The organism is Conexibacter sp. DBS9H8, from assembly GCF_023330685.1.
In the GTDB taxonomy this organism is placed as follows: domain Bacteria; phylum Actinomycetota; class Thermoleophilia; order Solirubrobacterales; family Solirubrobacteraceae; genus Palsa-465.
The window spans coordinates 1865715-2090535 of record NZ_CP097128.1 but is presented as its reverse complement, the minus strand read 5'-3'; the positions used below and the strand labels follow the sequence as shown (position 1 = coordinate 2090535).

The following is a 224821-nucleotide window of genomic DNA, read 5'->3' as shown; positions in this document are numbered from 1 at the left end:
CGAGCGGGGCAAACGGCGCCTGCTTGGACTCCTGCGGGGTCGCCGACAGCGCCCCGTAGGTGCGTCCGTGGAAGCCGTCCTCGAGGACGACGATCCCGCCGCCCGGCCGGGCGCGGCGGGCGAGCTTGAGCGCCGCCTCGTTCGCCTCCGCGCCCGAGTTGGCGAGGAACACCTTGCCGCCGAGCGCGCTCTCGGAGAGGGCGGCGGACAGCCGCATCGCCGGCTCGGTGTAGTAGAGGTTCGAGACGTGGGTGAGCGTCGCCGCCTGGGCCTGGATCGCCGCGACGATGCGCGGGTGACAGTGGCCGACGTTGAGGACGCTGATGCCGGCGAGGAAGTCGAGGTACTCGACACCCGAGTCGTCCCACAGGCGGGTCCCCTCGCCACGCACGAACACGACCGGGTTGCGCAGGTAGGTCCCGATCACGTAGCGACGCTCGAGCGCCTGCAGTTCGGACAGGCTCACCGGCCCTCCCCGCGGATGAGGGTGCCCTGCCCGGCGGCGGTGAACAGCTCGACGAGCAGGCTGTGGGGCTGGCGGCCGTCGACGATCACCGCGGTCGCCACCCCACCACGGACCGCGTCCAGGCACGCCTCGAGCTTGGGGCGCATTCCGCCACCGACTTCGCGCAGGGCCGCCGCGAGCTGATCGGCGGTCGCCTCCTGAATCAGGCTGGCCGGGTCGGCCGGGTCCGCCAGCCACCCGGAGACGTCGGTGAGGAACATCACCTTGTCGGCGCCGAGCGCCGTCGCGACCGCGGCGGCGGCCGTGTCGGCGTTGATGTTGTAGGAGTTGCCGACCCCGTCGACGCCGACGGAGGCGATCACCGGGATGTAGTCGGTCGCGATGTGGGTGAGGATGCCGGTGTCGACCGTGTCGATCCGTCCGACGAAGCCGATGTCCTGGCCACTCGGGGACGGCTGGCGCGAGCAGGTGAACAGCGCCCCGTCATCCCCGCAGAGGCCGACCGCCCGCTGGCCGTGACGGTTGATGAGGCCGACGATGTCCTTGTTGACCTTGCCGACGAGCACCATCTTGGCGACCTCGACGGTCGCGGCGTCCGAGACCCGGAGTCCGTCGACGAACTCGACGGGCAGGTCGAGCCGGCGCATGTAGGCGGTGATCTCCGGGCCGCCGCCGTGGACGATCACCGGGTTGATCCCGACGTACTTGATCAGCGCGACATCGCGGGCAAACTCCTCCTTGAGAACCGGGTCGGTCATCGCCGCCCCGCCGTACTTGATCACGATCGTCGAGCCGTGGAACGCGCGGATGTAGGGCAGCGCCTCCAGCAGCGTGTCGACGTCGCGGATCGGGCGTCCGGCCGGACTGTGGGTCATCGGCGCAGGGGAGTCGGGGGTCGGCATCACAGGCGGTCCGTCCAGCTCAGGTCGTGTAGTCGGCGTTGATCGTCACGTACTCGTGCCCGAGGTCGGAGAAGTAGCGCTCGGTCTCCGCCGCCTCGGCCCCGCCGAGGGTGATCTCGTACTCGACCTCGGACCGCTGCACGGCGGCGGCGAGCGCGGCGGCGTCGTGGACGACGAAGCTGCCTCCGGCACAGACGGTGACGCCCTCAATCGCGATGTCGACGGCCAGGGGCGCCGCTGCGGCGCCCGCCGGGGCCGCGAGCGCCGCCCCGACGGCCTGGATGATCCGCCCCCAGTTCGGGTCCCCCCCGTACAGCGCGGTCTTGACAAGCGGCGAGTCGGCGACCGCGTGGGCGACCCGGGTGACCGCCTCATCGTCGCCGCCGCGGACGACGACGCGCCCGACCCGGCGAGCCCCCTCCCCGTCGGCGATCACCGCCAGGGCGATCTGGCGCAGCACCGCGTCGAGGGCCTCCCCGAAGATCCGTTCGTCACCGGACTCGGGCTCCACTCGCACCCCGGAGGCGCCGTTGGCCTGGAGGATGATCGTGTCGCTCGTCGACAGCTGGCCGTCGACGGAGATGCGGTCAAAGGACCGCTTCGTGCACACCGACAGGAGCAGGTCGGCCTCATCGGCGTCGAGTTCGGCGTCGGTCTGGATGAACACGAGCAGGGTGGCAAAGCGCGGGGAGATCATCCCGGCCCCCTTGGCCTGGACGGCGAGGGTGACCGTCCCGCCGCTGAGGGCAACCTGCAGGCTGATCTGCTTGGGGTGCGCGTCGGTCGTCCGGATCGCCTCCGCGAAGGCCCCGCCGCCGTCGGGGGACAGACCGCGGCCGGCGGCCGCGAGCCCGGACATCACCCGGTTCATCGGCAGCGGCACGCCGATCACCCCGGTCGAGGCGACCGCCACGTGGCGCTCGGACACCCCGCAGACGATCGCCGCTCCCCCCTGCATCTTGGCGGCGTCCTCGAGCCCGCGGTTGCCCGTCGCCGCGTTCGCGTTCCCCGAGTTGACGACGACCGCGCGGATCTCCCCCAGCTCGGTGCGCCGACGGGTGAGCAGCACCGGCGCCGACGGGGCACCGGTGCGGCTGAACCGGGCCGCGCTCGCGGTCGGCCGGTCCGAGACGATGAGGGCGAGGTCGGGCGCCCCCGACTCCTTGATCCCGGCGGCGACCCCGGCGGCCCGGAAGCCGGCCGGGAGCACCGCGCCGGCGAGCTCGGTGACCGCAGCGGGCACATCGACCCAGCGGGAGCGAAAGAACGTCCCCATCAGCCGATCCCGAGCCCTTCCGCGTAGCCGAACATCAGGTTGAGATTCTGGATCGCCTGAGAGGCGGTGCCCTTCCACAGGTTGTCGATCGCGCCGAACACGATCGCCCGGCCGGTCCGCTCGTCCTTGTGCAGGCCGATCCGGCAGATGTTCGTGTCGCGGACGTCCCTGACCCCGGGGAGCGTGTCGACGGTCTCGATGAACGCCTCCTCCCGGTAGGCGTCGGCGTAGAGGTCGCGCAGCTCTGTCTCGGACCGGTCTGGCTCGGTCAGGGTGACGTAGCAGCTGACGAGCTCTCCCTGGTCGAGGGGGAGCAGGTGCGGGGTGAAGGTGATCGTCACCGGGTTGCCGAGCGCGGCGAGCTCCTGTTCGATCTCCGGGGTGTGGCGGTGGCGGGGCACCTTGTAGGCGCGGACGTTCTCATCGACGCTGACGAAGTGAGTCGCCTCCGTCGCCGCCCGACCGGCGCCCGAGACCCCGGACTTCGCGTCGATCACGAGGTCGCCGATCAGCCCGGCACGGGCGAGCGGCGCGAGCGCAAGGATCGTCGCGGTCGGGTAGCAGCCCGGGTTGGCGACGAGGCTCGCTTCGCGGATGGCGGTCCGGTACAGCTCGGGGAGACCGTAGACGGCCTCGGCGATGAGTTCCGCCTCGGGATGGGCTCCGTACCACTCACCGTAGGTGCCGACGTCGCGGAGGCGGAAGTCGGCGGACAGGTCGACGACCTTGACCCCGGCGGAGCGCCAGGCGGCGACGACCGGCGCGGCGGCCATGTGCGGGTAGGCGACGATCGCAGCGTCGAAGCCGCCCGGATCGAGCGTGTCGGGGCTGACGAGTTCGATGGCGACCCGATGGTGCGGGTAGAGATGATCGAGACGCCGGCCCGCGTCGGACCGCGCGCTCGCGGCGCCAAGCTGAAAGGCCGGATGGCGGGTCAGCAGCGCGGCGGCGAGCGCGCCCGCGTAACCGGAGGCGCCGAGGACGGCCACGCGCGGGCCCGACTCAGGCACGGATCGTCCCTTCGAGCTGGTCGGCGACGGCGGCGATGATCCGCCCGCGCTTGACGGCAACCTCCTCATTGGTGAGGGTCCGGTCGGAGGCGCGGAAGTGCAGGCGCACCGCGACCGAGTAGCGGCCGGCCCCGAGGCGAGCGCTGTCCCGGTAGACGTCGAAGACATCGGCGCTGTGCAGAAGCGGGCCGGCGGCGGCGCCGATCACCGCGAGCAGCTCCGCGGCGCTGACGGTGTCGGGGAGGACGACGGCGAGGTCCTCGCGCAGGGACGGGAAGCTCGTGAGATCCCGGGCCTGCCGGGTCTCGGGGAGGGCGAGCGCGTCGAGGTTGATCGCCGCGACCGCGACCGGCCCAGGCCCGAGGTCCCAAGCGGCGGCGACCTCGGGGTGCACCTCGGCGAGGAACCCGACCCGGTGCCCGTTGACCTGCACGACGGCGCTGCGGGTCGGGTGCAGAGTGGCGAGCGCCTGGCCGGGCACGAGCTCCCATGCGATCCCGAGCCCGTCGAGCAGCACCTCAGCGACCCCCTTGGCGGCGAACACGTCCGCCGGCGGCGGAGCGGGTTCGCGCCAGGTCGGGGTCCGCACCGGCCCGGTGAGCAGGGCGAGGGCGTGGACGTCCTCGGCGCGGGGGGCGATCCGCTCGGGCCGGTAGACGGCGCCCATCTCGAAGATCGCGATCCGCTCCGCGCCCTGGGCGCGGTTGTGGGCGGCGACGTCGAGCACCGAGCCGAGCAGGGTGGTACGCAGTCGGGAGTGGTCGGCCGACATCGGGTTGGCGAGCGTGACGGCGGGGTCGGCGAGGCGCAGCCGAGCGTTCTGGTCCGGCGCCGCGAAGGACCAGCCGACGACCTCGGACAGGCCCGCCCCGGCGAGCAGGTCCGCGGCGCGGCGGCGCAGGCGCTGGCGGGCGGACAGGGCCCCGGAACCGGACCGGCGCGGCAGCGTCGCCGGCAGGTCGCCGAGCACGGCGAGACGGGCGATCTCCTCGATCAGGTCGACCTCCCGGGTGACGTCGGTGCGGCGGACCGGAGGTACGGTGACCGCCAGCCCCTCAGGCGTGGCGGCGGTCGTGAACCCGAGCGCGTCGAGCACCTCGGCGGCGCGCTCGCGGGGCACCTCGGTCCCGAGCAGCGCGGCGATCCGGGCGGTGCGCAGGGCGATCTTCGCCGGGGCGGGCCCGTCCCCGCCGAGGTCGAGCGTCCCCGGGCTGACCGTCGCGCCCGTCAGCTCCCTGAACATGCGGGTGGCGAGCGCCTGGGCCCACAGGGTCTGCTCGGGGGCGAGGCCCTTGGCGTTGCGGCTGGCCGCCTCGGAGTTGAGCGCGAGCTTGAGCGCGGTCTCGTGGATGTTCGGCCCGTTCCAGGTGGCGACCTCGGCGAGCACGGTGCTCGTCGTCTCAGACACCTCCGAGCGGGCGCCGCCCATCACCCCGGCGATCGAGGTCGGCCCGTCGGCGTCCTCGATCAGCACGATGTCCGGATCGAGCGTCCGGGCCTGGCCGTCGAGGGTCTCGACGGTCTCCCCCGCCCGGGCCCGGCGGACGTTGAGGCGCCGTCCGGCGACCCGGTCGAGGTCGAAGGCGTGCATCGGCTGGCCGGTGACGAGCATCACGTAGTTGGTGATGTCGACGACGTTGGAGATCGGCCGCATCCCGGCGGCCATCAGGCGGGCCTTGAGCCAGATCGGGGACGGGCCGACCCGGACCCCGCCGAAGATGCGGGCGGTGAAGCGCGGGTTGAGCTCGGGTCCGGCCGCGTTGGTGATCTCGACGCCCGCGAGCGGCCCGAGGCTGCCGGGATCCTCAGCCCAGGGTTCGGGGGCGAGCGGCGCGCCGGTGGCGGCGTGCACCTCCCGGGCGACGCCGTAGATCCCGAGGCAGTCCGGCCGGTTCGGGGTGATCTCGAGCACGAGCACGTCGGTGCCGATCGGGATCACCTCCGCGAGCGGAGTGCCCGGCGCCGGGGTCCCGGGCAGCACCATGATCCCGTCGTGCTCGGCGCTGATGGCGAGCTCCCGCTCGGACAGGATCATCCCGTGGGACTCCTGGCCGCGCAGCTTCGCCTTCTTCAGGCGGGTCCCGTCCGGCATCACGCTGCCGGGCTGGGCGACCGCGACGGTCAGTCCGGCGGCGACGTTCGGGGCGCCGCAGACGATCTGGCGGGGCTCGCCATCCCCGATCTCCACGACACAGACGCGGAGGCGGTCAGCGTCGGGGTGCTTGGTCGCCTCGAGCACGTGCCCGACGACGAACCCGTCGGGCGTGGCGACGCCATGGTGCTCGACGCGCTCGACCTCGGTGCCGGTGAGGGCGAGCGCGGCCGCCAGCTCGGTCGCGCTCAGCGCCGGCGCGCAGTATTCAGAGAGCCAGTCGAGGGGGACGCGCATGCTCAGAACTGCTCGAGGAAGCGGAGGTCGTTGTCATAGAGGAGGCGCAGGTCGCCGATCCCGTGCTTGAGCATCGCGATCCGTTCGATCCCCATACCGAAGGCGAACCCCTGGTGGCGCTCCGGGTCATAGCCGTTGGCGGTGACGTGGCCGAGGACGTTCGGGTCGACCATCCCCGCTCCGAGGATCTCGATCCACGTCGTCCCCTTGCACAGCGGGCAGCGGCTGTCGTCGGCGAGCCGGCCGTGATCGCAGTTGAAGCAGGAGACGTCGACCTCGACGCTCGGCTCGGTGAACGGGAAGAAGTGTGGGCGCAGGCGGATCTCCCGGTCGGGTCCGAAGATCGCCCGGCTGAAGGCGAGCAGCGTTCCCTTGAGATCGGCGAGGGTGATGTCCTCTGCGACGACGAGACCCTCGATCTGGTGGAACTGCGGGGTGTGGGTGACGTCCGAGTCGCGGCGGTAGACGCGGCCTGGGACGATGATCGCGATCGGCGGCGGGGTGGCGAGCATCGCCCGGACCTGCATCGGGCTCGTGTGGGTGCGCAGCAGCAGCCGGCCCGCCATCTCCTCGGGGGCGCCGGGCAGCTCGCTCAAATAGAAGGTGTCGCTCTCCAGCCGGGCCGGGTGGGTCGGATCGTGGTTGAGGGCGTCGAAGTTGAAGTAGACCGACTCGATCTCGGGCCCCTCCTCAATCCGGAACCCGAGGCCGATGAAGACGTCCTCGATCTCTCTGCGGACCTGGGTGAGCAGGTGCAGCCGCCCGGGACGCGGCAGCGGGTCGGCCGGCAGCGTGATGTCGATCCGGTCGCTGAGCAGGCGGGCCTCGAGCTCGGCGGCGGCGATCCGAGCGCCGGCGGTCTCGAGGGCGGCCTCGAGGGCGCCGCGAGCCTCGTTGGCGGCCCGTCCGACCGGTCCGCGCTGCTCGGGCGGAAGCTCGGCGACGCCCCGCAGGAGGTTCGGCAGCTCGGCCTTGCGTCCGAGCAGGGCGATGCGGAGCTGCTCGAGCTCGGCGCTCGTCTGCGCGGCGGCGATCCGGGCCAGTCCGGCGTCGCGCAACTCGGTGATCGCGTCAATCATCGCAGCGGCATCCTAGATGCGAGCTCGTACAGAGCGACGGTTGCCGCCATCGCCACGTTGAGGGAGTGGTTGGCGACGGGGATCCTCGCGACCGTGTCGGCGGCGTCGAGCAGGTCGGCGGGCAGCCCCTCCCGTTCGGCGCCGAGCAGGAGCACGACGTCGGGGTCGGAGGCGGCGTCGGGGTCGGAGGCGGCGTCAAGCAGGCCGACAAGGACGTCCCGCAGGTCCTGAGAGCCGTGTACGTCGAGGGCGAGGCGGCGCCCCGGCAGGACCTCGACCCCACCGCGAAGCACCGGGACGGTGAAGATCGCCCCCATCGACGCGCGCACCGCCTTGGGGCCGAACGGGTCCGCACAGCCGGGACCGAGCACGACCGACGAGGCAGCGAACGCCTCGGCGGAGCGGAGGATCGTGCCGAGGTTTCCGGGGTCAGAGACGCCGTGGAGGTAGAGACAGAGTGGGCCGGTCGCCGTCGGCGCCCAGCGGATCGGGTAGATCCCAAGCGCCCGCGTGCCCGACCCGAGCTCCGACACCCCGGCGAGCAGCGGCGGCATCACCTCGACCCCGTCGAGCCCGCTCTGATGGGCGACGAGGCGCGCCAGCGGCGTCCACCCGGCCGCCTCGGCGGCGGCGAGGAGATCCTCCCCTTCGGCGACGAATCGACCGAGCTGCTCGCGGTCGCGCCGGCGGCCGTTGAGCCGGCGGACCTCCTTGAGTGTCTCGTTGTGGGAGCTGGTGATGAGCATGAGCGGTGCGGGTCGAGAACGAAAAAGGGCGCCCTCCCGAGGGAGTGCGCCCGATTGAAGCGGTTGCCGGTGCGGGGCGATCTACTGCGCCGCAGCCAGCGCCTCACGGGCGCGGTCGGCAAAACGTCGGAAGGTGGCCTCGTCATGGACGGCGATGTCGGCGAGCACCTTGCGGTCGAGTTCGACGCCCGCCTTGTTGAGGCCGTTCATGAACTGGCTGTAGGAGAGCCCGTTGAGCCGTGCGGCGGCGTTGATCCGGGTGATCCACAGCTTGCGAAAGTCCCGCTTGCGGGTGCGCCGGTCCCGGTAGGCGTACGTGTCAGCCTTGATCAGGGCCTGCTTGGCCTGCTTGTAGTGGCGGCTCGCGTCGCCCCGCATCCCCTTGGTGAGGGCGAGGGTTTCCCGGCGCTTCTTCTTGGCGTGGACGGAACGCTTGACTCGTGCCATGGGATCAGCGGCCCTTCTTGGGGGCGTTCAGCAGCACCTTCACGCGCGGTGCGTCGTGGTCGGAGAGCATCACGTCGTTGGACAGGTTGCGCTTGTACTTCGGCGACTTCTTCTCGAGGATGTGGGAGGAGAAGGCGTGGCGCGCCTTCACCTTGCCGGTCGCGGTGAGTTTGAAGCGCTTCTTGGCGCCCGAGTGGGTCTTCATCTTCGGCATGGCGGTCGCCTAGTAAAGCAGGTCGGTTCGCGCTCTCCCCGGGGCGGCGGGCAACGGCCGGGAAGCGGCCGCAGACCCCCCGGGGGGGACCGCTGAGGGGATCCCGCCTAGTCGGCCTTGGCGGCCGAGCTCGCCTTCGCCTTGACCGGGCGCGGGGCGGTGCGCTCGACGGCGGCCGGCTCAGACGCCCCATTCGTCGCGTCGGCGGCGGTGGCCTTCGGCGCCCGCGGCTTTGGGCTCGCGGGCTTGGTCACCGGCGACTTGACCCCGCTCTTCTTGCGAGGGGCGGTCGGCTTCGGGACGGCTTCCGTCGACCCGTCCTCGGACGTCTCGGCGGGGGCCGAGGCGACGGACGGTCCCGGGTCGGCGGAGCTGGGGGCGGCCGCGACCGGTGGCGGCTTCGCGTCCCCGTCCTCGGAGGCGGCGTTCTCCGCGGCGGAGTCGGCGACGGCCTGGAGGGCGGCGGCCCGTTTCGCCGCGGCTCCTCCCCCCTTGGGAGCGCTCTTCACCTTCCGAGCCGGACGGCCCGAAGGGGTCTCCTCGACGTCGACGGACTCGGGGACGGGTGCGGCGACGACGGGCGCGGCCGGCTCGGGCTCGGGCTCGGCCTCGATCTCGGTGATCGGTTCGATCTCTGTGATCGGGGCGATCTCCGTGTCGTCATCGAAGTCGTCCTCGGGCACCTCGTCCGCGTCGGGCTCAGACACGGCCGAGAACTCCTCGGCGTGCTGGTCGTGCTTGTGGGGCTTCTTGCCGCGCGGCGCACCGTCGTCGTGCTCCTCGTGCTCGTGGTCCTCGAGGGCGAGGACGGCCTTGGAGGGGGCGAGCATCATCGTCATGTTGCGCCCGTCCTGAAGCGGCGACTGCTCGACGACGGCGAGCTCAGCCAACTCTCCGGCGAGCTTGTCCAACAGCGCGACGCCCCGTTCGGGGTGGGTCACCTCGCGGCCGCGGAACATGATCGTGATCTTGACCTTGTCCTTGCCGCGCAGGAACCGCTCGACGTGCCCCTTCTTGGTGTCGTAGTCGTTCTGGGCGATCTTCGGACGGAACTTGATCTCGCGGATCGTGATCTGCTGCTGGTGCTTGCGCGCCGCCTTCTGCTTCAGCGCCTGCTCGTACTTGAACTTCGAATAGTCGAGGACGCGGCAGACAGGCGGGCGGGCCTCCGGGGCGACCTCGACGAGATCGAGGTCGCGCTCCTGCGCATAGGCGAGCGCCTCAGAGGTCTTGACGACGCCGATCTGTTTGCCGTCGGCACCCACGAGGCGGACCTCGGGCACACGGATCCGGTCGTTGATTCGGGTCTGGTCCCGCTCCGGCGGCCGCCGGTCGTACCTACGAGGGACCGGCACTAGATGTCACTCCGGCGAGGATTCAAGCTGCGACGCCGGGCCAAGTGGGGAAAAGATGCGTATCAGTCAACGCCACCGAGTATAGCCCCCGGCCCCTCACGCCCACCGGTCGCCGCTCACGCCGTTCCCTCACGGAGCAGGTCGCGCTCGCGCACCCGCGCGAGCACCCGTTCGATGAAGCCGTCGAGCGACTCGGCGCCGAGATCACCGCCGCCGTGGACGCGCACCCCGACCTGCCTCTCGGCCGCCTCCCGATCTCCGACGACGAGCATGTAGGGGACCTTGGCGAGTTCGGCATCGCGCACCTTCCGGCCGACCTTCTCATCACGGCTATCGACGTCGGCACGCAGCCCGGAGGCAGCCAGCCGCTGGAGGACCTCGGCCGCATAGGCGGCGTGGCGTTCGCTGATCGGCAGCACCGTCACCTGCCGCGGGGCGAGCCAGAGCGGCAGCTCACCGGAGAAGTGCTCGAGCAGGATCCCGATGAACCGCTCGTAGGAGCCCATCAGTGCCCGGTGGAGCATCACCGGGCGGTGTTCGGCGTTGTCCGCCCCGATGTAGGTGAGATCGAACCGCTCCGGGAAGTTGTAGTCGAGCTGACAGGTGCCCAGCTGCCAGGAGCGGCCGAGCGAGTCGGTCATGTGGATGTCGATCTTCGGCCCGTAGAAGGCGCCGTCCCCGGCGTTGACGACGTAGGGCAGGCCGAGGGAGTCGAGGGCGGCGGCGAGGGCGGCCTCGGACCGGTCCCACAGCTCATCGGAGCCGATCCGGACCTCCGGACGCGTCGACAGCTCGTAGTGGACGTCGAGTCCGAACAGCCCGTAGGTGTCGGCGGCGAAGGCGAGCACCCCGGCGACCTCCGCCTGGATCTGCTCCTCGGTGCAGAAGATGTGCGAGTCGTCCTGGGCGAAGTGGCGGACCCGGAGGAGGCCGTGCAGCGTGCCGGAGGCCTCCCGGCGGTGCAGCAGGCCGGGTTCCCACAGTCGCAGGGGCAGGTCCCGGTAGGAGTGCGGGGCCATCGCGTAGAGCTGACAGTGGCCGGGACAGTTCATCGGCTTGAGCGCCATCTCGCGCTCCTCATACTCGGTGACGAACATGTTCTCCCGGTACTTGTCCCAGTGCCCGGAGGTCTTCCACAGATGGGAGTCGAACACCTGCGGGGTCTTCACCTCCAGGTAGCCACGGGCGGCCCCCATCTCCCGGCTGAGGCGGACGAGCTCGTTGAACACCGCGGTTCCGCCCGGCATCCAGAACGCCGCTCCCGGGGAGACCTCCGAGAACTGGAACATTCCGAGCTGGGGTCCGAGGCGGCGGTGATCGTTGGCCCGTGCGCGTTCGAGTCGCTCGAGGTGCTCCTCGAGTTCGGCCTGGGAGAGGAACGCCGTCCCATAGACGCGCGTGAGCATCTTGCGAGCCGAGTCGCCCCGCCAGTAGGCGCCGGCCACCGATTGGAGCTTGAACGCCTTGATCCGCTTGGTGCTCGGCGCGTGGGGCCCGCGACAGAGGTCTGTGAAGGGTCCGTTCGTGTACAGGCTGACGCTCGTGACCGGCGCGTCCACCGGGGCGTTCCGGACGAGGTCCTCGATCAGCTCGACCTTGTAGGGCTGCTGCTCGGCGCGGAAGCGCTCGAGGGCGGCTTCGACGCTGACGTCCTCACGCACGAACCGCTCGTCGGCCCGGACGTGCTCGCGCATCCGCGCCTCGATCGCCGGGAAGTCCGCGTCCGAGAGGCTGACCCCGTCGGGGAAGTCGAAGTCGTAGTAGAAGCCGTTCTCGATCGCCGGTCCGATCGAGATCTTCACCCCCGGGTGAAGCTCGAGCATCGCCGTGGCGAGCACGTGGGCGGTGTCGTGGCGGATCAGCTCGAGCGCCTCGGCGCCGCTCTTCTCGGTGATGATCTCGATCCGCCGCTCCCCGTCGGTGGGCAGCTCCCGGGCGAGGTCGAGGGTGATCCCGTCCACCTTGACCGCCAGCGCCGCCCGGGCGAGGCCGGCGCCGATCGCCGCCGCGGCGTCGGCGCCGGTCGCGTGCGGAGGCAGGGTCAGCGCGGCGCCGTTGGGCAGCGTGAAGGCCACGGTCTCGTCGGCGAGCTGGTCACTCATCGGCGGCCTATCGTATTGATCCATCGGGTTGACCTCGGTCTGACGGGTGTCGGCCCCTGACCCCGGAGGAACGTGCGCCCGGGACCACGAGGCCCGGGCGAAGTTCGCGTGCTCTACGCGACCGCGCCGGACCAGGCCGGCGTCGTCGTCTCAGGCTGCGCGCACACGAACATCCCGTGATCCTATCGCTCGCGGGCGGCGCCGATTCCCCGTCCGCCGTCTCAGGCGGCGACCACGCTACTCTTGTGGCCTCCCAGGGCGATTAGCTCAGCTGGGAGAGCGCCACGTTGACATCGTGGAGGTCACTGGTTCGAGCCCAGTATCGCCCACTCACCGGCCCGCCTCCGCGGGCCGTTTCTCTACCGGGGTCAGCTGCAGCGGTCGGGCAGCTCGAACTGACTGACGAGCACATAGGGGCGGCCGCGTTCGTCGCCTGCGGCGCGTACCGGTGCAGCGCCCACCGGTCCGGTGGTTCCCCCTTGGTCTGTTCGCGTGCCACGTCACCGGCGGCCACGCCGTCATCGACGAACGGCACCGGCCCGGGGATCTCCCGGCAGAACCGCACCTCAAGCCCGAGGCCGAGGGCGGTTTCGATGTATTGGCTCGTTGGTCGCGCCCACTCCGGCACGTAGCGCGGCTCGCCGTCATGCCCGAACTTGATCAGCGGCGAGACGGTGTCGCCGACGATCCCGCGGATGTCGGAGACGACGATCTGGCCGCCCGGGCGCAGCACCCGCACGAACTCGCGGAGGACGGCACCGAGGTCGCGGACGTGCATGAGCGCCAGAGCGCAGACGACGAGGTCGACGGACCCGCCGGCGAGCGGGAGGGCCTCGAGAGGCCCCTCGAGCAGTTCCGCGTCCGGCGGCTTCTCACCGGCCACCTCCAGCATGGCGGACGAACTGTCAACCCCGATCACGCGGTGTCTCAGGCCCGCCAGCTACTCCCCATGTCGCCCGCTGCCGCACGCGGCGTCGAAGGCCACGCCCACGGGCAGGCGGTCGAGGAGAGCGCGCACCACGGGTGCCTCGATCCGGATCAGTGCGTTGTTGGCGTGGTCATAGCGGGCGGCCCAGTCCGCGTACCCCTCCTGGGTGGACATCGCGGGGATGCTGACGCCGTCACCGGACGCGTCCGCCCGGTCCAGGGGCGCGCGAACCTCCGCCAGCCGGGCGAGCGTGAAGGCGCGGTCATACTCGCCGCCGAAGGCGCGGAGCAGCGCGATCCCCTCAAGTCCGATGAGATAGGCGAGCGGATGCCGATAGATCGAGGGGCCGGGCTCGGCCATGCCGGTCGAGCACCCGAGCGTGCGCCCGGAGGCGTCGCGCCGGGCGGGGCCGGCAGGCCGTTCACCGGGGGCAGTCCCTCGGGCCCGTCGGACGGCCGGCCCTGTGTCGACGAGGGGGGAGAAGTGCGTTCCCACGACACATTTCTCCCCCCTTGTTGGCCCGACTCCCGCTGATCGTCGACCCAGCGCCCAAGGCGGGCCGGGGCCGTGCCCTCAGTGCCGTCCGGCGCTCAGAAGATGCTGTTGATCAGGGCGTCGCCGATGCCGACAGAACCCGCTCTCGACCATCCACGCCTTCATCGACAGCCAGCACCAGCAGTACCAGCAGCAGATCCCGGCCTATCAGCAGCAGTACGGGGGCGGGACGGGTCGCCGTGGCGGCCTCGGCGGCTTCCTCAACTCGGCTCCGGCCGGGCGATCGAGATGGGCGCGGACTCTGGAGGGCGCTGGCGACCTCGCGGAACTCCTGTTGCAACTGGTTGTAGGCCTGATCGATGCTCTGAGGATCCAGGGGCGGTTGCTCGCAGATCGCCCGCCCCGCCGGGGCGGTTGACCGGTCAACTAGAATTGTGTTCACATGAACGTCACAGCTCCCGCACTCGAGGGAACCGCCCTGGAGGCCTGGCGCAGCTACCTCCAGAGCCACGCGGCGATCGTGCGCGAGCTCGACGCCGACCTCCATCACGCGCACGCGATGACCACGCGCGACTATGAGGTGCTGCTCTACCTCGCCCAGGCGGAGGAACGGCGGATGGCGATGTCGGTGCTGTCGGAGCGAACGATGCTCACCCGCTCGGGGATCACCCGGCTGATCGACGGACTCGTCGCCGAGGGGCTCGTCGAGCGTGTCTCCTGCCCCAAGGACGCCCGGATCTCCTACGCGCAGCTCACCGACAGCGGGCACGCCAAGCTCGTCTCCGCCGGGGTCACCCACGTCGCCGGGATCGAACGGCTCTTTCTCACCCACTTCAGTCCCGAGGAGCTCGACCAGCTCGCTCAGCTGCTCGGCCGACTTCCGGGCGCTCTGCCCGAAACCGGCGGCTGCACCGCCGCCGCCGAGGCCTGTGCCGTGAGCGGCCCGGCCGGCGCCGACGGCACCTGCAGCGTCAGCGAGTAGCGCGCCCCCGCCCCCGCCACAGGGTGCCGGTGGGCCCGGTGGCCCACCGGCACCGCCACCGCGCTCGGCGAGATACTTGACGGCACAACCAAACCTGCTATACCTTTAGTTGTTCGGTCAACCATCGTTTCAGGAGACAGCCCACATGCCCCACATCGCCAGTGGTACCTACAACGTCGATCCCACCCACTCGAACGTCGGGTTCGAGGTCAAGCACATGGGTATCGCCACCGTCCGCGGCGCCTTCAAGACCTTCGCCGGCACGATCACGGCGAGCGACACGTCGCTCAAGCTCGATGGAACCGTCGAGGTCGCCTCGATCGACACCGGCGATGAGAACCGCGACGGGCACCTGCAGTCCCCCGACTTCTTCGATGTGGCCCAGTACCCCCAGATCACCTTCTCCTCCGAGTCGGCCCAGCTGGAGGGCGAGTCGATCACCCTCGAGGGTCAGATCACGATCAAGGGCGTGACCAAGCCGATCAGCCTCGCCGGGACGCTGGCGGAGGGCGGCGAGGACCCGTGGGGCAACCAGCGCGTCGGCTTTGAGGTCGCTTCGACGATCGACCGCGGTGACTTCGGGCTCAACTGGAACCAGACCCTTCCCAACGGCAACGTGCTCGTCGCCAACGACGTCAAGCTCGTCGTGTCCGTCTCGGCCGTCAAGGCGGCGTAGATGACGACCGTCCTCGCGATCTCCGGGAGCCTGCGGGCGGGCTCCTACAACACGGCGCTGCTGCACGCCTTCACCGAGCTGGCGCCCGCCGAGGTGGAGGTCGAGATCCTCGACCCCGCCGAGCTGAAGGCCCTCGAGCCATATGACCAGGACGACGACGGTGAGGTGCCGCCGCCCCACGCGGCGGTGTTGCGGGCGAAGATCGCCGCCGCCGACGTCCTCCTGATCGCCACGCCCGAGTACAACGGCACCCTGCCGGGTCAGCTCAAGCACGTGATCGACTGGGGCTCTCGCCCCCGCGGGGACAGCGCGGCCCTGTACGCGAAGCCGGTCGCGGTGGTCTCGACGTCGCCGTCGGACTACGGCGCCCTATGGGCCGGTGAGGCGGCGCGCAAGGCGCTCGGCATCGCCGGCGCCCGCGTCCTCGCTGAGATCGACCTCAGCGTCGGTGGCGTGATCGCCAAGTTCGACGCCGAGAACGTGCTCGTTGACGAGGAGCTGCGCGGCCGCCTCACCGAGCTCGCCCACCAGCTCGCGTCCCACCACAAGGCCCTCGTCGGTTGAGGCTGAGCATGAGCCTGCCCCGGAACCCCGCCACGACCACCGCCACCGCCGGAGCTGCGCGGGGTTCCGGGGTGCGCCTCGGTCCCGTCACCCTCAGGGTCGCCGACCTCCCCCGTTCGCGCGCCTTCTACACCGAGGCGCTCGGAATGTGCGAGCTGACCGGCACCTTCGATGACGATGACGGTGCGGCAGGGCCGCCGCTCGCGCGCACCCCGACCGACGGCCTCGAACGGCTTGTGCTCGGCGGCCCCGACGGGAGCGCACTGCTCGTCCTGATCGGGGATGCCAGCGCGCCGCGACGCGACCCGCGCCACACCGGGCTGTTCCACTTCGCCCTGCTCGTCCCCTCGCGGCTCGAGCTCGCCCGGTCCCTGATGCGCCTGGTGAGGGCGCGCCGGCCGCTCACCGGGGCCTCCGATCACCTCGTCTCCGAGGCGCTCTACCTCGACGATCCCGACGGCAACGGCATCGAGATCTACTCTGACCGGCCGCCTGAGCTCTGGCCCCACGGCCGCGACGGAGGCCTTGAGATGGCGACGCTGCCCCTCGACCTCGAGGATCTCGTCGGCGAGCTCGGCACAGAGCGCGAGGTGCCCGCCACGTTCGCGGCGGGCACGCGGATCGGGCACGTCCACCTCCAGGTCGCGTCCCTGCCGGAGGTCGAGCACTTCTACGGATCGGCACTCGGGCTCGAGGTGATGGTGCGCTACCCCGGGGCCCTGTTCCTCGCCGCCGACGGGTACCACCACCACCTCGGGCTCAACACGTGGCGGTCGCGAGGAGCCGCGGCGGATCACCCCGGCGCGATCGGCCTCGACCACTACATCCTCCACGCAGGGTCCACCGACGCACTCGCCGCCGTGGCGGCCCGACTCGAGGGGGCCGGCTACCCGGTGACCCCAGCGGGCGATGGCCTGCGCGTCAGCGACCCGAGCGCCAACCGCCTGCTGCTGCTCGCCTGAACGCGGGCGCGGAACGGACGCGGTCAGGCGTACAACTCCTGGGGGAGGTCCGGGCTCGACCGGAGGCGCACCCGCCCGATCACGGAGACGAGCGACAGGCGCAGGACGGGCGCCGTGGGCCGTGGGCGGCCCACGGCGTCGAGGTCGTGATCGGCGAGCAGCGCAACCTGCGTCAGCTCGAGAACGATGTGATCGGGGAGGAGGACCGTCGTTGTACCCACCACGGTGAGTATCCGCAGCTCGGTGACCCGATCGAGCTCGGCGGCGCGGAGATCGATCGTCGCCTCCCCGAACAACGTGACCACGCGGCCGGTGGGGGCTGGACGCCAGACCCCACCGCGACGCACCGCGCGCAGCACGGCGACGGTCGCGGCAGTCCCCGTTCCGGTCGCGGCCGGAACCCGTGGCGCCCGGCGGCGGCCCTCACGGCGCCATCGGCGGTGAGGTGGGGCGGCGTCGGCCGTGGCGGTGGGCGCCGGGGCATGGCCGGATGCGGATGCGTGCGTGGCGACCGCAGGCCTGGCGTCCACCCCGGGCCGGAGGTCGGCGGTGAGCCGCTCAAGCTCGGCGTGGGTGCGCGCGGAGAGGACGGCACCGAGTCGCTGCTCGAGCTCCTCGAGGCCGAGGCGACCGTCGCCGCCGGCGGCCTGGACGAGCGCGGCGGCCGCCTCACGGTCGGCGTCGGCGGCCCGCTGGGCAGAGAGGCGCGACGCTGGGTCCATCCCCGGCCATCATAAGATCAGACCGGACCGGCCGCTACCCTCAAAGGGCCTTGGCGACGTGGCGGAGTGGCTACGCAGCGGCCTGCAAAGCCGTCTACACCGGTTCGAGTCCGGTCGTCGCCTTGACGGCGGGCCGAGGGGGTCGGCGGACGTCGCCGCCCCACCCGGGCGTTTATGAAGGTTTGAGGTCCGCTTGACTATCAACAGGTCAATGACAGTTGTCAGCAGCCGCTCGCACCGGACCGAGCTGGCACACGTCAACGGGCTCGACGGGCTGCGCGGGCTCGCCGTCATCGTCGTCGTCCTCTACCACGGCGGCGTCTCCTGGGCCAACGGCGGATTCCTCGGCGTCGAGCTGTTCTTCGTCCTCTCCGGGTTCCTCATCACCTCGCTGCTCGTGCGCGAATGGGTGTCCGAGCGCACTGTCACGCTGCGGCGGTTCTGGGCGCGTCGTGCGCGGCGGCTGCTGCCGGCGCTGTTCGTGCTCGTCGTCGTGATCGGCATCTTCTACGCCCTCAAGGGCACCTACGGGGCCGTTCCGGGCCTGTTCGGCGACGGGCTCTCCGCCCTCTTCTACTACTCGAACTGGCATCAGATCGCCGTCGGCTCGAGCTATTTCGCCCAAACCGGCCCGACCTCCCCGTTCCAGCACACGTGGTCGCTGGCGATCGAGGAGCAGTTCTACCTCCTCTGGCCGCTGCTGCTGCTCGGTGTCGCCACGCTGCTCACGCTTCGGCGCCAGCGCGGCGGACGGGCCGCACCGTTCGGACGCTCGGCAATCGCCTTCCTCGACGTGATGATCCGCATCTCCGGTCTGCTGTTGGTCGCCTCCGCGATCGATTCGCTCGTGCTCTTCCATGGGGGCAGCGGGCTCAACCGCGTCTACTTCGGCACCGACACCCGGGCGACCGGGCTGCTGTCCGGGGCGATCCTCGCCTTCATCGTCGCGCGCCTGCGGCTCACCGGGCGGCTTCCCCCCGCCGGCTGGCCGGTTCTCGTGCGCACCCGAGCCGCCGGTGCCCGTTCCCGGGCGCAGCGTCCCCCGTGGCCGACCCCGGCGATCAGCCTCGCCTCCGGAGCGGCGATCCTGCTCCTCCTCATCCTGGTCGTCACCGTCAGCGGAGACGACCACTGGCTCTACCCGTGGGGGTTCCTGCTCACCGACGGACTCACCGTCGCCGTGATCGCGGTCATCGTCACCACCCCCCGCTCGATCGCCAACCGGGTCTTCTCGATGCGCTGGCTGCGTGGGGTTGGGGCGATCTCCTACGGGCTCTACCTGTGGCACTTCCCGCTCTTTCTCTGGCTCAACGACTCCGCCACCGGTCTGAGCGGATTCCCGCTCCTGATCGTCCGGATCACCGTCGCTCTCGCCGTCTCGATCGCCTCCTACCACCTCGTCGAGCAGCCGATCCGCCAACGCCGCTGGCCGGCGTGGATCGTCCACGGGCTGGCGCCCGTCACCGCCGGCGCGGGCATCATCTCCCTCGCGCTGGCGGCGAGCGCGGCGGCGATCCCGACCGCGGCGACCGCGCCCGTGCCGACGATCCACACGGACCTCGCCGGCACCGACCCTGCCTGCGCGGTGACACTTGCCAACACCCCGACCGGCGGGGCGGTCGCCCCTCCGAGCGCCCAGGAGGCGTCCTTTCAGACCTCGTCGCTTGCCCGCGGAGCCGTACGCTGGCCGTCGGCGACGACGACGACCCGGTTCCGGACCTGCCCGCCCAAGCGGGCGCTCGTGATCGGAGACTCGATCGCCTTCACGATCGGTGTGCCCCTGCTCTACAGCGAACAGCATTACGGCATGGCCATCGCGGATGCGGCGATCCTCGGCTGCTCGTTCGCCACCCGGGGTGAGATCGACGTCAACGGGACCTGGGAGACCGTCCCCAAGGGCTGCCCGAACGAGATCGCCACCTGGCAGTCCCAGGCGAACGCGTTCGGCGCGAACGAGGTGATCTTCGAGCTCGGCTACCGGGACGAGTTCAACTTCAAATGGAACGGTCAGCTCGTCCACCTCGGAGAGCCCGCCTTCGACCGCTACGTGGAGGCGCGGATCCGACGATTCATCTCCGTGCTCGGCGAGAACGGGCGGCGCAAGCTCCTGTTCCTGTCGATCCCGTTCGTCAACCCTCCCCCCCAGGCCAACGGCAGTCCCGCTCCCCAGGCCTCGACGGCCCGCCGGGATGAGATCAACCGGCTGATCACCGAGGCGGCCGCCGCCGATCACAACGACGCTGCGGTACTTCACATCGACCGGTGGCTCGCCCCCCAGGGGCACTACAGCACCGACGTCAACGGTCAGCTCTGTCGCTTTGATGGGATCCACGTGACGATCTACTGCGGCGACCTGCTCGCCCCCCACATCTTCATGGCTGGCCGGGCCCTGCTCGCGCACTGAGCGCGCCCGGCCGCGGGGGCGTGGAACCCGCCGCCAGCCGTGGCGAAAGACGGGGTTGGGTGACCGACGGGCGGGGAGCCGCAGGCGACCGGACCGTCATGGAAAAGCGGCCGACAGGCAACCTCGGGCTAACAGTCGGGGGGGTCGGGCGCCCTACCCTTTGCCGGGGTGTCCAGTCGACGTAAGATCGTGGTCGCAGTCGGGCTCGCCCTCGCCGGTCTCACCGTCCTCGCCCTCGCTCCCTGGCACCACGGTGCGACCGCCCAGGCGCGCAGCACGCAGGATCGTCCGGCGCTCCCGGGTGCGGTCGGCCCGGCGCGCTCCGGTGCCTTTCGGACCACGGGGGCGACCGTCGGCGTGGCCGGGCCGGTCACCGTGTCGGGGTCCGGCGCGACGGTCGGAAGCACCGGGACGGGGACGGCGACCGTCCCCGGGTCGACCACCGGGACCGCCAGCGCGACCACCACTCCGGGGGGAAGCACGACCCCGACGACGGCGGCCCCCGGGGGCTCGGCGACCGCCGGACCGAGTCACTGGCTCGCCAGTTGGGGTGCGGCCCCGGAGGCGGCCAGCGCGGAGGACCAGGTCGCCCTCACCGGGGTCGAGAACGCGACCGTGCGGGAGATCGTGATGCTCTCCAGCGCCGGGACCGCCGTGCGGATCCACTTCAGCAACCGCTTCGGCCACCGCCCCCTCGTGATCGGTGCGGCGTCCGTCGCCCCAGCGGCCGTGCTCGGCCGTCTCGACGGACCGGCGATCCCGATCACCTTCGCCGGCGCCCCCGGCGTGAGCGTCCCGGTCGGAGAGAGCGTCGTCTCCGATCCCGTCAACCTGCCCGTCCACGCCCTCGAGCGCCTCGCCATCAGCCTCTACCTCCCGGAGGCGACGGGACCACTCACCTACCACAGCGCCGCTGAGCAGCGGGCTTACTTCACCGTGGGTGACCGCACCCTCGCTGACGCCCCGGTCTGGGACGCGGTCAGCACCTCCTCCTGGTACGTCATCACGGGAGTCGACACCCTCAGCCCCGCCCGCTACCTCGGAACCGTCGCGACGATCGGCGACTCGATCACCGCCGGGTTCCACAGCGTCGTCGGCAGCTTTGGCGCCTGGCCCGACGATCTTGCCCGGCGCCTCTCCGTGCAGGCGGGGCCGACGCTCGGAGTCATCGACGAGGGGATCAGCGGCAACCGGCTGCTGCTGCCCTCCCCCTGCTGTGGCCCGGCCGCCGTCACCCGCTTTGGCCTCAACGTGCTCGACCAGGCCGGCGTGCGTGACGTGATCCTGCTCGAGGGGATCAACGACATCGGCTACAGCCAGAGCCACAGCCGCCTCACCGCACCGCATCGCAATCTCAGCGCGGCGGCGATCATCGCCGGCTACCGGCACATCATCACCGAGGCACACGCCGCCGGGCTGTCAATCTTCGGGGCGACGCTGCTGCCGTTCAAGGGATCGCGGCACTGGACCCAGGCGGGCCAGGCCAAATGGGCGGCCATCAACCGCTGGATCCTCACCAGCGGCGCGTTCAACGGCGTGATCAACTTCGCCGCCCTGATGGCCGAACCGGGTCACCCGGAGGTCCTCAACCCGCGCTATGACAGCGGCGATCACCTGCACCCAAACAACCTCGGCTACGCGACGATGGCGGCGGCGATCAACCTCACCGCCCTCACCCAGCCCGGTGTCGAGCCGGCCGGCCTCGGCGCCGCAGCCTCCACGGTGCTCCCGCGCGGTCCCGGCCACCGTCACCGGGGAATCCCGCCGGTCCGCCACCGCCACCCGCTGGGGCACCACGGACGCGGGCCCAGCCGCGGGCGCCGTCACCGCGGCGCCCGCCACCCCCCCCACGGGCGCCGTCACCGCCGAGGGTTCCGCGGCGGGCGCCGGCACCGCCCCGCACGCCACCGCGTCCGGCACCCCGCCGACCGTTCACGCACGACCTCCAAGACCGTCCTATACTCCGACGCTCCAGCGCGGCTGTAGCTCAGTTGGCTAGAGCGTCTGCTTGCCATGCAGAAGGTCGAGGGTTCGAGTCCCTTCAGCCGCTTGGAGAAAAGCCCCGCAAATGCGGGGCTTTTCTGTTGCTCAGGCAGGGAAGCACAGGCAAATATGGGTGCTTGGTCCCGAAATGTGGTCCCAAGTTCGCGCCGCCGGATCGGCGTCTCAGCTCAGAGCGCCGTCTCGGAACCGTGAGCGTCGGCGGCGCTTGACAGACTCGCGCTGATGGGAGCGACCAAGGAAGCCGAGCGTGCGGAGCTGCACCGCACGATCTGGCGGATCGCCAACGACCTGCGCGGATCGGTCGACGGCTGGGACTTCAAGGACCCTCAGCCAGGTGTTCCACCACGATGCCGCGAGGCCGGTCACCGAGTTGAACCAGACGGTGCGTCGGTTGCCGTCAGGATTCGCTGAGTGTCAGTCACGAGCCGGGGTGGCGGTCACCCCTGAGACCCTAGCGACGCCTGTCACGGACAGCGCAGGTCGGCGTCATAGCCACCCGAGCTGTATTGCGCGAGGGTCGGAGCGGCACCGGTGAACCCCCCGTTGGTGCAGTTGCGCTGCGCGGTCCGCAATGAGCCACGTGCACCGGCGACCCAATCCGGCGGAGCCGTGCTGAGCCCGAGACCGGCAGCGGTCGTCTGCGCGTCGAGGTCCGTGATCGTGCTCCATTGACTGTCCGTTGAGTACACCCCGATGGGGCCGGTCGCACCAGATACCTGCAGGCCCGCGATGAAGCCCTGTATCGCCGCGATGTTCAACTGCGCATAACCTGCCGTGCCGCTGGTCGCCCAGCTATTTGCCGTCTCGATGTCGAGCCACCACGGGGCGCTTGAGGCGACGGCCGCGTCGGTCATGTCAGCGAGTCCGTACGAGTATTCACCACGAGCCTGCCCGTAGACGTAGGAGCAGGCGGTGCTCCAGCTGCCATCGCAGGAGCCGTACGGGCTCGTCCCGGACGTCGGCCAGTCGGTCACCCCGGGCGCTGGGCCCGGATTGGCCGTGTTGATGTACAGCGACACATTGGGCTGATTGGTCAGACCAGGCGCCGCGAGGGCCCACCCAAGTTCCGATGAGAAGCACGAGTTGGCATCGTTGGCGAGCCCGCCGTTGACGCCCACGATCCCAAACGCAGGGCTCGCCGGGTAGACCGAGGCGCACTGTGGATAGGAGATGTCGTAGCCGGTGCTCGTGCTGAACCGTCCTGCGCCATGGGCCGGCTTGGCGGCCATTGCCGCCGGCGCGAGCCACAGCCCCAGGCCCACGATCGCCAACAGCCGTCCCAACACGGATTCCTCCTCAGATGGTGTCGCGGTCAGAATGACACCGATCGCGGCCCAAATGTGGAAATGATGGTCAGAGGCGGGACTGGCGGTGTTGCGTGACTGAGCCGACGAGCACTCGGAGGCATCAGAGCGCCTTGACATCGGAGGCCCCCTCTGACATCGGTCCCCGGCAGGGCCGACGACGAGCATGTCACCGGATGGCTCGGCGTGGGATGGCGGAGTTCAGGAGAACAGGGCCGCCACCGGAGCGAGCGGAACGATCCCGTGGGCGAGCGCCAACAACGCGGGCTCCTCGGCCACCAGAGCGTCGGCCTGAAGTTGGGTGACCGCGAGGTACTCGGCCTCGCGCAGACCCGACCACCCGTGAGCGCGGGCGAGGTCCCAGGCCGCGCGGCGGGACACCCGGTCGCCGAGGAGACGCAACTTGAGCCCGGTCATCCGTTCGTGCAGCCCAAGCGCGTCCCGCTCGCTCAGCTCACCCCGCCCAACCGCACCGAGAAGATACTCGAGGGCGTGGGAGCGGATGGCGTTGGGCGCGATGAGCTGATGTCTGTCGCCGACCGGCCGGCCGTCCTGGACGACGCCGATCAGGACCTGAGCGTCGATCACGAATCGAGTCACCTTCACCAAAAGCCTACGTCCTCACGCCAGCGCCCTGGACGCGTCGCAGACGCGCGCACGCCACGCCAGCGGGTGTCGCGGCGGCGCCCGCTACGGTCTGGACATGGACAGCGAACAGTGGGATCGCCGGTACGCCGGCAGCGAGCTGGTGTGGACGGCCCAACCGAACCGGTTTCTCGTGTCGGAGGTCAGCGATCTGCAACCGGGACGGGCGCTCGACCTGGCCTGTGGGGAGGGCCGTAACACAGTCTGGCTGGCCGAGCAGGGTTGGCGTGCCCGCGGGGTCGACTTCTCCTCCGTCGCGATCGAGAAGGCACGTGAACTCGCAGCAGCGCGCGAGGTCGAGGCGGATTGGGAGGTCGCCGATCTCAGCGCCTATCGGCCGCCGGCCGGTGCCTTTGACCTCGTGGTGGTCTTCTACCTCCAGGTGCCCGCCGCCCAGCGGACGCCGATCCTCGCGGCCGCAGCCGCCGCGGTCGCCGACGGCGGAACGCTGCTCGTCGTCGCCCATGATCTCACCAACCTCGACAACGGCTACGGCGGCCCGCAGGACCCGACGGTGCTCTACCGGGCCGAGGACGTCATCGCCGATCTCGCCGACAGCGGCCTGATGATCGAGCGCGGTGAACGAGTCGAGCGGCCAGTCGCCACCGACACGGGCGAGCGGGTCGCCCTCGATGCGCTCGTCCGAGCCCGACGCGGCTGACCGCTCGAGGCAGGAACCGGCGCCCCCGGGTCGAAGCTCGGGACACGCACGGTCGATCGAGCCGCCCGGCCGCTTCGCCCGCAGGCCCCCTCACCCGACTGGCGACGGGGACGCGTTTGGGAGCGGCCAGGTTCGGGAAGGAGTTGTCCATGGATTCCGAGACAGCAGCGCCGCAACCGGAAGCCCCGACCGCGCAGTCGCGGCCGGAGGACAAGCGGAGCAGCAGTCTGAGCGCGCCGCTTGTCGGTCTGCTTGAAAGGCTCGGTCGCTGGACGGCGGCGCTGCTGGCTCGGCCACGGGCGCGGACGATGATCGTCGGCGCGCTTCTGATCGCCCTCGGTCTGTTCGTCGTCACCCACTCGGTCTGGACCTTCCCAGTCCTGATCATCGGGATCGGGATGGTCGTCGTCGCCTGGGTCGGAAGTCGCCTCGAGGGGCGTTTCGTGATCGAGTGGAGTGAGGCGGGCGCGGGGTTTGAGATGCGCGCGCAGTTCCGCGCCGCCAATGAAGCGACGCCCGCGCTACCGGCACCGGCCACAGTCACCGATCCGCACACGAACGTGGCCGAGTCGGCTCAGGCCGCCGTCGGGAACCCTCCAGTGTCGGCGAATGCCGCAGCGATCCCCGATGCCGAAACCGTCGAGGAGCCCCAGACGATCGACGGGGAGGCGCACACGATTGAGATCAACGTCGCCGATCTCCGGGCGCTCGTCAACGCCGCCGAAGTGGGCGCCCGCGACGCCGGCATCAGCGTCCCCGACGGGCCCACCGTCACCTGGCGCACCGACCGCGCCGCCTGACCGCTCACGGTCAGGGTCGCTCCGAGTTCCCCCCCCCCTTGATCTCCGGCCCCGGTCGCCTGATCGTGGCTCGTTTCTGATCGCCCGCTATCACTGATCGGCGTGGCTCGCCTCACCCGCCCCGCCGGCACCGTTCCCGCCCCGATCCTCCTCCTTACCGGGATCGCCTCCGTGCAGATCGGCAACGCGTGGGCGGACAGCCTGTTCGGGCGGGTCGGGGCCGGCGGCGCCGGACTGCTGCGCCTCGGCTGGGCGATGTTCGTGCTCGTCGCGATCTATCGCCCCCGGTTGACGGGCCGGGGGCGATCTGAATGGTGGCCGGCGGCCGGGCTCGGGTGCGTGCTCGCGCCGATGAATCTCACCTTCTACCACGCGATCGCCCGAATCCCGCTCGGAATCGCCGTCACCGTGGAGTTCATCGGTCCGCTCGCCGTCGCGATCGCCCACTCACGGCGGCGGCGGGATCTGCTCTGGGCCGGGCTCGCCGCGGTGGGGATCCTCGCCCTCGCACACGGCAGCGGCCAGCATCTCGACCCACTCGGCCTCCTGCTCGCGGGCATCGCTGGTTGCCTCTGGGGTCTCTACATCCTCCTCCAGGCACGGGTCGGACGCGCGTTCGCGGATGGGTCAGGGCTTGCCCTCGCGATGCTCGTAGCGACCGCAGTGGCGATCCCGGACGGGGTGGTCGAGGGGGGCGCCCGCCTGCTCAGCCCCGGGGTGCTCACGATCGGGGTGGCCGTCGGGCTGCTCAGCTCGGTGATTCCCTACTCGATCGAGCTCGTCGTGCTACGCCGCCTCTCCCCCGGGATCTTCGGCGTCCTGATGAGCCTCGAGCCCGCCGCCGCGGCTCTCGCCGGCGCCGTCGTGATCGGCCAGGCGTTGACCCTCCGAGAGCTCGCGGGGATGGTGCTCGTCTCCGCCGCCTCTCTCGGCGCTTCGGTCACCGGGACGCGGGGCGGACATGACCGCACCCCGACGGTCGCAGATCCGAGCCCGTTCGGGAGCTGAGCGACGCAACCGACCTCTGCGGGCCCAACCCGACCCGGTCGAACCTCACCCCCCGCCCCGACCGCCGCGCGCATCGGCCAGGCCGAGTGCCGCGGTCAGGAACGGCCAGGCCCGGTCAAACTCACGGTTCCAGGTCGGCCACATGTGGACCCCGTGGCCGTGGTGGACCGTCGCACGGATCCCGAGGGCGTTCAGTCGCCGGCTGAAACTGTCCGTGCAGGGTCCGATCAGCCGCTCGAGCACGCCGGTCAGTGCGGGGAAGTTGGGGTCGCCCGGCACCGGCCGGCCGTCGGCGCGGGCGAGGTAGAGCGGGACCCCATCGAGCCGGGAGGCGAGGCTGACCGGATCGTGGGCCTCCCAGCGACGGCGGTCCTCTCGCGGTGAGCCCCACAGCGCGTATGGGTGCTGGCGTTCGCGCAGCAGGGCGCTGAGCGTCAGCGCGGCAATCCCCGGAGCGAAGAGGTTGAGCACCCCTGACAGGGACGCCGCCGCCGCAAAGGTCCCCGGCCGGCGGGCGGTGTAGGCGATCGCGCCGAGGCCGCCCATCGAGACTCCGAGCACGACCCGATGCCCGGAGGCGGAGAAGCGGGCCTCAGCCCAGGGCAGCACCTCATCGAGGTGAAAGCGCTCCCAGGCGGGAGCGACCTGATCTCGGCGCCCGCCAGGGCGACCGATCCGGCCGGGGACCGGGCGCTCGGCATGGACCCAGTCGGTGCAGAATCCGACGGCACCGCCTTCCGGCATCACGATGACGGCGCCCAACTCCCGCGCTCGAGCGGAGAGCCCGACCCCGCTCTCCCAGCAGTCGGGGTCATCGTCGGCACCGTGGAGGAGGAGCAGCAACGGGGCGGCCGAGACCGCTGGCGGGGGTGTGAGGACGTTGACGCGGGCCGGTCGCCCGAGCGCAGCGGAGGCGAGGAGGAACTGCCCCTCCCGCGGCGACCGCCAGCGCTCGTCGATGACCACCGTAGAACGGCCAGAACGGGGATCCGACGCGGACACGAACCCAATCTAGAGGGGGCACCGCCGGACGGCGCCCGTCGAGGAGTGTGGAAGGAGCTGACCGGTCGCCGCCCCTCCGGTCCTGCCGCGTGGCAGGATGTCGGCCAATGGAGTCACGAGTCGAGTCGATCAGCGCCGCCTACCGCGGCGTGATGTACCTGTCCACTCCGGCGGTCCGCTGGTGGGGGCAGCTGGAGGTGACGGGCCTCGAGCACCTGCCCCTTACCGGGCCGGTGCTGCTCGCGGGCAACCACGACAGCTACTGGGACACCGTCACGGTCGGGATCGCCGGGATGCCCCGTCGTCAGGTCCGTGCCCTGGCCAAGTCGTCGCTGTGGAAGCCGGTGCTCGGGACCGTCCTGGACGGGATGGGGCAGATCCCGATCGACCGCGGTCGGGGTGACGTCGGCGCGCTCGACCGCGCGATTGAGGAGTTGCAGAACGGGGCGTGCATCGGCATCTTTCCCGAGGGCACCCGCTCACTCGGGCGCACCCTCCGGGCCCGCAGCGGCATCGGCCGCCTTGCCGAACAGGTGCCCGAGGCGACGATCGTGTGCGTCGCGGTGTCCGGGACGGTGTTGATTCCGCGTTTCCCCAACGAACGCCCCCGCGTGCGGGTGGAGTTCTTCCGGCCCGCCGGCGGTGGACTGGCGCCCGGGGAAAACCCGAAGGCGTTCGCCAACCGTCTGCTGAGTGAGATCCGGGAGCGAGCCCCGATCGCGGTTGCGGGACGCAGGCGTGCCCGGCGGATCGCGTCGGGCGCCGACCCGGTCGCGGAGGCGGCCAAGGCCGGCAACCGTCCCGCCTGAGCTCACCCGGCGGCGCGGGGCCTGGGCCCGGCCTCAGAGAAGATCGAAGCGGTACCCCTCAAACAGGCCGGTCTCGATGACGCCTGGCAGGAGCTTGAGCGTCGCGTGCAAGCCGTGGGCGATCTCGTCGAAGCGCGCGTCGAGGATGAGGTTCCCCGACTCCGTGATGACCGGGCCGTCCTTGCCGCCGGCGACCCGCAGGCCGACCTCGGTCGCCCCGAGGGCAGCGAGTTCCCGGGCGACAAGGGTGACCCCGTTGCGCTGTACCTCGATCGGCACCGGGAAGCCCTGCCCGAGCTGTTGGACGTGCTTGGAGGCGTCGACGGCGAGGAACATCCGCTCGGCGGTGTGCCAGAGAATCTTCTCGCGGAACAGCGCACCGCCGCGGCCCTTGATCAGTCGCCCGTCGGGGTCGACCTCGTCGGCCCCATCGACCCCCCAGGCCGGCGTCACGCTGCCGAGTTCCCGGAGGGTGAGACCGAGCCGGACGGCGGCGACCTCGGTCTCATAGCTCGAGCAGACGACGGCGACCGACAGGCCCTCTGCGCGCACCCGTCGGCCGATAGCCCACAGCACGAGGTAGGCGTTGGAGCCCGATCCGATCCCGATCAGTTGACCGTCCTGGACCTCGGCAACCGCCCGGTCGGCGACGGACTGCTTTTCCTCGATGTGGCTGATCGAGGCGGGCCAGTGCAGCAGCGGGGATGCGAAGAGTTCCTCGGACACGGTCGCGAAGGCTACCGGGGAGCAGACGCCGCCGAGATCCTGTCAGGCGCGCAGGGCGGAGAGGACGATGCCCGGCAGCGCGCTCCAGCGGCGCTGCGGCGCCCAGTCGGTGAGCCGCACCGCGGTCTCCGCCCCCGTCCGCGCGGTGAGGAACCACGCCGGCTTGGGAGAGATCGCCAGCTCGCCGGCCCGCAGGGAGCGTGGGCTGGGCCGGAACGGGCCGGTGAGAACCGTTCGCTCGACGTCGGCGATGAGGAAGGCGTTGTGGACGGTGCCGATGCCGCTGCCGACCGCATCGAGGGTGTGCCCGGGGAAGGCTCCCCAGGCCGCACCGGGTGTGAGAAATCCGAACGCCGTCCAGGTGTTGACCGCAATCGTCCCGTAGCGCAGGTCGGCGAGGAGCTCACCAAAGCGCTCCCCCATCCGCGCTCGCTGGCGGGGTTCGATCAGGATGTTCGCTCCGAGAGTGCCGTCGAGACGCTCGTTGGCGAAGGCGATCGCCGCCGCCAGGAACGCCTCTCCGTCCCCGGGCAGGGAGGTGTGGCCGAGCACGGGTCCGAAGTATTCGGTGACGCAAAGGTCCTGGGGCCCGTCCGGGGTGACCTCGATCAAGAGCACGTTGCGGTGATGCTCGGCCTCGGGGTAGGTGGCCTCGGCAAGACCGATCTTCGTCGCGGTGCCCGGATACCAGCTCTCCCGGGGCGGCAGTTCGTCGAGGACGGTCCGCAACTGGGCGAGGAATGCCTCCCGTTGGGGCCAGTCGGCCGACAGGATCAGCGCCTGCCCGGCGATGCAGTTGTGACCTCCGTTGTGGAGCCGCATCGTCGCGACGTGTTCGGCCTGGAAGCGCAGATCGGCCGTCGACCACCGGCCCGGGACGACGATGATCGGCGCGACCCCCCCGAGCTCGGAGGTGATCGGCGCCCTCAGCTTCGGTGTCCCGGCCGCGCGACGCTCGGCCGCCTCCTCACCGTCGCCCCAGACGATCCGGTCGTGGGTGATCGCGCTGCCGGTGATGTGGACGTGGTCGACGCGTTCATCCTCGGTGAGCGCGGCGCCGACTGCGGCACCGCCGTTGAGGATCGCGAGCACGCCGAAATCGACCAAGGGAGCGAGGGCGGCCTCGAGCACCGGCGCCAGGGACGCGAAGGTCGGGTTGAGCTTCAACAGGGCGGCGCGGTTGTGGGCGACGATCTCATAGAGCACGTCGAGGGGGCCGATCGCGGAGATGTTGCCCGCCCCGAGGACGAGCCCGACGCCGCCGTTCTCCCCGAGCCGGCGAGCGCCGAGACCGGCGTCGGCACGCACCCGCTCGGCATCAACCCCCGGAGCGGTCCACACCTCGGCAGAGAAGCCGTGCAGGAGGATCTGCTCCTGCACGCTCGTCGGCAGCACGCGGACGGCAGTGCGCCCCCCCGGCGCGGAATGGAGCGAACGGCCCGCCAGCGGAGACTCCCCCCGGGCGAGCGCCTCCAGCGAACCGATCAGCGTGTTGAGGTTCGCGATCACGCAGTAGGGTCCCGAGAGCCACTCCTCACCGGCGAGGGCCGCCGGGGTCGCCTTGGCGGCGATCGCCGCCTCCGCCCACGCTGCGGCGTGCGCGGCGACACCGTCACGGGTGGCGGTGAGCAGCTGAATCCGTGCGGCCAGGTCGGCCTGCGCCCACCGCTGCGCCCCGGCCGAGAGCGCGCTGAAGGCCGTGTCGATCTCCCTCACCTCAGCGGCCCCGAGCCTGTCGCCCACCGTTGTCTTGCCCTGGCCCATGAACGCCTCCTCGAGTTGGCTGTCCATTATGGACGTAGCCGTCCCACAGCCTCCGACCAGCGTCCGGCAAGAGGTCAGTTCGATAACGATAGAATCGAGCCCATGTCCTCTCGCACCTGGTTCATCACCGGAAGCTCCCGCGGATTCGGCTACGAATGGGCGCGCGCGGCCCTGGCCCGCGGCGACCGCGTCGTCGGCACCGTGCGCGATGCCGCCACCGTCGCCGACCTCCGGGCCGCCCACCCCGACACGTTCCTCGACCTCACCCTCGACGTCCGCGACCGTGCGGCGGTGTTCGCCGCCGTCGACCGGGCTCGGGCGCACTTCGGGACGCTCGACATCGTCGTCAACAACGCCGGGTACGGACAGTTCGGGATGGTCGAGGAGTTGTCAGAGGCCGAGGCGCGCGAGCAGATCGAGACGAACCTGTTCGGCGCGCTGTGGGTGACCCAGGCGGCTCTGCCGCACCTGCGGGCGGCGGGGTCGGGCCACATCCTCCAGGTCTCCTCGATCGGCGGGATCACCGCGTTCCCCGGCATCGGCATGTACCACGCGTCCAAGTGGGCGCTGGAGGGGATCAGCCAATCGCTCGCCCAGGAGGTCGCCGGGTTCGGAATCAAGGTGACCCTGATCGAGCCGGGCGGGTTCTCGACCGACTGGGCCGGGCCCTCGGCCCGTCACGCCGAGTCCCTCGCCGCCTATGACGAGGTCCGTGCGGCCCGAGACCGCAGCCGGGCCGCACGGGCGCCGGGAGATCCGGTCGCTTCGGCCGCGGCGGTCCTGCGCATCGTCGACGCCGCCGCCCCGCCGCTGCGGGCATTCCTCGGGACCGCTCCGCTCGGACTTGCCGAGGCCGATTACGCCTCACGGTTGGCGATCTGGCGGGAGTGGCAGCCGGTCGCCGAGTTGGCCCAGGGCGTCTGAGGCCGGCGGGGGCCGACCTCAGACGCGTCCCTCACCGGCGCGGCCGGGCCTCAGCGGCGGCGCACCCGGAAGAAGGTCCGAGCGACCCGCCGGTGTCCCCGGAAGACGAGAACGAAGTAGTGCCCCGGAGGCAGTTGGCGGCGGATGCGGAGGGCAGTCACGATGCGGCGGCCCGGTCGCAGAGAGAGCGTGCGGCGGGCGAGTACACGCCGCGACGCGTTCAGCAGTCGCACGGTCACCCGCGCCGGAGCGGTCGTCGAGAGGGCCAGGCGGACCGTCCGGCCACGGGAGCCGCGATAGCCGACGCGCAGGTGCAGTCGACCGGTGGCCGGCAGCGGGGCGACCGCAAGCGGAGCGAGCGAATCGCCCGCAGGGATGCTCGCGCAACCGTTGTCGGGCGCAACTCCATTCAGGCGGGCGACCACCCACTCCTCGGCGGCGGGAAGGAAGGCCTCCCCGGCGCTGCCGTGGTTGTCGCCCTTGTAGATGTTGAACTGCACGGGAAGCCCTTCATTGCAGTACACGTGAGCAAGCGCCTCATCGTCGGCGAGAACCATCACGTCGTCACCGCGGCCGTCCGCGTTGCCGATCCCCATGTAGAACGGCTCGCGCGGGACGCCGCCCGTGCCCATGATCAGGTTGTCAATGGCGTGCACGAGCACTGGGATCTGATCGACGTTCGTGTACTGAGGTTTGAGCAACTGCTGGTAGGTCAGGCCCGGGTAGCCGCCAAGGTCGGTTTCCAGGCAGGTCTTACCGACCGCGTCGGTCACCTTCACGCCGTAGGGGGAGAGGTACTGTGCGAGGTCGATGTGAAACGCCCGAGCGATGCCGATGAGTGCAGCCGGGATCGCTCCGGACCACTCCTGGCTGCCGTTGATGTAGTCGAGGTTGTGCGCGAAATCGACGGCGATACCACCCTCGGCGGTGCCGACGATGTTGACGTGGGGGGCGTAGCTGGGGGCCAGCTCAGACGCCCAGTCGCTGGCGATCGCCCCGCCCGAGTAGCCCATCAGGGCGACTGGCGTGGCGGCAGGCCACTTCAGCAGTGACTCGGCTGCGCGAATCCCGTCGAGGGTGACCTGCCCCTCCTCACGCCCGGCGGCAAAGTCGTTGCCCTCACTCTCATAATCGGTGACGACCACGGTGTCCCCGGCCATCACCATCGGCACGACGAGCTGCTGCTCTGAGGAGTTCGTGCTCTCGGTCGGGGTTCCGCCCTGGATCGCATACGACGGCTCGCAGTTCGAGGCCATGCCGTCGTAGGCCCACTGGTAGGAGATGATCTTCTGCGTTGCCCCCGACAGGGGCTCGATCACCGTCGTCACCGCCAGCGTGGGGTTGCCGAGCTCGTCCGTCGTGCGAAAGAGGATCTGCGTCGTCTTCACCGGCAGGCTGTGCCCGGAGGTCTCAAAGGCGACCTGACGGGTCTTGAGAATCGTCCCGGGGGCAAGCCCCGCCAGCGGGCCCGAATAGCTGTAGAAGGGATCCTGGGTCGGTGGCGTCGGGCTCGCCAGCGCCGTCGTCGCGCTCGCGCCGAGCATGCACAGGCACGCGAGCCCCACACCAAGCAGCCATCTCCACTGCGTCAGCCTCATCACGTTCGGTCCTCTCTCCCTGAGTTTTCTCGCAGCGAGTCCCTGCTACCCCTGCGGCTGACACGATTCTTTCACATTCGACAGCCGGTCCTCGCCCACACCCGCCGTACGGCTGGCGAGCCCCGCCGCGAACGGCCCGACTACCACCCGTCAGGTTCCGTCGGCGCCGTCCGATCGCCGGAGGGTAGCCCGCCCCAAGGCAAGTGCCGTCCACCACCCACCGTCACTCCGCTGCCCCCACCCAACCAGCCCAGGAAGATCAACATCGGCCTGTCGGCGATGTCCGACGGTGACCTGTCGATCGCAGTGACCCCGGTGACAACCTCCATCGTCCGCGCTCCCGGCGAGTCGATCGGTGAGTTCGGGGAGCTGTTCACAGCGTCGATGACGCGAAGCTGATCGCCGAGCGAGCCGCCGCCTCCCAATCCTCGGCCGAGAACGCTCAGCAGACGAGCCGCGCGGCCAGCGAGGCGCGTGCGGCGGCCAACGAGTCGGTGACAAGCATGGGCCAGCGGGTGGAGGAGATCTCCGAGGCGGCCCAGGGGATCGCTGCGAACTCCCAGCTGATGCACTCGAGCGTAGACGAGGTCGCCAGCGTCGCCGAACGGTCCTCGGCGGCGACCGAGGAGGTGTCGGCCGCGACCGAGCAGACGAGCGCCTCCGCCCAGCAGACGAGCGCCTCCGCCCAGCAGCTCGCCTCCACCGCCGAAGAGCTCGAACGCCTCGTCGCACGCTTCGCGCTCGCCTGAGCGTCGCCTCGCAGCGCCGCCCGGTTGACCAACGGGCCCCGGCTCACAGGCCGGGGCCCGTTCTGCTGCGCCCGGTCATCCGCCTGACCGGCTTCCAGCGGGCCCTGGTGAGCGTGACCGCGAGGCGCTAGCGTCCCGAGCGTGTTCGTGTTCGCCTGGCAATTCGGTCTCGGAACACACCCGCGGCCCGGGAGTTTCCTCCCGGCGATGCTGATGGTCGCCGCGTTCACGGTGTTCGGCCTCGGGCTGCTCGGGGCCGCCCAGCGGACCATCCCGCCGTTGCGTCGCCGGCTCCGCGCCCGTCGGTACCGGCATCGACGACTGCTCGCCTCCGCCCAGGCGGAGGAGCGCTGTCGCCTGACGATGGACGAGCTCTGCCCGTTCGGCTGGCGGGCCGATATCACCGTCCGCTCCGGTCCGGCGGACCCGACCGCCGAGGAACCGGGCGCGGAGGGGATGAGAGTGAGCCTCGAGTGGACGGCGCGGGGCCCGGCCGCCGACCCCACCCCGCGGCAGATCTGGGCGCCGAGCGTCACCGCCGCGTTTGAGGCGATGCTCGCCGACCGGATCACCGAGGAGACCCTCGCCCAGATCGAGCTGCAGGCGCTGTCTGAGGGCGCGGAGTGGCCGGAGAGCTGACCGCCGGCGGTCGGGGCGGGCGGACGGCGGCCCGACCGACCGTGGTCAGGCGCCGACGGGATCGTCGCGCGGCGGCGGGGCCGAGATCCGCAGCAGCCGCGCCGACCACTCCGGCAGCCACCAGTTCCAGCGCCCCAGCAGCGACACGAGCGCCGGGACGAGCAGCGCCCGGATCACCGTCGCGTCGAGGAGGATCCCGGCGGCAAGCCCGGTCGCGAACACCTTGATGTCGGTCTCGGGACCGGAGGAGAGGGCGATGAAGGCGAGGAAGAGAATGAGCGCGGCGCTCGTCACGAGCCGACCCGTGCGACCGAGGCCGGTGGTCACCGCCTCATCGGTCGATCCGGACGCGTCGTACTCCTCACGCACCCGGGAGAGGATGAACACCTCGTAGTCCATCGACAGTCCGAACAGGAACGCGAACACCATCAGTGGGATCCAGGAGGTGATCGCGTGCGTCGGGGCGATTCCGTAGAGCAGTCGAGAGCCGTGCCCGTCCTGCCAGACCAGTGTCATCACCCCCCAGGCGGCGCCGACACTGATCACGTTCAACAGAACGGCCTTGAGCGGAAGGATGAGGGACCGAAACGCGCGGGCGAGGAGGAGGAAGGTGAGCACGGCGATGAGTGCGACCATCTCCGGGAAGTGCGAGTAGATGACGTGGACGAAGTCGGCGCTCTCGGCGGCGGTACCCCCGACCCGCACGCCCGGGCCGAAGCGACGGGCGGCGGCGATCACACGGTTGAGCGCAGCGGCCCCCGCGGCGGTCGCCGGGTCGGCGACCGTGAACGCGTCGGCGAGGGCGAGGCGACCGTGCTCCCACGCCGGCCCGCCCGGGGCGACGGCCCCGTGGACGCCGGGGAGGTGGGCGACGGCGGCGGCGACCCGCCGGGCTCCGGCCTGGCCGCCGTCGCTGAGAATCTCGATCGGCTGGAGCGCCCCGGCACCGATGCCGGCCGCATTGAGCGTCTCAAGCCCGGCGTGCGCCTCACCGGAACGGGCGAGCGTGTTGACGTTGGAGGTGCCCGGGTTCAGTGAGGTGGCCGCGATCACGAGGGCGATCAGCAGCGCGAGCGCACCGATCGCGGCGGGCCAGCGCAGACGCACGGTCGCCCGTGCCCACGCGGTCCACCGGCGGCCCGCTGTGACCTCCGAGCGCCGGTGGGGCCAGTCAAGGCGTTCCCCGACGCCCAACAGCAGGACCGGCAGCAGCGTGATCGCGACGAGCACCGAGACGAGCGGGATGAGCATCCCGGCCAGGCCGATCGAGCGCAGGAACGGGAGCGGAAGGACGATCAGGGCGAGCAGCCCGATCGCGACGGTGCTGCCGCTGAAGGCGACGGCCCGACCGGCGGTGCTCATCGCCTCGATCACCGCGGCCTCACCGACCGCGCCACGGGCGCGCTGCTCCCGCCAGCGGACGATCACCAGCAGCGAGTAGTCAATCGCCACCCCGAGCCCGATCAGACCGACGAGGAACTCGACGATGAAGGAGACGCTGAGCAGTTGGGCGACGCCGTAGAGGACGAGGAAGGTCGTCATGATCGCGACGATCGCCATCAGGATCGGCACGATCGCCAGCAGGGAGGCGAACACGACGGCGAGGACCGCGAGCGCCCCGACGCCACCGAGCACGCTCTCGACGAGCACGCCGGGGCCACCGCCACCGCCGGTGGCGTTCTGGAGCGCGTCCACCCCGGTCACCTGCACGGGCGCCCCGAGGACGGTCGTGTGCGCGAGCGCCGCGGTCGCCGCCTTCGCCGCGGCGGTGTTGACGCCGAAGCTCGCGTGCGGGTCCGGCAGCGGGTCGGCGATGAGGAACGTCGTCTGGCCGTCCCGGGACACGAAGGCCGGGCTGTGGGTGCTTGCGTAGGAGGCGATTCGAGCGCCGGGCAGGGCTGTCCGGAGGCGCGCGGCGACAGCTTTGAGACCGTCCTGGACGAGTGGGCGGGTGGCGGTCGCCCCCGGGGGCAGATGGATGACCGCGAGCAGCGGGGCGTTGTTGCCGCCGCTGTGGAAGGTCCTGACGATCTGGACGTTCGTCGTGTACCCCTCGCTGCCGGGGACGGTGAAGGCGGTCGAGAACGACCGGGTCGCCGCGTTGACGGTCGCCGCCCCAGCGAGCGTGAGCAGGACCCACACGCCGACGACGCAGCGGCGGTGGGCGAGGACCCAGCGGGTGGCGGCGACCATGGCCGCCGCAGTCTCGCAGCTGCCGCCCTCGGCGTCGGTCCGGGCAAACGGTGTCGTTGTGTGACCAATGCCCGTGTGTGCGGGGTCGCACTTCTGGAAAGTAAGCGTCCATGACTCCCGCCACCCTGTCCCCCGACCCGACCGCATGTGAGGCCGCCACGGCGATGCGGACGGCTGTTGAGACCTTCGTCGCCTCCGAGGTCCTCCCCCAGGTCACCGACTGGGATGCCGCCGACATCCTGCCTGAGAGCGCGCTCGCACGCCTCGGGGAGATCGGAGTGCCGGGCGCGCTCGTCCCAGCCGACTACGGCGGTCTGGGCCTCAGCGTGAGCGACCTCGTCCCCATCTGGCGAACCCTCGCCCACGGCTGGATCTCCCTGACCGGGGCGGTCAACACGACCCACCTCGGGACCGCACTGCTGCTGCGCTACGGCACTCAGGCCCAGCGCGAGGAGTGGCTCCCGCGAATTGCCTCCGGTGAGGTGTGGTCCTCGTTCTCGATCACCGAACCGGGGGCGGGCAGCGACCTCAAGCGTCTCAGCACCCGGGTCGAAGCAGTCGACGGTGGCCTGCTCGTCAACGGGGAGAAGCGGTGGATCGCCGGTGGCCTCTCCTTCCCGCTCGCGTTCATGCTCGCCACCGGAGCCGGGGCGGCGCGGCCCTCGTGCGTGCTGCTGCCCGCCGTCGGCCGCCCGAGCCCGTCCTGGTCGGTGGAACTCCTCGACAAGCTCGGCTACCGCGGGGTCGAATCGGCCGCCTGGCGGTTCCAGGACCACTACGCTCCCGGCGCCGAGATCCTCGGCGGCATCACGCACGCCGGTTCCGGCGTCCGGCAGATGATCGACGTCCTCGGGATCGGCCGCGTCAACGTCGCCTGCCGCGCCCTCGGGATCATCGACCGGGCGCTCGCCGCCGCTGTGGCCGAGAGCACGGGGCGGACGATCGGCCAGGGCGTGCTCGGGGACCACACCCACGCCCAGATGCGCCTCGGTGAGCTGCGCGCCCGCCAGCTGACGGTGGAGGCACTCGTCTGCTCCGCCGCCTCCGCGGTGGACGCGCGAGCCGAGAACGCCGGCGATCTGGCGACCGCCGCCAAGGTGTTCGCATCCGACAGCGCGGTCTGGGCCGTGGACGTCGCCTCCCGCCTGGCGGCCAGCCGCTCCTACACCGCCGAGGCGGAGCTCGCCCGACTGCGGCGCGATGCGCCCCAGACCCAGATCGGCGAGGGAGCCAATGACGCGCTCCTGCTCGCCGTCGGGCGCGGCGTGCTGCGGACACAGCGCGGGGCCAGGGGGCGCTGACCGACCTGCGACGGCCCTCAGCGCCCGCGCTCACCCGCCGCCGGGGAAGCGGCGGGGACGGAGGCGTCGCGCGCGAGATCGGAGAGCCGGTGCAGCACGGTGGCGCTGTCGAGCGCGCGCTGGCGCCACCAGCCAGCGGTGAGGGTTGAGACGTGCCCGCCGCGACCGTGCACCTCCGCCCAGGCGCTCGCGTGCTGTCCGAGCCAACCGAGCGTCCCGGCCGGCTCCTGTTCCAGCAGCGCCCGCAGCGCGTACCGGCGCTCGCCGCGGCGAAGGCCGGCCCCGACCTGGCCGGCGGCGAGGGTGAGGTCGGTGAAGGTGAGGATGAACCCGACCCGGATGGGTGCGACGAGCGCGTCGAGCAGCTCATCCAGGCTGAACGCGTCGCTGATCGGGGGGACGGCGTCCCGGAGGGCGACCGGCAGCCCGGCGGGCGCCTCACTCTCCGCCGCCTCACGCCGCAGCGCCGCGCCAAGCAGATCGCACCACGGTCCTGCTGTCGGGTCCCGCGACAGCGCATGCAGGTACCCGGGCAGCCACGTGGCGAGGTGCTCCCAGAGCAGGACCGAACGTGCGTGCTCGAGCCGGTCGCGGGCGATTGCCGTTCGGCAGGCGCCACTGCTCTCACCCAGGTGCGCGTAGAAGGCCAGCAGCGTCGCGAGGTGGTCGCAGTCGGCCGGGGGTTCAAGCCCAAGGGCCCGCCACATGCCGGCGATCCGTTCGCTGCCCTCCCCACCGAGTTTGCCCTCGGGGCCGAGGTGGATGCTCGCGTACGGTGGGAGCTCGAGCACGAACAGCCGCGTGTGGTCGGCCTTGCTCCAGCCGGGCAGGCCAAGCGCGGCGAGCACCGGAGCCCCGTCCGGGGGGGCAAGCCGACTGACGCTGCCGAGGGCCCGCAGCACCTCCCAGCGTCCCGCCGCTGCATCCCCCATGGCGGTCGCGGCCCTGTCCCCGGCGGTCTCCCCGCCCACGCCGACCCCCGAGGAGGTCACGGCGTTGTCAGCAGGAAGGCCTCCGGCGCGGGCTTGAGCGGCCGCATCAGCCAGGCTGGCCGCCGGGTTCCGTTGGGGGAGTAGGTGCCCGCCGGCCGCGTTCTGGCCATCCACTCCTCATACACCTGCCGTGACCGGGCGGTGTCCACGGCGACGTCACCGTGGCTGTCGCCAGGGCGCGCCGGACCGACCCGGACCGCCTGATGCCAGCAGTGCATGCCGGAGATCGGGTCCGGGTGGACGGGGAAGGTGAGGTTCTGATGCACGCCCGTGTCGGACCACCAGATCCGCAGGGTGTCGGGGTCAGAGGAGGCGAACGGCTTCACGCGCTCGCGGGCCCGCAGCGTCCAGCCCTCGGGCCCCTGGGCGAGGTCGACGGTCGCCATCATGCCGCCCGCCGACACGTGGTCGTGGCCGGTCATCTTCCAGCGGCCCATGTGGTGGCTGCAGGCGACGACCCCGGGACGGATCCCCTCGGTGATCCACGCCTTGGCGACGAAGTAGCCGATGTGGGTCTCGACCCGCACAAGGTCGCCGGTGCGTGCCACGCCGAGACGCCGGGCGTCACTCGGATGGATCCACACCGGATTGGTGTGAGAAAGCTCGTCCAGCCACTTGCTGTTCGCCGACCGGGTGTGGATCTGGGTGGGAAGCCGGAAGGTCGACAACAACACCATCTCGTCGCCGGCGAGGTTCTCGGGATGGACGTGGCTGCGAATGTAGCCGGGCAGCGCGTGCTCGGGCCAGCCCCACCCGTCAATGGTTGAGGAGTAGAACTCGAGCCGCCCCGACGGGGTCGGAAACCCGCGCCGGACCACACCGTCGCAGATGACACCGACCGCCCGGCGGCCCTCGTCATCGGGGGCCGGCGCCCCGAGCGGGCCGACGTTGAGCGTCTCCGGTTTGGGGGCGGCGGTGTAGACCCGGCCGATCTCACTGACCCGGACGTCCTCCAACTCCTGTTCGGGCACCTCCTCGGCATAGAGGGCACCCTGCCCGCGGGTGATCTCGAAGGCACCGTGGCGGCGCATGTACTCCAGCGGGGTCACCCCCTCCTCCTTGGCGCGCTCGGGCAGGCCGGGGACGGAGTTCTCGAACATCCAGCCGTAGTACTCGTCGACGGTGAGCTTCTCCCCGGGATGGGCGCGAGATTCGAAATACTGACGGATCCCGAGGCTGCCGTCGGGATCGATGCGCCAGGACAGCTCGATGTAGAACTCGTTCTCCTCCCACACCTCACCCGGGTTGACCTCCCGGGTGTCGGTGACCGTCTCCCCCAGCCGTTCCCGAGCGGCGCGCAGCACCGGCTGGCGGAAGCCGATCCACTGGCCGTCGTACTGCTCGTAGGAGTGGGTGTCGTGGCGTTCGGAGGCGTGCCCCATCGGCAGCACCCAGTCCGCGAAGTACGAGGACTCATTCCAGGTCGGGGTGAGCGCCACGTAGCAACCGACCTTGTCCGGATCGCTGAGCACCTCGACCCAGGACATCCCGTCCGGGTTGGTCCAGACGGGGTTGTAGACGCGACTGAAGTACGTGTCGAGCCTGCCGCGCCCGTCCTTGAGGAAGTGCGGGAGCAGGAAGCTGAGCTCATTCTGGGCGAGCGGAAACTCAAGCGGCCAGGACAGCTCCTGCCACACCTTGGGGTGAGGCGGGAGATGGATCGGCTTGGGCACGAACTTGTTGTAGGCGTTGGGGAAGGTGCCGCCCGGGGTGGCGACCGCGCCGAGGATCGCGGCGAGGAAGAACACCGTGCGCGACACCTGCCAGCCGCCGAGGTTCGACGCGGCCGCCGACCGCCAGGAGTGACAGGAGAACGCGGTCCCGGCCCCGGCGACGACCTCGGCGACCTCGGCGAGCGTGGCGGCGTCGATGCCGGACTCGGCAGCGGCGAACTCGAACGTGTACTCCGCGTAGAGCTCGCCAAGCGCGGCTTGGAAGGCCTCGAAGGTCTGGGGCGACTCGGGGCGACAGGAGGCCATGTACTCCTGCCAGTTCCACCAGTCGTGGATGAACGGCCAGTTCGCCCGGCCGGTCGCGATCAGGTGTCGGGCGATCGCGAGATTGATCGCCGCCTCACTCCCGGGCTGGGGCGACAGCCAGTAGTCGGCGTGGGTGGCGGTGTTGGAGAGGCGGGTGTCGAGGACGATCACCTTCGCCCCGCGGGCACGGGCCTCGGTGATCCGCTGGGCGTGCGGGTTGAAGTAGTGGCCGGCCTCCAGGTGGGAGCTGATCAGGTAGATCACCTTCGCGTTCGCGTGATCGGGGCTCGGCCGGTCGATGCCGGTCCAGAACTGAAAGCCGGTCCGCCCACCGGAGGAGCAGACGTTCGTGTGGCTGTTGTGCCCGTCCACCCCCCACGCCGCCATGACCCGCTCCGTGTACCCGTCCTCGCCGGGCCGGCCGATGTGGATCATGATCTCGTTCTGTCGGCCCTCGGTGATCGCGGCCCGCAGGCGAGCGGCGATCGCGTCCAGTGCCTCATCCCAGCTCGCGCGCTCCCACTTTCCCTCACCCCGCGCGCCGGCGCGACGCAGCGGATAGAGGATCCGGTCCGGATCGGTGACCTGATTGAGTGTCGCCGGCCCCTTGGCGCAGTTGCGTCCGCGCGAGCCGGGGTGGAGCGGGTTGCCTTCGAACTTGCGCACCTGGAGGGAGTCGCGGTCGACGTAGGCGAGCAGACCGCAGGCCGACTCGCAGTTGAAGCAGGTGGTCGGAACGAGCATCGAGTGGTGCTCGACCCGCTTGGGCCAGGCCCGTGAGTCCAGTTCGACCCAGTCGTCCCAGCGTTCGATCGGCGGGAAGGCGGCGAGCATCGTCTTGGATGGCCCCTGGTAGAACGTCTCCCCACGTGCTTCGGTGGCAGAGCGGGCGGCGGACACCCGCTGGCCGATGGCGTCAAGGTCGGGTTGGCCGCTGTGTTGATCACTCATGGTCAGAACTCGCTTTCTCTCAGGCCAGGGGGACGCACTGGCCGGCCTGCACGTAGGAATGCTCGTGCGCAAGCAGCCCCAGCAGGGCGAAGGGGACCGCAACGACGCCGATCGCGGGTGCGGCGATCGCCACGGCGACGAGCACCACTCCGGGCCAGAAGAACCGGGCGAATCGGCCCCGCAGCATCTCGGCGGCCGCGAGGTGGGCGTGGGCGGTCGGGTGGGTGAGGGTCATCTCACCGGCCACGAGCAGGAGGTGCGTTCCCGCGGACACGGCGAGCAGCACCTCGAGGATGTGGCGGGCGACATGCGGTGTCGCGAAGGCGCCGGCGAACGGCAGAACCGCCGCAGCCCCGATCATCGCCGCCTGCACGGCCAGGTGGGCGGGCAGCAACGGGCTCTGCCAGAGATCCCGCGCCTTGGCCTGGGCAAACAGGAACGCCGTGTAGCAGGCGGTTCCAGCCGCCCCCGCGATGACGAACCCGCCGAGGACCCGTTCGATCGCATCGGCCGAGGAGACCGATATCGCTCCAGTGCCGCCGAGCACGCCGACGAGCAGAAAGAGCGACGCGACCGCCCCGAAGTAGCCGATGATGAACGATCCACGGACCAGCCACGAGCCCCACTGGTGCCGGGTGAAGATCATGTAGAAGCGCAGGGGATGCTTGAGGTCCCAGATGAGCAGGATCCCGGTGAAGCCGAGGAAGACAAGCGACACGGCCGGTGCGACGTAGCGCACCACGTCGCTGTGGAAGGTCAGCCCGCCGAGGTAGGCGATCATGATCGCGACCGCGATCGCTCCCGCCGCGATGCCCTTGGTCCAGGTGTACAGGCTCACTCGCCAGCCCCAGGGGGCGTGATGGGGCACGTCGTAGGAGAGCAGCGCCGCCGCGGAGGAGTTGTGGTGGCTCGGGTGGCCGGAGGTGACGTGCTGGGGGTCGGAGGTATCGCCCTGGGTCGCCCAGGCGAACAGACCGCCGTCGGGACGCCGTGCGGCGAGCGGGTCGAGGGTCGCCTGGTGCGCGCCCTTGTAGTAGAGCCCGGGTCGGGTCTCCTTCTCCGGGCGGCGTACCGCGACCGGCTCACGCTGCACGATCTGGGCAACCTTGGAGGTGGGGTCGTTGAGGTCGCCCACGAGGATCGCCTCCGTCGGGCAGACCGTCACACACGCGGGCTCGAGGCCGATGTCGAGACGGTGCGCGCAGAAGTTGCACTTCTCCGCCGAGTGATCCTCAGGGTTGATGAAGATCGCGTCATACGGGCAGGCGGCGATGCAGGCCTTGCAGCCGATGCAGATCGACTTGTCGAAGTCCACGATCCCGTCGGGCCGCTTGTGCATCGCCTTGGTCGGACAGGCCGCCACGCATGGCGCGTCGCTGCACTGGTTACAGCGCGTGACCTGGAAGTTGCGGCGCACCTGGGGAAAGGTGCCGACCTCCACCGACTTGACGTAGGTGCGCGTCACACCCAGGGGAACCTCGTTCTCGCTCTTGCAGGCCGTGGTGCAGGCGTGGCAGCCCATGCAGCGGGTCTGGTCGAGCACCTTTACCCAACGTGGCGAAGCGGTTTCCGGGGTCATACCGAACGAAGCTACAGCCGCTTGTGGCGCCGCGGTAGACCTCAGTTGCCTAGGGACCCCCAACGAGGGCTTGGGGGCTCCGTCCGGTCCTACCCCGCCCGGTCGCGCCCTGCTCGGTCGGGCTCTGGCCCGTCGCCGCCTCGTCGAGCGGCCCGGCGGCCGTCGGCGATCGCGAGGCACTCAGCTCGGCCACGCCGAGAAGCTGTCGCGCGAGGGGGCTGAGGTCGATGTCGCTGGGCCAGACCGCCCGCAGCGTGCGGCGCAGCTCGACTCCCGTGGTCGGCACCAGCCGGACGTGACCGGCAGAAAGGTCGTCCTCGGCGGCGATCCGGCCCAGCACCGCGGGTCCGGCCCCTCCGCGGGCGGCGCTGAGCAGAGCGGTCGAGGAGCCAAGCTCGAGGTAGGGGCGGATTCCGCCCCAGCGTTCCAAGGCGCTGTCGAGCACCTCCCGCGTGCCCGAGCCCCGCTCCCGCACGATCAGCCCGGTCGCAGCCAGCTCCGCGGGGCTCACCGGCGTCTCCCGCCGTGCCCACGCGTGCTCAGGGCCGACGACGACGACGAGTTCGTCCGTCGTGATCGTCACCGACCTGATGCCCGCCACCTCGTCCTCGATCCCCTCCACGAATCCGATGTCGACGCGAGCGGATGCGACCGCGTCCAGCACTCGGGTGGAGTTGATCACCTCGACGATGAGCGAGATGTGCGTGTCCCGGGCGCGCAGCACACCGATCCAGCGCGGCAGGAGATGCTCGCCGACGGTGAAGGATGCTGCCACCCGTAGCCGTGCGTCGCTCTCTGCCCGGTATCGCTCCGCGGAGGCGACGAGGTCGTCGGCGGCGGCGAGCACCCGCCGTGCCTCACGGACGATCTCCGCCCCGACCGGCGTGACCCGGGCTCCAACCGGGGCCCGCCGCAGCAGGGTGAGACCGAGGCGCCGTTCGAGGCTCGTCATCCGGGCGCTGACGGCCGGCTGGGAGAGCCCGTGGCGGGCGGCCGCCTGGCCGAGGCTGCCGCACTCGGCGACCGACACGAGCAGGCGCAGGTCCGTCAGGTCGCTGAGTCGGTGATCGGTGGCGGCCACGGGCTGAGCGTAGCCGCGCCACGAACGTGGCCGCCGCGCCGAGTGCTCCACAGGCGTTCATCGGAAGGCACGCTCTTGGGCGTCGTGGCCGGGGCGGTAGCCGATGGCCTGGTAGATGGAGTTCGACGTCGGGTTGGCGAGGTCGGTGTAGCGCCGCACAGTATCCCCGCCGCCGGAATGAAGCGGGAGCGGATACGGGTGCGAGGGAACCGTGCTGCGCTCATAGGTGCCGGCGGGGGCCGCCGTCCGGCCGGGACGATGTTCGCGCCGGAGCGCTTGAACGGGTCCACCGGACCGAAAGAAAAGCCCCGATTCCCGTAGAGGCCGGGAGATCGGGGCAGTACCGCTACCGGGATTCGAACCCGGGTTACCGCCGTGAGAGGGCGGCGTCCTAGTCCCCTAGACGATAGCGGCAGGGAAGCGAGGTACGGAGGGTAGCAAGGGGCTCTGGGCCGGTGATGGCGGCTGTGATGGCGCAACCCCGGTGGCGGCGCAACCCCGGAGGTACCGGGCGGCGCGACCGGCGCCAGGGGGCCGGGGGTGCCGCCGGTACGCTCACAGCCGATGGACGATCCGCTCGCTCGCTTCAGTGACCGTACCCGCGAGTGGTTCGCCCGGGCCTTTGCCGGACCGACCGACGCCCAGCGGCTCGCCTGGCCGGCGATCGCCTCCGGGGGCCATGTCCTGCTCAGCGCGCCGACGGGGTCGGGCAAGACCCTCGCCGCGTTCCTGTGGGCGATCGACGCCCTCTCCCGTGACGCCACCTCCCCCGCTCCCGGACAAGGCGCCAGCTCGGCGGCAGGAGAGCGTCCCGGCGGCATCGCGCTCGTCTACGTCTCACCGCTGAAGGCGCTCTCCTACGACATCGACCGCAACCTTCGGGTGCCCCTCGCCGGCATCGGCGCGAGCCTCACCGTCGCGGTCCGCACCGGGGACACGCCGGCCCGGGAGCGCCAACGGATGCTGCGCGATCCGCCGGACATCCTCATCACCACCCCCGAGTCCCTCTATCTGATGCTCACCGGGGCCGCCCAGAACCTGTTCGCCGACACCCGCTGGTGCATCGTCGATGAGGTGCACGCGATTGCCGCCACCAAGCGGGGCGCGCACCTCGCGCTCACGCTCGAGCGGCTCAGCGCCCGCTCGGCCCGGGAGGTGCAGCGGATCGGCCTGTCGGCCACCCAGAACCCGCTCGAGGAGGTCGGGCGCTTCCTCGTCGGGCCGAACCGGCAGTGCACCATCGTTGATGCGGGCCGACGCAAGCCGCTCGACCTGAAGATCCACGTGCCGGTCGAGTCGATGAGCGCCCCCGGTGACACCCCCGGCCAGGCCGAGCTCGACCCGCTGCTCGGCGGCGGCGAGCCGACCCGCAACTCGATCTGGCCGGCGATGTATCCGGAGCTGCTCAGCCTCGTGCGCGCCCACCGTTCGACGATCATCTTCGTCAACAGCCGTCGCGGCGCCGAGCGGCTCGCTCTGCGCCTCAACGAGCTCGCCGCCGCCGAGACCGAGACCGGAACCGGGTCTGAGGTCCGAGTCGAGGCTGAGATCACCTCTACCGATCCGCCACCCGTCGTGGAGATCGCCCGGGCCCACCACGGCTCCCTCGCCCGGGAGGAGCGAACTGTCGTGGAGGAGCTGCTGAAGTCCGGAGCGCTCCCGTGCCTCGTGGCCACCTCCTCCCTCGAGCTGGGAATAGACATGGGCGCCGTCGACCTCGTCATCCAGGTCGAGTCGCCCAAGTCGGTCGCCTCGGGGCTGCAGCGGATCGGCCGGGCCGGACACAACGTCGGCGACGTGAGTCGCGGGCGGATCTTCCCGAAGTTCCGGGCCGACCTGCTCGAGTGCGCCGTCGTCGCCCGGCGGATGCGTGAGGGTGAGATCGAGACGACCGTCGTCCCCAAGAACCCCCTGGACGTGCTCGCCCAGCAGATCGTCGCGATCGCGGCCGCCGCCGGGGAGGCGGAACCGGTGCCCGTCGGCGACCTGTTCGCCCTCGTGACCGCCAGCTACAGCTTCGCGGAGCTGACAGAGCCGGTGTTCGAGAGCGTCCTCGACATGCTCGACGGCCGCTACCCGTCGACGGCCTTTGCCGAGCTTCGTCCCCGGATCATCTGGGACCGCCTGACCGGGACGATCCGCCCCCGCAGAGGTGCCCAACAGCTCGCGGTCACCAACGCCGGCACGATCCCCGACCGGGGCCTGTTCGCGGTCACCCTCCCGGACGGACGCCGGGTCGGCGAGCTCGACGAGGAGATGGTCTATGAGGCCCGGCCGGGCCAGACCTTCCTGCTCGGCGCATCGACGTGGCGGATCGAGGAGATCGGCCGGGACCGGGTGATCGTCACGCCCGCCCCCGGCCTGCCCGGGGCGGTGCCGTTCTGGAAGGGCGACTCGGTCGGCCGCCCCGCCGAGCTCGGGGCGGCGATCGGGGCCTTCTCACGCTGGGCCGTCGACGCCGACCCGTCCGACCTCGCCGCCGGCTACGACCTCGACGACCGAGCCGCGGTCAACCTCGTCACCTTCCTGCGGGAGCAGCGTGAGGCGACCCGGGTGATCCCCTCAGACGAGACGATCGTGATCGAACGCTTCCGCGACGAGATCGGGGATTGGCGGGTGTGCGTCCTCTCCCCCTACGGCGGCCGGGTCCACGCCGCCTGGGCCCTCGCCATTTCCGCCCTGCTGCGGGACGAGCTCGGCCTGGAGTCCGACGCGATCTGGTCCGATGACGGGATCATCATCCACCTGCCCGACGCCGAGGAACTCGACTCCGGCCGGATCGCCGAGCTCGTGGTGATCGATCCCGACGAGCTGGATGAGCTGATCGTCGGCGAGCTCGGGGCGAGCGCCCTGTTCGGAGCCCGCTTCCGCGAGAACGCGGGTCGGGCCCTGCTCATTCCCCGGGCCCGCCCGGGCAAACGCACCCCGCTGTGGCAGCAGCGGCTCAAGAGCCAGTCGCTGCTGGAGGTGGCCCGCCGCTACGAGGACTTCCCGATCGTCCTGGAGACCTACCGCGAATGTCTCCAGGACGTGTTCGACCTGCCGGCGCTCAAGAGCGTCCTCGGCAAGCTCGGTCGCCGGGAAATCTCCCTCGTCGAGATTGAGACCACGAGTGCGTCCCCGTTCGCCTCCTCCCTCCTCTTCGACTACGTCGCCACCTACATGTATGAGGGGGACACTCCCAACGCGGAGCGCCGCGCCGCCGCGCTCTCCCTCGACCGCGATCTCCTGCGCGAACTGCTCGGCCAGGAGGAGCTGCGGGACCTGCTTGACCCTGACGCGCTCACCCGGGTCGAGGCGGACCTGCAGTTCCTCAGCGAGCCGCGGCGGGTGACCGGGACCGACGCCTGCCACGACATGCTCCGCAGTCTCGGTGATCTCAGCGCCGGTGAGGTCGCCGCCCGCTGCGCGCCGGACGTCGACGCCGCCGCGCTGCTCGCCAGCCTGGAGGCTCAGCGTCGCGCCGTCCGGGTCCGCGTCGGCGGCGAGCCGCGCTGGATCGCCGCCGCCGACGCCGGCCTGTACCGGGACGCCCTCGGGGTCGTTCCCCCGGGCGGGCTGCCCGACGCGTTCCTCACCGCCGTGCCCGACGCGATGCTCGCCCTCACCCGCCGCTTCGGGGCGACCCACGGCCCGTTCCCGACCGCCTGGCTGAGCGAGCGCTACGGGGTCGACGCGACCCCCGCACTCACCCTGCTCGAGCGCGACGGCGAGCTTGTCCGCGGCGAACTGCGGCCCGGCGGCAGTGGCCGCGAGTGGTGCCATCCCGAGGTGCTCCGGCGGATTCGCCGGGCCAGCCTCGCCGCGCTGCGCAAGGAGGTCGAGCCCGTCGATGCGCTCAGCCTCGCCCGCTTCCTACCCGCCTGGCAGGGGATCGACCGCCACGCTCCCGCGGGAGCGGGGATCGACCGGCTGCGGGACGTGCTCGTCAGCCTGCAGGGGATCGCCGCCCTCCCGGAGGTGTGGGAGCGGGACCTGCTGCCTCGACGGGTCGGCGCGTACTCCCCCGCCTGGCTGGACCAGCTCTGCGCCGCCGGGGAGATCGTCTGGTTCGGTGCGGGGTCGCTGGGGACGAGCGGCCGGGTCGCGCTCTACTTCCGGGAGGACCTCGCCTTGTTCGGGGAGCTACTGATGCCGCGCCGCCCCGAGTTCACCGGCGATCTGCATCGGTGGCTGCGGGAGCGCCTCGCGCGCGGGGCGTGCTTCTACACCGATCTGCTCGTCGGCTCCGACGCCCGCGCGTCCGACCTGCAGGCCGCCCTGTGGGATCTCGTCTGGGCCGGGGAGGTGACCAACGACGCGTTCGTGCCGTTGCGCGCTGGCCGGCGCAGCCCGGGGGCCGGCGCCGCGACCGCGCGCGCGGGTCTTTCCCGCCGGCCCGGCACGTTCGCGAGCCGGCGCCGCGCCGCGACCGCCGTCGAGGTGCAGGGCCGCTGGTCGCTGACGGAGACGCTGCTGCCCGCCACGGCGGATCCGTCGGCCCGCCGGCGCGCGGTCGCCGAACTGCTGCTCGAACGCTACGGCGTGCTCACCCGCGAGCATGTGCTCGCCGAGGGACTGGCCGGCGGCTTCAGCGCGATCTATCCCGAGCTGACGACCCTCGAGACGCTCGGCACCGTCCGGCGCGGCTACTTCATCGAGGGGCTCGGCGGGGCCCAGTTCGCCCTTCCCGGCGCGGTCGAACGGCTCCGCCAACGCCCGCCGCTTAACCCGACCGCGGTCGTCCTCGCCGCCGTCGACCCCGCCCAGCCCTACGGCACCCTGCTGCCCTGGCCCAACCCCCCGGGCAACGGGTGCGCCGGGCGCCCCCGCGCTCCCGCCCGCGTGGCGGGCGCCTACGTCGTGCTGTGTGGCGGCGAGCCGATCCTCTACCTCGAACGGGGCGCCAAGGGTCTGCTCAGCTTCGTCCCCGACGCCGACGCGCGCCTCAACCCGGCGTTGGCGGCCCTTGCCGCCCACGTCCGCGACGGCCGCGGCCTCGTCCGCCGGATCGGGCTCGAGCGGGTCAACGGCGAGCCGGCATTGGCGAGCACCTTCGACGGCGCCCTGCTTGAGGTCGGCTTCCAGGAGGGGCCGAGACGGCTGACCCTGAGCGCGTGAGCGTCCGGCGGCCGACCGGGGCCGCCGGACGCACCGGCCCCACCGTCAGGCTGGGCGCTGGCAGCCCGGGCACCAGTAGGTGATCCGCGCGCCGTCCCCGTCGGGGGCCGAGCGGATCGTGGCCCCACAGCGCCGGCAGGGCCGGCCGGCCCGGCCGTAGACCTCGAGCCGGGCCCGGTCGGGGCCGCGCAGGCCCGAGTCGAGCATCCGCGGCCGCACCCGTTCGGTGAGGGTGTGCAGCTCCGCATCCGTGACGGTGTGGATCGGGCGGCGCGGGTCAAGCCCCGCCTCCCAGCACCCCTCGGCCTTCCAGATGTTGCCGATCCCGGCGAGCAGGCTCTGGTCGAGCAGGCTGTCGCCGAGGCTGTGCCCGGCGTCGGCGGCCCGCAGCCGCGCGAGGAAGCGCTCGGCGTCGAAGCCGCCGGGGGCGAGCAGGTCCGGGCCGAGCCGGCCGAGGCGCCGGTCACTGCGCAGACGCGCGGTCGTCATCAGCTCGAGCACCGGGCCGTCGAACTGGACGACGCTGTGCCCGCCGGCCTCAAGCACGAGCCAGGCCCGGCGGGGGGCGCGATGCCACTCCTGCCCACGCAGGTAGACGCCCCAGGCGCCGGTCATCTTCAGGTGCGAGTGCAGCGCGAGGCCGCCGCTGAAGAGCAGGAACAGGTTCTTGCCGCGGGTGGTCACCGACTCGACCCGGCGGCCGGCGAGCATCGCCGGCCAGCGGGGTGCCCCCGCGGAGCCGCGCGCCGCCCCCGGCCGCGGGGGCGGCATCTCGACCCGGTCGGGGACCGTGCCCTCGAGCACCGGACGGATCCGGGTCGCCGCCCACAGAATCGTGTCACCCTCGGGCATCGGTTCGACCGGTCAGCGGCACCTCAGGCCAACGAGGGCCGCTGTGCCTGGAGGGTGAAGCTCGCCGCCAGCCGCCAGGGCCGCTCGGTGAGGCGCCACTCCCCGTCGGCGTCGACGCTCATGTGGCCGGGCAGGGCCTCCCAGGGGACGCTGTCGTGTTCGGCGAGCCCGGTGATGACCATGCCGGCGCCGAGGAGAGCGGAGACGATCTCCCCGAGCCCGTGGTTCCACTCGTGCGTGACCGTACTCGTGAACTGCGCGTCGGTCGCCACGTAGGTGCCGGGCCCGTCAAAGATCGTCGGCTCGGGCTTTTCGAAGTAGGGAAAGTCGAGGCTGATCCGGTCCGGGTGGGCCTCAAGTGTCGCGAGCATCGGGTGCATGTCCCGGACGAACAGGCGTCCGCCGGGGGCGAGCAGAGCGGCGACCGTCTCGGCCCAGCGGGCGATGTTCGGCAGCCAGCAGAGCGCCCCGATCCCCGTGTAGAGCAGGTCGAAGGAGGCCGGCTCGAGCACGTCGAGGGCGCTGTAAACGTCGGATTGGACGAACCGGACCGGCGCGCCGGTCCGGTCGGCGAGCCGGCGGGCCTCCTCGAGCGCGGCACCGGAGAAGTCGAGTCCGGTCATCTGCGCGCCGAGGCGGCTGAGGGAGATCGTGTCGGTCCCGATGTGGCACTGCAGGTGCAGGCCGGTGCGCCCGTCGAGCGCGCCGAGGCGCGGGCGGTCAAAGGCGACGACCTGGGAGATGAAGGTCGGGTCGGTGAGGAAGCGGTCGACCCCATAGTCGGGGGAGGCGGCATGGGCAGCCGCCCGCTCATCCCAGTTGGCCAGGTTGACGGTGAGGGAGTCGTCCATACTGCGAGGATCGCAGCTGGGCTTGGATGACCGCCGCGAACGCGTCCTCGTGGCGGGCCGTCGGCTGTGCGGGCAACCGGGGACGATGCCTGGCAACCCCATCGACGCGGTGTGCTCGATCAGTAGGCTGCGCGTCCATGATCACGACCACGAGCGCCTTCAGCCACGGCGACACCGTCACCCGTCTCCGGGACGCGATCCGCGGTGAGGGCCTGACAGTGTTCGCCGAGTTCGACCACGACGGCGCCGCGGCGGAGGTCGGCATGGATCTTCCGGGCACCCATGTGATCGGCTTTGGCAGCCCGCGGGCCGGGACGCCGCTGATGCAGGCGGACCCGAGGGTCGGGATCGAGCTGCCGTTGCGGGTGCTCGTCTGGGAGCAGAGCGGTGAGATCCACCTCGGCCACGCCGACCCGCGCGCCTGGGACGGCCACTACGACCTGGGATCCCAGACCGGGGTGCTCGAGGCGATGGCCGGGCTGCTCGCCCGGCTCGTGGGTGAGGCCGCCGGAACGGAGGGCCGCTGAGCGGCTCACTGGGCCTCGGTCCGCGGGTGTTTCGGATCGGAGCGCTGATCAGCAGGGGACGATGTCGATGCCCGGATCGAGCCGGCGGAGGTCATCGCCGTCCCCGGTCACCGGCACCCCGCCGAGGGAGCGAGTCACGACGATCACCGACGCATCGATGACATCAGCGGTGCCGGTGGCGGCACACAGCGGACCAGCGGCGCGCGCGACGGCCGAGTCAGTAGACGGCGACGGTCTGGCGCCCGCCGGCGAGCGGCCGCCCGTCCGTGGAGAAGCACGCCATCGTCTGCTGGGAGTAGCCGTCGGCGGCCGCCTCGCTCGAGCTGTGCAGCAGGAACCAGCCGCCGGGGTCGGCCCCAGCGTCGATCAGGTCGAGGCTCCAGGTCACCGAACTGCCCGGTCGGGGGCGGTCTGAGGCCGACAGGACGGCCGGGGGCAGCACGTCCGCCACAGCGACGATCGCCTCCTCGGCGCTCAGTCCGACGCTGTCACGGTGACGAACCCACATCACAGACTCGGGCACCCCGCCGCTGAACGGCGGTGCCCCGCCGGCGAACCGCACCTCCATGTGCCGGAGGAACACGGGGGTCCCCGACAGCGGGAGCGGGAGCACCGCACACTCCTCGGGAGCGGGGACCGCCGGTGGTGCGAGGCGTCGGTGGACGAGTTCGCTCGTGCGTGGCTCGCCGCACATGATCAGCGCCGCCGCCGCGGTCGCATCGACGCTCACGTGGGCGTCGACGGCGACAAAGCCGACCGACCGACCGCGACGCAGAGGCCGTGCGCGGAGGGTCAGCTCACCGTGGGCCGGTCCGAGGAAGGCGAGCTGAAGGGAGCGCAGCGGACCAAGGCCGGCGACCGTGCTGCGCGCGATGCGCAGACAGAGCACGGCGGTGAGACCCCCGTAGAGCGTCCTCCCCTGACCCCAATCGTCGGGCGCGGACAGGCGGTAAGTCCCGTCAGTCACGGTCTCGAGACTCGCGAGCACCTCCCCGAGGCTCTCGGCGGCACGCTCCCCCGCCGGTTCGGCTGCGCTCATCCTGACCCCACCGCGGCCAGGCTACCGGACCGACCGGCCGGTCCCCGTCCCAGCGGCCGTTACGATCCCGCCGATGCCACGGTTCCGGCACGCTCTCACGCGCGCGTGGTTCGGGACGCTGTGGCCCCGCCGCGGCGGTCGGCGGGCACGGCGGGCCGACGCCGCCGTCACGCTCGCCGGGCTGCTCATCCTGAGCGCCGGCACGGCCGCCCTCGCCGCGGCGGCTCCCTCCGTGGCAGCGCCGCACAGCGCGGTGACGCGGTGGTGGCACCCACCGGCCCGTCCGACCTTCTACTGGCAACTGCAGGGCACCCTACCGCTGCACGAGCCCGCCCTGATCGATGACGTCGACGGCTTTGACACCTCCGCCGCCGAGGTTGCGCGCCTGCACGCGGCCGGGCACCGGGTGATCTGTTACATCGACGTCGGCACCTGGGAGCGCTGGCGCCCCGACGCCCGGGACTTTCCCCGCGCGGTGCTCGGCCACCCGAACGGGTGGCCGGGGGAACGCTGGCTCGACATCCGCAACCTGAGGGTGCTCGAGCCGATCATGCGCCGGCGTCTGGAGATGTGTGCGCAGAAGGGCTTTGACGGGGTCGAGCCCGACAACATCAACCCGATCGGCAACGATCCCGGTTTTCCGATCACCCCGCGGGACGTCATCCGGTACGCCCGCTGGGTCGCCGGGACCGCGCACTCCCTCGGACTCGCCGTCCTCCAGAAGAACGGCTCGCAGTTCACTGCCGCACTCGAGCCGTCCTTCGACGGCGCCCTCACCGAACAGTGCAACCAATACAGCGAATGCGCCGCGTATGAGCCGTATCTGCGTGTCGGCAAGCCGGTCATCGACGCCGAGTACCAATCCCGGCTCTTCCCGCGCTTCTGCACCACCGACGCGCGTCTGGGGATCGTCGGGGCGCTCTACAACCTCGCCCTCAACGGTCGGCGCTACCGGCCCTGCCCGCCCCTGACCGGCCCCACTGCGACCGTGCCGACGGCGGTCGCCCGGGCGCGCATGGCCTGAGCGTCCGTACCCTCTGTCGGGATGGAAACCGGCGCAGCCGCGGCGTTCACCTTCACCAACCGGACCGGCCGGCCGAGTGGACCGGTGCTGCGGATGCTGAGCGCAGTCCTCCCCGGTGTCGCCGCCGTTCAGGCCCAGGTCGGGCCCTACGCGGCCGCCTGGCGGGCGGCGAACCTCGACGCGCTCACCCGGAGCGGGCGACGCTGGGTGGCCCTCGGCGACTCGATGACCCAGGGGATCGGGGCGAGCAGCCCCTTTCACGGGTGGGTCAACCAGGCCGCCGAGCGACTTCCGGTCCCGCTGACGATCGTCAACCTCTCCCAGAGCGGCGCCCGGGTCGAGGACGTCATCGACCAGCAGCTTCCGGCCTGGCGCTCACTCCCACCGGCCGCCCAGCCCGACCTGATCACGGTGCTGATCGGCTCCAACGACGTGATCAGCCCACGGCACCGCCGGCTGCTCATCGAGGCGTTCACCGAGCTGCTGGAGGCTCTCCCCGCGGGGGCGCTCGTCGCTGAACTCCCCTCCCCCGTCCGCGCCGCCAGCACGGTCAACGCCCTCCTCCACAGCGCCGCCCGGCGGGGGACGATCCGGGTCATCCGCACCGATCACCTCGATCCGAGCGTCTGGCGGGGCCGGCTCGCCGGCGACAACTTCCATCCCAACGACGCCGGCTACCGCCTTATCGCCGACGCCTTCACACCGGCGCTCACCGCGGCGCTCGCGGTCGCGGAGCCTGCCGCTGGATGACCCGAACCCCGTGCTTGGGGGCGAGGGTGATGGCTCGGAACACCGGTCGGTCGGGTCGGCGGGCGATCGGAGTCAGCTCACAGCGCTCGAGGACCCGCTCGATGATGACGCGCATCTCCATCTGGGCAAAGCTCGCCCCGAGACAGCGGCGGGTCCCGCCGCCGAAGGGCAGCCACGTGTAGGTGTCGGGGGCATCCGGGCCGAGATGACGCTCGGGAAGGAAACGCCGCGGGTGCGGGTAGAGGTCCCGGCGCTCGTGGATGACCCGGATCGACGGGTTGATCTCCACCCCCTCCGGGATCCGCCACGGCCCGAGCGCAAACGGGGCGCCGCGGACGACCCGGCCGACGCCGGGAATGACCGTCCGGCAGCGCAGCGCCTCCTTGATGACGGCGTCGAGATAGCCGGCCTCGCGCGCGCGGATCCGGGTGAGGACGTCGGGGCGCCGCAACACGAGATCGAAGGTCCAGGCGAGCGCCGTTGCGGTCGTCTCATGACCGGCGACGAGCAGGGTGACGAGCTCGTCTCGGATCTCCTCGTCGCTGAGACCGTGCCCGTCCCCGTCCCGCGCCGCGACAAGCCCGGAGAGAACGTCATCGGTGGAGGCAAACCCAGGCTCGCGGCGGCGGGCGATCTCCGCGGAGACGAGTTCGTCAAGCTCGGCCTGGGCGGCGAGGAAGCGCCGGCGGCCGCGGTCGATCCCGAGCCGCGGCGCGAGGAACAGGCTGAGCATCCCGCGCGGCTGGGTGACCGGGTCGATCATGGCGCGGATCCGATCGCGCAACGCCGTCTCCGTCGCCGTGTCGAGGGTCCCGAACACGGCCCGGATGACAACGGTGAGCGTGACCGACTGCAGGGTGCTCAGCAGGCGGAAAGGGCTCTGGACGGGCCAGCGGTCGATCTCCGCGTCCGTCGCCTGTGCGATCGTGTCCTCATAGCCCTCGAGCCGGCGGCCGTGAAAGGGCGGCAGCATCAGGCGCCGGTGCGCGAGATGTTCGGCACCGTCGAGGACGAGCACCGAGCGCGCGCCGAGCAGGGGTGCGAGTAGCGCGTTCGCCTCACCGGCGTTGAGCTGGAGGTGGGGGCCCTGGAACAGCTCGCGGACGAGACCGGGGTCGAACACCATCACGAAGCCGTCGTCGAAGACGGTCCGCATGAAGACGGCCGGGCCGTAGCGGCGCCGGCAGAACTCGAGCCAGCGCCGACCGCCGAGCACGAACCCGGCCGTCTGGAGCAGCGGAGGCAGCCGGGGTCCGGGGGGCAGCGCCGCGACCGCGGCGCCGGCCGGCACGGCAGGCGGCGCGGTCAGGACCGCCTCGGAGGGAGTCACCGGATCGGAGCTGCGTCGGCGCGGCCGGCTCTCAGCCGCGGGCGGCCTCGGTGGCGGTCTGGACCTCCAGCTCACCGTCGGTGAGCCGGGCACGCAGCACCTTCTTGTCGAACTTGCCCACCGAGGTCTTGGGGACCTCGTCGATGAAGGCGAACGCGTCCGGGATCCACCACTTCGCGACCCGGTCGCTGAGGTGCGCGCGCAGATCCTCGACGCTGAGGTCGCCCTCGGCGACGACGCAGCCGAGTGGGCGCTCGGTGTAGCGCTCATCCGGCATCGCGATGACCGCCGCCTCCCGGACCGCGGGGTGAGCCATCAGCTCGTTCTCGAGCTCGACCGAGGAGATCCACTCCCCGCCGGATTTGATGATGTCCTTGGTCCGGTCGGTGATGCGGATGTACCCACGCGAGTCGATCGTCGCGACATCTCCCGTCCGCAGCCAGCCGTCGGCGAACTTCTCCACCGATCCCTGCGGATCCTCGTAGTAGCCGGCGGCGATCCACGGGCCGCGCACCTGCAGCTCGCCGGCGCTCGCTCCGTCCCAGGGCAGCGGCGTCCCGTCGTCGGCGACGATCCGGGCCTCGACGAGCGGGGCGATCTTCCCCTGGCTGAGCCGGTAGCTCCAGCGCTCCTCCCCCGTCGAACCGGCCGGCGGGTGGGCGACCGACCCGAGCGGACTCGTCTCGGTCATCCCCCACGCCTGCACGAGCGTGATGCCGTGGCGCTGCTCGAGCGGCTCCATCAACGCCCGGGGCACGGCGGCGCCACCGCAGACGACCTTGGTCAAGGAGGAGGTGTCCGTCTCCGGGTGGGCGTCGAGATGGCGCAGCAGGTCCATCCAGATCGTCGGCACCGCCCCGGACAGCGTCACCCGCTCGGAGGTGATCAGCTCGGCAAGGGGCGCGGCCTGGAGGAACCGTCCGGGCATCACGAGGGAGGCGCCGATCAGGCAGGACCCGTGCACGAGTCCCCAGGCGTTGGCGTGGAACTGGGGAACGATCGGCAGGACGCGGTCGGCGGAGGTGACTCCGAGCGCCTCCGCAAGGCCGGTGCTGAAGGCGTGCAGAACGGTGGACCGGTGCGAGTACATGACGCCCTTGGGGTTGCCGGTCGTCCCGCTCGTGTAGCAGAGCGCGGCGGCGCTGCGCTCCTCCACCGCCGGGTACGCATCGATCGGCTCAGCGGCGAGAAACTCCTCGTAGCGGACCGTCGGATGGAGGTTTCCGGCGGGACCGTCGCCGATGATCACGAACAGCTCGACGGTGGTGAGCTGGTCGCTGACCCGGTCCAGGAGCGGCACGAGCGAGTCGTCGACGAACACGATCCGGTCCTGGGCGTGGTTGATCACGTAGGCGAGCTGCTCGGGGAAGAGCCGGATGTTGAGGGTGTGCAGGACGGCGCCGAGGCAGGGGATCGCCATGTACAGCTCCACGTGCTCCTGGCTGTTCCAGGCGAACGTCCCGACCCGGTCACCCTCACCGATGCCGTGAGCGGCGAGCCCGGCGGCGAGCCGGTCGATGCGTCCGACCACCTCACCGAAGGACGCCCGGGTTCGTGCCCCGTCGGCTTCGCGCAGGGTGACGATCTCCGCACCGGCGTTGAGCGTCCGCATCCGGCCGAGCACGTGACCGAGCGTGAGCGGGTAATCGTCCTGCATCAATCCTCGTAGCATCTCCACACCTCTCTTCGACGACACCGGGGATCCTACGGGTTCGCCTCAACAGCCGACCCCAGGCGCAGACGGCCGATGCGACCCGACTACGATCGGCCGCATGCGCGTTGGCTTCGTCAGCTCCGCGGGAATCGACCGTGGCCGCAGCGACGACGCGGAGGCGGCCACCCGACTTGGCGCCGAGCTGTGTGTCTGGGACGACCCGGATGTCGACTGGACCGGATTTGACCGGGTGGTCGTCCGCTCGGTCTGGGACTACACCGCCGACGTCAACCGCTTCCTCGCCTGGTGTGAACGGGTCGGCCCCGAACGGCTGCGCAACCGGCCCGACCTGATCCGCTTCAACGCCGACAAGCGCTATCTGCGCGCGCTTGGCGCACCGACGGTCCCGACGCACTTCGCCGGGCCCGGTGAGGCGCTGCCGGCGCTCGCCGGCGAGGTGGTGATCAAACCGAACGTGTCCGCCGGGGCCCGCGACACCGGACGGTTCGGCCCCGCCGAGCACGACGCCGCCCGGGCTCTGATCGCCGAGATCCAGGCGAGCGGTCGCTGCGCCCTCATCCAGCCGTACCTGCCGCTCATCGCCGAACGGGGTGAGCGGGCGATCGTCTACCTCGGCGGCGCCGTCTCCCACGTGCTGACCAAACGGCTCGTGCTCGACACGCCCGGCATCGCGCCGCTCGGGTCCGGCGCGCACGCTCCGGCCGCGGCGATGCTCGCCGACGACCTTGTCCGCGCCGGAGCCGCCAGCGAGAGCGAACTGGCCCTCGCCGCCGCCGTGCACGCGGAGATCAGCACGCGGTTCGGAGCCCCCCTGTATGCCCGGATCGACCTTGTCCCGGGGCTCGACGGGGAGCCGCGACTGCTCGAGCTCGAGGTGATCGAGCCGTGCCTCTATCTGCAGCTTGCACCGGGAGCGTCCGCGCGCTTCGCCGACGCGATCCGGGCGAGCTGATCAGGGCGCGTCCGGGTTCGGCTCGGCGAAGCCGAGCGGCTCCCGCGTGAACCGGTAGGTCGCCCAGTTGAGCTGCCAGACGCTCCCATCGGGCCGCCGGTGGATGAGCAGCCGTTCACCGCGCTCGAGACCGCGCACGCTCCGGTAGACGTCCTCGCCCTCCCGGGCAAAGCGGGTCGGCTCCTCCCCCGGATGCGCCTCGCCGGGGCGGAACTCGAGCTGTCCCTGCGCAACGGAGAAGACCCCGGGACTGCCCTCGGAGAACCACAGGCCGAGGACACCCGCCAGTTCTGCTGGCCGCTCGGTCCCGGGCTGCCAGGGTTCGGGCAGCGGCGGATGTTCGGCGAGCACCCGGACGCCGAGGTCGAGCGCCGTTCCCGCCGGGTCCCGGGCGGCGCTCTGGTTGGTGAGCAGCACCGACGTCGTCTTTGATCCGGCGTGGGAGAACACTCCGCTGATCCCGCCGGGCGCAGCCCCCGTGTGGCCGAACCACGTCTCCCCGTCCCGGCGGTGCAGGAACACGCCGAGGCCGTAGGCGACCTGTCCGCCCGGGTCGACCGGCAGCTGCGGGGCGAGCATCTCCTCGACCGAGTCCGGAGAGAGAACCGCGGCGTCGGGGCTGAGCAGGAAGGCGTGCCAGGCGACGAGGTCGGCGAGGGTGCTCGCCAGCCCCCCGGCCGGAAGGGTCGGGCCGGTGAAGACAAGCGGTTCGGGAACCGGGACGTCGGTGAACGCGGGGACGTAGTAAAGGCCGGCGTGCGGCGGGACCAGCGTCGTCGTCGTACGGCGGAGACCGAGCGGGTCCAGCAGCCGCTCGGTCAGGCTGTCTGACCAGGACCGTCCGTCGAGGCGGGCGATCAGCGATCCGAGGAGCATGTAGGCAAGGTTGCTGTAGTGCCAGAGCCGGCGGGGAGCGAGAACCGCCTCAGCCACGTTGACGTTCGCGACCGGATCCTCGAGGTTGAGGCGACCGAGCGTGTCCCACATGTCGCCGACCGGCTCGCGCTGCAGGCCGCTCGCGTGGGCGAGGAGATCGCGCACCGTCAGCGGCCGCGCGCAGTCCGGCAGGTGCAAGTCGATGGGGTCCTCGAGGCGCAGGCGCCCCTCGTCGCGCAGCTGCATCACCATCGCCGCGGTGAACGTCTTGGTGTTCGATGCGATCAGGAACTGGGTGTCGGCCCCCAGCGGAACGGTCGGGTCACTGAGGTCGGCTGACCCGATCGCGGTATCCCACAGCAAGGTGCCCGCACGGGCGACGCCGGCAACGAGCGCCGGAGTCCGGCTCGCGCGTTGGGCGGCGAGGGCCGCGACCTGCAGGGATCGCCGCGTGCTCGGTGAGAGGGGGTGATCCACGCCGTCGATGGTAGGGCCGGGGACGCCAGTGGCCGCGTGAGATGACGGTCGGGCCCGCCGGACGAGGGGCACTCACTACCGGGCTTGACTGGTCTGGTTACCTTCACAACGGACCGGACGGAGAGAGAGACACAGATCAAAGGACGGAGATGAAGAAGCTCACCATCGCGGGGTTGGCGACGATCCTCGCGCTTGCCTTCGCGACCGCCGCCTCGGCCGCCGCGCCAATGCGCCTGATCAGCCCGGCGTTCCGGAACGGCCAGACGATTCCCAGTCGCTTCACCTGCACCGGGAAGGGGATCTCGCCGCCGCTGCGGTTCGTCAATGTCCCCCGGGACGCGGTCGCGCTCGCAGTCACGGTGATCGACACGACCGCGCACGGGTTCACGCACTGGACCCTGTTCGACATCCCGCCGTGGGTCAAGGGCCTCGCCGCCCACCGCGTGCCGAAGGAGGCCGTTCAGGGCACCAACAGCTTCGGCAAGGTCGGCTACGGCGCCATGTGCCCGCCCCCGAATGGCCGGGCCCACAACTACGTGTTCACCCTCTATGCCCTGCGGCGTCCGATCCCCCTGAGGCGCGGGGCCGCTCCGGCGGCGGTGAAGCGGGCAATCCGTTCAGCGGCGTTCGCCTCCGCGACCCTGCGGGGCCGGTTCGGGATCGCCTGAGCCTTCGCGTCGGTGGCCGGCCCCGGGGCCGGTCACCGACCCGTCCGGGCGCTCAGAGCACCGACACTCCACCTCCACCGCCGAGGGCGCGGGCCTCGGCGACGGAGACGATCCGCCGTCCGAACGGCAGCAGCGAGATCGGGATCAGCTTGAAATTGCCGAGCCCGAGCGGAATGCCGATCACGGTGAGGCAGAGCAGTATGCCGGTGATGAGGTGCCCGAGGGCGAGCCACCAGCCGCACAGGATCAGCCACAGCAGGTTGGCGATCCCCGACGCCACCCCCGCATGCTCGGAGAGGACGACCGTGCGACCGAACGGCCACAGCGCGTAGAGGCCGATCCTCAGGGCCGCCACCCCGAACGGGATCGTGACGATGAGGGCGAAGCAGATGAGCGCGGCGACCACGTAGAGAGCGACGAGCCAGATCCCGGCGAAGACGAGCCAGATGAGGTTCAACAGCAGCCGCATCCCTCGCTCCGCACGTTCACGCGGCGCCGACCGGTGCGGGCTGAGCCCGGACCGGCGTTGCGCCGAGGATCAGGTCCGAGCCGCGTTCGGCGACCATCACGGTCGGCGCGTGCGTGTTGCCGCCGGGGATGATCGGCATCACTGACGCGTCAACGACCCGCACCCCCTCGAGCCCGCGGACACGCAGGGCGCTGTCGACGACCGCCCGGGGGTCGGTGTCGCTCATCCGGCAGGTGCCGACGGGGTGGTAGATGAGCATCAACCGGCGGCGGATGTCTTCCTCGAGGGCGGCGTCACTGTCGACGTCGGCACCGGGCTTGAGCTCTTCGATGACGATCTCCGCCGCCGCCGGCGCGGCGGCGATCCGGCGTGCGAGCTTGACGCCCGCCACGAGCGAGGCGAGGTCGTCGGAGTGCGACAGTGAGTTGGTGAGGATCCGCGGCTTGGCGGTCGGGTCGGCGGAGGCCAACCACACACGTCCCCGGGCCTTGGGGGCGACGAGGACCGGAGCGATCACCATCGCGTGGTCGTCGTAGGTTTCGGCGCCGTGGTCCTCGTAGTAGGCGGCGCCCATGTGGTACTGGATGTCAGCGGCCGGCAAGCCCGGGCGGGTGCGGACGAACGCGACCACCTCCGCGACCGTCGAGGTGAGCGGTCCGCTGCGGCGCAGCAGCCACTCCGCCAGCGCCTTGGGCTTGTCGGCCCCCAGCAGCGTCCGGGTGTCCGAGACGTGGTAGATGTTCGTGACGAACGGGTGGTCCTGCAGGTTCTCCCCCACGCCCGGAAGCGCGTGACGGGGGGCGACGCCGACCCCACGAAGCATCTCCGGGTCACCGATTCCCGACAGCTGCAGCAGCTGCGGCGAACCGATCGCGCCAGCGGCGAGGATCACCTCCCCCGCGGTCAGCACCTCCTCCCCCCGGCCCTGGGCGATCCGGACGCCGGTCACACGCTCACCGGTGAGCGTGAGCCCCAACACCGTCGCCCGGGTACGCACCTCGAGGTTGGGCCGGCCCATCACCGGGCGCAGATAGGCGTCCGCGGCGCTGTAGCGCCGACCGTCACTCTGGGTGACCTGAAACATCGAGACCCCGTCCTGCTCGGGACCGTTGTAGTCGGCGATCCGGGGGATTCCGGCCGCCTCACTGGCGGCGAGCAGCCGCGCACACAGCGGGCGGGGCGAGCGCTGCTCACGGACCCGCAGCGGTCCGCCGGCCCCGTGCCACTCGCTTGCCCCCCGGCTGTTGTCCTCCGCGCGGATGAAATACGGGAGCACGCCCGCATAATCCCAGCCGGTCGCCCCCTGGGCGGCCCAGCCGTCGTAGTCGATCGGGCGGCCGCGAACGTACAGCATCGCGTTCATCGAGCTTGACCCGCCGAGGCTCTTGCCGCGCGGCACATACAACGAGCGGCCGTCGACGTGAGGCTCGGGCTCTGTGGTGAAGTCCCAGTCGAGCTTGGTGTGAAACTGGTTGGCGAACGCCGCCGGGATCTTGATGTTCGGAGAGCGGTCCCGACCCCCGGCCTCCAGCAGCAGTACGCGGCGGGCCGGGTCGGCTGAGAGGCGGTTGGCGAGCACACAGCCGGCGGATCCGGCGCCGACGATGATGAAGTCGTAGGTGGACATGCCGCGGGGGCTCCTTCGCGCTCGGGGGACAGGGCAGGTCAGCAGATACGCCGACCGTCGTGAGTCTCCCCGATTCCGCGCCGAACCGCGCCGCCGGCCGCCGATCGGCGGTCCGGCGGGGAACCGCCGCCCCCCCGGCGTCGGTCCTGTGATGCGGCTGAGAGGACTCGAACCTCCACGTCCCAAAGAACACAGGCACCTGAAGCCTGCGCGTCTACCAATTCCGCCACAGCCGCGCGGTGCGCTGAGGCTAGCAGGCCTGTCTCCGCCTCCGTGGGGCCCCGTCCGCGCTTGCGTGGCCCGAAGCAGCGTCGGCTCAGCTGGATGGAGCCCCACCGTCATCCGCGGCCCGGTCACGGGCGGGCGACACCGGTCCGAGCTCGGGTTCGGCAGCCCCAGGCGGGCAGTTCCAGCTCGCCAGCACCCGGTTGTCCCGCTCGTACCCGAGCACGCCGGGACGGGCCGGGCCGAGCGCGAGGTGACGGCCGAAGGCGACCGGAGCTTCGAGCCAGCGGGCGGCAAGCACCCGCAGCAGGTGACCGTGGGCAAAGCACAGCACGTTCCCGGGGGCGGCGAGCGCCCGGGCGATGATCGCGTCGGCACGGGCGCCGACGGCCGCCGGGCTCTCCCCACCGGGACACCCGTCTCTCCACAGGTCCCAGCTCGGATCCTCTGCCCGGATCTCCGCAGTCGTCAGCCCCTCATAGTCTCCGTAGTCCCACTCGGCCAGCTCCGGGCAGACCTCGCCGACCGCGCCGAAGCCGGCGAGCGCGGCCGTCTCGGCGGCCCGGCGGCGGGGGCTGATCAGCACGAGCCCGTAGGGGGTGCCACCGAGCCCGGCGGCGAGACCGGCGGCCCGCTCGCGGCCCAGTTCGAGGAGCGCGAGCTCAGTCCGTGAGGTGTGACGGCCGTTCTGTGACCACTCGGTCTCGCCGTGGCGGACGACCGTGATCGTCCGCCACCGCGGCGAACCCCCCACCGCCGGCGCGAGGCCCACCCCGAGCTCAGGCACCGCCGGCGGGGTTGGCAGGCGGAGCGTCCCGATATTCGTGGGCGGCGAGCAGCGCCGCCCCCATCACCCCCGCCTCCGCTCCGAAGCGGGCGACCCGCACGGTCGCGTGCCCGCGCAGGCCCGGGTGCACGTAGCCGGCGGCGAACGCGAGCGCCGGCTCGAGGAAGAGGTCGGCGGCGGCAGCCGCCCCGCCACCGACCACGACCTCCTGGGGGTCGAAGATGTTGATCGCGTTCGCGATCCCGATCCCGATCGCGTGGGCCCAGCGGCGGATGAGAGCGAGCGCGGGTTCGGCGCCCGCGCGCGCCGCCGCGGTGACGTCCGCGCCGTGCGCACCGAGCCCGGCGGCGCGCGCGAGATGGTCGAGGGCATGGCCGGAGCCGAGCGCCTCCAGGGATCCGGGGTGGGGCATCACCGTCCCGGCGGACGGGAAATCATCAGGGAGGTCGGCGGGAAAGCCGGTCACCGCGTCACCGGCAGGAGCGACCGGGAGCGAGATCAGCGTGTGCCCGATCTCCGCCGCGCCGCCGGTCGCCCCGCGGTAGATCCGGCCCCCGAGGACGAGGCCACCCCCGACCCCGGTACCGATCGTCAGCATCACGAGATCGCGGGCGACGAGGCGGAGCTGCTCGTCGTGGGCCTCGGCAAGCGCGGCGACCGTCGCGTCGTTGTCGACGAACACCGGGACCCCGAGGCGGGCGCCGAGCACCGTCCGGAGCGGCACGTCCTCAAGTGGGATGTTGACGGAGTGGACGACCCGGCCGGAGGCGAAATCAACGACCGAGGGGACGCCGATCCCGACGGCGTCGAGCTCGCCGGCGCCGGCGCCGTCTCGCGCCTCCTCGATCAGGCTGCCGAGCTGGTCCAGGAGCGCGTCGGCGGAGTCGAGCACCGTCGGATACTGGATCGCGGGCGACAGCGTCCCGCCCTCCCCGCCGGTGGCGGGCGCCCCCGCGCGGAGAACGGCGGCGGCGACCTTCGTGCCGCCCAGGTCGATGCCGATGAACGTGCTCACAGCCGGGCCGCCCCGGCCTCATCCGTCAGCACCGTGAGGCGCTGGGCGAAGTCCCCCAACAGCGACCCGGGCACGTCCTCGGTGACGGGTGCGTCCTCTGCGAAGGCACGCGCGAGCGCGTCGGCCTTGGCCCCACCGGCCGCCATCACGAGGACGTGACGGGCGAGGGCGACCGCCGGCAACGTCAGGGTCACCCGAGGAACGAACGGTTCGCGGCCCGCCTCGGGCACCCCGACGCACAGGCGCTGACGCTCGCCCACGGCGGCCTGACCGGGAAACATCGAGCAGATGTGCGCGTCGGGCCCGAGCCCGATTACGAACAGGGAGAAGCCGCGCTCGGGGATGCCCGCGGCGACAAGCCGGCGCTCGTAGTCCTCGGCCGCGGCGGCATGCCCGTCTTCGCCACGGACCCGTTCAACCGTTGCCCCGGAGATGTGCCCGCCGACAGCCGCCTCGAGGGCACCGTAGTTCGAGCGCTCGTCACTGGTCGGGACGCAGCGCTCGTCTGAGAACCACAGCTGGGCGCCCTTCCAGACCTCCGCGGCGACCTTCGCGTAGGCGGGCACCGTCGACCCGCCGGTGAGGACGACCGGACCGTCCCCGAGGGCGGCACCGACGATCGCCGCGCACTCGGCGCGGGGGTCGTCGACGATGCGGATGTCGGCACTCATGGTTGGAACCTCCTGGCGGACGCAAGGGCGGGACGGTAGGTGGAATCTCGCAGCAGCGCCTGACGGACCCCCTCACCGAGGATCCCGGCCTCCCCGCGGGAGGCGCCGAACGTCCGCCACAGACGGGTCGGGGCCGGCGCGGGACGGCGTTCACGGACGAGCAGACCGCCGCGATCACGACTGAGCGCGAGACTGAACCCGTAGTCGGTCCCGACGCTGACCGCGGCGATCCCGGGGGTCGGCTGATCCACGGGCTCGAAGTCAAAGCCGACCACGCCGCTGAAGGCGACGTCGTGGGCGCCCCCGCCGCGCTGAGCCGCGGCGGTGCCCCGGTAGGCACCGCCGGCGGTCACGACGAGCGGCTCGGGGATCCAGGCGAGGCGGGAGGCGAGCCAGCCGCTCAGCAGCAGCGCGGACGTGAGCGAGTTGGGGTTGTGGCGGACGACGACGCTGGAGAGCGCGGGCAGCTCGTCCCGTCGGCTCGGGTCGTCGAAGGCGGCCGCAAGTCGCTCCCGCCACGGGGTGGTGCGCAGCCAGGCGAGGTCGACGATGTAGGTGCGGTCCTGCAACTCCCAGGAGCGGGCGAGCGCCGCCCCGGGACCGTCGAAGTTCGCCGGATCGTCGGTGTCGATGAGCAGCACGTCGACCATGCCGAGGAGGGACTCGACCGCCTCATCCCGGCTGTGGGGCGACCACAGAACGGTCTGCAGCTCGGGGACGAGCAGCGGGTCGAGGATCGTGGCGAGGTTCGCGAGGGCATCGGTGCCGAGCCGAAGCTCGACCCACTCGCGGGAGATGCTCACCCCCGCGCCCTCAGTCGCGGCCGAGAGGATGACCCGCGCGTCGAGCCCGCGCGCGCCGTCGGCGACCGAGCAGAGGATCGTGCGGGAGGCGTGGTAGCGCCCGACCCGCTCGAGGCGGTTGATGATCTCCCCGCGCCACTCACGGTCGGCGATGACGACGAGGTTGAGAACCCGGGCGGGGACGAGAGACGCGTCGGCGCGGTGACGCTCGTGCAGCAGCCGACGCAGGGCCGCCTCGACCCGCTCGGGCGTGGTGTCCTGCTGCTCCCAGGTGCTCTGCTCGGCCATCTCGCGATCCGCCTCGGCCGCGCGGTCAGAGCCGCCGCCAGCGGGTTGGAGCCAGGAGGGCGTCGGCAGCGGCGGGACCGGCTGATCCGGCCGGGTAGCTGGGGATCGGCGTGGCGCGATCGGCGGCCCACCCCGTGAGGATCGGGTCGATGATCCGCCACAGCGCCTCGATCTCGTCGTTGCGGGTGAACAGGGTCGCGTCGCCGCGCATCGCGTCGAGGATCAGCCGCTCGTAGGCCTCCGGGGACTCGCTGAGGAACGAGGTCCCGTAGTGGAACTCCATGTTGACGGGGCGGATGACCATCCGCGTCCCCGGGATCTTGGCCCCGAGCGAGACGGAGACGCCCTCGTCCGGCTGCAGGGTGAGGATGATCTGGTTGGGCTGAATCCCGAGCGATCCCTCCGTCTGAAAGGCGAGGTGCGGCACCGGGCGGAGCGTGACGGCGATCTCGGTGACCTTGCGTGCAAGCCGCTTTCCGGTGCGCAGGTAGAAGGGAACCCCGGCCCAGCGCCAGTTGGAGATCTCAAGCTTGAGGGCGGTGTAGGTCTCAGTCCGGGAGTCGGCGGCCACCCCGCTCTCCTCAAGGTAGCCGGGGACGGGAACGCCGCCGATCAGCCCGGGACCGTACTGGGCCCTGACGGTCATCTCGGCCACCCGGGCGGGGTCGGGCGGGCGGACCGAAGCGAGCACCTTCACCTTCTCGTCCCGCAACCGGTTGGCCTCAAAGGAGGTCGGCGGCTCCATCGCCAGCAGCGCAAGCAGTTGGAGCATGTGGTTCTGGACGAGGTCACGCAGCGCGCCGGCCCCCTCGTAATAGCCCGCGCGGCCGCCGATGCCGAGGTCCTCGGCGGCGGTGATCTGCACGTGGTCGATGAAGTTGCGGTTCCAGACCGGCTCAAACAGGGCGTTGGCGAAGCGCAGCGCCAGCAGGTTCTGCACCGTCTCCTTGCCGAGATAGTGGTCGATCCGGAACACCTGCGACTCGTCGAAGACCTGCTGGAGCGCGGCGTTCTGAGCGAGCGCGGAAGCGAGGTCATAGCCGAACGGCTTCTCGATCACCACGCGCACCTGAGCCCCGTGAGCACCGGCCTGCAGGCCGTGGTCTCCGAGCTGGCCGGTGATCACCGGGAAGAACTCGGGGGCCGTCGAGAGATAGAAGACGTGGTTGAGCGGCCGGCCCGCCCGCTCGTCAAAGCCGGAGAGGACTTCACCAAGGCGGCGGTAGAGCTCGGGATCGTCGAAGCTGCCGCTGACGAACCGCGCGTTGGCGAGCAGGCCGGCGAGGACGTCGGCGTCGGGCGGGCGGCGGCTGAAGCGGGTGATCGCCTCCTCGGCGGCCATCCGGAACGCGTCGTCGCTGAGCGCGCCGCGAGCGACCCCGGCGATCTCGACCTGCTCGGGCAGGGCCCCGTCGTGCGCGAGGTTGTAGATCGCCGGCAGCAGCTTGCGGGCCGCAAGGTCGCCGGTGGCCCCGAAGATGACAATCGCCGTCGAACGAACCGGCAGGCGCTCGAGGCCGGCCACCAGCGGGTTGATGAAGCTGTCGTCCTCGCCGGGGCTCACCGGTGCGCCGGCACCCTAGAGGAGCCGTCCGATCCGGGCGCTCAGCGCCCGGATCGCCTCGGCCGCCGGAGCGTCGAGCACGACCCGCTCCGCGGCGAGGTTGTGCGCGTGCAGGGTCTCCAGGTCCCCGGCGGCCTGGGAGGCGATCAGCGTCCCGAAGTCGTAGGGCTCCCCCGGGATCGCCACGGACGCAGACGGCGTGTCGGTGAGCTGGAGGAAACGTCCGACCGGAGCACCGCCCTTGTGCTCCTGCCCGGTGGAGTGCTGGAAGCGTGGCCCGTAGCCGAAGGTCGTCGCCATCTGCGTCTTGGCCCGGATCGTCTCACGCAGCTCGAGGACCGCGGCGTCGACGTCCGCGTCGAAGGCGAGATAGGCGAGGATCGCGACGTAGTGGGGCGGGGTCTCGCGCAGCAGCGCGACGAGCCGCTCGTCGTCGGCGGCGTCGATGGCGGGGACCGAACCGGAGTCGAGCACCTTGGCGGTGTTGTCCTTGGCCTCCTGCACGTTCGGCTGGTCGAACGGGTTGATCTGCAGCGCCCAGCCGGCGACGGCCACGGCGAACTCGGCGATGAAGAAGAGCCGACCGAGATCGTCGGCCCCGTGGGTGGCGAGGGTGATCGTCGGCTGACCGGCGGCGGCGAGCGCCTTGACGCGGGCGTCGAGCTCCTCGGAGGGAGCGTCCGCGTCACGCAGGTAGACGAAGACGCGGTCGTCCCCGTAGGCGGCCGGATCTCCGAGCGGCTCATCGGCGACGGGAAGGATGCCCTTGCCCTGCTTGCCCGTCGACTCGGCGACGAGCTGCTCGACCCAGAGGCCGAAGGAGGCGATCGGGTCTGAGACGATGAAGGTGAGCTTGTCGCGGCCGTGGTTGGCGAGTGCGCCGACCGTCGCTCCCAGCCACAGGCCGGGGTTGTCCGCGGACCCGTTGACCTGAGAGGCCGCCTGCTCTCCCGCCTGGGCGGTCTTGATCAGCTCCTCAATCGGGACGCCGGCGATCGCGGCGGGGACGAGGCCGAAGTAGGAGAGAACGCTGTAGCGCCCACCGATGTCCGGCGGGTTGAGGAACGTCCGGCGCAGTCCGTCGGTCTCCGCGAGGTCGGCGAGCGGTGAGCCGGGGTCGGTGACGACGATGAACTGCTCGGGACCGGCGGAGGCGCGGAAGTGCCGGTAGTGGCTGAGGGTTTCGATCGTGCCTCCGGACTTGGAGGAGACGATGAAGATCGTCCGGGCGAGGTCGACCTCGGCGCTGATCGCGGTGATCGCATCCGGGTGGGTGGAGTCGAGCACCTGCAGGCGCAACCCACCTTCACAGGTGCCGTAGGAGCGACGGATGACCTCGGGGCCGAGGGAGGAACCGCCCATGCCGAGCAGGATCGCGTCGGTGTAGCCGGCGTCGGTGAGCTCGCGCGCGAGCGCCTTCAGGTCGGCGAGCTGTTCGAGCATCCGGTCACAGACCGTCAGCCATCCGAGTCGGTTCTCGATCTCGGGGACGTCCGGTCCGCCCCACAGGGACGGGTCCCGCTTCCAGATCCGCTGGGCGACCTGTTCGCTGACCGCCTTGTTCACCTGAGCGGCCACGACCTCGACAAGCTCGTCAGGCAGGGAGGCCTCAATCGTCGCAGGACGTCCGGTGATCGCCGCCTGACGGGCCGAATCGATGCCGGCCAGCAGGCCGTCCATCGCCTCCTCGAACTGGGTGATGCCATCCGCGAGCAGTTGCTCGGTGACGGCCTTCATGTCGATGCCCGCGCTCGCGAGCGCGTCAAGCACCGCGGTCGGGTCATCCTCGGCGCTGTTGGGGATGGCGTGGCCATGGTCGGCGACGGCGTTGAGGGTCGCCAGCGGCATCGTGTTGACCGTGTCGGGACCGACGAGCTGATCGACATAGAGGGTGTCGGAGTAGGCGGGGTTCTTGACGCCGGTCGAGGCCCACAGCGGGCGTTGGACGACCGCGCCGGCGGCGGCGAGACGCTCCCAGCGCTCACCCGAGAACCGCTCCTTGAACAGCCGGTAGGCGGCGCGAGCGTTGGCGAGGGCAGCGGTGCCGTGCAGGTCCGGGTGAGCCTCACCGAGTTGCTTGTCGACCATCGTGTCGACCCGGGAGACGAAGAACGATGCGACGCTGTGGACGGCGAGCGGCTTGCCGTCGGCGTGGCGACGCTCGAGGCCGGCGAGGTACGCCTCAATCACCGCCTCATAGGCCTCGACCGCGAACAGGAGCGTCACGTTGACATTGATCCCCTCGCTGATCGCCGTCTCGATGGCACTGAGCCCCTCCGGCGTTCCGGGAATCTTGATCATCAGGTTCGGGCGATCGACCGCCTTCCAGTAGTGGCGGGCGGCCGTGATCGTCTGCTCTCCGTCGCGTGCGAGATCGGGGGCGACCTCGAGCGAGACGAACCCGTCCCGCCCGCCCGTCTCGTTGTGGACCGGGGCGAGGATGTCTGCGGCCCCCTGCACGTCGGCGATCGTCAGGTGGTCGTAGATCTCCTTGGCGCTCGCGCCCGCGCGGGCGAGCGACTCGATCTCGGCGTCGTAGTCGGAGCTACCGAGGATCGACTTCTCGAAGATCGACGGGTTGGAGGTGACGCCGCGGAGGCTCTCCTGGGCGATCAGCCGCTTCAGCTCCCCCCCCGAGACGAGGCTGCGCCCGAGCTGATCAAGCCAGACGCTCACCCCCGCGTCGGTCAGCGCCTTCAGATTCGGGTTGACCTCGGTGAGAGTGCTCATCTGGCGTTCCTTTCGTTCGTCTATGCGTCGGCGGAAGCAGCGATCGCGTCGCGGCCGACTGCGGCCACCCGCTCGGCGGTGATCCCAAAGTGGCGATACACGTCCTCGGCGCTGCCGGAGGCACCAAAACTGTGCATACCCACAAACGCTCCGTCCGGACCGAACCAGCGATCCCAGCCGAGCTGAACGGCCGCCTCGACAGCCACTCGAGCCCGAACGCGACGGGGCAGCACGGCCTCGCGGTAAGCCGGATCGGCCTCGGCGAAGGTGTCGAGGCACGGGGCGCTGACGACCCGGACCTTCACCCCCTCCGCGGTGAGAGTCGCGGCGGCCTCAACGCACAGCGATACCTCTGAGCCGGTGCCGATCAAGATCAGCTCGGGGTCGACCCCGTCGGCCGGATCGGAGAGGACGTAGGCGCCACGGTCGATCGCGTCGGACGGGATCTGCTCGGGATCGAGGATCGGGAGGTTCTGACGGCTGAGGATGAGCGCGGTCGGGCGATCGTCGTGGGCGAGGGCGAAGCGCCAGGCGAGAGCGGTCTCATTCGCGTCGGCGGGACGCACGACGGTGAGGTTCGGCATGGCCCGCAGGGCGGCGAGGTGTTCGACCGGCTGGTGGGTCGGCCCGTCCGAGCCGAGACCGATCGAGTCGTGGGTCCACACCCAGACGGCGGGGAGCTTCATCAACGCCCCGAGCCGGACGGCGCCACGCATGTAGTCGCTGAAGGTGAGAAAGGTGCCTCCGAAGGCGCGGAGACCGTGAAGGGTGAGACCGTTGACGATCGCGCCCATCGCATGCTCGCGCACCCCGAAGTGCAGGTTGCGGCCACCGTACTGCCCGGGGAGCAGGTCGCCCCCGTCATCGATGTCGGTGTTGTTCGAGCTCGCGAGGTCGGCAGAGCCGCCGACGAGCTCGGGCACCCGCGCAGCCGCCCACTGGATCACCTTGCCGGACGCGGCCCGGGTGGCGATCGCCGGATCGTCAGGCGAGAAGCGGGGCAGCTCCTCCACCCAGCCCGCCGGCAGACCCTCACCGGTGACGATCCGCCGCAGTTCGGCGGCGGCGTCGGCATCGGCGGCGGAGAACGCGCGGAAGCGGTCCTCCCAATCGTCCTCGGCCGCGGCCCCGCGCTCGACGGTCTCGCCCCAGTGCTCGAGAACGGCCGGAGGGACGAAGAAGTGCTTGTCCGGATCCCAGCCGTAGACCTCCTTGGTGAGCCGCACCTCGTCCTCTCCGAGGGCCGAACCGTGCGCCTTGGTCGAATCCTGCTTGTGCGGGCTGCCGAAGCCGATGTGAGAGTGCACGCGGATGAGCGTCGGGCGGTCCGCCTCTGCGAGGGCGGCCCGTGCCGCCGACTCGATCTCATCGGGGTCGAGGTCCTTGTGAGGGTCGCTGGAGGCGCCGACCTCCAGCACCTGCCAGCCGTATGCCTCATAACGAGCGGACACGTCTTCGGAGAAGACGAGGGCGGTGGGGCTGGCGAGCTGGATCTTGTTGTCGTCGTAGAAGACGATCAGCTTGCCAAGGCCGAGGCGGCCGGCGAGGGAGCTCGCCTCGGAGGTCACCCCCTCCTGGATGTCGCCGTCGGAGGCGATCACCCACGTGTGGTGGTCGACGACGGTGTGCTCGGGGGTGTTGAACCGCTCGGCGAGCCAGCGCTCGGCAACGGCGAGCCCGACCGCCATCGACAGGCCCTGGCCGAGCGGCCCCGTCGTCGCCTCGATCCCGGGAACCTCCCAATGCTCGGGGTGACCGGCCGTCGGCGCCCCGAGCTCGCGGAACCGCTCGAGGTCGTCGAGGGTGATCGGGTACCCGCTGAGGTACAGCGTCGCGTAGAGGAGCATCGACGCGTGGCCTGCGGAGAGGATGAACCGGTCGCGGTCGATCCAGCTCGGATTGCGCGGGTTGTGCTTCAGCAGCCGCGTGAACAGGGTGTAGGCGACCGGGGCAAGGCCCATCGGAGCGCCGGGGTGTCCCTGATTGGCACGCTGGACTGCGTCCATGGTGAGGACGCGCACCGCGTCGATCGACAGTTTCTCGATGCTCGGGGGATTCTCGGTAGCCGTCACAGTCTCAGCATAAACCGCGGAGCGGAGCCCACTTGTCACCTCGCGGTGAAGCGTGTGCGCGCCAACCTTTCCGGGCTCTGGCCCACCACGCCACGAGTTATGTCACAAGCATGTAGCCTGATCGGGCATGGAGCAAGCTCCAGCCGCGGACGGTCACCCCGTCACCGCTGCCGCACCGACGGCCGGCCGGCGGCGGCGGTCGGCGGCCGCGCTCGGAACGGCGCTCCTCGGGACAGGAGCCGGGGTCGGTGCCGGTCTCACCGAGTTCAGCCACCGCCGCCGGCTCAGCCGGGACCCCGAGTACCAGCGGTTGTCCGCACCACTGCGGGGCCGCGCCGTGTCGGCGGGCTCACGGGACGGAACGGTGATCCACGTTGAGGTGTTCGGCGCCGAGCGGGCACCGACGCTCGTGCTCGGGCCCGGGTGGACCGAGACCCTCTGCTACTTCGACTCGATGACCCGGGAGCTGACCGAGCTCGGGTGGCGGGTCGTCGCCTATGACCTGCGTGGACAGGGCCGGTCCGCGCCCGCGGCTCGTGGTGACTGGCAGCTCGCCCGCTACGGCGAGGACCTCGAGGCGGTTCTCAGCCACACCTGCGACGGTCGGCGCGACGTGATCGTCGCCGGACATTCGCTGGGCGCGATGTCGATCGCCGCCTGGGCCCGCGACCATGACGTGGCCGCCCGCGTGGCCGGGGCAGCACTGATGAACACCGGACTCACCGGCCTGATCCGCGCGACCACGGTACTTCCTCACGTCCTCCCCGAACGGATCGCCGAGCCGCTCGCGCGATGGGCGTTCATGGGCAACCCGCTGCCGGCACCGGCGCTGTCGACGGCGCTGTCGCGCGCGGCGATCCGATACGTCGCGTTTGGTCCCCACGCCTCGGAGGCGGAGATCGCCTTCTACGAGCGAATGCTCGTCGGCTGTCCGCCGCGGGTCCGCGCCAGCGCCGGGCTCGCGATGACCGAGATGAACCTGCTTGATGCCGTCACACGAATCACCGTGCCGACGCTCGTGATGTCAGGTCGCCTCGACCGGCTCACCCCGCCCGTTCACGCCGAACGGATCGCCGCCGGGCTTCCCCGTCTGCACCGCTTGATCGAGCTGCCCGGGATCGGCCACATGGGGCCGCTGGAGTCACCGCACGAGTTCGTGCTCGCCCTGCTCGACCTCGCTGAAGCCGCGCTGGGATCGGACTCGGCGCGAGTGCTCGGTTCGGTCGGGCGCAGATCCTGACAGCCATCTGTCACACCGGCCGACAGCGACCTGACACACTATTAGGGGTGATCGTGAACGCCTCAGGGGTGGCGCAGGTCGCCACGGTTCGGCTGCTCGTCGAGGATCCCGACCTTGCCGAGCGCGTCCCGCTCGGACAGAGGGACGCGGCGATCGCTGCGTGTCAGGTTCCGCTGCTCACCGTCCCCCCGGGCGTCTGGCAGGCCCCGCGCAGCAGCGCTCCCGGGGACCTCGGCCTGCTTGTCCTCGACGGCATCTGCCTGCGCGCCTTCGAGCTCGACCAGCGGCGGGGGGTCGTCCTCCTCGGCCCGGGGGACCTGATCAAGCCGTGGTCGACGACCCCGGACGGATCAGAGAACGCCCGGGCCACCCAGTGGCGATGTCTCACCCCGCTGCGCCTCGCCGTTCTCGACGGCCGCTTCGTCACCCAGATCGGCGACTACCCCGAACTCGCGGGCGAGCTGATCGAGCGCGTGCTCGAGCGCAATCGGGAGCTCGTGATGCACCTGGCGATCGCTGCCCAGACCCGCGTTGACACGCGCTTGCATCTGATGCTCTGGCAGATGGCGGCCAAGTGGGGTCGGATGCGCCCCGACGGGCTGCTGCTGCCGCTGCGGCTCACTCACACCGTGCTGTCTGAGCTCGTCGCCTCCCGGCGGCCGACGATCACCACCGCCCTGGCCGAACTCTCCCAGCGCGGGCTCGTCCAGCGGGTCGAGCAGGGGTGGCTGCTGCGAGGGGATCCTCCCGAGGAGCTGGCGCTCTGAGCGGGTGGCCGCCCGCGGGCGGCCGGACCGTCGTGAGATCCGCGTGTGACGATCGAGGGTCACGTGAGCTGATGCCCGAGCCCCACCCGGATGAGATCATCTCCGCGACCCTCGAGGTCGCCCGCCGCCTGCTGGGGATGGAGGTCGCCCACCTCGGCCGTTTCATCGACGGCTACCGGCACATTGAAGAGGTGCCGGGAACGCCGCCGCACTCGGTCTCGAGGCCGGGATGCGGGTTCCGCTCGTCGACACCATCTGTCGCCAGATGGTGATGGGACGGGTCCCCCGCCGAATCCCCGACACGCGAGCCGAACCGTCGATCGCTGACCTGCCCGCGGTCGCCGGCGGCGGGATCGGCGCCTACGTCGGCGTTCCGGTCACCGCCCCCGACGGCACCCCGTTCGGAACGCTCTGCTGCCTGTCCGAGCGGCCCCGGCCCGACGTCGGTGAGGAGGACGTCGAGCTGGTGGAGACATTGGGCGTGCTGCTGGCCGACCACCTCCAGCGCGTCGCTGACCGCGCGGATGGGGTGACGGCACTGCCCCGGGTCAGCGGTGCCTGAGTCGGTGCGGCGCCGCCGTCTCGTTGCGCCTTCGGTCACCATTGACATCATGAGACGCGTGCGCATACCGCTCCCCTCTCCCCCAGTGCCCCGGCCCTCAACTCGCCTCGCTGCGTCGTGCCGGCGCCGCGCCTGGGCCTCGGCCGTCCTCGCCGTCGCGCTGATCGCCGTGGCCGCCGCGGTCAGCGGCTGTGCGACGAGCACCGCCGCCGGGCGCCCGGGTGCCACCGCGGGGATAGGCCGGTCGCACAGCATCACGGGGGCGGGCGGACACCTGGGCCCGTCGGCATCGCGACCGGCGCCACCGCGTCACCCGGACACGCCCGCCTACCCGGAACTGCTGCACTCCCCCCCGAGCGGTCCGACCCGTTTCACGCCGACGGTCCACTGGCATGGCCAGTATCCGATCTGGGTGTCCCGGACCGCCGCGGGCGCGATCCTCGTCTCCCTCAACCAGAAGTACCTCACCCTCGAGCTGCACTCGGGCACCGTCGACGCCGGCCCGACCGGTTGGCGTTGGGGACCCGAGGTCGCTCCCGCCCAACGACCCTCGCTGATGGCCGCCTTCAACGGCGGGTTCATGCTCAACACCGGCGCCGGTGGGTTCTTCTCCTACGGGCGGACCGCGGTACCGCTGCGCCGCGGCCTCGCCTCGATCGTCACCTACGCGAACGGGACAACCGACATCGGCGCGTGGGACGAGGGGATACCCGCCCGGGGTGAGAAGGTCGTGTCGGTCCGCCAGAACCTCACCCTGCTCATCAACGGCGGGCACATCAACCCGTCGGTGTCCTGCATTCAGTGCTGGGGGGCGACCCTCGGCGGCGTCAACGCGCCCGCCCGATCGGCGCTCGGGATCACCGCCGACGGCCACCTCGTCTGGGCGGGCGGAATGTCGCTCACCCCGCTCGGGCTCGCTCAGACCCTGCTTGGCGCCCACGTCGTCCGCGCCATCCAGCTCGACATCAACCCGGAGTGGGTCGCCTTCGATCTCTACTCGCGCGGGCACAATCCCGCCGCGGTCACCCCGGTTCCGTTCGTCCCCGGCCAGCAGGGGGTTCCCGGACAGTTCCTCACCCCCTACAACCGGGACTTCTTCAGCGTCCAGGCGCGCTAGGCGAGCGGGGGCGGACAACAGCTTGATCCTGGTGTCCTGCAGGCCTGCCCAGCCAGTCAAGCAGCGTCAGCCCCGTTCAGCGTTCAGCGCGTGTGCGCGTAACCTGCGCCGCCTGTCGGTGTTGTCCCGGATGTCGGGGTGATCGCCCGAGACACGGTCGCCCGCGGCGCTTTGACCACATTCCTAATCACCGGAGTGCATGATGCCCAACCGTGCCGTTCTCGGGGTCGTCGTTGCCGTCGCGCTGGGGGCTCCCGCCGTTGCCCTGGCGGATGGTTTCCCCCCGCACAGCAACATCTACATGCAACATCGTTATCCGAAGAAGCCGACCGACAACGTGATCATCGCCTTCCATCGGAACACCAACACCGCACTGATCCAGGTCAACAACTTCTGCCTGGGCTCAACGAGCTATTCCGGTTCTCCAAAGTATCCCAATCCTGCGGTTGTCAATTCGACGCGTGTCCGCCAGGGCAAGCTGTCATATCGCGGGGTGGCCAGGATCTATACGGGCACCCACACCAGCCGGAAGGTGCGGATGACCGTCTCCGCAGTGATCAAGCCGGCCCAGTCCACCGGCGTGGTGAGCTTTCCCGGCACGAAGTGCGGCACGATTCGGTTCGTTGCAGACCTCGTCAAGCGCACGCCATAGTCACCTCACCGTCATTCGATCGCTGACTGGCCTGATCGGAGCAGAACTGACAAGAGTCCACGACCACCTCCCCCAACGCAGCTGAGGACAGCGCCCACCGTCGGTGACGGACCCGCTCGCCCTCAGTGGACGTCATCTGCCCCATCTGAGATGGACGCACATGTCAAGAGCAGGTGTTCGAGGAATCGTGGCTCGCCCGGGCACACATCCCGATACCTGTCCAGCGACGGCAGACACCGCCGGCCCGCCCGCCCGAGGTGAAAGCCGCTCAGCTGCCCGTGCTCGTCCACACCCGCCGGTCGCTCTGGGACGCGATGGCGCCGATCATGCTTGCACCCGGCGCCTTGGGACCATCAGCTGAGCCTTCGATCACCGCGAGCACATCGACGAGCTCGGGAGGAGCTCCACACCGGAGCCAAGGAGGCGACAACCGAGATGTCGCGACAAGCGCCGGCTGCATCGTCCGGGCCGGTCACGCACCAGGCCTACCCCTCGTCCGCGCCGGCGCCGTACTGCTTGCGGGGCTGGCCCGGCAGCCCCGATAACCAGAACAAAATCGGAACACAATGCTCCAGAGAACGCAAATGAGGCGGCTCGCAAGAACCGCCTCATTTGCAGTAGCTTCAGCGCTATCGGGGAGACAGGATTTGAACCTGCGACCGCCCGGCCCCCAGCCGGGTGCGCTACCAGACTGCGCCACTCCCCGTGGGCAGGGGGCCGATGATAGCCCTCTCGGGCGGGTGGACCCGGCCGACCCGTCCGGCGAACGGCGCCAGGCCCCGTCGCCCGCCCCGGACCGGGTCGTGCCCGCCGGCCGATCCGGTCAGCGCCCTCAGATCCCCGCGGCGCTGACCGCCGCGTAGGCGGCCGCCTCAAAGGCGGCGAACGTGTGGACGACCGGCGTGTCGAAGAACGGCAGCACCTGGGTCATCAGCACCCCGGCAACCCCGCTCGCCCGGTCGAGCCAGAAGTAGCAGTTGAAGATCCCCGCCCAGTCACCGCTGCCGGCCCGGCGCATCCCCGGCAGGTCGACCCCGGTGAGATGGAAGCCGTACCCCCAGCCCTGCGGAAAGGGGAGGCTCGGCACATCCCGGGTGAGGGCGGGCACCATCGAGGTCATCTGCTCGGGCAGCGGCGCACCGTGGAGCTGGTCGGTGAGGGCGAGGGCGACCGTGTCCTCAGACAGGAGGCGGACGCCGTCGAGCTCCCCGCCGCGCAGCCACAGCCGGAGGAACCGGCCGTAGTCGGCGATCGTGCCGTAGGAGCCGTGCCCGGCGGCATCCCACTCGGGGGCGGCGGGGAGGCCCAGGCCGGTCGGGGCAAGGGTTCCGTCAGGCTGGCGGGCCATCATCCCCATCAGCCGTGCGGCCTGACCGGCGTCGGGTGCGAAGGTCGAGTCGACCATCCCGAGGGGCTCATAGATGGTGCGGGCGAGGTGGGCGGACAGGCTCTCCCCCACGACCGCCTCCACGACAAGCCCGAGCCAGTCGGTGCTCGTCCCGTACACCCAGCGCTCCCCCGGATCGCTGACGAGCGGGGCCATCAGGGAGGCGCGACGCCCGTCGATGACCGGGGAGAGGCCGGTCAACGTGCAGTAGCGGAACAGCTCCGGGGAGAAGAACGGGTAGGCGGCCCCGGAGGTGTGGGTCATCAGCTCGGCGATGGTCGCCGGGCGGGCGGGCGGGCGCAGCCGCGGACGGTCCCCGTCGAAGCCGTCGAGGACCTGCAGCTGCGCCCAGGCGGGCAGGATCGCGCTCACCGGGCTGTCGAGATCGAGGCGGCCGCCCTCCAGAAGGGCGAGCGCCGCCGTGGTCGCGACCGCCTTGGTCATCGACGCGTTGCGGTAGAGCGTGTCGGCCCGGGCGGCCCCGGCGCGGCCGTCGTAGAGGACCCCGTCGCGGTGCACGATCAGCCCGGCGACCCCGTGGACCGCACCGCGCTCTACCGCCCCGGCCAGCACCCCATCGAGCTCACTCCCGTCGATCGCCATCGTCCCTCCCTCACCGTGGTTGACCCCCCCACCCTTCCATAAAATCGCCGGGTGGGGCATCAGACCGGCCGGGGTCCTAGCATCACCGGACGTTGTGAGCGCCCCCCACCGCTATGACCCGGCCGCGTTCCGGCAGGTCTTCGAGCAGCACTTCACCTATCTCGCGGGGGTCCGACGCAACGCGACCCGCTACGCCAACCGGCCTGCCCTGCACGATCCCGCCAGCGGTCGGCGCTGGACCTACGCCGAACTGTGGGAGGACGTCGGCCGTCTGGCCGCCGGCCTCGCCGAGCGGGGCGTCGGTGCCGGGGACGTCGTCTGCCTCGACCTGTTCAACGGTCCGGAGTTCGCCCTCAGCTGGCTGGCGGCTCAGCGGATCGGGGCGATCGCCGCGCCGATCAACTTTCGTCTCGCCAGCGGCGAGATCGCCCACATCATCGACGACAGCGCACCCGCCGCCGTCCTCTACGACGCCGCCCTCGCGACGACCGTGGAGGAGGGGCTCGCTCGCGCCCGCCACACCCCGGGCCTGACGGGCGTCGTCTTCGCGGGTACCGGCCCGGGAGCCGGTACCCGCGCCGAGCCGTTCCCTGATCTGCTCGCCGACAGCCCGTGGGCGGGGGAGCTGCCCGCCGACATCTACGCGGAGACGACGCGCCTCTACACGTCGGGGACGACCGGGCTGCCCAAGGGCGTGTCGCTGCCGGCGATCGTCGATGTGCTGTCGGCCCATGACGTGATCATGCACTTCCCGCTCTCGCCCGAGGACCGGACGCTCAACATGACCCCGTGGTTTCACCGCGGCGGGCTCTACTCGGGCGGCCCCAACCCGGTCTTCTACGTCGGGGCCGAGGCGGTTGCGCTGCCGGCCTTTGACGCCGCGACCGTGCTCGACTGGGTCGCCGAGCATGCGCTCACGTTCCTCATCGGCGCGCCGACGAACCTCGCGCTGCTGTCGGCCGAGCAGCAGGCACGACCGCGTGATCTCAGCTCTCTGCGCGGGATCGTCACGATGGGCGCGCCGCTGGACCGGGAGGCGTGCCTGCGCTATCAGGCCCTGCTCACCCCGAACATCTTCAACGGCTACGGCACCACCGAGGCGTTCTGGAACACGTTCCTGCGCCCCGCCGACCTGCCCGCCCACGCCGGGTCGGCGGGACGGGCCTGCACCGACGATGACGTCGCCGTCGTGTCGGTGTTCGGCGACCGACTCGCCGCCCCCGACGAGCTCGCCGCCCGTGACGGGAGCGAGGTCGGGGAGGTGATCGTCCGCTCTCCCAAATCGGGGTACGCCTACGTCAACCAGCCCGAGGAGCAGGCCGCCCGCTTCCGCGACGGCTGGCTCTACATCGGTGACCTCGCGACGTGGGATGCCGACGGCTACGTGACGATCGTCGGGCGCAAGGGTGACATGATCATCTCCGGCGGGGAGAACGTCCACCCGACCCAGGTGGAGGCGGTGCTCTGCGAGCATCCGGGGGTGGCGGACGCGGCCGTCGTCGGCCTTGCGGACGAGCGCTGGGGTGAGCTCGTCGTCGCCTACGTCGTGCGCCGCGATGCGAATGTGGACGCGGCCGCCCTCGAGTCCCACTGCCACGGTCACGCGATGCTCGCCCCCTACAAGCGGCCGCGCGCCTACCGGTTCCTCGACGCTTTGCCGATGACCGCGACAGGCAAGAAGCTCCACTACCGGCTCCGCGCCGACGTGATCGCCGACGCCGCCGAGGGCCGGTTGAGCCGCCCGTGACCCCGACGGTCAGCCACCCCTCCAGCGCGGCCCCGGTGATCACCGGGCTCGGCGCGGTCACGCCGGTCGGCCTCGACGTCGCCTCGAGCTGGCATGCGCTTGTCGCCGGGGAGTCCGGGGTCGGTCCGATCACCCTCTTTGACCCCTTCGGCCTGCCGGTCCAGATCGCCGCGGAGGTGTCGGGTTTTGACGGGGAGGCGGTGATGGGCACCAAGCGGTTCCGGCGCTCGGCCCGCTACAGCCAGTTCGCCGTCGCGGCCGCCCGGGAGGCGTTCTCAGACGCCGGCCTGTCCAGCGGGGTGCGCGGCGGGGTCGGCGACGATGAGGGCGCCAGCGTTGACCCCGAGCGGGTCGGAGTGGTGATCAACGCGGCGGTGGGCGGGTCGGCGGAGACGAACGCGGCCAGTGACGCCCTCGCCGAACACGGAGCGCGCGGGATCAGCCCCTACTACGTCCCGTCGATGATCACGAACATGCCGGCCTGTGAGGTGGCGATCGACCTCGGCCTGCACGGGCCGGTGTCGGCCTCCGCCCTCGCGTGCGCAAGCGGGAACGCCGCGCTGTTGGAGGCACGGCGGTTGATCCTCGCGGGTGAGGCGGACGTCGTCCTTGCCGGGGGGACCGATGCGGGCATCTCCCCGGTGATGTTCGCCGGGCTGGCGAACATGGGTCCCCTGTCGATCCGCAACGGTGAGCCGGCGGGCGCCTCGCGGCCCTTTGACGCCGACCGGGACGGGTTCGTGTTCGGGGAGGGGGCGGTCGTGATGGTCGTCGAGTCGGCCGCCTTCGCCGCTGCCCGCGGGGCGCGGGTGTACGGCTCGATCCGCGGCGGGGCGCTCACCGCCGACGCCTTTCACATCAGCCACCCCCAGCCCTCGGGCGCCGATGCGGCCCGGGCGGTCACCCTCGCCCTCGCCCAAGCCGAGATGGCCCCCGAGGACGTCCACCTCGTCGTCGCCCACGGGACGGGGACGAAGATCAACGATGCGGTCGAGACGAAGGTGATCCACACCGCCTTCGGACCGGCCGCGGGGGACCTCGCGGTCACCGCGCCCAAGTCGATGACCGGCCACATGATCGGGGCGGCCGGGGCGCTGTCGGCGATGGTCGCGCTGCTGGCCATGCGCGATCAGGTGATCCCGCCGACGATCAATCTCGAGACCCCGGACCCGGACTGCGACCTCGACTACGTGCCGCTGAAGGCCCGCGAGCGGACGGTGCGGACCGCGGCGGTCAACGCCTTCGGCTTCGGCGGCCAGAACTGCGTCGTCGTGCTCGCCGCCCCCGGCTGACGGGATCGCTCGGCCGGTTCCGTCCGCCCGTAGTGCGAACATCTGTTCGCACAGGAGGGAGAGCATGGAACCACGAGATGACCTGATCCGCTGCGCGCGCTGTCACAGGCTGAAGCCGCCGAGCAGCTTCAACTGGCGGCGACGGGCGATCGGCCAGCGGGACACGTACTGCCGGCCGTGCCGCGCGGACTACAAGCATGAGCACTACACGAGGAACCGCCAGCGCTACATCGACAACGCGGCGGCCCGCCGGGCACGGGTCGTGCGAGAACGGATGAGCCTACTCATCGCCTACTTCGCATCCCACCCCTGCGTCGACTGCGGCGAGTCAGACCCGCGCGTCCTCGAGTTCGACCACCAACGCGACAAGGCCTTTGACATCGGCGCGGGCATGCGGGACCGACCGTGGACGGACGTGCTGGAGGAGATCGACAAATGTGAGGTTCGCTGCGCGAACTGCCATCGCCGCCGCACCGCGCAGCAGTTCGGCTTCCTGCGGGCCCTGTTGATGGAATCCGAGCCGAGCCCGAGCGAGGCCAAATGCCGAACCGACTTCCGGAGAGCGGGCGACGGGAATTGAACCCGCCCTCGAACCTTGGAAGGGTTCTGTGCCACCACAACACTTCGCCCGCAGGACTCCAACATCTTAGCCTGTCCGCCCAGCGGCGGAACCCGATCCCTCGGCCGCCTACAATGGTCCGCTCCGAAGGGGAGTAGCACAATTGGTAGTGCACCGGTCTCCAAAACCGGGGGTTGCAGGTTCGAGTCCTGTCTCCCCTGTAGGAACGAAAGGCCCGCGAGCGCGGGCCTTTCGGCTTCACGGGGCAAGGCGTCGTTGGCGTGCGCAGGGACACCCGAAACCGGCCCAGCGTGGCCGAGGATGGCTGCCTCACAGGTCAACCACCGGCTGGAGTGGCTCGGTCGTCGACATGACGCGGGGGGCGCAATGAGACATACGGCGTCGTCGCCGACGCCGTATGCGAGACCTTCCGTGGGATCCTCGGAGATAGCCTCAGCTGCGTGATCGAGTTGCGTCCCCTCCTCCCCGATGACCTGCCGTCTGTCGCCGGCTGGTTGAGCCGGCCGCACGTCGCCCGTTGGTGGTTGGCGGACACGACGGCGGAGGCCGAACTGAACCAGCTCGCGGCGCGAGTCGCGGCGCCCGCGGCGAGCGCGACCGAGACGCTCCTGATCCTCGAATGCGGCGACCCCGAGCTGGAGGCGCCACCGATCGGGTGGTGCCAGTGGTACCCCTATGACGCGTACCCGGCGGAAGCCGCGGCGCTCGGCGCGCACGCCGGCGATTGCGGGATCGATTATGCGATCGGCGAGCCGGCGGCGATCGGTCGCGGCTTGGGAAGGGAGCTGATCGCCGCGCTCGTGGAGGTGGTCCGCCACCACCACCCGGGCTGTGGCCTGATCGTGGATCCGGCCGCCGCCAATGTCGCCTCCCGGCGGGTGCTCGAACACAACGGCTTTGCGTTGATCGGCGTCCGCTCCGTCGCGACCGAACCGAGCGAGCATCCTGTCGCGATCTACCGCCTCAGCGATGAGGAGGCACAGCCTGAAGGCGCGCACATCCCCGTCGCCACATCCTGATCGACGCCGCTCGATCACGGCCGCCACCGGTACCCAGACCTCTCGTGCGATCCGTCGCCTGAGCTGGGCGACCCGCTCGCGGGGACGAGCGCGATCCGATTGATCTCCCGCCCATGATGTGGCTTATCTCAGTCACATTGACTTAGATATGTTCCTCCTCTACACAGGGTAGCCGTACAGTGCCTCCGATGCGAGGCGCAGCCCGAAGGCCAGTGCCTGCGCGGCCGGCACGGTCCGCGGCGGTCGAGGCGGCCAACGCGCGCTGGTACTTCGCAGGGTTGGCCGCGTCCCTGGTGGGCAACAGCGCGATGTCACTGGTGGCCGGGGTGTGGGTCAAGGCCCTGACCGGCAGCAGCGCTCAGGCCGGCCTAGTGTCGGCGTGCATCTACGCCGGGACGATGGGCGCGCCCGTCGCGGGGTTGATCGCAGACCGTCTCCCACGCCGGCGGCTGCTCGTGTGGATGAACGTGCTCGCCGCCACCACCATCGCGGCGTTGCTGTGGGTGGCCTCGCGCGCTCAGCTGTGGCTCCTGTTCGCAGTGATGGGCCTCTACGGGATTGAGGCGACGCTGATGGATCCCGCCGAGGATGCGCTCTTTGTCGAGATGTTCAGCCCGCAGCTGCGCCAGAAGGCCAACGGGTGGCGACTGACGATCCAGGAAGCCGGTCGGCTGATCGCTCCGCTGGCCGGGGCGGGTCTGTTCGTCCTCATCGGCGGCGGCGCCGTCGCCGCCCTGGATACGGCCACCTTTCTGTTCGCCGCCTGGGCCGTCACTCGCCTGCACACCGAGGACAGCCCACCCCGGCACGCCCCCGAGCGGCTTGGTCCTGCCCTCCTCGCCGGTGTCCGCCACATCCTGGCGACACCGAGCCTCCGGGCCACCGTGACGGCGGCGGCGGCGATGGCCCTGTCGGGCATCGGTGTCGCCGCCCAGTACAGCCTCGTCCACGGCGTCGGGCAGGCGCCTGCCTTCCTTGGCGTGTTCAGCGCACTGCTCGGTGGCGGATCGATCATCGCCTCATTGACGGCAGGCCGGATCATCGATCGCCTCGACGAGTCGCGACTGGCCGTGATCGGGCTGATCAACTTCGCGGCCGCGAACCTGCTGCGCGCCGACCACTCGCTGCTCGCCGCGATCGTCGGCTCGATCGTGCTCGGGTTCGCGCTCCCCTACGTCTTCCTCGCGACCCTCAACCTCGCGATGGCGGTCACCCCGAGCGAGCTCCAAGGCCGGGTCTCCGCCGCCTTGACCTTTGCCCTGTTCGGCCCCCAGGCCCTCACGCAGGCCATCGGCTCCGCGCTCATCGCCCACGTCAGCTACGTCGACATCTACCTCGCCTCCGCGGCCGTCAGCCTGAGCATCGCCGGACGGCTGCTGCGCCAACGCGCCCGCCTCACAGAAGCGCCTCTGGTCACGTGAACGTGCCCCCCCGGGTGCGGCCACCCGCGCCCACGCCGGCCCCGATGACACGCCCTCCCTCAGCTCCGCGCCCGCGACCACGCCTCGAGCACCATCAGCGTCTTGGTGCCGCGCACGTCCCGGATCCGCCGCAGCGAGTTGACCGCCTGCTTGAGATGGCCGGCGTCATCGACGCGGATCATCACGATCGCGTCCGTGTCCCCAGCGACGGTGTAGGTCGCGTCGATCTCCGGGATGCGGTGGAACTGGCCGATCACCTCATCCGCATCGGCCTCCCCGGCGAGCCGGATCTCGACCCAGGCCTGGATCGAGGAGCCGAGCTTGCCGTGGTCGATGATCGTCGTGTAGCCGCGGATGACGCCCTCCCGCTCGAGCCGGTCGATCCGGCGCTTCACCGGGGCGGGTGAGAGGGCGACGTGGGCGGAGATGTCCGCGACGGTGCGCCGCGCGTCCTGCTCCAGCAGGGCGAGGATCCGCCGGTCGATCGCGTCGAGGTTCACCGGGTCGGCCATGAGACGACCTATATCAGCTCGCGCGGGCCCCTGGCGCAATTGCCGTGCGTCAGCGGCCGACGACACGCAAGAAGTCCGCGTTTAACTACACAAAGCCCGCGTGTGACTTGCGTCACAGGTCAGAAGGCGGTGTGATCGCGGGATGACCCTCGTGAGATCCGCCGTCACGCTCGATGACAAGTACACCGCGGAGGAGGGAACGATCCTGCTCAACGGGATCCATGCCCTCGTCCGCGTGCTGCTTGACCTGCGCCGCCTTGACCGGCGAGCAGGCCTGAACACCTCGGCGTTCATCAGCGGCTACCAGGGCTCGCCACTCGGCGGGCTCGATCGTGAGCTGAGCCGCAACCGGTCACGCCTCGAGGCGGCCAACACGCTCTTCCAGCCCGGATTGAACGAGGAGCTCGCAGCGACGGCCGTCGCCGGTACCCAGCTGCTCGACGACCTGCCCGAGGGGACCAAGACAATGGACGCGGTCACCGGCTTCTGGTTCGGCAAGGCCCCGGGACTCGATCGCGCGGCCGACGCGATCCGGCACGCCAACCTGTCGGGCACGACACCGCTGGGCGGGGCGGTCGCGATCATCGGTGATGATCCGACGAGCAAGTCCTCGACCGTGCCGAGCAGCAGCGAGCCGCTCTGCATGAGCCTCGCCGTCCCGCTGCTCGTCCCCTCGAGCGTCGGGGAGATCATCTCCTTCGGCCTGCACGCGGTCGCCCTCTCACGCCACTCCGGCCTGTGGGCGGGCCTGAAGATCGTGGCTGACATCGCCGACGCGTCGAGCACGGTCGACATCACCGGGCACCTTGACCTGATCCCGGAGTTCCCGCCACGGGAGGGCCACCGCGCCCCGAAGTTGCTGCCGCCGACGAACCTCGACGCCGAACTCGACCAGATCACCACCCGCCTTGGCCGCGCGAGCGAGTACGCGCGGGCGGCGAAGCTGAATCTCGCCATCAACGAGGTGGCCCGCCCCCGTCTGGCGATCGTCGCCGCCGGGATGGCGTATGAGGCGGTCGTCCGCGCCCTGTGGGACCTCGGGATCGACGAGGAGCTCACCAGCCTCGGGATCCGCTTGGTCAAGCTCGGGATGCCCTGGCCCCTGGACGCGGAGACGGTTCGGGAGCTCGTCGGTGACGCCGAGCGGATCCTCGTGGTCGAGGACAAGCGTCCGTTCCTCGAGACCCTCATCCGCGACGGCCTCTACGGGCAGCCGCACACACCACCGGTGATCGGCAAGACCCTCGAGGACGGCAGCGAGCTGCTGCCCTACCGCAGCTCGGTGTCGGCCGACGACATCACCCGGGCGCTGCCGCGGCTCCTCGACGACCTGGAGACTCACCGCAGCGTGGCCGACCAGCGCGAACGCGTGCACGGACGCCACGCCGCCCTCGCGGGGGTCGAGGCGCTCGCGAGCCGCACCCCCTACTTCTGCTCGGGCTGCCCGCACAACGTGTCCACCCGCGCCGACGAGGACCAGCTCGTCGGCGCCGGCATCGGCTGTCACACGATGGTCGTCCTCGACGAACCAGGCCGGCGCGGCCACATCCTCGGTATGACCCAGATGGGTGGAGAGGGGATGCAGTGGCTCGGCCTCGCGCCATTCACCACGGAGGACCATTTCTTCCAGAACATCGGGGACGGGACCTTCCACCACTCGGGGTCGCTGGCGATCCGCGCGGCAACGGCCGCCAAGGCGCACATGACCTTCAAGTTGCTCTACAACGACGCGGTCGCGATGACCGGCGGCCAGAACCCCGAGGGCCGCCTGCCGATCCCCCAGCTCACCCGCTGGATGGCCCTCGAGGGGGTCAGCCGGGTCATCATCACCACGCCTGAGCCCGAAACCTACGAGCACGTCACCCTCGACCCGATCGCCAGCGTCCGCCACCGCGACGACCTCCCCGACGTTCACCGCGAACTCGCCGCCACGCCAGGCGTCACCGTCCTCATTCACGACGACCGCTGCGCCACCGAGAAGCGGCGGCTGCGCAAGCGCGGAAAGCTGCCCGCCGCGACCCAGCGGGTGTGGATCAACGAGCGTGTGTGCGAGGGCTGTGGCGACTGCGGCGAGCAGTCGTCGTGTCTCTCGGTCCTTCCGGTGCACACGGAGTTCGGGCGCAAGACCCAGATCCATCAGCCCTCGTGCAACTCGGACATGACCTGCCTCAAGGGCGACTGCCCGTCCTTCCTGCTGATCGAACCGGCCGCCGCGACGGCAGCCCACCAACAGCACTTCCCCGAGCCGCCGCCCTCCCCGACTCCGACCCTGCGCGTCCCCAACGAGGTGCTCATCCGCATGCCCGGGATCGGGGGCACCGGGGTGGTCACCGCATCGGCCATCCTGCAGATGGCCGCCCACCTCGACGGTCGTCACGCCGAGGGCCTCGAACAGATCGGCCTCGCCCAGAAGGGCGGTCCGGTCATCTCCGACATCCGCATCTCCGACCGAGCGATCCCCGGGCAGATCAAGGCGTCGACCTCGAGCATCGACGTCCTCCTCGGACTCGATCTGCTTGGGGCCACCAGCGTTGACACGTTGAAGGCGTGTGAGCCGAGCCTGACCATCGCCGTGCTCAACCTCGCCGAGGTCCCCACCTCGCAGATGGTCATCGACACCCACGTCGGCTTCCCCGAGCGGAGCATCGCCGTCCGCCGCGTGGAGGCGGCCACCCGGCGGGACGAGCTGCTCACCATCGACGCCGAGGGACTCTCTGAACGCCTGTTCGGCGACCACATGCCCGCCAACGTGATGCTGTTGGGCGCCGCCTTCCAACACGGGTGCATTCCCGTGAGCGAGGAAGCCCTCGAGCGGGCGATCGAGCTCAATGGGGCGGCCGTCACCACGACCCTCGCCGCCTTCCGCTGGGGTCGCACCTGGGCGTCGAATCCTGATGCGGTGCAGGCGGTCATCGCCGAGACCTCGATTGAGACCCCTCCCCTGACCGCGAGCGCCGCCGCGCTGGCTGCGGCGACCGCCCACGGCCTGACCGGCACGGCGGCCACGACAACGGCGCTGCGTCTGGATGAGCTCACCGCCTTCCAGGACTCGCAGACGGCAAGCCGGTACCTCGATGAGGTGGTGCGGGTCGCGCAGATCGAGGACCGCGCGTTCCCGGGGCACGGCACCCGTCTCACCGAGGCCTATGCCCGCAACCTCTACAAGCTCATCGCCTACAAGGACGAGTATGAGGTGGCTCGGCTGCATCTCAGCCAGCTCGAGCAGCACAAGCGCGAGGCGCTGTTCGGTCCGGACGCACAGGCGAAGGTGCTGCTGCACCCGCCGCTGCTGCGCAGCCTCGGGATGGAGCGCAAGCTGGCGATCCCCGCCGGCGTCGCCACGCCGCTGTTTCGCTCCCTCGTGCGCTTGCGACGCCTGCGCGGAACGCCGCTCGACATCTTCGCCCGTGCGGAGGTCCGACAGGTGGAACGGCGTCTGCCGGGCGAGTACAGCCAGCTGGTCAGCCGAGCCCTCGCGCTTGCCTCATCGGCCGACTATGAGGCGCTCGTCTCCCTCGCCGAACTACCCGACATGGTGCGCGGTTACGAGCAGATCAAGCTCGACAACGTCGAGCGTTTCCGGAGCGCCGGCCGAGCGGCGCTGGCGGCGATCGGAACCGACACGGCCCGACCCCGGGAACGGGAGATCCATCTCAGCTCGCATTCCGAGGGGTGAGGCTGAGGCGGTAAGCCTCGGCTCAGGCGGAGGCTCCGGCACACCGATCCTCGGCTCAGGCGGAGGCTCCGGCACACCGATCCTCGCCCAGGGACCCAATCAGGGCGGCGGCGTCAGTCGCCGACGCCAGCGGCGACCGGGTCTCCGGCACGCCGTCCGCGCCGGAGGCGGGCCAGCAACGGCGGGGATTCGATCGCGGGCGGACCGCCGGCCTGCCAGGCCTCCAGCTCGGGGGTGATGAGGCGGAACCCGCCGGCGAGAACGAGGAACAGGACGAGCAGCGCCCCGACACCAAGCAGCCCGGCGGCGATCCAGGTGCCGGTCCGGATGCCGGCCGCCGGGGTCGCCCCGACGGTCTCAGCGACGTGGATGAGGATCGGGGCGGTGAGGAAGGCCGCCACCCCCCGAAGCATCTCGACGAGCGCGAAGATCCGCGGCAGCTGCAGTGAGGGGAGTGAGAAGCCCGCGACGAACAGGCCCGGGGCGACCGAGGCGCCGACCCCGAGCCCGAGCCCAGCGGTCCCGATCACGATCAGCGTCGTGTCACCACCCGTGCTGCCGGCAAGCAGGGCTCCGGTGCCCACGAGCACGACAAGTCCGGCAAAGGCGAGCGCCGGCACCCAGCGTGTGAAGAACAGGCCACCGAACAGCATCGCCGTCAGCACCGCGCCCCCGAACTCCGGCCAGAACACGGCGGAGGAGACGTGGTGGGCAACGACGGTCAGCTCGAGCAGACCGACGAGCGCGACCGAACCGGCACCGGCGAACATCGCCAGCGCGATCGCGGCGATCGGCACCGTGTGCCCGAGTTGGCGGATCGGCATCAGCGGGTCGGCAACCGATGCCTGGTGGACGATCAGCCCGATCAGACAGGCGAGCCCCAACGCCATCGGGACGAGCACGATCGTCGACACGAAGGCATGGTTGGCCAGGCTCGATCCGCCGAAGAACGCGGCGACACAGCCGACGGAGGCGAGCCCGAGCGACTCGAAGTCGAACTCGAGCTCACGGTCCATCGGCGGCTGATCCCGGAAGGTGAGGAGCGTCAGCGTGAAGCAGACCGCACCGACCGCCGCCGCGATCCAGAACAGCAGCCGCCAATCACCGAGACTGACGAAGGCGCCGCCGATCACCGGGCCGACGGCGACCGCCCCGAAGATGCCCATGTTCATCACCATCGCGGTCGCTCGCATCCGGGCGAGCGGGAAGGCGAGGATGAGGGCCGGGGCAGCGGTGATCAGCATCAGGCTCGTCGCCATCCCCTGCAGGATCCGTCCGATGAAGAACGGCACGGGCGAGGCCGACAGCGCTGTGAGGACGGAGGCGAGCGTGAACACCAGTGCATACAGCGCGAGCAGGCGGCGGCCGGGCAGACGGGAGGTGAGCTGGACGGCGAGGATCGTCCCGAAGCAGTAGGCGGCGTCGGCCATTCCCGCGTTCATCTCCAGCCCCGCGCCGGTGAGATGGACGGCGTGGGAGATCGCCGCCTGGAGCGGGTCGACCGCCGCAGACAGCACGAGGAACGGGGTGAGGGCGGCGATCACCATCGTCACCGCCGACCAGTAGCTGCCCGCGAGCGGACCCTCCCAGCCCAGGGGGCTGAGGCTGGTCAGCCGGCGCATCTCAGCTCGACCTCGGGGAGCTGTCCTCCAACCGCGGCGCGGAGCCGTATTCGACGTCACTCACCGCTGCTCCCCAACTCACCGTCGACCCGCTGTCGTCGGCCTCGTGGATGGCGACGTGAACCATGAACCGGGTCGAGCAGGCCCCGTGCCAGTGATCCTCGCCAGGCGCGAAGACGACCCGGTCCCCCGGCCAGATGACCTCGACGGGTCCGCCGCGGCGCTGGCAGAGCCCGACGCCCTCCGTCACCCAGATCGTCTGACCAACCGGGTGGCTGTGCCAGTGGGTCCGTGCCCCTGGCATGAAATGGACGTTCGCCGCCGCGACCCGGCTCGGCGCGGTCTGGGTGGTGATCGTGTCGATCAGCACGGTCCCGGTGAACCAGTCGGCGGGTCCGATCGAGGAGTCGGTGCGGTTGCGCGTGATCTGCATGGTCTGGGCGGGCTCTCGGTTGGAGGGGTCGAAGGAGCGGAGGACGGTCCGCGGACGGTCGTGGGCCGGTCCGGTCCAGCCTGAACGTCCGTCAGGGGAACCTAAGCAGGTACCGTCTGGGACAGGGAGTCCCTGCCGTTCCGGGTACTCACAGTGCCCCCCTGTCCCTGGGGGGCCAGCCTCTACGCTGCACGGATGGACCCGCGCAGTGAGATCCGCGAGTTTCTCACCTCACGTCGGGCGAGGATCACGCCCCCGGAGGCGGGCCTTCCCGTCTACGGCGACCTGCGACGAGTCCCGGGGCTGCGCCGCGAAGAGGTGGCGCTGCTCGCCGGCGTGAGTGTCGACTACTACACGCGACTCGAACGCGGACACATCGGCGGGGTGTCCGAGGCGGTGCTCGAGGCGGTCGCCCGGGCTCTCCAGCTCGACGAGGCCGAACGCACCCACCTCCACGACCTCGCCCGCGCGAGCCGTCCGATGACCCGAACGCGCCGACCTCCCGCGCCACGTCCGTTGCGCCCCAACGTGCAACGGATCATCGACTCGATGCTCGGCACCCCGGCGATCGTGCGCGATCACCGCTTCGACCTGCTCGCTGCCAACGCGATCGGCCGGGCGCTGTATGCGCCGATCTTCGATCAGCCCCGGCTCGCCGGCCAGCGGCCGAACACCGCCCGGTTCGTCTTTCTCGATCCGGGAGCGGGCGACTTCTACCCCAACTGGGAGCAGGCAGCCGAGGACGTCGTCGCGATGCTGCGGGTCGAGGCTGGGCGCAACCCGCACGACCGGGTCCTCACCGACCTCGTCGGGGAGCTCTGTATCCAGAGCGAGGCGTTTGCCGCCCACTGGGCCAAGCACAACGTGCGCTTACACTGCAACGGATCGAAGACGGTCCGCCATCCCGTCGTCGGGGAGATGACCCTGGAGTTCGAGCGGCTGCAGTTTGAGGCTGACGCGGGTGCGATCACGCTGTCGGCATACACCGCCTCGCCGGGGTCCCGCAGCGATGAGGCGCTGCGCCTGCTCGGCAGCTGGGCGGCGACCGAGGCCGCCGAAGCGACCGCGCAGGACGCGCTCGATACGGGCGGAGGGACTCGAACCCCCACGGGAAGCCCACCGGCACCTAAAGCCGGCGCGTCTACCAATTCCGCCACGCCCGCCTGAGCTGACGCCGACGCCCGCGACGGGCCTGGGGAACTGCCGCGCGCGCGCCGGAACCGATTGTATGGTGCCCGCCATGGTCAACGGTCGACATCTTCCTCCCGGGCATGTCGTCACCTACCCGAACCGGGAGAAGGCGTCTTCACGGGCGACCAAGGCGATCATCGTGGCCCTGCTGCTCATCTCGGTGTTCCTCATCCTCGTCGTCACGGTGGGTGGTTGGAGCAAGCTCCAGGGCCTGGAGCCGGTGAACTTCCTCTGGTGCCTCATCTACCTCGCGATCGCCTTCTACGTGGCGCGCTGGGCCCGCGGCCTGTTGCCGATCGCGGCCGCGCTCGCGATCCTCATGCTGATCATCTCGCTGATCGCCGGGTTCGGCGGGTCGGGGACAAGCTGGTTTGACCGCAGCCACGTCGGGTACGCCGCCGCTCAGTCCCTGTTCGGCGGTCCGGGTTTGAGCCCGGACCTTCTCGGCGTCCTCGTCTTTGCGATCGCGCCGGTCCAGGCGTTGCTGATCCTCATGGCGATGCGCGGCTTCGGGCAGGCCTGGAATGTCGAAGTCGACCGCCACGTCAGCGAACTGCCGCCCGAGCATCCGCTCGCCCGAGTGTCCGCGGCCTGAGCCGCCCGCCCGCCGGTCAGCGCGGCAGTTGCCAGATGTACAGCGTGCCGCTGGCCTGGTGGGCGTTCGCGTCACCGACAGGCAGGAAGATCCGTCCACCGATCACCGTCGGGGAGTTCCAGTGCCCCGGCCCGGCCCCGAGACTGATGTCCCGGTGGCCGGTGCTCGGGTCATACACGTTCAGCGCGCCCCCGTTCTCGTCGTAGACGTAGAGCAGTCCGCCGGCGACGATCGGGCTCGTGCCCGGCGTCGTGTTCTGCCAGAGGAGGCGCAGCCGCGCGTCGGCTCCGTAACGGTAGGCGGCGGTGCCGGCTCCGTCGGCGACGAACACGAGTGAACCCCACACGGCCGGCTGGCTGAACACGTCAGTCGGACCGGGCGCGTCGATCTGCTGCACCTGCCCGCCGGTGCGCGGCCCAGCCGGCCCGGAGGTGCCGTCGAGCGCGGACAGGTTGAGCAGGCTGAGGATCCCGCTCTTGCCGCCCTGCACGACGTAATGGCGGCTGCCGCGCGCGGGCAGGAGCGCCGGCTCGGTGCTGCCGAGGTCCTGATCGTCGACGTTGAGCTGATACTGGTCCGTCGGCGTCCAGTTGTGCAGGAGCCGGAGGGCGGGAGAGAGCTCGAGGACACTGTCCCCCCAGTCGGTGTGCCCGTTGAAGTCCCCGTTGCCGGTGGCCACCAGGATCCGTCCGCTGCCGGGTTCGACCACCGAGCCCGGCCGGCCCCAGATACCGGCGTCTGAGTGATGACAGGTCGCCGGGGCGGCGATGATCGTGGTCCGCTGCGAACAGAGGGCGTTGAAGACGTGGGTGACCCGCCCGGTCCGTTCGCTGATCAGCACGGCGTGGCCGACGTAGGGGGGAATGTCTCCGTCGTAGCCGTCCATCACCGCGACGACCTGGCCCCGGTCGAGGTTGAGCGCCCCGGCGCTCTTCTCGTGGCTGGGGAACCGGGTGATCGCCGCGGCCCAGATCTGATGGCCGGTGGCGAGGCTGAGCTTGTGGACATAACCGTCCGGGCTCGCGGCGTAGACAGCCTCACCGCTGGGGGCGAGGACCGGGGTGGCGGTCGTGATCTGCGGCGTGCCCTGCAGACGGGCGACCGACCGCGGGGTGAACTCCCACAGCCGTCGGCCGGTGGCCGCGTTGAGCGCCTCGGTCCGGCCGTAGCTGGTGGTGAGAACGATGACGTCCTGACGACGACCCTCCACCATCGCGTGGGCGATCTCGATCACTGAGGCGTCGACGGTGCCATCGAGGTGGACGGTGATCCGTCGCAGCCGCCCGAGATCGCCAGCGGTGATGCCCGTGTCCGCCGGTCCGACTCCGGAGCGCTGGGCGTTGAAGTCGAAGGTCGGCCAGTTGCCGGAGGGGATCCGCGGCGGGCGGGCTGTGCCGACTGAGGCGGCCGAGCGGGCGGACCCGTCGGCGTTCGGATGGGCCGAGGCCGAGGCGTGCGCGCCGGACACACTCGCCGAGGCGGTGGCCCCTCCGTGACCGGCGGCCCCACAGGCACTGAGGAGAGCGGCGCTCACCGTCGCTGCGAGGCCCAGTCGCCACCGCCGAGAGAACAACATAAGAAGAACGGTACCGGGGGCGGCGCGAGGCAGCCGGTGCCGGCGCCGAGACCGCAACCGACGCTGCGCGAGGCCGGGCAGCCGGGACGATGCCGGCTGGCGGCGGGCCTCGAAAGCGGGAGCCAGTGCGATTTTTCGTCAGATCGACGAATCTGTGACCTCCCCGCCCGAACTCCGTCCCCCGTATGCGGGCACGGCGTGTGCCGATCGGGATCCCGCCGCCGCCCCGCCCTGGTGTCCCGACCCGACCCGATCGGACCTCGCCCCCATCCCAGCTCGGATTGAGGACCAAAAATACCGCGGGCGAGATTCGAACTCGCACGCCCTTGCGGGCAGCGGATTTTGAGACCAGAGGAAGTGCCTTATCCCCAGTGTTTACGGGCTTCTCAGGCCTGCCGTGGCACCCGAAATGCGCTGAGATTCGCTCAGTTCGGTGCCAAATTGGGTGCCAAATCCTGAGCCCCTGGAGAACGCCGCCGTGAGCCGCGCCGCATCGTCGTGAGCGGGCGTGTAGTGGGCGTAACGCATCGTCGTCTGAATGTCCGCGTGGCCCATCCACCGCTGCAAGCGGACCAACTCGACGCCGTTCCCTGCCGCCAGGGTCCCGAAGGTGTGGCGCAGGTCGTGGAAGGTCATCGTCCCCGCGCCGTCGGCTCGCCGGCGATGGCCCTTGCCGGGTCGCTTGTCCGGCAGCGTGGCGCCGAGCGCGGCGTAGAAGGTGTCGCGCAGCTTGACCTCCGAGAGGGGCCCTCCGGTCTCGGTGAAGACGTAATCGTCGGGTCCGGTGAAGAACTCCCGCCGACTGGCGGCGTCGAGAGCACGGATGGCCTGATCGCTGAGTGGGACCGCCCGGCGCTTGTGGGACTTCGGGGAGGTCTCCTCGCCTCGCACGTGGCTGCGCTGGACGTGCAGGATGCGGTCGGTGATGTTGACGTGGCGCCAGCGCAGCGCCAGCAGCTCCCCCATCCGTAGCCCGGTGAACGCGGCCGTCTGGATGGCCGCACAGTAGAGCTGGGGAGCCGCGGCGGACACGAGCAGCACCTCGTCAGCGGTCAGGACGTTGATCTCGTCTGAGCGCCGCAAGGTGACCTTCTCGGCGATGTCGCAGGGATTGGAGTCGATCCACCGCCGGCGCTTGGCCCGCTCGAGGATGCCCGCGAGTACGGCGAGCGTCTTCTGCGCGGTGCGGTGGCTGACGCCGGCGAGCAGGTCATCCCGGAAGGCGTCGATCTGCTCGGTGGTGATCTTCCGCAGCTGCGTGTCGGCACCGAAGCGCGGGACGAGCCGGTACTCGATCACCGACTCGTAGTCCCGCAGAGTCGAGGTCTTGCGCTGCCTGTCGTCGCGGCGGTGGCGCATGAACTCGTCGCAGGCCTGACGGAAGGTCGCGGCGTTCGGGTCGCGGTTGACCTCGACGCTGGGGTCCTTGCCGGCGAGGATCTCGGCGAGCTTGGCCTCGGCCTGGCGGTGGGTCAGGTAACCCGCCGGTGGCGCTGAGCGCTTGGCCCACACTTTGCCGAGCGACCGGCGCGCCTGGGACCCGTCGGCGAGCTTGAGCTTCGCGTAGAACGTGTCGCCGCCCTTGAGCTGGCGGACCTCGATATGCCCGGTCGGCCGGTTCACCGATCACCGCCGAGGGGTCCGCTAGGTTCCTGATCGTGCATGGGAGTCCCTACCTCCTGTGTTCAGGCCCCGGAGCGCGTTCACGCCGACGCTCCGGGGCTTCTTTGCTTGACGTGTCCTAGCACCTGGGGCGGTCGCCCTCGGCGAGCGACCGCGCCTCGCTGCCTACTGCGTGGCTGATTCCCCGTGGCCCTGGATGGTCTCCGCGACGAGGGAGAGCAGCTCGTGGCGGTGCGTCGCGTACTTCCTGAGCAGGCCCTTCCACTCCCGCTCCATCTTCATGAGAGCGAACTCGTGACCCAGTTCCGGCCTCGGCGCCTGCGCCTCGGGGTCTTCGCTGAACACGACCCTGGCCCGGTACATGCGGAACTCGGTCGGCTCGGGCTTTTGCACGAAGAACCGCTGCACGCGGACCTTGGGCTCGGCGTCGTCGTAGGACATAGTTATTCTCCCTTCTGGAGAATTAGCGTTGACTTATTCGTCCGCGCTATGCCATGAACGAGTGCCCTTGGGCCTCTGACCACTCAGTTGTCGTGCGCTGCGCAGTGGGCACACGCTGGGGCTGGGAGGAACGTACCGCAGCCCGCGGCGGAATACAGCAGCAGCGCCCCCACAGATTCCCGGAGTTTGCGGCTCAGTCATCGCCACAGCTTCCGCCACACGCCGGCCTTCCCCAGGGCCCGTCCGACGACGACGTTCTTGGCCCGCCGGGCCGCGTAGGTCGGGTCGCCGGTCTCGAGGCTGCGCTGCGCGGCGTGCACGTCGCTGGAGAGTCGGGCTGCCCGGTAGAGGTCTGAGCTGTGCCCGGAGAGTCCCGCGGCGACCCCGAGCGCCGCGGTGGCGCTGGAGCCGCCCTGGCGGCCGTCATGGTGGGCGCTGTCGTGAGGACCGTGGAGGGCGACGTAGATCGCGGCCGTGAGCGCCGGGGCGTCACCCTCGGCGACCATCCGCTCAACGATCCCGCTCAGCTTCAGCGGGTCGCCACCGGAGAGGTCGGCGAGGTGCTCCAGCGTCTTCTGACCGGCCTCGAGGAGGTCCCGCTCGCCCTGGCTGCTCATCGGGTCACCGCCGTAGCCCAGCGCCCGCGCGCCTGGGCGAACTGATCGCTGCCACGCTCGGCCGGGAGCGCCGGGAGGTCCCCCAGCAGCGCCACAGCGGCGTCATAGAGGCCGAGGATCGCGCCGCGACGGTCACCGGGCAGGTCGAGGAAGCCCTCGGCCTCGACGCGGCTCTCAGCGGCCTGGCGGACGGACTCGGTGCAGTGGGCGAGTTCCTCGCCGGCCATCGGGAGGGTCACCGTCGCGCCGACCGGGGCGCCGGCGATCAGGTCGAGGGCGGCCAGGGATGCGGCGACCCGCTCAGCGCGGATGCGGGCTCCCGGCTCGACTGCGGCCCGCTGGGCCTCATCGCAGCCGGCGAGCGCGTCGAAGACCTCGCCCGGTGCCGCGTGCTGGCCGCAGGATGCGTCGTCGCAGGCGTCGGTGATCCGGCCCCACAACGCGGCCGCGAGGACCGCGCGGGTCGGCTCGTCGGCGAGGACGACCGTGGTGGTCTGCTCGAGGCTCATCGCGCCACCGCCTCGACCTCGGCCTCGGCCTTGAAGGGCTCGGGCACTGGCGGGAGGCCCTCAAGTAGCGCCACGGCGGCGAGGATGAGCTCCAGCTGGTCAACTCGAGGTAGGGACCGCCTGCGGGGAAAGACCGCCTCGCCGACCCATGTCAGCAGTGGGTCCAGGGCGCGAGCAACGCCCAGTGCCAACTCCTCGCCGCTGAGCGGGAGCTCGACGGCGCCCCCGAGGGTCGTGGCGCGGATCGCGTCGATGGCGGCGAGTGACTCGGCGATCACCTGGGCCCGGTGGCGCACCTGGGGCTCCTCGGCGGCCCGCTCGGCGTCGTCGAAGTCCAGCACCCGCTCCCAGATGTCCGAGGCGGTCGGGGCGTCCCTCATTTCTAGGTCGTCAAACGCCGTCGCGGCCCGGTCCCAGAGTGCGGACTCAAGCACTCGGCGGGCAGATTCGTCGGCAACGGTGATGGTGGTCTCAGCCATGTCGGTTCTCCTTTTCGGAGGCCCGAACACCGGAGGCGAGCCGCTCAGACGGCCGTGGGGCTAGTCTGGCATCGCGCCCGGAGGTCAAGTCTCCGTGGCGTTAGGCGCCGTCTCGAGGGTCCAATCTCGGGGCGGCGCCGCTTTGTAGTGGGCGCGAGCCTATCCGCCGGCTGGGGCTGAGTCAATCCCGGCGGTAGGCGTGGGCGACCGCGGCGGCGTGGGCGCCGCTGTGAACGGGCACCGGGACGCAGCCGAGGTCATGGCAGAGTTCGGCGAGCATCAGCCAGGAGGCGCGGTCAGCGCCCCACGGGACGACTGCTGCGCCCTCATCGTGCTCCCAGCTTGCGGTCACGCGCCGGCGCAGCTCGGCGACAGCGCCGGGAGGGCCGAGGATCAGATACTCGGCGAGGTCTGTTTGGGTAAGCATCAGCCGACGACTCCTGTGACGGGGGTGGCGACCTGGCCGAGGACCGACGGCAGGATGTGCGTCACCCGGAAGTCTGGCAGCGCCGTCCCTGAAGGCCACCATCCACCGGGAACTCCCTCGGGGCCGCCGAACTGCCAGAACTCGCCGTCGATGTTGAGGTAGATGTGGGTGGGCCGGTCATAGATGGTGACCTGATACTTCCCGGTCCCCGGTCCGGGCGCGAGGATGCCGCCCGCGTTGAGCAGGTCGGTGACGATCTGGTTGGCAATCGGCACACTGGTCCCCTTGTAGTTCGGTGGCGGCCAGATTCCTGCGGCGTACAGCACCGCGCCGACCGCGCCTGAGCAGTCAAAGCCTTGGAGCGGTGACCCGCTCGGCGTGCCGGCGTTGGCGTGACCGCCTCCCCACACGTAGGGGATCTTGGCGTTGCTGATCGCGTTGGCCTCGGCGATGATCGCGGCGAGGACCGTGTTGGAGCCCGGTTTGGCGGCGATGTTCCCCGGCTCATAACCGGGCCCGAGATTCAGTCCGGTGTTCGCGTTGAGCGGCTGCATCGCCTGCACCAGCGTGAGGGTCGTGTAAATCTGAAAGGCCGATCGGCGCGCTTCGCCGACGAGCCAGACGCCATCGGCGGCCTGCCCGAACTGGAGCAGCTGCACCGTGTCCCCGGCGCGGAAGGTGTCGATCGGGCAGATGATCTCGATCTCGCACTCGGTCGGGCTCGTCACCCGCGCCAGCGTGGCGCGCCGCACGACACCCTCGCGCTTGAGCGTCGTGTGTGTGCTCTGAAAGGCCGTGTTGTGGGTCGGGACCATCCCCTCGCCGACGAGATAGAGGCTGTCGGGGGCGTCCACCTGGATGCAGCGAACCGGGACCGAGGCGACCTGCTCGACGGCCTCGACCGTGACGGCCCCCACGCGGTGCACGTCTGAGAGCGAGCGACGGATCTGCTCGGTGGTGACCACGGCCCGCCCGGAGGCGCTGATCGTCTCCCAGAGATGCCCGTCGTCGGCGATCACACTGGTCTGGTCGCTGAAGCTCACCCGGTAGCAGGCATGGCCGTGATGGACAGCCGAGACCCCGATAACGCGCGTCGGTGCCCCGTGGGAACCGTAGACCTGATCGCCGAGCTTGATCTCCCCCATCGTGGTCCAACCCGTCGGCGTCGGGACAGGCGTGTCCAGCGCCAGGCAGTTGTCATAGGTCAGGTTCGCTGAGATGACGTGCGGGTCATAGAGCACGATCACCGCCGTCGGGGTCTGCCCCATCAGCTTGATGCCATCGGCGGCGTACAGGGTCTCGCCGTCGGAGATGAGATACCACTGAGCCTGCTGAGCCTTCTCGTTCAGGCACGTCCAGTAGTCCATGTCCGGGTTCTGGGAGTTCCCCACCACCCAGATGGACGGGCTCGTCTGGTTCGCCGCCGTGCCCGTGCCGCCGAGACCGAAGATGCCACCGCCGAGGGTGCCGGTGATGATCTGACCGGGATCGTTCGGCGTGACCGCAGCGCCGTCGATCAGAGCGGCCGTCAGATCCTTGGTCCCCCACACGCTGGAGTCGATCACCTGCGCGGCCACGCTCGAGGGCGCGTTACCGCCCTGGAGCATCGACAGGATCGCCGCGTAGTTGCCGTTCCCGAGCGTCTGAATCGTCGCCTGGAGGCCCTGTGCCCAGTTGACATAGGCCTGCACACCGGGACCGGGCGTGCTGACTGACCCCGGCATCGGCTGGGTGCTGTTCAGCGGGTTGTAGGCGGCGACGTTGTTGGGCACACCGAACTGCGGGCCCGCGCCTCCCTCCGCCTTCTCCCACCCGACGATTATCTTCAGGTTCTGGGTCGTCGTCGGCAGGTTCAGCTGCGAGAGCAGGCTCTGGGCGAAGGACTGCGGGGTGACAGTGCTGCTCATCGGTCACTCACCACCCGCCGGGAGGCCGGGGTGACACAACGCCACCCCGGCGCCCGGTCAGAACTGCGAGCTCGCATACGCCGACCCGCTGATGACACTGACACCCGCCGGATACCGTGGCACCGTCGCGCAGTACTGCCGCAACCCGACGGTCGCCTCGAGGGAACCGGCACCCGTCTGCGGGAGCACGTATGGGGTCGGCGGTGACTGAAGCTGCAAGATCGTGTCAGGGCGGCACACAAGGATCTGTGCGTTGCCGCTCGACTCGGGCATGTTGGAGTCACCAAACAACGCCAACCCGCCCAGCACGTACCCCGAGTAACCCTCCGCGCGCCCGTCACCATCAGAGCGGATCGGCAGCCGGTTGTCATCAAAGGACGGCGAGAAGATCGGCCGGCCCTGACCGTCCGCCCATGCGGCGATGAAGTCGATCAGGTCGTCCGGAGCGAACAGGTGCGTGCCGCGCAGCCGCACCCCCGGCGTGTTCGTCAAGAGGCGCTTGGCTGAGCGAATGTCGCCCAGCAGGCCGCCCACGCCGTCTGAGAGTGTCAGCGCGAACGTGCCCGAGTTCGTCACCACCTGCGCGCCGGCGAGTGCCTGATTGATCGCTGCGGCATCGACCGCGGCTGCCAACTGGCGGTTGAGCTGTCGCCACAGCACGTCATCGGCACTGACAGTCGGCCCGATCCGGTCGAGCAGCTGCTGTGACACGGTGAGCTGGCCGCTGAAGTTACCCACCGGATAGCTCAAGTAGGTTGTGCTCGGGTCGGTCTCAGCGACCGGGCCCGCTTCGACCTGGAGGGCCACATCCGTCGAGGCGGTGACCTGCGGGATGATGACACTCTCGCCCCACTCGGGCAGCGGCACGCTGTCATCGAGCTGTGACACGAAGCTGGCGAACGGCGACCGATAACGCGCCCAGCGGTCCAGCAGGAAGCTCGGTGGCACGAACGCGCCGCCGTAACTGGCACCCGGCGAGGCCAACGAGCCACCGCCGCCCGTCGTCAGCGTTCGCAGCTCGGCCTCGGCCTTCCTGCGGGTCTCCTCCTCGGTTGCCCCCCGCGACCGGGCGCGCACGATCCGCTCAGCCTCACGGCCATAGGGCGAGCCCTTGCGGACCTCCTCGGCCACGTCGCGTCCGTGACGCAGCAGGCGCTCCTGCGCGGCCGGGTCGCCCCCGCCGGGCCCGGAGGTCGTGGCCAGGTCCATCAGCCAGCTATGCGGGCTCTCGACGCCGTAGGGGCCTGGCTCGTGGACCACCTGGGCGGCGGTCTGGCGGTGGCGGTCCTCGATCTCGCCCAACTCGCGGGCCACACGATCGACACGGGCCGCGCGGCTCGCGTCCCGGACGAACCGCTCGAAGGCCTCGTCTGCCAGGCGGGCGCCGCCGGCGGCGATCACCGCCCGACTGGCGCGGCCGAGGCTCGCGCGGCCGACCTCGGCCAGCTTGTGGCGGACCAACTCGGCGTCATCGGCGACGCTCTCAAGCTCAGCCGCCCCGCGGGCGCTCAGCAGCCGCCGGTCCGAGGTGTCCTCGAGCGAGTCGGCGCGGCGGCGCAGGTCCGCGGCGCTGGCCTCAAGCTCGGCGATCTCCCGGCGACGGTCAGCGCCCGTCCGGATCGCTTCGCGCTGAAGCTCAGCTCGGGCCTCATCGAAGGCTGCGGCCTCCGCGCGGACCCGCTCGGCCGCCTCGACCTGATAGGTATGGGGCTGGAATGTGGTCATGCTGCCTCTCCTCCGTAGTGGGGTCCACTGGCCGGACCCTCCGTTGACGTGCCAGCAGAAGCCGGTCCTGCGATAAGCCCGCGCTCGACGAGCAGCTCCTCGACGACGGCGCGGATCTGACGGGCCAACGCCCGCTCCTCAAGCTCACGGACGGGCGCGTTCAAGCGCTCCGCGTTGGCCCGGTTCAGCGCCTCCAGCCGCTCCCGCCGCGCGGCCTCCTCGGCCTGCCGGTCGGCGAGCAGCGCGTTGTAACGCTGACTGCCCGGCTGGGGCTCCCCCTCGAAGTCCGGGAAGGTCTCACCGCGCACGTAGCGCCGCGCCCCGCTCGGGTCACGGACCACTCGCACCGCACCGACACCCTCAAGCTCGCAGCGAAACGCCGACGCGGTGGCGTGGTCGCCCGCAGGGAGCCCGCAGGCCTCGATGATGTGGCGCTCAACCGCCTCAAGGCTGAGCGGCCGCCCCGGAGGCAAGCCCATCCAGCACGCCCGCAAGCGCCGGTAGGCCACGGGCGGCGCCTGGGCGCTCACTGGACCCGCTCCCCGGCATCGAGGAGCGCCAGGGCGACCAAACATCCGCCGACGGCCTCCGCCAAGCGTTCACGCTCGCCCTCTGAGAGCCCCTCGGGGTCAGCCAAGCGCGTCGAGGCCGCCTCCAACAATCCGAAGACCTGCTCCAAGTTCAACCCATCCTGCATAAGTCCAGCTCTCCTCTCCGCCGGCCAGACCGCCGACGATCGTTTCAACATCCGACCCCACTCCGAGGCCGGTCCTACGGCATCGGGCAGCGATCCGGGTCCGCCGCGCCACCGAACAACCGCCGTCGAGGCTTGACCGACGCCGCGGCGCGCGCCAACTCGGCCAGCCGCACGTCCTCGAGCGCCTGGCGGTCAGCCCCGAAGCCGTCGAGGACCGGTCGGTGGATGACCGACCCGTCCGCGCGGCGCTCAGCGCGCCATCCCGGCCCAAGCGAACTCGGTTCGCCGAGCGCCTGACCGAGCAGACCTTCAAGCCATGAGTCCATGGCCCTCCCTTCGGTTCGTCATTGCGCGAGGTGGCTCTCCACCCCACTCCCGGATGCCTCTCCACCGCGCAGCCGTGCCCTCTCCCCGCGTGGCCGTGCCCACTCCACGGCGCTTAAGGGCTCGCGGAGAAAAAAAATGACGGGGGGCGGCGTCATGTGTTCACGACACTTAAGCCCTGCCCCGCCCGGTCTGTCGTCTCACAGCAGCCATTCTCAGCCACTCCGAGCGACCGTCTGACCTCCGCTACCGCCGTGACGGTCTGTAGCCTCAGTCGGTCGCTCACAACCTGTCAGCGTCACCCGGTCTCAGGTCACCGTGTCGCTGGCACTCGCACGTCGATCTGATCGCTGGCGTCCACTCCGTCGAGCCGCTCGCGGATGATCTTGGCGACGATCGCACTTGGCGTCGAGGCGTGGCGCTCTGCCGCTTGGCGAAGCCGGGCGAAGTCAGTCTCTGGTAGCCGGCTGGCGACCGGCCGCGTTCGTACTTCACTCACTGCGACCTCCCGGTCTTGACGAAGGTGTGTGTCACCCACGCACCGGTGCGACGTGCATCCACGGCAGGTGCGCCGATGCGTGGGTGACGAATCGCCGGAACTCTCTCGAGCACGGCGAATCTGGACACTGTGTGTCCGGGTCTGGCATCCGAGATTCTCGCTGCCCGGAGCCTCACGACCTGCTGTGAACAGTACCGGTTGTGCCAACGGGCCGTAAACGGTCCGCACAATTTTCACCGCGACACCTGGCCGCGAGCGTGAATGCGATCAAGTAGCAGTCGCACCTGCTGAAGGTCTTTGCGCCGGCCGTTGCCCAACGGGCCGAGCGCCTGGCGGTAGTCCTCCAGCACGTCCTCGAGCAGTCGGAAGCGTTCCTCGGCCTCCAGCTGGCGCCGGCGGCGTTCCTCACTCTCGCGCCGGTGCGCCTGCGCAGCGAACCCGGCTTCGACCGCCCGTGAGCAGCGCGCCTCAACCTCGGCGCCCGTCCGCTGTGTCCGCCATCCGTCGGTGCTCACGACGACTTCACCTCCGCCCGTGGCCGCCGGCGGCTCGTCTTCCGATAGGCAGCCTTGCTCCGGTTCCGCTGGCGTGGCGGCTGCGGGACCTCGAGGCCGAGCCAGCCGCCGAGCACATTCCGGACCGGCGAGTCGCCCGACCGGTGAGGGAGCGATGCGAGAGGCGGCTTCACTGAATCGCTCCGAAGCAGCGCTGACACACACCGCCGACGGGGTCCTCCCCACCGTCAACACACTCACACGAACGTCCGCACGGGAGGGGGCGTGTCCGTGTGTCCCCCCCTCTTAAAGGGTGGGACACACCGGACACACCCCCCTGCGCGATTTGGGACACATCGCGGGACACGCCTGGGACACGCCCGGACACGCGGACACGGTCCTCAGAATCGGCCGGGACACGGTCACCCTCACGGAAGGGTCGTCGGGACACGTATCCGTCACTCACTCGTGCCGCGAATCCGTCACTGACGAGGCAGTGCACGGCAAGGTCCACGACGCTCGCTCGCCCGGAGACGAGAGACCGCACGGTGCGCTTGCTCAGTGCCCCGTCGGCCTCCTCCAAGCGCCGGCTCACCCGCTCCATGACTCCCGTCGGACGGAACCCGATGACCTCGCCACCTCCGTCACTGGCGCCGGCCTCGGCGCGGACCTTCTGGTCGTCGCGGGTGAAGATCCAAGCGTCGTCGCGCCGGATGCCAGCCCGCGTCGATCGGACCTTGACCGCCTTGATTCGGAGCCCAGCGGGAGACGCCACCGTCGAGCAGGAAAAGGCCAGGTCGGCTCGGTCCAGCTTGGCGCTTGACCCACGGGCCCGCGACTTGGCCTCGAGCGAGTGGCCGACGTTGTCGAGCAGAACGCACGTGACGCCCGCGGCCGTCAAGGGCTGGACGAGCGAGTCGAAGAATCGGAGAAAGTCCGTGCCGCCAGACTGAAAGTCGAGGCCGAGCGCGCTCTCGACGGCCGACAGCGGGTCGATTGCGACCACCCGATAGCCACGTGCGGCGATGCCTTCTCGCCATGCCCGCGGGTCCGCCATCGCGCGAGCCAGCACGTCCCCTAGGTCGGCGTAACGAATCACCGCAAGCCGTTCTCGCAGCTCCCCGTCGATGCGGTCGCCGCGGATGCCGGCGAGCGCCGCCGCACGCGCCTGAAACTCGGCTTCACCGACCTCGAAGCCCAAATACAACGCCGGCAACCCCTTGGCGGCTTGGTCATACAGGCAGCTTTGGACGAGCGAGGATCTCCCCCCGCCACTTGGCCCGACGATCAGCACCGCTGCGCCGGCGTCGGGCAGAAACGGCCAGCCCGGCAGCCTCGGAACAGGTTCAGGGCGCTCGGCTGCCGGGTCCATCGGCGTGCCGTCGAGCCAGCAGGGCTCCGCCTCGACCGCCGCGAGCATCGGCTTACCGTCTGGCTCGACGCTGGCTACCGGTTCAAGCACGGCCTCCCCACGCGACGGGTAGCACCCGTGGCGCCCCAGGTGGGCGGCGCAGCGCGCGCACGCGACGCCCAGCTTGATCGTGGCGCCACAGCCGGCGCAGGTCCGCTCCGAAGCCTCGACTGTCACGTCCGCTCCTCAAGCGACTGCCACAGGATCGACCGAACGCGGCGGCTCGGCCAGGTCAGCGCCTCGAGGCCGAGCGGGTAACGGTCTGCTCCGACGACGCGGACCGGGCGGTAGACGGTGAGAAGCCCGCCCCCAACCTCGACGGCGCCCTCGAGCGCGTCGCCAGAGTCCGGGTTTCGCAAGATCGCGCGGCCCCGGAGGCCGCTCCGTCCGTTAGGCTTCATCTCGACCGCCTGCCTGCGAGCCGGATGTCACCGTCGGGCCCGCGGCTGCAACCGTCGGGCTCGACCCTTTTTCCAACCACTCGACGATGGTGGCCTCGCGGAAGCGGACGTACCTGCCGAGCCGAACCGCAGGCAGCTGTCCGGTTCGCGCCGCGCCGTAGACCCAACTTTTCGGGACGGCGAGCAAGCGGCCGACCTCCTCAGGGGTGAGCAACCGCTCAGTCATGGGCGGCGCTCCCGACTCGCTCGGCTTCGGTGAGTGCCGCTTCGACGCGCGGGAGCACGGTTCCCCGCTGGGGGATGTGTCCCTGCTCGATCAGCATGAGGTAGGTGACGGAGCACCCCGCGGCGAGTGCCAGTTGAGAGCGCGTCCAGCCGAGGCGCTCGCGCCTGGACCGAACATCACCGACCGAGGGTGGCCTTACTGTTGTTTGCATGAGCGAGAGGGTTCCACCCAAGGCGCGATTCGCTGGTATCAGAAAAAACGGGCTGCCGACACCCTCCCGGAAGGTGACACTCCGGGCCGCAGACGTCATCGCCGCCCGGGCTGAGTTGCTGCTGTCCCCGGAGCTTCGCCGGCGCCTCACACTGCTGGCAGCGCTTCACGTGACCGGCTCGGCCACGCTCGACGCAGCCCTACTGCGGACCTCCGAGCAGGCCGACGGCCTCTTTTCGGTCGCCGACCTCCGCCGCCTCGCCGCTGACTGGCCGAAGGTCCTCGAGCAGATCGACCGGGACCCAGGACTGGCCGGGTTGTTCTGTGGCGTGACCTTCTCGGAGCCGACCGGGCTTTCCGTGGCGATGGCCCCCGTCGGCGACGCTACCGCCGCCCTAATCGCGTCCGAGACCGAGGACCGGCGCCACGCCGGCAAGGGTCCGGCGCAGAAGAAGCCCGGTGGCATCCATGCCGCGGTGCTGTCGATCAGCCTCCGGATCGGAGGCCTTCGCCCCTCGGCCGCGGACGAGCAAGCCTGCGACATCCTGAACGCCGGGCGCGCGCCGGCCGATTGGATCGAGCCCGCCCGCGTGAAGAACGAGCGCCAGCGCCTGCGCGCCGCCGTCGCCCGGTTGAGCGAGCCCGTCGCCGTGTCCTCCAGCGACCCCGAACGCGCCGCCGCCGAGCAGGTCGTCCGCCGAGTCGAGGCGCTGCGACTGGCCGGCCACGACAAGATGAGCCCGGCGCTCTACGCTCGCGCCGTCGCCGACGCCGAGACCGCCCGGGCATTCCTCGAGCGGTCCTAGCGCGTCCAGTCTCGACGGAACCACCGCAGCGCGCCCCACGAGCTCCCTGGCGGCGTTCTGAGTGACACGCGTGTCACTCGACAGGGCCTCCACCACGGAGGGTGCGGTCGCTCCTCAGTTCCCGCTCGGGGGAATGGTCAGGCGCCCGGGTGGGCCCGGACTAAACGCCGACGAGCGCGGCCGTCGCCGTGGCATTCGGCGGTTGTTCGAGGTGCCAATCGGCGATCGAGATGCCGGGTACTTCGCCGCTCGCGTTTGCCAGGACAAGCGCGATGCCCTCCGCGAGGCTTTCCTGGAGCTCGTCGAGCGTGTCGCCGGCGGCGAAAACACCCGGGAACTCCTCAACGGTCGCCCAGAAGGAGTCATCTTCGGATCGGACCAGCACGTGTAGTTGCTGGGGAGGCACGCCTCCCATTCTAGACCGGCACGTTCTTCATTGACTAACTAGATCCCTCAACTCGCGTCTGTTTTCGGATCGCTGCGTCCAAGCCCTTTGAGTAGGTCTTTCCCTTGTGCTCGGGCAGCGTGACCGGACGATAGCCCTCCTTGACCATCTTGGTCTGATGGTTGCCGCCGACGGTCCGAGTCCAGCCCTCTTCGGTAAGGAGCTTGATCCATTGCTTCTGGTTCATCGGCATCGGCGACTCGAAGACTAAGAGTTCGTGAGGACGTGGGGATGTGCGACTCGGTGCCAAATCGGTGCCAAATCCGTATTCGGCCCGCTCGCGGTTCCATACCTGAAAGCCGAAAAGCCCCGCCGTAGCAGGGCTTTTCTCGATACCGCGGGCGAGATTCGAACTCGCACGCCCTTGCGGGCAGCGGATTTTGAGTCCGCCATGTCTACCGTTCCATCACCGCGGCGAGCGCCGCCTCAGTGTAGGAGCCGTTCAGCTCGCGGGTGCAACCACGCCGGCCTCAAGCGTCTCGATCAGCTGCGTAAGCTCGTCCACAAGCCCGGAGGGCGCGACGAGGATCCCGGCGGGCAGCCCGCCGACGCCGCCCGTCGCCGGCAGCGTCCGCACGACCAGCCCGGCCCGCTCGCAGATGAGCGCGCCGGCAGTGATGTCCCAGGGCTTGACCCCCCGCTCGAAGTAGGCGTCGAGCCGGCCCGCCGCGACGGCGCAGAGGTCGAGGGCGGCCGCGCCGGCCCGGCGGATGTCCCGGACCCGCGGCAGCAGCCCGGCGATCACCGCGCCCTGGTGGACCCGCAGCGCCGCGTCATAGGCAAAGCCGGTGGCGAGGAGCGCGTGACCGAGCCGGTGCTCGCTGCGCGCGTGGATCGGCTCCGGGCCGGCTCCGCGCCGGGCCAGGGTCACGGGCCCGCTGCGGGTCGCGGCAAAGGTCTCCCCGCTCACCGGGTCAGCGACGACCCCGGCGACCGTCCCGGCCCCGTCCTGCACACCAACGCTGACCGCGAACGCGGCGATCCCGTAGAGGTAGTTGACCGTCCCGTCGAGCGGGTCGACGACCCAACGCAGACCGGTGTCTGCCGCCCCGGGGCGGGCGGGGGCGAGACCGCCCTCCTCGCCGAGGATCAGGTCACCGGGCCGCTCCCGCGCGAGCAGCTCCCGGATCGCCGCCTCCGCGGCGAGGTCGGCCGCTGAGACGGGGTCGGTCGCCGTCGACTTCGTGTCGACGTCAAGGCGCGCCCCGAAGCGCTCGCACAGCTCGTGAGCCGCCGCCTCCGCGCAGCGGTGTGCGACAGCGAGCAGCTCGCCCTCTTGATCGGTCACGTGGGTCACGTTGGTCACAGGCCTGTTGTAGCGAGCCGGCACGCGGCCGCGGCGGCACCGCCCCACCGTCGAGTCCGCCCGTACCCGCCCGGCGCCCACACCCGCCCGGCGCCCCGGCCCGCCGAGCCTGCTTTCATCGCAGCCTGTCGATGTCCCGCGCCCAGGAACTGACGGACGCGCTGCGCCGGATCGGTGAGCGTCCCGCCGGCAGCGATACGGAGCGGCGGGCCGCCGTCTGGGCGGCCACCCAGCTGCGCCAGCGCCCGCGACAGCCGCCGGTCATCGAGACGCTGTGGCTGCGCCCCCATTGGGCGGCCGCCCAGGCGATCAACATCACGATCGCCGTCACCGGCAGCCTGATCGCCTCCAGCCAACCCCGGGTCGGGGCGGCGGTGATCCTGCTCGGGCTGCTCTCCCTGATCGCCGACGCGACCCTCGACACCTCCCTCGGACGCCTGCTCACGCCCGAGCGGGCGACCCAGAACGTCCTCTCCCCCGCCCCCCAGGAACGGCAGGTCCGGCTCATCCTCACCGCCAACCTCGACACCGCCCGGATCGACCCCGACCACCAGGGCTGGCTGCCCGGGTGGGTCGCGCTCACCGCGGGGCTGACGCTGTGGCTGCTGTTGAGCGCGATCGCCCAGCTCGAGGGCGACCGGTCGCTGCTCATCGCCGTCCTGCAGATCGTGCCGACGGTGGCGCTGATCGGGGTCGCCACCTGGCTGACCCTCGGGCTGCGGCGGGTCGACAACGCCGAGGGGGTCGCGACCGTGCTCGCGCTCACCCGCCTGCTCGACGTCAGCCCGCCCGCGCACATCGCCGTCGACGTCCTCCTCACCGGCGCCGGGTCGGCCGGGTCCGGGCTCACCCGCCACCTGCGGGCCCACCGGCGCGAGCGAACGGTCACCAACACGGTCGTGCTCGGCATCGGCCCCGGTCCTGGCGCCTACTACCTGATCAGCGACGGGCCGCTGCTCATCGCCGGCTTCTTCGCCCGCCTGCGGGCCCTCGCGGCCGCCACCGGCCGCCTCGAGGCCCGGCGGGGCCGCGGGGTGAGCCCGGCGCTGCCGGCCCGTCGCCGCGGCCTGCCGGCGCTAAGCATCGGCGGCGAGCCCGACGAGCTGATCAGTGCCGCGCTCGAGCTGATCGACGCGATCGACGCCGACGTCGGCGAGGTCCAGGCCCGGGCGGCGGCCGGAGCGGGCCGACGCTGGAGCGCGAAGCGCGCCCGCGCACGGATCAGACAGGGGTGACCGGGTTGTGCTTCTCCGGCCAGTCGCGCTGCTTGTCGGCGGCGAGCGCGAACCGGGCGATCAGCTCGGCGCGGAGCACCTCGGGCTGGATCACCGCGTCGATGACGAGCTCGGAGGCGAGCCGGAGCGTGTCGATGTCGGCGCCATACTCGGCGCGCAGGCGGGCGGTCTCAGCCTCGCGCTCGGCCGGGTCGGCGATTGCCTGCAGCTGGTTGTAGTAGACGGCGTTGACCGCGGCCTGGGGTCCCATCACCGCGATCGAGGCGGTCGGCAGCGCGATGCAGGCGTCCGGCTCGAACCCGGGCCCGGCCATCGCGTACAGGCCCGCGCCATAGGCCTTGCGGACGATCACCGACAGCTTCGGCACGGTCGCGGAGGAGACAGCGGAGACCATCTTGGCGCCGTGGCGGATGATCCCGGCGGCCTCCACCTGGGTGCCGATCATGAACCCGGGGACATCGGCGAGAAAGAGCAGCGGCACGTTGAACGCGTTGGCCAGGTTGATGAAGTGCGCCGCCTTGTCGGAGGAGTCGACGAACAGGACGCCGCCCTTGTGTTTGGGCTGGGAGGCGACGATCCCGATCGCCCGGCCGTCGAGCCGGGCCAAGCCGACGATCAGCTCCTTGGCCCAGCGCGCGTGGATCTCCAGGAACGAGTCGGCGTCGACGAGATGGTCGATCACGCCGTGCATGTCAAAGGGCTTGTTCTCGTCCGCGGGAATGATCTCGCGCAGCGGTGGCGTCGGCGCCGGCTGCCGGGCCGGCGCCGCCGGCGGGGCCTGGCGGTAGTGCGAGGGCAGGTAGGCGAGGTAGCGGCGCGCCCAGTCGATCCCCTCCTCATCACTGCGGACGAGCGCGTGTCCACAGCCGCTCTTGGCAGTGTGCATCCGCGCGCCGCCCATCTCCTCGAGGCTGACCCGCTCGCCGATCACCATCTCGGCCATCCGCGGCGAGCCGAGGTACATCGACGCGTTTCCGTCACGCATGATGACGACGTCACAGAAGGCGGGGACGTAGGCGCCGCCGGCGGCGGAGGGTCCGAACAGGACGCACACCTGCGGGATGACGCCCGACAGACGCACCTGGTTGTGGAAGATCCGGCCCGCCCCGCGGGCGCCGGGGAACATCTCGACCTGCTGGTCGATCCGCGCGCCGGCGGAATCGATCAGGTAGACGATCGGGCAGCGCAGCTTGCCCGCCTTCTCCTGCAGGCGGAGGATCTTCTCGACCGTCTTGGGGGTCCAGGAGCCCGCCTTGACCGTCGGGTCGTTGGCGATCACCGCGACGCTCCGGCCGTCAACCCGGCCGACGCCGGTGATGACCGCCGCGGCCCCCTCATGGTCGAGCTCGAAGTCGGCCAGCAGCCCGTCCTCGGCGAGGGAGTCGGGGTCCAGCAGCCGGGCGACGCGGGCGCGAACCTCCAGCTTGCCCTGCTCGGCGGCCTTGGCGTGGTGGCGGTCGGGACCGCCGGCGAGCGCCCGCGCGGTCGCCGCGTCGAGCGCGGCGCTGAGATCCTCAGTGGTGGCCATCTGAGCGAAAGCTAACTCAAACTCAGACGGTCGGGAGCGTCCCAGCGGATCGGCCCGGCGCTCAGCACGTGGCTGCCGAGGCGCCGTCCAAGCGTCTCCTGGAGGCGGCGGGCGACCCCGAGCAGCTTGTCGAGCTCCACCCCGGTGGCGATTCCCATCTCCTCGAGCATCGAGACGAGGTCCTCAGTGGCGATGTTGCCGGTCGCCCCGGCGGGGACCGGGCAGCCGCCGAGCTCGCCGACGCTTGACTCGAAGCTCTCGACGCCCGCCCGGAGGGCGGCGAGGACGTTGGCGAGTCCCTGGCCGCGGGTGTTGTGGAAGTGGGCGGTCAGCTCAACGTGACCCAGGCGCTCACGGGCGGCGGTGAAGAACGCCTCGACCGCGACCGGGTTGGCCATCCCCGTCGTGTCCCCGAAGCCGACCTCTCCCGCCCCCGCCTCCGCGAGCGCCTCGGCGAGGTCGAGCACCCGGGGCACGGGGACCGGCCCCTCGTAGGGGCAGCCGAAGCTCGTTGAGATCACCGCCTCGATCGCCAGGCCCTCGACGGTCGCCCGCGCGAACACCCGCTTGAGGCCGGCGAGGGAGTCGGCCACCGAGCATCCGACGTTCTTGGCGTTGTGGGTCTCGGACGCGGACAGGAACCCGTTGATCTCCGAAAACATCTCGCGCTGGGCGAGCGCCCGGTCGAGGCCGCGCTCGTTCGGGATCAGCACGCTGGCGGTGACCCCGGCGGGAAGGCGGACGGCGGCGAGCACCTCAGCGGCATCGGCGAGCTGGGGGATCACGTCCGGCCGGACGAAGCTCGTCAGCTCGATGCGGGTCAGCCCGGCCGCGGCGAGCCCCTCGATCATCGCCACCTTCGCCGGGGTCGGGAGCGTTTCGGGCTCGTTCTGGAGTCCGTCCCGGGGGCCGACTTCGCGGATGCGCACGCTGGCGGGAAGCACGGAGGGAACCTTACGCGGTTCCATGGGGCCATGAACGCTCACAGCCAAGGCCCGGTCGTCATGCTCGCCGGCGGCACCGGGGGCGCCAAGCTCGCCCGCGGGATGCTCGACGTCGTCGGCCCCGACGACCTCGTGGTGATCGCCAACACCGGTGACGACGTCGAGATCTACGGCGGGTACGTCTCCCCGGACCCGGACCTCGTCAGCTTCTGGCTGGCCGACCGCATCGACGAGCGCGGCTGGGGGCTCGCCGGGGACACTTTTGAGGTCATGGACGGCCTCCGGGACCTCGGGGAGGAGGTGTGGTTCAACCTCGGGGACGCCGACCTCGCCATCGCACTGCTGCGCGCCGCCGGCCTGGGGGCCGGAGAGCGCCTCAGCGTCGTCCAAGCCGATCTCACCCGCCGCCTCGGCCTCCGCGCCGAGGTGCTCGTGATGAGCGACCGGCCGGTGCGCACCCGGATCCGTGCGGCCGGGCGGAACTGGTCGCTGCAGGAGTACCTGATCCGCGGCCGCAGACCCGACGGCGACTGGCCGGCGATCGATGACGTCACCTACGTCGGCGCGGCCGGCGCGGACACCACCCCGGAGGTGCTCGCCGCCCTCGGCGCCGCCCGGGCGATCGTGATCGGCCCGTCCAACCCGGTGCTGTCGATCGGGCCGATGCTCGCGATCCCCGAGCTTGCCGCCGCCCTCGCCGCCAGCCCGGCCCCGACGGTCGCCGTCAGCCCGATCGTCGGCGGGTCGGTGCTGAAGGGACCGACGGCGACCTGCCTCGCCTGGGCGGGAGTGAGCGCGTCCGGTGACGGGGTCGCGGCGCTCTACGGAAACCGGATCGACGGGATCGTCCTCGACGCTCCGCTCACGCCCGCCGGGGCGGACGAGGCCGCCGCCCCGGACCTGGCGACGCTGGTCTGTGACCTGATGATGGACGGGGCGGCCGGCCGCCGTCGCCTGGCCGCGCAGACGCTCACCTTCGCGGCCGGGCTCCGATGACGGGGGCGCCACCGAGTAGGCTCACTCCCCTCGATGACCACCACCGCCGTCCTTCCGATCAAGAGCTTCTCCGCCAACGCCAAGACCCGCCTGGCCGATGAGCTGGCCCTCGGTCCGCGCCGGGCGCTCGTGGAGGCGATGTTCACCGACGTCCTCACCGCGCTGCGCCGGACCGCGGCGATCGACCGGATCGTCGTCGTCAGCGCCGACCACGGCGCCCAGCGGATCGCCGGCGGGCACGGCGCAGCGATCGTCGAGGACGCGGCAGTCGGCCATTCCAACGCCGCAAGCGCCGGGATCGCCGACGCGCTCACCCACGGCGCTGACCGCGTGCTGATCGTCCCCGGCGACTGTCCGCTGCTCGATCCGGGCGAGCTGACCGAACTGCTCGGCCTCGACGTCCCCGGCCGGACTGCCCTGGTCATCCCGGACCGTCACGGCAGCGGGACCAACGGGCTGCTGCTCACCCCGCCGGACGCGCTCACGCCCGCCTTCGGCGAGGACAGCGCCGCCCGCCACCATCAGCTCGCCGTCGCCCAGGGCAGCGAGCCCCACACGGTGTCGGTGCGCTCGCTCGCCCTCGACATCGACACCCCGGAGGACCTCGCCCTGCTCACCGAGACGCTCGCGGCCACGCGCGGGGGCGCCGCCCACACCCGCGGAATGCTCAACCAGCTCGCTCGCAGCCGCGGCTGATGCTGTCGGCCCGTCCGGTGTCCGATCTCGGGGAGATCGCCGTCGGTACCGACCTCGCCGCGGCGGTGATCGACCGCGTCGGCCCGGAGGCGATCGGCCCCGGGCAGGTGGTGGTGATCGCCCACAAGGCGATCTCCAAGTCCGAGGGCCGGCTGCGCCGCCTCAGCGAGGTGACCGCCGGCGGGCGCGCCGCCGCGCTCGCCGCCGAACTCGACAAGGACCCGCGGCTCGTGCAGGTGATCCTCGACGAGTCCCGTGGGGTGATCCGGGCCGCCCACGGCGTGCTGATCACCGAGACCCACCACGGCTTCATCTGTGCCAACAGCGGCGTCGACGCCTCCAACGTCGCCGGTGACGATCACGTCCTGATGCTGCCCGTCGATCCCGACGCCTCGGCCCGGCGGGTGCGCCGCCGGTTTGCTGAGCTGACCGGGGCCGCCCCCGGGGTTGTGATCACCGACAGCTTCGGCCGGGCCTGGCGGACCGGGCAGTGTGACGTGGCGATCGGCTGTGCCGGGGTCGTGCCGCTCGAGGACTGGCGGGGCGGCCGGGACGCCTACGGCCGCGAGTTGCGGGCGACCGTGATCGCCGTCGCCGATCAGCTCGCCGCGACAGCCGACCTCGCCCGGCGCAAGGACGGCCGCCAGCCGGTGGTGCTCATCGACGGAGCCGGCCGCCACGTCTGTGGCGAGGACGGTCCCGGGGTCGCCCCGCTGATCCGGGCCGCGGAGCAGGACCTGTTCCGCTGACCGGCCCCGCCGGCCGGGTCGCGTACACGACGGCGCCGAGCAGCAGGGCGACGCCGAGCAGTTGGGAGGCGCTCGGCCGTTCCCCGAGCAGCAGCGCGCCGAGCAGCAGCGATCCGATCGGCTGGATCATCAGCAGCAAGGACGTCGTCGCCGCTGGTAGGCGCGGCAGTGAGCGGGTGATCGCCAGCCACCCGATCACCTGGGAGCCGACGGCGAGCAGCGCGAGCCAGGCGGCCCCCGGCCAGACGGGGACGAAGCGGGCGTCGCCGAGGACGATCCCGATCAGTGCGGCGACGACGGTCGCCGAGGCGGTCATCTCGGCGAGCGGCGCGACCGGCCGGGAGAGGTCCGCCCCGCCGTGGCGCAGCAGCAGCAGCGCGCCGACGTAGGCGAGCCCGGCGCCGGCGCCGAGCGCCGCCCCGGCGAGCGGAGCGGTCCCGTAGGCGCCGTGGACGAGCACGCCGGAGATGAGCAGCACGCCGAGCAGCACGGGTCCGAGGGCGGCGAGCACCCTTCGCCCGGGTGCCTCCCGGAGCAGCGCCCAGGCGACGAGCGGGACGAGGATGACCTGGACGTTGGCGAGGACGGTGGCGAGCCCGGCGCCGACGTCGGTGATCGCCCGGTCCCACATCACGAGGTCGGCGGCGAAGAACACGCCGGCCGCGAGCCCGGCGCGGCGCGCGCGCCAGGGGCGCGGCCCGAACCGCCGCTGTTCGGCCCAGGCGAGCGGGACGAGGATCAGTGAGGCATCAAAGCAGCGGAAGATCGCCGCCGTGCTGTCGGAGGCGTGGCTGAGCTTGACGAAGATCGCGGAGAAGGCGATGATCGCCGCGCCGATCGCCGCGGTCCACCGCGCCGACACGCCCGGGCGAATGGGCGCCAAGCCGGGCGTGGCCGGCGCCGAGACACGGGAGGCCGACACGGGCCCGGGCGGCTCAGAAGGACGGGGCGCCGACCGCGTGGAAGCCGCCGTCGACGTGGAGGATCTCACCCGACACGCCGCGGGAGAGGTCCGACAGGAGGAAGCTGACCGCCCCGGCGACGATCGCCGGATCCTCGATGTCCCAGCCGAGCGGCGCCTGGCGCTCCCACAGGCTCGCGAGCTGCTCAAAGCCGGGGATGCCACGGGCGGCGACGGTCCCGAGCGGACCGGCGCTGACGAGGTTGACGCGGATCCCCTGGGGGCCGAGGTCGCGGGCGAGGTAGCGGGCGACCGATTCGAGCGCCGCCTTGGCGACCCCCATCCAGTCGTAGATCGGCCACGCCTGCTGGGCGTCGAAGTCAAGGCCGACGAGACTAGACCCGGGAGGCATCAGCGGCGCGAGGGCGACCGCGAGCGACTTGAGCGAGAACGCGCTCGTCTGGAAGGCGGCGGCGGCCGAGGCGGCGGGCGCGGTGAGGAAACGGCCGCCGAGGGCGTCCTCGGGGGCGTAGGCGATCGCGTGCAGCGCCCCGTCGACTCTCCCCCATCGCTCGCCCAACGTGGCCTCCAGGGCAGTGAGGTCGTCGGGGTTGTTGACGTCGAGCTCGAGCACGTCGACGGGCGTCGGCAGGCGGGCGGCGGCGCGCTCGGTCATCCGCCGTACCCGTCCGAAGCTCGTCAGCAGCACCTCGGCCCCCTGGGCCTGGGCGGCTTCGGCGACGTGAAAGGCGATCGAGTCCTTGGTGATGACCCCGGTGATCAGCAGCCGCTTGCCGGCGAGCAGACCGCCGGTCACCCTCGCCGCCCCATCAGGTGGGCTCCGGGGCGCCGGCGATGAGCAGCGACACGTTGTGCCCACCGAAGGCGAAGGAGTTCGACAGGGCCGCCGGAGGTCCGCCGTTGACCGGTACGAGCGGGCGTGCGGTGAGCGGGATGTAGTCGAGGTCGAGCTCGGGATCGGGCACCTCGAGGTTGAGCGTCGGCCCGAGCATCCCCTCACGGAGGGCGAGGACGGTCGCGACCGCCTCGATCGCCCCGGCGGCGCCGAGCAGGTGGCCGATCGCCGACTTGGTCGAGGAGACCGGGATCCGGTAGGCATGCTCGCCGAGGGCGAGCTTGAGAGCGTTCGTCTCCGCCGCGTCGTTGAGCTGGGTGGAGGTGCCGTGCGCGTTGACGTAGGACACCTCCGCCGGGGTGATCCCGGCGTCGACGAGCGCCTGGCTGATCGCCGCGGCGGCCGGGCGACCGGTCGGTTCGGGAGCGGTGAGGTGGTGGGCGTCGGCGGTCGAGCCGAAGCCGGCGAGCTCCCCGAGGATCGTCGCCCCGCGGGCGATCGCGGACTCCATCTCCTCGAGCACGAGGGCGGCCCCCCCCTCCCCCATCACGAACCCGTCGCGGCGCAGGTCAAAGGGGCGGGAGATCCCGTCGGAGGCGAGCGCCCCCATCGTCTGAAAGGAGCCGAAGCCGAACTCGGTGAGCACCGCCTCCGTACCGCCGGTGACCATCGCGTCCGCGTCGCCGTACTGGATCGTCCGCAGGGCCATACCGACGGCGTGGCCGCCGCTCGCGCAGGCCGACACCAGCCCGTAGCTGGTTCCCTGGAGGCCGTAGCGCATCGAGACGGCCGCGGCGGCCGCGTTGGGCATGTACATCGGCACCCCGAGCGGGGAGATCCGGTCCGCGCCGCGCTGGCGCATCACGTCGTGTTGGCTCTCCATCGTGCCGATCCCACCGATCCCGGTGGCGATCACGCACCCGACCCGCAGACTGTCGTAGGGCAGGTCGGTGCCGGCGTCGGTGAGCCAGCCGGCCTGGCGCAGCGCCTCGTCCGCGGCGACGACGATGAACTGGGCGCTGCGGTCAAAGCGGCGGGCCTCCTTGACCGTGAGATGGTTGGCGGGCTCGTACTCGCTGGCCCGGCCAACCCCGTCGACGATCCCCGACTCCCCGGCGACCCAACGGTCATGCAGCGGTCGGGCGCCAACCCCGAGCGGGCTGACGGCCCCGACGCCGGTGACGACGACGCGACGCTTGCGGAGCGGCTGGGAGCTGGACGGCGGCACGGGACCTGGGTAGGGCTCGAGAGCTTCGCGCTTAGGCGGACGCGCGCGCGACGATCAGGTCGACGGCCTCACCGACGGTGGTGAGGTCCTTCATGTCCTCGCCCTTGAGCACGACGCCGTAGTCGTCCTCGACGATCTGGGCGAGCTCGACGAGGTCGAGTGAGTCGATGTCGAGCTCCTCGAAGGTCGCCTCGAGGGTGATCTGGTCGGCATCGGGACCGAAGCTCGACAGCGCCTCGGTCACGCGCGCCTGGACCTGCTCCTTGGTGATGACGGTCATCTGGGTTCCTCTTTTCTGCACTTGGTCAGGCGGCCAGCCCGCCGTCGACGGTAAGAACTGCCCCGGTCACATAGCTTGCCGCCGGCGACACGAGAAAGCGTACGCAGGCGGCCACCTCCTCCGGCGTGCCGGGTCGCCGCGCCGGGATCGCGGCGGCAAGAGCGGAGTCGACGCCGGCGGTCATCTCCGTGGAGATCCACCCCGGGGCGACCGCGTTGACGGTGATGCCCCGGCGGGCGACCTCGACCGCGGTCGTCTTGGTCATCGCCACGAGCCCGGCCTTGGCGGCACTGTAGTTGGCCTGGCCGGGGTTGGCCCGCAGCGCGGACACGGAGGCGAGGTTGACGATCCGGCCCTGGCGGGCGCGCATCATCGGCTTCAGCGCGCGCCGGGTGAGCCGGAAGGCGGCGGACAGGTTCGTGTTGAGCACGCTGTCCCAGGCGGCGTCGGTGAGCGACGGGGTGAGATCGTCGGCGGTGATGCCCGCGTTGTTGACGAGCACGAGCAGCGGCTGGCCGAAGTGGTCCTCGGCGGCGCTGATCAGTGAGTCGGCCACGGCGGGGTCGGCGACGTCACCGGCGAGAGCGACCGCACGCCCACCCGCGTCGCAGATCGCGGTGACAAGCGCGGCCGCCGGCTCGGCTCCGGTCCGGTAGTTGACGGCCACCGGCCACCCATCGGCGGCGAGCCCGGCGGCGATCGCCGCACCGATCCCTCTCGAGGCGCCGGTGACCAGCGCGCAGCCCACCGTCGCCTCAGACACGGGCGGGCTGGTGGGCGGCGGGGGCGCCGGAGTGTGAGGTGGCAGACAGGGTCGGGCTCGGTGAGTACGCGGTCGCCCCCCAATGTAGAACGCAGGCGCCCCAGGTAAACCCGGCACCGAACGCGCTGAGGAGGACGCGCATGCCCGGCGCGAGCCGGCCCGTCTCGATCGCGTGGGCGAGCGCGAGCGGTAGGGTTGCCGCGGACGGGTTGCCGATCAGTTCGATGCAGTCGACGACACGCTCGACGGGCAGGCCGAGGCGCTCCCGCAACGCCCGGGTGATCCGCGCGTTCGCCTGGTGGTAGACGAACAGGTCGATGTCGTCGATCCCGAGACCGGCGGCGGCGATCGCGTCGACGGTCGCCTCCCCCATGTGCGCGACGGCGAGCCGGAACACCTCGGTCCCGTCCATCCGCAGCAGCCGCTCGGAGTGCTCGGCATAGAGCGCCCGCCCCGGGTCACCGTCACAGGCGAGGATGACCGGTCCAAGCGAGCCGAGGGCCCCCCGTCCCGCCGTCGGCTGCGGCGCACCGGCCGACAGCACGACCGCACCGACCCCGTCGGCGAACAGCGGCGCCGAGCGGCGGTCGGTCATGTCGGTGATCCGAGAGAGGAAGTCGGCGCCGATCAGCAGGACGTGGGTGGCCCGGCCGCTCTCGATCTGGCCGGCGGCGAGCGACAGGCCGGTGAGGAACCCGGTGCAGGCGGCACTGAGGTCAAACGCGCCGGCCCGGGTCGCGCCGAGGGCGCGGGCGACGATCGGAGCCGCCGCAGGGGTCACCTCGTCAGCGGTGATCGTCGCGACGATCACGAGATCGAGCGCGGAGGCCTCGAGGCCGGCCGCCGCAAGCGCCCGTGCCCCCGCCCGGGCGGCGAAGTCGCTGAGGCGCTCATCCGGCTGGGCGTGGCGGCGCTCCCGGATCCCCGTGCGCGAGAGGATCCACTCCTCGGCGATCCCGAGCGAGGCGGCGAGCTGGGCGCTCGAGACGCGGGTCGGAGGCAGCTCGACGGCGAGCCCGGTCAGCTCGACGCTGGGCAGCGCAGCCGGCAGCACGCCGGCGCTGAGGGTCGGGGGGCCGAGGTCAGACACCGGCGAGCTCGACCTCGGTGACGGTGCGCTTGGCGAGGCCGGTGAGGACACGGCCGGGCCCGACCTCGAGGAAGCGGTCGGCACCGTGGTCGGTGAGGGCGACCATCACCTCACGCCAGCGGACCGGGGCCGTCAGCGCCTCGGCGAGCCGGCGCCGCACATCATCGAAGGGGGCGGCGGTGACCGCGCTGATCACGCGACCGCGCCCCTCCCGGATCTCGACCCGGGCGAGGGCGGCCGTAAAGGCCGGCACCGCGGAGGCCATCATCGGTGAGTGGAACGCGCCGGTGACCGGCAGGATCATCGCGCGCAGCCCGCGCCCACGCGCGGCCGCGGCCGCATCCGGCAGCGCCGAGCGGGCGCCCGAGAGGACGACCTGCTGGGGGGAGTTGTCGTTGGCGACCGCAAGGCCGTGGGCGGCGGCGAGCGCCGGCGCCTGGGCGGCCGCGTCCGCTCCGAGGACGGCGACCATCCCGCCCTCTCCGGCCCGCTCACCCGCCTCCTGCATCAGCACCCCGCGCAGGGCGACGAGCTCGAGCCCGTCCTGCTCGGTGAGCCGTCCGGCGGCGACGAGCGCCCCGAGCTCCCCGAGGGAGTGGCCGGCAAACAGCGTGGCGGCCGCGCGCTCGGAGGCCGGCAGGCTGCGCCAGCCCGCGAGGCTCGCGCAGAAGATCGCCGGCTGGGCATAGGCAGTCCCCTCCTCCACCCGCTCGAACGGGTCGGCGCCGACGGCGGTCCGGACGCGCTCGAGCAGGTCGGGCGCGTGGGTGGCGACGAGGTCGCGCATCTCCGGGGTCTGGCTTCCCTGGCCGGGGAAGAGGACGGCGGTCACTGGCATCGGCTGCACCCTATACGCCGCGCCCGTCGGCTGCGGTACGCGCCCCCCGCGGAGTCCACCCGAACGGGGGGCGGTCGGCCGGGGCGGTCCCCCGGGGGTGGGGTCTCAAAAGGACCCCACCCCCGCCGCGGCGCTCAGCTCAGCACTTGGCGGTCCCCTTCACGGAGCTCGTCTGCTTCGTCGTGCCGTTCGTCGCCGTGTAGGTCACCGTGAACGGGCGCGAGCCCTTCACGCAGCCGACGGAGGAGAGGAACGCGAACGTGTGGTGCTTGACCGTCTCTGTCCGCTTCACGAACGTGAGCTTCTCGGCCTCGAGCGAGCTGTACAGGCCGATGTTGCCCGCGTTGGTCGAGACGTCCGGCGGCAGCGGGGTGTCGTTGACCAAGGCGCCGTGCACCTCCCGCAGGCTGCCGGTCCACGGCGCAACCGCGCCGGTGGACAGGCCGGCGCAGGTGTGGCCGGGCGGGATCTTGAAGAAGTAGGTGAGCTTCCCGCGCCCGGCGTTCCAGACGTCGAGCACCGGGTCACAGGCGTACCCCTTCATCGTCGGGGTGGACGGACCCCACAGGGCGGCGCTCACCGGCCCGGTCGCGACGAGCGCGCGGGCGGGACACTTGGCGTCGTTGCGAGCCTTGGCGATCGTCGCGACGCTGCAGACGGGGAACCCGGCGGCGTGGAAGGTGACCTTCGGGAGGGTCAGGGTGATGTTGGTGAGCGGGTCGGCGTTGGCGTTTCCGGGGGTGGCGGGCGCCGCGCCGAGCGTCTCGACGAGCCCGAGGGCGACCGGCTTCTTCGGGCTGCCGGCACCGTTCTGCTTGAGGGTGACGCTCGCCTTGTAGGTGTTCAGCGACGCCGCGAAGGCGGCTCCGGCAAGGACCAGCATGACGAGGGCGGCCGCGCCAAGCGCGACAGTTCGCATCCGTCTCATATTCTCTCTCTCCTTCAGGGCAGGGGGTGTAGGTGGGGGAAGGTCATGCTGAGCGCCAGCGGCGCCTGCGCCCTGCACGCCGGCCCGCTGGGGTTGTCGGTGTAGTAGACCGACAACAGCACCTTGGCAAGGCTAGCGGGCACTCCGGCGCCGATGCTCGGCAGCGGCGTGCTCGTGCACAGGTAGCCGGCGAAACTCGCGAGCCCGGTCAGCAGCGCGGTCTCCCCGCCGGGGGCCATGTAGGGGTTGGTGCGGTTCGAGCTCGGACGGGCCGGAAAGGCGGTGAGCGCCTCGGGGTTGACCGGAGCGGAGATCCGCAGGTAGTGGACGAGCCGGCTCGAGGTGAGGCTCGGGCTCGTCGCCTCGGTACTCGCGGCCCCGTTGGCGATGGCCGCGGCGAGCTCCCGACGGTAGGCGTTGATCTCATCGACGATCGGGACGACCGTGCCGAGGTACGGGGTCGCGCGGGCGAGCAGCGGCACCGCGCCGCGCAGCACCCCCTGCAGGGCCGGGACGCCCGCCCGTGAGCGGGCGCTGACGGGGCCGAGCTCTCCGAGGGCGCTGTCGAGGCCGGGGGCGATCGCCTGCAGCCGTGCCAGCGCCGAGGCGAACGCGGGTGCGGCGGTGGTGAGAGTGCCCACGAGCGGCCCGGTCTCGACGCTGAAGCGCTGCAGGCGGGCGACCGCGACGGCGGCGGTCCGGAGGAAAGCGGGGAACGCGGTGACGGCGGCGCCGAGCGCGGCCGCTCGCCGGGCGGTGCTGGCGAACACGGTGTCCGCGTTGGTGATCAGCCCGGCGAGACGGGCCGGGCTGTGGCTGAGGGCGTCGAGCACGACCGTTCCCTGGGCGAGCAGGGTACGGGTTGCGGTGCCGTCGCGGGCGAGGACGGCGAGGACCGCGCCGACGTGGCTGCCGAACGGCGTGAGCTGAGCGATCGCGGCGTTGAAATCCTCTCCGCGGCCCGTCAGGGCGAGCCCGCCGTCCTGCATCCAGGTCTCGAACGCCGCCCGCGTGCGGGGCCCGAACGTGTTGAGGATCTGGGCGAAGGAGACCGTCGGGGCAACCTGGGCGGCCGGGATGGCGCCACCGTCGGGGAGCATCGGCCCGTGAGGATCGCCGGGGCTGAGGGCGACGTAGGTCTCCCCGAGCAGCGATTTGGCCCGCAGGATCGCGCGCGTGTCCGCGGGCCGGGGGGCGTACTGGTGGTCGATCTGCAGGACCGCGCGGGTGAGCCCGGTGCGGCGGTCGGGGCTGACGGCGATCACCTTGCCGACGGTCACCCCGGCGATCTCCACGTCGTCCTGGACCCCGAGCTCGGTCGCCTGGGGGAACTCGGCGGTGAGGTCGTAGCCGGCGGGGGCGAGCGGGAGGGCGCCGCCGAAGGCGATCCAGAGGAAGATCAACAGCCCGACGCAGGAGAGCGTGAAGGCGAGCATCAGGGCGACCCGGGAGCGGCGGGGGGCGAGTGTGTCCATCAGCCGGCCGCCGGGCAGGAGGAGGCGTGCAGGGTCGCGGCGTCGGGCGCGTTGAGGAGGGCGAGCAGCGCGCCGATCGACGGTTGGTTCTGGGCGAGTTCGTTCTCAAGCAGGCCGAGGGCGGGGCAGCTGGCCATGAACAGGCTCTGGGCGACCGCGCCGTCGGCGTCCTGGAGGGAGAGGACGCTGTCGACGTTGTGGGCGAGCCAGGCGCCCCAGAACAGGTAGCTGTTGCCGGTCCCGGGCCGGTGGGCGAGGGCGTTGAGGAGCGCGTTGAGGACCGTCAGCGCGCTCGTCAGCGGCGGAGCGTCGGTGGCGAGGCTCGCCCCGGCGGGCGCGAGCGTCCGCGCGAGTGGGGTGATCGCCGCCGTGAACGGGCTGAGCTGTGTAGTGATCGGCCGGGTGGTCGCGGCGGCGAGCGGGGAGAGCGCCGCCAGCGCCGGGGCGAGGGCGTGGGTGAACGGGGTGAGCCGGTCCAGCGCCGGGGCGGCGACCGCCCCGAAGCGGCCGACCGCGGTGAGGGCGGTCTCGGTCTGGGCCAGCGTCGCGGGGGCGGCAGCGAGGGCGCGGCCGAGGGCGCCGTCCTGGCCGGCGATCGCGCCGAAGTCGCGGTTCGATGCCGACACGAGCGTGCCGAGCGCCCCGTCGACGCCGCCGAGGGCCCCGGCGACCGCGTCGAGGTCGCTGATCGCCGCGCGCAGGTCGGTGCTGCGGCGGGCGAGCAGGCGGGTGAAGGTGACGGTGTTCTCCAGCAGCGGCGGGAACCGCTTGAACACGGCCCGGAGGGCGGCCGGGGACCGGCCCGACAGGGCGGTCGCCCCGCCGGAGAGGGCGAGCAGCAGGTAGGTGCGGGTGTCGGCGTCGAGGGAGGAGAGGATCGCGTTGATGTTGATGTCCGGTTTGGTCTGTCCGAGTCCGAGGGTGCCCCCGTCGGGGATCGCCCCGGCCTCGGCGGTGCCGGGGTCGAGGGAGAGGTACATGTCCTTCAGCGGCGTCCGTTCACGCAGGAGCACGGTCGCGTTCGCATAGATCGGGGCGTCGGCGCGGTCGATGTCCATCGTCACCACCGCATGTCCGTCCTGGAGCGTGACCGCGCCGACGACCCCGACGGGAACCCCGGCGATCGTGACCGCCTCCCCCTGCCCGGGACTGACAGCGGCGGCGGTCGCGAAGTCGGCGTGGACGACGTAGAAACGGTCGAACAGTGTGAAGGAGGCCTGGTGGGCGAGGATGTATCCGGCGCTCGCGAGCGCGAGGACAAGCAGCCCGAGGACCGCGATCGCGTCGCGGCGGTGGGCCGACAGCGCGCGCCTCACGGGGTCCCTCCGGTGCTGACGGCGTTGAGGTCGGGCGGGGACACGTTCCCACACGGAGTCGTCGTCGTCACCGTCGGCGCGGTGGCGGGCAGCAGCGGCCGGCTGCCGAGCGGGTTGAGCACCGCGTTGCCGAACAGGGGCCCGTTGACCGGCAGCGAGCGGGTGTGGACGGGGATCGACCCGCCGCCGATCAACGACCGGAGGTAGCGGCCGTTGCCGTCGAAGTTCTGGGCCGAGGAGGCGAACCCGACCGCGGACTGGAACAGCTCGTCATAGACGGGAACGCCGCTCGGCGCGGCGCCGGGGTCGCGGATCGTCTCGTTGCCGGTCGGGACGAGGTCATGGCTGACACACCGCGCGAGCGCGGCGAGCTGGCGCAGCAGCGGGGTTGCCGCGCGGGCGGTCTGCGCGGCCGCGGTGACCGCTGGGTCGAGCGGGATGAGGAGGCCGCCGAGGTGGGCGCCGTCGGTGAGCGTGCTGAGAGCATCCAGCCACGGCAGCGTCGTCGTGATCGTCGTCGGGAGGCGATGGAGGGCGGGCAGCAGGTTCACGCCGAAGCGGCCGAGCCGGGGAAGGGTGACCTCGAGCCGGGCCGACGCGGTGTCGGCGGCATCGAGGGTGCCGGGGAGCCGCGCGACGGTCGCCCCGAGCGCCTGCTGTGCGCCGGCGAGCGTCGCCATCGTCGCCGCGAACCCGGTGACGAGCCCGGTGAGGGCCCGGGCGTGGTGGGCGAGCGCGCCGAAGCTGGCCGCGAGGCCGCCGACGGCCCCGCTGAGATCGTGGGGACGGCCGCCGAGCAGCGCCTCATTGACGATCGCCCCGGCCCGGAGGGCGGCCGTCGTCTCACCGAGGGAGCGGTTGATCGCCCCCGCCCCACCGTCGGCGAGGGCGCCGGCGAGCCCGCTGAGCAGGCGGTCGAGGCTCGCCCGGACCGGCGTCGTCAGGCTCGAGAGGACGCGGTCAAGCTGGACGGGGCCGGCGGTGTCGGCGGCCGGCAGGGTCGCCCCGGAACGGAGCGTCGGGGCCGACGGACTGCCCTGGGTGAGCGCGACGGCGAAGTTGCCCTCGAGGAAGGTGCGGGACTGGATCGTCGCGGTCGCCCCGGCGTGGAGGGGCAGGGCCGCCGGCGTGAGGGACATCGTGACGAGGCCGGCGTTCGTCGATCCGCGGATCGGTGCGACGGCGGTGACCTCACCGACGTCGACGCCGGCAACCCGGACGGGCGAGCCGATCTGCAGGCCGGTGTTGGCGGTGAACACGGCGCGGAGCTGGAACGGGGATCCAGCCCACGGCAGCCCCCCGCCGAAGACGAGGTAGACGACGACGCCGAGCAGGAGCAGCGCGCCGGCCGCCGCGCGGCGACGCGAACGCGGCGGCCGCCGTCCGGAGGGCCGGGCGGCGCGGAGGATCCGGCGCAGACGGAACGGCCGCTCAGGCACCGCCGGTTCCAATCTGGGCGCGTGTGGGCGTGTACTGCTCGTTGCCGGCGCTGCAGAGCGCCGGCTCGCCGGGTGACATGGTGTCGGGCGCCACGTCGGCGTGGAGCGGCCCGTGGTGGATCCCCCCGGCGGTACTCGTGCTGAGGTAGGGGTGCTGGGACGGGACCGCCTCCCCGCCGGTGACGTCGTCGATGGCGACGAGCACGAAGCGGAGCACGGTTCCGTTGCCGACCTGATCCGACAGGGTGCTGGCGAGGTTCGCCAGCAGGGTGCTGAGGTAGTCACAGCCGGTCTGGACCGGGGCGAGGAACGCGAGGGGCGAGCGGAGGTGGAGGGCGGTGAGGGTGAGCCGGTCAAGGCCGGCGGTCACCGTCGGGCTCGCGCTGTCACGGGCGAGGGTGCCCGCGAGCGCGGTGACCCGCCGGTCCAGCGGCGGGGTCTGGGCGAGCGTGCGGTTGCCGGCGGCGACGGCGCCGGCGAGCACGGGGGCGCTCGCCGGCAGGGTCGCCAGCCCGGGATCGAGGATGTCCAGCAGCCGCGCGGTCCGCCGGGTGAAGGCGGCGATGCTCGGCGCGTCGGTGCTGACCGTCGACAGCGTCGCCGGGCTGTCGGCGATCGTCGCGGCGAGGGACGGGGCGGTCGCCGCGAGTGCCGTGAAGGTGGTGTCGAGGCCCCGGAAGAGGTCGGCCTGGGGTCCGGCGACCGGGACGAGGGCGCTGCTGAGGGCGCCAAGGCCGCCGATGAAGCCGCGCAGGTCGGTGGCGGGCGCGGCGAGGTTGGCCATCACCGGCGCGAGCGCCCGGGTGAGCGGCCCGAAGGCACCGATCGCCGCGTTGAGGTTTCCGCCGCGCCCCGCGAGCGCAGCCCCGAGTCCGTCGGTCGTCTCCTGCACGCCCGCTCGCGTCGGCGCGGTGAACATGCCGAGGACCTTGTCAAGGTCGACCGTCGCCCCGGTGTCGGCGACCGGCACGGTCGCGCCGGTCGGCCAGCTGCGGCGCCCACGGCCGAGGTGGACGTCAAGGTACTTGGTGCCGATCGTCCCCTTCAGGGTGATCGTGAACCGGCTTGTGCGGGGCAGCGGCGCGATGTCCCGGTCGAGGGCGACGGTGACCCGGGCGACCGGCCGCCCGCCGGGGCCGTGGACGGCGCTGACGCTGTTGACGAAGCCGATCAGGCTGCCGCCCATCTGGACCTCGGCGCCGCGGGTGAGCTCCTCGGCGTTGGTGAACTCGAGGTGGAGGGTGTAGTGGGGGGTGAACGGGACGCTGTTGTTCGTCTCGAAGGCGAGCAGCACCCCGACGGCGAGCACGATCACCGTGACGAACCCGATCATCGCGCGGCTGCGCGGCGGGCGGCGTCCGCCCGGGGCGGCCCGCCGGCGTCCGCCGGCCGCGGGGCGGTGGCTCGGCGCGCTCACCGGCCCGCCCCGGTGAGGTAGCTCAGCAGGCGCCGCAGCGGGGCCGCGGCCGTTGCGGCCCCCGCGGCCGTCGCGGCGGTCGCGGTGAAGCTGCGGCCGCCCGGGTTGCCGGAGAAGTTCGCCGAGCAGCCCGGCACGGGGCTACGCGCATAGCCGGTGCAGGACCCGACCTGCAGGTCGGTGCGGAGGTAGTGGCCGTCGGCGTCAAAGCCGTTGGTCGCCCCGGCGCCGTTGAACAGCAGGGCCATCAGCGCCGGAATCGCCCCGCTGCCCGACAGGCTGCGGGTGAGGCTCGCCAGCGCGAGCACCGGCGCCGTCGCGCTCGTGCCGAGGCGGGCGAGGCGTCCGGCGAGCGGGTCGGTGGCGACGAGGTCGCCCTGTGAGGCCGCGGCGGCCCGCGACAGGGCGAGCAGCGCCGTCCGGGCCCGAGAAGCGAAGGGAACGAGGCCGGTGAGGGTCCGGTTCAGCGCCCCGGCGCTCGATCCGAGGTTCGCCAGGGCCGGGGTGCCGGCGTCGGCGAGGGCGCCGAGGTCGGCCATCAGCGGCCGCAGGCGCACGAGAAACCGAGGGAGGGCGTGGATCGTCGCGGAGATCGCCGCCTGCTGGGTCGCCGCCGCCGCCGCGGTGTGGGCCCCCGAGGTGATGAACCCGGCGAGGGAGCGGCGGGCGGCGGCAAGGGGACCGAGGACGCGCCGCGCGTCCCGGGCGAGGTTGGCGAGCGTGCGCGCCTGGCCGGCGAGCACGGTGAAGACACGGTTGGTCTGGGCAAGTCCGGGGTCGGCGCGGAGTATGACCGCATTGAGGTCGCTGCCGCGGGCGGCGAGCCCGGTGCCGAGCTGGTCGAGGATCGTGCTGAGCGCGACCCGCACCGGTTCGGTGGCGATGCTCGCAACGATGTCCGGGTCGATCGGTGAGCTCGTCCGGTCGACCCCGAGCAGGTGGGTTCCCGCCCCGGGGCCGCGGCGGATGAGCGGCAGCGCGGGGGCGGCGGCGGTCCCGGGGCTGCAGTCGACATAGCGTTCGGCGATCAGCGACTGGGGCCGGATCGCGCACGTCGCGTTGGTGTGCCAGGGGGTGAATCCGGGGGTGGTGACGGCGAGGTTGACGACCGCGAGATGGCCGGAGGTCACCGCTTCAGAGACGATCGTGCCGACCGGGGCGCCGGCGATCCGCACCTGCTCTCCCGGGGCGGCGTACCCGGCGTTGTCAAACAGCGCGCGCACCGTGTAGGGCGACGGTCCCGACCGGCTGTCGAGAACGACGAGGAAGACGACACCGGCGGCGGCGAGGAGGAGGACGAGGGCTCGCAAGCGTGCGCTCATGGCGTCTGGGCCGGGTTACAGCCGGGAACCGCGTAGGGGGTGGACCCGTCCGGGCTGGGCTGGACGGCGCTGCCGGGACAGCGGGCGCTGACGTGGGTGAGGCCGGCGTAACGGTCGGCCGGGGAGCGCAGCGTCAGCTGATTGGCCGCGGTGAGCGAGAAGGCGTTGAAGAACGGCTGGGTGCGGACGTAGTGACCGTTGGCGTCGTAGTAAGCACCGGCCTGGCCGAGGTCGCTGAGCGCGGAGACGATGTCCGGCGTGTAGGCAAGCAGTGTGTCGAGCTGGGTCTGGGAGACGTTCATCGCGCGGATGTCCGCGGGGAACGCCACCCGAGAGGCCCGCGCCAGCCCCGGGGTGGCGCTGAGCAGTCCGGCGGCGGCGGGCAGCACCCGGGCGAGACGGGTGACCGTCGGCTCGGCGACGCGCAGCAGCGTGTCGAGCGCGGCGCTGAAGGCCGGGAGACGCCGGACGGCGCCGGTGGCGACGCTCACGACCGGGGCGAGCGTGTTGAGGGTGACGATCGTGCTGGCGAGGGTTCGCCGCGAGCGGGTGAGGGTGAGCGGCAGCACGGTGAGGGTGCGCTGGAGGGCACCCGCACGGGCGGCGATCGCGCCGGTCGCGGTCGCCGTCGCGCTGACGAGCGTCTCGAGTTGGCCGGCCCGGGCAGCGAGAGCGCCGAGCGCCGTCGCGCCGTGCACGAGCAGACCGTCGAAGGCCCCCTCCTGGCGGGTCAGTTCCGCCGTCAGGGCCGCGGTCGAACCGAGCGCCGGATCGAGGTAGTGCAGGGTCGCGTTCGCCGCCGCCGAGCGGCCCCGGATCGCGGTCGCCTCCCCGCCGATGATGCGGGCGAGCGCGGCCCGGGTGGGCGCGCCGAAGCTGTCGAAGACGGCGTCGAAGGAGACCTCGGCGTGGGTGTCGACACTCGGGATCGTCGCCCCGGAGGCGAGGGCCGGCGCCCGAGCGGGCCCGGGCTGGAGGGTGATGTAGTGCCCGGCGATACTCGCCAGGCCGCTGTCCTCGATCCGCGCGACCGTCCCCTCATGCAGCGGCAGCGGAAGGACCGGGTCGAGGCTGACGGTGACCGCCGCCTGCCCGTCGGGGGTGAGCCCGATCGAGTCGACGAGCCCGACCTGGGCCGGGCCGACGAGCACCTCATCCCCGCTCACCAGGCCCGAGGCGTCACTGAAGACGAGCACGAGCCGGTACCGGGCGGGCGCGACCGTGACGACCGCGATCACCGCGATCACCGCGGCGATCAGCGCCAACAGCGCGATCGGTCGCGCGGTGGCCTTGGCGGCGGTAGCGGATATGGACGTTCCTCTCCTCGATGAAGCGCGCCTCCCCAGACCGGTGGGATGGTAGTTGACCCCCGGGCGGAGCCCGCCGGTTGGTCCCCCGGCCGCGGACAGGCGGTGGGATTGACCGCTGAGACCGGATCCATCCCCGTCGGGGGCGGGCCGGGCTCAGTCGGCGCGGCGCGGCGCGCGGGCGCGCTTGACGAGCAGGGCGGCGCCGAGCGCGCCACCGAGGTCGCCGAGGCCGGCGAGGGTGACAACCGGCCGGCGGTGGCCGGGGAACAGGTGCGGTCCCATCGCCGCCTCAATCCGGGTCACGTACTCCTCCCCGAAGCGCGTTCCGAGCCCGCCGCCGATCACGACCGCCTCCACGTCGAGGAGGTTGACCGCCGAGGCGATCCCCGCCCCGAGGGCGTCGACGGCCTCACCGATCAGCTTGGTGGCGACGGGGTCGCCGTGACCGACCGCGTGGGCCCACACCGAGGAGGTGAAGCGATCCCGTCCCTTCTTCTCCATGATCGAGAGCAGGTCGGACTTCTTGTGGTGCTTGATCAGCCGCCGGGCCTTGCTCTCCATCGAGGCGCGCCCCGCGTAGGCCTCGACGCAGCCGCGGTTCCCACAGCCACAGCGCCGGCCCCCGGGCTTGTACAGCACGTGCCCGATCTCCCCCGCCCCGCCGCGGCCGTGCCAGAGCTCCTTGTCGAGGATGACCCCCCCGCCGACCCCGGTCCCCCAGAACACCCCGAGCAGGGAGGTGAACTGCTTGGCGGCGCCGATGGTGAACTCGGCTTCGGTCCCGACGGCGACGTCGTTGCCGACGACGACCCGGGTCCCGAGCGCGGTCGAGAGCGTCTCACCGAGCGGAAAGCTGCCCTCCCAGTCGTTGAGATTGCGGGCGGCGGTGACGACGCCGGTGGCCGAGTCGACCGCCCCGGGCGAACCGACCCCGATCCCGAGCAGGGCGGCGGGTTCCACGCTCGCCTTCGTCGCCGCCTCCGACACCGCCGCGGCCATCTGACGGGCGACCGCTTCGGGCCCGCCCTCCTGGGGGGTCGGATGCCGTGCGCTGCCGAGCACCTTGTTGTAGCCGTCGACGACGATCGCCTCGATCTTCGTCCCGCCGAGGTCGATTCCACCGCGCAGAGAAGCCATCGGGCCATCCTCGCACACCGGTCCGTGCGGGTCGCCGCTGCGTCCGGTCGCCGGTGCGCCCGGGCCTCGCTCAGGCCCAGCTGCGCCGGTAGTGCTCCTGCTCGACCGTCAGCGTGTCGATGGCCACCCCGACGGCGGCGAGCTTGAGCCGCGCGACCTCCGCGTCGATCTCCGCCGGGACGGGGACGACCCCGGAACCGAACCGGTCGGGCGTGCGGACGAGCGCCTCGACCGCGAGGGCCTGCAGTGCGAAGCTGACGTCCATCACGGCCGCAGGATGGCCCTCGGCCGCGGCGAGGTTGACGACGCGACCACGCGCGATGAGGTTGAGCACGCGACCGTCGGCCAACGCGTAGGCGTCGACGAGTGGGCGCACGGACGTCGGCGGCCCGGTGGCCGCCGACGTGAGCGCATCGAGGTCGATCTCGACGTCGAAGTGGCCGGCGTTGGCGAGCAGGACGCCGCTCTTCATCGCCGCGAAGTGAGGGGCGCTGAGCACGCGCCGTGAGCCGGTGACAGTGATGAAGATGTCGCCCCGCGCGGCCGCGGCGAGGGCGGGCATCACCTCATATCCGGCCATCCGCGCCTCGAGCGCGCGGAGCGGGTCGACCTCACAGACGATCACCGCCGCCCCCGCCCCGCGAGCGCGCTCGGCGACCCCCATCCCGGCGGACCCGTATCCGAGGATGACGACGCACTGCCCCGCGAGCAGCACGTTGGAGGCGCGGACGATCCCGTCCAGCGCCGACTGTCCGGTCCCGTGCCGGTCGTTGAGGGCCCGCTCGGTGCGGGCCTCGTTGACGGCGAGGACGGGGAAGGCGAGCGCGCCGTCGGACGCGGAGAAGGCCCGTCGCAGCGCGAGCAGGCCGGTCGTCGTCTCCTCGGTCCCGCCCAGGCGCGGGCGGGCGCCCAGCAGCAGGTCCCCGCCGTCATCGAGCACGACGTCCGGTGCGGTGCCGGCAAGCTCGCGCACGCCGCGCTCATAGGCGCTGAAGTCGTCGCCGTGGCGGCCCCGGACGGTGATCTGGGCGCTGGTCAGCTCGTCACTGACGTCGTCCTGGGCCGACAGCGGGTTGGCCGAGCAGACCGCGACCTCGGCACCGGCGCCGAGGAGCGCGCGGACGAGCACCGCGGTCTCCGCGGTGAGGTGCAGACAGGCCGCGACCCGTACCCCCGCGAGCGGCCGCTCGTCACGGAGACGAGCGGCCACGGACGCGAGGACGGGCATCTGGGAGGCGGCCCAGGCGATCCGGTCAGCCCCGGCGCGCATGGAGATCCCGCGGGGTCACGCTCGCCGTGCGGGCTAGTAGCGGTAGCGCTCGGGCTTATAGGGCCCGTCGACGGGCACGCCGAGGTAGGCGGACTGCGTGTCGGTGAGGGTGGTCAGCTTGACCCCGAGCGCGTCGAGGTGGAGGCGGGCGACCTTCTCATCGAGGTGCTTGGGCAGCACGTAGACGTCGGTGCCGTAGTGACCGTCGGCGTTGTGGGCGAACAGCTCGATCTGGGCGATCACCTGGTTGGTGAACGAGTTGGACATGACAAAGCTCGGGTGGCCGGTCGCGTTGCCGAGGTTGAGCAGACGGCCCTCCGACAGGACGATGATCGCGTGACCGTCGGGGTAGACCCACTTGTCGACCTGGGGCTTGATGTTGACCCGCTCGATCCCCGGGGTGCGCGTGAGCCCGGCCATGTCGATCTCATTGTCGAAGTGGCCGATGTTGCCGACGATCGCCTGATGCTTCATCTGCGCCATGTGCTCGGCGCGGATGACATCCCGGTTGCCGGTCGTCGTGATGAAGATGTCACCCTCGGCGAGGACGTCCTCGAGGGTCGTCACCTGGTACCCGTCCATCGCCGCCTGCAGCGCGCAGATCGGGTCGATCTCGGTGACGATCACCCGGGCCCCCTGACCGCGAAGGGACTCCGCACACCCCTTGCCGACGTCACCGTAACCGCAGACGACGGCGACCTTGCCGCCGATGAGGACGTCGGTCCCCCGGTTGATGCCGTCGATCAGGCTGTGCCGGCAGCCATACTTGTTGTCGAACTTCGACTTCGTCACCGAGTCGTTGACGTTGATGGCGGGAAACAGGAGCTTGCCGTCGCGGGCGAACTCATAGAGCCGGTGCACGCCGGTGGTCGTCTCCTCGGTGACGCCGCGGATGTTGGCGGCGATCGTCGTCCAGCGACGGGGATCCTCGCCGAGGGAGCGACCGAGCAGGGCGAGGATGATCGCGAACTCCTCGTTGTCGGCGCCGGCCGGATCGGGAACCGCTCCGGCAGCCTCGAACTCGACGCCCTTGTGGATGAGCAGGGTCGCATCCCCGCCGTCGTCGAGGATCATGTTCGGTCCGCCGTCGAAGCCGATCAGGGCCTGCTCGGTGCACCACCAATACTCCTCGAGGGTCTCCCCCTTCCACGCATACACCGACACCCCGCGCGGGTTCTCGACGCTGCCGTCGGGGCCGACGACGACGGCCGCCGCAGCGTGGTCCTGGGTCGAGAAGATATTGCAGGAGACCCAGCGCACCTCCGCCCCGAGGGCGACGAGCGTCTCGATCAGCACCGCGGTCTGCACCGTCATGTGCAGCGAACCCATGATCTTGGCGCCCTTGAGCGGCTGGGCGGCGGCGTACTCGGCGCGGGTGGCCATCAGGCCGGGCATCTCGTGCTCGGCGAGGGTGATCTCCTTGCGGCCGAACTCGGCGAGCCCGAGCTCGGCGACCTTGTAGTCGAGGGTGGTGGTCGTGGTGCTCACGTCATCTCCGTTGTCGGGGTGGGGCTCGCCGGGCGTCCCGGCGGGTCGGGGTTCTCACCGTCACTCACGGTGCGATACCGAGCAGCCGCTGGTGACGCAACTGCTCGAAGCTGAGCCAGTCGCCCGGGGCGACCTCGGCGGGGCGCTCGGGGGTGGCGGCCAGCCAGGCCTGCACGTCGGCGGCGAGGCGCTCGTCCTGCTCGAGGCGCCGGGCAAAAGCGATGTCGGACAGGCTCAGGTCATGCCGGGTGAGCAGTTCCTTGAGGGTGGCGAGGCGCTGCAGCTCCCCGGGTCCGTAGATCCGGTAGCCCGCGCCCGTGCGCTCGGGCGACACGAGCCCGGCCTGCTCGACGTAGCGCAGCATCCGTGCCGACCAGCCGGTCGTCTGTGCCGCCTCATTGATCGTCAGCCCGTCCATGACCGAGGCCAACCTTATCACTGCCGTGTCAAGGTTGGACCGGGCTCGGGCCCGGCCGCCGCTCAGGAACCGGCGCTCAGCACCCGGTGGTAGAGGTCGACGAGGTGGTCGAGGAGGATCCGGGTGACCGCTCGCTGCAGCGGCGTCTCCCCCGCCTCCACGACGCTGAGGTCGCCGAGTCGGTCTCGCCGGCCCGCCGGTGTCGCCGGCATCGCCAATTCGGCGCGGGCGATCCGCTTGGCCGGTGTATCGCGTCCCGAGTCGGGACCCCAGGCGCGGGCGAGCCGGGCAACGTGTGCGGCGCCGTCCTCGATCTCCGCCGCGCTCACCGGGACGAGCCCGCCGAGCCGGGCCAGCTCAAGGCAGGCGACGAGCGCGTAGGCGCTCGCCAAGCCCGGCCGGGGAAAGCCTCCGGGGACCGGGATCACCGGCACGCCGTGGGCCCGAGCGGCGGCGGCGAGGGCGCCTCCGGTTCCGAGCACGACCCGCCGGGCGATGAGGTCGGCCCCCTCGGCGCTCCCCGCGGCGGTCGCGGCGGTCGCGGCGGTCGCGGCGAAGGCGCCAAGCACCGCGGCGTCCTCGCCGTCGTAGCTGGCCAGCAGCACGGCGGCCGGTGCAGCCGGTCGGTCGGGGACGCGATCGAAGACCGCCAGGGGTGCGCCGAGGCGCGGAATCAGCGCCTCCCGAGCGCGCTGTGCCCCGAGCTCGAGCCCGTCAACGGCGACGACCTGGATCCCGCCCGGTGTCGCCCGGGGGGCGAGATTGGCGGACTGTACGCGCCAGAGGGCGTCCCGGAGGTGCTCGGCGAGGTCGAGGATCTCCGCGAGGGTGCCGTCCGGGTCGGCGGCACGTACGGCCTCGGGGCCGAGGGGATCGGTGGCGGACACGCGGAGCGACCCTGGCGTTCAGCTCGAGAACCGGATCGCTCCGGCGGGGATCTCGGTGCCGGGGAAGATGCGCATCCCGTTGACGATCTCGTTGTCGTCCCCGATTTGCACCCCGGCACCGATCACCGCCCCGCGGGAGATCAGACAGTTGTCGCCGACGGTGACGTCGGCGGCGAGGATCGAGCCGTTGATCCGGGTCCGGGCACCGATCCGGACGCCGTCGTGGAGGACCGAGTCGGTGATGTGGGAGCCCGCCCCGATCCGGCAGTTCTCGCCGAGCACGGCGAGCCCGCCGACGATCGCTTCGGGTCCGATGTGGGAACCCGCGCCGACGATCGCGGGGCGGACGACGCGGCCCTCCACGGTCGCGCCCTCGGTGAGACAGCCGCCGTGGGCGGCGAGGCGACGGCCGATCGCCGTCGCGACGTTCGCGTTGAGGATGTCGAAGGTCCCCTCGAGGTAGCGTTTAGGGGTTCCGATGTCCATCCAGTAGCCGGACGCCTCGTAACCGTAGAGGCCGTTGCCGACGAGGCGGGGAAAGACATCGCGCTCAATCGAGAAGTGGCTTCCGCAGGCGGGAAGGTCGTCGAGGATCTCCTTCTCGAACACGTAGGCGCCCGCGTTGATCAGGTTGGTGGAGACCGCATCGTCGGGACCGGGCTTCTCGAGGAACTCGCGGACCGAACCGTCGGGGTACAGAGGCACGAGCCCGTAGGAGGAGACATCGTCGACGGGATGAAGGGCGAGGGTACCGCGGGCGCCGGTCCTCAGGTGCTGGGCAAGCTGGGCGGACAGGTCCATGTCCGTCAGCGTGTCACCGTTGAGCATGAAGAACCGGTCCTGCAGGTGCGGCTCGGCGTACTTGAGGGCACCGCCGGTCCCCAGCGGCTCGGGCTCGACGACGTAGGTGAGCGTGAGGCCGAGCGCGGACCCGTCACCGAGCACCGCCTCGAGCTGGTCAGGCAGGAAGCCGCAGGACAGGATCACCTCATCGATCCCGTGGGCCTTGACCCACTCGAGCTGATAGGTGAGGAACGGACGGTCGACGAGGGTGACGATCGGCTTGGGCAGCAGCGAGGTGAGCGGCCGCAGCCGGGTCCCCTTGCCGCCGACGAGAATCAGCGCCTGCATCCATCTCCTCCGTCGTGTCGGTGGGCGGCCGGCGCGGCCCGGTCCTCAACGTCCAATGCCCTCATAGACGAACCCGGCTCCCCGGACCGTCTCGGGATCGAGGAAGTTGCGGCCGTCGATGACGGTCCGCCCGCCGGCGGCCTGCGCGACGGCGTTCCAGTCGAGGACGGCGAACTCCGGCCACTCCGTGACGATCACGATCGCATCCGCTCCGGTGACCGCCGCCATCGCCGAGGACGCGAACTCGACCCCGCCCATCAGCTTGCGGGCTTCGTTCTCAGCGATCGGGTCATAGGCGACGACCTGGGCGCCGTCGGCCTGCAGGCGGGCCGACAGCACCAGGCTGGACGCTTCCCGCATGTCGTCGGTGTTCGCCTTGAAGGCGAGGCCGAGCAGGGCGACCCGTTTGCCGACGAGGCTGCCGAGATGCTTCTGGAGCTTGGCGATCACCCGCCGTTTCTGCAGTTCGTTGACCTCGATGACGGCGGTGAGCAGCTGAAAGTGGTAGCCGGTGTTGCCGGCGAGCTGTTTGAGCGCTGAGACGTCCTTGGGGAAACAGGAGCCGCCGTACCCGATCCCGGGCGCGAGGAACTTGTCCCCGATCCTCCGGTCCAGTCCCATCCCGCGCGCCACCTCGAGGACATCCGCGCCGGTTTCCTCGCAGACGTTGGCGATCTCGTTGATGAAGCTGATCTTCGTGGCGAGGAACGCGTTGGCGGCCATCTTGATCATCTCCGCGCTGTTGATGTCGGTCCGCACGACCGGTGCGTGCAGCGGCGCGTAGAGATCGACGACGGCCTCCCCCGCCCAGTCTCCCCGGTCGCCGACGACGATCCGGTCCGGGTGGCGGAAGTCCTCCAGCGCGGTGCCCTCCTTGAGGAACTCGGGGCAGGACACGTAGGCGAACCCGGTCCGGCCGCGCTGGTCGAGGATGCGGCGGATGATCGTCCCGGTCCCGACCGGCACCGTCGACTTCATCACCAGAGAGTGGGAGTCGGAATCGGGCAGGGAATCGACGACCGCATGCACAGCGGACAGGTCGGCATCCCCGGAGTAGGTCGGCGGGGTGCCGACGGCGACGAACAGGAGCCGGGCGCGCTCGAGCGCGGGAGCGAGCTCGGTGCCGAAGTGCAGACGCGCGCGGTGGGCGGCGATCGTCTCGGCCAGTCCCGGCTCGTAGATCGGCACCTGCCCGCGCGAGAGCGACTCGATCTTGGTCGCGTCGATGTCGACGCAGTGGACCTCATGACCAAGCTCAGCAAAACCCGCGGCGGTGACGAGGCCAACGTACCCGGTGCCGATGACCGCGACCGGCTCACGCTCAGAAGACATTGTCTCCCCTGGCCAGCTCAGCCGCTGACCGGCTCGGCGTCCTTGACGAGGATCAGAACCCGGTTGTCGGCGACCTGGAGGTAGCCGTCGCCGGTCTTGAAGGTGAGGATCTCCGTGTCGCTCTTGTACAGGCGCAGCTCGCTTGCCTCGACGGTCGCCAACAGCGGCTCGTGGTGGGCGAGGATGCCGATCGATCCGACCGTTGTCCGAGTCGAGATCTGCTCGACCTCGCCATTGAAGACCTCACCCTCGGGGGTGAGCACTTCGACGGGAAAGGGTGTGTGGGGCATGGTGGTGGGCTCCTAGGTCCCCGTCATCCGGCCTGGGCGGCCTTGACGACGTCATCGATGCTGCCCTTGAGCAGGAAGTGGCGCTCGGCGATCTCGTCGTGCTTGCCCTCGAGGATCTCCTTGAAGCCGCGAATCGTCTCGGCGATCGGCACATACACGCCCGGCGTCCCGGTGAACACCTCGGCGACGTGGAAGGGCTGGGAGAGGAAACGCTCGAGCTTACGGGCCCGGTTGACGGTCACCTTGTCATCGTCGGAGAGCTCGTCGATGCCGAGGATCGCGATGATGTCCTGGAGGTCCTTGTAGCGCTGGAGGACCTGCTTGACCTGGTTGGCGACGTTGAAGTGCTCCTCGCCGACGATGTCGGGCTTGAGGATCGTCGAGGTCGAGCCGAGCGGGTCGACGGCCGGGTAGATCCCCTTCTCGGCGATCGACCGCTCCAGCGACGTCGTCGCGTTGAGGTGGGCGAACGCGGAGGCGGGCGCCGGGTCCGTGAGGTCGTCGGCGGGGACGTAGATCGCCTGGATCGAAGTGACCGAGCCGTTGCGGGTCGAGGTGATCCGCTCCTGCAGGGCACCCATCTCCGAGGACAGCGTGGGCTGGTACCCGACCTGGCTCGGCATCCGGCCGAGCAGGGCGGAGACCTCCGAGCCGGCTTGGACGAAGCGGAAGATGTTGTCGATGAACAACAACACGTCCTGACCCTCGGTGTCGCGGAAGTATTCGGCCATCGTCAGCCCCGACAGGGCGACACGCATACGCGCACCGGGCGGCTCGTTCATCTGCCCGAAGCACAGCATCGTCTTGTCGATGACGCCCGACTCCTTCATCTCCCGCCACAGGTCATTCCCCTCGCGGGAGCGCTCACCGACGCCACAGAACGCCGACAGACCCCCATGCTCCTGGGCGAGGTTGTTGATCAGCTCCTGGATGATGACGGTCTTGCCGACCCCGGCGCCGCCGAACAGGCCGACCTTGCCGCCCTTGGCGTAGGGGGCGATCAGGTCGACGACCTTGATCCCGGTCTCGAACATCTCCGTCGTCGGGGACAGATCCTCGACCCTCGGGGCGCTGCGGTGGATCGGCCGCCGCTCCGTGTCGGCCGGGAGTTCGGGGCCGTTGTCGATCGTCTCGCCGAGCACGTTGAAGATCCGTCCGAGGGTCGCCCGGCCGACGGGGACCGAGATCGGACGACCCGAGTCGACAACCTCGATGCCGCGAGCGAGACCGTCGGTCGAGTCCATCGCGACGGCGCGGACCCGGTCGTCGCCGAGGTGCTGCTGCACCTCGAGCACGAGCGGCTCGCCGTGCTGGACGGCGACGTCGGTGTCGTTCTCGTCGGCGGCCGCCGCTGGACGCTGGACGATCAGGGCGTGGTTGATCGCGGGAAGCCGCCCGGGGAAGGTGGCCTCGACGACGACCCCCTGGATCTCCAAGATTGTGCCTACGTTCTGCTCAGTGGTCACTGACATATCGGTTCTCCAGTGGGTTCCTAGGCGACGCCCTCGGCGCCGGCCACGACTTCCATGATCTCCTGCGTGATCGCCGCCTGACGGGCTCGGTTCATCGCGAGGGTGAGGTCTTCAATGATGGTCTTCGCATTGTCGGTCGCGTTGCGCATCGCGGACATCCGAGCCCCGTGCTCGGAGGCAGTCGAGTCCAGCAGCGCCCGGTAGATCGACACCTCGACGTAATCGGGGACGAGCCGGGTGAGGATCTCGTCGGGTCCGGGCTCGTATTCAGGCGCGGTCGCGATCCGCCCCCCGGCGGCCCCCGGCTCCTCACCCTCCCCGTCGGCGTCGAGGATCGAGGCCTGCTGCAGGGGCAGCAGCGTCTCCCGGGTCACTGTCTGGGTCACCGCGGAGACGAAGTGGTTGTAGATCACCTCGACGCGATCGACCTCCCCGCTGACGTACGCGTCGATCACGGCGGCGGCGATCCGCTGGGCGTCCGCATAGGCGGGCCGGTCCGAGAACCCCTCAAAGGACGCCTTGGGCTCGAATTTGCGGAACCGAAGTGAGGAGGCGGGTTTCTTGCCGGAGGCGAAGAACACCGCGCCGACCCCGCCGGCTTCCGCCTCCCGCGCGGCGGCGACGCCGGCGCGGACGATCTGGGAGTTGAAGGCACCCGCGAGGCCGCGGTCCCCGGCGATCAGGAGCAGGCCGACGTTCTCCACCGACTCGCGTTCGCTGAGGATCGGCAGGTTCGGCAGCGTCCCGGCCGCGGCGGCGGCCTGGCGGGTCATCCGGCGGATGCCGTTCGCATACGGGGCAAGCAGGGCGATCCGCTCCTCCGCGCGACGGAGCCGGGCGGCGGCGACCATCTCCATCGCCCGGGTGATCGTCTGGATGTTTTTGACCGACGCGATGCGGTTCTTGACGTCTCGCTGGGATTCAGCCATGGGAATCTCGGGTCACGTGCGGGTCGCCGCGCCGCCGCTAGGCGGCGACGGCCTCCTCGACCGCGAGGCCCTCCTCATCCAGGTCGTATCCGAAGTCCGACGCGTACTGGGCGACCGCGTCCTTGAGCTCGACCTGGGTCTCCTCAGACCAGTCGCCCCCGGCGAGCTTGCCCAACAGCTCACCGTGGCCGGCGCGGACATGGTCGGAGAGCCCCGAGAGGAACCGCTCGACCTTCTCGGTGAGGATGCGGTCGAGGTAGCCGTTCGTCGCGGCGAAGATCTGGACGACCTGCTCACCGACGGGGACCGGCTGGCGCTCACCCTGGTTGAGCGTCTTGACGAGCCGCTCCCCGCGAGCGAGCGTCCGCTGGGTGTCGGCGTCGAGGTCGGAGCCGAACTGGGCGAAGGCCTGGAGCTCCCGGTACTGGGAGAGCTCGAGCTTGAGCCGGCCCGAGGTCTTGTTCATCGGGCGGATCTGGGCGGCGCCGCCGACCCGCGAGACGGAGATGCCGACGTTGATCGCCGGCCGCACCCCGGAGTTGAACAGCTTCGGCTCGAGGAAGATCTGGCCGTCGGTGATCGAGATGACGTTCGTCGGGATGTAGGCCGATACGTCACCGGCCTGGGTCTCGATGATCGGCAGCGAGGTCATCGACCCGCCCCCAAGCTCATCCGAGAGCTTCACCGCCCGCTCGAGCAGCCGGCTGTGGAGGTAGAAGACGTCGCCCGGGTAGGCCTCGCGGCCCGGCGGGCGGCGCAGCAGCAGCGACATCTGCCGGTAGGCGTAGGCGTGCTTGGTGAGATCGTCGTAGATGGTGAGGGCGTGACCGCCCTTGTAGAGGAAGTACTCCCCCATCGCCGCGCCCGCGTACGGGGCGAGGTAGGTGATCGGGGCGGACTCGTCGGCCGCTGCCATCACGATGATCGTGTTGGCGAGGGCGCCGGCGTCCTCGAGCTGCTTGGCGAGGGCGACGACCGTCGCCTTGCGCTGGCCGATCGCCACGTAGATCGAGACGATCCCCGAGTCCTTGTTGTTGATGATCGTGTCGACGGCGATCGCCGTCTTCCCGGTCTGGCGGTCACCGATGATCAGCTCCCGCTGGCCGCGGCCGATCGGAATCATCGCGTCGATCGCCTTGATCCCGGTCTGCAGCGGTTCGGTGACCGGCTGGCGGGCTATCACCCCGGGCGCCTTGTGCTCGGCCGGACGGAACGCGGTCGTGTGAATCGGCCCCTTACCGTCGATCGGGTTGCCGAGCGGGTCGACGATACGGCCGAGCATCGCCTCGCCGACGGGGATCTGCAACAGCCGGCCGGTCCGCTTGACGGTCGTCCCCTCACTGATCTCCTCCCAGGGCCCGAACAACACGGCGCCGACGTTGTCAGCCTCGAGGTTGAGAGCGAGCCCGGTCACCCCGTGGGGCAGCTCGAGCATCTCGAAACTCATCGCGTTCTCGAGGCCGTGGATGCGGGCGATGCCGTCCGCGACCGACAGCACCGTGCCGACCTCGGTGAGGTCTGCGGAGGTGGTGTCGAGGCCCTCGATGCGGCTTTTGAGGATGGAGGTGATCTCGTCCGGGTTGATCTGCATGAGAGAGGCTCCTTTGTAAGCCTGTGCGACGTGGCGGCGCGCTACTGCGCCGCCACCTGCTTTGCAAGGTTGTCGAGCTGTGTCTTGACCGAGGCGTCCATGATCCGATTGCCGACCCGCAGGACGATCCCGCCGACGATGTCCGGGTCGACGCGCGAGCTCAACTCGATCGTCTCCCCGGTCTGATCGCCGATCCGGGCCCCGATCGCGTGGATCGTCGCCGCGTCGAGCGGAACCGCCGTGACGATCGAGACCGGAAGCCGGTGGTTGGCCTTATCCCAGAGCACCTCAAAGCGCGTCCGGATGCGGAACAGCGCGGGCATCCGATGGCGCTCGATCAGCGCCTCGAGGAAGTTCATCAGCTCCGGATCGCCGTCGCTGACCGCCCGCGCCAGACCCGCCTTCTTCTCTTGGGCGGAGAAGTACGGGCTGAAGAAGAACAGCTGCGCGTCCCGGTTGGCCGAGAGCATGTCCGTGAACTGGAGGAGCTGCTCTCGGATCAACTCGAGCTTGTCGTGTTCGGAGGCGACCTCAAACAGGGCGCGGGCGTAGACCTCGGCGATCTCGTCCATGGGCGGATGTCAGCGGCAGGGCAGCGGTCAAGACCGCCGGCCTAGCGCTTGCCTCCCGACAGCGCGCTGAAGTCAAGCTCGGACAGGGCGTCGTCGATGAGCCGTCGGTGATCGTCGTCGGTGAGCGTCTTGCGCGTCACCTTCTCCGTCGCGGCGACGGTGAGCTTGGCGACCTCGGCCCGGATCTGGCCGAGGGCCCGCTCGGTCTCAGCGCTGATCTCGGCGCGGATCTGCTCGAGCTTGCGTTCGCGCTCGGCGTTCGTCTCCTCGACGACCTGACGGTGGTGAGCCTCCCCGGCCTTGTGGGCGCGGTCGATGATCTCCTCGGCCTGTTTGCGGGCCTCGGTGAGGCGCTGGCGGTACTCCTCCAGCACGCTGTCGGCCTCCGCCCGCAACTGGGCGGCCGAGTCGATCTCCGAGTTGATGCTCGCCGCCCGCTCGTCAAGGATCTTGCCGATCGCCGGGAACACCGTTCGTTTGAGGATGTAGGCGACGATCAGGAAGACGACGAGCACCCAGATCATCAGCCCGACGTTCGGGGTGATGAGGAAGGATCCGCTCGCGGCGATCGGAATGTGGCTGGCGACGGGCATGCGGGCGCCTTAGAACAGGAAGGCTGCGATGAAGCCGCCGACGAGGCCGTAGAAGAAGCAGGCCTCGGTGAGGGCGAAGCCGAGCCACTGGTCGCGCTCGATGTCGCCGCGCAGCTCGGGCTGACGGGTCTTGGACTGGATGGCCGCGCCGAAGACGGAGCCGATGCCCGCACCCGCGCCCGCCGCGCCGCCACCGGCACCGACGCCGAGCGCGATCGCCTCACCGGCCTTCTTTCCGTAGGTCGTCGGGTCGACCGCCGCCAAGAACGGGTGGAAGATCGACAGGAAGTGGAGGAACAGCATTTGGACTCGTTGGCTCCTTGCTTTGGCTAGTGGGAGGTGACCGCGTCACCGAGGTAGATCGCGGTCAAGATGGAGAAGATGAAGGCCTGGAGGGCGGCGATGAGGACGGCCTCAAAGGCATAGATGGCGATCCCGAGGGGGAGCAGCAGCCACTGCACCCACTGGTCGCCGACGAGCACGCCGAGCTCGCCGCCCATGAAGGCGATGAGCATGTGCCCGGCCAGCAGGTTGGCCCAGAGCCGGACGGTGAGCGAGATCAGCCGGAGGAAGTAGGAGAGGATCTCGATGACGAAGATCAGCGGGACGATCGGGCCGCTCACGCCGGAGGGCATCAGGCTCTTGAAGAAGGCGAGCGGGTTGTAGTGGTTGTGCTTGAGCCGCTCCCAGCTGAACAGGGCGAACACCATCAGGGCGAGCATCAGCGGGAACGCGACGTTCGTGTCGGCTGCGTAGATCTGGAAGCTCGGAAGGTGGGCGCCGAAGATGGTGAACTTGTCGATCGAGTTGACCGGCAGCGGGATGTATCCGATCAGGTTCGTGACGAGGATGAACACGAACAGGGTCGCGATCAGCGGGAAGTACTTGCGGGCCATGTCCTCGCCGGGCAGGTTGTCGCCGGCGAGCGAGTCGGTGAGGTTGTAGAAGCTCTCCACCGCGACCTGGAGGCGACCGGGACGCCGGCGCAACCGCCGGACCGTGTAGCCGAGGATCCCGATCGTGAGAACCGCCGCGAGCAGGACATAGAGCACGCCCTTGTTGAAGTCGATCGGCCCGACGGCGAACCAGGTATCGAGCTTGAACTCGTTCGTCGGCGTGAACACACCGGAGGCGACCGCGGGTGCCTTGTGGGACTTGAACCCGAAGACGGCGATGAAGAAGATGAGGCCGGCGAGCCAGAAGCCGAACAGGCCGAGGCCGACCTTCTTGGCCGTCGACATGCCCGACTTGGTGGGACCGGGGGACGGGGCGGTGATGGCGCTCATGACGGGTTCTCCGGGCCGGACCGGAGCGGGCCGGCGGGGGCGGGTTCGGCGGCGGCGAGCGCACCGCTGAACAGGCGGACGATGAAGGCGATGCTGTAGGCGGCAAAGATGACGAGGGCGGCGGTGAGGCCGTCGGAGTGGTTTCCGGCCAGGTCGGCGACGATGATCGCCGCCGCGAGCAGCCAGATCCGGCCGAAGGCCTCGAACAGGTTCGCCCCCGCGCGCCGGACCGGGTCCTCGACCCGAGCGGTGAACCGGCGGTCGACGACCTGGGCGAGCCGCGAAAGGATCCAGCCGGCCGCCCCGACGCAGTAGCCGAGCACGGGCGCGCCGAGCGCGAGGGCCGGAGCAGCGCCGACGACGATCACCGCCACGTCGAGCAGACGCGGGGAGAGGACGGGCAGCGGACGGGGGTCGGCCTTGAGCGTCACCGGCACGGGACACTCCGGGAATGGCGCGGGCGACACCACGCGGTTTCGTGGACGAATGTGATCAAGTCTGAATACCTGGTGGGGCGAGAGGCCTGCCCGGGACAGGGCGCCGCATGCTAGCCGATTCTCCGTTCCGTTAGCAGGCCATTAGGCCAGCGCAACGGGCGGAGCGAGTCGCCGCGGCCCCGTCAATGTAGCGAGCCAACCCCGACCGCGTCGGCTCGGCGTCAACCCCACACCGCCGGGACCGGTCTCGCCGCCGAGACCCTCCGGGCGGTCTCCGCTCCGACGCAGATCCGAGCCCCGCCCGAGCGTCAGGGTTCGCCGAGCTCGACGAGCTTCTCGGTGACGCGTGCGCGTTTGGCCAACAGCGTCGCCTCGAGCGCGCGCAGCTCGGCGATCCGGCCCTGCACAAGGCCGAGCTGGGTCTCGATGTGCTGACCGGCCTGGGCGATCAGCTCGCGGCGACGGGCGCCGTCCGCGGTCGCCGACAGCTCGGCGCGGATCTCCGCCCGGGCGGTCTCGGCCTCGAGCAGTTGGGAGAGCTGATCGAGACTGAGGCCGAGGAGGTCGCGCAGACGGACGATCTCCCGGATCCGCTCGACCTCGGCGGCACCGTAGGAGCGGTGCTTGCCCTGAATGCGGTCATCCGGGGTGCCGAGCAGCCCGAGCTCCTCGTAGTAGCGGATCGTTCGGGGGGTCGTGCCGGTCAGCTCGGCGACCTCCCCGATCCGCATCCGCGCGCCGCTTCGCTCCGCCTCCGCGGACGGAAGCCCGAGACCGACGCCGGCGGGGCTGGCCCCCGTGTGGGGCACGGCACCCATCAGGCGGCCACCGGCTCAGACTCGGGCACCAGCTCCGGCTCGGCCGCCGCCGGGCTGACGTGTTTGGGCCGGGAGAAGGCGACGATCGCCCCGAGCACCGACACCCCGCACAGGCACCACAGCGCGAGATGCAGGTTGGCCAGGAACGGGGCGAGCTGGGCGGTGGAGATCCGCGCCCCGAGGCCGCTGAACACGTTGTAGAGGGTCTGCTTGGGAACGCTCGCGGTGACGACCGCCATCACGAAGGCGATCGACAGCACCGCACCCGTGTTCTGCACGAGCACCCGCGCGCCCGAGGCGATGCCGCGGCGATGCGGGGCCACCGTGCCCATCATCGCCGCCGTGTTCGGCGAGTTGAACATCCCCGAGCCGATCCCGACGATGAGCTGGAAGAGGGCCGGGAACCAGTAGCTCGTGTCGCGCTGGAGGATCGTCATCAGCCCGAGCCCGAGAGCGGTCACGAGCATGCCGATCGAGGCGAGCGCACGCGAGCCCTTGCGGTCGGCGTAGATCCCCGCCAGGGGGGAGGCGATCAGCATCCCGATGGCGAGCGGCGCGAGCTTGAGGCCGGCCATCACCGGCGTGTCGCCCTGCACACCCTGGAAGTAGAAGACGAAGACGAACATCAGGGCGAAGCGGGCGAGGCCGTTGAGGAAGGCTGCCCCGGAGGCCAGGCTGAACAGCCGGCTCCTGAAGATCGTCAGGTCGAGCATCGGCTGCCGGTGGCGGCTCTCGATCAGCACGAACAGCGGTAGGAACACCGCCGCGACGACGAGCGCGCCGATCGCGAGGGTCCCCCATCCCTCGACACCGCCGCGGGAGATGCCGTAGACGAGACCGGTGAGCCCGATCAGGAAGGTGAGCGTGCCCGCGGCGTCAAAGGCGGTCTCAGAGGAGCGACCGCTCAGCTCGCGCAGCACCGACAGCGCCCAGAAGGAGCCGAGCAGGCCGAAGGGGACGTTGAACCAGAACACCCAGTGCCAGGAGATGTCGACGAGCGCACCGCCGAGCACCGGTCCGATCACCAGGCCGACCGCGGCGACCATCGTGTTGGTGCCCATCGCCACCCCGAGCTCCTCCCTCGGGAACGCGTCGGTGACGATGGCCGCCGAGTTGGCGAACAGGAACGCGCCACCGACCCCCTGGGCGACCCGCCACAGGATCAACTCGGTCCCCGAGCTGGAGAAGCCGGCCCCGAGGCTGGCCGCGGCGAACACGAGGAAGCCGAGGATGTAGGCCTTCTTGCGGCCGAACTGGTCCGACAGACGCCCGGCGGAGAGGACGAGCACCGTCGAGGCGATCATGTAGACGAGGATCACCCAGACGAGTTCGAGCAGGCTCGTGTGGAGGTGGCGCTCGAGGTCGGGGAGGGCGATGATCAGGGTTCCCGAGTTGATCGTCGCGAGCAGCATGCCGAGGCTCGTGCAGGAGAGCGCCCACCACTTGTAGTGGTGGTGGTCGGCGTCCACGCCGATCCGCGAGCGGGGCCGCGGCGGTGCGCTGGGTGTTGGAGCGGGCTCCGCGATGGCCACGAGTACCTCCCTTGCCAAAATAGCTTCTTACGTGAACGTCAAAAATAGCAGAAGGGTCGGGCGGCGGCGACGATCAGACGGCAGGAGGCCGATCCGACCGGACCCGTCAGATCTCCGCCGCAGACACGACCGGCGGGGCGGCGTCAGACCTGGTAGGCGGCGACCATCGCCACCGCCACGAACATGGCGACCAGGGCCGCCCCCTCAAACGGGGTCGCCTCGCCGTCCCCGGTGATCTGCCAGATGAGGATCGCGGTGCCGATCAGGGCGCCGATGTAGACCGGGGCGAGCGCGAAGGTGAGCTGGGTCCGCAACGCGAGGGAGACGAGCACGAGCACCGGGTAGAGGAACGCGGCGATCTGGGCGACCGAGGACTTGACGACGCTGATGGCAAGGTCGTGGGCGCCGCGCCGGGCGAGGACGATTGCGACGACGTGCTCGACTGCGTTCCCGGCGATCGCGACGATGACGAGCCCGGCGAACGCCTGGGAGAGGTGGAGGTGGCGGATCGCCGGCTCGAGGGCGTGGATGAACCAGTCAGAGGTGAAGGCACTCGCCGTCCCCGCGGCGAGGAGGATGGCGAGCGCGGGCCCCACACCGGGAGTCGCGGATCGCTCCCCGCCGGCGGCCTGAGCCCGGTGCGCGCCCTCTCCCCCCGGTTCGCCGCCGGGACCGGCGCCGGCGCCCGGGGCGCCGCGCAGGTACTGCCCGAGCCAGATCAGGTAGACGCCGAGCAGTACGGCGGCTCCGACGATCGTGATCGTCTGCAGGTGCGCGGCAGCGACATCTCCGGAGGCGTGAGCGAGTCCGAGCAGGACGATGATGAAGGAGGCGACGAGCAGCAGGGTGGCGGTGTCGTTGGGCAGACGGGGACTGAAGCGCATCACCTGGCCCTCGGAGCTGAGCGACCCGACGACGAGGACGAGTCCGAGCAGCAGCAGCGCGTTGACGAGGATCGAGCCGAGCAGCGCGGTCTGGGCAACGACCGTGTCTCCGGCCTGGAGGGCGAAGACGACGACGAAGAACTCGGGCAGGTTGCCGACGGTCGACTGCAGGGTGCCCGTCAGCGCGGTCCCGTAGCGCTCGCCGATCCGCTCGGTCGCGCTGGACACGAGGAAGGCCTGACCGGCGAGGGCGACGGCGGCGACGAGGAAGGCGACGAGCGCCGAGGCCGCTCCGGAGAAGCGGGTGAGGGCGGCGAGTCCGGTGCCCAGCGCGACGAGCGGCACCGCGATCCGGTCGGCGCGCGTGACGATGCTCACCGGCCGCGCCGCGAGCTCGCTCGGGACCCCGAGGTCGTGGGGCGCCACGAGATCGATCGGCATCGCGAGGTCATTGGGGCACCCGGTCGAACTCGCCGGTCTCAATGTCGCGCTGGACGGTGAGGACGATCTCATCGTCGGTCACCTCCGGGTTCTGCGCCCGCATCTGGCGCGTGCGCAGGGCCTTGAACTTGAGGATCTCGAGCACGTAGAGGAGGTAGACGCTCGCGCCGAGGGCGAGGACGATGAGGGCGACGAGCCCGACCATCCACGGGGTCTGGTGGAGGTGGCGGTGGGTGACGAGCCGCAGCGCGATCGCACAACCGGCCATCAGGGCCGACCACAGGTACAGGTAGGCGATCGTCTTGCGCGGCCCGAAGGCGAGCCGGTCCATGCGGTGGTGGAAGTGCTCGGCGTCGGCCTCCCACGGCTTGCGGCCGTACTTGAGGCGCTTGGCGACCACGAAGGAGGTGTCGAGAAACGGGACGGCGAGAATCATCAGCGGGACGACGAGGGCGAGCACGGCGTTCGTCTTGAGTGACCCGATCACCGCCGCGACTCCGAGCAGGTACCCGAGCAGGTTCGCGCCGATGTCGCCCATGAACACCGACGCGGGCGGGAAGTTGTGGAAGAGGAACCCAAGCGCCCCCCCGGCGGTGATCGCGCCGAGCAGCGCCGCGGCCGAGCCGGCCCCCTGCAGGTTGAAGGCGATCAGGGCGAAGGCGATCCCGTCGATCGTGCACACCCCGGCGGCGAGCCCGTCGACCCCGTCGGAGAAGTTGACGATGTTCATCAGCGCGACGAGCCAGATCACCGTCAGCACACCGCCGCCGTTGGGGAACTGGAGGGCGCCGAGAAACGGGATCGTCAGGTGGTTGATCACCGCCCCGCCGAGCACCGCCACGACCGCGGCGGCGATCTGGCCGAGCAGTTTGACGAGCGGCTTGAGCGGGCGGGTGTCGTCGATCGCGCCGACGACGGCGATCAGGCCGGCGCCGACGAGCAGGAGGGATGTGTGGACGGTGCCCGAGGCGCCGGAACGGCCGTGCAGGAGGTGGGGCAGCACGATCTCCCCGGGCAGCCAGATGAGCGCGGCGACGAGCACCCCGGCGAGGATCGCCAGCCCCCCGAGGGCGGGGACCGGACGGGTCGACAGACCGCGGTTGGAGGGATAGGAGATCGCCCCGACCCGGCGGGCGAGTCGGGCGGCCAGTGGGGTGACGACCGCCGCGATCGCCATCGCGACGAGGAACGCGTACACCGCATCCGCGTAGAGGCTGGGGGGGCCAGCGCCGTGTCGCACAGCCTCGTAGCTTGCCACCTGTCGGGGACGGCGGCGGCGGTGTTTGGGTTACAGGTTCGCGTAGAGCGGGTGGCGGTCGGCGATCGCCGCGACCCGCGCGGTGAGGCCGTCGGCGGCCGCGGCGAAGTCGGACGTCGTCAGCGCCTCGGCGAGGATCGCCCCGATCTCACTGAAATCGGCCGATTGGAGTCCGCGGGTGGCGAGCGCGGGGGTGCCGATCCGCAGTCCGCTCGTGACCATCGGCGGACGCGGGTCGAAGGGGACCGCGTTGCGGTTGACGGTGACGTTGATCGCGTGGAGGCGGTCCTCGGCCTGCTGGCCGTCGAGCTCGGAGGCGCGGAGGTCGACGAGGACGAGATGGACGTCGGTGCCGCCGGTGAGCACCGCGACCCCGGCACCGGCGTCCGCGAGCGCGGCCGCAACCGTCCGTGCGCCGGCGAGCGTCCGCTCCTGGCGCTCCCGGAACTCGGGGGTGGCGGCGATCTTCAGGGCGACCGCCTTGGCGGCGATGACATGCTCGAGCGGCCCGCCCTGCTGGCCCGGGAAGACTGCGGAGTTGAGCGCCTTGGCGTGATCCTCGCGCGCGAGGATCATCCCGGCCCGCGGGCCGCCGAGGGTCTTGTGGATCGTCGTCGTGACGACGTCGGCGTGCGGGACCGGACTCGGATGCAAACCGGCGGCAACAAGCCCGGCGAAGTGGGCCATGTCGACCATCAGGTAGGCGCCGACCTCGTCAGCGATCGCGCGGAAGGCGGCGAAGTCGAGCTGGCGCGGGTAGGCGGACCAGCCGGCGACGATCAGCTTCGGCCGGTGCTCGCGCGCAAGCGCGGCGACCCGGTCCATGTCGACGAGGCTCGTCTCCGGGTCGACCCCGTAGGAGACGATCTCATAGAGCCGCCCAGAGGCGTTGATCTTCATCCCGTGGGTGAGGTGGCCGCCGTGGGCGAGCTCGAGCCCCATCAGCGTGTCCCCGGGGCGCAGCAGGGCGTGGTAGACGGCGAGGTTCGCCTGGGCGCCCGAGTGCGGCTGGACGTTGGCGTACTGGGCCCCGAACAGCGCCTTGGCCCGGTCGATGGCGAGCTGCTCGGCGATGTCGACGAACTCACAGCCACCGTAGTAGCGGCGGCCCGGGTACCCCTCGGCGTACTTGTTGGTCAGCACCGACCCCTGGGCCTCGAGCACCGCGACAGGCACGAAGTTCTCGGAGGCGATCATCTCGAGCGTGCGCTGCTGACGCTCGAGTTCACGCGCGAGGACCTCGGCGATCTCCGGGTCGACCGCCGTCAGGGGCGCGTTGAAGTAGTCGGCGGGAAGGGCGGTCGGGTCAGAGACGGTGGCCATGAGCTGGACGCTAGCAGCGGCGGTGGCGGGCATCTTCTCAGCCGGCTCGGGCCCCGAACGCGGCGGCGATTTCAGCGGGGTCGACCGCCCCGGCCCGGAGGATCGCCCACTCGCCCGTCGTGTCGTAGCGGCGCAGATCGACCACCGTCGAGGGGACGCCCGGCAGCTCCCCCCCGTCGATCTCGAGCCCGACCCCGGCCCGGATCGCCGGGTCGACGTCTTCGAGCCGGCGGGCGTCGGGCGCGCCGGAGGGGTTGGCGCTCGACTGCAGGACGGGCCCGCGGGCGCCGGCGAGGACGGGCACGTCGACGACGCGGATCCCGCGGCCGTCGGCGAGCACGACGGTGACCGGGCCGGGCAGCAGCCGGGCCATCACGGCGGCACTCGGTGCAGGCACCCCCGCCAGTGCGGTGTCGAGATCGAAGTACATCAACGCCGACGGTTTCCCGTCCGGCCGGCCCTTGAGCGCATACAGGGCCTCAGGCCGTGCCGGGTCGACGGCGAGCCCATAGACGGTGTCGGCGGGAAACAGGACGAGTTCACCGGCGGCGATCGCCGCCTCGAACGCCTCTGCCCGGCTCGCGCTCATCGCGTCCGGCGCCCGATCACGACCCGGTCGAGCCCGGCGAGGTCGGTGCGCACCTCGACGGCACCGAAGCCGGCGGCGGTGAGGAATCCGGCGACCGCCTCCCCCTGGGTCGCCCCGATCTCGAGGGCGACGGCGCCCACGCCGGGCCGGTCAGCGAGCTGGGCACAGAGTGCCCGGATCACCCTCAGCCCGTCCGGGCCGCCGTACAGTGCCCGCGCGGGCTCGAAGGCGGCGACGCTGGGCGGCAGCGGCTCACCGTCGGTGATATAGGGCAGGTTGGCGAGCACCGCGTCATAGTCGCCGTCGTCGAGAAGGTCCGAGGCGGAGAAGGCGACCTCGAGCCGGAGGCGGGCGGCGTTGTGGCGGGCGAGCGCGAGCGCCGCCTCTGACAGCTCGAGCCCGGTCACGGCGAGGTCGGGCCGCTCCTGCTTGAGCGCCAGCGCGATCGCCCCACTGCCGGTGCCGACGTCGACGACCCGGGCCCCCGCCGGCAGCTCGAGCCCGACCTCGACGAGCAGCTCGGTCTCCGGGCGGGGGATCAGCACGCGCGGGTCGACGGCGAGCTCGAGGTGGCGGAAGCCCTGCTTGGCGGTGATGTAGGCGATCGGCTCGTGCCCGGCGCGGCGGGCGACGAGGGCGAGGTAGCGGGTCCGCAGGTCCCCGTCGGCGCGCACATCGGCGTCGAGGATGAGGCGAGCCCGATCCCCACCGCGGAGGTGGGCCATCAGCAGCTCGGCGTCGAGGCGAGCCGTGTCGATCCCAACCTCGGCGAGTGAGGCGGTCGCCCAGGCGAGCTCGTCAGCGAGCGTGCGAACCGTCGCGTCCATCGTCTCCTCGCCCCCGATCAGGTGCCGTCGGTCCGCTCGGCGAGCCGCCGGCGCTTCTCGTCGTCCTGGAGCGCGTCGGTGAACGGGTCGAGCTCGCCCATCAGGATCGCGTCGAGGTTGTGCAGCTTGAGGTTGACCCGGTGGTCGGTGATGCGGCCCTCACCGTAGTTGTAGGTGCGGATCTTCTCGGCCCGGTCGCCGCTGCCGACCTGAGCCGAGCGGGTCGCCGCGAGCGCGGCGTGCTGCTCGGCAAGCGCGCGCTCATACAGGCGAGCGCGGAGGACCCGCATCGCCTTCTCCCGGTTCTGGAGCTGGGACTTCTCGTCCTGCATCGAGACGACGACCCCGGTCGGCCGGTGGGTGATGCGCACCGCCGAGTCGGTCGTGTTGACCGACTGGCCACCCGGGCCGCCGGAGCGGAACACGTCGATCTGCAGGTCGTTGGGGTCGACCTCGACCTCGACGTCGTCGACCTCGGGGAGGACGGCGACGGTCGCCGTCGAGGTGTGGATCCGGCCCTGGGACTCGGTCTCGGGGACGCGCTGAACGCGGTGGGTTCCGCCCTCGAACTTGAACACGCTGTAGGCGCCGTCGCCCTTGACCGCGAATGTGTAGGTGCCCTCACCGACCGCCATCGCCTCCGTCGAGAAGCCGCGCCGCTCTGCGTACCGGGTGAGCATCCGGTACAGGTCCCCGGCCCACAGCCCGGCCTCCTCGCCGCCGGCGCCGGGGCGGATCTCGATGATCACGTTCTTGTCGTCGTTGGGGTCCCGTTCGACCATCGCCAGGCGGATCTCCTCCTCGAGCTGTTCGATCCGCTCGCTCGAGGCGCGCAGGAGCTCGCGCAGCTCCGCGTCCTCGCCCTCGGCGAGCAGCTCGCGCGCTCCGGCGGCGTCGTCGGCGGCGTGGCGGTACTCGCGGGCGAGCCGGGCGGCGTCCTCGAGCTCCCGGTAGGCACGGGAGGCGGCCGTGAACCGGGCGCGGTCCCCGATCACCGTCGGGTCGGCGAGTTCGTCCTCCAGCTCGCGGAAGCGCGCTTCGATCTGGTTGACGAGGTCGAGCATCTCAGGGGGCGAGTGTAGGCCCGGCCCGGCCGGGCCCCCGACCCCCCGCGGCCGGGTCCGCTCAGGCGGAGACCTCGACGCCGATCAGGTCCTCGGCGCGCAGCGATCCGGGCGTCTCCCGGGCGAGCACCGCCTCCAGCGCGGCGATCGCGACCGCGAGCTGGTCGAGGCTCGGCTCCGCCGTCGTCAGCCGCTGCAGCGCGAGCCCCGGGGCCATCACCCACTGCACCCAACGGCGGGCCCGGTGCGCGCCCGCCCACTTGATCACCTCGAAGGAGAGCCCGACGATCACCGGCACCCCGGCGATCCGGGTGAGCACGAGGATCCACCACGCCGGCAGGCCGATGGGGGCGAAGATGAAGATCGAGATGATCATCACGATCAGCAGGAAGCTCGTGCCACAGCGCGGGTGCAGGCGGCTGTAGCGGGCCGCCCGGGCGGGCGTCAGCTCGTCCCCCGCCTCATAGCAGGAGATCGTCTTGTGCTCGGCGCCGTGGTACTCGAGCACCCGGCGCATGTCCGCCATCCGGGTGAGAGCGAGCAGGTAGAGGAGGAAGATCACCGTTCGCACAAGGCCCTCGACGAGCCAGAACAGCCAGGAGGAGCCAAGCTGATCCTTGATCAGGCTCGTGAGGGTGACCGGCACGACGAAGAACAGGCCGACGGCGAACAGGACGGCGACGACGATCGTCCCGGCCCACACGCCCCCGGACAGCCCGGTGGCCGCGCCCGCCTCCCCCGCCCCGGCCCCGGCCCCGTCGGGATCGTGGGCGAGCTGGGCGTCGGTGGCGATCCCGAGCGCGCGCAGGCCGATCGCCATCGAGTCGACCATGCCGACGATCCCGCGGATGAGCGGGAGACGGAACAACCGGCGACGAGCCGGGCCCTCGCGCTGCACCGTCGTCACCGCGACGCCCCCGTCGGGGAGACGTGAGGCGACCGCCCAGTGGCGAACCCCGCGCATCATCACCCCCTCGATCACCGCCTGGCCGCCGACCGGGGCGTCACGGCTGCGTGCGAGGGTCTCCTGCAGGGAGAGGGCCGCTGGCCCGGGGGGCGCAGACGCCGCCGCGGTGGCGCGGGGGCGATCCGGGCCGGCCGGAACCGGGGCGGCCGGGTCCGGGGACCCGACCGCGCTCACGGCTAGTTCGTGCTCCCGGCCGCGGCGCGCGCGGCGGCGCGCCCCTTGGCGGCCCGGCGCTGGAAGCGCTCGACCCGTCCACCCGTGTCGACGAGCTTCTGCTTGCCGGTGTAGAACGGGTGGCACTCCGAGCAGATCTCGACGTGGATCTCACCCCGCGTCGAGCGGGTGCTGAAGCTGTTGCCGCAGGTGCACGTGACGTGCGCCTCGTTGTAGGCGGGATGAATATCGCTCTTCATGGAGACGTCAAGGATAGCGGCGGCCTCGCGCCGGAACCGGAGCGCGGGGACGGCGGTCGGGGCGGGTGAACGCATGAGTCACCCGCCCCGCCAAGCCGGCCGGTCGCCTAGGCGATCGTGTAGAGCGGTCCGTCCCCACCCTCGGGCGGGGTGAGCCGGCCGCCCTTGGCGGTGATCGCCCCGCACTGCACGCAGTTGGTGTAGTTGACGATGACGTCGACCCGACCGGACTTCGGCGCGTCCTCGGGCAGCTCGTACACCCCGGCGGGGCACATCCACACCCACGTCTCGGCGATCTCACGCGGAACGTGCTTCTCGATCCGGATGTGGTTGGGGGCATCGTCGCGGGTCGCGTTGCCGGAGATGTACACCGAGGAGAGCTTGTCGAAGATGTACTTGCCGTCCGGCTTGGGGTAGGCGTTCTTCGTGTCCCCGATGAACATCGGCTGCTCGTCATTGCGGTGCCAGGGCCAGCGGCCCGACAGCGCGTGGCCGTTGGTCGCGACCCCGAGCCCGGACAGCGGCGCGCCCTTGAAGAACCCCTTCTCCAGCGGCTGCCGGGTGTTGCGGGTCGCCCACAGGGCCTTGCCGGTCGAGGAGGTCTCGACCGCCGCCTCGTACTTGGACAGCGGCGCCTGGCCCTTGAGGGAGCGGTAGATCGCCTCGGCGGCGAGCTTGCCCGACTGGATGCAGTGGTGGACACCCTTGAGCGACACCGTGTCGACGAGCCCGCCGGCGTCGCCGACGAGGACCGCCCCGGGCATCGACAGCTTCGGCATCGACCAGTAGCCGCCGCCGGGCAGCGCCTTGGCCGACCAGGCGACCCGCTCGCCACCGTCGAGAATCTCGCGCACCATCGGATGGGTCTTGAACAGCTGGAGCAGGTCGTGGGCCGAGGTCGTCGCGTCCTTGTAGCCGAGGTCGACGACGAAGCCGATCGAGACGAGGTCGTCGCCGGTCGTCTCGTCCTTCATCGGGTAGATCCAGGTGCCGCCGATCTGGCCGTACTTCTTGGAGGTCTTCAGCGGCCACGGGCCGAGCGTGTGGATGACCCGGTCCAGCGGCTTGGGGACCTTCCACACCTCCTTGACCCCGAGCTCCCAGATCTGGGGTTCACGATTCTCGGCGAGGTCGAACTCGCGGATCGCCGCACCGGTGAGGTGGCCCCAGTTGCCCTCCGCCAGGACGGTCACCTTCGCCTTGATGTCGGTGCCGGGCTCGAAGTTGGAGAGTTCCTGGCCCTCTTTGCCCCGGCCCTTGTCCCCGGAGCGAACGCCGACGACGCGGCCGTCCTCGACGATCAGCCGGGTCGCCGCCGTCTCCGTCAGCACGTAGGCGCCGGCGTCCTCGGCGAGCTGCTGCTGGTAGCGGGCGAGCGCCGCCACCGACACGACCTCATTGCCGTGGTTGGCGAAGTTCGGCGGCGGAACCGGCAGCTTGATCGCCCGCTTACCGTTCGGGAGCACGTAGACGGCGTCCTTCTTCACCTCGCCGAAGGCGAACTTGAGCTTGCGCCAGTCCTCCCGGGTGAGGTTCGGGTAGAGCTCCAGCAGCGGCTCGGGGACCATCACCGCGCCGGACATGATGTGCCCGCCACAGGTCTTGGCCTTCTCGATCACCGCGACCGGCACCTCCCCGAGCGCCTCGGTGAGCTCGGGATCGTCGGCCAGCAGCTGGAGCAGACGGTTGGCGGTCGCGAGGCCGGCGGTGCCACCGCCGACGATCGCGACGCCAACCTCGATGATCTCGTCCTCGGGATCGAGGCCGCGCTTGATCACCTCATCCTCGGGATCGAAGCGCGGCGGGAACTGCGACGGCGTGAAGGGCCCGAAGGCCGGTCGGCCGTCGGGATCGAGGACGCGGCCGGGCTTCTCGGGGGCGCTGGTCGCTCCAGCGGCTGGCTCGGACATGTTCGCCTTAGCCCTTCTTCGCCTTGATCGCGTCGGTCAGCTTCGGAAGGATCTTGTTGAGATCCCCGACGATGCCGAGGTCCGAGAACTCGAAGATCGGCGCGTTCGCGTCCTTGTTGATCGCGACGATGTTCTCCGACGACTGCATGCCGACCTTATGCTGGATCGCGCCGGAGATGCCGGCGGCGAGGTACAGCTTCGGCGCGACCGTCTTGCCGGTCTGGCCGATCTGGGAGGCGTAGGCGGCCCAGCCGGCGTCGACGACCGCGCGGGTCGCGGCGACGGCGGTGTTGCCGCCGAAGGCGCCGGCGAGGGCGTCGGCGAGGGACAGGTTCTCCGCCGAGCCGAAGCCGCGGCCGACGGCGACGAGGACGTTCGCGCCCTCGATGTCGACCGCCTCACCGCGCTGCTCGCCGCGGATGATCAGCTCGGCCGCGTTGGAGAAGTCCTGGTAGGCGACGTCGACGTCGACGATCTCGGCCGCGCCCGATCCACTCTGGCGGACCTCGAAGGCGTTGATCCGGCCGATGATGATCCCGAGATCCCCGCGGTAGTGGGAGACCGAGATCTGGCTGTCCCCGAGGATCGGGCGGTGGGCGACGAGCTCGCCGCCCTCCGCCTTGACCTCGGTCACCTCCGAGGTGAGGCCGGCGCTGCGCCGGGCGGCGAGGCCGCCGCCGATCTCGAAGCCGAGCAGACCGCCGCCGAAGATCGCGTAGCGGTGGCCGTGCTGCTCGATCACCGCGTCGAGGAAGTCGACGACGGGGGCGGCGAGGCCGGCCGTGCCCTTGGCCCGGAACACCTTGGTCGCCCCGTAGGCGCCGAGGGAGCCGACGAGCTCGTCGGTGAGCTCCTCCCCGCCGAGCACCGCGGCGTGGGCGGAACCGCCGATCTCGGCCGCACGGGCGGCCGCCTCGGAGACGGCGCCGAGGGAGTTCTTGTTGAAGGCGCCCCCGTTGTGGAGGACATAGACCAGAACGTCGGCCATTTAGATCAGCTTCCTTTCATCCAGCCAGGCGACGATCTTCTCGACCGTCTCATTGGTGTCCTCGTCCTCGATGATCTGGCCCGCCGCCTTGGCGGCCGGAGCGTGGAAGTCACCGCAGCGGACCTTGGAGCCCTCGGTGCCGACCATGCCCGTGTCGATGCCGGCGTCTGTGGCGGACTTCGTCTCCAGTGGCTTCTTCTTCGCGCCCATGATCGCCTTCAGCGATGGGTACCGCGGTTCGTTGATCGCGTCGCCGACGGAGACGACGGCGGGGAACGGGATCTGGAGGGTGTCGTAGCCGTACTCGGCCTGGCGCTCGAGGCGCAGCCCGCCGTCGACGACGTCGAGCTTGATCACCTGGCTGAGGGACGGCGCCTTGAGGTAGTCGGCGACGACCGAGCCGACGGTGTAGGACTCACCGTCGTCGGACTGCTGGCCGAGCAGGACGAGGTCGGGCGACTCGGACTCGAGCACCTTGGCGAGCGCGTACCCGGTCGCCTGGACGTCCGAGCCCGCGAGCGCGTCGTCACTGAGGTGGATCGACCGGTCCGCCCCGAGGGAGACGGCCTTGTGCAGCGCGCGGACGGCCGACTCGGGGCCCATCGTGACGGCGATGATCTCCTCGACCTCGACCTCGGTGCCCTCCTTGAGCTGGACGGCGCACTCGATCGCGTGCGTGTCGTAGGGATTCAGGTTCTTCTCGCCGGAGCGGTCGATGCGACCCGTCGCTGGGTCGATCTTCTTCTGCACGGCGGCGTCCGGGACCTCTTTGACGAGGACGGCTATCTTCAAAGCCAACGGGGTGCCTCCTGGTGTGGTAACGGGGTGAGTCTAACGATTGACTGACCAGTCAGTCGGGCGGCGGACGCGGTGTTGATCCGCCGACACGGGGCGCCGCCCCGGCCAGCCCGCGAGGCGCCGCGGCGCCGGAATCGGCCCGGCCCGCCGCACCGCGTCCCGCGGCCCGTCCGCGAGCCCACTGAGACGGGTCGCCCAGGCGAGCCGGTCCAGACGTACCGGAGCCCAGCCGAACCGGCGGGCGACGCCCGACAGGGATGGGGTGAGGATCCTCAGCCCCCGGCCGACGCCGACGGCGAGGGCGAGTCCGCCGATCACCTTGAGCCGGCGGCCGAGCGGGTCCAGGCGCAGGGTCTGCCAACCGTGATCGCGCGCCTGCTCGGCGAGCGCCCGGTCGGGGCTGACGACGACTGCGTGCCCAACGGCGCTCAGCATCGGCACGTCAGAGACGCTGTCGGAGTAGGCGTAGGACTGGCTGAGGTCATAGCCGCGCTCGGCGGCGAGGCGGCGGATCTCGGTCGCCTTCATCTCCCCGTACATGAACGGGCCGTCGGACTGGCCGGTGTAGATCCCGTCGACCTGATCGGAGAAGTGCGACCCGATCCCGCCGTCGAGGGCGAGGACCCGGGCGAGCACCTGGGCGAGCTCCTCACTCGCGGCGGTGATGATGTACACGTCCCGGCCCGCGTCCTGATGGGCGTGGGCGATGTCGAGCATCTCCGGATAGATCCGCGGCAGGACCCGGATCAGCACCGGGAGGCCGAGCCGCTCGAAGTCACGGACGCGCACGCCCCTGACCGAGGCGGCGATCCGGTCGCGCAGCAGGTCGGTCTCGGCGTCGGTCGCTCCGCGCAGGCGGAACTTGAGGTTGGCGAGGGCGTCCCCGACGAGCTGGCGTCGGCTGATCAGCCCGGCCGCGCGGACCGCCCGGGCGAACTGGAAGGCCGAGGACCCCTGCATGAGCGTCTTGTCGAGGTCGAAGAAGGCCGCCCCGCGCCCACCGGCCACCGGGCCGGTGGGCGCGCCGGGTGCGCCCGCGGGCTCGCCCGGCGCTGGCGGGAACACGGAGTCCGGCTCAGGTTCGGCGGCGGGCACGACGCCCGTTCAGCGGCCGGGGACCTGGATCAGGATCGCGTCGCCCTGCCCGCCGCCGGAGCAGAGGGTGGCGATGCCGAGGCCACCGCCGCGGCGCTGGAGCTCGAGGGTGAGGGTGCCGATGATCCGGCCTCCGGAGGCGCCGATCGGGTGCCCGAGGGCGACCGCGCCGCCGTTGACGTTGACCCGCTCGGGGTCGATCCCGAGCATCCGCACAGTGTTGATCGCGACCGAGGCGAACGCCTCGTTGATCTCCCACAGGTCGATCTCCTCGACGCTCAGTCCGAGCTTGTCGAGCAGCTTCCGGGAGGCGAGCGCCGGCGTCCGTGCGAGCATCGGGAAGTCATCGGCCGCCTGGGCCTGGCCGAGGATCGTCGCAAGTACCGGGGCCGAGTGCTCACCTGCCCACTCCTCGGAGGCGAGCACGAGCGCGGACGCGCCGTCGTTGATGCCCGGCGCGTTCCCGGCCGTGTGACTCGCCTCACGACCGACGAGGCCGGGGAGGGCGGCAAGCCTCTCCAGCGTCGTGTCGCGGCGCGGCGCCTCATCCTGATCGACGACGGTGTCGCCCTTGCGGGAGCTGATCGTCACCGGCGCGATCTCCTCGGCGAACTTGCCGGCGTCGATCGCCGCAAAGGCGCGGGTGTGCGAGCGCAGCGCCCACTGGTCGAGCTCCGGGCGGGTCAGCTCGAGCTGGTCGCCGACCTCGGTCGCCTCGACGAACATCGCCTTGTGGCTGAACGGGTTGGTGAGACCGTCATGCTGGGTCGCATCGAGCGCCGTGACGTCGCCGAGACGGAACCCGAAGCGCGCCCCGGGCAGAAGGTAGGGGCCGTTCGACATCGATTCCTGACCGCCGGCGACCCCGACGGTGACGTCTCCGGCCCGGATCGCCTGATCGATCATCCCGACCGCGCGGATGCTCGACGCGCACACCTTGTTGATCGTCTCGGAGGAGACCTCCTTCGGGATCCCCGCCTTGATCTGAGATTGACGGCTGGGGATCTGGCCCTGCCCGGCCTGAATGACCTGCCCCATCACGACGTGATCCACCTGGTCCGGCGCGACCTGGGCACGTTCGAGCGCCGCCCTGATCGCCACGGCTCCGAGGTCGGTCGCATCGAGGCTCGCGAGGCTGCCGCCGAGCTTGCCAAACGGCGTACGCGCGGCTGAGAGGATCACTGTCTTGGGCATTGTGGGTGGTCAGCTCCCAGGGGTCGGTACGGGACGAGGGAGCCCAATCGTAGGGCCTGGGGGCCCGCCGCCGTCCCGCCCCCGGCACCGGCCGTGCGCGTCGGAGCGACGCCGGGCCGCCCGGCAGGCTCGAGGCGGCGACGGGCCGGGCCCGCACGGTCAGATCCGCAGGAGCGCGAGGAGCTCGCGGCGGAGCCAGAGCGGCCCCTCGACCCGCACGCGACGGGTGGCGAGCTTGGTCAGGGCGGCGCGCCCGCGCGGCGTGGCCGGGCTCGGCAGGCCGGCGAGCGTGACCGGACTGGCGATCACCGCGACGAGGTCGGCGAGCGTTCCCTCGAGGACGACCGCCGGATTCTCAGCCGCACCGTCTTCCACGAGGACCTCCCCCGCACGGAAGCAGACGCGGGTCGGGGGGTGGGGCCCGAGGACCCGGATCTCGAGCTCAAGGCTGAGCCGGTTGGCCCGATCAGGACGGCGTTGCACTCCGCGTTCGACGATCGCCGCGATCGCGGGGGCGAGGCCGCCCTCCCCGAGATCGCCGAGCACGACGGGGGGCGGCAGATGCCCGCTGAGATGGCCGCTGCCCACGCCCCGATCCTACTTCCAGAGCGCCGGCGGGCAGTGGTCGATGACGGCCGCAGGCCGGACCCGAGCGAGCCGGCGGCCCGGCCTGCGGACTACGATCTGCGCGTGCCGCGCCACGACACGATCGAGGGGGAGCCGCCGCAGGTCCTCGCCGCGGACGGCGACCGCGCCTCGGCCCTGACCACACCACCCGTACCGCCTGCGCCCGCCGGGCCAGCGCCAGCCTCCCCCCCACCGCCGGCCCTCGCCGCCCCACCCGCCTCGGTGCCCCTTCCCCTCCGTGAGGCGCCGCCGCCGCTGCGCCACAACCCGATCGCGTTCTGGCGCTTTGCCCGCCACCACCGGATGCTCCGCTGGGCCTACGTGCCGCTGATCGCCCGCTGGGCGTGGCTGAAGCTCCGCTATCGCGGCCGCTTCGTGACGGATGGGCTCTGCTTCGTCCTGCCCGGCGTCCACCTCGAGATCGGACCGGAGGCAAAGGTGATCATGGGCCGCTGGTCGTGGCTCGGGCACGGGACGAAGGTGCGCGCCCATGAGGGCGTGATCGAGATCGGCGCCAAGTCCGTCCTCGGCCAGGAGTGCACCCTCTCCTGCTACCAGCACATCCGGATCGGGCGCGAGTGCATCATCGCCGACCGGACGATGATGATCGACTTCGACCACGGGATGGTCGACACCGAGCGGCCGATCCGGGAGCAGGGGATCTACAAGCGCGACGTCCACGTCGGCCACAACGTCTGGATCGGCTACGGTGCCTGCCTCCTGCGCGGCGTCCGCGTCGGCGACAACGCGGTGATCGGCACCTCCGCGGTTGTCACCCATGACATCCCCGACAACGCCGTCGCCGGCGGCGTACCCGCCCGGGTCATCCGCCTCCGGGACGCGCCCCAGACCTTCCGCTGGGGCTGAGCGCGCCCGCGCCAACGATTGGCGCCACCCGGCGGGCGCGGCCGCTCAGCGGTCGAGGTCTGGGGCGAGGTTCGCGAGGGCGGGCTCGGTGAGCCGGCCCGTGAGCGCGTCGGCGAGGCCGCGCAGGTGCCCGTGGAGGCGCTCGCGCGGATAGTCGCCCGCCCAGCCGCGGTAGGCGAGGAACGTCCAGTCCGAGGCCTGGGCGGCGAGCAGCTCCCGCAGCGCCCGTGGAGAGGGTCGCCCCGGCGCGGCGAAGGCGCGCAGCTCGGCGGACCTGAGCCGGAAAGCCAGGTCCGCCGCCGGGCCGCTTGACCAGGTGCGAAGGTCACCGCCCTCCCCCCAGGAGACGGCGGGGACCGCCGACGGTTCCGGGGCGCGCCCGGGCGCCACGTCGATCTGCTCGGGGCGGAGGATCCCGAGGCCGACGCGGTCGGCCTCGGCGAGCACGGCCGCCAGCCACTGCGGACCCTCACACCACCAGTGACCGAGCAGCTCGGTGTCGAGGGCGAGGGTGCAGATTCCGCCCTCGGCCACGCGCGCGCAGACGGCGGCGACGAAGCGGACGCCGTCGCGGGCGGCTGCGGCGGCGGCCCGGTCGGGGTCATAGACGGTGCCGTCGTTGGCCCAGATCCGATGGTGGCGCGGGGTGAGCCGGCCCCGCGCCCGGTACTCGGGCGCGCTCGGGTATCCGGTCTCTCCCCAGACGAGATCGATGATCGTGCGGTCGACCGGCCACAGCCACGGCCCCTCGGCGGTGGCGAGCGGACGGCCGGGGTCGACGCCCGGCCACTGCACACAGCAGTGGTGCACGCCGGCGGACTCGAGATGTCCGTTGAGCCACGGCGCATAGGCGCACTCGGGCAGCCAGAACCCACCGTCCCAGTCCCCGCTGCGGCGGCGGTGGGCGCCGACGCCGAGCTCGAGCTGGAGGGTGACGCTGTCGTCGAGAGCGAGCAACGGGAGGATCGCGTGGGTCGCGCTGCTCGTCCACGCCGAACGGCCGGCGAGGGCACCGAGCAGTCCGCCCTCGGCGGTGAGGGACGCGAGCCGGACGGAGGCGGTGCGGTAGTCATCGCGCGAGCGCTCGAGGGCGCGGAGCGCAGCCGGCTCCTCGGCGTAGTGCTCGAGATCGAGAGCGTGGGAGGCCTCGCGGGTCTCGTCGAGGAACCGCTGGGCGCGCCCGATCGCGCCCGCCGCCTCGAGCTGATCGGCGAGGACGGGAGTGAGGGACAGGGTGACCCGCGGGTCGAGGACCTCCAGCAGCGGCAGGTAGCTTGTGGCGATCGCCTCCCACAGCCACTCCTCCCCGAACGGCCAGGTTCCGAACCCCTCGACGTAGGGCATGTGGGTGTGCAGGACGATCGCGAGCACCCCCGCGGACTGAGAGGTTCGGGCCGGCATGGTTCAGCGACAGATCGCGAGAAAGTCGAGCGCGTGATCGAGGCGCCCGGGCGCGAGGCGGAAGTCGGTGGCGGCGATCGCCGGGGTGAACCGGTCGTAGAAGGGCTTGGTGAGACCGAGCCGGGGATGGATCCGGTCCCAGCCGAGGGCGAGGGCCCGCTCGTGCACGGCGAGCTTGCGGGCGTGGAAGAGGCCGAGCAGCTCGACGGAGGCGAACACCCCCCGGCACAGCTCGGCGAACTCGTCGGCCCGGTACTCCTTGATGTGCCACGGGTTGTCGGACTTTTCCGCACCGGCGGGGGCGAGGGTGAGCAGGTTCGGGGTGGAGATGTAGGCGACCCCGCCGGGCGCGAGCAGGCGCCGGAAGTGGCCGAGCACGGCGGCGGGATCCTGCACGTGCTCGATCGTCTGTAAGAACACGACGGCGTCGAAGCTGCCGGGGCGACCGTAGGTCTCCACGAGCCCGCGCTCGAAGCGCAGCGACGCGGCGCGATAGCGCAACCGGGCGTGCTCGTGAGCCTCGGGGTTGGCGTCGACCCCGACGACGCTCGCCGCGGTCCCGGCGAGCACGCTCGATCCGTACCCCTCCCCGCAGGCCATGTCGAGGACCCGCTGGCCGCCGACGCGACGGGCGATCCACGCGTAGACGGCAAGGTGGCGCCGGTACCAGTAGTTCTCCGCCGGGACGTCGGGCAGCGTCCGCTCGCCGGTGAGCGACAGCGGCGGAACGCCGGCCGACTGGTTCTCCTGGAGGTAGATCGTGGGCGCGCTCATGGCCAGGCGACAGGGTAATGTGCGGCGGTGATGACAGTCCTCTCCCCCGACGAGATCCGTGATGTCAACACCCGCTACCACGACGTCGCCGCCGCCGGATATGACGCCAAATGGGGCATCGATTTCGGTGAGGTCGGCCAGCGCCAGGTGGTCAGCAAGGTCGCCAAGGTGTTCACGCCGGCGGTGCTGAGCCAGGGGTTCGGGCGGGCGCTGGAGATCGGAGCCGGGACCGGCTACTTCAGCCTCAACCTCAAGCAGGCGGGCGTGATCGACGAGCTCGTCTGCACCGACATCTCCCCCGGCATGGTCGAGGTCCTCAACGCCAACGCCGGCCGCCTCGGTCTCGGCGCGGTCTCGGCGACCCGGGCGGACGCGGAGTCGCTCCCCTTCGCCGACGCCTCCTTCGACCTCGTTCTCGGGCATGCGGTCCTCCACCACCTCCCCGATCTGCACCGTTCCTTCAGCGAGTTTCACCGGGTGCTGCGACCGGGCGGGCGGATCCTGTTCGCCGGCGAGCCCTCCCGGGTCGGCGATCGGATCGCACAGGTTCCCAAGCGGACCGCCGGCGTGCTCGGGCCGATCTGGCGCCGGGCGGTCGGCGCGCCACCGCCACCCCCCCAGAGTGACCCCGATCCCGACCACGTGCACGACCACAGCCTCGAGGCGTTCGTCGACATCCACGCCTTCATGCCCCAGGACCTCTCGCGGATGGCGCGCCGGGCGGGGTTCTCGGCGGTGACCGTGCGCGGAGAGGAGCTGCTCGCCAACTGGTTCGGGTGGTTCAACCGGGTGCTGGAGACCCACGCCGACCCGGCTCAGGTGCCGATGCTCTGGCGCCAGTATGCCTTCCACGGATACCTCGCGCTGCAGCGCGTCGATCGGGTCGCCCTCGAGCCGCGGTTACCGCCGTGGCTGTTCTACAACCTGCTGCTCAGTGCCCAGCGCCCCGACGCATGAGCTCCCGCGCGCGATGACCACCTCTGGGCGCGTCGAACCTGAGTTTCCGCTGTTCCCGCTCGGGCTCGTGACCGTCCCCGCCGAGGCGGTCCCGCTGCACATCTTCGAGGAGCGGTACAAGACGATGATCGGGCTCTGCGTCGCCGAGGATCGCCCGTTCGGGATCGTCTGGCTCGCCGAGGACGAACTGCACCGCGTCGGCTGTGCCTGCCGGGTCGAGGAGGTGCTCGAACAGCTCCCGGACGGTCGCATGAACATCCTCGCCCGGGGCGTCGAGCCGATCGAGGTGATCGAACGCCAGAGCCACCTCCCCTACCCCTCGGGGGTGGTGGCCGTCCTTACCGACACGCCCGAGACACCCGATCTCGCCCTCGCCGCGGAGGCGCGCTCAGCCTACCGCGAGCTCGTGGAGCGGGCGACCGGCCGTGAGCTGGAGGCGGGCGAACTCGCGGCGATGAGCGCCTACGCGATGGTCGCGACCGTCGAGTTCGGGCTCGAGGCCAAGCAGGGCCTGCTCGAGTTGCGGTCGGAGAACCGCCGGCTCAACCTCGCCCTGCGCCTGTTCCGGGCCGCGATCAAGCGGCTCGACTTCATCGACCTCGCTCAGACCCGGGCCCGTTCCAACGGCAAGGTCCGCTTCGGCTGAAAGCGGCCGCGCCGCTAGCGGCGCGGCATGAACTCGGGGATCTCGAGCTCCTGGCCGGAGCTGCGGGGCCGCTCCCGCCGGTCGCTGAGGCGGATCCGGTCAGGCCGTTCGGCCGCCCGCTCGCGGGCGGCGGACACCCGCTCTGAGGCCCGCTCGAGCGGACGGTCGATCGCCCGGGGTCGCGGCTCGCCGTAGCGGGTGGCGACGACGGTCACCCACACCTGATCGTCACCGAGACTCTCATCGACCATCGCGCCGAAGATGATGTTCGCGTCCGGGTGCGCGGCCTCCGCGACGGTCTTGGCCGCCTCGTTGACCTCCCACAGGGAGATGTCGCTGCCGCCGGTGATCGAGAGCAGGATGCTGCGGGCACCCTCCATGCTCGTCTCCAGCAGCGGACTGGAGACCGCCGCCTGGGCCGCCTGGATCGCGCGCTCCTCGCCGGTTCCCATGCCGATGCCGAGCAGGGCGTTGCCGGCATCGGTCATCACCGTGCGGACGTCCGCGAAGTCGAGGTTGATCAGCCCGGGCAGGGTGACGAGATCGGAGATCCCCTGCACCCCCTGACGGAGGACGTCATCGGCGACACGGAAGGCCTCGACCATGGAGGTGCGCCGGTCGAGCACGGACAGGAGCCGGTTGTTCGGAACGACGATGAGGGTGTCGACCTCGGCGGCGAGCGCCTCGATCCCCGCCTCGGCCTGGTCGCGCCGGCGACTGCCCTCGAACTGGAACGGGCGGGTGACGATGCCGACGGTGAGCGCCCCGAGTTCACGGGCGATCTGAGCGACGATCGGGGCGGCACCGGTCCCGGTGCCGCCACCGGCCCCGGCGGCGACGAAGACCATGTCCGAGCCGCGCAGGATCGCCTTGATCCGGTCATAGTCCTCGCGCGCGGCCTGACGGCCCAGTTCGGGGTTGGCACCCGAGCCCAGCCCGCGGGTGATCGAGTCGCCGATATGCAGCGTCTGGTCGGCGGCGGACTGCTGCAGGGACTGCAGGTCGGTGTTGATCGCGATGAACTCGACCCCGTGCACCTGCGCCTCGATCATCCGGTTGACGGCGTTGACGCCGGCACCGCCGACCCCGACGACCCGGAGCACCGGGCTGCCGACCGGGCGCGGCGCCGAGAAGTGCTCGGTCATGCCGTGGTGGGCGTAGGGGTCGTGGGCGGGAGCCGCCACGGCGGCCGGTGCCGCCGGCGCGGGTGGCGTCACCCGGGCGGGCGGGACGGCAGCGGCCGGCGCCGCGGGCGTCGGGCGTCCCGGACCCGCCATCAGGTCGTCGGGCAGCTCGGAGGAGAAGGCGTGGCGGAGGCGCTCCTGGGGGGTCGGCACCGCCGGCCGGGCGAACGTCGACTCAACGGTCGCGGATTCGACGAGGGCCGGGTGGGGCAGCGGACGGGTCTCGGCCCCGGGCGGGGCGGGGGCCTGAGGCCCCGCGGACAGGGCTCGCGGCACCTCGGTTCCCGGCAGCGCGGGCTGGCCCTCGGCCTCACCCGCATCATCGGCGGTCTTGCGGAACAGCTGGGAGAGCGGTCCCTCGCGCATGCTCGCCCGCTTAGCGTTGGACATCGGACAGGACCTCCTTGGCGAGCTGTCGGTAGCTGTGCGCCGCCATGCCGTCGGGATCGTACTTGAGGACAGACATACCCTTCACCGGCGCCTCGGCGAACCGCACGGTGCGGCGGATCCGTGAGGCGAACACCCGCTCACCGAAGTTCTCCTCGAGCAGCTCGATCGCCTCCTTGGCGTGCAGGGTGCGGGTGTCGACCATCGTCGGGAGGATGCCCTCGATCTCCACGTCCGGGTTGAGGTTCTCGCGGATCATCGCGAGCGTGTTCTGTAGCTGGATCAGGCCGCGCATCGACAGATACTCGCACTGGACGGGGACGATCACCCTCGAGGCGGCGGTCAGGGCGTTGATCGTGAGCAGACCGAGGCTCGGCGGCGTGTCGATGAAGACGAAGTCGTAGTCCTCCTCGACGTCGCGGAGCGCGCGCTGCAGGGAGCGTTCGCGGCCGATCATCGTGGACATGGCGATCTCGGCCCCGGCCAGGTCGATCGAGGCGCAGGCGACGTCCACCTCCCGCTTGGCGATCACCTCGCGAATCGGGGTCTTGTGGACGAGGACGTCGTACATCGACTTCTCCAGGGTGTCCGGGTCGATGCCCTGGGACATGGTGAGGTTGCCCTGGGGATCCATGTCGCAGCAGAGGACGCGGTGGCCCTCCTCTGAGAAAGCGGCGGCGAGGTTGAGCGTCGTCGTCGTTTTGGCGACGCCACCCTTCTGGTTGGCGAACGCGATCACCTTGTTCACGAGGGTGCCCTCCGGGAGCGTGCAGAAGCTGGCGACATCACTGGCGCTCCTATTCGCAGGCGCGGGGCCGATTCCTTCAACTATCGTCGGTTCGCCGTGCCCGCGCTGCTCGATCATCGCCTCATCTTCGTCACCGGCAAGGGCGGGGTCGGTAAGACCACGATCGCCCGCGGACTCGGGCTCCTCGGCGCCCAGCAGGGACGCCGGGTGATCATCGCCGAGCTGACGCCGACCTGCCCCGAGGGGGGGATCGCGGAGATCGAGCTCGACGAGAACCTGTTCTTCATCGCCGTCGACCCGCAGGCGGCGATGGAGGAGTACCTGCGGATCAAGGGGGGCGCCGTCGGAAGCGTGCTCGCCCACTCGCGACTGTTCGCCACGCTGGCGATGGCGACCCCCGGCCTGCGCGAGCTGCTCGGGATGGGCAAGATCTGGGAGCTGGCCCAGCTCGAGCGGCGTACCCGAGATGGCGACGCCTACGACCTCGTCGTCGTCGACGCGCCGGCGACCGGGCACGGCGTCGCCGCGTTGCGGACACCGCGGGTGTTCGCCGATACCGCCCGCGTCGGCCCGATCGCCGCCCACGCGGCGGCAATCGCCACGACGATCGCCGAACCGGACTTCACCGCCGTCGTCGCGGTGACGGTCGCCGAGGAGATGCCGGTCCGGGAGACCCTCTCACTCGCCGACACGCTCGCCGACGACGGCCTCCAGCTCGACGCCGTTGTCCTCAACCAGCACCGGGCCGCTCGCTTCAGCGCAGAGGAGGACGAGCAGATCGCCGCCGCGCTCGCCGCCCGCAGTCCGATCCGCCCGGGTGACGCCGTGGCCGGAGCCCTCAGTGCCGCCCGATCGGCCCGGGCGCGGGCCGAGGCCCAGCGCGAGCACGCCGACGCCCTCACCGCGCGCTTCGGGGATCGCCTTGTGCGGGTTCCGGCGCTCAGCGACGATCCGGAGGGCCTCGCACCGGCGGTCGCCCACGCGCTCGTGAAAGGGTTGTAGATGAACGTGCCCGAGCTGCTCGCCGGACGGCGGATCTGCGTCTGCGCCGGCTCCGGAGGGGTCGGCAAGACGACGACCTCGGCGGTGATCGGCCTCGGCATGGCGGCCCGGGGCCTGCGCGTATGCGTGATCACGATCGACCCGGCGCGCCGGCTCGCCACCGCCCTCGGGCTGAATGAGCTCTCCAACGAGCCACGCCGGGTCGACGTCGCCCGCTGGCGGACCGGGCTCACCCCGGGCACCGGAGACCCGCCGGGGACCGCGGCGGACGTCGAGCCGGCCGCCGGTGAACTGTGGGCGATGATGCTCGACCCGAAGCAGACCTTCGACGACCTGATCGACGCCGCCGCACCAACCGTCGAGCGGGCCGCCGCGATCAAGGCAAACGGCATCTACCGGCAGCTCTCCTCGGCGGTCGCCGGCTCCCAGGAGTTCACCGCGGTCTCCAAGCTGTATGAGCTCGCCCAGTCGGACCGGTTCGACCTGCTCGTGCTCGACACCCCCCCGGCCCGGAACGCGCTCGACTTCCTCGAGGCACCCCAGCGGCTCACCGGATTCCTCGATGGCCGCGCCCTGCAGGCGCTCGCGCGCCCGACCGGACTCGGCGTGCGGCTGCTCGGGGTCGGCGCCGCGCCGTTGCTGAGCGGCCTCAAGCGGATCACCGGGCTTGACCTCGTCTCCGACATCACCACCTTCCTCGGGCTCCTCGGTCCGATGGCCGAGACCTTCGGCCACCGGGCCCGAGCGGTGGAGGCGCTGCTGCGCTCCCCGGAGACCGCGTTCCTGTTGATCGCCTCCGCCCAGGCCGGCTCGATCGACGAGGCGGTCTGGTTCGCCGAGTCGCTCGAACGTCGCCAGCTCCCCTTCAGCGGCGTGATCGTCAACCGCTTCCACCACGATCTCGTCGGCCCGACCCCCCTCGGGGATCTCGAGGCCGCCCTCACCGCCGCCCTCGGGGGCGACACCGACCTTGCCGTCCGGGTCGCCGAGACGATGGCGGCGTACCACGCCCTCGCCGTCCGTGACGACGCGGAACTGGACCGCCTCCGGACCCGCCTCGGCGAGGTTCCGCTGCTCGCCGTCCCCCAGTTCGATGCCGAGATCACCGACGTCTCCGGCCTCGCCCGCATCCACGCCTACCTGTTCGGGTCCGAGGCCGAGCGGGCGGCGCTGATCGCGACGCTGACCGCCTGAACGACGCCCGCAGCCCGGCGCCACGGATACCCCTGCGAAACAGATCTACCGATGCAGAATGGGGGCAGAACGGTTAGTTTACCGGCGATGCACCCCACTAACACCTATGCAGATCGCCGGGCGGGGACTCAGCGGCGACGCCGCAGCACCGCGGTCCTGGCCGGAACCGCGGCGGTCCTCGCCCTCGCCGGCTGTGGCGCGTCGGCGAGCGCCACGAGCCACGCGGTCGCGACGTCGACGGCGCCGCCGGCGGCCACCGCAACGGGGACCGCAGCCAGCGGCGGCGCGGCGGCCGGAAACGCAAGCGCCACCCACAGCGGGAACGTCGTCGTGCTCTCCGCCGGTTCTCTCGACACCGTTCTCACCGACACGGTCGGACCCGCCTTCCACCGGGCGACCGGATACACGCTCGTCGACACATCGGGCGGATCGGGCACGCTTGCGGCCGACATCAAGAACAAGGTCGACGCCGCCGACGTGTTCATCAGCGCCGCACCGTCGATCAATGCGACCCTCGAGGGTGGCGCGAACGGCAACTGGGTGTCCTGGTACGCGACCTTCGCCTACTCTCCCTACGTGCTCGGGTACTACCCCAGGAGCCGGTTCGCCAAGGCGCTGAGGACGCGGCCGTGGTACGCCGTCGTCACCCTCCCCGGGTTCCGGCTCGGGCGTACCAACCCGACCCAGGACCCCGGTGGCGTGCTCGCTGTGGCCGCCCTGAAGACTGCGGCGCGCCGCTACCACCTGCCCACCCTGGCCAGGATCGCCGCCGACCCGTCAACGGAGTACGAGGAGACGGCCGAGCAGGCCGGAATCGAGAACGGTCAGCTCGACGCCGCCTTCATGTATGAGGCCGACGCGATCTCCCAGCACAGCCCGTACGTGCCCCTCACCGGCGCCCCCGAGCGGGGGTACTACACGATCACCCTGCTCAACCGCGCTGCGCACACGGCGGCGGCGGAGGCGTTCATCCGCTTCCTGCTCAGCCCTGCGGGACAGCGGGCGTTCACCGCCGACCGGTTCGGGGTCGTCTCGCCGGCGCGCGTGGCCGGATCGGGCGTTCCCGCCGCGCTCGGGAGCCTGCTGGGCAAGTGACGAGGACACGGGCGCCGCGCGCGCTGTATCTGCTCGGCGCCCTCCTCATCCTCTACCTCGGCTTCCCGGTCGGCGCGTTCCTGTACCGGGCGGCGACCGGGCACAACGAGGGCTGGAGCGCACCCGGACTGTTCGCCGCCCTCCGCGTCTCGACGGAGGCGGCATCGATCTCCCTGGCGATCGGGCTCATGACCGCGGTACCGCTCGCCTACCTGCTCGCCCGCCGGCGCGGCATGCTGGCAGGCACGGTCGCGGTGCTCGTGCAACTGCCGCTCGCCGTCCCGCCGTTGATCAGCGGCATCCTGCTCATCTACGTGATCGGGCCCTACACGTTCCTGGGCCAGCACAGTGGTGAGCAGCTCACCCAGACCTTCATCGGGGTCGTCATCGCGATGTCGTTCGTGTCGACGCCGTTTCTGTTCGTCGCCGCGCGCAGCGCCTTCCGCGCCGTCGACCCGGCCCTGGCCGAGGTCGCCGCCACCCTCGGGCATGGACGCCTGTCGCGCTTCCTCCGCGTCGAGGTGCCCGCCGCCTCGGAGGGACTGCGGGCGGGCGCAATCCTGATGTGGCTGCGTTCCTTCGGCGAGTACGGGACCGTCGTCGTGCTCGCCTACCACCCCTACACCCTTCCGGTGTACGCGGAGAACATCTTCTCCTCCGCCCCGCTCAGCCAGGCGGAGGCGCCGACACTGCTCGCCCTCATCGTCGCCGTCGTCGCGATCCTGCTTGGGCGGCTGCGCCGTCCCCGCCGGACGGTCCGGCGAGAACCGTCCCTCCCCGTCGCCGAGGCCCCGGGGACGATGGCCGCCGTGCCGGTCGCGTTCACGATCGCGACGAGGGTCGGCAGCTTCCGGCTCGGGCTCAGCCACCGGGCGAGCGCCCATCGGCTCGCCGTCGTCGGACCGTCCGGGTCGGGCAAGTCGATGACCCTGCGCACCCTCGCCGGTCTCCTCGGCCCTCAGGCGGGCCGCGTCCACTACGGCGGCGTGGAGATGACCGCCGCGGCGCCGGAGGCCCGTCGGCTTGGGTACGTCCCTCAGGGTTACGGCCTGCTCCCGGGCCACAGCGTGTGGGACCAGCTCACCTTCGGGGTCCATGCCCGCCCGGCGCGGGCGGCCTGGTGGCTGGAGACGCTCGGGCTCTCCGGGCTCGCCCAGCGGCGTCCGGAACAGCTGTCGGGTGGACAGCGCCAGCGGGTCAGCCTCGCCCGGGCGCTCGCCGGCGACCCGCACCTGCTGCTCCTCGACGAACCGTTCTCCGCCCTCGATGCGCCCGTCCGCTCCCAGCTGCGCCGCGAGCTGCGCCGTCTCCAGCTCGAACACAACCTGTCCACGGTCATCGTCACCCATGATCCGGAGGAGGCGGCGATGCTCGCGGACGAGATCATCGTGATGGGTGACGGCGCCATCCTGCAGGCGGGCCCGTGCGCGGAGGTGTTCCGCCACCCCGCCACCGTGGCGATCGGAGAGCTGCTCGGAGTCGAGAACCTCGGGACCGGCGTCTGGGGCCCGGGCGCCGGTGAGGTGACCCTCGCGCCCGACCTCGTCGTCGAGATCGACGAGGCGACGCAGGCCAGGGCGACGCCGACCGAGTCAACGGCGGCTGGGGCGACGCCGAGCGGAGACACGCCGGGCGGGCGGCTGCTGTGGCGGATCGCGCCGACGGCGTTGGCGCTGTCGGCCCTGGAGGAGCCGGGCGCCGGGCGGCCCGCCACGGCGGCCGACCTCAACCTCGAACTCGGGCCCGGGACGATCCTCGACGTCATCGACCTCGGCGTCAGCGTCGAGGTGATCGTCGCCCTCAGCGCCGGACCGCAGCTGCGGCTGCGCCGCCCTACCCCGCCGGCCATCGAGCGGGGCAGCCGAGTCAGCGTCAGCGCCCGTCGCAGCGGTCTGACCGTCTGGTCCGCTCCCCCGGGGCCCGCCACCACCACCGCCGGTGCCGGTGTCCGATGACCGCGGGGGTGCCCGGTACCGGTGCCACCGGGGTGTACTAGTCTGCGGTGTGATGAGCCCCGGGAGCCTGCTGGACATCGACCGGGCGCTCGCCCTCATTCTCGAGCGGACGGCACCGCTCGAGGCGGAGGAGGTCGCCAGCGCCGATGCGGACGGTCGCTACCTCGCCGAGGATCTCCGCGCCGCCATCGATCTTCCCCCGTTCACCAACTCGGCGATGGACGGCTATGCGCTGCGCAGCGCCGATACGCCGGGGACGCTCGCCGTCGCGGGCGAGTCCGCCGCCGGCCGGCCCGCCGAGACCAGCCTCACCCCCGGGGCGGCGATCACCATCTCCACCGGTGCGGCGTTGCCGGACGGCGCGGACGCCGTCGTGCCGATCGAGGCGACCGAGGCGGCCGATGAGACGGGTGCCGTCCGGGTGCCGCGGGCGGTCGCGCCCGACGCGAACGTTCGCCACCGCGGATCGGACATCTCCGCCGGAGCGCCCCTGCTGAGCGCCGGCGCGCGGATCGGTCCGGCCCAGATCGCCGCTCTCATCTCCGCCGGGCATCCCCGCGTGCACTGCCGGCGGCGACCGCGGGTGGCGATCCTCGCCACCGGCAGCGAACTGCGCCCGGCCGGGGAGATCCTCGCGCCGGGGGAGATCTACGACTCCAACGGGCCGATGCTCGCCGCCGCCCTCCGCCGCGCCGGCGCCGTCGTCACGGTGGTGCCCGCCGCCGCCGACACCGTCGACGCCCACCGTGAGGCGTTCACCCGCGCCCTCGAGCATGACGTCGTGATCAGTTCCGGCGGTGTCTCGGTCGGCCCCCATGACCTCGTCCGCGGAGTCGGCGCCGCCCTCGGCGTCGAGGAGGTGTTCTGGCGGGTCGCGTTGCGCCCCGGCAAACCGCTCAGCTTCGGGACGGCCGGGCGCACGCTCGTGTTCGGGCTGCCGGGCAATCCGGTCTCCACCCTCGTCTGCTGGGCGCTGTTCGTCGCGCCGGCGGTCGCCGCCCTTCAGGGTGCCCCCGCACCCCGGCCCGCCTACGTCCGGGCCCCGCTCGCCACCGCGTATGCACGCAACCCGGAGCGGGACGAGATGATCCGGGTGATCCGCGATCCGTCCGGCGGGCTCGTGCCCGCCCGCGGCCAGCAGTCCCATCAGATCTCGATCACCGCGCTCGCAGACGGCCTCGCGCGCATCCCGGCGGGCTCGGGTGACCTGCCCGCCGGCAGCACCGTCGACTACCTCAGCCTCAGCATCGGACCGTGAGCGAAAAGCTGAGCCTGGGAGAGGCGGCCAAGGCGCTCGGCGTCAGCGTCGACACGCTGCGACGCTGGGATCGCACCGGCAAGATCGTCACCGAACGGGATGCGCGCAACCGCCGCGTCGTCTCCGCGACGGAGGTCGAGCGGCTCACCCGACGCCCGAACCGGCACGTCACCGGGACCGAGTTCTCGGCCCGCAACCGGTTCCCCGGGATCATCCGCTCGGTCGAGGTCGACGGCGTGATGGCGCTTGTCGAGATCGAGGCGGGCGACTTCCTCGTCACGGCGGCGATCACGCGGGACTCCGTGGAGGAGCTCGGGCTCGCGCCCGGGCTGCCCGCCACCGCGACCGTGAAGGCGACCTCCGTGATGGTCAACATCGACCGCTGAGGCCCGCTCCGGTGGTCCGGAGAACCGGTCCGGGCAGGCTCGCCCGCCGACCGGTCACCCGCCGATGTAGGACATCTCCACCTTCGCGTGGTGCCCCTGCCCGCTCGCTCGCTGCTCGGAGTAGCGGTCCGTGCGAGCCCTCCAGATCCGGCTGATCTGCGCGTCGAGCTCGTCGTCGTCGACGCCGGCCCGCAACGGCCCGCGCAGATCGTGGCCGACGGCGGTGAACAGGCAGGTGTACAGGCGGCCGTCGGCGGACAGCCGGGCACGGCTGCAACTGCCACAGAACGGCTGGGTGACCGAGGTGATCAGGCCGATCTCACCCGCGCCGTCGCGATAGCGGTACCGGGCGGCGACCTCCCCCGGGTAGGCCGCGTCGACGGGCTCCAGCGGCCAGCGGGCGTGGATGCGGTCGCGGATCTCGGCGGCGGGTACGACCTCCTCGAGCTGCCATGCGTTCGTCGAGCCAACGTCCATGTACTCGATGAAGCGGAGCGTGTGGCCGCGCTCGCGGAAGCAGGCGGCCATCGGCAGGAGCGCGTGCTCGTTGACGCCACGCTGGACGACCATGTTGACCTTGACCGGGGCGAGGCCGGCGGCTGCGGCGGCGTCGATCCCGGCGAGGACGCGAGCGACCTTCACCGACACGCCGTTCATCGCCGCGAACGTCGGATCGTCGAGGGCATCGAGGCTGACGCTGACGCGGTGCAGGCCGGCTGCGGCGAGCTCGGCGGCACGGGCGGCGAGCAGTGAACCGTTGGTGGTCAGCGCGACGTCGACAATCCCCTCGATCGCCACGAGCATCCGGATCAGGTCCGGCAGGTCGCGGCGCAGCAGCGGCTCGCCGCCGGTGAGCCGCAGCTTCGTCACGCCGTGACGGGCGAACGCGCGGGCGATCCGGGTGATCTCCTCGAAGCTCAGCAACTCGGCGCGGGGCAGGAAGGCAAAGCCGGGACCGAACACCTCCTGGGGCATGCAGTAGCGGCAGCGGAAGTTGCAGCGATCCGTCACCGAGATCCGCAGGTCGCGCACGGGGCGCTGGAGACGATCGACCATCACCCTAAGGGTAGGATCAGTTCCCGTGACGATCAAAGTACGGCTGTTTGCGATCCTGCGGGAACGGGCGGGAACCGACTCGCTCGAGCTCGACCTGCCGGCCGGGGCGACCGTCGCCGACGCCCTCCGAGCGCTCGCGCAGCGGCCCGGATTGGAGGCCCTTGCCCAGGGGGCGGCGCGGATCGCGGTCAACCGCGAGTACGCCGATCCGGCGACCCGGATCGGCCCCGAGGACGAGGTCGCGGTGATCCCACCCGTGAGCGGCGGGGAGAACCTCACGGAGCTGACCCGGGTCGGGGACGGCGTTCACGTCGCCATCACCGCCCAGCGGCTCGATCTCGGGCCGCTGCTGCAGTTCGTCGCCGATGAGCACGCCGGCGCGGTCATCTCCTTCCAGGGGCTGCCGCGGGACATTCCCGTGCTCGACTACGAGGCCTACGGGGAGATGGCGATCGAGCGCATGTGGGCGATCCTCACCGACTGCCGCGCCCGCCACGGCCTCTGCGCGATCGCCGCCGAGCACCGTGTCGGCGCGGTCCGCGCCTCTGAGGCGAGCATCACCATCGCCGTGTCGGCCCCCCACCGCGGTGAGGCGTTCGCCGGCGCCCGTGAGGCGCTCGACCGGATCAAGGCCGAGGTACCGATCTGGAAGGTCGAGGTCGACGCCGACGGTGCCCGAGTCCGTCCGGACGGAACGTTGCCGACATGACCGAGCGAGCGCTCACCCACCTCGACGCCGACGGCCGCGCCCGGATGGTCGACGTCTCCCCCAAGGCGGTCACCGAGCGGCGGGCGGTCGCCCGTGCCCGCGTCCGGATGTCCCCGCTGACGGCCGCCGCCGTCGCCGCCAACGACACCCCCAAGGCCGAGGCGCTCACGGTCGCCCGCATCGCCGGCATCCAGGCGGCCAAACGGACCGGTGAGCTGATCCCCCTCTGCCATCCGCTCGGGCTCAGCTTCGTCGACGTCACCGCCCGCGTCGACGCGGACGCCGGGCTGGTCGAGTTCGTCGCCGAGGCCAGCGTCACCGCGCAGACGGGCATCGAGATGGAGGCGATGACCGCCGCCGCCGTCGCCGCGCTCACCCTCTATGACATGGTCAAGGGGCTCGAGCGCGGAGTGAGCATCGAGGATGTGGTGCTGCTGGAGAAGAGCGGTGGCGCGAGCGGAACCTGGCTGCGGGAGCCCTGAAGTGCGGGCCGCGATCATCTCGATCTCGACCTCACGGTCGGCCGGAGCGGGGCCGGACACCGGTGGTGATGCGCTCGCGCGGTTCGTCACCGACACGGTCGGCGCGCAGCTGGCCGGACGGGATCTCATCACCGATGATGAGATCGTCATCGCCGCCCGGTTGCGGCACTGGTCAGACACCGAGGCGGTCGGGCTTGTGCTCACGACCGGGGGAACCGGCTTCAGCCCTCGGGACGTCACCCCGGAGGCGACGCGCGCGGTGATCGAGCGGGAGGCTCCCGGCGTCGCCGAGGCGATGCGGGCCGCCTCCGCCGCGCACACCCGCCACTGGATGCTCTCCCGCGGGGTCGCGGGCATCCGCGGCCGGACGCTGATCGTCAACTTCCCCGGGTCACCTCGAAGCATCGAGCAGGCGGGGGCGGCGATCGCCGCGGCGCTCCCTCACGCCGTCGCGCTGATCACCGGTGAGTCCGGCCCGGGGGCGAGCCACGAGCCCGCCTCCAGCAGCACCGCCTCCCACTGAGTCCGGTCGAGAGCCTCCGAGCCCGGCGCGGCGGCGAGGGTGATCTCACCGGCGTGCAGCAGCTCCCAGACGGAGGTCTCGACGGCGGCGAGCCGATCAGAGACCCGATGGCCGGGAAGGAGATCGCCGGTGAGCGCGAGCCCGTCTCCGAGGGCCATCGGTCCCGCCGCGACCCGCCCGAGAATCCGCTCCTTGAGCCGCCCGGAGACGGCGAGGGCGGCCGGGGCGGGCGGCGGCACGGACGCACTGAGAAAGGTCCCGGTGACGTCCCGGCCGCGCTTGACGGCGTTCGTCCACCCCTGCCCGAGAGCGAGCTGACCCGGGGCGAGGCGCTCACCCTCGATCACCGTCAACCGGGCCGTGCGTGGCTCGAACTCCTTGTCCTGGAGGGTGAAGATCGCGCCGGTCCGCAGCGGTTCGAGGAACCGGGCGCGGACCTCCTCGGCCCCGAGGTTGAAGGCCCGCACGATCTCTCGACCGTCCCGCAGCTCGACGTGAAAGGGCACCCCCGCCCTCAGACCTCAGCGGCCGCTTCAGCCAGCAGCTCGTCGGCGAGCCCGCGCACGTCAACGTCGAGATGCCCGCAGAGGACGTCCCGGAGGATCGCGCGGAGATGGTCGCCGACCTCATCGATGAGCGCCTCGGGCCCGCCGGCGTCACGCCAGCGCCCCTCCGCCTCACCACAGACGACGTACTGCTCGAGGGAGATCGCACGGGCCGCCCGGGCGGCCAGTTCGGCGCGACCTTCAGGCGGCGCGCAGATGACCGCCAAGCGCTGGGCGAGACGACCGGAGGCGGTGCCCTCGGGCTCGAGCAGCGCCCGCAGCGCAAGCAGGTGATCGGTCAGGCACTCGTAGGGGTCGCGCCGGTCGGCGCCGAACTCGAAGCGCGCGAGCGCCCAGCGCACCTCTCCGGCTGTCCCCTCGAGCCGACGGCCGATCAGGTTGACGAACCCGCGCAGCTCGTCCTCCTGGCCGGGGTCGACGGAGATGATCGGCCCGAGCCGCCCGACCGGGCCAATCGCCGCCGGCGTCCAGACCCCGCCGTCGACCCGGGAGAAGCCGATCGGGCCGACCCCGAAACCACCCCGGTCATAGAGGCGGAGCGCGGTGAGCAGGCGCCGGAACCGGCCGCGGGCGTCCGCAAGCGGCGGCGGGGCCGAGCGTTCCTGGGGGATCCGGGCGAGCACGAGCAGACCCCCGGATGAGAGGCCGTCGAGCAGCCCGGCCGGGGGGTCGCCCAGCAACTGCTGGCGGATGAGCGTCAGGCCGGTGCTGAGGGCAAGCTCATCTGTGCCCTCCGCGAGCGCAAGCCCGTGCAGGGGGGCGACGACCTCGGTCACACACATCCCCTCATAGAGGCAGCGCTCGAGCTCTGCGTAGGCGCGGGTGAAGCGGACCGGGTCCACCGCGAACTCGCTGCGCTCAGCGAACACCTCGGCGAGGAAGCAGCGCAGGGCAGCGTCCGCCCGGTCGCGCGGATGCTCGGGAATCCGCGCCTCTCCACGTGCGCGCAGATAGGCCTCCAGACCGTAGGAGAACTCAAGCGCCCTGGCCGCCGGGGGATAGCTGTCCAGGGCCGCGAGCAGTCCCAGCCGCGCCCGGATGAACTCGGCCGTCAGCGGTCGGTAACAGTAGAGGGATACCCCGCGCTCGCCGGCCTCGGCAACCTCAAAGGGGAGCTCGGCACCCTCCCGGATCGCGCGGGTGAGCCGGAGGGCGGCGTCGTGGGTGAAGGCCTCGAGCTGGGCCTGAAGCGTCGCGTTCTTCACCCCGCGCTGTTTCGCCGCCGGCGGCGGGGATCCTGCTTCGCGGTCAGGCCGCGGCGACGGCCTCCACGCCCGGACACGGCTCAAACAGCCAGCGGCGACCGTAGCTGCGCATGTTCTCGATCAGCGGAACGAGGGCGAGACCCTTGTCGGTGAGCGCGTACTCGACCCGCGGAGGCACCTCAGCGAACGTCTCACGGACAACGATCCCCTCTTCCTCGAGCGCCCGCAGGCGCAGCGACAGCGTCCGCGGGGAGATGCCCTCAAGCGCCCGCTCGAGCTCACAGAAACGCGACTGCCCCTCCGCGAGCGCCTTGACCAACAGCAGCGTCCACTTGCCACAGACGATCTCTGCGGTGCGACAGACCGGACAGGGCGAATCAGACGGCATCTTCGCTCAAGTCTAGCGGTCACTTCAGGAAGTAAAGCGTAGGGTGAGCCAGGTACGACGGGCCGACGCGCCGACGCGCTCACGCGCTCGGAGCGGTTCGGGCCGCTCGCCTCCCGCCTCGATCAGCCGCCAAGGCCCGACGGCGCCGCGACCGACACCATGCCGGCGTGCACGGCCGCGCCCTCACGCGCGTCGGCGAGATCATCCATCGTCGTCCCGCGCCTCCCCTCGGCGGCCACCAGGAGCTTGAAGTCGTGCGGGCTCGAGGCGACCTGGAGCGCGTCGGCGAAGCTGATCCGGCCAGCCTGGTAGTGCCCGAAGAGCGCCTGGTCGAAGGTCTGCATCCCGTAGTAGGCCCCCTCGGCGATCACCTCCTGGAGCCGGCCGGTCTGGGCGGGATCGAGGATCATGTCGCGGGCCCGTCCGGTCAACCGGAGGATCTCACAGACGCACACGCGGCCGTTGCCGTCCGGCGTGCGGACGAGCCGCTGGGAGACAACCCCGCGCAGGGTCCCGGCGAGCATCGCCCGCGCATGGTTCTGCTCATGCGGCGGGAAGAAATCGAGGATGCGGTTGACCGACTCGGGCGCGTCGAGGGTGTGCACGGTCGACATCACGAGGTGGCCGGTCTCGGCCGCCGACAGGGCGGCCCGGACCGTCTCCTCGTCCCGCATCTCACCGATCAGGATCACGTCCGGGTCTTGGCGCAGGACCCGCCGCATCGCCCGCGAGAAGCTCGCCGTGTCCATCCCGACCTCACGCTGGTTGATGATCGAGCTCCGGTCGGAGTGGAGATACTCGATCGGATCCTCGATCGTGACGATGTGGCGGCTGCGGGTCCGGTTGATGTGGTCGAGCATCGCCGCGAGCGTCGTCGACTTGCCCGATCCGGTCGTTCCGGTGAGCAGGATCAGGCCCCGCTCCTCCTCGGCGATCTCGGTGATCACCTCAGGCAGCCCGAGTTCAGCGACCGACTTGACGGTGAACGGGATGACCCGGGCGACGATCGAGATCGACCCGCGCTGACGGAAGGCATTGACCCGGAAGCGGGCGAGACCGTCGATCGCGTAGGCGAAGTCGACCTCACCGTCGGCCTCGAACTCGGCGGTCTTAGCCGGGTCGCGAAGCATCTGCGCAAGCGTCCGGACGGTGTCCTCAGGGACGAGCGGTCCGAAGTCCCCGAGCGGGGCGAGCTCCCCGTGGACCCGACCGAGCGGACGCGAGGGAACCTTGAGGTGGAGGTCCGAGCCGCCGGCCCGGACGAGCTGCTGGAGTGCTGAGTGGAGGTCGAACATCTCCGATCCGTTATCGGCAGCAGCCCCGGAGAGGCTGAGCGTCCCCGGTGGAGGGCCGGACGCCCGTCCGATGCCCGCGCAGGAGGCGACGGCGGGCCCGGGCGGGCCCGCCACGGGGAATCAGGCGACGTCGCGGAGCTTCTGCGCCTCCGCGAGGGACTGCAGCTTCTTCAGCGACTGGTTCTCGATCTGGCGGATCCGTTCGCGGGTCACATTAAAGGTGCGGCCGACCTCGTCCAGGGTACGCGGATGCTCACCACCGAGGCCGTAGCGGAGTTCGAGCACGCGCCGCTCACGGTAGGAGAGGTTCTCCAGCGCCTCCCGCAACGCCTCCTTGGTGAGGATCTCCGCCGCCCGGTCATAGGGGGATTCGGCGCGCTCGTCCGCGATGAACTGACCGAACTCGGACTCCTCCTCGTCCCCGACCGGCTTCTCGAGCGAAACGGGCGCCTGGGCGGAGCGCTTGATCGACTCGACCTCGTCCGGCTCGATTCCGGTGACCTCAGCGATCTCCTCCGCCGTCGGCTCCCGGCCCAGCTCGGTCACGAGCTTGCGTTCGGCCCGGCCGATCTTGTTGAGCTTCTCAACGACGTGGACGGGAATCCGGATCGTCCGCGCCTTGTCCGCGAGCGCCCGGGCGATCGCCTGGCGGATCCACCAGGTCGCGTACGTCGAGAACTTGAACCCCTTGCGGTAGTCGAACTTCTCCGCGGCGCGGACGAGCCCGAGGGTCCCCTCCTGGATCAGGTCGAGAAACGGGAGTCCCTGGTTGCGATAGTTCTTGGCGATCGAGACGACGAGCCGGAGGTTGGACTCGACCATCTTCTGCTTCGCGTCGAGGTCGCCGCGCTCGATCCGCTTGGCGAGATCGACCTCCTCCTGGGCGGTGAGGAGCCGGACCTTGCCGATGTCCTTGAGGAACAACTGGAGCGAGTCCGTCGTCATGTCGGGCTTGAGGTCGAGGGCCGCCTTGGCCTTCCTGCGACCGCCCCGCTTGTCCGGAGCGCGCTCGACGTCGGCTTCGGCCTGGGCCGGATCGACATCTTCGACGAGCTCGATCTCCGCACGCTCGAGATAACCGTGCAACTCCTCAACGTCGATCTCATCGAGGTCGAGTTCCGAGATCGCGGTGCTGATCTCGGTGAAGGTGAGGACGCCCTGCTGCTGGCCGCGGTTGACCAGTCCCTTGATCTCCTCGAGTTCCTGCAGATCCGCTACTGACATCGGTTCCCTTTTTCCTCGTGTTGCCCGCTTGCCGGCTCGGCCGGCGACACCCGGGAGGGGCCACGTGCGTTTCCGTGGCCGCACGCCGCCGACTCACACATTCCCATCGATTCTAGGCAGGTGCCCGACGGTGCTCCGGACAACGGCCTCCGTGACGCTCAGGATGTACTACCGCGGTCAGGCCCAACCGTTTCAGGAAACGACGAAAAAGTCGGCAGCGAGCCCGATGGCCGCGCCGTGAGCTAAGCTGCGCAACTGCACATAACGCCGAACGTCGCCCCGTCCACGGAGCGACGACGGGGGAACCAACGCGGAGGTCACGCTGCCTCCGCAGGGGCGAATCGAGGTGGCCGTCACCTTGTAGCGCACACGCGCGAGCCCGTCAGCTCACCTCGTAGGCCCTCCGTGCCACACAACTTCATGCGCCCACCCGTGACGATCACCCGACCCTGCCACCGTCCTGGCCGCGCGCTGCGCGCCGGCCTCGCCGCTGCTCTCCTGCTCGTTTCCGGGCCCGCCACGGGCGCGCTCGCGGCGACAACCGGAGCGGGAGCGGGCGGGTCAAGCGGCGGAGCCGGTCTCAGCGGCGGGGCGGAACCGTCGGGATCCACCCAAGCCGGCTCCGGGAGTGCCGCAGCGACCGGGACGCCGCCCGCGACCGCTCCGCTGCGTCGGCCCGAGTCAGCCGCCGGCGGCGGCTTCCGCGTGAGCACGGTCTCAGCGGCGGCCCTACACCACGCCGTCATCCTCACCGGCACCTGGGCAGGAGCGGCGGCGAGCACCGTCGCCATGCAGGTACGGGCGCCGCAGGGTCCCTGGCAGACGGTCACCGAGACGGCAACGGGACCGGGCGGTCACTTCCGGGCCGCGTGGCGGGCCTCCCGGAGCGGGGCGCTTGCGGTGCGGGCCGCCATCATCGGCTCTCCCGGCAGCGTCACGGCGGCGGAGAATGGCGGCGCCTCCCCCGACCTGGCGGTCACCGTCTATCGGCCGGCCGTCGCCACCATCTACGGACCGGGCTTCTACGGCCACCGCACCGCCTGTGGCCAGACGCTGGCGCCGAACACCCTCGGGGTCGCCTCACGCACACTCGCCTGCGGCACCAGGATCGTGATCGCCTTCCGCGGGCGGTCGATCACGGTTCCGGTGATCGACCGGGGCCCCTACAGCCATGGAGCGAGCCTCGATCTGACGATGGCGACCGCCCGTGCGCTCAACGACACCGAGACCGAGACCGTCGGCGCGGCGGTTCTCTAGCCCAGCCGCATAATTGGGACCGACCATGGCCCCCTTCCCCCGCACTCGCCGGGCACTGGCGCTCGCTCTGCCCGCCTGCGCCGGTGTCCTGTGGCTCGTCGCCAGCCGTCCCCGCGAGCTTCCCGGCAGGGCCACGATCGTCTCCCCGCGACGGTCCACCGTGATCGGTGACAACGGGGCGGTCCGGTCGGTCCAGTCGGCTCGCCTGGCGATGCCCCAGCGCGACCTCGACCGGCTCTGGACGGCCCGGAACCTCGAGAACCTCGGGGCGACCTACTGGCGGTTCCTGACGCGAGTGACGCTCGGGATCGTCCAGGTGCTCTACAGCCCCGACGACCGCCGCGTCGCCCTGTTCGGGATCCGCGCGCTCACCCTGTTGCGGTTTGACCCTCCGACGTTCGTGGTGTCCTCCCGCCGGGCCCGGATCGGCTGGCAGATCAAGGACGGGCTGCTCGTGGCCCGCCGCGGACGCGGGGAGGGCGGACTCGCCCTGGAGGTCACCCGCGAGCCGGCCGGCTCCGGTCCCGATGGACCGGAGCCGGAAGCGGACGCCCGCGATCCCGAGCTGACCATCGAAGTCGAGGTGACGAACTTCTACCCGTCGATCGCCTCCTCACTGGGCGACCTCGTCTACCAGTCCACTCAGGCATTCGTCCACGTACTCGTCACCAACGCGTTTCTGCGCAGCCTCGCCAGCCTCGAGTTGCACGAGTCGAAGATCGGCCGCCTCCTCGTCGGCGGCATCGACGCGGACCCGGCCCACCCGGCCTGAGCCGCGTCAGCTCAGCCGAACCGCTCGACGTTGCCGATCAGGTCGGCGAGCTTGGCCCGGTTGTGGCGTGAATGGACGCGGCGAACGGTGCCCGACCGGGTGCGCATCACGAGGCTCTCGGTGCTCGCCACCCCGCCCGGCAGGTAGCGGACACCCTGAAGGACGTCCCCGTCGGTGACCCCGGTGGCGGAGAAGAAGACGTCGTCGCCCTTGACGAGGTCGCCGGAGGTGAGGATCTGGTCGAGGTCGTAGCCCGCTGCCGCGGCGGCCGAGCGTTCCTCCTCGTCGCGCGGCCACAGGCGCCCGAGGATCTCCCCGCCGAGACATTTGATCGCTGCCGCCGAGATGACGCCCTCGGGGGTCCCGCCGATCCCCCACAGCAAATCGACCCGGTTCCCCTCGGTGACCGCGAGCAGAGAGGCGGCGACGTCCCCGTCGAGGATCAGGCGGACGCGGGCACCGGCGGCGCGGATCTCCGCGATGCGTTCCTCGTGTCGGGGCCGATCGAGGCAGACGACCATCACGTCCCGGATCCCGACGCCCTTGCGTTGGGCGACGAGCTGCAGCGTCTCGGCGATCGGGCGCTCGAGGTCGAGCAGGTCGGCGATCTCCGGGCCGCCGGCGAGCTTCTCCATGTACACGCACGGGCCCGGGTCGAACATGGCTCCGCGCTCGGCGAGGGCGATCACCGTGATCGCACTCGGCATGCCGAGGGCGGTGAGGCGCGTCCCCTCGAGCGGATCGACGGCGATGTCGACCTCCGGCTTGGACCCGTCACCGATGCTCTCGCCGTTGTAGAGCATCGGAGCCTCGTCCTTCTCGCCCTCACCGATGACGACGACACCGTCCATCCGGACGCCGTCGAGCACGTGGCGCATCGCGTCCACCGCCGCCTGGTCAGCGGCCTCCTTGTCACCGCGGCCGATCAGGCCGGCGGCAGCGAGCGCCGCCGCCTCAGTGACGCGCACAAGCTCCAGCGCGAGGTTACGGTCGGGACGGACGACGGGATCAGTGGTGCTCATAGGACTCCTGGTGGCTTGCGGCGCACGTTGCTCTCATGCGTCCGGGTGATCGCTCCGAGGAAGATCAGGAGCCCGCCGGCGAGCGCGACGAACCATCCGACCCCCACACCGATCTCACCCCGCGGGTAACCCGGCTTGTCGATGATGCCACGGAAGACGATCAGGGTCAGCGCACAGAGGGCGACGACGGCGGTCAACTCCCCCCGCGGCCAGGTGAGCGCGCGGCCACGGAGGATCACCCAGATCAGCACGAGCGGCGCGACGGCGGCAATGATCAGCAGGAAGCGGATGTATTCGAGGGCGTTCCAGCCGCTGCAGCTGACCCCCGGTCCGTGGCAGACGGCGAGGATCGCGTAGCGGTTGGCGAGGGTGTACCAGCCGAGGAAGAGGGAGAGGCCGAGGAGGATCCCGCCGACGGCGGCGATCACCTCTCCCCGGTCCAGCGCTCGCGTGCTCATCTGCGGGTGAGCCTAATCGATCCCGGCCCGCTACGGTTCCGGTTCTCGTGGCCGAAGTCAGCTTTCACCGTCTGCTTCCCGCCGGCTCCGACGTCAGTGCCGACGCGTTCCTGGGCGAGGTCGCCGACCGGACCGTCGCCCCGGCGCAGCGGCCGTGGGTGGTGGTCAACTTCGTCTTGAGCCTCGATGGCCAGGCGACGTTCGCCGGGCGCTCGGCACCGCTGTCAGACGTCGGTGACCGCGCTCTCTTCCACGCCCTGCGGGCGTCCGTCGACGCGATCCTCGCCGGCCCGAGCACGCTCGGCATCGAGAACTACCGGCCGGCTGACCGGCCGATCGTGACCGTGAGCCGTTCCGGGCGGCTGCCGACCGAGATCCCGCTGTTCTGCGACCCGGCCGGAGAGGTGATCCTCTTCACCGACGCCGTCCGTCAACTCGATCACGTCCCCGCGACGGTCACGGTCGAGCCGGGAACCGATCTCGAGCACGTGCTCGGCACCCTCCACTCCGGCCACCAGGTCCGGCGACTGCTCTGTGAGGGCGGGCCACGGCTGTTCGGGTCGCTCCTGCGCGCCGGCCTTGTGGATGAGTTGTTCCTCAGCCTCGGCCCGAAGCTCGCCGGAGGCGACAGCGGCCCGTCACTCACCGAGGGAGCCCCGGCCGCCGAGCTCATCGATATGTCTCTCGTGACCGTGCTCGAGCGGGAGGGCACCCTGTTTCTCCGCTACCTCCGGACGGACGCGTGACGGCTCCCCGCCGACGCGGGCGTAACGGCATCCGCGGCCGCTCAAGCGCGTAGGGTACGGCCCTGATGAGCGAGGCCCTCTCCCCAGCCGACCGATCCTCACTCGCCGCCGAGCGCGGGGCCGTGAACATGGCGGTCGGCGGTCTGCTCGTGTTCGAGGCGGGGGCGGCGCTCACGCTCGCGATGGTGCGGGCCCGGATCGCCGAGCGGATTCATCTCATTCCCCGCCTGCGCCAACGGCTCGAGGAGCCGATCATGGGCATCGCCAACCCGGTCTGGGTCGACGATGCCAGCTTCGACCTCGACTGGCACGTTCGGCAGGCGAGCCTGCCCCGGCCCGGCGGCCCGGCCGAGCTCGGCGCCTTCGTGGGCCGCGAGTTCTCCCACCGGCTCGACCGTACCCGGCCGCTGTGGGAGATGACGCTGCTCGAGGGCGTCGGGGAGGACCGGCTCGCGCTCCTGCTCAAGGCCCACCATGCGCTCGTCGACGGAATGGCGGCCATCGGCCTCGCTGCCCTCGTCCTCGACCCGTCCGCCACGCCCCTCGAGATCCCGCCTCCGGAGGGGACCTGGGAGCCCCAACCCTACGATCTGCGGCGCCACGTCGCCAGGCTCGTCACGACGCCGATGGCCCTCGCCGCCCGGCCCGTCCTCGACGGCGCGCTGCGTGCCCTCGATCCCGACCCGCGGCGGGCCGCCGCGGATGCCCGCGGGGTCGCCCGGGACATGCGCCGCGCGACCGAAGTCGCCATCGAACTCGCCCGCCAGCGTCCCCAGGCGCCGATGACCCCGCTCAACCGTCCGATCTCCCCGAACCGTCGTTACGCAAGCGCCCAGGTCGATCTCGCCACCGTGAAGACGGTGAGCCGCAACTGTGGGGGAACGGTCAACGACACGCTGCTCGCGGTCGTGACCGGGATGCTCGCCCGCTACCTCGCCGCCGTCGATGGTGCTGGAGCCGAACCGCTCAGCGGCCGTCCACCGGTCGCGCTCGTGCCGGTGAGCGTCCGGAGCGACCCCCGGGCGGGGGATATGGGCAATCAGATCTCGACCGTGTTCGTCGACCTCCCGGTCAGCGAGCCCGATCTCGGCCGGCGCATCGCCACGATCGCCGCGCAGACTCGGCTGCTGAAGGAGTCAGCGGCCGTGCGCGCGGGCGCGCTGATGGTCGGAGCCTCCGGTGTCGCACCGCCGCTCATCTCGGGCATGCTCGCCCGCGCGATGGGCTCGGTGCGCGCCTTCAACGTCGTCGTCTCCAACCTGCCCGGGCCCCAGCAGCCCTTCTACCTCGCCGGGGTGCGGACCACCGACATCTACCCGATCGTGCCCCTCAACCCGGCGAACCAGGGGCTCACGGTCGGCATCCTCAGCTACGACGGGGATGTCTGCTTCGGGCTGCTGGCCGACCGTGACCTCACGCCGGGGCTCGCCGTCGCCGCCGCCGGCCTCACCGCCGAACTCGACGGTCTCACCGCTGCCGTCGCGGCCTGAGGCGTCTCAGAGACCGAGCTTGCGGACACCGCGCTCATCCCAACCGAGGTGGTGGGCAAGCTCGTGCCGCAGGACACGCCGGACCTGCTGACGCAGCCGCTCGGGGTCGTGCCCGAAGTCGCGCAGCAGGGTGTCGCGAAAGATGAGGATGCGCTCGGTGAAGTAGTCGTTGGCGACGGTGTCGCCCTGATACATCCCGTAGGCGCCACGGTGGCCGTGGCGGGTCCGCACCGCGGTCGCCCCCGAGTCGGAGACGACGATCGCGACATGCTCGAGGGCGCGGTGGAAGTCGAGGGGCAGCTCGTCAATCACCGATCGCAGCAGCGCGTCGAACCCGACGTCGACGGCGGCGACCTCAAGCCCGTCCTCCTCGTCCGGCCACGACGCAGTGAAGTCGTCGTCCTCGCTTGAGCCTCCGCGGGCGAGCCGTTCGGAATGCTCGATCAGCGCGTCAAACTGCGCCTCCGGCTCGCGCCATCCTCCGAGCCGGACGATCACGTAGATGACCGCTCCGGCGATGATCACGGTTCCGACCCCGAACAGGCTGATCGTCTGCAGCAGCGCGAGCAGCGGAGCGGAGGCCGACCCCTCCACGACCAGGCTCACCAACCCCAGCCCGAGCACCGTCACGGTCAACCCGGCGGCCAACCGGGGGAGAAACAGGGAGGGACGGGCGGGCCGACGGCTCATCGCAGCGTGCGGGCGATCACCAGCTTCTGGATCTCGCTGGTGCCCTCATAGATCTGGGTGATCTTGGCGTCCCGCATCATCCGCTCGACCGGGTAGTCGTTGGTGTAGCCGTACCCACCGAGTACCTGCACCGCCTCAACGGTCACCGCCATCGCGGTGTCCGCAGCGACGAGTTTGGCCATCGAGGTGAATTTGTTCAGGTCCGCGTCTCCGCGATCGACCTTCGCGGACGCCTGGTAGACGAGCTCGCGGGCCGCGGCGGTACGGGCCTCCATCTCCGCGAGCTTGAACTGAATGCCCTGGAAGGAGCTGATCGGCTTGCCGAACTGCTTGCGCTCGTTCGCGTACGCGACGGCGTAGTCGATCGCACCCTGAGCGATCCCGACCGCCTGGGCGGCGGCGCCGAGACGAGAGCGCTCAAGCGTGGACATCGCGACCTTGAACCCGCGGTTGACCTCTCCGATCACGTTGGCGGCGGGAACGCGCACGTCATCGAACACCGGGGAGCCGGTCGGAGAGCCGTGGATCCCGAGCTTGTGCTCGTAGGAGCCGATGCTGAAGCCCGGGCGGTCGGCCTCGACGACGAAGGCGGTAATCCCCCGCGAGTGGCCGGCCGATCGGTCGGTGACGGCGAAGACGACATAGAAGTCGGCGATCCCCGCGTTGGAGATCCAGCATTTGGAGCCGTTGATCACCCAGTCGTCGCCGTCCTGGACGGCGTGGGTGAGCATCCCCCCCGGGTCCGAACCCGCCTCCGGCTCCGAGAGGGCGAAGGCAGGCGACCACTCGCCGCTCGCGCACTTGGGCAGGAACCGCTCCTTCAGCTGCTCGGAGCCGTCGAGCTTGATCGGCAGCGTGCCGAGGTCCTGCACCATCAGGATCAGCGCGACCGATGCGTCGGCTTTGGCGATCTCCTCGATCGCCAGCGACAGCATCAGGGTGCCGGTTCCCGTCCCCCCGTGCTCGATCTCGAAGGGCAGTCCGAGAATGTCCTGCTCAGCGAGCAGACGTCGTAGGTCATGGGGATATTCGGCGGTGCGGTCGATCTCGGCCGCCCGCGGAGCGATGCGCTCGCGCGCGATCTGGCGGATCGTGTCCCGGAAGTCGAGCAACTCCTGCGGGATCGTGTAAAGGTCGGCGAGCGCGGACATGATCCAATCGTACGCCACCGGGACGGGGTCGGCCCCGCCGCGGGCGTCGTCTCGGCGGAGCGCACCGACGTCGGTGCGCTCCGCCGAGTTCTTACCAGCCCGCCGGGTGGCGGACGACGAATCCCGAGGCGGGCGAGATCCGGGTCGCCGACCAGCGGTCGTTCCCGTTGGCCGAGCTCTGAGCGGCCGTGTCGAACCACAGACCCGCGACGTTCATGTAGACATGCCCGGCGTTCGTGTACAGGGTGATCCACTTTCCGGGGCCAGCCTCGCCGTAGGACTCGAACTGGGTCGAGTCGAGCGGATATCCGTTGAGCAGGTCGCCGCCGTGCAGCGCATAGGAGACCGAACCCGAGCAGTCATAACCATCCTGGGGTCCCCACCCGTTGTGCCCGCCGCCGTAGACGTAGGGGTCGAAGGCGATCTTGTTCGCCGCGTCGATCACCTGCTGGATCACCTTGGGCGCGTCCGCGGGCGCGACGGCAAGCCCGTTGGAGTCGATTGTCGCCGCCTCAACCGGCGCGTTCGCCTGCGTGTTGGGCGGCACGAAACCGGAGCCGCCGCTGTCGTTGGCGGGCAGCGTCGCCGATGAGGCGGAGGCGGTGGAGTTCCCGCCCTGACCCCTCGTCGCGGTCGGGTTGGCCCGGGTCTCCTCGATCCGGGCCATCGCGCTGCTGATCCGCCCGAATGTCTGCGGTCCGACGACGCCGTCGGCCGTGAGGTGGTCACGCTTCTGGAAGTCTTTGACGTGCACGGCCGTCCAGTAGTTGAACCAGCCCGAGGGCCGCGTCCACCACCCCAGCGACGTGAGGTCGCGCTGGAGGGTCGTGACGTCGGGACCGCGCATCCCCTGCCACAACATCCGCGAGCCGAACCTCGGCGTCGTCGCGGCAAACGCGGGTGCCACCGCCACGAGGCTGACGAGGAGCGCGGCCAAACACGCAACGCGCCGGCCGAATGGGACTTTTCCGTACGACAAACCAACCCCTTCTCTTTCTGGCGCCTACGGGGTTAGCTGTCGGGCTCGCGCAGAAAGAGCTGCGCTACGCGGTTCGGTGACCACGATTCGCCCCGAGAGTCGAAGACTCAAACAACTGGGTCCCCCGCTCCCCGGCGCAGGTGCGTCGGAGACTCGGCTGGGTGTGCTGGTGGGGCAGCATACAGAAATCCCCTCTCGACACAAGCGGCTTTTCCTCCCCTTGCAACGACACTCTCTCCGACACTCCCGCGAGGCCTTTTGTCTAGGCTGGCGACGTGCCCGACGATTACACACCCAGCGAGGCCGCCGAGCGACTGCTGCACGGGGACGTGCAGCTGATCGACGTCCGCACCCCACACGAATTCGCCGCCGGCCACATCCCCGCGGCGGTCCCGGTTCCGCTGCAGGAGCTCGCCGCCTCGATCACCGAGATCGACCGTGAGCGGCCGGTGATCCTCGTCTGCCGCTCGGGTGGACGATCGGCGATGGCGACCGAGGCCCTCCGGCAGGCCGGCTTCGACGCCCACAACCTGCTCGGCGGAATGCTCGACTGGACCGCGGCGGGGCTGGCGATCGAACCCGCGTCGGGGTCGATCATCGAACCGTGAACCGACCGTCCGGCGGCATGGAGGTCCGCACCGCTGCCCTCAGGCGCCCCGGGGGCCGGGTCGCCTGAGGGCGGCGCATCTCAGCACCGCGAGCGATCAGAGCTTGACGACGTTGATCGCCTTGGGCCCCTTGGGGCCGGCCTCCTCCTCATAGGAGACCTTGGCGCCCTCGGCGAGCGAGCGGTAGCCGTCGGCGCTGATCGAGGTGTGGTGCACGAACAGGTCTCGACTGCCCTCATCAGGCGTGATGAAGCCGAAGCCCTTTTCGTCGCTGAACCATTTGACGGTTCCGGTGGGCATGGATTGACGGTCCTCCGTAGCGTTGTAGTGCTGCTACCGCGAAGACGTCTGAGGTCACCATCGGAGCCTGCACCTGCGTTGCCACCCCCTGAGGTGGCCTGACGCGGCGCAACTTAGCACGGGAATCGCCCAGCGCAAGCCCATTCGCGCGCGCATTTACCGCCTGGACACATATCCGAGTCCGACGAGCCGCTCGTCTCGGAAGCTAGTCTCCCGCGCGTGCGCTGGCTCATCGACGGGATGAACGTGATCGGCACCCGGCCCGACCGCTGGTGGGAGGATCGGGATGGCGCCATGCTCGCTCTCGTCGACGAACTCGAGCGGTGGGCGGCGGACGAGAATGAGGACGTCACCGTCGTCTTCGAGCGGCCTCCGCGACCACCGGTCCGCTCGAGCGTGATCGACGTCGCCCACGCCCCCAGCCCCAAGCGCGACGCCGGCGACGATGAGATCGTCCGGCGCCTGCGGGCGGACCCGGCACCCCATGAGGTCGTGGTGGTCACCTCCGACCGATACCTGCGCGAGCGGGCCGACCGGGTCGGCGCGACCGTCGAGTCTTCGGCGGCGTTCCGGCGCCGGCTCCAGATCCGCTGGTGAGGCTCCGCCTACGTGTGAATATCCAAAGAATTCCGGGTGTCTGGAGCGTTTTGCGCAGAACCGTCCCCGGGCTTGCCACAATCAGGCCCTGATGTCAGAGCAATCGTCGAGCCGGTCGGGATCGGGAGCGCCTTCTGGCGGCTCGGACGGGGTCGGTCGGGTGAACGCTCGGCGCCAGGGCGACACCCAGAGCCAGTGGCCCCCACGGGACGGTTCTGCCAACGGTGGCCAGAACGGGAACGGGCGCTCGCCGGGGTGGCGGATCACCCCGGCTCCCGACGGTCGCAACCCCAACTCGGCGAACCGCGTGCCACGCAACGGTCAGCCCAACGGACGCCAGGGCCGGGGCCCGAACCCGAACCAGCGCATCATCCTTGCGCTCGCCGTCCTCATCCTGCTCGGGCTCAACTTCTGGATCTCCTCACAGGTCCTCACCAGCCCACGGGTGAAGATCCCCTACAGCCCGACGTTCCTGTCGGAGGTCAAGTCCAACAACGTGCAGTCGGTCACCGCCAACGCGGGGGCGATCCAGGGGACCTTCAAGCAGGCCCAGTCCTTCCCCGAGAGCGGCGGGGCGACGAGCCAGCCGACCGTCTACTTCTCAACCCAGGAGCCGAGCTTCGCCCCGAACACGGGGGCGAACGGGCTCTTCCCGCTCCTGCAGGAGCACAACGTCCAGATCAACGCCCAGAACCCGAACGCGAGCCCCTCCCTGATCGAGTCGGTCGTCTTCGGGTTCGGGCCGACCCTGCTGCTCGTGCTCCTGTTCGTCTTCTTCATGCGACGAGCCGCCGGCGGCGGCGCGGGCGGCCTGATGTCCTTCGGACGCTCACGGGCGCGCCGGGTCGAGGGAGCCGACCAGCACGTCACCTTCAATGACGTCGCCGGCATCGATGAGGCGAAAGAGGAACTCCATGAGATCGTCGACTTCCTCAAGGAGCCGGACAAATACCTCAAGCTCGGAGCGAAGATTCCCCGCGGCGTACTGCTCTCCGGACCTCCCGGAACCGGCAAGACGCTCCTCGCCCGTGCCGTCGCCGGCGAAGCCGGGGTTCCGTTCTTTCAGATGAGCGCGTCCGAGTTCGTCGAGATGATCGTCGGTGTCGGCGCCTCTCGCGTGCGCGATCTGTTCAACCAGGCCAAGGAGGCGGCGCCGGCGATCATCTTCATCGATGAGCTCGATGCGATCGGACGGTCTCGGTCCAGCGGCGGCCCGAACCTGTCCGGCGGACACGACGAGCGCGAGCAGACCCTCAACCAGATCCTCACCGAGATGGACGGGTTCGATCCCCGCGCCGGCGTGATCGTGCTCGGCGCGACGAACCGTCCCGAGATCCTCGACCAGGCGCTCCTGCGGCCGGGCCGGTTCGACCGGCGTGTCGTCGTCCAACCTCCCGACCGGGTCGGCCGGGAGATGATCCTGAAGGTCCACACCCGGTCAGTCCCGCTCAGCGACGGCATCGACCTCGGTGCGCTCGCCGCGACGACGCCGGGCATGGTCGGCGCCGACCTCGCCAATGTCGTCAATGAGGCGGCGCTCCTGGCGGCCAAGCGCAGCCACGACCGCGTCGACCGTCAGGACTTCACCGACGCGCTCGAGCGGATCGTCCTCGGGGCCGCCCGTTCCGTGATGATGAGCGAGGACGATCGCCGACGAACCGCCTACCACGAGGCGGGGCACGCGATCGTCGGGATGCTGACCCCCGGCGCCGACCCGGTCCGCAAGGTCTCGATCATTCCGCGCGGACAGGCACTGGGCGTCACGTTCTCGGCTCCCGACGCCGACCGCTGGAATATGGACGAGCGCCATCTCCTCGCCCAGATCAAGGTGATGCTCGGGGGTCGCTGTGCCGAGGAGGTCGTCTTTGGCGATCTCACCACCGGCGCCGAATCCGACATCCAGCAGCTCACCCGGATCGCCCGCTACATGGTTGGCCGCTGGGGAATGAGCCAGGCGATCGGGCCGATCGCCGTCCTCCCCTCCGAAGGCAACGGGTTCCTGCTCCCCGGCGTGTCGGAGACGAGCGATGAGACCCAGCGCCTGATCGACCACGAGGTGCACAGGATCGTCGATACGGCTCACCGGGAGGTGCTCGAACTGCTCCGCGGCCGCCGCGGCAACCTCGATGACCTCGTCGGCGCGCTGCTGCGCGACGAAACCCTCGATGAGGCTGACGCCTACGCGGCCGCCGGTCTCACCCGCGCGTCGGCGGCCGAGACCGAGGCCGGCGCCGCAGTCTGATCCGGGCTCCGGACGGCCGCTCCGTCCGGGTTGCGGTCAGTCGCCCAGGCGCGTCATTCGCGCGAGCGCCTCATGGCACTCGACGACGCGCTGCTTGACCGGGTCGGAGTCGGGCCGGTCGTGGACGAGGTCCCAGGTCCGGTCGGCGATCTCCCGGGCCGTCTCCGGTGAGGCCATCTCCCACAGGCGGTTGACCAGGGTCAGTTCGAACTGCTCGATCTGAGCCTCGGGCTTGCCGGGAGCCATCTTGGGAAGCGGCTCACCGGTGGCCTCTCGCCACATTCCGGTGGCGACAACGACCCGGTTTCTCAGTGCGATCTGGTCCATGGGAGTGAGGGATCTTCTCAGGTCAGCCTCGGCAGCGTCTGGTGTGCGTCGAGGACGGCGCGGAAGAGATCACCGTAGCGACTGACGCGCTCCTCCACCTCACGGGGGCTGAAGCGAAGCCCACGGGGATCCCGGGCGGCCCGAGCGGCCTCGAGCTCGGCCCAGTCCAGCGGCGTGGAGACGAACGGGTGCGGGGTCGCCCGCAGCGAGTACACCGTCACCGTCGTCTTGTGGGCATCGTTCTGGCTCCAGTCGATCAGGACCCGCCCCGTCCGCGCCGACCGCGTCATCGATGCGACGACCAGGTCGGGGAGGCGCCCGGCGAGCGACTCGGCAACCCGCCGCGCAAACGCCTTCGTCTCCGCGAAGGTGGCGTGCGGATCGTTGAGCGGCACATACACCTGCATCCCCTTGGCGCCCGAGGTCTTGACCCGGCAGTCGAGCCCGTAGTGGTCGAACAGCTCCCGAAGGATCACGGCAACCTCCGCGCAGTCGAGGAGACCGGCCCCGTCACCGGGATCGAGGTCGAACACGACCGCGGTCGGGGTGTCGGGGGCGTCGGCGAGGGCGAGCGGGGTGTGCAGCTCGACGTCGGCGAGGTTGGCCAGCCAGATCAGGGTGGCGGGCTCGTGGACGAGCGTGTACTCGAGGGCGCCGACGGTGACGGTCGCCACCCAGGCGGGACGGTGTCCGGGCGCCTGCTTCTCATAGAAGAACGGGGCATCGACACCGTCGGGGTAGCGCTTGAGCGTGAGCGCACGGCCGCGGAGGTGCGGGAGGACCGCGGGGCTGATCGCGGCGTAGTAGGCGATCAGGTCACCCTTGGTGAAGCCCGTCTCGGGGTAGATCACCTTCTCCGTGTTGGTGAGACGCAGCTGACGGCCGGCCACCGCGACGCTGCCGTCGCGGACGAGCCTGAGCGACTCAGGCCCGTCCGCGGAGGCGTCGGGCTCGATCCCGCAGAACACGGCCGCCCGCAGCCGGCCGGCCGCCGTCCGCTCGAGGTAGGAGACCTCGACGACCAGCTCGGGGGTGACGTACACGGGGGCGACCCGGAGCCGCGGGGGAGCCCTGAAGGGGCTCTCAGGCTGGACGAGTCCCGCCAGGCGCCGGGTCAGTTCCTCCCGACCACGCGCGTCCCAGCCGGTGCCGACCCGGCCGTCATAGATGAGCGCGTCTTTCTCGAAGTGGCCGACGAGCAGGGCTCCGACCGGTCCGGTGGCCGCCCCCCGTTCCGGGAGGAACCCTCCGACGACGAGCTGCTCGCGCCGGCGGTGCTTGAACTTCAGCCAGTTCGCGCTGCGCGTCCCGGGACGGTAGGGGGCGTCGAGCCGCTTGGCGATGACTCCCTCGAGCCCCCGACGCCGGGTCGCCTCGAGCAGTTCCGGGCCCGCGCCGAGGTAGACGGGCGGGACCTGCCAGGGGCCCTCGGACAGCTCGAGGGACTCAAGCCCGGCGCGCCGCTCCCGGTAGGGGCGGCCACAGAGATCCTCACCGTCGAGGACGAGGAGGTCGAAGACGATGTAGCGCACGGGCGTGCGCGCGATCAGTCCGGCGTCGGGGGTGCCGACGTTCATGCGCTCGGCGAGCCGGGAGAAGCTCGGCCGCCCGTCCGGGTCGGCGGCGATGATCTCTCCGTCACAGACGGTTCCGGGATGCCCCGCCAGCGCGTCCGGCAGCCGGGCGAGCTCCGGGTAGGTCGCGGTGATGTCACGCAGGGTTCGGGAGCGCAGGACCACCCCGGCAGCGGTGATCTCGGCGATCGCGCGCAGCCCGTCCCACTTGACCTCGAAGGCCCAGGCGTCGAGGTCAGCGGGCATCGTCCCGACGCGAGCGAGCATCGGAGCGAGACGGGGCGGCACCGTCGTTGGCACGGAACAGATCGTATGCTCGGGCCGCGTGCTCGTCGTCACCTGGAACGTCAACTCGCTCCGTGCGCGCCTCCCGCGGGTGCTCGAGCTGCTCGCCCGGCACCGCCCGGACGTCGTCTGCCTGCAGGAGACCAAGTGCCGGCACGACCAGTTTCCGCTCGCCGAGATCGCCGCCGCCGGGTACGCCGCCGCCCACCATTCCGCGGGCCCGTGGGCGGGCGTCGCGCTGCTCGTCCGTGCCGCCCCGAGCGCAGCGCCCCCCGACGGCGCCGATCCCGGCGACGGACCCTCCGCGGCCGCCGGGCCGGACGGGAGCCTGCACGACACGGTCGTCGGCCTCAGCGGTGAACCGGTCGTCGAGGAGGCCCGCTGGCTGGAGGCGACCGTCGCCGGCGTCCGCGTCATCTCCACCTACGTCCCGAACGGACGCAGCCTCGACAGCCCGGAATTCCCGCGCAAGCTCGCTTTCCTCGAGGCGGCAGCCCGTCGGATCGGCACCCTTCGGGCGGCGGGCATGCCGATCATCCTCGCCGGCGATCTCAACATCGCCCCCCAGGACCGCGATCTCTATGACCCGGCCGTGTTCGCCGACGGCACCCACGTCACCAATGAGGAGCGCTCCCGGCTCGCGGCGATCGAGAAGGCCGGCGGCCTGCTCGACGCCTATCGCCACCGGCACCCGGAAACCCAGCAGTTCACCTGGTGGGACTATCGAGCCGGCCACTTCCACAAGGGCCTCGGTCTGCGGATCGACCTCGTGCTGATCTCGGCGTCGCTCGCCCCCCGCCTGCGCGAATGCGGCATCGATCGCGATTTCCGCAAAGGCCCCCGGCCGTCCGATCACGCTCCACTGCTCGTGCGCCTCGACGACTGAGCTAGCCTCGGCGCGGTGTCGGACACCCTGCCCACCGAGGCGAACTTCCGCCGCGTTCTGGGCCGGCTGCCGACCGGGGTGGTGGTGGTGACCGGAGGCGATCCGGACGCTCCGAGCGGGCTCGTGGTCGGGTCGTTCATGTCCGTCTCCCTCGATCCGCCGCTCGTCGCGGTATGCCCGGCGAAGACCTCGACGAGCTGGCCGCGCCTGGAGGCAGCCGGTTGCTTCTGCGCGAACGTGCTCGGCGAGGAGCAGGGTGCGCTCGTTCCCGTGTTCTCGCGGTCGGGGCCCGACAAGTTCGGCGGGTTGGACTGGGGTCCCGCCCCGGCCACGGGAGCGCCGCTGCTCGCCGGGGCCGCCGCCTGGATCGACTGTGCGATCCACGAGACGATCGAGGCGGGCGACCACTGGCTCGTGCTCGCGACGGTGCTCGCCCTCGGCCTGCACGGGAGCGGCGGCGCTCTCGTCTTCCACGGCGGCGCGCTGAAGTCGCTGTCCTGACGCCGAGTCGCGCTCGGCACCCCCGGGGTCACCCGCCCGCCCCCCGCCGGACCACCACCGCCACCCACCGCAGCTGACAGACTCAAGGTTCTTCGCTCGCGCTTAGCCGCCGGAACGATCCTTCGTCACTATGCCCTCTGTCCTTGTCGTCGACGACGAACCGGCGGTCCGCCGGGCCCTCGAGCGGGCGCTCGCCCTCGAGAGCTACGACGTGATCCTCGCCGCCGACGGCCGCGAGGCCCTCGACCGGCTCGCTGAGCAGCCGGCCGACGCGGTCATCCTCGACGTGATGATGCCCGGAATCGACGGCCTCGAGGTGTGCCGGCGGCTGCGGGCTGCCGGGGACCGTACGCCGGTGCTGATGCTGACCGCCCGTGATGCGATCGACGATCGCGTCACCGGACTCGACGCCGGCGCCGACGACTATCTCGTCAAGCCGTTCGCGCTCCGCGAGCTCCAAGCCCGGGTCCGTGCGCTGCTGCGCCGCGCCTCCGATGAGGACGGCGGCGGCGAGATCCTCCGCTTCAGTGACCTCACCCTCGATCCGATCGCCCACGAGGTCCACCGCGGCGAGCGGCTGATCGAGCTGTCCAAGACCGAGTTCATGCTGCTCGAACTGTTCCTCAAGCATCCCCGCCAGGTGCTCACCCGCTCGACGATCTTCGAGAACGTGTGGGGCTACGATTTCGGCCCGACCTCCAATGCGCTCGGCGTCTACATCGGCTATCTCCGGCGCAAGACCGAGGAGGGCGGCGAGCCGCGTCTGCTGCACACCGTGCGCGGCATCGGCTACGTGCTCAAGGACTGATGGCCGGACCGACCCGCTCGGGTGACACGCTCACCGGCCCCCGCCACCGCGTCGGTCCGACCCTTCTGCGCGAGCTCATCCCCCGCCACGGGATGCCGTTGCGTCAGCGGATCAGTCTCGCCGCGGCCGCCGCGGTCGCGATCGCCGTCGCCCTGTCGGTGATCGTCTCCTACAGCGCGGTGCGCTACCGGCTCCAGGGCGAGATCGACAGCCAGCTGACCACTCAGGCGCACTATGTCCTCAACGGCTACGCGCTCAACCAACCGATTCCCGGCCTGCCCGCGAGCGCCGGCGGCTCAGCCCCCTACGCCCAGCTCGTCCTCGCCAACGGTGAGGTGTTCGGGTCTCTGCATGGACTCCAGCTGCCCGGAGCGGCGCGGGCGGCGGCGGTCGCCACCGGAGAGTCAGGGCCGTACTTCGCCAACGAGAACGTCGACGGCACCGAGGTGCGTGTCTACACCTTCACGGTCCCGGGCGCCGTCATCGACGGCGTGCACGTCGCCGTGCAACTCGGCCGCCCGCTCACCCAGATGCACAGCCTGCTGTCGGAGCTGCGGCTGATCCTCGCCGTCGTCTTCCTGCTCGCGGTCCCCCTCGCGGCGATGTTCGGTCGCTTTGCCGCCCGCCGCGTGCTGCGCCCGCTCGCCGAGGTCACCGCGACCGCCGAGGCGATCGCCCGCACCGACGATCTCTCCCGCCGTCTCGAGGTCCGGGAGGAGGACGAGGTCGGCCAGCTCGCCTCCCGGTTCAACGCGATGCTCGAACGGCTCACCGCATCCCGTGAGGAGGTCAACGAAGCGGCCCGCTCCCAGCGCCAGCTCGTCGCCGACGCCTCCCACGAGCTGCGCACGCCCGTCACGAGCCTGCGCACGAACGTCGAGGTGCTGCTCGCCTCCCCGAGCCTCGATGAGTCCGACCGCGCTCTGCTCGAGGACGTGCTCGAGCAGAGCGAGGAGCTCTCCACCCTCGTCGCCGATCTGATCGAGGTCGCCCGTGGCGAGCTGCCGTCCGAGTCGCTGGAGGACATTCGGCTCGACCTGCTCGTCGAGGAGGCCCTCGTGCGAGCGCGCCGCAACGCGCCGGCGATCGCGTTCTCGGCGACGCTCACCCCCGCGATCGTCCAGGGCAACCCCGAGATGCTCTCCCGGGCGATCAACAACCTCCTCGACAACGCCGCCAAGCACGCCGGCCGGGGGCCGGTCGAGGTGACCGCCGACTGCGGCGGGGTGATCGTCCGCGACCACGGCGACGGCATCGCTCCCGGCGACCTGCCCTACATCTTCGATCGCTTCTACCGAGGGGTGAACTCCCGAGCGACGCTCGGATCGGGGCTCGGTCTCGCAATCGTCCGCCAGACCGCGCTCCTGCACGGCGGGAGCGTCACCGCCGAGAACGCGCCGGACGGGGGCGCCGTCTTCTCCCTCACCCTCCCGGGCGCCGCCCCCGGGGCCGAGGATGGGCTCGTCCTCGAGCCGGGCGAACGGGCCGGTCCCGACGGTGACGGCGCCCCTCAGGCCGACGGCCTCGTCACGCGGGCGTGACGGGCGATCGCAAAGGCGCGGCGCAGCCCCCAGAAGCTGAGCGCAAACACCGGGATGACCGGCGCGAACAGGAGAAACCGCTGCTGGGGGACGCCGGCGAGGACGACGAACAGAACCTCCACGATGACGGCCGGAACGGCGGCGAGGAGCGTCGTGTGGGAGCGGTAACCGCTGAAGTGGTCGCGCGCGGTGAACTCGACCACCCCGAGGCCGGCGACGATCACCCCCACCTCCAGGGCCGGGCCACCGCGGTTGAGGAACCCGATGACGACCGCGACGATCCCCGCGAGGATCGCGATCTCCGACACGGGAAGGGGAGCGAAGATGCTCGCGGGGCGTTCGCCGTAGGTGCCGAGGGATCGGCTCGCCTGGGCGCTCGCGCGGGACGCCGCGGCGACCCGGGCCTCCCGCTGGGCCCGGCGGGAACTCGTCGCCGCCGCATGCGGGCCGACCTCCGGACGGACGCGGCCACCGGGGCCGTCCGGCGTCGGCGCCGGACGGCTGTCCGGCGGACCCCCCGCGGCGGACGGGCCGGCCCTGCGCCCGGCGCGGGCTTTGCGGGAGCGTTTGCGCTTCTGGGCCGCCATCGCGGCGAGTATCTCAGACCGGGCCGTGGCGCCGCCGAGCGCACGTCCGCTCCTGTGACGTCGGTGACTCCCCGCAGATGAGAAGCGCGTTACATTGCGGACATGAGCGCCCAGCAGCGTCCGCTCGAACTGATTCTGGCTCGCAACCTGCTTTCGAACCTGTCGACGCCGGGGCTGCTCGTCGGGGACGGCGGCCGGCTCCTCTTCTACAACGAAGCCGCGGGTGCGATCGTCGGTCGCAGCTTTGAGGAGGTGACCGGGTTCAGCGCGGAGGAGTGGACGAGCGAGTTCGGCCCCCTCGACATCGACGGCCACCCAATCGCCTACGAGCAGATCCAGGCGACGAAGATCGTCCGGGCGCACATGCCCTTCCACGGAGAGTTCTCGATCAAGGCCCACGGCGGCCGGCGTGAGATCGCGCTCACCGCGATCCCGATCGTCGCCCCCGACGACAGCACCGCCGCGGTCGTGCTGTTCTGGCTGACTGACGGCGAACCGGTGCCCGCCCACGCGGCCCACCTCAGCGACCGTCTGCGCGAGGTCGACGGGGAGGCGGCACCGTGAGGCTGAAGGTGTGGGGGGCGCGCGGCTCGATTCCCGCTCCCGGCCCCGAGACGATGCGCTATGGCGGCAACACCTCCTGCGTGGAGGTGACCCTGTCGGACAACAGCACCCTCATCCTCGACGCAGGCACCGGCATCCGCCATCTCGGGATGGCGATGAAGCAGGACCGGAGCGAAGCCGCCGTCGCCCACCCGGTCAACATCCTCCTCACCCACCTGCACATGGACCACATCCAGGGGTTCATGTTCTTCCCGCCGATGTTCGAGGCCGGCAGTGAGATCGTCGTCTGGGGCCCGGCCTCACCGGAGGCGTCGCTCCGGGACCGGATCGCCCGCTACATCTCCGCACCACTGGCGCCCGTCGAGGTCCGAGAGCTCCCCTCCCGGCTCACCTTCCATGAGACGGACGCGCAGGAGTGGCAGATCGGTCCCGCCCGGATCCGCGCCCAGGCGGTCAACCACCGCGGGCCGACCCTCGGCTACCGGATCGAGGACAACGGCACCGTGCTCTGCTACATCCCCGACCACGAACCGGGGCTCGGGGCACCGCTCGCCTCGATCGAGGACGAGTGGATCTCCGGGTTCGACCTCGCCCATGGAGCTGATCTGCTCATCCACGACTGTCAGTACACCGACAGCGAGTACGACCACCATCTCGGCTGGGGCCATTCGCCCGTCTCCGACGCGCTCGAGTTCGCCCGCCGAACCGGGCCGGCGCGCGTCCTGCTCTTCCATCACGACCCGCTGCACTCCGATGATTTCCTCGATCGGCTCGATACCGAGCTTGCCGAACGCTGGGCCCAACTCGGTGGCCCGGCCGGCTGCGTCAGCCTGGCAACCGAGCGCCTGGAGCTGGAGCTGACGCGGGATCGAGTTCAGCGGCCAGCGGAGGCAGCTCCGCCGCCTGCGCCGCCGCTTCGTTCTCCCGCTTGATCTCGAGCCAGATCTCCTCGCGGTACACCGGAACCGACCGGGGGGCGTCGATGCCGAGGCGGACCGTGTTCCCGCGCACCTCGAGAACCTCGACGACGACCTCATCCCCGATCACGATCCGCTCACCGGTGTGGCGCTTGATTCGCAGCATCCGCTGATCTTAGAGCGGCCGGGCGGTGCCGGTTCCCGCTCCTGACCGCCGGGCGGCCACGCCGACTCAGATCAAGGCGCCGGAAAACAGCGGGACTCGAAGCGCGGCTCCCGGGGCCTGGTTGAGGACCTGGTGGGCGCTGCGGGGCCCCGACCCGGCTGGGCCGCGCACGAGAATCGGCGCGCGCAGGTTGGCGGTGCAGTCGGTGGCCACCGCCGTCGCCCGCACCGTCACGAAGATCTCGGTCGTCTCCCCCGGCTCGAGCGAGAGACGATGGCCCTCACTCTCGGAGATGTCGAGGGTGAAGTTCGGGAAGAAACGGCGGGGGTCGGTGAGCGGCAGGGCGATCTCCGGCTCGGTGAGCGACTGCAGCCAGGTGAACGGGCCCCGCTCCGCGCCGATCAGTCCGTACTCGTTGCCGGGAAGGCCGACGAGGCCCTCCGGAAAGTGGATGAGGTCGCCCGCGGGCACCTCAACGCTGCCGAAGCGCGTGGTGGCGATGACGGTGGCGAGCATGCTCAGACCCCCTGGAGGAAGTTCATCAGCGACTGCTGCACGATCGCCGCGGTGGACTGGAGGGCGGCCTGGTAGCCCGCCTGTTCGGTGGAGTACTGCAGGGTTGCCTGCGCCATGTTCGTGTCCTCGATGTTCCCCAGCTGGGTCTGGTCGGTCGTCTGTAGAGATTGGATGCGGGTGCCGGCCATCTGCAGCTGATCCTGGCTCGCGCCGACCTGGGCCTGGACGACCTCGAGGCTCGACAGGTTCGATTGCAGCGCGGTGAGCTGGTTGCCGAGGTCGCTCTGGGTACCGCCGCCGGTGCCCGTCATGTCGTTGTAGATCGTTCGCAGCGTGCTCAGCAGCCCGCCGTCACCGGGCACGCCGTCCCCGAGCACCGCGTGCAGGTTGGCGTTGATCGGCACGGTGATCTTGGGCCCGATCAGGCGGTCGATCGAGCCGGCGTTCCCCTGGTAGGTGTCGGGCGCGCTGACTCCCTCCTGATAGGGGGCGGTCGTCGTCGCCGTGCCGGAGAAGATGTAGGAACCGTTGTACTGGGCGTCGGCCATCTGCTTGATCTCACCGATGTACTGGAGGACCTCCTGGGCGGAGTCTTTGAGATCGGTGGCGTTGAGGGTGCCGTTGGCGGCCTGGGTGGTGAGGGTCTGAACGCCGTTCAGCGCCGACTGGATCGACTGCAGGCTGGCGGAGGCGCTCTCCACCCACGCGGTACCGTCGTTGATGTTCGACTGGTAGCTGGCGTAGGAGGCGATCTGCGCATTGAGCGCGAGTGCCTCGGTCTCCCCGTACGGGTTGTCGGAGGGTTGGTTGATCTGATAGCCCGTCGACAGCGTCTGCTGGATCGTGTCGAGCTGATTGAGATCCGCCTCCAGGGTCGTCACGTTGCTCGTGTCGACCATCTGCGGGGTGATCCGCAGGGTCATTGACCGACCACCGACATCAGTGAGCTCATCATCGTGGAGAAGGCGCTCATCACCTTCGCGGACGCCTCATAGGCCTGCTGCTCCTGAACGAGGTTGGCCATCTCCTGGTTCATGTCGACCCCCTCCACGGACTGACGCTGATTGTCGATCTGGGTGGCGAGCGCGGTCTCATTCGTCGCGTTGTTCGACGCTGCCTGGGCGAGACCGCCGACGGTCTCCACGAGCGCCCCGTAGGCCTGGTCAGGCGCGCCGCCGGAGAGCTGGGAGACGGCGACGGCGATGTCGTTGGCGCCCGGGTTGGTGGTCGCGGTGACCGGGACCTCCGACGGGTTGGCGACGAGGGTCGGGTTGACGGCGAGGCTCGCCGCTGCGGTGCCCGGGGCTCCGCCGGTGGTGAGGGTGAAGAACGCGGTGACCCCGCTCGTACTCGTCGCCGTGAGGCTGTTGACCGAGGTGGCGAGCTGGGTGGCGACCCCGTCAAGCTGGCCGCTCACCTGGTCGAGCGTGCCACCGCTGCCGGCGAAGCTGAGCAGGGCCCCAAGCGTTCCCCCGACGCTGGAGGCGGTGCCGGGGAAGGAGAAGCCACCGCTGCCGAGCGTCGTCGTCCCGGAGGCCGGCCAGTTGACCGTCGATCCCTGCACGAGGTTGGTGATCCCCCCGAAGCTGAGGTTGACGGTACCGTCGGGATTGTTGGTCACCTGCACGGAGGCGAGCCCCGACAGGTCGTCGATCACCGCGTTGCGCTGATCGAGCAGCTGGTTGTCCCCGTACCCGCCCTGGGTCGCCTGGGCGATCTGGTGGTTGAGGGAGGCGAGCTGGGTGACGTCGTCATAGACCTGCCCGCCCGGCGCGTCGGCGGTGATGTTCGAGTACTGGGTCTGGGCCTGGGACTGGAGGTTGCTGATGTTGCCGGCGAGCTGGTTGATCCCCTGAGCGAGCGTCTGGCCGTCGTCGATCACCGACTGAGCCGCACCGGCGTTCTGGGGATTGTTGGAGAGACTGTTCCAGTCACCCCAGAAGGTCTGCAGCTCGCTCGAGATCGCACCCTTGTTGTTGTTGTTCTCCCCGAGCAGTGACTGCAGCTGAGAGGTGTAGCTCTGCATCGTGTTCGCGGAGGAGGTGGCGGCACTCTGGGTGCGCGCGGCCGTGTCGAGGTACGGGTTGGAGGCGTTCGCGACCCCGCTCGCGTTCACCCCGGTCCCCAACTGGAGGGCGTTGGCGGACTGATCCCCGGCGATCGTCAGCGGGCTCGTCTGGGTCAGGGTGACGGTCTGATCCTCATACCCGGCGGTGTTCGCGTTGGCGATGTTGTTCCCGGTCGTGTTGAGCTCCTCCTGGGCGGCCTCGACACCGGACAGGGCGGTCTGCAGCGAGAGGAAGGACGACACGTACATCTAGGCCTCCACGTCCAAGACGCGTCGTCGCGCCGTCGGGTTGCGTCGCAGCCGCGGGGAGCTGACGGGCGGGCTGCCGGGCAGCGGGGGCGCCGCGTAGCTTCCGCTCGTGCCGGCCAGTCCGAGCAGGTGGTCGAGGAAGGCGAGCTCCTGGGCCATCAGGCGCCGGTTGAGCTCGTGTTCCCGGGCGATCGTCATCAGCAGAGCCGTGAGTTCCTCGGTGAGCCGAGCGGCCGTCTCCGCCTCCCCGGCGTCGAGCCGGGCGGCGATCGCCGAGAAGCCGACGGCGTGGGGCGGGACCCCAAGCAGCCGGCTGGCGCGCTCCATCAACCCGAGTCGTTCGTGCTCGAGCAGTTCGCGACGGTGCATTTCCACGGACAGTTCGCCCGCGGCGGCGACGACCTCACGCACGGCGCGGCGACGGATCGCCCCGGCCTGGGCGTCGACGATCTGGGCGAGACGCCGGGCGGAGGCAAGCTGACGGTCAAGGTGGAGGATCAGATCCTCACCGAGCCTCGAGTCGGACCCGAGGCCCGGATCGGCGGTGTGGGACTCAAGCGGAATCCGCGCTACCTGGAGCCGGGGAGCGGTCGCGCTCATTTGATCGTCGCCGCGATCTGACCCATCTGTGCCTCGAAGGCGATCGCCTTGGAGGCCATCCCGTAGGCCTGCTCAGTGCCCATCATCTCGGTGATGTCCGCCGACAGGTTGACGTTGGACTGGGTGAGCGCGCCCTGCTGGAGGCCGGGTGTCGTGACGCGGCGCAACGCCCCGCTCGCGGCGCTTGGCGCGAACACGCTGTTGCCCTGAGGCAGCAGCTTGTCCGGCGCGGGCACGGTGACGACGGCGATCTGACCGTAGCCGCGACCGGCGACCGACACGGTCCCGTCCGCGGCGATGTGCACGTTCTGCGGCGGCGTCCCGGCCGGAACGGTCACCGGCGGCTGGATCGGCATGCCGAGGCTCGTGGTGAGGCGGCCGGCCGGATCGAGCATCAGCGTGCCGTTCCGGGTGAGTCCAACCGTCCCGTCCGGCTGGCGGACCTCGAGATAGCCGGGACCGGTCAGGGCGACATCGAGTGGGTTGCCCGTCTGGGTGACCGCCCCCTGGGTCTGGTCCCAGCCGAGCGTGCTCGCCGCTGCGCCCGCACCGACGAGGGCGTTGGAGGGCGCGTCGTTACCGGTGCCGTAGAGAAGGTCGCGGAAGCCGACCTCCTCGGCCTGGTAGCCGGGCGTGCTCGCGTTCGCGACGTCGTTGGAGATGGCGTCAAGCTGGGCCTGCTGGGCCTCCATGCCCGCAGCGGCGGAGAACATCCCCTCCAGCATCAGGGGTTCACCAGCCCGACGGTGGAGGCGCTTGTGGCGAGGGTCTGGCCGATCGTCGCGATCGACTGCTGAGCGGCGGTGTAGGCGTCGACGTCGGCTTGCATCTGGGTGTAGGTCGCCGTCTCATCGACCGCGGAGGCCTCGAGTTCACCGCCGTGGACGGTGCCTGTCGCGGCTCCCGCCGCCACACCACTGAAGTTGTTGTTCCCGAGTTGGACGGGGTTGGCCACGGCGAAGACCCCGAGCGCGGTGGCGGGCACGGTGTTGGTCGCCCCGACCCGGATCGGCGCCCCGTTCTGAGCGAGGACCTGATTGCCACTCTGGTCGACGAGGAGCCCCTGCGCGTTCGTGCTGAACTGGCCGTTGCGCGTGTACTGGACGCCCGCCGGGGTGCGCACGGCGAAGAATCCGGAGCCGGCGATGGCGAAGTCGAGCGGGCGTCCCGTCAGATGAAGGGTGCCTTGGGTCAGATCGGTCGCCCCGCGCGCCGCCGCGACCCCGGAGTCGATCGCCCCGACCGGAGACCCGGTGCTCGTGTTCGAGAGCAGCAGCGCTCCGAAGCTCATCTGCACCGTGGAGGCCGGCTTATAGCCCGGCGTCTGCAGGTTGGCCAGGTCGTTGGAGAGCTGGTCGACCTGGACCTGCTCGGCCACCATGCCGGCGGCCGCGATGTTCAACCCGAGATCCATGCTTCCCCGATGGTCGGCCGCGTCGGCGCCTTCTTGAGCGCGGCTGCGACGGTTCTCAGGCGACCTCGGAGAACAGCTGATCGTGCTCGGCGAGCATCTCGCGCAGCCGGCGGCGCAGCTGCGCGTGGATCTGGCAGACCCGGCTCTCGGTGACCCCGAGGGTCTCGCCGATCTCGCGGAGCGTGAAGTCGTGGACGTAGAGCAGGACGGCCACCTGGCGCTCGCGGTCCGGGAGCCGGTCAAAGGCCTCGCGGAACCGCTCCTTGGCCTGCTCACGCGCGGCGGCCAGCTCAGGGTCGACGCCCTCGTCGAGGCTGCGCAGCGTATCGATCCGCTCGATCGTCGTGTCGTCCTCACCGGTGACGAGCACGTTGAGGGATCCCACCTCACAGCGCTTGAGGTCCCCGAGGCGGCGCTCGAGCTCGGGCTCGGAGATGCCGACGGCACCGCTCAACTCCCGGCGCGACGGAGCGCGGCCGTGGAGAGCGGCGAACTTCTCCCGGGCCCCGGCGATGTCGCGCTCGGCGCGCCGCAACGAGCGGGGCGCCCAGTCGTTGCGACGCAGCTCATCCAGCACCGCCCCGTGGATCCGCGTCCAGGCGAACTGTTCGAGGGTGGCTCCCCGCTCCGGGTCGTAGCGGTCGATCGAGCGCATCAGCGCCTCCAACCCGCAGGAGATGAAGTCCTCGACCTCACAGCGGGCGGGGATCTCCCGGACCTTGCGGTAGACGATGTACTTGACCATCGGCGCCAGGCTCAGGACGAGCCGGTCCCGGATCCGCTTGTCCGCGGTCTCGTGGTACTCCTCCCAGAGCTTCTGGACCGACTCGGTGGAGGCCCGTTCTGTCTTCGCTCGCGTCACGTGTCTCTCCTCAGGCACACATCACATCTTTTCTCCACACACATCACACCCTCACACACAAAAAAGGAGCAAGCTCCGCGGGTGGGGTATCGGTACGAGGCCGGGAGCTCTGAACCGTCCATTTGTCCATCGGCAGACCCCGCAGCCGGTGGACTGAGATCTGGACTCTTTTGACGGCGGCCTGACGATCGTGTGCGACGCGCTCAGGAACGGCCCGTCGCGGCCGATGACCGGGGCAATGGCGCTGCGCATGACCCAGATTTCCGCTCCGCGACCCGCCGGACCGCTCTCCCCCGTCGAGCCAGGTGAGTCCGCCGGATCGGGCGAGGCCGAGCGAGTCGGCGCGATCGTCGCCCGCGCTGAGTTCGCGCTCGCCCACGGAGAGAGGGCGGACCTCCTCGCCGCCGTCTCCGACGCCGCCGACCTCACCCCCCAACGCCGCTATCAGACCGCCAAGCTCATCCTCGAGGCCGGCCTCCGCCTGTCCGCCGTCCGTGAGGGCGCGGCGCTCGTCGACATTCTCGTGCTCCTCGCGGAGGTGGCGGTCCTCGCGCTCGAACCCGAGCCCGCGGAGCCCGTGCTGCTCAACTACGCGGGCGTCATCTTCTATGAGCTGTGGAGCCTCGAGGCCGCACGGGCCCTGTTCCTCGCCGCTCGCCGGCTCGATCCCGAGCTGCCCCACCTCGACACGAACATCTCCGGGGTGAAAGCCCGACTGCGCGGCCATGGCGGCGGCCGCGCCCGCCAGCGCCGGCCGCTGCATCCGGCACTGGTCGGACTCGGGCGCCGCGCCACCGCGCTCGCCGACGCAGCCCGTCCCGCGACGGGACTGCGGATCAGCCTGTGCATGATCGTGCGGGACGAGGAGGAGATGCTCGGACGTTGCCTCGCGGCGGTGGCGTCGGCAGTTGACGAGATCATCGTCGTGGACACCGGGTCGGTGGACGGGACGGTGGAGATCGCCCACCACTACGGAGCGCTCGTCCTCGAGCACCCGTGGACGGGGTCCTTCGCGCAGGCGCGCAACGTCTCCTTCGCGGCCGCAACCGGAGACTGGATCCTCTACCTCGACGCGGACGAGGTGCTCGTGGCCGGGGACGCTCCCGCGCTCGCGGAACTGCGCCGCCAGACCTGGCGCGAGGCGTTCTTTCTGCACGAGACGAACTTCACCGGACATGACGAATCGGGTGTCGCGGTCGTCCACAGCGCCCTGCGCCTGTTCCGCAACCGCCCCGAGTACCGCTTCAGCGGCCGCCTGCACGAGCAGATCGCCCACACCCTCCCGACCTACCTTCCCGAGCGGATCCGCCAGTCCACCGTCCGGATCGACCACTATGGATACCTCGGATCGGTCCGGGCGGCCAAGGAGAAGTCCCGCCGCAACATCGAGCTGCTCCTCCGCGCCCGCGCGGACGGGCAGGCCCCCCGACCCTTCGACCACTTCAACCTCGGCTCTGAGTACATGGCCGTGGAGAACTTCGGCGCCGCGATCCCCGAGTTCGAGCGAGCCTGGGAGGTGGCCACCGGAACGGGGCCGGAAGCGGGCGGCCACTACCTCCCTGCACTTGCCGGGCGGCTCGTCGGCGCGCTTCGGCAGGGCGGCCGTCCCGAGCAGGCCCTCGTGCGGGCCGAGGAGGCCCTGCTCCGCTTCCCCGACTTCACCGACCTCGTCTATCAGCAGGGCCTCGCCTGTCTCAACCTCGGCCGCGGCGATGAGGCGGTCGCCCACCTCGAGCGCTGCCTCGAGATGGGCGACGCCCCGAGCCGGTACACGGCGGTCGTCGGCTGTGGCACCTTCCTCCCCGAGATCGTCCTCGCCGAGGAGGAGCTGCGCCGCGGGGACGCCGGCGCCGCGCTCACCCGGCTACGGCGTTGCGCCGCCGCGCACCGGGGGTTCTTCGGGATCTACCGGCCCTACACGCTCGCGCTGCTCGCCGCCGGCGCAGACGCCGAGACGGCAGTCGACGAGCTCGAGACGAGCCTCGGCGACGAGATCAATTCGATGATCCGCTTCATGATCGCGACCGCCCTCCTGGAGGGCGGCGCCACCGCGGCCGCTCAGGCCGCAGCGGCGCAGCTCGAGGCGGTGCTAGCGGCGCGTCCGGGCAACCCCCCGGCACTGGAGCTCCTGCTCGAGGCACTGCTCATCGCCCGTGACTTTCCCGCCTTCGCCGAGGCGCTCGAGCGCTTCAGCGAGACCGACCTGGAGGAACGCGAACGCCGGGAGCGACTCGCCCAGATGTATCTGCGCCACGGCTATCTCCGCTCGGCCGCGCGCGAGTGGATGACCGTCGTCGACTCGCAGCCCGACGCCGCCGCGCTGCGCGGCCTCGCGGAGGTCGCCCGCCGCAACGGCCAGGACGACACCGCCCGGGTGTTCGCCGCCGAGGCGCTCAAGTTCCGTCCCCCCGCAAACGATAAGTCAAGAGAGTGAGCGCACCATTTCTCAGCGGCCCGCCTCCGATCCCGCCTGTGGGCGCCCCCGCGGCGGTCCGAAGGCACGTCGGCGCCCCGCTCACGCCCCCGACGGGCCCCGCGGCGGAGGTTGACGACGCCGTGAGCATCGACACCTTCCCCGCCGCCCCGCCGCCGGAGGTGCTCGCCGCCATCGAGCGCGGGCTCAGCGCCAGCGCGGACCTCGCCGGCCGGGGTCTGCACGTCAGCTTCACCTCAGGAGCCGGCGAAGGCCGGCTCGCCCTTACCCTACACGACCACCACGGCACGGAGCTGTCCGGGCTGACACCGAGTCAGGTGCTCGCCCTCGCGGACGGCGAGCCACTCGACACGACAAGGATGTCAGCCAATGTCCACCAGCCCGATTAGCGTCGGCGGCCTCACCGCGGGCTCGACGCTCACCAACACCAACGGGATCTTTCAGTTCAGCGGTCTCTCGTCCGGCATCAACTCGAGTGCGCTCATCCAGGCCGAGATGGCCGTCCTCGAGCAGCCGCTGACAAACATGAAGGCCGAGATCACCGGCCTCCAGACCCAGGACAGCACCCTGTCCTCCCTGCAGAACAGCCTCCAGGCAGTGTCCCTGGACGCCCAGCTGCTCGCCGAGCCGTCGACGTTCTTCAACGTGCAGAACCTCACGTCGTCGGACTCGAGCCTCGTCAGCGCGCAGACGAGCAACGGGGTCGGCGTCCCGGTCGGGTCGACGACGGTGACGGTCAGCCAGCTCGCCGCGGCCGCCCAGACGAGCTTCACCTACACGCCACCGACGTCGGGGACCGACACGCTGTCGATCTCTGACGGGGTCGACCCCGCCCAGACGATCTCGGTCGCGGCCGGGACGACGACCGCCGCCCTCGCCCAGCAGATCAACGGGTCCAACAGCCTGACCGTGTGGGCCGCCGTGTCCTCGACCGGCCAGCTCGTCCTCTCATCCCGCAACACCGGCTCGCAGTACACCGTCTCGGCCACCGATCAGACGAATGCGGCGAACCTCAGCACCGGGACGACGACCGCCGGTCAGGATGCCCTCTACACGATCAACGGGACGGCAGCGTCGTCATCCTCGGACACGGTCACCGGGGCGATTCCCGGGGTCACCCTCACCCTCAGCGGGGTGACCGGGTCGACCCCGGTGACGATCACCGCGGACGCGCCCGGTCCGAACACCTCCGGGATCGTCGGACAGGTCCAGGCGTTCATCAACGACTACAACACGGCGATGAACGCGCTCCAGTCCGCGACCAACACACAACCGGCGAGCGCCGCCAACCCGGGGACCTACAACCCCAACAGCGGGTCGCTGTTCGGTGATCCCGAGCTGGAGAACCTGATGGCGAGCATGCGCGACGCGATGATCACCCCGGGCGCGGGCCTGCCCACCGGGATGGCGGCGATGAGCGACCTCGGGATCACGACGGGCGCCTCCACCGGATCGGCGACCCAGGCGAGCGTCAACGGCGACCTCACCCTCGACACGACGACCCTGGAGAACGCGATCGCCGCCAATCCGAGCGGCGTCCAGGCGGTGATCACCGCGTGGTCACAGAACCTCCAGGGAATGCTCAACGCGGAGGCCGGCCCGGGCGGGGCGATCGCCGCGCGGATCACCGGCAACACCGGCCTCGCCTCGAACCTGCAGACCCAGTACGCGCAGATGCAGGCCAACTTCGCCCAGCAGGAGCTGACGATGCAGGCCCAGTGGACGGCCACCGAGGCGACGCTGAGCCGCCTCCGGGCCCAGGGGAGTTACCTCGGCCAGCTGTACACAGGAACGTCCTCGAGCGGCTCCAGCGGTTCGACCTCGGGTTCCAGCAGCACCGGCGGCTGAGCGTCGATCCGCTCAAGCTCGCGCCCCCCAGACCGATCTCTCAGGACACGATGTCCTACCTCGCCCCCGCGACCAACACCGCCTATCAGACCTCGGCGGTGCTCACCGCCTCCCAACCGCAGCTGCTAGTGATGCTCTATGACGGAGCTCACCGCTTCCTCCTCCAGGCGGCCCATGCGATGCGCAACCGCCAGATCGAGGATGCCCACCGCAAGCTCCGTCGCGCCGAGCTGATCATCAACCATCTCAACGCGTCACTCGACTTCGAGCACGGCGGCACCCTCGCCGGGCAGCTCGCGGCGATCTACGGCTTCTCCCTCCGGCACCTCAACGCCGCCCGGCTGCATCGAGACCCGGAGGAGATCGAGCAGGTCGACCGGATCCTCGCGCCGCTGCGGGACGCCTGGGCCCAGATCAGCCTGTGATGGCCCCCGCGACCCCTCCGATCGACCCCTACGTTCGCCTCGTCACCCTGCTCGAGCGCGAACTCGAGCTCGCCGGCCAGGGGCGCGTCGAGGAGCTCGCAGCGGCCGTGGTCGCCCGAGGGGAGTTCCTCATGACCCTCCCCTCCCCCGCCCCCGATGCGGCCGAGCCGTGGCTGTTGCGGGCCCGAGCGCTGCACAGCCGCGTGACGATCGAGACCGAACGGCTCGCCACAGTGCTCGCCGCGCGCCGAAGCGCCCACCGCCGCGCCTGGGCGGCGGCCCGACGCTACACGCGCCCGGCCGGTGAGGGCCCCCACTACAGCACGTCGGCCTGAGCGGGGGAGCGGTGCGCCTCATCCCCACCTCGCGGGTCACGGACGGCGCGTTGCTCGGCGCGGACGTCCAGATCGGCAACTCACAGGGTATTCCCCTGCTGCGCCGCGGGGTTCGCCTCACCGACCGGCTGCGTGATCGTCTCATTGCGCTGGGGGTGCACGCCGTCTACGTCGAGGATGCGATCAGCGAAGGGATCTGCCCCGAGCCGATGCTCGACGAGGACACGCGTATCGCCGCCACGAAGGCGGTCGCCACCGCCTTCCGGGCCGCCCGTCAGGCCTTTGAGCGCAACGAACCGCTCGGGGAGGACAGTCTCCTCACCCTCCAGCAGGTCGTCGGCCGGATCCTCGAGCGACTCGAGTCATGCGGCCCGGCGGCGTCCCTCGCCCTCGCCGACATGGCCTCCGCCGACGGCTACACCTTCCAGCACTCGATCGACGTTGCCACCGTCGGCCTGGTCGTCGCCCGCCGCTACTGGCTCACCCACGGATGGTGCGACCATCAAGGGGTCCGCCGGTATGACCGGATCGACAGCCGCCTCGGCGAACTCGGCATGGGCCTCCTGTTGCACGACGTCGGCAAGCTGGGGATCCCCCGGGCGATCCTGCACAAGGAGGGCAAGCTGGACGCGGCCGAGTGGTCGCTGATGAGGCGGCACCCGCGGATGGGCGTCGATCTGCTCGCCACTGATCTCCTGAGCCCGCTCGTCAAGGGCGTCGTCCTGCGCCACCACGAACGCTGGAACGGCAGCGGCTACCCGGACGGTCGCGCCCGGGAGGCGATCCACGAGATGGCCCGGATCGCCGGCGTCGCCGACACCTTCGACGCGATCATCTCCGAGCGGGTGTACGCCCCGGCCCGGCCCGCGGCGGACGGCGTCACGGTGATCCGCGAGGGTGCCGGGACGCTGTTCGACCCGGCCGTCGTCGTCGCGTTCTGCGCGGTCGTCCCGCCGTACCCCCCCGGGAGCGAGGTCACCCTGCCCGACGGGCGCTGCGCGATCGTCGTGTCGGTGGAGGAGGGGCACTTCGACACCCCGCTCGTGCGGACCTTCGACGGCGCTGAGGAGGTCGTCGCCCTCGGTGCCGCCACCGGGCCCGAGGCCCTGTCACCGGGCGCGGGCCGGGTGTCGACCCGTCCGGCGACCGTCCCCGCCTGAGACCGAGGCTCGCGGAGATCAGAGCCGGCCTCAAGTCGGCGCCGGCCGGGCCGATCACGCAGGACGTGAGCCTCCTCGACTCGACCCAGCTCGCGCTCGAATCCGCGATGAACGGATCGATGCTGCGCCAGACGCTGCTCACCAACGACCTCGCGAACGCCGACACGCCCGGCTTCCAGCCTCAGGACGTCAACTTTCAGCAAACCCTCGCCCAGGCGCTCGCCGCCGGTCAGTCACCGACGTCGGTGAGCTTCACCCCCTCAACCCAGGCCCAGGTGGTGAACCCGAACGGGAACGGCGTCTCCACCGACCTCACCGAGACCGACATCGCTGAGAACGCCCTGCTCTATCAGGAGCTGACCCAGATCACCGCGGCGCGCGAGGGGATCATCCAGACCGCCATCAGCACGACGAGCGCACCCTAGGAGATCGCCGTGAGCTTCTTTGACGCGATCAACGTCGCCGCGAGCGGCCTCACCGCGGAGCGGACCGCGATGGACGTGACGACCGAGAACCTCGCCAACGCGAACACGACGAACGTGAACGGCCAGCCCTACAAGCCCCAGGCGGTGGAGTTGAGCGCGATCGGCGACTCGAGCTTCGCCGGCCAGCTCTCTTCCGCGCTGGCGGCGGGCGGGACGAGCCCGACCGCCCAGGCGCTGCTCGGAGCCAACGGAGGCGGCACCGCCGGCGGGGTTGAGGTGTCCCAGATCGTCACCGAGAACGTCCCCTACCAGCTCGTCTACAACCCCTCCAGCCCCCAGGCGAACGCTCAGGGGTACGTGCGCGAGCCGAACGTCCAGCCGGTCACCGAGATGACGAACCTGATCGACGAATCGAACTCCTACCAGGCGGACGTCACCGCGATGGAGACCGCCAAGACCATGTACCAGGCAACCCTCGGAGTGCTCAAGTGATCATCCCCCCGATCGGTGTGGGCCCCCTCGGCCCGTCAGAGTGGAGCGTCGGCTCGGTGCCGGGCGTCGCCGGCCTCGGCTCCGGCGCCCCCGGACAGACGTCGGGTGGCGGCACGGGCTCCGGCAGCTTCGCCGGAGCGCTGACGAACGCGATCAGCTCACTCGATACGAGCCAGAGCGCCGCCTCCACTGCGGCCACCCAGCTCGCGGACGGTCAGGCATCCAACCCGACCCAGGTGGTCACGACGGTGGAGAACGCGGCCCTGTCGATGGACTACGCGGCCCAGATCCGTAACCAGCTCGACACGGCCGCCCAAACCCTGTTCGCCACCCAGATGTAGGTGAGCGCCGGCGTGAACCTCAACCTCTCCCAGATCACCGGCAAGCTCTCCCCGCGCGGCTGGCTCGCCGTCGGCGGCGCCGCGATGGTCGGCGTCCTGTTCGTCTACCTGCTGATGAGCCTCGCCTCCGCGCCGAGCTACACGACCGTGCTCGCCGGCGTCAACCCGGCCCAGACGGGCAAGATCACGAGCGCGCTGGCGACCGCCGGCATTCCCTACGAGCTGCAGAACGGCGGCACGGCGATCGCCGTGGAGACCGCCAAGCAGGCCCAGGCCCGGGTCGCCCTCGCGTCCAACGGCCTCCTGTCGGGCACCGGGACGAGCTCGACCCTTTCCCTCGGCAGCTCGAGCCTGGGCGAGAGCACCTTCCAGCAGCAGGTCGGCTATCAGTCGGCGCTGGAGAAGCAGCTCGACGGGGCGATCGACAACTTCCAGGGCGTCAACTCGACCCAGGTCCAGCTCGTCCTGCCCAACCCCTCGACCGAGCTGTTCGCAAGCTCGGCGACACCGGCGTCCGCCGCGGTCCTGCTCAACACGACCCAGCAGCCGAGCCCGACGACCGTCCGCGCGATCGCCCAGATGGTCGCCGACAGCGTGCCGTCGCTGTCGACGACGAAGGTGACGATCACCGATCAGAACGGTGACCTGCTGTGGCCGACGAGCGCAAGCGCGTCGGGGTCGAGTTCCCTCCTTGCCGCCCAGCAGGCCGAGCAGACCTACGACCAGCAGGAGGCCGCCAGCGTCGACGCGATGCTCGCCTCCACCCTCGGGGCCGGCAAGGCCCAGGTCCAGATCAACGCCCAGCTCAACACGAACCAGACAACCGAGGATTCGGTGACCTACGCGAACAAGGGCGTGCCACTGACCTCGACAACCTCCCAGGAGACGCTCACCGGGAGCGCCGCGGGCGCCGCGGGCGGCGGCGCCGGGACCACGCAGACCCAGATCCCCTCGTATGCGGCGACGGCCAACAGCGGCCCGTCCAGGTACGCCAACAAGACGAACGCGACACTGTGGGGGGTCGACAAGACGATCGCCCACACGGTGATCACGCCCGGCCAGCTCACCCATCAGAGCGTCTCGGTACTCGTCGCCAACACGGTGCCCGCCGCCGAGCTCACCTCGATCCAGCAGGCGGTGGAGAACGCCACGGGGTTCAACGCCAAGCGCGGGGATACGATCTCGGTCGGCCGGATCAGCTTCGCCAAGGTCCCGGTGAGCACCCCGGCCTCGAGTCCGACGGCGATGCTGTCGGACGCCAAGTACGTCGTGATCGGCGTCGGCGCCCTCCTCTTCCTCCTCTTCACGACCCGGGCGCTACGACGCCGGGAGGAGGCGGGGCTGCATCAGCACCCGACCTGGCTGCGCGAGCTCGAGGGCCCCCGGTCGATCTCGGACATAGACATCGACCAGCTCGACGCGCCAACCCGGGCAGGTGCCCTGCGCGCGCCGGTCAACCTCGCCAAGCGCCAGGTCGAGGACCTCGTCGACCGCGAGCCCGACCGCGTCGCCGCGCAGCTGCGGATGTGGATGGGCGAGGAGTAGACGCCGCCGATGGCCGTCGAGCTCTACCAGCAGCCGGAGACCGCCGCGAACGGCGGAGCGAAAGTCGCGCCGGCGATCGCCCGCACGAAGACGGCGGCGGTCGCCGTGCGGGGACGCAAGAAGGCGGCGGTGCTGCTCGTCTCGCTCGGCCCCGAGAAGGCGGCTGAGGTGTTCCGTCACCTCCACAACGACGAGATCGAGGCGCTGTCGCTGGAGATGGCGAAGATCGGCCACCTCGACCCGGAAACGTCCAACACGGTGATCGAGGAGCTCGCGGCAACGGTCATCGCCTACGACTCGCTCGCCCAGGGCGGCCTTGAGTACGCGCGCGAGGTGCTCGAACGGGCGATCGGCCCGGAGCGGGCCGCCGAGATCATCGGGCGGCTCAACTCGGTGATCGAGATGCGGCCGTTCGAGTTCCTGCGCAAGACTCCGCCGGAGCAGATCGTCACGTTCCTGCGTAACGAGGCGCCCCAGACGGTCGCCCTCGTGGTCGCCAACCTTCATACGACCCTCGCCGCTCAGGTGCTCGCGCACCTGCCCGAGGCCGAACAGGCTGAGATCGCGCTCCGGATCGCCCGGATGGGTGAGACGAGCCCGGATGTCGTCAAGCAGGTGGAGGAGGTGATGCGCGCCAAGCTCGCCTCGGTGGTCCAGCAGGACTACACCGCGGCCGGCGGGGTGAAGTCACTCGCAGAGATCCTCAACCACACGGACCGGCCGACCGAGCGCAACGTCCTCGACTCGCTCACGGAGGCGGATGAAGAGCTCGCGGCAGAGGTGCGTCGCCTCCTGTTCGTGTTCGAGGACATCACCAAGCTCGAGGACCGCTCGATCCAGCTGATTCTGCGGGAAGCCGACCAGAAGGACCTCGCCCTCGCGCTGCGGGGGGTCACACCGGAAGTCAAGGCGCGGATCCTCTCGAACATGTCCGAACGTGGCGCCCAGATGCTGCTGGAGGAGATCGAGTACCAGCCGCCGCAGCGCAAGCGTGTCGTCGAGGAGGCCCAGGGTCGCATCGTCGCGATCGTGCGGCGCCTCGAGGAGGCCGGCTCGATCGTGCTGTCACGCTCTGACTCCGACGTCGTCTTCTGATGTCGACGATCTCCCGCTACCGGTTCGCCCCGCTCGAGGGCGAGGCCCCCCACCGGGTCGAGGATGTCCTCTCCGCCGCCTGGGCCGAGGCCGAGCAGGTGCGGGCCCGCGCGTACGCCGAGGGATTTGCCGCGGGTGAGGCGACGGGCCGGGAGGCGTTCGAGGCGGAGGCGCGCGCGGCGCTCGCAATGCTGAGCGCCGCCGCGGACACGTTCGTCACGGAACGGGCGACCGCGGTCGCCGAGCTTGAGGGTCAGGCGGGCGAACTCGGCCTCGCGATCGCCGAGCAGATCGTGGCCGGGGCGATCGCCGTCGAGCCCGAGCGGATCGTCGAGGTGTGCGCGGCCGCGCTGCGCCGCCTCGCCGACCGCCGTCGCGTGACCGTGGCCGTCAACCCCGACGACCTCGAACTGGTCGTCAGCCACTCCGGCACGCTGCGGACCGGCCTCGGGGGGATCGAGACGCTCGAGGTGCAGTCCGACCGACGGGTCGGCCGCGGGGGCGTGATCGTCCGGACCGCGGACGCGGTGATCGACGCCACCGTCGCGACCCAGCTGCGCCGGGCCCGTGAGGTTGTCGAGACGGCCCTCCGCGAGCCCGAGCCGAGCGACCCGGACCAGCGGGATGCCTGAGCTGCTCGAGCGGGCGACCGCCGCTGTGCGTGGCTCCGACCTCGCACAGCGTCGGGGGCGCGTCAGTGACCTGATCGGCCTCATCCTCGAGGTGAGCGGCCTCACCGCGGAGATCGGCGAACTGTGCCTCGTCGGCGAGGACTCCGGACGCGCCCGCCGAGCCCCGATTCCCTGTGAGGTCGTCGGCTTCCGAGCGGGCCGGACCCTGCTGATGCCGCTCGGCGAGTTGAGCGGGATCGGTCCCGGCACCCCGGTCACACCCACCGGGTCCCCGTTTCGGGTGTCGGTCGGCCCGGCCCTGCTCGGCCGGGTTCTCGACGGTCTCGGGCGCCCACTCGACGGCATCCCGGCACCGGCCGGGCGCCGACGCGCCAGCACCGATGCGGCCCCCCCCGACGCGCTCACGCGGCCACGGATCTGCGACCGCGTCGGCCTCGGCGTGCGGGCGCTGGACACCCTCGTCCCCTGCGGCGTCGGACAGCGGCTCGGCATCTTCGCGGGATCCGGGGTCGGCAAGTCCTCCCTGATGGGGATGATCGCCCGGTCGACAACCGCCGACGTCAACGTGATCGCCCTCGTCGGCGAGCGGGGCCGAGAGGTGCGCGAGTTCATCGAGCGCGACCTCGGTCCCGCGCTCGCGAACTCCGTCGTGATCGTCGCGACCTCGGACCAGCCCGCGCTCGTCCGGATTCGGGCAGCGTTCACGGCGACGACGATCGCCGAGTTCTTCCGGGACGAGGGTCACCACGTGATGCTGATGATGGATTCGGTCACCCGCTTCGCCATGGCCCAGCGGGAGCTCGGCCTCGCGATCGGGGAGCCGCCGGCGACCCGCGGCTACACGCCGTCGGTGTTCGCCCTGCTCCCCCGCCTCCTTGAGCGGGCGGGGACCGCGCCGACGGGTGCGATCACCGGCCTCTACACGGTGCTCGTCGACGGGGACGACATGAACGAGCCGATCGCGGACGCGGTGCGCTCGATCCTCGACGGTCACATCGTGCTGAGCCGGGACCTCGCCCACGCGGGGCATTACCCGGCCATTGACGTCCTCGCCTCGGTCTCCCGCCTCGTCAGCGAGATCCTCGACCCGTCCCTGCGGGCCGCCGGTGACCGGCTGCGGGCGGCGCTCGCCGCCTACCGGGACAAGCAGGATCTCATCTCGATCGGCGCCTACGTGCGCGGAACCGACCCGCTCACCGACGCCGCCGTCGCACTCAGCTCACAGATCAACGGCTTCCTCCGCCAGTCCGTCGACGAGCCGAGCGACCTGGACGAGGCAGACGCGCAACTGTGCGCGCTCGCGGCCGAACTCGCGGGCGGCGGACCGCAGGGATGAAACCCCCGACGCTCAAGTCGGCGAGCCGACGGCCGACTACCCGGAGTGTCATGGACGCCTCTCCCCACCGCTTCCGCCTGGAACGGATCCGCGCTCTCCGTGAGCGCGCCGAGGAGCAGGCCAAACAGGCGCTCGCGGACTCAATGCTCGCCGAACAGGCGGCCGCAGACACGGTCGCCGGAGCCTCAGCGGCGGTCGCCGACGCCCGCGCCGCGCTGTCGGGTGCCGCAGACCGGCCCGTCGACGTCGCAGCGATCCGGGCCCACCAGAACTACCTCGAGCGCACCGAGGCGATCCACGCCTCCGGGGTTGAGGCGCTCGCCGGGCAGCGGCGGGTCGTCGAGAGCCGACGGGACGGACTCGTCGAAGCTGCCCGCAGCCGCCAATCCCTCGATCGTCTCCGTGACCGCAGCCTCGCCGCTCACCGTCGTGAGGCCGACCGGGCCGAGCGGGCCGTGCTGGACGAGATCGCCCTCAACAGCTTCCGGCGGCGGTCCGCCGCATGAGCCCGACGTCCCTCATCCCGAGCTTCGGGGCAGCCCCGGCGCCCCCGTCCACACCCGCTCCCGTGATCGACGCGAGCCCGGGAACCGTCGCCGCATCCCCGGGATCGGTCAGCTCCGGCGCGCCGCCCGGGGCACCACCGCCAGCTCCGCCGAGCTTCGCCCACCTCCTCACCACGGCCCGGACCGCCCCTGCGGAAGGCCCCCACCACAAGCACCGAGCCGCCGCCGGTACGCCGAACCCGGCGACGCTCAGGGCTGACCTGCCCGCGCTCCCGGCCCTCCCCTCCCCTCCCCTCCGCACTCCCCACACCGCCCCGGCCGGTGCGCCGGGCGCGGGCGGACACCCGTCGACCGTCGTGCCGTCGGGTGAGACCGCCGCAGCAGGCCACTCGTCGCCCGCCATGAGCCGGGGCGTCGACTCCGGGCCCGCCGGGCGTGCGGTGGCGACGGTCGGATCGGACCTGGCAGCGCACCCCGGAAGGACCGCCGCACCGCGGCCCACCGCGCCCGGCTCGGCGCCAGGCGCCGCTTTGGCGGCGGTGTCGCCAGCCGCTGTCGGTTCACCGGCACCGGCCGCCACGGGGACGTCGCCGTCGATCGCCGGCGCGGTGGCGTCAACCGCTCCGGCGGCGATGCCCGCCGACACCCCGCCGCACAGCGCCGTCCCTGCACGCGCCCTCACCGCGACGGTGCTCAGCCCGCGCACGACGGCAGCGACACCGCCGACGAGTACGGCGATGACGTCCGCCGGCCCCGTCTCCGGCGACCGGGCCACCCGGTCGATCGGCCACCCGGTCACGCCGGACGTCCGATCACTGACGGCCACCCCCACCGCCGCGGCGACGATCCCCGCCCCGGCCCGGCCCGGCCCGCTCGGGGCGCTGCGCGTGAGCGGCGCGGGATCCGCCCGTACGATCGGTGCGGCGATCGCCGGCGCGGAGCCCGGCCGGACGTCCGGCGGCGGGCCCGGCGGCGGCCACGCCGACGCGGGCCAGGACCAGCCGAACCCCGGTGCGCCGCTCTCCACCCCCACGTCGGCGACGGCGACCCCCACCACCGGCGGGAGCCCCGCTGCCGCGGTCCCACTCTCCCGCGCCGGTGAGGCGCTCTCGGCGACGCTGACGGCGATGCACAGCCACGGGGTGAGCGTCGCGCGCATCAGCCTTGCGCCGGCCAGTCTCGGTGGCATCCGGATCACCCTCACCCAGACGACCGCTGGACTCGTCGCCCGGGTGAGCGCCGACCACCCGGAGGCGGCTCAGGCGCTGCTCCAGAGCGCCGAGGAACTGCGCCGCGGGCTCGAGGCCGGTGGGACCCCCCTGCTCCGCTTCGATGTCTCCCACAGCGGGCAGCCCGACCCGGGCAACGCCGGGGGGGGCACCGCGGGGGGCGGAACCACCCCGCGTCACCCCGAGTCGCCGCAGGGGCACGCCGCCACGGCGGACGGGGAGGAACCCTCCGGCGCACCGTTGACGGTGACCCTGTCGGATGGCGCCCTCGTCAACGTGCTCGTCTGAAGCCACCGAAAGAGAGTCAACTGACATGAGCGTCACCACCCCCCCCGTCATCAGCACCGGCACGAACGGTCAGGCGATCGGCGGCACGAGCGGCACGAGCCTCGCCAACCCGAGCGCGACGGCGCTCAACTCCAACGAGTTCCTGCAGCTGATGATGGTGCAGCTCCAGAACCAGGATCCGACCAACCCCTCGACCCAGGATCCGACCCAGTTCCTCACCCAGCTCGCCCAGCTCACCCAGGTCGAGCAGGAGACCAACACCGCCCAGTCGACCTCACAGACCGCCTCCGAGCAGGCGGTCGCCAGCGCCGTCGCCCTGATCGGGGACACCGTCAACTACACCGACCCGAGCACCGGCGCCAAGCTGTCGGGGAGCGTCCAGAGCGTGCAGATCACCTCCGCGGGCCCGACCCTGACCGTCAACGGAATCGCCGGCGTGACCCCGGCGAGCGTCACGGCGGTCACCGCGCCGGCCACGTCGACCGGCACGTCGACGTCGACGTCGAGCGGCACGACCGGCACGACGGGCGGGAGCACGACCGCATGAGCGAACTGCCCGTCAACCCGGCGCTCCTCTCGACGAGCCTCGGTCCGGTCAGCTCCCCGTCACCGAGCCGTCAGCCGGTGACGGGGCCACCCACCTCCGGGTCGGGCCCGAGCTTCGCCGCGACGCTCGCCCAGGCGCAGGGACCGGCGTTCTCCAAGCACGCGCTCGAGCGGCTCGCCCGACGTGGCATCGAACTTGACGGCCCCACCCTCGGGCGCCTCAGCGACGGGATCGCCCGGGCGGCCGACAAGGGCGCCCGCAACTCCGTCGTGTTCGTGGACGGGACGGCGTTCGTCGCCTCGGTCCAGAACAACACCGTCATCACGGCGGTCGGACCCGAGCACATGCGCTCGCAGGTGTTCACCAACATCGACAGCGCGGTGATCGCGTGAATCCCCACCCAGTGCGGCTGGACCCCATGCGGGAAGCCGTCATTTCTCAGACAAAGGAAGTGATGCACAGATGATGCCAGCGATGTACTCGGCCATCAGCG

The 224821-nt window shown here is 71.1% G+C and carries 217 protein-coding genes, 10 tRNA genes, 3 pseudogenes and 2 riboswitches (2 of these 232 only partly in view); of the genes and pseudogenes, 87 read left to right on the top strand and 143 right to left on the bottom strand.

Annotated elements, in window-relative coordinates:
• The 11 genes from M3M55_RS09930 to thrS form a co-directional block, all read right to left on the bottom strand.
• Window positions 1-466 carry the 5' portion of an aspartate aminotransferase family protein gene (locus M3M55_RS09930; RefSeq protein ID WP_249009344.1) on the bottom strand. It extends 689 nt beyond the left edge of the window, so 466 of the gene's 1155 nt are visible here — the first part of the coding sequence; its start codon is at window positions 464-466; its stop codon lies beyond the left edge, outside the window.
• Entirely contained in the window at window positions 463-1368 is a 906-nt protein-coding gene (gene argB, locus M3M55_RS09925; RefSeq protein ID WP_249009343.1) for an acetylglutamate kinase, read from the bottom strand. The genes M3M55_RS09930 and argB overlap by 4 nt, the downstream gene beginning before the upstream one ends.
• Window positions 1369-1387: 19 nt before the next feature.
• Window positions 1388-2644, bottom strand: coding sequence for a bifunctional glutamate N-acetyltransferase/amino-acid acetyltransferase ArgJ (gene argJ, locus M3M55_RS09920; RefSeq protein WP_249009342.1), 1257 nt, complete (start codon window positions 2642-2644; stop codon window positions 1388-1390).
• Window positions 2644-3654, bottom strand: a complete 1011-nt coding sequence (argC, locus tag M3M55_RS09915; RefSeq protein WP_249009341.1) for an N-acetyl-gamma-glutamyl-phosphate reductase — start codon at window positions 3652-3654, stop codon at window positions 2644-2646. The genes argJ and argC overlap by 1 nt, the downstream gene beginning before the upstream one ends.
• Window positions 3647-6043: a phenylalanine--tRNA ligase subunit beta gene (gene pheT, locus M3M55_RS09910; RefSeq protein WP_249009340.1), complete on the bottom strand. Its 2397-nt coding sequence runs from the start codon at window positions 6041-6043 to the stop codon at window positions 3647-3649. The genes argC and pheT overlap by 8 nt, the downstream gene beginning before the upstream one ends.
• 2 nt (window positions 6044-6045) lie before the next feature.
• Window positions 6046-7122 (bottom strand): phenylalanine--tRNA ligase subunit alpha, encoded by a 1077-nt coding sequence (gene pheS, locus M3M55_RS09905; protein WP_249009339.1) that lies wholly within the window; start codon window positions 7120-7122, stop codon window positions 6046-6048.
• Window positions 7119-7868 carry an RNA methyltransferase gene (locus tag M3M55_RS09900; RefSeq protein WP_249009338.1) on the bottom strand — a complete coding sequence of 250 codons (750 nt, stop codon included), beginning with the start codon at window positions 7866-7868 and terminating at the stop codon, window positions 7119-7121. The genes pheS and M3M55_RS09900 overlap by 4 nt, the downstream gene beginning before the upstream one ends.
• Before the next feature lie 81 nt (window positions 7869-7949).
• On the bottom strand, window positions 7950-8315 hold the full coding sequence (gene rplT / locus M3M55_RS09895; protein ID WP_249009337.1) for a 50S ribosomal protein L20: 366 nt from the start codon (window positions 8313-8315) through the stop codon (window positions 7950-7952).
• Window positions 8316-8319: 4 nt separating this feature from the next.
• A complete protein-coding gene (gene rpmI / locus M3M55_RS09890; protein WP_249009336.1) occupies window positions 8320-8529 on the bottom strand; it encodes a 50S ribosomal protein L35 in 210 nt (69 codons plus the stop codon).
• Between the two features lie 107 nt (window positions 8530-8636).
• Complete coding sequence (infC, locus tag M3M55_RS09885; RefSeq protein WP_249009335.1) at window positions 8637-9812, bottom strand: translation initiation factor IF-3; 1176 nt, start codon at window positions 9810-9812, stop codon at window positions 8637-8639.
• 188 nt (window positions 9813-10000) lie between these two features.
• Window positions 10001-11986, bottom strand: coding sequence for a threonine--tRNA ligase (gene thrS / locus M3M55_RS09880; RefSeq protein ID WP_249009334.1), 1986 nt, complete (start codon window positions 11984-11986; stop codon window positions 10001-10003).
• A 256-nt stretch (window positions 11987-12242) separates the two neighbouring features.
• Here thrS and M3M55_RS09875 point away from each other — a divergent pair.
• A tRNA-Val gene (locus M3M55_RS09875) sits at window positions 12243-12315 on the top strand.
• 371 nt (window positions 12316-12686) lie between these two features.
• Here the strand turns inward: M3M55_RS09875 and M3M55_RS17635 are convergent.
• Together M3M55_RS17635 and M3M55_RS09870 are read right to left on the bottom strand one after the other, a co-directional pair.
• Window positions 12687-12905, bottom strand: a pseudogene (locus M3M55_RS17635) (class I SAM-dependent methyltransferase); the annotation flags it as partial.
• A 21-nt stretch (window positions 12906-12926) separates the two neighbouring features.
• Entirely contained in the window at window positions 12927-13274 is a 348-nt protein-coding gene (locus M3M55_RS09870; RefSeq protein WP_249009333.1) for a hypothetical protein, read from the bottom strand.
• A gap of 577 nt (window positions 13275-13851) precedes the next feature.
• On the opposite strand from M3M55_RS09870, the gene M3M55_RS09865 reads away from it, so the two are divergent.
• From M3M55_RS09865 to M3M55_RS09850, 4 genes are all read left to right on the top strand, one after another.
• Window positions 13852-14391, top strand: coding sequence for a MarR family winged helix-turn-helix transcriptional regulator (locus tag M3M55_RS09865; RefSeq protein WP_249009332.1), 540 nt, complete (start codon window positions 13852-13854; stop codon window positions 14389-14391).
• Between the two features lie 145 nt (window positions 14392-14536).
• Entirely contained in the window at window positions 14537-15067 is a 531-nt protein-coding gene (locus tag M3M55_RS09860) for a YceI family protein (RefSeq protein ID WP_249009331.1), read from the top strand.
• A complete protein-coding gene (locus M3M55_RS09855) occupies window positions 15068-15631 on the top strand; it encodes an NADPH-dependent FMN reductase (RefSeq protein WP_249009330.1) in 564 nt (187 codons plus the stop codon).
• A gap of 8 nt (window positions 15632-15639) precedes the next feature.
• A complete protein-coding gene (locus tag M3M55_RS09850) occupies window positions 15640-16593 on the top strand; it encodes a VOC family protein (protein ID WP_249009329.1) in 954 nt (317 codons plus the stop codon).
• A 23-nt stretch (window positions 16594-16616) separates the two neighbouring features.
• On the opposite strand, the gene M3M55_RS09845 is transcribed toward M3M55_RS09850, so the two are convergent.
• Window positions 16617-17315, bottom strand: a complete 699-nt coding sequence (locus M3M55_RS09845) for a DUF1707 domain-containing protein (protein WP_249009328.1) — start codon at window positions 17313-17315, stop codon at window positions 16617-16619.
• Window positions 17316-17367: 52 nt separating this feature from the next.
• On the opposite strand from M3M55_RS09845, the gene M3M55_RS09840 reads away from it, so the two are divergent.
• The 5 genes and pseudogenes from M3M55_RS09840 to M3M55_RS17630 all read left to right on the top strand — a co-directional run.
• Window positions 17368-17438 (top strand) — tRNA-Cys (locus M3M55_RS09840).
• Between the two features lie 88 nt (window positions 17439-17526).
• A complete protein-coding gene (locus M3M55_RS09835) occupies window positions 17527-19719 on the top strand; it encodes an acyltransferase (RefSeq protein WP_249009327.1) in 2193 nt (730 codons plus the stop codon).
• A 168-nt stretch (window positions 19720-19887) separates the two neighbouring features.
• Complete coding sequence (locus M3M55_RS09830) at window positions 19888-21705, top strand: GDSL-type esterase/lipase family protein (RefSeq protein WP_249009326.1); 1818 nt, start codon at window positions 19888-19890, stop codon at window positions 21703-21705.
• Window positions 21696-21769 (top strand) — tRNA-Gly (locus tag M3M55_RS09825). The genes M3M55_RS09830 and M3M55_RS09825 overlap by 10 nt, the downstream gene beginning before the upstream one ends.
• 173 nt (window positions 21770-21942) lie before the next feature.
• Window positions 21943-22044: pseudogene (locus M3M55_RS17630) on the top strand (adenine methylase); the annotation flags it as partial.
• Window positions 22045-22187: 143 nt separating this feature from the next.
• On the opposite strand, the gene M3M55_RS09815 reads toward M3M55_RS17630, so the two are convergent.
• Complete coding sequence (locus M3M55_RS09815; RefSeq protein ID WP_249009324.1) at window positions 22188-23006, bottom strand: hypothetical protein; 819 nt, start codon at window positions 23004-23006, stop codon at window positions 22188-22190.
• Between the two features lie 222 nt (window positions 23007-23228).
• On the bottom strand, window positions 23229-23627 hold the full coding sequence (locus M3M55_RS09810) for a hypothetical protein (protein ID WP_249009323.1): 399 nt from the start codon (window positions 23625-23627) through the stop codon (window positions 23229-23231).
• A gap of 103 nt (window positions 23628-23730) precedes the next feature.
• Between M3M55_RS09810 and M3M55_RS09805 the strand changes: the two genes are divergently transcribed.
• The 3 genes from M3M55_RS09805 (at window position 23731) to M3M55_RS09795 (ending at window position 26141) form a co-directional block, all read left to right on the top strand.
• On the top strand, window positions 23731-24333 hold the full coding sequence (locus tag M3M55_RS09805) for a bifunctional 2-polyprenyl-6-hydroxyphenol methylase/3-demethylubiquinol 3-O-methyltransferase UbiG (RefSeq protein ID WP_249009322.1): 603 nt from the start codon (window positions 23731-23733) through the stop codon (window positions 24331-24333).
• A 149-nt stretch (window positions 24334-24482) separates the two neighbouring features.
• Window positions 24483-25133, top strand: coding sequence for a hypothetical protein (locus tag M3M55_RS09800; RefSeq protein ID WP_249009321.1), 651 nt, complete (start codon window positions 24483-24485; stop codon window positions 25131-25133).
• Between the two features lie 102 nt (window positions 25134-25235).
• Window positions 25236-26141 carry a DMT family transporter gene (locus M3M55_RS09795; protein ID WP_249009320.1) on the top strand — a complete coding sequence of 302 codons (906 nt, stop codon included), beginning with the start codon at window positions 25236-25238 and terminating at the stop codon, window positions 26139-26141.
• Between the two features lie 45 nt (window positions 26142-26186).
• Here M3M55_RS09795 and M3M55_RS09790 read toward each other — a convergent pair whose 3' ends face one another.
• The gene (locus M3M55_RS09790; protein ID WP_249009319.1) at window positions 26187-27143 is read right to left on the bottom strand and encodes an alpha/beta hydrolase family protein; all 957 of its coding nucleotides are present in this window, start codon (window positions 27141-27143) and stop codon (window positions 26187-26189) included.
• A 107-nt stretch (window positions 27144-27250) separates the two neighbouring features.
• Here M3M55_RS09790 and M3M55_RS09785 point away from each other — a divergent pair, with 107 nt between their 5' ends.
• Complete coding sequence (locus M3M55_RS09785; RefSeq protein WP_249009318.1) at window positions 27251-27952, top strand: 1-acyl-sn-glycerol-3-phosphate acyltransferase; 702 nt, start codon at window positions 27251-27253, stop codon at window positions 27950-27952.
• Window positions 27953-27985: 33 nt separating this feature from the next.
• On the opposite strand, the gene rpiA is transcribed toward M3M55_RS09785, so the two are convergent.
• Both rpiA and M3M55_RS09775 read right to left on the bottom strand, forming a co-directional pair.
• Entirely contained in the window at window positions 27986-28678 is a 693-nt protein-coding gene (gene rpiA, locus M3M55_RS09780; RefSeq protein ID WP_249009317.1) for a ribose 5-phosphate isomerase A, read from the bottom strand.
• Between the two features lie 42 nt (window positions 28679-28720).
• A complete protein-coding gene (locus M3M55_RS09775) occupies window positions 28721-30469 on the bottom strand; it encodes an aldehyde dehydrogenase family protein (protein ID WP_249009316.1) in 1749 nt (582 codons plus the stop codon).
• A 75-nt stretch (window positions 30470-30544) separates the two neighbouring features.
• Between M3M55_RS09775 and M3M55_RS09770 the strand changes: the two genes are divergently transcribed.
• Window positions 30545-31366 (top strand): oxidoreductase, encoded by an 822-nt coding sequence (locus tag M3M55_RS09770; RefSeq protein ID WP_249009315.1) that lies wholly within the window; start codon window positions 30545-30547, stop codon window positions 31364-31366.
• A gap of 50 nt (window positions 31367-31416) precedes the next feature.
• Here M3M55_RS09770 and M3M55_RS09765 read toward each other — a convergent pair whose 3' ends face one another.
• Window positions 31417-32964 carry a lipase family protein gene (locus tag M3M55_RS09765; RefSeq protein WP_249009314.1) on the bottom strand — a complete coding sequence of 516 codons (1548 nt, stop codon included), beginning with the start codon at window positions 32962-32964 and terminating at the stop codon, window positions 31417-31419.
• Between the two features lie 515 nt (window positions 32965-33479).
• On the opposite strand from M3M55_RS09765, the gene M3M55_RS09760 reads away from it, so the two are divergent.
• Window positions 33480-33713 carry a hypothetical protein gene (locus M3M55_RS09760; RefSeq protein WP_249009313.1) on the top strand — a complete coding sequence of 78 codons (234 nt, stop codon included), beginning with the start codon at window positions 33480-33482 and terminating at the stop codon, window positions 33711-33713.
• Window positions 33714-33854: 141 nt separating this feature from the next.
• Window positions 33855-34352, top strand: a complete 498-nt coding sequence (locus M3M55_RS09755; RefSeq protein ID WP_249009312.1) for a hypothetical protein — start codon at window positions 33855-33857, stop codon at window positions 34350-34352.
• 45 nt (window positions 34353-34397) lie between these two features.
• Here M3M55_RS09755 and M3M55_RS09750 read toward each other — a convergent pair whose 3' ends face one another.
• Window positions 34398-36545 carry an MMPL family transporter gene (locus M3M55_RS09750; protein WP_249009311.1) on the bottom strand — a complete coding sequence of 716 codons (2148 nt, stop codon included), beginning with the start codon at window positions 36543-36545 and terminating at the stop codon, window positions 34398-34400.
• Between the two features lie 110 nt (window positions 36546-36655).
• On the opposite strand from M3M55_RS09750, the gene M3M55_RS09745 reads away from it, so the two are divergent.
• Window positions 36656-37846 carry an acyl-CoA dehydrogenase family protein gene (locus M3M55_RS09745; protein ID WP_249009310.1) on the top strand — a complete coding sequence of 397 codons (1191 nt, stop codon included), beginning with the start codon at window positions 36656-36658 and terminating at the stop codon, window positions 37844-37846.
• Window positions 37847-37863: 17 nt separating this feature from the next.
• Here M3M55_RS09745 and M3M55_RS09740 read toward each other — a convergent pair whose 3' ends face one another.
• The 5 genes from M3M55_RS09740 to M3M55_RS09720 form a co-directional block, all read right to left on the bottom strand.
• Window positions 37864-38838, bottom strand: coding sequence for a molecular chaperone (locus M3M55_RS09740; protein WP_249009309.1), 975 nt, complete (start codon window positions 38836-38838; stop codon window positions 37864-37866).
• On the bottom strand, window positions 38835-41768 hold the full coding sequence (locus M3M55_RS09735; protein WP_249009308.1) for a molybdopterin-dependent oxidoreductase: 2934 nt from the start codon (window positions 41766-41768) through the stop codon (window positions 38835-38837). The genes M3M55_RS09740 and M3M55_RS09735 overlap by 4 nt, the downstream gene beginning before the upstream one ends.
• 19 nt (window positions 41769-41787) lie before the next feature.
• Window positions 41788-43311, bottom strand: coding sequence for a 4Fe-4S dicluster domain-containing protein (locus M3M55_RS09730; RefSeq protein ID WP_249009307.1), 1524 nt, complete (start codon window positions 43309-43311; stop codon window positions 41788-41790).
• 85 nt (window positions 43312-43396) lie between these two features.
• Window positions 43397-44428 carry a LysR family transcriptional regulator gene (locus M3M55_RS09725; RefSeq protein WP_249009306.1) on the bottom strand — a complete coding sequence of 344 codons (1032 nt, stop codon included), beginning with the start codon at window positions 44426-44428 and terminating at the stop codon, window positions 43397-43399.
• Between the two features lie 341 nt (window positions 44429-44769).
• Window positions 44770-44842 (bottom strand) — tRNA-Glu (locus M3M55_RS09720).
• 150 nt (window positions 44843-44992) lie between these two features.
• Here M3M55_RS09720 and M3M55_RS09715 point away from each other — a divergent pair.
• Window positions 44993-49528, top strand: a complete 4536-nt coding sequence (locus M3M55_RS09715; protein ID WP_249009305.1) for a DEAD/DEAH box helicase — start codon at window positions 44993-44995, stop codon at window positions 49526-49528.
• A 45-nt stretch (window positions 49529-49573) separates the two neighbouring features.
• On the opposite strand, the gene M3M55_RS09710 is transcribed toward M3M55_RS09715, so the two are convergent.
• Window positions 49574-50380, bottom strand: a complete 807-nt coding sequence (locus M3M55_RS09710) for a DNA-formamidopyrimidine glycosylase family protein (RefSeq protein WP_249009304.1) — start codon at window positions 50378-50380, stop codon at window positions 49574-49576.
• Window positions 50381-50403: 23 nt separating this feature from the next.
• Entirely contained in the window at window positions 50404-51231 is an 828-nt protein-coding gene (locus M3M55_RS09705; RefSeq protein WP_249009303.1) for a class I SAM-dependent methyltransferase, read from the bottom strand.
• Between the two features lie 137 nt (window positions 51232-51368).
• Between M3M55_RS09705 and M3M55_RS09700 the strand changes: the two genes are divergently transcribed.
• On the top strand, window positions 51369-51758 hold the full coding sequence (locus tag M3M55_RS09700) for a DUF302 domain-containing protein (RefSeq protein WP_249009302.1): 390 nt from the start codon (window positions 51369-51371) through the stop codon (window positions 51756-51758).
• Between the two features lie 217 nt (window positions 51759-51975).
• Here the strand turns inward: M3M55_RS09700 and M3M55_RS09695 are convergent, their stop codons facing one another.
• Window positions 51976-52797 carry an acyl-CoA thioesterase II gene (locus M3M55_RS09695; RefSeq protein ID WP_249009301.1) on the bottom strand — a complete coding sequence of 274 codons (822 nt, stop codon included), beginning with the start codon at window positions 52795-52797 and terminating at the stop codon, window positions 51976-51978.
• Between the two features lie 73 nt (window positions 52798-52870).
• Between M3M55_RS09695 and M3M55_RS09690 the strand changes: the two genes are divergently transcribed.
• Complete coding sequence (locus M3M55_RS09690; RefSeq protein ID WP_249009300.1) at window positions 52871-53821, top strand: endo alpha-1,4 polygalactosaminidase; 951 nt, start codon at window positions 52871-52873, stop codon at window positions 53819-53821.
• 21 nt (window positions 53822-53842) lie between these two features.
• On the top strand, window positions 53843-54571 hold the full coding sequence (locus M3M55_RS09685) for an SGNH/GDSL hydrolase family protein (RefSeq protein ID WP_249009299.1): 729 nt from the start codon (window positions 53843-53845) through the stop codon (window positions 54569-54571).
• Here the strand turns inward: M3M55_RS09685 and M3M55_RS09680 are convergent.
• Window positions 54531-55901, bottom strand: a complete 1371-nt coding sequence (locus tag M3M55_RS09680) for a cytochrome P450 (RefSeq protein WP_249009298.1) — start codon at window positions 55899-55901, stop codon at window positions 54531-54533. The two genes, M3M55_RS09685 and M3M55_RS09680, sit on opposite strands and share 41 nt — an antisense overlap.
• Before the next feature lie 31 nt (window positions 55902-55932).
• Window positions 55933-57558 carry a long-chain fatty acid--CoA ligase gene (locus tag M3M55_RS09675; protein WP_249009297.1) on the bottom strand — a complete coding sequence of 542 codons (1626 nt, stop codon included), beginning with the start codon at window positions 57556-57558 and terminating at the stop codon, window positions 55933-55935.
• A 115-nt stretch (window positions 57559-57673) separates the two neighbouring features.
• On the opposite strand from M3M55_RS09675, the gene M3M55_RS09670 reads away from it, so the two are divergent.
• Complete coding sequence (locus M3M55_RS09670; RefSeq protein ID WP_249009296.1) at window positions 57674-58528, top strand: RimK family alpha-L-glutamate ligase; 855 nt, start codon at window positions 57674-57676, stop codon at window positions 58526-58528.
• Here the strand turns inward: M3M55_RS09670 and M3M55_RS09665 are convergent, their stop codons facing one another.
• Complete coding sequence (locus M3M55_RS09665; RefSeq protein WP_249009295.1) at window positions 58529-59881, bottom strand: serine hydrolase; 1353 nt, start codon at window positions 59879-59881, stop codon at window positions 58529-58531.
• Between the two features lie 149 nt (window positions 59882-60030).
• On the opposite strand from M3M55_RS09665, the gene M3M55_RS09660 reads away from it, so the two are divergent.
• Window positions 60031-60549 (top strand): YbhB/YbcL family Raf kinase inhibitor-like protein, encoded by a 519-nt coding sequence (locus M3M55_RS09660; RefSeq protein ID WP_249009294.1) that lies wholly within the window; start codon window positions 60031-60033, stop codon window positions 60547-60549.
• 52 nt (window positions 60550-60601) lie between these two features.
• Here the strand turns inward: M3M55_RS09660 and M3M55_RS09655 are convergent, their stop codons facing one another.
• The 10 genes from M3M55_RS09655 to tkt all read right to left on the bottom strand — a co-directional run bounded on the left by M3M55_RS09655 (window position 60602) and on the right by tkt (window position 72800).
• Window positions 60602-61018: a YccF domain-containing protein gene (locus M3M55_RS09655; RefSeq protein WP_249009293.1), complete on the bottom strand. Its 417-nt coding sequence runs from the start codon at window positions 61016-61018 to the stop codon at window positions 60602-60604.
• A gap of 16 nt (window positions 61019-61034) precedes the next feature.
• Complete coding sequence (locus M3M55_RS09650) at window positions 61035-62645, bottom strand: GMC family oxidoreductase (RefSeq protein ID WP_249009292.1); 1611 nt, start codon at window positions 62643-62645, stop codon at window positions 61035-61037.
• A 152-nt stretch (window positions 62646-62797) separates the two neighbouring features.
• Window positions 62798-62881 (bottom strand) — tRNA-Leu (locus M3M55_RS09645).
• A gap of 80 nt (window positions 62882-62961) precedes the next feature.
• On the bottom strand, window positions 62962-63657 hold the full coding sequence (locus tag M3M55_RS09640; RefSeq protein ID WP_249009291.1) for a histidine phosphatase family protein: 696 nt from the start codon (window positions 63655-63657) through the stop codon (window positions 62962-62964).
• On the bottom strand, window positions 63650-64672 hold the full coding sequence (locus M3M55_RS09635; protein ID WP_249009290.1) for an ROK family protein: 1023 nt from the start codon (window positions 64670-64672) through the stop codon (window positions 63650-63652). The genes M3M55_RS09640 and M3M55_RS09635 overlap by 8 nt, the downstream gene beginning before the upstream one ends.
• Complete coding sequence (locus M3M55_RS09630; RefSeq protein WP_249009289.1) at window positions 64669-65343, bottom strand: 6-phosphogluconolactonase; 675 nt, start codon at window positions 65341-65343, stop codon at window positions 64669-64671. The genes M3M55_RS09635 and M3M55_RS09630 overlap by 4 nt, the downstream gene beginning before the upstream one ends.
• Window positions 65340-66434 carry a glucose-6-phosphate dehydrogenase assembly protein OpcA gene (locus M3M55_RS09625; protein WP_249009288.1) on the bottom strand — a complete coding sequence of 365 codons (1095 nt, stop codon included), beginning with the start codon at window positions 66432-66434 and terminating at the stop codon, window positions 65340-65342. The genes M3M55_RS09630 and M3M55_RS09625 overlap by 4 nt, the downstream gene beginning before the upstream one ends.
• Before the next feature lie 25 nt (window positions 66435-66459).
• Complete coding sequence (gene zwf / locus M3M55_RS09620) at window positions 66460-67998, bottom strand: glucose-6-phosphate dehydrogenase (RefSeq protein WP_249009287.1); 1539 nt, start codon at window positions 67996-67998, stop codon at window positions 66460-66462.
• A 15-nt stretch (window positions 67999-68013) separates the two neighbouring features.
• A complete protein-coding gene (locus M3M55_RS09615) occupies window positions 68014-70728 on the bottom strand; it encodes a bifunctional transaldolase/phosoglucose isomerase (protein WP_249009286.1) in 2715 nt (904 codons plus the stop codon).
• A gap of 20 nt (window positions 70729-70748) precedes the next feature.
• Window positions 70749-72800: a transketolase gene (gene tkt, locus M3M55_RS09610; RefSeq protein ID WP_249009285.1), complete on the bottom strand. Its 2052-nt coding sequence runs from the start codon at window positions 72798-72800 to the stop codon at window positions 70749-70751.
• Between the two features lie 127 nt (window positions 72801-72927).
• Between tkt and M3M55_RS09605 the strand changes: the two genes are divergently transcribed.
• The 6 genes from M3M55_RS09605 to M3M55_RS09580 all read left to right on the top strand — a co-directional run bounded on the left by M3M55_RS09605 (window position 72928) and on the right by M3M55_RS09580 (window position 77138).
• Complete coding sequence (locus M3M55_RS09605) at window positions 72928-74040, top strand: alpha/beta fold hydrolase (protein ID WP_249009284.1); 1113 nt, start codon at window positions 72928-72930, stop codon at window positions 74038-74040.
• 53 nt (window positions 74041-74093) lie between these two features.
• A complete protein-coding gene (locus M3M55_RS09600) occupies window positions 74094-74807 on the top strand; it encodes a helix-turn-helix domain-containing protein (RefSeq protein WP_249009283.1) in 714 nt (237 codons plus the stop codon).
• Between the two features lie 71 nt (window positions 74808-74878).
• Window positions 74879-75079: a hypothetical protein gene (locus M3M55_RS09595; RefSeq protein WP_249009282.1), complete on the top strand. Its 201-nt coding sequence runs from the start codon at window positions 74879-74881 to the stop codon at window positions 75077-75079.
• Window positions 75037-75369 carry a GAF domain-containing protein gene (locus M3M55_RS09590; RefSeq protein ID WP_249009281.1) on the top strand — a complete coding sequence of 111 codons (333 nt, stop codon included), beginning with the start codon at window positions 75037-75039 and terminating at the stop codon, window positions 75367-75369. The genes M3M55_RS09595 and M3M55_RS09590 overlap by 43 nt, the downstream gene beginning before the upstream one ends.
• A gap of 85 nt (window positions 75370-75454) precedes the next feature.
• Complete coding sequence (locus M3M55_RS09585) at window positions 75455-76486, top strand: phosphodiester glycosidase family protein (protein ID WP_249009280.1); 1032 nt, start codon at window positions 75455-75457, stop codon at window positions 76484-76486.
• A 202-nt stretch (window positions 76487-76688) separates the two neighbouring features.
• A complete protein-coding gene (locus tag M3M55_RS09580; RefSeq protein WP_249009279.1) occupies window positions 76689-77138 on the top strand; it encodes a hypothetical protein in 450 nt (149 codons plus the stop codon).
• Between the two features lie 632 nt (window positions 77139-77770).
• Here the strand turns inward: M3M55_RS09580 and M3M55_RS09575 are convergent.
• A tRNA-Pro gene (locus M3M55_RS09575) sits at window positions 77771-77844 on the bottom strand.
• Between the two features lie 126 nt (window positions 77845-77970).
• Window positions 77971-79128 carry a serine hydrolase gene (locus tag M3M55_RS09570; protein WP_249009278.1) on the bottom strand — a complete coding sequence of 386 codons (1158 nt, stop codon included), beginning with the start codon at window positions 79126-79128 and terminating at the stop codon, window positions 77971-77973.
• 94 nt (window positions 79129-79222) lie between these two features.
• Here M3M55_RS09570 and M3M55_RS09565 point away from each other — a divergent pair, with 94 nt between their 5' ends.
• The 3 genes from M3M55_RS09565 (at window position 79223) to M3M55_RS09555 (ending at window position 82747) form a co-directional block, all read left to right on the top strand.
• Window positions 79223-80875 carry a class I adenylate-forming enzyme family protein gene (locus tag M3M55_RS09565; protein WP_249009277.1) on the top strand — a complete coding sequence of 551 codons (1653 nt, stop codon included), beginning with the start codon at window positions 79223-79225 and terminating at the stop codon, window positions 80873-80875.
• Between the two features lie 35 nt (window positions 80876-80910).
• Window positions 80911-82167, top strand: coding sequence for a beta-ketoacyl synthase (locus M3M55_RS09560; protein WP_371878759.1), 1257 nt, complete (start codon window positions 80911-80913; stop codon window positions 82165-82167).
• A 64-nt stretch (window positions 82168-82231) separates the two neighbouring features.
• Entirely contained in the window at window positions 82232-82747 is a 516-nt protein-coding gene (locus M3M55_RS09555) for a hypothetical protein (RefSeq protein WP_249009275.1), read from the top strand.
• Here M3M55_RS09555 and M3M55_RS09550 read toward each other — a convergent pair.
• A tRNA-Gly gene (locus tag M3M55_RS09550) sits at window positions 82729-82799 on the bottom strand. The genes M3M55_RS09555 and M3M55_RS09550 overlap by 19 nt on opposite strands.
• 75 nt (window positions 82800-82874) lie before the next feature.
• On the opposite strand from M3M55_RS09550, the gene M3M55_RS09545 reads away from it, so the two are divergent.
• The 3 genes from M3M55_RS09545 to M3M55_RS09535 all read left to right on the top strand — a co-directional run bounded on the left by M3M55_RS09545 (window position 82875) and on the right by M3M55_RS09535 (window position 85187).
• A tRNA-Trp gene (locus M3M55_RS09545) sits at window positions 82875-82947 on the top strand.
• Window positions 82948-83187: 240 nt separating this feature from the next.
• Window positions 83188-83766 (top strand): GNAT family N-acetyltransferase, encoded by a 579-nt coding sequence (locus tag M3M55_RS09540; protein WP_249009274.1) that lies wholly within the window; start codon window positions 83188-83190, stop codon window positions 83764-83766.
• A gap of 212 nt (window positions 83767-83978) precedes the next feature.
• Entirely contained in the window at window positions 83979-85187 is a 1209-nt protein-coding gene (locus M3M55_RS09535) for an MFS transporter (protein WP_249009273.1), read from the top strand.
• Window positions 85188-85246: 59 nt separating this feature from the next.
• Here the strand turns inward: M3M55_RS09535 and M3M55_RS09530 are convergent, their stop codons facing one another.
• Window positions 85247-85699 (bottom strand): Lrp/AsnC family transcriptional regulator, encoded by a 453-nt coding sequence (locus M3M55_RS09530; RefSeq protein ID WP_249009272.1) that lies wholly within the window; start codon window positions 85697-85699, stop codon window positions 85247-85249.
• Between the two features lie 142 nt (window positions 85700-85841).
• Here M3M55_RS09530 and M3M55_RS09525 point away from each other — a divergent pair, with 142 nt between their 5' ends.
• Window positions 85842-89375, top strand: a complete 3534-nt coding sequence (locus M3M55_RS09525) for an indolepyruvate ferredoxin oxidoreductase family protein (protein ID WP_371878692.1) — start codon at window positions 85842-85844, stop codon at window positions 89373-89375.
• Window positions 89376-89488: 113 nt separating this feature from the next.
• Here M3M55_RS09525 and M3M55_RS09520 read toward each other — a convergent pair whose 3' ends face one another.
• Both M3M55_RS09520 and M3M55_RS09515 read right to left on the bottom strand, forming a co-directional pair.
• Window positions 89489-90997, bottom strand: coding sequence for an MFS transporter (locus M3M55_RS09520; protein ID WP_249009270.1), 1509 nt, complete (start codon window positions 90995-90997; stop codon window positions 89489-89491).
• A 1-nt stretch (window position 90998) separates the two neighbouring features.
• Window positions 90999-91430: a cupin domain-containing protein gene (locus M3M55_RS09515; protein WP_249009269.1), complete on the bottom strand. Its 432-nt coding sequence runs from the start codon at window positions 91428-91430 to the stop codon at window positions 90999-91001.
• Between the two features lie 195 nt (window positions 91431-91625).
• On the opposite strand from M3M55_RS09515, the pseudogene M3M55_RS09510 reads away from it, so the two are divergent.
• A pseudogene (locus M3M55_RS09510) lies at window positions 91626-92507 on the top strand (helix-turn-helix transcriptional regulator); the annotation flags it as partial.
• Between the two features lie 5 nt (window positions 92508-92512).
• Here M3M55_RS09510 and M3M55_RS09505 read toward each other — a convergent pair.
• A tRNA-Leu gene (locus M3M55_RS09505) sits at window positions 92513-92593 on the bottom strand.
• Window positions 92594-92670: 77 nt separating this feature from the next.
• On the opposite strand from M3M55_RS09505, the gene M3M55_RS09500 reads away from it, so the two are divergent.
• Entirely contained in the window at window positions 92671-93216 is a 546-nt protein-coding gene (locus tag M3M55_RS09500; RefSeq protein WP_249009268.1) for a hypothetical protein, read from the top strand.
• 16 nt (window positions 93217-93232) lie between these two features.
• Here M3M55_RS09500 and M3M55_RS09495 read toward each other — a convergent pair whose 3' ends face one another.
• The 16 genes from M3M55_RS09495 to M3M55_RS17625 all read right to left on the bottom strand — a co-directional run bounded on the left by M3M55_RS09495 (window position 93233) and on the right by M3M55_RS17625 (window position 106572).
• Complete coding sequence (locus tag M3M55_RS09495) at window positions 93233-94750, bottom strand: PQQ-binding-like beta-propeller repeat protein (RefSeq protein WP_249009267.1); 1518 nt, start codon at window positions 94748-94750, stop codon at window positions 93233-93235.
• Window positions 94751-95167: 417 nt separating this feature from the next.
• The gene (locus M3M55_RS09490; protein ID WP_249009266.1) at window positions 95168-96415 is read right to left on the bottom strand and encodes a site-specific integrase; all 1248 of its coding nucleotides are present in this window, start codon (window positions 96413-96415) and stop codon (window positions 95168-95170) included.
• Window positions 96416-96580: 165 nt separating this feature from the next.
• Window positions 96581-96856 (bottom strand): hypothetical protein, encoded by a 276-nt coding sequence (locus M3M55_RS09485; protein WP_249009265.1) that lies wholly within the window; start codon window positions 96854-96856, stop codon window positions 96581-96583.
• Between the two features lie 197 nt (window positions 96857-97053).
• Window positions 97054-97473 carry a hypothetical protein gene (locus tag M3M55_RS09480; protein WP_249009264.1) on the bottom strand — a complete coding sequence of 140 codons (420 nt, stop codon included), beginning with the start codon at window positions 97471-97473 and terminating at the stop codon, window positions 97054-97056.
• Window positions 97470-97982 carry a hypothetical protein gene (locus M3M55_RS09475; protein ID WP_249009263.1) on the bottom strand — a complete coding sequence of 171 codons (513 nt, stop codon included), beginning with the start codon at window positions 97980-97982 and terminating at the stop codon, window positions 97470-97472. Before M3M55_RS09475 ends, M3M55_RS09480 begins: the two co-directional genes overlap by 4 nt.
• The gene (locus M3M55_RS09470) at window positions 97979-98461 is read right to left on the bottom strand and encodes a hypothetical protein (RefSeq protein WP_249009262.1); all 483 of its coding nucleotides are present in this window, start codon (window positions 98459-98461) and stop codon (window positions 97979-97981) included. The genes M3M55_RS09475 and M3M55_RS09470 overlap by 4 nt, the downstream gene beginning before the upstream one ends.
• Window positions 98462-98642: 181 nt before the next feature.
• The gene (locus M3M55_RS09465; protein WP_249009261.1) at window positions 98643-98888 is read right to left on the bottom strand and encodes a hypothetical protein; all 246 of its coding nucleotides are present in this window, start codon (window positions 98886-98888) and stop codon (window positions 98643-98645) included.
• A complete protein-coding gene (locus M3M55_RS09460) occupies window positions 98888-100795 on the bottom strand; it encodes a hypothetical protein (protein WP_249009260.1) in 1908 nt (635 codons plus the stop codon). The genes M3M55_RS09465 and M3M55_RS09460 overlap by 1 nt, the downstream gene beginning before the upstream one ends.
• 57 nt (window positions 100796-100852) lie before the next feature.
• A complete protein-coding gene (locus M3M55_RS09455) occupies window positions 100853-102520 on the bottom strand; it encodes a phage major capsid protein (RefSeq protein WP_249009259.1) in 1668 nt (555 codons plus the stop codon).
• Window positions 102517-103050, bottom strand: coding sequence for a hypothetical protein (locus tag M3M55_RS09450; protein ID WP_249009258.1), 534 nt, complete (start codon window positions 103048-103050; stop codon window positions 102517-102519). Before M3M55_RS09450 ends, M3M55_RS09455 begins: the two co-directional genes overlap by 4 nt.
• Window positions 103051-103291: 241 nt before the next feature.
• Entirely contained in the window at window positions 103292-103543 is a 252-nt protein-coding gene (locus M3M55_RS09445; RefSeq protein WP_249009257.1) for a hypothetical protein, read from the bottom strand.
• Window positions 103544-103854: 311 nt separating this feature from the next.
• Entirely contained in the window at window positions 103855-104040 is a 186-nt protein-coding gene (locus tag M3M55_RS09440; protein WP_249009256.1) for a hypothetical protein, read from the bottom strand.
• Between the two features lie 233 nt (window positions 104041-104273).
• Window positions 104274-104555 (bottom strand): hypothetical protein, encoded by a 282-nt coding sequence (locus tag M3M55_RS09435; protein ID WP_249009255.1) that lies wholly within the window; start codon window positions 104553-104555, stop codon window positions 104274-104276.
• Window positions 104556-104724: 169 nt separating this feature from the next.
• Window positions 104725-105996: an AAA family ATPase gene (locus M3M55_RS09430; RefSeq protein ID WP_249009254.1), complete on the bottom strand. Its 1272-nt coding sequence runs from the start codon at window positions 105994-105996 to the stop codon at window positions 104725-104727.
• A 122-nt stretch (window positions 105997-106118) separates the two neighbouring features.
• A complete protein-coding gene (locus M3M55_RS09425) occupies window positions 106119-106304 on the bottom strand; it encodes a hypothetical protein (RefSeq protein WP_249009253.1) in 186 nt (61 codons plus the stop codon).
• Window positions 106305-106335: 31 nt separating this feature from the next.
• On the bottom strand, window positions 106336-106572 hold the full coding sequence (locus M3M55_RS17625; RefSeq protein ID WP_371878691.1) for a helix-turn-helix domain-containing protein: 237 nt from the start codon (window positions 106570-106572) through the stop codon (window positions 106336-106338).
• A gap of 209 nt (window positions 106573-106781) precedes the next feature.
• Between M3M55_RS17625 and M3M55_RS09420 the strand changes: the two genes are divergently transcribed.
• Window positions 106782-107588 carry a hypothetical protein gene (locus tag M3M55_RS09420; protein ID WP_249009252.1) on the top strand — a complete coding sequence of 269 codons (807 nt, stop codon included), beginning with the start codon at window positions 106782-106784 and terminating at the stop codon, window positions 107586-107588.
• A gap of 160 nt (window positions 107589-107748) precedes the next feature.
• Here the strand turns inward: M3M55_RS09420 and M3M55_RS09415 are convergent, their stop codons facing one another.
• The 3 genes from M3M55_RS09415 to M3M55_RS09405 form a co-directional block, all read right to left on the bottom strand.
• A complete protein-coding gene (locus M3M55_RS09415) occupies window positions 107749-107994 on the bottom strand; it encodes a type II toxin-antitoxin system HicB family antitoxin (protein WP_249009251.1) in 246 nt (81 codons plus the stop codon).
• 372 nt (window positions 107995-108366) lie between these two features.
• A tRNA-Leu gene (locus tag M3M55_RS09410) sits at window positions 108367-108449 on the bottom strand.
• Window positions 108450-108475: 26 nt separating this feature from the next.
• The gene (locus M3M55_RS09405) at window positions 108476-109339 is read right to left on the bottom strand and encodes an inositol monophosphatase family protein (RefSeq protein WP_249009250.1); all 864 of its coding nucleotides are present in this window, start codon (window positions 109337-109339) and stop codon (window positions 108476-108478) included.
• A gap of 131 nt (window positions 109340-109470) precedes the next feature.
• On the opposite strand from M3M55_RS09405, the gene M3M55_RS09400 reads away from it, so the two are divergent.
• Window positions 109471-110574: a hypothetical protein gene (locus M3M55_RS09400; RefSeq protein WP_249009249.1), complete on the top strand. Its 1104-nt coding sequence runs from the start codon at window positions 109471-109473 to the stop codon at window positions 110572-110574.
• Here M3M55_RS09400 and M3M55_RS09395 read toward each other — a convergent pair.
• Both M3M55_RS09395 and M3M55_RS09390 read right to left on the bottom strand, forming a co-directional pair.
• Complete coding sequence (locus tag M3M55_RS09395) at window positions 110561-112102, bottom strand: acyl-CoA carboxylase subunit beta (protein WP_249009248.1); 1542 nt, start codon at window positions 112100-112102, stop codon at window positions 110561-110563. The two genes, M3M55_RS09400 and M3M55_RS09395, sit on opposite strands and share 14 nt — an antisense overlap.
• Window positions 112103-112113: 11 nt before the next feature.
• Window positions 112114-113070: a hydroxymethylglutaryl-CoA lyase gene (locus M3M55_RS09390; protein ID WP_249009247.1), complete on the bottom strand. Its 957-nt coding sequence runs from the start codon at window positions 113068-113070 to the stop codon at window positions 112114-112116.
• A 6-nt stretch (window positions 113071-113076) separates the two neighbouring features.
• On the opposite strand from M3M55_RS09390, the gene M3M55_RS09385 reads away from it, so the two are divergent.
• From M3M55_RS09385 to cofE, 3 genes are read left to right on the top strand one after another with little or no spacing between them, the layout of a single operon-like run.
• On the top strand, window positions 113077-114042 hold the full coding sequence (locus tag M3M55_RS09385; RefSeq protein WP_249009246.1) for a 2-phospho-L-lactate transferase CofD family protein: 966 nt from the start codon (window positions 113077-113079) through the stop codon (window positions 114040-114042).
• A 33-nt stretch (window positions 114043-114075) separates the two neighbouring features.
• The gene (gene cofC, locus M3M55_RS09380) at window positions 114076-114738 is read left to right on the top strand and encodes a 2-phospho-L-lactate guanylyltransferase (RefSeq protein WP_249009245.1); all 663 of its coding nucleotides are present in this window, start codon (window positions 114076-114078) and stop codon (window positions 114736-114738) included.
• Window positions 114738-115487, top strand: a complete 750-nt coding sequence (cofE, locus tag M3M55_RS09375; RefSeq protein WP_249009244.1) for a coenzyme F420-0:L-glutamate ligase — start codon at window positions 114738-114740, stop codon at window positions 115485-115487. Before cofC ends, cofE begins: the two co-directional genes overlap by 1 nt.
• On the opposite strand, the gene M3M55_RS09370 is transcribed toward cofE, so the two are convergent.
• The 46 genes from M3M55_RS09370 to M3M55_RS09145 form a co-directional block, all read right to left on the bottom strand.
• Window positions 115396-116349, bottom strand: a complete 954-nt coding sequence (locus tag M3M55_RS09370; RefSeq protein WP_249009243.1) for a DMT family transporter — start codon at window positions 116347-116349, stop codon at window positions 115396-115398. The genes cofE and M3M55_RS09370 overlap by 92 nt on opposite strands.
• 73 nt (window positions 116350-116422) lie before the next feature.
• A complete protein-coding gene (fabI, locus tag M3M55_RS09365) occupies window positions 116423-117205 on the bottom strand; it encodes an enoyl-ACP reductase FabI (protein ID WP_249009242.1) in 783 nt (260 codons plus the stop codon).
• A gap of 13 nt (window positions 117206-117218) precedes the next feature.
• On the bottom strand, window positions 117219-118472 hold the full coding sequence (locus M3M55_RS09360) for a beta-ketoacyl synthase (RefSeq protein ID WP_249009241.1): 1254 nt from the start codon (window positions 118470-118472) through the stop codon (window positions 117219-117221).
• A gap of 31 nt (window positions 118473-118503) precedes the next feature.
• Window positions 118504-118752 (bottom strand): phosphopantetheine-binding protein, encoded by a 249-nt coding sequence (locus tag M3M55_RS09355; protein ID WP_249009240.1) that lies wholly within the window; start codon window positions 118750-118752, stop codon window positions 118504-118506.
• Window positions 118753-118777: 25 nt separating this feature from the next.
• A complete protein-coding gene (fabG, locus tag M3M55_RS09350) occupies window positions 118778-119515 on the bottom strand; it encodes a 3-oxoacyl-ACP reductase FabG (RefSeq protein ID WP_249009239.1) in 738 nt (245 codons plus the stop codon).
• Window positions 119508-120605 (bottom strand): beta-ketoacyl-ACP synthase 3, encoded by a 1098-nt coding sequence (locus M3M55_RS09345; RefSeq protein ID WP_249009238.1) that lies wholly within the window; start codon window positions 120603-120605, stop codon window positions 119508-119510. Before M3M55_RS09345 ends, fabG begins: the two co-directional genes overlap by 8 nt.
• Entirely contained in the window at window positions 120598-121443 is an 846-nt protein-coding gene (locus M3M55_RS09340) for an ACP S-malonyltransferase (protein ID WP_249009237.1), read from the bottom strand. The genes M3M55_RS09345 and M3M55_RS09340 overlap by 8 nt, the downstream gene beginning before the upstream one ends.
• Window positions 121444-121582: 139 nt before the next feature.
• Window positions 121583-122371, bottom strand: a complete 789-nt coding sequence (locus M3M55_RS09335) for a hypothetical protein (protein ID WP_249009236.1) — start codon at window positions 122369-122371, stop codon at window positions 121583-121585.
• A gap of 14 nt (window positions 122372-122385) precedes the next feature.
• The gene (locus tag M3M55_RS09330) at window positions 122386-123846 is read right to left on the bottom strand and encodes an MlaD family protein (protein WP_249009235.1); all 1461 of its coding nucleotides are present in this window, start codon (window positions 123844-123846) and stop codon (window positions 122386-122388) included.
• Complete coding sequence (locus tag M3M55_RS09325) at window positions 123846-125162, bottom strand: MlaD family protein (protein WP_249009234.1); 1317 nt, start codon at window positions 125160-125162, stop codon at window positions 123846-123848. Before M3M55_RS09325 ends, M3M55_RS09330 begins: the two co-directional genes overlap by 1 nt.
• On the bottom strand, window positions 125159-126601 hold the full coding sequence (locus tag M3M55_RS09320; protein WP_249009233.1) for an MlaD family protein: 1443 nt from the start codon (window positions 126599-126601) through the stop codon (window positions 125159-125161). The genes M3M55_RS09325 and M3M55_RS09320 overlap by 4 nt, the downstream gene beginning before the upstream one ends.
• Window positions 126594-128018 (bottom strand): MlaD family protein, encoded by a 1425-nt coding sequence (locus M3M55_RS09315; protein WP_249009232.1) that lies wholly within the window; start codon window positions 128016-128018, stop codon window positions 126594-126596. Before M3M55_RS09315 ends, M3M55_RS09320 begins: the two co-directional genes overlap by 8 nt.
• Window positions 128015-129340, bottom strand: a complete 1326-nt coding sequence (locus M3M55_RS09310; protein ID WP_249009231.1) for an MlaD family protein — start codon at window positions 129338-129340, stop codon at window positions 128015-128017. The genes M3M55_RS09315 and M3M55_RS09310 overlap by 4 nt, the downstream gene beginning before the upstream one ends.
• A complete protein-coding gene (locus M3M55_RS09305; protein ID WP_249009230.1) occupies window positions 129337-130605 on the bottom strand; it encodes an MlaD family protein in 1269 nt (422 codons plus the stop codon). Before M3M55_RS09305 ends, M3M55_RS09310 begins: the two co-directional genes overlap by 4 nt.
• Window positions 130606-130803: 198 nt before the next feature.
• Window positions 130804-131787 carry an ROK family protein gene (locus M3M55_RS09300; protein ID WP_249009229.1) on the bottom strand — a complete coding sequence of 328 codons (984 nt, stop codon included), beginning with the start codon at window positions 131785-131787 and terminating at the stop codon, window positions 130804-130806.
• A gap of 70 nt (window positions 131788-131857) precedes the next feature.
• Entirely contained in the window at window positions 131858-133057 is a 1200-nt protein-coding gene (locus tag M3M55_RS09295) for an adenosylhomocysteinase (RefSeq protein ID WP_249009228.1), read from the bottom strand.
• A gap of 33 nt (window positions 133058-133090) precedes the next feature.
• The gene (ahcY, locus tag M3M55_RS09290) at window positions 133091-134545 is read right to left on the bottom strand and encodes an adenosylhomocysteinase (RefSeq protein WP_249009227.1); all 1455 of its coding nucleotides are present in this window, start codon (window positions 134543-134545) and stop codon (window positions 133091-133093) included.
• Between the two features lie 64 nt (window positions 134546-134609).
• Window positions 134610-134963 carry a MerR family transcriptional regulator gene (locus M3M55_RS09285; protein ID WP_249009226.1) on the bottom strand — a complete coding sequence of 118 codons (354 nt, stop codon included), beginning with the start codon at window positions 134961-134963 and terminating at the stop codon, window positions 134610-134612.
• A gap of 62 nt (window positions 134964-135025) precedes the next feature.
• Complete coding sequence (locus M3M55_RS09280; RefSeq protein ID WP_249009225.1) at window positions 135026-135850, bottom strand: hypothetical protein; 825 nt, start codon at window positions 135848-135850, stop codon at window positions 135026-135028.
• 18 nt (window positions 135851-135868) lie between these two features.
• On the bottom strand, window positions 135869-136981 hold the full coding sequence (locus M3M55_RS09275; RefSeq protein WP_249009224.1) for a sugar phosphate nucleotidyltransferase: 1113 nt from the start codon (window positions 136979-136981) through the stop codon (window positions 135869-135871).
• Window positions 136982-137026: 45 nt separating this feature from the next.
• A complete protein-coding gene (locus tag M3M55_RS09270; protein ID WP_249009223.1) occupies window positions 137027-138313 on the bottom strand; it encodes a UDP-glucose/GDP-mannose dehydrogenase family protein in 1287 nt (428 codons plus the stop codon).
• A 17-nt stretch (window positions 138314-138330) separates the two neighbouring features.
• Entirely contained in the window at window positions 138331-138603 is a 273-nt protein-coding gene (locus M3M55_RS09265; RefSeq protein ID WP_249009222.1) for a F0F1 ATP synthase subunit epsilon, read from the bottom strand.
• Window positions 138604-138626: 23 nt separating this feature from the next.
• On the bottom strand, window positions 138627-140075 hold the full coding sequence (atpD, locus tag M3M55_RS09260; RefSeq protein ID WP_249009221.1) for a F0F1 ATP synthase subunit beta: 1449 nt from the start codon (window positions 140073-140075) through the stop codon (window positions 138627-138629).
• Window positions 140076-140095: 20 nt separating this feature from the next.
• A complete protein-coding gene (atpG, locus tag M3M55_RS09255) occupies window positions 140096-141004 on the bottom strand; it encodes an ATP synthase F1 subunit gamma (RefSeq protein WP_249009220.1) in 909 nt (302 codons plus the stop codon).
• A 37-nt stretch (window positions 141005-141041) separates the two neighbouring features.
• Window positions 141042-142595 carry a F0F1 ATP synthase subunit alpha gene (atpA, locus tag M3M55_RS09250; protein ID WP_249009219.1) on the bottom strand — a complete coding sequence of 518 codons (1554 nt, stop codon included), beginning with the start codon at window positions 142593-142595 and terminating at the stop codon, window positions 141042-141044.
• Between the two features lie 41 nt (window positions 142596-142636).
• Window positions 142637-143167, bottom strand: a complete 531-nt coding sequence (atpH, locus tag M3M55_RS09245; protein ID WP_249009218.1) for an ATP synthase F1 subunit delta — start codon at window positions 143165-143167, stop codon at window positions 142637-142639.
• A gap of 41 nt (window positions 143168-143208) precedes the next feature.
• On the bottom strand, window positions 143209-143760 hold the full coding sequence (gene atpF / locus M3M55_RS09240) for a F0F1 ATP synthase subunit B (RefSeq protein ID WP_249009217.1): 552 nt from the start codon (window positions 143758-143760) through the stop codon (window positions 143209-143211).
• 9 nt (window positions 143761-143769) lie between these two features.
• Window positions 143770-144063: an ATP synthase F0 subunit C gene (locus tag M3M55_RS09235; RefSeq protein WP_249009216.1), complete on the bottom strand. Its 294-nt coding sequence runs from the start codon at window positions 144061-144063 to the stop codon at window positions 143770-143772.
• 26 nt (window positions 144064-144089) lie between these two features.
• Window positions 144090-145046: a F0F1 ATP synthase subunit A gene (gene atpB, locus M3M55_RS09230; RefSeq protein ID WP_249009215.1), complete on the bottom strand. Its 957-nt coding sequence runs from the start codon at window positions 145044-145046 to the stop codon at window positions 144090-144092.
• On the bottom strand, window positions 145043-145483 hold the full coding sequence (locus M3M55_RS09225) for a hypothetical protein (RefSeq protein ID WP_249009214.1): 441 nt from the start codon (window positions 145481-145483) through the stop codon (window positions 145043-145045). The genes atpB and M3M55_RS09225 overlap by 4 nt, the downstream gene beginning before the upstream one ends.
• A gap of 308 nt (window positions 145484-145791) precedes the next feature.
• Window positions 145792-146301, bottom strand: a complete 510-nt coding sequence (locus M3M55_RS09220; RefSeq protein WP_249009213.1) for a MerR family transcriptional regulator — start codon at window positions 146299-146301, stop codon at window positions 145792-145794.
• Window positions 146301-147833 carry an MFS transporter gene (locus M3M55_RS09215; RefSeq protein ID WP_249009212.1) on the bottom strand — a complete coding sequence of 511 codons (1533 nt, stop codon included), beginning with the start codon at window positions 147831-147833 and terminating at the stop codon, window positions 146301-146303. Before M3M55_RS09215 ends, M3M55_RS09220 begins: the two co-directional genes overlap by 1 nt.
• A 143-nt stretch (window positions 147834-147976) precedes the next feature.
• On the bottom strand, window positions 147977-149158 hold the full coding sequence (locus M3M55_RS09210) for a hypothetical protein (protein ID WP_249009211.1): 1182 nt from the start codon (window positions 149156-149158) through the stop codon (window positions 147977-147979).
• Window positions 149159-149165: 7 nt separating this feature from the next.
• Complete coding sequence (locus tag M3M55_RS09205) at window positions 149166-150398, bottom strand: glycosyltransferase family 4 protein (RefSeq protein WP_249009210.1); 1233 nt, start codon at window positions 150396-150398, stop codon at window positions 149166-149168.
• Between the two features lie 48 nt (window positions 150399-150446).
• Window positions 150447-151739, bottom strand: coding sequence for a serine hydroxymethyltransferase (gene glyA / locus M3M55_RS09200; RefSeq protein WP_249009209.1), 1293 nt, complete (start codon window positions 151737-151739; stop codon window positions 150447-150449).
• Window positions 151740-151776: 37 nt separating this feature from the next.
• A complete protein-coding gene (locus M3M55_RS09195) occupies window positions 151777-152328 on the bottom strand; it encodes an L-threonylcarbamoyladenylate synthase (RefSeq protein ID WP_249009208.1) in 552 nt (183 codons plus the stop codon).
• Window positions 152325-153155 carry a peptide chain release factor N(5)-glutamine methyltransferase gene (gene prmC / locus M3M55_RS09190; RefSeq protein WP_249009207.1) on the bottom strand — a complete coding sequence of 277 codons (831 nt, stop codon included), beginning with the start codon at window positions 153153-153155 and terminating at the stop codon, window positions 152325-152327. Before prmC ends, M3M55_RS09195 begins: the two co-directional genes overlap by 4 nt.
• A gap of 17 nt (window positions 153156-153172) precedes the next feature.
• Window positions 153173-154219: a peptide chain release factor 1 gene (gene prfA, locus M3M55_RS09185; RefSeq protein WP_249009206.1), complete on the bottom strand. Its 1047-nt coding sequence runs from the start codon at window positions 154217-154219 to the stop codon at window positions 153173-153175.
• Between the two features lie 61 nt (window positions 154220-154280).
• Window positions 154281-155360: a DUF1385 domain-containing protein gene (locus M3M55_RS09180; RefSeq protein ID WP_249009205.1), complete on the bottom strand. Its 1080-nt coding sequence runs from the start codon at window positions 155358-155360 to the stop codon at window positions 154281-154283.
• Window positions 155361-155362: 2 nt separating this feature from the next.
• Window positions 155363-155599 carry a 50S ribosomal protein L31 gene (gene rpmE / locus M3M55_RS09175; RefSeq protein ID WP_249009204.1) on the bottom strand — a complete coding sequence of 79 codons (237 nt, stop codon included), beginning with the start codon at window positions 155597-155599 and terminating at the stop codon, window positions 155363-155365.
• Between the two features lie 107 nt (window positions 155600-155706).
• Window positions 155707-157509, bottom strand: a complete 1803-nt coding sequence (locus M3M55_RS09170; protein WP_249009203.1) for an electron-transfer flavoprotein:ubiquinone oxidoreductase — start codon at window positions 157507-157509, stop codon at window positions 155707-155709.
• A gap of 7 nt (window positions 157510-157516) precedes the next feature.
• Window positions 157517-158497 (bottom strand): electron transfer flavoprotein subunit alpha/FixB family protein, encoded by a 981-nt coding sequence (locus M3M55_RS09165; protein WP_249009202.1) that lies wholly within the window; start codon window positions 158495-158497, stop codon window positions 157517-157519.
• Window positions 158498-159295, bottom strand: coding sequence for an electron transfer flavoprotein subunit beta/FixA family protein (locus M3M55_RS09160; RefSeq protein ID WP_249009201.1), 798 nt, complete (start codon window positions 159293-159295; stop codon window positions 158498-158500).
• Between the two features lie 33 nt (window positions 159296-159328).
• Complete coding sequence (locus M3M55_RS09155; RefSeq protein WP_249009200.1) at window positions 159329-160360, bottom strand: HAD family phosphatase; 1032 nt, start codon at window positions 160358-160360, stop codon at window positions 159329-159331.
• A 39-nt stretch (window positions 160361-160399) separates the two neighbouring features.
• Complete coding sequence (locus tag M3M55_RS09150) at window positions 160400-161584, bottom strand: acetyl-CoA C-acetyltransferase (RefSeq protein ID WP_249009199.1); 1185 nt, start codon at window positions 161582-161584, stop codon at window positions 160400-160402.
• Window positions 161585-161743: 159 nt separating this feature from the next.
• Window positions 161744-162172, bottom strand: coding sequence for a hypothetical protein (locus M3M55_RS09145; protein ID WP_249009198.1), 429 nt, complete (start codon window positions 162170-162172; stop codon window positions 161744-161746).
• Window positions 162173-162274: 102 nt separating this feature from the next.
• On the opposite strand from M3M55_RS09145, the gene M3M55_RS09140 reads away from it, so the two are divergent.
• Window positions 162275-163078, top strand: coding sequence for an acyltransferase (locus tag M3M55_RS09140; protein WP_249009197.1), 804 nt, complete (start codon window positions 162275-162277; stop codon window positions 163076-163078).
• Window positions 163079-163123: 45 nt separating this feature from the next.
• On the opposite strand, the gene M3M55_RS09135 is transcribed toward M3M55_RS09140, so the two are convergent.
• A complete protein-coding gene (locus tag M3M55_RS09135) occupies window positions 163124-164479 on the bottom strand; it encodes a 1,4-alpha-glucan branching protein domain-containing protein (RefSeq protein WP_249009196.1) in 1356 nt (451 codons plus the stop codon).
• Between the two features lie 3 nt (window positions 164480-164482).
• A complete protein-coding gene (locus M3M55_RS09130) occupies window positions 164483-165253 on the bottom strand; it encodes a bifunctional 2-polyprenyl-6-hydroxyphenol methylase/3-demethylubiquinol 3-O-methyltransferase UbiG (RefSeq protein WP_249009195.1) in 771 nt (256 codons plus the stop codon).
• Window positions 165254-165283: 30 nt separating this feature from the next.
• Between M3M55_RS09130 and M3M55_RS09125 the strand changes: the two genes are divergently transcribed.
• Window positions 165284-166210 (top strand): class I SAM-dependent methyltransferase, encoded by a 927-nt coding sequence (locus tag M3M55_RS09125; protein WP_249012410.1) that lies wholly within the window; start codon window positions 165284-165286, stop codon window positions 166208-166210.
• A 13-nt stretch (window positions 166211-166223) separates the two neighbouring features.
• Window positions 166224-166856: an LON peptidase substrate-binding domain-containing protein gene (locus tag M3M55_RS09120; protein WP_249009194.1), complete on the top strand. Its 633-nt coding sequence runs from the start codon at window positions 166224-166226 to the stop codon at window positions 166854-166856.
• 14 nt (window positions 166857-166870) lie between these two features.
• On the opposite strand, the gene ftsZ is transcribed toward M3M55_RS09120, so the two are convergent.
• Both ftsZ and M3M55_RS09110 read right to left on the bottom strand, forming a co-directional pair.
• Complete coding sequence (ftsZ, locus tag M3M55_RS09115; RefSeq protein WP_371878758.1) at window positions 166871-168001, bottom strand: cell division protein FtsZ; 1131 nt, start codon at window positions 167999-168001, stop codon at window positions 166871-166873.
• Window positions 168002-168416: 415 nt separating this feature from the next.
• Window positions 168417-169292, bottom strand: coding sequence for a ParA family protein (locus M3M55_RS09110; RefSeq protein WP_249009192.1), 876 nt, complete (start codon window positions 169290-169292; stop codon window positions 168417-168419).
• Between M3M55_RS09110 and M3M55_RS09105 the strand changes: the two genes are divergently transcribed.
• The 6 genes from M3M55_RS09105 (at window position 169272) to M3M55_RS09080 (ending at window position 176065) form a co-directional block, all read left to right on the top strand.
• Window positions 169272-170177 carry an ArsA family ATPase gene (locus tag M3M55_RS09105; RefSeq protein WP_249009191.1) on the top strand — a complete coding sequence of 302 codons (906 nt, stop codon included), beginning with the start codon at window positions 169272-169274 and terminating at the stop codon, window positions 170175-170177. The genes M3M55_RS09110 and M3M55_RS09105 overlap by 21 nt on opposite strands.
• On the top strand, window positions 170178-171371 hold the full coding sequence (locus M3M55_RS09100) for an ArsA-related P-loop ATPase (RefSeq protein ID WP_249009190.1): 1194 nt from the start codon (window positions 170178-170180) through the stop codon (window positions 171369-171371).
• Between the two features lie 87 nt (window positions 171372-171458).
• Window positions 171459-172466 (top strand): extracellular solute-binding protein, encoded by a 1008-nt coding sequence (locus M3M55_RS09095; protein WP_249009189.1) that lies wholly within the window; start codon window positions 171459-171461, stop codon window positions 172464-172466.
• Complete coding sequence (locus tag M3M55_RS09090; RefSeq protein ID WP_249009188.1) at window positions 172463-174421, top strand: ATP-binding cassette domain-containing protein; 1959 nt, start codon at window positions 172463-172465, stop codon at window positions 174419-174421. Before M3M55_RS09095 ends, M3M55_RS09090 begins: the two co-directional genes overlap by 4 nt.
• A 52-nt stretch (window positions 174422-174473) precedes the next feature.
• On the top strand, window positions 174474-175679 hold the full coding sequence (gene glp / locus M3M55_RS09085; RefSeq protein WP_249009187.1) for a gephyrin-like molybdotransferase Glp: 1206 nt from the start codon (window positions 174474-174476) through the stop codon (window positions 175677-175679).
• On the top strand, window positions 175676-176065 hold the full coding sequence (locus tag M3M55_RS09080; protein ID WP_249009186.1) for a molybdopterin-binding protein: 390 nt from the start codon (window positions 175676-175678) through the stop codon (window positions 176063-176065). Before glp ends, M3M55_RS09080 begins: the two co-directional genes overlap by 4 nt.
• Before the next feature lie 54 nt (window positions 176066-176119).
• On the opposite strand, the gene moaA is transcribed toward M3M55_RS09080, so the two are convergent.
• Window positions 176120-177121 carry a GTP 3',8-cyclase MoaA gene (gene moaA, locus M3M55_RS09075; RefSeq protein WP_249009185.1) on the bottom strand — a complete coding sequence of 334 codons (1002 nt, stop codon included), beginning with the start codon at window positions 177119-177121 and terminating at the stop codon, window positions 176120-176122.
• Between the two features lie 25 nt (window positions 177122-177146).
• Here moaA and moaD point away from each other — a divergent pair, with 25 nt between their 5' ends.
• From moaD to M3M55_RS09060, 3 genes are read left to right on the top strand one after another with little or no spacing between them, the layout of a single operon-like run.
• The gene (gene moaD / locus M3M55_RS09070; protein ID WP_249009184.1) at window positions 177147-177830 is read left to right on the top strand and encodes a molybdopterin converting factor subunit 1; all 684 of its coding nucleotides are present in this window, start codon (window positions 177147-177149) and stop codon (window positions 177828-177830) included.
• Window positions 177827-178312 carry a cyclic pyranopterin monophosphate synthase MoaC gene (moaC, locus tag M3M55_RS09065; protein WP_249009183.1) on the top strand — a complete coding sequence of 162 codons (486 nt, stop codon included), beginning with the start codon at window positions 177827-177829 and terminating at the stop codon, window positions 178310-178312. Before moaD ends, moaC begins: the two co-directional genes overlap by 4 nt.
• A gap of 1 nt (window position 178313) precedes the next feature.
• Window positions 178314-178835, top strand: coding sequence for a molybdenum cofactor biosynthesis protein B (locus tag M3M55_RS09060; RefSeq protein ID WP_249009182.1), 522 nt, complete (start codon window positions 178314-178316; stop codon window positions 178833-178835).
• On the opposite strand, the gene M3M55_RS09055 is transcribed toward M3M55_RS09060, so the two are convergent.
• The 5 genes from M3M55_RS09055 to M3M55_RS09035 all read right to left on the bottom strand — a co-directional run bounded on the left by M3M55_RS09055 (window position 178754) and on the right by M3M55_RS09035 (window position 183513).
• Entirely contained in the window at window positions 178754-179341 is a 588-nt protein-coding gene (locus M3M55_RS09055) for a hypothetical protein (RefSeq protein ID WP_249009181.1), read from the bottom strand. The genes M3M55_RS09060 and M3M55_RS09055 overlap by 82 nt on opposite strands.
• Window positions 179342-179349: 8 nt before the next feature.
• Window positions 179350-180606 carry a hypothetical protein gene (locus M3M55_RS09050; RefSeq protein ID WP_249009180.1) on the bottom strand — a complete coding sequence of 419 codons (1257 nt, stop codon included), beginning with the start codon at window positions 180604-180606 and terminating at the stop codon, window positions 179350-179352.
• Between the two features lie 43 nt (window positions 180607-180649).
• Window positions 180650-180994 carry a helix-turn-helix domain-containing protein gene (locus tag M3M55_RS09045; RefSeq protein ID WP_249009179.1) on the bottom strand — a complete coding sequence of 115 codons (345 nt, stop codon included), beginning with the start codon at window positions 180992-180994 and terminating at the stop codon, window positions 180650-180652.
• Window positions 180995-181116: 122 nt separating this feature from the next.
• A complete protein-coding gene (locus M3M55_RS09040; RefSeq protein ID WP_249009178.1) occupies window positions 181117-182403 on the bottom strand; it encodes a type IV pilus twitching motility protein PilT in 1287 nt (428 codons plus the stop codon).
• Between the two features lie 6 nt (window positions 182404-182409).
• Complete coding sequence (locus tag M3M55_RS09035) at window positions 182410-183513, bottom strand: RNA polymerase sigma factor RpoD/SigA (protein ID WP_249009177.1); 1104 nt, start codon at window positions 183511-183513, stop codon at window positions 182410-182412.
• Between the two features lie 255 nt (window positions 183514-183768).
• A riboswitch (cyclic di-AMP (ydaO/yuaA leader) is annotated at window positions 183769-183928 on the top strand.
• A gap of 17 nt (window positions 183929-183945) precedes the next feature.
• Between M3M55_RS09035 and M3M55_RS09030 the strand changes: the two genes are divergently transcribed.
• Together M3M55_RS09030 and M3M55_RS09025 are read left to right on the top strand one after the other, a co-directional pair.
• Entirely contained in the window at window positions 183946-184770 is an 825-nt protein-coding gene (locus M3M55_RS09030) for a septal ring lytic transglycosylase RlpA family protein (RefSeq protein WP_249009176.1), read from the top strand.
• Between the two features lie 25 nt (window positions 184771-184795).
• Complete coding sequence (locus tag M3M55_RS09025) at window positions 184796-185542, top strand: hypothetical protein (RefSeq protein ID WP_249009175.1); 747 nt, start codon at window positions 184796-184798, stop codon at window positions 185540-185542.
• A gap of 11 nt (window positions 185543-185553) precedes the next feature.
• Here M3M55_RS09025 and glpX read toward each other — a convergent pair whose 3' ends face one another.
• Together glpX and M3M55_RS09015 are read right to left on the bottom strand one after the other, a co-directional pair.
• Entirely contained in the window at window positions 185554-186564 is a 1011-nt protein-coding gene (gene glpX / locus M3M55_RS09020; RefSeq protein WP_249009174.1) for a class II fructose-bisphosphatase, read from the bottom strand.
• Window positions 186561-187022 (bottom strand): hypothetical protein, encoded by a 462-nt coding sequence (locus M3M55_RS09015; RefSeq protein ID WP_249009173.1) that lies wholly within the window; start codon window positions 187020-187022, stop codon window positions 186561-186563. Before M3M55_RS09015 ends, glpX begins: the two co-directional genes overlap by 4 nt.
• A gap of 47 nt (window positions 187023-187069) precedes the next feature.
• Between M3M55_RS09015 and M3M55_RS09010 the strand changes: the two genes are divergently transcribed.
• Together M3M55_RS09010 and M3M55_RS09005 are read left to right on the top strand one after the other, a co-directional pair.
• Complete coding sequence (locus M3M55_RS09010) at window positions 187070-187768, top strand: dihydrofolate reductase family protein (protein ID WP_249009172.1); 699 nt, start codon at window positions 187070-187072, stop codon at window positions 187766-187768.
• 65 nt (window positions 187769-187833) lie between these two features.
• Entirely contained in the window at window positions 187834-189258 is a 1425-nt protein-coding gene (locus M3M55_RS09005) for a wax ester/triacylglycerol synthase family O-acyltransferase (protein WP_249009171.1), read from the top strand.
• Window positions 189259-189264: 6 nt separating this feature from the next.
• Here the strand turns inward: M3M55_RS09005 and M3M55_RS09000 are convergent, their stop codons facing one another.
• From M3M55_RS09000 to M3M55_RS08990, 3 genes are all read right to left on the bottom strand, one after another.
• The gene (locus M3M55_RS09000; RefSeq protein WP_249009170.1) at window positions 189265-189948 is read right to left on the bottom strand and encodes a metallopeptidase family protein; all 684 of its coding nucleotides are present in this window, start codon (window positions 189946-189948) and stop codon (window positions 189265-189267) included.
• Entirely contained in the window at window positions 189945-191099 is a 1155-nt protein-coding gene (locus M3M55_RS08995; protein WP_249009169.1) for an acyl-CoA dehydrogenase family protein, read from the bottom strand. Before M3M55_RS08995 ends, M3M55_RS09000 begins: the two co-directional genes overlap by 4 nt.
• A 91-nt stretch (window positions 191100-191190) precedes the next feature.
• Window positions 191191-192006, bottom strand: coding sequence for a peptidoglycan-binding protein (locus M3M55_RS08990; RefSeq protein ID WP_249009168.1), 816 nt, complete (start codon window positions 192004-192006; stop codon window positions 191191-191193).
• A gap of 78 nt (window positions 192007-192084) precedes the next feature.
• Window positions 192085-192247, bottom strand: a riboswitch (cyclic di-AMP (ydaO/yuaA leader).
• Window positions 192248-192353: 106 nt separating this feature from the next.
• On the opposite strand from M3M55_RS08990, the gene M3M55_RS08985 reads away from it, so the two are divergent.
• Complete coding sequence (locus M3M55_RS08985) at window positions 192354-192686, top strand: rhodanese-like domain-containing protein (RefSeq protein WP_249009167.1); 333 nt, start codon at window positions 192354-192356, stop codon at window positions 192684-192686.
• A 96-nt stretch (window positions 192687-192782) separates the two neighbouring features.
• Here M3M55_RS08985 and M3M55_RS08980 read toward each other — a convergent pair whose 3' ends face one another.
• Window positions 192783-192986: a cold-shock protein gene (locus M3M55_RS08980; protein WP_249009166.1), complete on the bottom strand. Its 204-nt coding sequence runs from the start codon at window positions 192984-192986 to the stop codon at window positions 192783-192785.
• A gap of 219 nt (window positions 192987-193205) precedes the next feature.
• Between M3M55_RS08980 and M3M55_RS08975 the strand changes: the two genes are divergently transcribed.
• Window positions 193206-193583 (top strand): NYN domain-containing protein, encoded by a 378-nt coding sequence (locus M3M55_RS08975; protein WP_249009165.1) that lies wholly within the window; start codon window positions 193206-193208, stop codon window positions 193581-193583.
• 160 nt (window positions 193584-193743) lie between these two features.
• Complete coding sequence (gene ftsH, locus M3M55_RS08970) at window positions 193744-195825, top strand: ATP-dependent zinc metalloprotease FtsH (RefSeq protein ID WP_249009164.1); 2082 nt, start codon at window positions 193744-193746, stop codon at window positions 195823-195825.
• A gap of 36 nt (window positions 195826-195861) precedes the next feature.
• Here the strand turns inward: ftsH and M3M55_RS08965 are convergent, their stop codons facing one another.
• Together M3M55_RS08965 and ligD are read right to left on the bottom strand one after the other, a co-directional pair.
• Entirely contained in the window at window positions 195862-196152 is a 291-nt protein-coding gene (locus M3M55_RS08965) for a hypothetical protein (RefSeq protein ID WP_249009163.1), read from the bottom strand.
• A gap of 17 nt (window positions 196153-196169) precedes the next feature.
• Complete coding sequence (gene ligD, locus M3M55_RS08960; protein WP_249009162.1) at window positions 196170-198026, bottom strand: DNA ligase D; 1857 nt, start codon at window positions 198024-198026, stop codon at window positions 196170-196172.
• A 25-nt stretch (window positions 198027-198051) separates the two neighbouring features.
• On the opposite strand from ligD, the gene M3M55_RS08955 reads away from it, so the two are divergent.
• The 4 genes from M3M55_RS08955 (at window position 198052) to M3M55_RS08940 (ending at window position 201747) form a co-directional block, all read left to right on the top strand.
• The gene (locus M3M55_RS08955; RefSeq protein WP_249009161.1) at window positions 198052-198897 is read left to right on the top strand and encodes an exodeoxyribonuclease III; all 846 of its coding nucleotides are present in this window, start codon (window positions 198052-198054) and stop codon (window positions 198895-198897) included.
• Window positions 198898-198912: 15 nt separating this feature from the next.
• A complete protein-coding gene (locus M3M55_RS08950) occupies window positions 198913-199398 on the top strand; it encodes a flavin reductase family protein (RefSeq protein WP_249009160.1) in 486 nt (161 codons plus the stop codon).
• A gap of 130 nt (window positions 199399-199528) precedes the next feature.
• Window positions 199529-200206 (top strand): response regulator transcription factor, encoded by a 678-nt coding sequence (locus M3M55_RS08945; protein WP_249009159.1) that lies wholly within the window; start codon window positions 199529-199531, stop codon window positions 200204-200206.
• Complete coding sequence (locus M3M55_RS08940; protein ID WP_249009158.1) at window positions 200206-201747, top strand: cell wall metabolism sensor histidine kinase WalK; 1542 nt, start codon at window positions 200206-200208, stop codon at window positions 201745-201747. Before M3M55_RS08945 ends, M3M55_RS08940 begins: the two co-directional genes overlap by 1 nt.
• Here the strand turns inward: M3M55_RS08940 and M3M55_RS08935 are convergent.
• The gene (locus M3M55_RS08935) at window positions 201717-202334 is read right to left on the bottom strand and encodes a hypothetical protein (RefSeq protein WP_249009157.1); all 618 of its coding nucleotides are present in this window, start codon (window positions 202332-202334) and stop codon (window positions 201717-201719) included. The genes M3M55_RS08940 and M3M55_RS08935 overlap by 31 nt on opposite strands.
• A gap of 102 nt (window positions 202335-202436) precedes the next feature.
• Between M3M55_RS08935 and M3M55_RS08930 the strand changes: the two genes are divergently transcribed.
• On the top strand, window positions 202437-202898 hold the full coding sequence (locus M3M55_RS08930) for a PAS domain-containing protein (protein WP_249009156.1): 462 nt from the start codon (window positions 202437-202439) through the stop codon (window positions 202896-202898).
• Complete coding sequence (locus M3M55_RS08925; RefSeq protein WP_371878690.1) at window positions 202895-203830, top strand: MBL fold metallo-hydrolase; 936 nt, start codon at window positions 202895-202897, stop codon at window positions 203828-203830. Before M3M55_RS08930 ends, M3M55_RS08925 begins: the two co-directional genes overlap by 4 nt.
• Here M3M55_RS08925 and csrA read toward each other — a convergent pair.
• The 8 genes from csrA to M3M55_RS08885 form a co-directional block, all read right to left on the bottom strand.
• Window positions 203724-203981 (bottom strand): carbon storage regulator CsrA, encoded by a 258-nt coding sequence (gene csrA, locus M3M55_RS17620; RefSeq protein WP_371878689.1) that lies wholly within the window; start codon window positions 203979-203981, stop codon window positions 203724-203726. The two genes, M3M55_RS08925 and csrA, sit on opposite strands and share 107 nt — an antisense overlap.
• Before the next feature lie 66 nt (window positions 203982-204047).
• Entirely contained in the window at window positions 204048-204497 is a 450-nt protein-coding gene (gene fliW / locus M3M55_RS08915) for a flagellar assembly protein FliW (RefSeq protein ID WP_249009155.1), read from the bottom strand.
• A 2-nt stretch (window positions 204498-204499) separates the two neighbouring features.
• Window positions 204500-205420, bottom strand: coding sequence for a flagellin (locus tag M3M55_RS08910; protein WP_249009154.1), 921 nt, complete (start codon window positions 205418-205420; stop codon window positions 204500-204502).
• Complete coding sequence (gene flgK, locus M3M55_RS08905; protein WP_249009153.1) at window positions 205417-206814, bottom strand: flagellar hook-associated protein FlgK; 1398 nt, start codon at window positions 206812-206814, stop codon at window positions 205417-205419. Before flgK ends, M3M55_RS08910 begins: the two co-directional genes overlap by 4 nt.
• A complete protein-coding gene (flgN, locus tag M3M55_RS08900) occupies window positions 206815-207414 on the bottom strand; it encodes a flagellar export chaperone FlgN (protein ID WP_249009152.1) in 600 nt (199 codons plus the stop codon). It abuts the gene before it with no gap.
• Entirely contained in the window at window positions 207411-208127 is a 717-nt protein-coding gene (locus M3M55_RS08895; protein WP_249009151.1) for a flagellar hook-basal body protein, read from the bottom strand. Before M3M55_RS08895 ends, flgN begins: the two co-directional genes overlap by 4 nt.
• A gap of 11 nt (window positions 208128-208138) precedes the next feature.
• Window positions 208139-208828: a flagellar hook-basal body protein gene (locus M3M55_RS08890; protein WP_249009150.1), complete on the bottom strand. Its 690-nt coding sequence runs from the start codon at window positions 208826-208828 to the stop codon at window positions 208139-208141.
• A gap of 55 nt (window positions 208829-208883) precedes the next feature.
• On the bottom strand, window positions 208884-209690 hold the full coding sequence (locus M3M55_RS08885) for a sigma-70 family RNA polymerase sigma factor (protein WP_249009149.1): 807 nt from the start codon (window positions 209688-209690) through the stop codon (window positions 208884-208886).
• Window positions 209691-209940: 250 nt separating this feature from the next.
• Here M3M55_RS08885 and M3M55_RS08880 point away from each other — a divergent pair, with 250 nt between their 5' ends.
• From M3M55_RS08880 to M3M55_RS08795, 18 genes are all read left to right on the top strand, one after another.
• Complete coding sequence (locus tag M3M55_RS08880) at window positions 209941-212124, top strand: glycosyltransferase family 2 protein (RefSeq protein ID WP_249009148.1); 2184 nt, start codon at window positions 209941-209943, stop codon at window positions 212122-212124.
• Window positions 212125-212246: 122 nt separating this feature from the next.
• Window positions 212247-212513, top strand: coding sequence for a hypothetical protein (locus tag M3M55_RS08875; protein ID WP_249009147.1), 267 nt, complete (start codon window positions 212247-212249; stop codon window positions 212511-212513).
• A complete protein-coding gene (gene fliD, locus M3M55_RS08870) occupies window positions 212494-213972 on the top strand; it encodes a flagellar filament capping protein FliD (RefSeq protein WP_249009146.1) in 1479 nt (492 codons plus the stop codon). The genes M3M55_RS08875 and fliD overlap by 20 nt, the downstream gene beginning before the upstream one ends.
• A gap of 50 nt (window positions 213973-214022) precedes the next feature.
• Window positions 214023-214397 carry a flagellar export chaperone FliS gene (gene fliS / locus M3M55_RS08865; RefSeq protein ID WP_249009145.1) on the top strand — a complete coding sequence of 125 codons (375 nt, stop codon included), beginning with the start codon at window positions 214023-214025 and terminating at the stop codon, window positions 214395-214397.
• Entirely contained in the window at window positions 214397-214732 is a 336-nt protein-coding gene (locus M3M55_RS08860) for a hypothetical protein (protein ID WP_249009144.1), read from the top strand. The genes fliS and M3M55_RS08860 overlap by 1 nt, the downstream gene beginning before the upstream one ends.
• Before the next feature lie 11 nt (window positions 214733-214743).
• Window positions 214744-215892, top strand: a complete 1149-nt coding sequence (locus M3M55_RS08855; protein WP_249009143.1) for an HD-GYP domain-containing protein — start codon at window positions 214744-214746, stop codon at window positions 215890-215892.
• Window positions 215893-215957: 65 nt separating this feature from the next.
• Entirely contained in the window at window positions 215958-216317 is a 360-nt protein-coding gene (locus M3M55_RS08850) for a hypothetical protein (RefSeq protein ID WP_249009142.1), read from the top strand.
• A gap of 9 nt (window positions 216318-216326) precedes the next feature.
• Complete coding sequence (flgC, locus tag M3M55_RS08845) at window positions 216327-216809, top strand: flagellar basal body rod protein FlgC (RefSeq protein WP_249009141.1); 483 nt, start codon at window positions 216327-216329, stop codon at window positions 216807-216809.
• Entirely contained in the window at window positions 216806-217150 is a 345-nt protein-coding gene (locus M3M55_RS08840) for a flagellar hook-basal body complex protein FliE (protein WP_249009140.1), read from the top strand. Before flgC ends, M3M55_RS08840 begins: the two co-directional genes overlap by 4 nt.
• A complete protein-coding gene (gene fliF / locus M3M55_RS08835) occupies window positions 217151-218695 on the top strand; it encodes a flagellar basal-body MS-ring/collar protein FliF (RefSeq protein ID WP_249009139.1) in 1545 nt (514 codons plus the stop codon).
• Window positions 218696-218704: 9 nt separating this feature from the next.
• On the top strand, window positions 218705-219790 hold the full coding sequence (gene fliG, locus M3M55_RS08830; protein ID WP_249009138.1) for a flagellar motor switch protein FliG: 1086 nt from the start codon (window positions 218705-218707) through the stop codon (window positions 219788-219790).
• Window positions 219790-220422 (top strand): FliH/SctL family protein, encoded by a 633-nt coding sequence (locus tag M3M55_RS08825; RefSeq protein ID WP_249009137.1) that lies wholly within the window; start codon window positions 219790-219792, stop codon window positions 220420-220422. Before fliG ends, M3M55_RS08825 begins: the two co-directional genes overlap by 1 nt.
• Window positions 220415-221758, top strand: coding sequence for a FliI/YscN family ATPase (locus tag M3M55_RS08820; RefSeq protein ID WP_249009136.1), 1344 nt, complete (start codon window positions 220415-220417; stop codon window positions 221756-221758). Before M3M55_RS08825 ends, M3M55_RS08820 begins: the two co-directional genes overlap by 8 nt.
• A gap of 50 nt (window positions 221759-221808) precedes the next feature.
• Window positions 221809-222264 carry a flagellar export protein FliJ gene (fliJ, locus tag M3M55_RS08815; protein ID WP_249009135.1) on the top strand — a complete coding sequence of 152 codons (456 nt, stop codon included), beginning with the start codon at window positions 221809-221811 and terminating at the stop codon, window positions 222262-222264.
• Window positions 222265-222872: 608 nt separating this feature from the next.
• Window positions 222873-223781: a flagellar hook-length control protein FliK gene (locus M3M55_RS08810; protein ID WP_249009134.1), complete on the top strand. Its 909-nt coding sequence runs from the start codon at window positions 222873-222875 to the stop codon at window positions 223779-223781.
• A gap of 25 nt (window positions 223782-223806) precedes the next feature.
• Window positions 223807-224328 carry a flagellar hook capping FlgD N-terminal domain-containing protein gene (locus tag M3M55_RS08805; RefSeq protein ID WP_249009133.1) on the top strand — a complete coding sequence of 174 codons (522 nt, stop codon included), beginning with the start codon at window positions 223807-223809 and terminating at the stop codon, window positions 224326-224328.
• Window positions 224325-224720 (top strand): TIGR02530 family flagellar biosynthesis protein, encoded by a 396-nt coding sequence (locus tag M3M55_RS08800; protein ID WP_249009132.1) that lies wholly within the window; start codon window positions 224325-224327, stop codon window positions 224718-224720. Before M3M55_RS08805 ends, M3M55_RS08800 begins: the two co-directional genes overlap by 4 nt.
• Window positions 224721-224802: 82 nt before the next feature.
• Window positions 224803-224821, top strand: the beginning of a protein-coding gene (locus tag M3M55_RS08795; RefSeq protein WP_249009131.1) for a flagellar hook-basal body protein. 917 nt of this gene lie beyond the right edge of the window; the window shows 19 of its 936 coding nt (coding positions 1-19); the start codon lies at window positions 224803-224805; its stop codon lies beyond the right edge, outside the window.

What these genes read in the sequence shown, in the direction of transcription:
- M3M55_RS17625 (WP_371878691.1), bottom strand. Translation starts at nt 106,572, where the DNA reads ATGACTGAGCGGTTGCTCACCCCTGAGGAGGTCGGCCGCTTGCTCGCC.
- M3M55_RS09485 (WP_249009265.1), bottom strand. Translation starts at nt 96,856, where the DNA reads ATGTCCTACGACGACGCCGAGCCCAAGGTCCGCGTGCAGCGGTTCTTC.
- M3M55_RS09275 (WP_249009224.1), bottom strand. Translation starts at nt 136,981, where the DNA reads ATGCAGGCGCTGATTCTCGTCGGCGGCAAGGGGACCCGGCTGCGGCCG.
- M3M55_RS09475 (WP_249009263.1), bottom strand. Translation starts at nt 97,982, where the DNA reads ATGAGCCTCGAGCAGACCACCACGGTCGTCCTCGCCGACGAGCCGACC.
- M3M55_RS09220 (WP_249009213.1), bottom strand. Translation starts at nt 146,301, where the DNA reads ATGGGTGCCGTGCCCCACACGGGGGCCAGCCCCGCCGGCGTCGGTCTC.
- M3M55_RS09395 (WP_249009248.1), bottom strand. Translation starts at nt 112,102, where the DNA reads ATGGCCACCACTGAGGATCTCAGCGCCGCGCTCGACGCGGCGACCGCG.
- M3M55_RS09300 (WP_249009229.1), bottom strand. Translation starts at nt 131,787, where the DNA reads ATGGCTTCTCTGCGCGGTGGAATCGACCTCGGCGGGACGAAGATCGAG.
- M3M55_RS09165 (WP_249009202.1), bottom strand. Translation starts at nt 158,497, where the DNA reads ATGGCCGACGTTCTGGTCTATGTCCTCCACAACGGGGGCGCCTTCAAC.
- glyA (WP_249009209.1), bottom strand. Translation starts at nt 151,739, where the DNA reads ATGGCCACCGTCTCTGACCCGACCGCCCTTCCCGCCGACTACTTCAAC.
- M3M55_RS08890 (WP_249009150.1), bottom strand. Translation starts at nt 208,828, where the DNA reads ATGGATCTCGGGTTGAACATCGCGGCCGCCGGCATGGTGGCCGAGCAG.
- M3M55_RS09685 (WP_249009299.1), top strand. Translation starts at nt 53,843, where the DNA reads ATGGAAACCGGCGCAGCCGCGGCGTTCACCTTCACCAACCGGACCGGC.
- M3M55_RS09095 (WP_249009189.1), top strand. Translation starts at nt 171,459, where the DNA reads ATGCACCCCACTAACACCTATGCAGATCGCCGGGCGGGGACTCAGCGG.
- M3M55_RS09125 (WP_249012410.1), top strand. Translation starts at nt 165,284, where the DNA reads ATGACAGTCCTCTCCCCCGACGAGATCCGTGATGTCAACACCCGCTAC.
- M3M55_RS09900 (WP_249009338.1), bottom strand. Translation starts at nt 7,868, where the DNA reads ATGCTCATCACCAGCTCCCACAACGAGACACTCAAGGAGGTCCGCCGG.
- M3M55_RS09455 (WP_249009259.1), bottom strand. Translation starts at nt 102,520, where the DNA reads ATGACCACATTCCAGCCCCATACCTATCAGGTCGAGGCGGCCGAGCGG.
- M3M55_RS09355 (WP_249009240.1), bottom strand. Translation starts at nt 118,752, where the DNA reads ATGACCGTCATCACCAAGGAGCAGGTCCAGGCGCGCGTGACCGAGGCG.
- M3M55_RS09035 (WP_249009177.1), bottom strand. Translation starts at nt 183,513, where the DNA reads ATGTCAGTAGCGGATCTGCAGGAACTCGAGGAGATCAAGGGACTGGTC.
- M3M55_RS09770 (WP_249009315.1), top strand. Translation starts at nt 30,545, where the DNA reads ATGTCCTCTCGCACCTGGTTCATCACCGGAAGCTCCCGCGGATTCGGC.
- M3M55_RS09835 (WP_249009327.1), top strand. Translation starts at nt 17,527, where the DNA reads ATGACAGTTGTCAGCAGCCGCTCGCACCGGACCGAGCTGGCACACGTC.
- atpA (WP_249009219.1), bottom strand. Translation starts at nt 142,595, where the DNA reads ATGCAGATCAACCCGGACGAGATCACCTCCATCCTCAAAAGCCGCATC.
- M3M55_RS09845 (WP_249009328.1), bottom strand. Translation starts at nt 17,315, where the DNA reads ATGGACCCAGCGTCGCGCCTCTCTGCCCAGCGGGCCGCCGACGCCGAC.
- M3M55_RS09615 (WP_249009286.1), bottom strand. Translation starts at nt 70,728, where the DNA reads ATGAGCACTCTCACCGAGGTCAACCCGAATCTGAAGGCGCTGACCGAC.
- M3M55_RS09400 (WP_249009249.1), top strand. Translation starts at nt 109,471, where the DNA reads ATGTCCCGCGCCCAGGAACTGACGGACGCGCTGCGCCGGATCGGTGAG.
- M3M55_RS09265 (WP_249009222.1), bottom strand. Translation starts at nt 138,603, where the DNA reads ATGCCCCACACACCCTTTCCCGTCGAAGTGCTCACCCCCGAGGGTGAG.
- cofC (WP_249009245.1), top strand. Translation starts at nt 114,076, where the DNA reads ATGACCACCACCGCCGTCCTTCCGATCAAGAGCTTCTCCGCCAACGCC.
- M3M55_RS09850 (WP_249009329.1), top strand. Translation starts at nt 15,640, where the DNA reads ATGAGCCTGCCCCGGAACCCCGCCACGACCACCGCCACCGCCGGAGCT.
- M3M55_RS09700 (WP_249009302.1), top strand. Translation starts at nt 51,369, where the DNA reads ATGATCACGACCACGAGCGCCTTCAGCCACGGCGACACCGTCACCCGT.
- M3M55_RS09170 (WP_249009203.1), bottom strand. Translation starts at nt 157,509, where the DNA reads ATGTCCGAGCCAGCCGCTGGAGCGACCAGCGCCCCCGAGAAGCCCGGC.
- fliS (WP_249009145.1), top strand. Translation starts at nt 214,023, where the DNA reads ATGTCCTACCTCGCCCCCGCGACCAACACCGCCTATCAGACCTCGGCG.
- M3M55_RS09135 (WP_249009196.1), bottom strand. Translation starts at nt 164,479, where the DNA reads ATGCCGGCCCGAACCTCTCAGTCCGCGGGGGTGCTCGCGATCGTCCTG.
- M3M55_RS09390 (WP_249009247.1), bottom strand. Translation starts at nt 113,070, where the DNA reads ATGGAACCGCGTAAGGTTCCCTCCGTGCTTCCCGCCAGCGTGCGCATC.
- rpmI (WP_249009336.1), bottom strand. Translation starts at nt 8,529, where the DNA reads ATGCCGAAGATGAAGACCCACTCGGGCGCCAAGAAGCGCTTCAAACTC.
- moaC (WP_249009183.1), top strand. Translation starts at nt 177,827, where the DNA reads ATGACCGAGCGAGCGCTCACCCACCTCGACGCCGACGGCCGCGCCCGG.
- M3M55_RS09520 (WP_249009270.1), bottom strand. Translation starts at nt 90,997, where the DNA reads ATGCGCCGGCTGACCAGCCTCAGCCCCCTGGGCTGGGAGGGTCCGCTC.
- pheS (WP_249009339.1), bottom strand. Translation starts at nt 7,122, where the DNA reads ATGATTGACGCGATCACCGAGTTGCGCGACGCCGGACTGGCCCGGATC.
- M3M55_RS09015 (WP_249009173.1), bottom strand. Translation starts at nt 187,022, where the DNA reads ATGAGCACGCGAGCGCTGGACCGGGGAGAGGTGATCGCCGCCGTCGGC.
- M3M55_RS09025 (WP_249009175.1), top strand. Translation starts at nt 184,796, where the DNA reads ATGGCCCCCTTCCCCCGCACTCGCCGGGCACTGGCGCTCGCTCTGCCC.
- atpG (WP_249009220.1), bottom strand. Translation starts at nt 141,004, where the DNA reads ATGGCTGAATCCCAGCGAGACGTCAAGAACCGCATCGCGTCGGTCAAA.
- M3M55_RS08995 (WP_249009169.1), bottom strand. Translation starts at nt 191,099, where the DNA reads ATGTCCGCGCTCGCCGACCTTTACACGATCCCGCAGGAGTTGCTCGAC.
- M3M55_RS09195 (WP_249009208.1), bottom strand. Translation starts at nt 152,328, where the DNA reads ATGAGCGCGAGCCGGGCAGAGGCGTTCGAGGCGGCGATCGCCGCCGGT.
- M3M55_RS08930 (WP_249009156.1), top strand. Translation starts at nt 202,437, where the DNA reads ATGAGCGCCCAGCAGCGTCCGCTCGAACTGATTCTGGCTCGCAACCTG.
- flgN (WP_249009152.1), bottom strand. Translation starts at nt 207,414, where the DNA reads ATGAGCGCGACCGCTCCCCGGCTCCAGGTAGCGCGGATTCCGCTTGAG.
- rpmE (WP_249009204.1), bottom strand. Translation starts at nt 155,599, where the DNA reads ATGAAGAGCGATATTCATCCCGCCTACAACGAGGCGCACGTCACGTGC.
- M3M55_RS09765 (WP_249009314.1), bottom strand. Translation starts at nt 32,964, where the DNA reads ATGAGGCTGACGCAGTGGAGATGGCTGCTTGGTGTGGGGCTCGCGTGC.
- M3M55_RS09670 (WP_249009296.1), top strand. Translation starts at nt 57,674, where the DNA reads ATGCGCGTTGGCTTCGTCAGCTCCGCGGGAATCGACCGTGGCCGCAGC.
- M3M55_RS08965 (WP_249009163.1), bottom strand. Translation starts at nt 196,152, where the DNA reads ATGGACCAGATCGCACTGAGAAACCGGGTCGTTGTCGCCACCGGAATG.
- M3M55_RS09210 (WP_249009211.1), bottom strand. Translation starts at nt 149,158, where the DNA reads ATGCCGATCGATCTCGTGGCGCCCCACGACCTCGGGGTCCCGAGCGAG.
- M3M55_RS09735 (WP_249009308.1), bottom strand. Translation starts at nt 41,768, where the DNA reads ATGAGTGATCAACACAGCGGCCAACCCGACCTTGACGCCATCGGCCAG.
- M3M55_RS09515 (WP_249009269.1), bottom strand. Translation starts at nt 91,430, where the DNA reads ATGCAGATCACGCGCAACCGCACCGACTCCTCGATCGGACCCGCCGAC.
- M3M55_RS09750 (WP_249009311.1), bottom strand. Translation starts at nt 36,545, where the DNA reads ATGGTCGCCGCCACCCGCTGGGTCCTCGCCCACCGCCGCTGCGTCGTC.
- M3M55_RS09860 (WP_249009331.1), top strand. Translation starts at nt 14,537, where the DNA reads ATGCCCCACATCGCCAGTGGTACCTACAACGTCGATCCCACCCACTCG.
- M3M55_RS09330 (WP_249009235.1), bottom strand. Translation starts at nt 123,846, where the DNA reads ATGGACACACTCGCCCCCCGCCGCTCCCGGGTCGCCCTGATGCTCGCC.
- M3M55_RS08940 (WP_249009158.1), top strand. Translation starts at nt 200,206, where the DNA reads ATGGCCGGACCGACCCGCTCGGGTGACACGCTCACCGGCCCCCGCCAC.
- fliG (WP_249009138.1), top strand. Translation starts at nt 218,705, where the DNA reads ATGGCCGTCGAGCTCTACCAGCAGCCGGAGACCGCCGCGAACGGCGGA.
- M3M55_RS09710 (WP_249009304.1), bottom strand. Translation starts at nt 50,380, where the DNA reads ATGCCCGAGGGTGACACGATTCTGTGGGCGGCGACCCGGATCCGTCCG.
- M3M55_RS09270 (WP_249009223.1), bottom strand. Translation starts at nt 138,313, where the DNA reads ATGTCTTCTGAGCGTGAGCCGGTCGCGGTCATCGGCACCGGGTACGTT.
- cofE (WP_249009244.1), top strand. Translation starts at nt 114,738, where the DNA reads ATGCTGTCGGCCCGTCCGGTGTCCGATCTCGGGGAGATCGCCGTCGGT.
- M3M55_RS09580 (WP_249009279.1), top strand. Translation starts at nt 76,689, where the DNA reads ATGCCCAACCGTGCCGTTCTCGGGGTCGTCGTTGCCGTCGCGCTGGGG.
- glpX (WP_249009174.1), bottom strand. Translation starts at nt 186,564, where the DNA reads ATGAGCACCACTGATCCCGTCGTCCGTCCCGACCGTAACCTCGCGCTG.
- M3M55_RS09595 (WP_249009282.1), top strand. Translation starts at nt 74,879, where the DNA reads ATGCCCGAGCCCCACCCGGATGAGATCATCTCCGCGACCCTCGAGGTC.
- M3M55_RS09530 (WP_249009272.1), bottom strand. Translation starts at nt 85,699, where the DNA reads ATGGCCGACCCGGTGAACCTCGACGCGATCGACCGGCGGATCCTCGCC.
- M3M55_RS09660 (WP_249009294.1), top strand. Translation starts at nt 60,031, where the DNA reads ATGAAGAAGCTCACCATCGCGGGGTTGGCGACGATCCTCGCGCTTGCC.
- M3M55_RS08880 (WP_249009148.1), top strand. Translation starts at nt 209,941, where the DNA reads ATGACCCAGATTTCCGCTCCGCGACCCGCCGGACCGCTCTCCCCCGTC.
- M3M55_RS09870 (WP_249009333.1), bottom strand. Translation starts at nt 13,274, where the DNA reads ATGGCCGAGCCCGGCCCCTCGATCTATCGGCATCCGCTCGCCTATCTC.
- ftsZ (WP_371878758.1), bottom strand. Translation starts at nt 168,001, where the DNA reads ATGACCGAGCACTTCTCGGCGCCGCGCCCGGTCGGCAGCCCGGTGCTC.
- M3M55_RS09470 (WP_249009262.1), bottom strand. Translation starts at nt 98,461, where the DNA reads ATGGCTGAGACCACCATCACCGTTGCCGACGAATCTGCCCGCCGAGTG.
- M3M55_RS09445 (WP_249009257.1), bottom strand. Translation starts at nt 103,543, where the DNA reads ATGGACTCATGGCTTGAAGGTCTGCTCGGTCAGGCGCTCGGCGAACCG.
- atpH (WP_249009218.1), bottom strand. Translation starts at nt 143,167, where the DNA reads ATGGACGAGATCGCCGAGGTCTACGCCCGCGCCCTGTTTGAGGTCGCC.
- M3M55_RS09235 (WP_249009216.1), bottom strand. Translation starts at nt 144,063, where the DNA reads ATGCTGTTCCTCCACTTCCTGTCGATCTTCCACCCGTTCTTGGCGGCG.
- M3M55_RS09110 (WP_249009192.1), bottom strand. Translation starts at nt 169,292, where the DNA reads ATGATCGAGCAGCGCGGGCACGGCGAACCGACGATAGTTGAAGGAATC.
- moaA (WP_249009185.1), bottom strand. Translation starts at nt 177,121, where the DNA reads ATGGTCGATCGTCTCCAGCGCCCCGTGCGCGACCTGCGGATCTCGGTG.
- argJ (WP_249009342.1), bottom strand. Translation starts at nt 2,644, where the DNA reads ATGGGGACGTTCTTTCGCTCCCGCTGGGTCGATGTGCCCGCTGCGGTC.
- M3M55_RS09655 (WP_249009293.1), bottom strand. Translation starts at nt 61,018, where the DNA reads ATGCGGCTGCTGTTGAACCTCATCTGGCTCGTCTTCGCCGGGATCTGG.
- M3M55_RS09785 (WP_249009318.1), top strand. Translation starts at nt 27,251, where the DNA reads ATGGAGTCACGAGTCGAGTCGATCAGCGCCGCCTACCGCGGCGTGATG.
- M3M55_RS09340 (WP_249009237.1), bottom strand. Translation starts at nt 121,443, where the DNA reads ATGCCAGTGACCGCCGTCCTCTTCCCCGGCCAGGGAAGCCAGACCCCG.
- M3M55_RS09690 (WP_249009300.1), top strand. Translation starts at nt 52,871, where the DNA reads ATGCCACGGTTCCGGCACGCTCTCACGCGCGCGTGGTTCGGGACGCTG.
- M3M55_RS08805 (WP_249009133.1), top strand. Translation starts at nt 223,807, where the DNA reads ATGAGCGTCACCACCCCCCCCGTCATCAGCACCGGCACGAACGGTCAG.
- M3M55_RS08800 (WP_249009132.1), top strand. Translation starts at nt 224,325, where the DNA reads ATGAGCGAACTGCCCGTCAACCCGGCGCTCCTCTCGACGAGCCTCGGT.
- M3M55_RS09460 (WP_249009260.1), bottom strand. Translation starts at nt 100,795, where the DNA reads ATGAGCAGCACTGTCACCCCGCAGTCCTTCGCCCAGAGCCTGCTCTCG.
- M3M55_RS08910 (WP_249009154.1), bottom strand. Translation starts at nt 205,420, where the DNA reads ATGACCCTGCGGATCACCCCGCAGATGGTCGACACGAGCAACGTGACG.
- rplT (WP_249009337.1), bottom strand. Translation starts at nt 8,315, where the DNA reads ATGGCACGAGTCAAGCGTTCCGTCCACGCCAAGAAGAAGCGCCGGGAA.
- M3M55_RS09310 (WP_249009231.1), bottom strand. Translation starts at nt 129,340, where the DNA reads ATGAGCGCACGCTTGCGAGCCCTCGTCCTCCTCCTCGCCGCCGCCGGT.
- M3M55_RS09000 (WP_249009170.1), bottom strand. Translation starts at nt 189,948, where the DNA reads ATGAGCCGTCGGCCCGCCCGTCCCTCCCTGTTTCTCCCCCGGTTGGCC.
- glp (WP_249009187.1), top strand. Translation starts at nt 174,474, where the DNA reads ATGAGCCCCGGGAGCCTGCTGGACATCGACCGGGCGCTCGCCCTCATT.
- M3M55_RS09130 (WP_249009195.1), bottom strand. Translation starts at nt 165,253, where the DNA reads ATGAGCGCGCCCACGATCTACCTCCAGGAGAACCAGTCGGCCGGCGTT.
- thrS (WP_249009334.1), bottom strand. Translation starts at nt 11,986, where the DNA reads ATGAGTGACCAGCTCGCCGACGAGACCGTGGCCTTCACGCTGCCCAAC.
- M3M55_RS09650 (WP_249009292.1), bottom strand. Translation starts at nt 62,645, where the DNA reads ATGTCCACCTACGACTTCATCATCGTCGGCGCCGGATCCGCCGGCTGT.
- M3M55_RS09805 (WP_249009322.1), top strand. Translation starts at nt 23,731, where the DNA reads ATGGACAGCGAACAGTGGGATCGCCGGTACGCCGGCAGCGAGCTGGTG.
- flgK (WP_249009153.1), bottom strand. Translation starts at nt 206,814, where the DNA reads ATGTACGTGTCGTCCTTCCTCTCGCTGCAGACCGCCCTGTCCGGTGTC.
- M3M55_RS09590 (WP_249009281.1), top strand. Translation starts at nt 75,037, where the DNA reads ATGCGGGTTCCGCTCGTCGACACCATCTGTCGCCAGATGGTGATGGGA.
- M3M55_RS09775 (WP_249009316.1), bottom strand. Translation starts at nt 30,469, where the DNA reads ATGGACAGCCAACTCGAGGAGGCGTTCATGGGCCAGGGCAAGACAACG.
- M3M55_RS09525 (WP_371878692.1), top strand. Translation starts at nt 85,842, where the DNA reads ATGACCCTCGTGAGATCCGCCGTCACGCTCGATGACAAGTACACCGCG.
- M3M55_RS09865 (WP_249009332.1), top strand. Translation starts at nt 13,852, where the DNA reads ATGAACGTCACAGCTCCCGCACTCGAGGGAACCGCCCTGGAGGCCTGG.
- M3M55_RS09045 (WP_249009179.1), bottom strand. Translation starts at nt 180,994, where the DNA reads ATGCCGTCTGATTCGCCCTGTCCGGTCTGTCGCACCGCAGAGATCGTC.
- pheT (WP_249009340.1), bottom strand. Translation starts at nt 6,043, where the DNA reads ATGCGCGTCCCCCTCGACTGGCTCTCTGAATACTGCGCGCCGGCGCTG.
- M3M55_RS09855 (WP_249009330.1), top strand. Translation starts at nt 15,068, where the DNA reads ATGACGACCGTCCTCGCGATCTCCGGGAGCCTGCGGGCGGGCTCCTAC.
- M3M55_RS09285 (WP_249009226.1), bottom strand. Translation starts at nt 134,963, where the DNA reads ATGGACGGGCTGACGATCAATGAGGCGGCACAGACGACCGGCTGGTCG.
- fliJ (WP_249009135.1), top strand. Translation starts at nt 221,809, where the DNA reads ATGGACGCCTCTCCCCACCGCTTCCGCCTGGAACGGATCCGCGCTCTC.
- M3M55_RS09715 (WP_249009305.1), top strand. Translation starts at nt 44,993, where the DNA reads ATGGACGATCCGCTCGCTCGCTTCAGTGACCGTACCCGCGAGTGGTTC.
- M3M55_RS09630 (WP_249009289.1), bottom strand. Translation starts at nt 65,343, where the DNA reads ATGAGTGCCGACATCCGCATCGTCGACGACCCCCGCGCCGAGTGCGCG.
- M3M55_RS09570 (WP_249009278.1), bottom strand. Translation starts at nt 79,128, where the DNA reads ATGGCGATCGACGGGAGTGAGCTCGATGGGGTGCTGGCCGGGGCGGTA.
- M3M55_RS09480 (WP_249009264.1), bottom strand. Translation starts at nt 97,473, where the DNA reads ATGAGCAGCCAGGGCGAGCGGGACCTCCTCGAGGCCGGTCAGAAGACG.
- M3M55_RS09005 (WP_249009171.1), top strand. Translation starts at nt 187,834, where the DNA reads ATGAGCGAGGCCCTCTCCCCAGCCGACCGATCCTCACTCGCCGCCGAG.
- atpF (WP_249009217.1), bottom strand. Translation starts at nt 143,760, where the DNA reads ATGCCCGTCGCCAGCCACATTCCGATCGCCGCGAGCGGATCCTTCCTC.
- M3M55_RS09150 (WP_249009199.1), bottom strand. Translation starts at nt 161,584, where the DNA reads ATGCCCAAGACAGTGATCCTCTCAGCCGCGCGTACGCCGTTTGGCAAG.
- M3M55_RS09500 (WP_249009268.1), top strand. Translation starts at nt 92,671, where the DNA reads ATGGTCAACGGTCGACATCTTCCTCCCGGGCATGTCGTCACCTACCCG.
- argB (WP_249009343.1), bottom strand. Translation starts at nt 1,368, where the DNA reads ATGCCGACCCCCGACTCCCCTGCGCCGATGACCCACAGTCCGGCCGGA.
- M3M55_RS08820 (WP_249009136.1), top strand. Translation starts at nt 220,415, where the DNA reads ATGCCTGAGCTGCTCGAGCGGGCGACCGCCGCTGTGCGTGGCTCCGAC.
- M3M55_RS09705 (WP_249009303.1), bottom strand. Translation starts at nt 51,231, where the DNA reads ATGGACGACTCCCTCACCGTCAACCTGGCCAACTGGGATGAGCGGGCG.
- atpD (WP_249009221.1), bottom strand. Translation starts at nt 140,075, where the DNA reads ATGTCAGTGACCACTGAGCAGAACGTAGGCACAATCTTGGAGATCCAG.
- M3M55_RS09335 (WP_249009236.1), bottom strand. Translation starts at nt 122,371, where the DNA reads ATGAGACGGATGCGAACTGTCGCGCTTGGCGCGGCCGCCCTCGTCATG.
- M3M55_RS09295 (WP_249009228.1), bottom strand. Translation starts at nt 133,057, where the DNA reads ATGCGCGCCGGGGCTGACCGGATCGCCTGGGCCGCCTCCCAGATGCCC.
- prfA (WP_249009206.1), bottom strand. Translation starts at nt 154,219, where the DNA reads ATGCTCGACCTCGTCAACCAGATCGAAGCGCGCTTCCGCGAGCTGGAG.
- fliW (WP_249009155.1), bottom strand. Translation starts at nt 204,497, where the DNA reads ATGCTCGCCACCGTCATCGCCACCACGCGCTTCGGCAGCGTTGAGGTG.
- M3M55_RS08895 (WP_249009151.1), bottom strand. Translation starts at nt 208,127, where the DNA reads ATGTTCTCCGCCGCTGCGGGCATGGAGGCCCAGCAGGCCCAGCTTGAC.
- M3M55_RS08980 (WP_249009166.1), bottom strand. Translation starts at nt 192,986, where the DNA reads ATGCCCACCGGAACCGTCAAATGGTTCAGCGACGAAAAGGGCTTCGGC.
- fliD (WP_249009146.1), top strand. Translation starts at nt 212,494, where the DNA reads ATGTCCACCAGCCCGATTAGCGTCGGCGGCCTCACCGCGGGCTCGACG.
- M3M55_RS09385 (WP_249009246.1), top strand. Translation starts at nt 113,077, where the DNA reads ATGAACGCTCACAGCCAAGGCCCGGTCGTCATGCTCGCCGGCGGCACC.
- M3M55_RS09675 (WP_249009297.1), bottom strand. Translation starts at nt 57,558, where the DNA reads ATGCAGGACGATTACCCGCTCACGCTCGGTCACGTGCTCGGCCGGATG.
- M3M55_RS09100 (WP_249009190.1), top strand. Translation starts at nt 170,178, where the DNA reads ATGAACGTGCCCGAGCTGCTCGCCGGACGGCGGATCTGCGTCTGCGCC.
- M3M55_RS08860 (WP_249009144.1), top strand. Translation starts at nt 214,397, where the DNA reads ATGGCCCCCGCGACCCCTCCGATCGACCCCTACGTTCGCCTCGTCACC.
- prmC (WP_249009207.1), bottom strand. Translation starts at nt 153,155, where the DNA reads ATGGACGCGACGGTTCGCACGCTCGCTGACGAGCTCGCCTGGGCGACC.
- M3M55_RS09745 (WP_249009310.1), top strand. Translation starts at nt 36,656, where the DNA reads ATGACTCCCGCCACCCTGTCCCCCGACCCGACCGCATGTGAGGCCGCC.
- M3M55_RS09800 (WP_249009321.1), top strand. Translation starts at nt 24,483, where the DNA reads ATGGATTCCGAGACAGCAGCGCCGCAACCGGAAGCCCCGACCGCGCAG.
- M3M55_RS08825 (WP_249009137.1), top strand. Translation starts at nt 219,790, where the DNA reads ATGTCGACGATCTCCCGCTACCGGTTCGCCCCGCTCGAGGGCGAGGCC.
- M3M55_RS09465 (WP_249009261.1), bottom strand. Translation starts at nt 98,888, where the DNA reads ATGCTTACCCAAACAGACCTCGCCGAGTATCTGATCCTCGGCCCTCCC.
- M3M55_RS09120 (WP_249009194.1), top strand. Translation starts at nt 166,224, where the DNA reads ATGACCACCTCTGGGCGCGTCGAACCTGAGTTTCCGCTGTTCCCGCTC.
- M3M55_RS09555 (WP_249009275.1), top strand. Translation starts at nt 82,232, where the DNA reads ATGGAACCACGAGATGACCTGATCCGCTGCGCGCGCTGTCACAGGCTG.
- csrA (WP_371878689.1), bottom strand. Translation starts at nt 203,981, where the DNA reads ATGCTGCGAATCAAGCGCCACACCGGTGAGCGGATCGTGATCGGGGAT.
- M3M55_RS09420 (WP_249009252.1), top strand. Translation starts at nt 106,782, where the DNA reads ATGAGCGAGAGGGTTCCACCCAAGGCGCGATTCGCTGGTATCAGAAAA.
- M3M55_RS09605 (WP_249009284.1), top strand. Translation starts at nt 72,928, where the DNA reads ATGGAGCAAGCTCCAGCCGCGGACGGTCACCCCGTCACCGCTGCCGCA.
- M3M55_RS08935 (WP_249009157.1), bottom strand. Translation starts at nt 202,334, where the DNA reads ATGGCGGCCCAGAAGCGCAAACGCTCCCGCAAAGCCCGCGCCGGGCGC.
- atpB (WP_249009215.1), bottom strand. Translation starts at nt 145,046, where the DNA reads ATGAGCGCCATCACCGCCCCGTCCCCCGGTCCCACCAAGTCGGGCATG.
- M3M55_RS08945 (WP_249009159.1), top strand. Translation starts at nt 199,529, where the DNA reads ATGCCCTCTGTCCTTGTCGTCGACGACGAACCGGCGGTCCGCCGGGCC.
- M3M55_RS09625 (WP_249009288.1), bottom strand. Translation starts at nt 66,434, where the DNA reads ATGGCCGAGCAGAGCACCTGGGAGCAGCAGGACACCACGCCCGAGCGG.
- M3M55_RS09695 (WP_249009301.1), bottom strand. Translation starts at nt 52,797, where the DNA reads ATGAGCGCAGCCGAACCGGCGGGGGAGCGTGCCGCCGAGAGCCTCGGG.